Source organism: uncultured Cyclobacterium sp., assembly GCF_963977555.1.
GTDB lineage: Bacteria > Bacteroidota > Bacteroidia > Cytophagales > Cyclobacteriaceae > Cyclobacterium.
In genome coordinates, this window is sequence record NZ_CAXBPD010000015.1 from 1 (window position 1) to 166,996 (window position 166,996).

136 protein-coding genes and 1 riboswitch are annotated in these 166,996 nt (G+C 37.7%); of the genes, 45 read left to right on the forward strand and 91 right to left on the reverse strand.

The features are described 5' to 3' along the window. Positions 1-179 precede the first annotated feature (179 nt). From AAC073_RS17335 to AAC073_RS17350, 4 genes are all read right to left on the reverse strand, one after another. Positions 180-1,652: a SusD/RagB family nutrient-binding outer membrane lipoprotein gene (locus AAC073_RS17335; protein WP_339925065.1), complete on the reverse strand. Its 1,473-nt coding sequence runs from the start codon at positions 1,650-1,652 to the stop codon at positions 180-182. Positions 1,653-1,684: 32 nt separating this feature from the next. Beyond that, the gene (locus tag AAC073_RS17340) at positions 1,685-5,161 is read right to left on the reverse strand and encodes a SusC/RagA family TonB-linked outer membrane protein (protein ID WP_339925066.1); all 3,477 of its coding nucleotides are present in this window, start codon (positions 5,159-5,161) and stop codon (positions 1,685-1,687) included. Positions 5,162-5,280: 119 nt separating this feature from the next. Beyond that, a complete protein-coding gene (locus tag AAC073_RS17345; RefSeq protein ID WP_339925067.1) occupies positions 5,281-6,282 on the reverse strand; it encodes a FecR domain-containing protein in 1,002 nt (333 codons plus the stop codon). Between the two features lie 377 nt (positions 6,283-6,659). Further along, on the reverse strand, positions 6,660-7,280 hold the full coding sequence (locus tag AAC073_RS17350; protein WP_339925068.1) for an RNA polymerase sigma-70 factor: 621 nt from the start codon (positions 7,278-7,280) through the stop codon (positions 6,660-6,662). A 1,228-nt stretch (positions 7,281-8,508) separates the two neighbouring features. Between AAC073_RS17350 and AAC073_RS17355 the strand changes: the two genes are divergently transcribed. Then, a complete protein-coding gene (locus AAC073_RS17355) occupies positions 8,509-8,703 on the forward strand; it encodes a cold-shock protein (RefSeq protein WP_020892155.1) in 195 nt (64 codons plus the stop codon). A 32-nt stretch (positions 8,704-8,735) separates the two neighbouring features. Continuing rightward, the gene (locus AAC073_RS17360; RefSeq protein ID WP_048643710.1) at positions 8,736-8,930 is read left to right on the forward strand and encodes a cold-shock protein; all 195 of its coding nucleotides are present in this window, start codon (positions 8,736-8,738) and stop codon (positions 8,928-8,930) included. Between the two features lie 54 nt (positions 8,931-8,984). Here AAC073_RS17360 and AAC073_RS17365 read toward each other — a convergent pair whose 3' ends face one another. Beyond that, entirely contained in the window at positions 8,985-9,959 is a 975-nt protein-coding gene (locus AAC073_RS17365; protein WP_339925069.1) for a helix-turn-helix domain-containing protein, read from the reverse strand. A 115-nt stretch (positions 9,960-10,074) separates the two neighbouring features. On the opposite strand from AAC073_RS17365, the gene AAC073_RS17370 reads away from it, so the two are divergent. The 6 genes from AAC073_RS17370 to AAC073_RS17395 all read left to right on the forward strand — a co-directional run bounded on the left by AAC073_RS17370 (position 10,075) and on the right by AAC073_RS17395 (position 13,815). After that, positions 10,075-10,476, forward strand: coding sequence for a VOC family protein (locus AAC073_RS17370; RefSeq protein ID WP_339925070.1), 402 nt, complete (start codon positions 10,075-10,077; stop codon positions 10,474-10,476). Then, on the forward strand, positions 10,469-10,849 hold the full coding sequence (locus AAC073_RS17375) for a nuclear transport factor 2 family protein (protein WP_339925071.1): 381 nt from the start codon (positions 10,469-10,471) through the stop codon (positions 10,847-10,849). Before AAC073_RS17370 ends, AAC073_RS17375 begins: the two co-directional genes overlap by 8 nt. 61 nt (positions 10,850-10,910) lie before the next feature. Next, positions 10,911-11,351: a VOC family protein gene (locus AAC073_RS17380; RefSeq protein ID WP_339925072.1), complete on the forward strand. Its 441-nt coding sequence runs from the start codon at positions 10,911-10,913 to the stop codon at positions 11,349-11,351. Between the two features lie 210 nt (positions 11,352-11,561). Then, entirely contained in the window at positions 11,562-11,939 is a 378-nt protein-coding gene (locus AAC073_RS17385) for a DoxX family membrane protein (protein WP_339925073.1), read from the forward strand. 242 nt (positions 11,940-12,181) lie between these two features. Continuing rightward, positions 12,182-12,958, forward strand: coding sequence for a tetratricopeptide repeat protein (locus AAC073_RS17390; protein ID WP_339925074.1), 777 nt, complete (start codon positions 12,182-12,184; stop codon positions 12,956-12,958). Positions 12,959-13,068: 110 nt separating this feature from the next. Then, positions 13,069-13,815, forward strand: coding sequence for a polyprenol monophosphomannose synthase (locus tag AAC073_RS17395; protein WP_339925075.1), 747 nt, complete (start codon positions 13,069-13,071; stop codon positions 13,813-13,815). Here AAC073_RS17395 and AAC073_RS17400 read toward each other — a convergent pair. Further along, a complete protein-coding gene (locus tag AAC073_RS17400) occupies positions 13,802-15,022 on the reverse strand; it encodes an FtsX-like permease family protein (protein WP_339925076.1) in 1,221 nt (406 codons plus the stop codon). The two genes, AAC073_RS17395 and AAC073_RS17400, sit on opposite strands and share 14 nt — an antisense overlap. Positions 15,023-15,060: 38 nt before the next feature. Here AAC073_RS17400 and AAC073_RS17405 point away from each other — a divergent pair, with 38 nt between their 5' ends. From AAC073_RS17405 to dapA, 10 genes are all read left to right on the forward strand, one after another. Beyond that, entirely contained in the window at positions 15,061-16,278 is a 1,218-nt protein-coding gene (locus tag AAC073_RS17405) for a DUF1343 domain-containing protein (RefSeq protein ID WP_339925077.1), read from the forward strand. A gap of 4 nt (positions 16,279-16,282) precedes the next feature. Next, on the forward strand, positions 16,283-17,215 hold the full coding sequence (gene fmt / locus AAC073_RS17410; protein WP_339925078.1) for a methionyl-tRNA formyltransferase: 933 nt from the start codon (positions 16,283-16,285) through the stop codon (positions 17,213-17,215). Positions 17,216-17,279: 64 nt separating this feature from the next. After that, positions 17,280-17,828 carry an RNA polymerase sigma factor gene (locus tag AAC073_RS17415; protein ID WP_339925079.1) on the forward strand — a complete coding sequence of 183 codons (549 nt, stop codon included), beginning with the start codon at positions 17,280-17,282 and terminating at the stop codon, positions 17,826-17,828. 32 nt (positions 17,829-17,860) lie between these two features. Beyond that, positions 17,861-18,232 carry a hypothetical protein gene (locus tag AAC073_RS17420; RefSeq protein WP_339925080.1) on the forward strand — a complete coding sequence of 124 codons (372 nt, stop codon included), beginning with the start codon at positions 17,861-17,863 and terminating at the stop codon, positions 18,230-18,232. Position 18,233: 1 nt separating this feature from the next. After that, on the forward strand, positions 18,234-18,689 hold the full coding sequence (locus AAC073_RS17425; RefSeq protein WP_339925081.1) for a Spy/CpxP family protein refolding chaperone: 456 nt from the start codon (positions 18,234-18,236) through the stop codon (positions 18,687-18,689). A 393-nt stretch (positions 18,690-19,082) separates the two neighbouring features. Then, positions 19,083-20,411 carry an exodeoxyribonuclease VII large subunit gene (xseA, locus tag AAC073_RS17430; RefSeq protein WP_339925082.1) on the forward strand — a complete coding sequence of 443 codons (1,329 nt, stop codon included), beginning with the start codon at positions 19,083-19,085 and terminating at the stop codon, positions 20,409-20,411. Continuing rightward, positions 20,392-20,592, forward strand: coding sequence for an exodeoxyribonuclease VII small subunit (xseB, locus tag AAC073_RS17435; protein WP_339925083.1), 201 nt, complete (start codon positions 20,392-20,394; stop codon positions 20,590-20,592). Before xseA ends, xseB begins: the two co-directional genes overlap by 20 nt. 117 nt (positions 20,593-20,709) lie before the next feature. After that, positions 20,710-23,172, forward strand: a complete 2,463-nt coding sequence (gene ligA / locus AAC073_RS17440; protein ID WP_339925084.1) for an NAD-dependent DNA ligase LigA — start codon at positions 20,710-20,712, stop codon at positions 23,170-23,172. Between the two features lie 21 nt (positions 23,173-23,193). Then, a complete protein-coding gene (locus tag AAC073_RS17445; protein ID WP_339925085.1) occupies positions 23,194-23,688 on the forward strand; it encodes a hypothetical protein in 495 nt (164 codons plus the stop codon). 1 nt (position 23,689) lies between these two features. Next, entirely contained in the window at positions 23,690-24,583 is an 894-nt protein-coding gene (gene dapA, locus AAC073_RS17450) for a 4-hydroxy-tetrahydrodipicolinate synthase (protein ID WP_339925086.1), read from the forward strand. A gap of 89 nt (positions 24,584-24,672) precedes the next feature. Here the strand turns inward: dapA and AAC073_RS17455 are convergent, their stop codons facing one another. Both AAC073_RS17455 and AAC073_RS17460 read right to left on the reverse strand, forming a co-directional pair. Then, complete coding sequence (locus AAC073_RS17455; RefSeq protein WP_339925087.1) at positions 24,673-24,846, reverse strand: histone H1; 174 nt, start codon at positions 24,844-24,846, stop codon at positions 24,673-24,675. A 96-nt stretch (positions 24,847-24,942) separates the two neighbouring features. Continuing rightward, complete coding sequence (locus AAC073_RS17460) at positions 24,943-26,193, reverse strand: aminotransferase class I/II-fold pyridoxal phosphate-dependent enzyme (RefSeq protein WP_339925088.1); 1,251 nt, start codon at positions 26,191-26,193, stop codon at positions 24,943-24,945. A gap of 376 nt (positions 26,194-26,569) precedes the next feature. Between AAC073_RS17460 and AAC073_RS17465 the strand changes: the two genes are divergently transcribed. Next, the gene (locus AAC073_RS17465; RefSeq protein ID WP_339925089.1) at positions 26,570-27,157 is read left to right on the forward strand and encodes a Maf family nucleotide pyrophosphatase; all 588 of its coding nucleotides are present in this window, start codon (positions 26,570-26,572) and stop codon (positions 27,155-27,157) included. A gap of 255 nt (positions 27,158-27,412) precedes the next feature. Here the strand turns inward: AAC073_RS17465 and AAC073_RS17470 are convergent, their stop codons facing one another. Further along, complete coding sequence (locus AAC073_RS17470; protein ID WP_339925090.1) at positions 27,413-27,973, reverse strand: DUF4136 domain-containing protein; 561 nt, start codon at positions 27,971-27,973, stop codon at positions 27,413-27,415. 138 nt (positions 27,974-28,111) lie between these two features. Here AAC073_RS17470 and AAC073_RS17475 point away from each other — a divergent pair, with 138 nt between their 5' ends. Genes AAC073_RS17475 through AAC073_RS17485 form a run of 3 tightly spaced genes read left to right on the forward strand, consistent with a single transcriptional unit; the run spans position 28,112 to position 30,407 of the window. Next, a complete protein-coding gene (locus tag AAC073_RS17475; RefSeq protein ID WP_339925091.1) occupies positions 28,112-28,825 on the forward strand; it encodes a LamB/YcsF family protein in 714 nt (237 codons plus the stop codon). A gap of 18 nt (positions 28,826-28,843) precedes the next feature. Further along, complete coding sequence (locus AAC073_RS17480; RefSeq protein WP_339925092.1) at positions 28,844-29,563, forward strand: carboxyltransferase domain-containing protein; 720 nt, start codon at positions 28,844-28,846, stop codon at positions 29,561-29,563. After that, positions 29,556-30,407 (forward strand): biotin-dependent carboxyltransferase family protein, encoded by an 852-nt coding sequence (locus AAC073_RS17485; RefSeq protein WP_339925093.1) that lies wholly within the window; start codon positions 29,556-29,558, stop codon positions 30,405-30,407. Before AAC073_RS17480 ends, AAC073_RS17485 begins: the two co-directional genes overlap by 8 nt. A gap of 56 nt (positions 30,408-30,463) precedes the next feature. Here AAC073_RS17485 and AAC073_RS17490 read toward each other — a convergent pair whose 3' ends face one another. The 7 genes from AAC073_RS17490 to AAC073_RS17520 all read right to left on the reverse strand — a co-directional run bounded on the left by AAC073_RS17490 (position 30,464) and on the right by AAC073_RS17520 (position 39,657). Then, a complete protein-coding gene (locus AAC073_RS17490) occupies positions 30,464-31,162 on the reverse strand; it encodes a DUF3307 domain-containing protein (RefSeq protein ID WP_339925094.1) in 699 nt (232 codons plus the stop codon). Further along, complete coding sequence (locus AAC073_RS17495; RefSeq protein WP_339925095.1) at positions 31,159-31,773, reverse strand: transcriptional regulator; 615 nt, start codon at positions 31,771-31,773, stop codon at positions 31,159-31,161. Before AAC073_RS17495 ends, AAC073_RS17490 begins: the two co-directional genes overlap by 4 nt. Positions 31,774-31,865: 92 nt before the next feature. Beyond that, entirely contained in the window at positions 31,866-33,581 is a 1,716-nt protein-coding gene (locus AAC073_RS17500; RefSeq protein ID WP_339925096.1) for an L-lactate permease, read from the reverse strand. A 36-nt stretch (positions 33,582-33,617) separates the two neighbouring features. Further along, positions 33,618-35,504 carry a malate synthase gene (locus AAC073_RS17505; protein WP_339925097.1) on the reverse strand — a complete coding sequence of 629 codons (1,887 nt, stop codon included), beginning with the start codon at positions 35,502-35,504 and terminating at the stop codon, positions 33,618-33,620. A gap of 39 nt (positions 35,505-35,543) precedes the next feature. Beyond that, positions 35,544-36,689, reverse strand: a complete 1,146-nt coding sequence (locus AAC073_RS17510; RefSeq protein ID WP_339925098.1) for a hypothetical protein — start codon at positions 36,687-36,689, stop codon at positions 35,544-35,546. Between the two features lie 347 nt (positions 36,690-37,036). After that, complete coding sequence (locus AAC073_RS17515) at positions 37,037-39,193, reverse strand: molybdopterin cofactor-binding domain-containing protein (protein ID WP_339925099.1); 2,157 nt, start codon at positions 39,191-39,193, stop codon at positions 37,037-37,039. 2 nt (positions 39,194-39,195) lie between these two features. After that, positions 39,196-39,657, reverse strand: coding sequence for a (2Fe-2S)-binding protein (locus AAC073_RS17520; protein WP_339925100.1), 462 nt, complete (start codon positions 39,655-39,657; stop codon positions 39,196-39,198). 366 nt (positions 39,658-40,023) lie between these two features. On the opposite strand from AAC073_RS17520, the gene AAC073_RS17525 reads away from it, so the two are divergent. The 4 genes from AAC073_RS17525 to AAC073_RS17540 are packed head-to-tail and all read left to right on the forward strand — an operon-like array spanning position 40,024 to position 45,345. Next, on the forward strand, positions 40,024-40,827 hold the full coding sequence (locus AAC073_RS17525; protein WP_339925101.1) for a DUF5675 family protein: 804 nt from the start codon (positions 40,024-40,026) through the stop codon (positions 40,825-40,827). 17 nt (positions 40,828-40,844) lie between these two features. After that, complete coding sequence (locus tag AAC073_RS17530; protein WP_339925102.1) at positions 40,845-42,608, forward strand: N-acetylmuramidase domain-containing protein; 1,764 nt, start codon at positions 40,845-40,847, stop codon at positions 42,606-42,608. Further along, entirely contained in the window at positions 42,596-43,219 is a 624-nt protein-coding gene (locus tag AAC073_RS17535; protein ID WP_339925103.1) for a DUF4230 domain-containing protein, read from the forward strand. The genes AAC073_RS17530 and AAC073_RS17535 overlap by 13 nt, the downstream gene beginning before the upstream one ends. Further along, positions 43,216-45,345 carry a DUF4230 domain-containing protein gene (locus AAC073_RS17540; RefSeq protein ID WP_339925104.1) on the forward strand — a complete coding sequence of 710 codons (2,130 nt, stop codon included), beginning with the start codon at positions 43,216-43,218 and terminating at the stop codon, positions 45,343-45,345. Before AAC073_RS17535 ends, AAC073_RS17540 begins: the two co-directional genes overlap by 4 nt. 366 nt (positions 45,346-45,711) lie before the next feature. Here AAC073_RS17540 and AAC073_RS17545 read toward each other — a convergent pair whose 3' ends face one another. From AAC073_RS17545 to AAC073_RS17590, 10 genes are all read right to left on the reverse strand, one after another. Next, the gene (locus AAC073_RS17545) at positions 45,712-48,051 is read right to left on the reverse strand and encodes a GMC family oxidoreductase N-terminal domain-containing protein (RefSeq protein WP_339925105.1); all 2,340 of its coding nucleotides are present in this window, start codon (positions 48,049-48,051) and stop codon (positions 45,712-45,714) included. Continuing rightward, positions 48,035-49,771 (reverse strand): metallophosphoesterase, encoded by a 1,737-nt coding sequence (locus AAC073_RS17550; protein WP_339925106.1) that lies wholly within the window; start codon positions 49,769-49,771, stop codon positions 48,035-48,037. The genes AAC073_RS17545 and AAC073_RS17550 overlap by 17 nt, the downstream gene beginning before the upstream one ends. Then, positions 49,761-51,206 carry a patatin-like phospholipase family protein gene (locus tag AAC073_RS17555; RefSeq protein WP_339925107.1) on the reverse strand — a complete coding sequence of 482 codons (1,446 nt, stop codon included), beginning with the start codon at positions 51,204-51,206 and terminating at the stop codon, positions 49,761-49,763. The genes AAC073_RS17550 and AAC073_RS17555 overlap by 11 nt, the downstream gene beginning before the upstream one ends. Before the next feature lie 81 nt (positions 51,207-51,287). Further along, the gene (locus tag AAC073_RS17560; protein WP_339925108.1) at positions 51,288-51,701 is read right to left on the reverse strand and encodes a patatin; all 414 of its coding nucleotides are present in this window, start codon (positions 51,699-51,701) and stop codon (positions 51,288-51,290) included. Further along, positions 51,694-52,191, reverse strand: coding sequence for a hypothetical protein (locus AAC073_RS17565; RefSeq protein WP_339925109.1), 498 nt, complete (start codon positions 52,189-52,191; stop codon positions 51,694-51,696). The genes AAC073_RS17560 and AAC073_RS17565 overlap by 8 nt, the downstream gene beginning before the upstream one ends. Before the next feature lie 14 nt (positions 52,192-52,205). After that, positions 52,206-53,090, reverse strand: coding sequence for an acetoacetate decarboxylase family protein (locus AAC073_RS17570; protein ID WP_339925110.1), 885 nt, complete (start codon positions 53,088-53,090; stop codon positions 52,206-52,208). A gap of 9 nt (positions 53,091-53,099) precedes the next feature. After that, positions 53,100-54,113, reverse strand: a complete 1,014-nt coding sequence (locus tag AAC073_RS17575; protein WP_339925111.1) for an alpha/beta fold hydrolase — start codon at positions 54,111-54,113, stop codon at positions 53,100-53,102. A 360-nt stretch (positions 54,114-54,473) separates the two neighbouring features. Next, positions 54,474-56,987, reverse strand: coding sequence for a primosomal protein N' (gene priA / locus AAC073_RS17580; protein ID WP_339925112.1), 2,514 nt, complete (start codon positions 56,985-56,987; stop codon positions 54,474-54,476). Between the two features lie 11 nt (positions 56,988-56,998). Then, positions 56,999-59,029, reverse strand: a complete 2,031-nt coding sequence (locus tag AAC073_RS17585; RefSeq protein WP_339925113.1) for a thioredoxin domain-containing protein — start codon at positions 59,027-59,029, stop codon at positions 56,999-57,001. Continuing rightward, positions 59,026-60,033, reverse strand: a complete 1,008-nt coding sequence (locus tag AAC073_RS17590) for a GSCFA domain-containing protein (RefSeq protein ID WP_339925114.1) — start codon at positions 60,031-60,033, stop codon at positions 59,026-59,028. The genes AAC073_RS17585 and AAC073_RS17590 overlap by 4 nt, the downstream gene beginning before the upstream one ends. A gap of 234 nt (positions 60,034-60,267) precedes the next feature. Between AAC073_RS17590 and AAC073_RS17595 the strand changes: the two genes are divergently transcribed. After that, a complete protein-coding gene (locus tag AAC073_RS17595) occupies positions 60,268-60,516 on the forward strand; it encodes a hypothetical protein (protein WP_020892098.1) in 249 nt (82 codons plus the stop codon). A gap of 49 nt (positions 60,517-60,565) precedes the next feature. Here the strand turns inward: AAC073_RS17595 and rplI are convergent, their stop codons facing one another. From rplI to apaG, 6 genes are all read right to left on the reverse strand, one after another. Continuing rightward, on the reverse strand, positions 60,566-61,009 hold the full coding sequence (gene rplI / locus AAC073_RS17600) for a 50S ribosomal protein L9 (RefSeq protein ID WP_339925115.1): 444 nt from the start codon (positions 61,007-61,009) through the stop codon (positions 60,566-60,568). Between the two features lie 39 nt (positions 61,010-61,048). Then, a complete protein-coding gene (gene rpsR / locus AAC073_RS17605) occupies positions 61,049-61,300 on the reverse strand; it encodes a 30S ribosomal protein S18 (RefSeq protein WP_020892096.1) in 252 nt (83 codons plus the stop codon). Continuing rightward, a complete protein-coding gene (rpsF, locus tag AAC073_RS17610) occupies positions 61,297-61,668 on the reverse strand; it encodes a 30S ribosomal protein S6 (protein WP_020892095.1) in 372 nt (123 codons plus the stop codon). The genes rpsR and rpsF overlap by 4 nt, the downstream gene beginning before the upstream one ends. 79 nt (positions 61,669-61,747) lie before the next feature. After that, positions 61,748-62,671: a hypothetical protein gene (locus tag AAC073_RS17615; RefSeq protein ID WP_339925116.1), complete on the reverse strand. Its 924-nt coding sequence runs from the start codon at positions 62,669-62,671 to the stop codon at positions 61,748-61,750. Positions 62,672-62,891: 220 nt separating this feature from the next. Next, entirely contained in the window at positions 62,892-63,665 is a 774-nt protein-coding gene (locus tag AAC073_RS17620; RefSeq protein WP_339925117.1) for a class I SAM-dependent methyltransferase, read from the reverse strand. Positions 63,666-63,675: 10 nt separating this feature from the next. Continuing rightward, positions 63,676-64,062 carry a Co2+/Mg2+ efflux protein ApaG gene (gene apaG, locus AAC073_RS17625; RefSeq protein ID WP_339925118.1) on the reverse strand — a complete coding sequence of 129 codons (387 nt, stop codon included), beginning with the start codon at positions 64,060-64,062 and terminating at the stop codon, positions 63,676-63,678. A 72-nt stretch (positions 64,063-64,134) separates the two neighbouring features. Between apaG and ung the strand changes: the two genes are divergently transcribed. Then, positions 64,135-64,797, forward strand: coding sequence for a uracil-DNA glycosylase (gene ung, locus AAC073_RS17630; RefSeq protein ID WP_339925119.1), 663 nt, complete (start codon positions 64,135-64,137; stop codon positions 64,795-64,797). A gap of 264 nt (positions 64,798-65,061) precedes the next feature. Here the strand turns inward: ung and lepB are convergent, their stop codons facing one another. The 17 genes from lepB to AAC073_RS17715 all read right to left on the reverse strand — a co-directional run bounded on the left by lepB (position 65,062) and on the right by AAC073_RS17715 (position 92,773). Beyond that, positions 65,062-66,138, reverse strand: a complete 1,077-nt coding sequence (lepB, locus tag AAC073_RS17635; RefSeq protein WP_339925120.1) for a signal peptidase I — start codon at positions 66,136-66,138, stop codon at positions 65,062-65,064. 10 nt (positions 66,139-66,148) lie between these two features. Next, positions 66,149-66,874, reverse strand: coding sequence for a 4-hydroxy-tetrahydrodipicolinate reductase (gene dapB / locus AAC073_RS17640; protein ID WP_339925121.1), 726 nt, complete (start codon positions 66,872-66,874; stop codon positions 66,149-66,151). Between the two features lies 1 nt (position 66,875). Next, positions 66,876-67,463, reverse strand: a complete 588-nt coding sequence (locus tag AAC073_RS17645; RefSeq protein ID WP_339925122.1) for a DUF5683 domain-containing protein — start codon at positions 67,461-67,463, stop codon at positions 66,876-66,878. Positions 67,464-67,484: 21 nt separating this feature from the next. Then, positions 67,485-68,408 (reverse strand): ParB/RepB/Spo0J family partition protein, encoded by a 924-nt coding sequence (locus tag AAC073_RS17650; protein ID WP_339925195.1) that lies wholly within the window; start codon positions 68,406-68,408, stop codon positions 67,485-67,487. A 13-nt stretch (positions 68,409-68,421) separates the two neighbouring features. Continuing rightward, positions 68,422-69,201 carry an AAA family ATPase gene (locus AAC073_RS17655; RefSeq protein WP_339925123.1) on the reverse strand — a complete coding sequence of 260 codons (780 nt, stop codon included), beginning with the start codon at positions 69,199-69,201 and terminating at the stop codon, positions 68,422-68,424. 83 nt (positions 69,202-69,284) lie between these two features. Next, entirely contained in the window at positions 69,285-69,452 is a 168-nt protein-coding gene (locus tag AAC073_RS17660; protein WP_339925124.1) for a hypothetical protein, read from the reverse strand. A gap of 781 nt (positions 69,453-70,233) precedes the next feature. Next, a complete protein-coding gene (yidC, locus tag AAC073_RS17665) occupies positions 70,234-72,057 on the reverse strand; it encodes a membrane protein insertase YidC (protein WP_339925125.1) in 1,824 nt (607 codons plus the stop codon). A gap of 50 nt (positions 72,058-72,107) precedes the next feature. Then, complete coding sequence (locus tag AAC073_RS17670; RefSeq protein ID WP_339925126.1) at positions 72,108-73,730, reverse strand: CTP synthase; 1,623 nt, start codon at positions 73,728-73,730, stop codon at positions 72,108-72,110. A gap of 192 nt (positions 73,731-73,922) precedes the next feature. After that, the gene (locus AAC073_RS17675) at positions 73,923-74,759 is read right to left on the reverse strand and encodes a fumarylacetoacetate hydrolase family protein (protein ID WP_339925127.1); all 837 of its coding nucleotides are present in this window, start codon (positions 74,757-74,759) and stop codon (positions 73,923-73,925) included. A 183-nt stretch (positions 74,760-74,942) separates the two neighbouring features. Next, the gene (locus AAC073_RS17680; RefSeq protein ID WP_339925128.1) at positions 74,943-79,568 is read right to left on the reverse strand and encodes a malectin domain-containing carbohydrate-binding protein; all 4,626 of its coding nucleotides are present in this window, start codon (positions 79,566-79,568) and stop codon (positions 74,943-74,945) included. Between the two features lie 903 nt (positions 79,569-80,471). After that, entirely contained in the window at positions 80,472-82,457 is a 1,986-nt protein-coding gene (locus AAC073_RS17685; protein WP_339925129.1) for a T9SS type A sorting domain-containing protein, read from the reverse strand. 334 nt (positions 82,458-82,791) lie between these two features. After that, positions 82,792-87,246 (reverse strand): T9SS type A sorting domain-containing protein, encoded by a 4,455-nt coding sequence (locus tag AAC073_RS17690; RefSeq protein ID WP_339925130.1) that lies wholly within the window; start codon positions 87,244-87,246, stop codon positions 82,792-82,794. Between the two features lie 366 nt (positions 87,247-87,612). After that, on the reverse strand, positions 87,613-87,978 hold the full coding sequence (locus tag AAC073_RS17695; RefSeq protein WP_339925131.1) for a T9SS type A sorting domain-containing protein: 366 nt from the start codon (positions 87,976-87,978) through the stop codon (positions 87,613-87,615). 335 nt (positions 87,979-88,313) lie between these two features. Beyond that, the gene (locus AAC073_RS17700; protein ID WP_339925132.1) at positions 88,314-89,678 is read right to left on the reverse strand and encodes a gluconate:H+ symporter; all 1,365 of its coding nucleotides are present in this window, start codon (positions 89,676-89,678) and stop codon (positions 88,314-88,316) included. Positions 89,679-89,749: 71 nt separating this feature from the next. Next, complete coding sequence (locus AAC073_RS17705) at positions 89,750-90,391, reverse strand: bifunctional 4-hydroxy-2-oxoglutarate aldolase/2-dehydro-3-deoxy-phosphogluconate aldolase (RefSeq protein ID WP_339925133.1); 642 nt, start codon at positions 90,389-90,391, stop codon at positions 89,750-89,752. Continuing rightward, a complete protein-coding gene (locus AAC073_RS17710) occupies positions 90,360-91,355 on the reverse strand; it encodes a 2-dehydro-3-deoxygalactonokinase (RefSeq protein ID WP_339925134.1) in 996 nt (331 codons plus the stop codon). Before AAC073_RS17710 ends, AAC073_RS17705 begins: the two co-directional genes overlap by 32 nt. A gap of 293 nt (positions 91,356-91,648) precedes the next feature. Continuing rightward, positions 91,649-92,773, reverse strand: a complete 1,125-nt coding sequence (locus AAC073_RS17715; protein ID WP_339925135.1) for a DUF748 domain-containing protein — start codon at positions 92,771-92,773, stop codon at positions 91,649-91,651. Positions 92,774-93,568: 795 nt separating this feature from the next. On the opposite strand from AAC073_RS17715, the gene AAC073_RS17720 reads away from it, so the two are divergent. From AAC073_RS17720 to AAC073_RS17730, 3 genes are all read left to right on the forward strand, one after another. Further along, on the forward strand, positions 93,569-96,907 hold the full coding sequence (locus tag AAC073_RS17720; protein ID WP_339925136.1) for a TonB-dependent receptor: 3,339 nt from the start codon (positions 93,569-93,571) through the stop codon (positions 96,905-96,907). 13 nt (positions 96,908-96,920) lie between these two features. After that, positions 96,921-98,405, forward strand: a complete 1,485-nt coding sequence (locus AAC073_RS17725) for a RagB/SusD family nutrient uptake outer membrane protein (RefSeq protein ID WP_339925137.1) — start codon at positions 96,921-96,923, stop codon at positions 98,403-98,405. Between the two features lie 80 nt (positions 98,406-98,485). Beyond that, positions 98,486-98,989 carry a hypothetical protein gene (locus tag AAC073_RS17730; protein ID WP_339925138.1) on the forward strand — a complete coding sequence of 168 codons (504 nt, stop codon included), beginning with the start codon at positions 98,486-98,488 and terminating at the stop codon, positions 98,987-98,989. Positions 98,990-99,103: 114 nt separating this feature from the next. On the opposite strand, the gene AAC073_RS17735 is transcribed toward AAC073_RS17730, so the two are convergent. From AAC073_RS17735 to eat, 6 genes are all read right to left on the reverse strand, one after another. After that, a complete protein-coding gene (locus AAC073_RS17735; RefSeq protein WP_339925139.1) occupies positions 99,104-101,662 on the reverse strand; it encodes a phospholipase C, phosphocholine-specific in 2,559 nt (852 codons plus the stop codon). Positions 101,663-101,829: 167 nt separating this feature from the next. Beyond that, positions 101,830-103,194, reverse strand: coding sequence for an aldehyde dehydrogenase family protein (locus AAC073_RS17740; protein WP_339925140.1), 1,365 nt, complete (start codon positions 103,192-103,194; stop codon positions 101,830-101,832). A gap of 2 nt (positions 103,195-103,196) precedes the next feature. Continuing rightward, on the reverse strand, positions 103,197-103,940 hold the full coding sequence (locus AAC073_RS17745; protein ID WP_339925141.1) for a gamma-glutamyl-gamma-aminobutyrate hydrolase family protein: 744 nt from the start codon (positions 103,938-103,940) through the stop codon (positions 103,197-103,199). A 3-nt stretch (positions 103,941-103,943) separates the two neighbouring features. Further along, entirely contained in the window at positions 103,944-105,092 is a 1,149-nt protein-coding gene (locus tag AAC073_RS17750) for an iron-containing alcohol dehydrogenase (RefSeq protein ID WP_339925142.1), read from the reverse strand. Positions 105,093-105,285: 193 nt separating this feature from the next. Next, positions 105,286-106,650, reverse strand: coding sequence for a glutamine synthetase family protein (locus tag AAC073_RS17755; protein ID WP_339925143.1), 1,365 nt, complete (start codon positions 106,648-106,650; stop codon positions 105,286-105,288). Then, positions 106,647-107,981 (reverse strand): ethanolamine permease, encoded by a 1,335-nt coding sequence (gene eat / locus AAC073_RS17760; protein WP_339925144.1) that lies wholly within the window; start codon positions 107,979-107,981, stop codon positions 106,647-106,649. The genes AAC073_RS17755 and eat overlap by 4 nt, the downstream gene beginning before the upstream one ends. A gap of 534 nt (positions 107,982-108,515) precedes the next feature. On the opposite strand from eat, the gene AAC073_RS17765 reads away from it, so the two are divergent. After that, positions 108,516-109,133, forward strand: coding sequence for a deoxynucleoside kinase (locus AAC073_RS17765; protein ID WP_339925145.1), 618 nt, complete (start codon positions 108,516-108,518; stop codon positions 109,131-109,133). On the opposite strand, the gene AAC073_RS17770 is transcribed toward AAC073_RS17765, so the two are convergent. Next, on the reverse strand, positions 109,130-109,774 hold the full coding sequence (locus AAC073_RS17770) for a hypothetical protein (protein ID WP_339925146.1): 645 nt from the start codon (positions 109,772-109,774) through the stop codon (positions 109,130-109,132). The two genes, AAC073_RS17765 and AAC073_RS17770, sit on opposite strands and share 4 nt — an antisense overlap. 456 nt (positions 109,775-110,230) lie before the next feature. Between AAC073_RS17770 and AAC073_RS17775 the strand changes: the two genes are divergently transcribed. Next, positions 110,231-110,569, forward strand: a complete 339-nt coding sequence (locus AAC073_RS17775; RefSeq protein WP_339925147.1) for a hypothetical protein — start codon at positions 110,231-110,233, stop codon at positions 110,567-110,569. A 181-nt stretch (positions 110,570-110,750) separates the two neighbouring features. Further along, positions 110,751-112,331, forward strand: a complete 1,581-nt coding sequence (ggt, locus tag AAC073_RS17780) for a gamma-glutamyltransferase (protein WP_339925148.1) — start codon at positions 110,751-110,753, stop codon at positions 112,329-112,331. A gap of 30 nt (positions 112,332-112,361) precedes the next feature. Here the strand turns inward: ggt and AAC073_RS17785 are convergent, their stop codons facing one another. From AAC073_RS17785 to AAC073_RS17810, 6 genes are all read right to left on the reverse strand, one after another. Then, the gene (locus AAC073_RS17785) at positions 112,362-112,652 is read right to left on the reverse strand and encodes a hypothetical protein (RefSeq protein ID WP_339925149.1); all 291 of its coding nucleotides are present in this window, start codon (positions 112,650-112,652) and stop codon (positions 112,362-112,364) included. Between the two features lie 119 nt (positions 112,653-112,771). Further along, positions 112,772-113,839 (reverse strand): S41 family peptidase, encoded by a 1,068-nt coding sequence (locus tag AAC073_RS17790; protein ID WP_339925150.1) that lies wholly within the window; start codon positions 113,837-113,839, stop codon positions 112,772-112,774. Between the two features lie 4 nt (positions 113,840-113,843). Continuing rightward, positions 113,844-114,620, reverse strand: coding sequence for a hypothetical protein (locus AAC073_RS17795; RefSeq protein ID WP_339925151.1), 777 nt, complete (start codon positions 114,618-114,620; stop codon positions 113,844-113,846). Between the two features lie 538 nt (positions 114,621-115,158). Next, positions 115,159-116,586: a hypothetical protein gene (locus tag AAC073_RS17800; protein WP_339925152.1), complete on the reverse strand. Its 1,428-nt coding sequence runs from the start codon at positions 116,584-116,586 to the stop codon at positions 115,159-115,161. 183 nt (positions 116,587-116,769) lie between these two features. Beyond that, entirely contained in the window at positions 116,770-118,485 is a 1,716-nt protein-coding gene (locus AAC073_RS17805) for a RagB/SusD family nutrient uptake outer membrane protein (RefSeq protein ID WP_339925153.1), read from the reverse strand. A gap of 45 nt (positions 118,486-118,530) precedes the next feature. Beyond that, complete coding sequence (locus tag AAC073_RS17810; RefSeq protein WP_339925154.1) at positions 118,531-121,653, reverse strand: TonB-dependent receptor; 3,123 nt, start codon at positions 121,651-121,653, stop codon at positions 118,531-118,533. A 1,256-nt stretch (positions 121,654-122,909) separates the two neighbouring features. Between AAC073_RS17810 and AAC073_RS17815 the strand changes: the two genes are divergently transcribed. Next, positions 122,910-124,367 (forward strand): OmpA family protein, encoded by a 1,458-nt coding sequence (locus AAC073_RS17815; RefSeq protein WP_339925155.1) that lies wholly within the window; start codon positions 122,910-122,912, stop codon positions 124,365-124,367. Between the two features lie 304 nt (positions 124,368-124,671). Here AAC073_RS17815 and AAC073_RS17820 read toward each other — a convergent pair whose 3' ends face one another. The 3 genes from AAC073_RS17820 to AAC073_RS17830 all read right to left on the reverse strand — a co-directional run bounded on the left by AAC073_RS17820 (position 124,672) and on the right by AAC073_RS17830 (position 128,554). After that, positions 124,672-126,219 (reverse strand): SDR family oxidoreductase, encoded by a 1,548-nt coding sequence (locus AAC073_RS17820; protein ID WP_339925156.1) that lies wholly within the window; start codon positions 126,217-126,219, stop codon positions 124,672-124,674. 247 nt (positions 126,220-126,466) lie between these two features. Next, on the reverse strand, positions 126,467-127,009 hold the full coding sequence (locus AAC073_RS17825) for a hypothetical protein (protein WP_339925157.1): 543 nt from the start codon (positions 127,007-127,009) through the stop codon (positions 126,467-126,469). Between the two features lie 24 nt (positions 127,010-127,033). After that, on the reverse strand, positions 127,034-128,554 hold the full coding sequence (locus tag AAC073_RS17830) for an arylsulfatase (RefSeq protein ID WP_339925158.1): 1,521 nt from the start codon (positions 128,552-128,554) through the stop codon (positions 127,034-127,036). 470 nt (positions 128,555-129,024) lie between these two features. On the opposite strand from AAC073_RS17830, the gene AAC073_RS17835 reads away from it, so the two are divergent. Next, positions 129,025-130,026, forward strand: a complete 1,002-nt coding sequence (locus AAC073_RS17835) for a hypothetical protein (protein WP_339925159.1) — start codon at positions 129,025-129,027, stop codon at positions 130,024-130,026. A gap of 15 nt (positions 130,027-130,041) precedes the next feature. Here the strand turns inward: AAC073_RS17835 and AAC073_RS17840 are convergent, their stop codons facing one another. The 3 genes from AAC073_RS17840 to AAC073_RS17850 all read right to left on the reverse strand — a co-directional run bounded on the left by AAC073_RS17840 (position 130,042) and on the right by AAC073_RS17850 (position 133,622). After that, positions 130,042-130,464 carry a DUF983 domain-containing protein gene (locus tag AAC073_RS17840; protein WP_339925160.1) on the reverse strand — a complete coding sequence of 141 codons (423 nt, stop codon included), beginning with the start codon at positions 130,462-130,464 and terminating at the stop codon, positions 130,042-130,044. An 886-nt stretch (positions 130,465-131,350) separates the two neighbouring features. Next, positions 131,351-132,643, reverse strand: coding sequence for a hypothetical protein (locus tag AAC073_RS17845; RefSeq protein ID WP_339925161.1), 1,293 nt, complete (start codon positions 132,641-132,643; stop codon positions 131,351-131,353). A 196-nt stretch (positions 132,644-132,839) separates the two neighbouring features. Beyond that, entirely contained in the window at positions 132,840-133,622 is a 783-nt protein-coding gene (locus tag AAC073_RS17850; RefSeq protein ID WP_339925162.1) for a carbohydrate-binding family 9-like protein, read from the reverse strand. A 570-nt stretch (positions 133,623-134,192) separates the two neighbouring features. Here AAC073_RS17850 and AAC073_RS17855 point away from each other — a divergent pair. Next, positions 134,193-135,770 carry a M81 family metallopeptidase gene (locus AAC073_RS17855; protein WP_339925163.1) on the forward strand — a complete coding sequence of 526 codons (1,578 nt, stop codon included), beginning with the start codon at positions 134,193-134,195 and terminating at the stop codon, positions 135,768-135,770. A gap of 798 nt (positions 135,771-136,568) precedes the next feature. Here the strand turns inward: AAC073_RS17855 and AAC073_RS17860 are convergent. The 3 genes from AAC073_RS17860 to AAC073_RS17870 all read right to left on the reverse strand — a co-directional run bounded on the left by AAC073_RS17860 (position 136,569) and on the right by AAC073_RS17870 (position 139,855). Further along, complete coding sequence (locus AAC073_RS17860) at positions 136,569-137,705, reverse strand: bile acid:sodium symporter family protein (protein WP_339925164.1); 1,137 nt, start codon at positions 137,703-137,705, stop codon at positions 136,569-136,571. Positions 137,706-138,137: 432 nt separating this feature from the next. Beyond that, complete coding sequence (locus AAC073_RS17865; protein WP_339925165.1) at positions 138,138-138,569, reverse strand: DUF2141 domain-containing protein; 432 nt, start codon at positions 138,567-138,569, stop codon at positions 138,138-138,140. Positions 138,570-138,613: 44 nt separating this feature from the next. Then, positions 138,614-139,855: a hypothetical protein gene (locus AAC073_RS17870; protein ID WP_339925166.1), complete on the reverse strand. Its 1,242-nt coding sequence runs from the start codon at positions 139,853-139,855 to the stop codon at positions 138,614-138,616. On the opposite strand from AAC073_RS17870, the gene AAC073_RS17875 reads away from it, so the two are divergent. The 4 genes from AAC073_RS17875 to AAC073_RS17890 all read left to right on the forward strand — a co-directional run bounded on the left by AAC073_RS17875 (position 139,843) and on the right by AAC073_RS17890 (position 144,180). Then, positions 139,843-141,381: a DUF4270 family protein gene (locus AAC073_RS17875; protein ID WP_339925167.1), complete on the forward strand. Its 1,539-nt coding sequence runs from the start codon at positions 139,843-139,845 to the stop codon at positions 141,379-141,381. The two genes, AAC073_RS17870 and AAC073_RS17875, sit on opposite strands and share 13 nt — an antisense overlap. A gap of 6 nt (positions 141,382-141,387) precedes the next feature. Beyond that, on the forward strand, positions 141,388-142,368 hold the full coding sequence (locus AAC073_RS17880; protein ID WP_339925168.1) for a kelch repeat-containing protein: 981 nt from the start codon (positions 141,388-141,390) through the stop codon (positions 142,366-142,368). A 295-nt stretch (positions 142,369-142,663) separates the two neighbouring features. Next, the gene (locus AAC073_RS17885) at positions 142,664-143,440 is read left to right on the forward strand and encodes a sensor histidine kinase (protein WP_339925169.1); all 777 of its coding nucleotides are present in this window, start codon (positions 142,664-142,666) and stop codon (positions 143,438-143,440) included. Then, positions 143,437-144,180, forward strand: a complete 744-nt coding sequence (locus tag AAC073_RS17890) for a response regulator transcription factor (RefSeq protein WP_339925170.1) — start codon at positions 143,437-143,439, stop codon at positions 144,178-144,180. The genes AAC073_RS17885 and AAC073_RS17890 overlap by 4 nt, the downstream gene beginning before the upstream one ends. Positions 144,181-144,424: 244 nt before the next feature. On the opposite strand, the gene AAC073_RS17895 is transcribed toward AAC073_RS17890, so the two are convergent. The 4 genes from AAC073_RS17895 to AAC073_RS17910 all read right to left on the reverse strand — a co-directional run bounded on the left by AAC073_RS17895 (position 144,425) and on the right by AAC073_RS17910 (position 147,931). Further along, positions 144,425-145,492, reverse strand: coding sequence for a restriction endonuclease subunit S (locus tag AAC073_RS17895; RefSeq protein ID WP_339925171.1), 1,068 nt, complete (start codon positions 145,490-145,492; stop codon positions 144,425-144,427). Then, positions 145,476-146,060, reverse strand: coding sequence for a hypothetical protein (locus AAC073_RS17900; RefSeq protein ID WP_339925172.1), 585 nt, complete (start codon positions 146,058-146,060; stop codon positions 145,476-145,478). The genes AAC073_RS17895 and AAC073_RS17900 overlap by 17 nt, the downstream gene beginning before the upstream one ends. 38 nt (positions 146,061-146,098) lie before the next feature. Then, positions 146,099-147,517: an NAD(P)/FAD-dependent oxidoreductase gene (locus tag AAC073_RS17905; RefSeq protein ID WP_339925173.1), complete on the reverse strand. Its 1,419-nt coding sequence runs from the start codon at positions 147,515-147,517 to the stop codon at positions 146,099-146,101. 246 nt (positions 147,518-147,763) lie between these two features. Continuing rightward, complete coding sequence (locus tag AAC073_RS17910; RefSeq protein ID WP_339925174.1) at positions 147,764-147,931, reverse strand: hypothetical protein; 168 nt, start codon at positions 147,929-147,931, stop codon at positions 147,764-147,766. A gap of 273 nt (positions 147,932-148,204) precedes the next feature. On the opposite strand from AAC073_RS17910, the gene AAC073_RS17915 reads away from it, so the two are divergent. Beyond that, positions 148,205-149,362 carry a DUF4221 family protein gene (locus tag AAC073_RS17915; RefSeq protein WP_339925175.1) on the forward strand — a complete coding sequence of 386 codons (1,158 nt, stop codon included), beginning with the start codon at positions 148,205-148,207 and terminating at the stop codon, positions 149,360-149,362. Between the two features lie 199 nt (positions 149,363-149,561). On the opposite strand, the gene AAC073_RS17920 is transcribed toward AAC073_RS17915, so the two are convergent. Further along, positions 149,562-149,729: a type II toxin-antitoxin system RelE/ParE family toxin gene (locus AAC073_RS17920; RefSeq protein ID WP_339925176.1), complete on the reverse strand. Its 168-nt coding sequence runs from the start codon at positions 149,727-149,729 to the stop codon at positions 149,562-149,564. A gap of 74 nt (positions 149,730-149,803) precedes the next feature. Next, complete coding sequence (locus tag AAC073_RS17925; protein WP_339925177.1) at positions 149,804-150,001, reverse strand: hypothetical protein; 198 nt, start codon at positions 149,999-150,001, stop codon at positions 149,804-149,806. A 344-nt stretch (positions 150,002-150,345) separates the two neighbouring features. Here AAC073_RS17925 and AAC073_RS17930 point away from each other — a divergent pair, with 344 nt between their 5' ends. Beyond that, positions 150,346-151,479, forward strand: a complete 1,134-nt coding sequence (locus tag AAC073_RS17930) for a hypothetical protein (RefSeq protein WP_339925178.1) — start codon at positions 150,346-150,348, stop codon at positions 151,477-151,479. Then, positions 151,476-152,615 carry a hypothetical protein gene (locus tag AAC073_RS17935; RefSeq protein ID WP_339925179.1) on the forward strand — a complete coding sequence of 380 codons (1,140 nt, stop codon included), beginning with the start codon at positions 151,476-151,478 and terminating at the stop codon, positions 152,613-152,615. Before AAC073_RS17930 ends, AAC073_RS17935 begins: the two co-directional genes overlap by 4 nt. A gap of 191 nt (positions 152,616-152,806) precedes the next feature. Here AAC073_RS17935 and thiH read toward each other — a convergent pair whose 3' ends face one another. The 10 genes from thiH to AAC073_RS17985 form a co-directional block, all read right to left on the reverse strand. After that, positions 152,807-153,916 (reverse strand): 2-iminoacetate synthase ThiH, encoded by a 1,110-nt coding sequence (gene thiH / locus AAC073_RS17940; protein WP_339925180.1) that lies wholly within the window; start codon positions 153,914-153,916, stop codon positions 152,807-152,809. Further along, on the reverse strand, positions 153,909-154,688 hold the full coding sequence (locus tag AAC073_RS17945) for a thiazole synthase (RefSeq protein ID WP_339925181.1): 780 nt from the start codon (positions 154,686-154,688) through the stop codon (positions 153,909-153,911). Before AAC073_RS17945 ends, thiH begins: the two co-directional genes overlap by 8 nt. Beyond that, on the reverse strand, positions 154,685-155,320 hold the full coding sequence (gene thiE, locus AAC073_RS17950; protein ID WP_339925182.1) for a thiamine phosphate synthase: 636 nt from the start codon (positions 155,318-155,320) through the stop codon (positions 154,685-154,687). Before thiE ends, AAC073_RS17945 begins: the two co-directional genes overlap by 4 nt. After that, positions 155,317-156,090, reverse strand: coding sequence for a hydroxymethylpyrimidine/phosphomethylpyrimidine kinase (locus AAC073_RS17955; protein ID WP_339925183.1), 774 nt, complete (start codon positions 156,088-156,090; stop codon positions 155,317-155,319). Before AAC073_RS17955 ends, thiE begins: the two co-directional genes overlap by 4 nt. After that, complete coding sequence (locus AAC073_RS17960) at positions 156,065-156,661, reverse strand: thiamine phosphate synthase (protein ID WP_339925184.1); 597 nt, start codon at positions 156,659-156,661, stop codon at positions 156,065-156,067. Before AAC073_RS17960 ends, AAC073_RS17955 begins: the two co-directional genes overlap by 26 nt. A gap of 11 nt (positions 156,662-156,672) precedes the next feature. Continuing rightward, positions 156,673-158,529: a phosphomethylpyrimidine synthase ThiC gene (gene thiC, locus AAC073_RS17965; RefSeq protein WP_339925185.1), complete on the reverse strand. Its 1,857-nt coding sequence runs from the start codon at positions 158,527-158,529 to the stop codon at positions 156,673-156,675. 68 nt (positions 158,530-158,597) lie between these two features. Then, positions 158,598-158,801, reverse strand: a complete 204-nt coding sequence (gene thiS, locus AAC073_RS17970) for a sulfur carrier protein ThiS (RefSeq protein ID WP_339925186.1) — start codon at positions 158,799-158,801, stop codon at positions 158,598-158,600. A gap of 91 nt (positions 158,802-158,892) precedes the next feature. After that, positions 158,893-158,992, reverse strand: a riboswitch (TPP riboswitch). A gap of 238 nt (positions 158,993-159,230) precedes the next feature. Next, on the reverse strand, positions 159,231-159,536 hold the full coding sequence (locus AAC073_RS17975) for a hypothetical protein (protein WP_339925187.1): 306 nt from the start codon (positions 159,534-159,536) through the stop codon (positions 159,231-159,233). Beyond that, positions 159,533-159,760 (reverse strand): hypothetical protein, encoded by a 228-nt coding sequence (locus tag AAC073_RS17980; protein WP_339925188.1) that lies wholly within the window; start codon positions 159,758-159,760, stop codon positions 159,533-159,535. The genes AAC073_RS17975 and AAC073_RS17980 overlap by 4 nt, the downstream gene beginning before the upstream one ends. A gap of 568 nt (positions 159,761-160,328) precedes the next feature. Further along, entirely contained in the window at positions 160,329-161,198 is an 870-nt protein-coding gene (locus AAC073_RS17985; protein WP_339925189.1) for a winged helix-turn-helix domain-containing protein, read from the reverse strand. A gap of 233 nt (positions 161,199-161,431) precedes the next feature. Between AAC073_RS17985 and AAC073_RS17990 the strand changes: the two genes are divergently transcribed. Next, the gene (locus tag AAC073_RS17990; RefSeq protein WP_339925190.1) at positions 161,432-162,490 is read left to right on the forward strand and encodes a two-component regulator propeller domain-containing protein; all 1,059 of its coding nucleotides are present in this window, start codon (positions 161,432-161,434) and stop codon (positions 162,488-162,490) included. A 459-nt stretch (positions 162,491-162,949) separates the two neighbouring features. Here AAC073_RS17990 and AAC073_RS17995 read toward each other — a convergent pair whose 3' ends face one another. From AAC073_RS17995 to AAC073_RS18010, 4 genes are all read right to left on the reverse strand, one after another. After that, positions 162,950-163,246: a type II toxin-antitoxin system RelE/ParE family toxin gene (locus AAC073_RS17995; RefSeq protein WP_339925191.1), complete on the reverse strand. Its 297-nt coding sequence runs from the start codon at positions 163,244-163,246 to the stop codon at positions 162,950-162,952. Next, the gene (locus tag AAC073_RS18000; RefSeq protein ID WP_339925192.1) at positions 163,237-163,509 is read right to left on the reverse strand and encodes a hypothetical protein; all 273 of its coding nucleotides are present in this window, start codon (positions 163,507-163,509) and stop codon (positions 163,237-163,239) included. The genes AAC073_RS17995 and AAC073_RS18000 overlap by 10 nt, the downstream gene beginning before the upstream one ends. A gap of 969 nt (positions 163,510-164,478) precedes the next feature. Further along, a complete protein-coding gene (locus tag AAC073_RS18005) occupies positions 164,479-166,782 on the reverse strand; it encodes a DNA topoisomerase 3 (protein ID WP_339925193.1) in 2,304 nt (767 codons plus the stop codon). 31 nt (positions 166,783-166,813) lie between these two features. After that, positions 166,814-166,996: hypothetical protein (locus AAC073_RS18010; protein WP_339925194.1), on the reverse strand; the 183-nt coding region annotated here is incomplete at its 5' end.

Here is a 166,996-nt window from a genome sequence, read left to right on the forward strand (position 1 = left end):
GCTTTGCCACCATATCCGTACAAAGCCTTTATTTGATATGTGCCTTATTCAATAAGTTAAAATTCTATCATTAGATCTGTAATAATTCTCATTTTATACTTATCTAAAAATTAAAAAAGTGGAAAACCACCGTTACAAACGGCAATTTTCCACTTTTAAATTTATCAAGTGAGTTTATATTATTTCAACCACCAAGTCATTTCATTAATGTGGTCATTGCCTTCCCCAAATTGTCGGCTAATGGCGTTCGTGACATTACTGGCGTTGTAATTGTATTCAGATTGTGGGTAAATCCATCGGTATGGAATTTCCACCCCAGCAGGTCTTCTGAAGGACGGATAGCCACCGGTTCTCAGATGATCAAAGAAAGACGTCCATCCCAATTGAAAGAAAGATTGCAGGTATTTTTGCATAATGATTAGCTGAAATTGCTCCTCCTCTGTGGTTGCCATGGAGAAATTATTGATAGGCTTAGAAAGATAATTTACCGCATCACTTTCCCCTACATAGGAGCTGTAGTTTTCTGCATACTTCTCATAAAATTTGAAAGAAGCCTTGACGCCGGATTCGTACAACATGGCTGCATCGGCAGAAATCCAACCTTTGATGGCTGCCTCAGCCAAAATAAGTTGTTGCTCAGAGTAGCCCAGCAGCATGTAAGGTTCATTTACAGGATCTCTATGGTAACGGTCATTTACCTTAGAAACATTGCCTTCTGTAGCTTTTTCATTTACCTCAGCATAAGGCGCAGCAGGATCGCCCCCTTCATAAGCAGAAAAGTCAGCAATGTCTTTTCCTGCTTCCTTAGCGGATTTGGTCTGGGTGCAATAAATGAACAACCTTGGATCTTCGCGCTCCTGAAGTCGCTGAATAAAAGTGGAGTCCATGTACATTCCGGAACTAAAACCACTGGAATTAAAATCTGGGTAGCGGTTGTCCTGCTGATCTAAAAAGACCAATTGTCCACTTTCTTCAACGCTTTCCATCAAAGGCTCATTCTGAAAAATGGAGGCAAATTCACTTTGATTGTTCATTCCCTCTTTTTCAGACAGGGTCAACATCACCTTTAGTCGGAAGGCATTCACCAATTTTCTCCAGCTGGTAACATCCCCATCATAAATGATATCTCCTGCGATAATGGTATTGTTAGCAGCCAGAATATCATTTGCTTCTTTTAAATCCATTAAAATCCCATTAAATACCGTTTCTTGGTCATCGTAAACGGGTTGGTAATTTTGTTCTATCTCCCCTTTAAGCGCAGAGCTGTAAGGGATATCACCAAAAGTTAATGTCAGGTTAAAGAAATAGTAGGATCTAAAAAACTTGCCCAGTGCCACATAGGTAGGTTCCCCTATTCTTTCACCCTCTTCAATCATTTTGGTCACATTTCTCAACACACTGTAGGATCCGTAGCTTCCCCGATCCCATTTATAATATTGAGTTGTGCTCTCCCCATCAGTTTGCACGAGCATTTTCAATGCATACAAAGGAGAAGTACCCCGATTATCTCTAAATGCATCCCATTCAATATTGGTCAGCAAAAGCTGAGGATGTGTTTCAGTTGGTAGATTGGGATTGATATTCATCTCCTCAAGGTTTTGGCAGGAGGCCAACCCAATCAACAATAAACCTATAACTAATATATTTTTCATTTTTTCTCTATTTACTTAGTCTGGAAAATCTATTAAAAGGTAGCTCGGATGGTCAAACCTACATATCTCGAGGATGGATCCTGTAAGTTATCATCATTCCCATAATCGGGATCCAGTAAAGGCATCTTTTTCCACATGGCCAAGTTGTAACCGTAGAGAGAAAGGTCAAGATTCCTTATTCTTTCTGAAGACATGATGTTCATGAGATCATAAGACACTGAAAGCCTTCTCAACTTGAAATAGGAACGGTCATAAACATTGGCAAATTGTGAATTTTCTTCTTCAGTAACCTGGGCACGATAAGGATATATCTGTGACCATGTCTGCCAACTTACAGCTGTAGTATTCTGCATGTACTCACGGCTATCTGAAAGAATAGCACCATTCACATCCCTTACAAGTTCACCTCCAGTGATCACTACCCCTTGAGGTACGTATACAGGTTGTCCAGCAGCATATTCTTCATCTCTGTACTCTACTGAGTTAGGATGCTTACCGCCCCACCACATTTTTTCAATGGTTAGGGATCGGATCAAACCTCCCCATGCACCATCTATGTCCATGTCGATTCTGAAGTCCCCAACTTTAAACCTATTTTGAAGTCCCAATCTCCAGGAAGGGTTCAGATGACCAATTTTACTTGGGTATGGATCTCTAGATGGCAAGCCGGTGTTGGCATCTAGAATTACTTGACCGTCTGCACTTTTTTGCCAAACCGTGGCATAATAAGCATCAGACCTATCACCAACTACCAGGTTACCAAACTTCTCATTGTTGTCAAAAATTTCAGTAATTTTCTTAACATACCTTGTCCAGTTTAAACCAATATTCCATGAGAAGTTATTTCGCTCAATCGCATTGAAATTAACCATGGCTTCCAAACCCTGAGTGGTATATTCGTTGCCATTTACTTTCCTGGAAGTGAAGCCAGAAGCTTCAGATATACTAAGGTCAATGATCTGATTTTCATCCAAAATCCTGTAATAGGTACCTTCAAAAGTCAATCTCTTTTTGGCAAAAGAGGTAGAAAACCCTGCCTCAAACGTAGTGGACTTCTCAGGCATAATACTTGAATTCACCAAACCTGAAGGATAATAAATGGATGGAGTCGCTCCGTAAGTAACTCCTTTTTGATAGGTAGAATAAATACTGTAAGGACTTAAATCACTTGAAACCTGGGACCATGAACTGTATATTTTCAGGTAATCCATTGCTTTCGGCATGTTTATAAATTCTGAAAGCATCGTACTCATTGAGGCTGAAGGATAGAAATAGGAATTGGTGGAAGTAGGCAAGGTTGAAGACCAGTCATTTCTTCCTGAAAAATTCAGGAATACTGAATTCCATAAATCAAAATTCACAGAACCATAAGTACTTCGGATGGCTTTTTCATCGAAATAATTACTTGCCTTAACCGGACCCTGCGTATTGCTCAAACCATAAATTTCAGGAACAATTAACCCATCTGAAGTGGCGTATTCCTGCTGATAAGTTCTATAAAATATGGATCCACCCGCATTTACAGCAAAGGCGAAATTATCACTGACAGTCTTGCTATAGGAGGCTAGGATATCTGTATCCATGTTTAACCTTCTGTCATTCCACATCTTATAATCACCATTTCTGGAATCCCCATAGTTCATGTATGATTTTGGACTTTGCATGTCAGAAAACACGCTATATTCTCTGGCAGAAACCCTTCCCTGAATATTAAAATCATCTGAGATTTGGTAATTGAGCTTTAACTTGCCATCAAGCGTGTTCTGATTGTGCTGCTGATTTAACTCATGGGCAGCAAAATACACATTATTGTACCAGGCATAGTTATAGTTGGCCTGGCGGTAACCTTCTAATCCAGGTACATACATGTGGTCTCTCAAGTCCTGTCCATTGACATCATCTCCCATCCATATTAATATGGTGTACATATGATTTTTTGGCCCATAGCCATATCTTGGGTAATTAGGAGAATAAACTTTATTATAGCTCAAGGTCGCATCCAAGGTCAATTTATCGGTAAGGTCGAAGGAACTGTTAAAGTTTAACCCGCCAGTATTAAGGGCAGTATTTGGGACTTGTCCTTTTTGATAAGAATAATTTCCTGAAAAGTAAAACCTGGATTTTTCACCTTGATAGGCAATAGAAAAATCACTTTTGGAAACTACGCCTGTTTTCATAAAGTCATTCAGGTTGTCATGCCTTTTCCATTCTGTAGGCACCCTTTCGTACATTGACTTATCGTCATAAACAGTACCGGTTACATTGCCATACCACTCGATCTGCTCACCAGTTTGTAAATTTCTAATAGGGCTGTTCCATTGAGGAACCATTACACCGGGTTCAAATTTTGGTCCCCAGATCATGTCTCCATCGGAAATCCCCCCATCGGCACCATCCCAGAATTCATATTTCCCATTGGATCCATTTCCATATTCTGTCTGGGTTTCCGGAAAAACAGTAAAGCCTGCTGTCACCATATTACTTGTAGAGGCGGTAACCGTTAGGCCTTCCTTTGAAGCATTTTTTCTAGTAATAAGAATGGCTCCATTTTTCCCTCTGGCGCCGTAAAGTGCAGATGCAGCACCACCTTTAAGCACGTTGATACTCTCAATGTCTTCAGGCGAAATATCAAATAAATTTGATTCAACAGGAATACCATCTAGTACAATCAAAGGTGTCTTACCTCTTAAAGAAAAGGACGGGGATTGAAAGATCCCTGTTGGATTCGTTACGGTCAAACCAGCAATTTGTCCCGAAAGCGCATTTCCTAGGTTCATTGTTCTTGCTTCTCCAAGAACGTCAGTATTTACCTCCTGGGTAGCATATCCCAGTTTTTTCTTTTGCTGCTTGATACCAATCGCAGTAACTACCACCTCATCCAGGTTTTGCTGGTCTTCTTCCAGTGAAACATTGATCAACGAGCGACCATTTACAGCTTCTTCTTTGGTAGCGAAACCAATGAAACTGAATTGGAGCACTGCTTCTTCGTCCGCATTGACCGTATAATTCCCATCTATATCTGAAATGGTGCCTTGAGTAGTGCCTTTCACTTTGATAGCAACTCCAGGTAAAGGAAGATTGTCCGTCGCAGAAATGACCTGACCATTAATTTCTATTGCGGCTAATTCGGACTTTCTGGCGCTTACATCTACATTATGACGCCTAATGGATATATTGTTGTTGATTTGCTGAAAAGCCAAACCAGTGTTCTTACCAATTTCCCTTAGTGCATCTTCTATGGAAATTCTCTTATGATTAATAGAGATTATCTCATTTAGAAATTCATCATTTTCATGAACGGTAAAATGAAAAGTTGACTGTACTTCAATTTCTTTAAGCACATCAACCAATTTTTCCTTATTAAAGGAAATATTAACATATACTTCATTGATTTTTTGCGATTCAATCTTGTTTGCAAGCAACACATTGAAAAGAAGTGTTTGCAACAAAAAACCATACATGACATACTTTGTCATGTTTAGAATTATTGGTAAAGATTTTTCTCTCATAATTTACGTTGTTAAAATTGTATATAGGATTTAGATAAATTATTAACTGATATGCCTAAAACGGATCCACTAAGCTAGCTTAAAGTTTCATTGGTAAACTGTCATGTTAGGCATACCTATTAAAACTCAATAATTATTTGATCATCGTTTATCTCATAGGTAAATTTTTTAGAGTACTGTAAATCCATTAAAATATTTTTTAGCGTTTGCCCTTTATAAACTGTAGTAACCCTCCAGTTACTTGGTTTTTTTCCTAATACACTTATATTCACACCAAACCATCGTTCCAAATTCAACATCACAGTGTCAAAATCTGAATTCTTAAGGACTAGTTTTCCTTCTTTCAAGGCTACTACCAAATTCGAATCAAAAGGAATTTCGTTGAATGTATTATTAGTTATATCTACTTGAAGCTGTTTGCCTGGCAACAGCAAAATGGATTCTTTTTCCTTTCCTACATTTTGAATTTCTACCTCACCCTCCAAAAGTGATATGCTGGTTAGTTCACAATTGGGATAAGCCTTAATATTGAAAATAGTACCAAGGGCTTTTGTTATCAGGCCTTTACTTTCTACAATAAAGGGTTTATTCGGGTTGCTAGCCACTTTGAAATAAGCTTCACCATTTAACTGCACCCTTCTTTCCTCGCCTTCAAATCCTTTTATATACTTTATACTTGAAGAGCAGTTTAAAAACACCACTGATCCGTCAGGTAGGGAAAGCTTTGTTTTCTTACCCGGAGGATTTTCGCGGACGGTATATATTAATTCTTTAGTATTGTTCTCATCTTCAATTATTTGTATAAAATAATAAAAGGCAGTAAAAAGAGTTAAAATCACCAATAAACTTGCCGCGTAATTTAAATAAGTATTCCGAAAAAATTTTGAGGACTTCTTTTTTTCAATACCCTTATTCCAAATAGCATCAATATTTTCTTCAGAATTAACATGGCTATAGGTAGCGGATTTTTCTTTCCATATTTCTTTTAGTTTCTTCAATGTATTAGAATTAACTGCATTCTCTTTAGCCCAGGTCTTAACTTCATCTGATTCAGCCTCACTAGCAGTTCCAGTTAGTACCTTAACCAGCAAGAGATCAATATTGTCTTTTTCCTTACTCACATGTATAAGACAACTCTAATAGTAAAAAGGCGTAATAGAATTTAATATATTTTAAAAATAAATTCTATTAATCTAAGTCAATTAAAAAACATAACCATTAATAGGCCATGGTGTATTTTGTATTGAAAAATTATGATGGAATGAGACTATATCGTTTTTGGGCTTACATTGTATTAGAATCCTTAAGCAGCCAGTGAAATCAATGCTCATTAAGAGCAATCGACTAATTCAACTACCTTTTGATTGCTGAAACAAAGTTTTTTTTAAATTGTAGAAACAGATTTTGAAATTTAAATTCCTAATCGTGGGTACCTAAATAAATCGGTAAAGCTTACGATAAAAAAGCATGCTGCTGTTTTCCATCATACTTATAAATATTAAATAACAACACCTTTTTTATTTCTTTGCAATTGATTGGTTTTTGTATTATTACCTTTGACCTCTAGGTATTCACTAATTCCTTTTCTTAAATCCTTAACCGCTAGTTCAAGGTGTTTTTTTACTGTTTTTTCAGTGATTACTAAAAGCTTGGCAACTTCCGCTATTTTCAAACCATCATCTTTGATCATTTTAAACACCAACTTTCTTTTACTGGGTAATTCTTCAACAAGGCTACTGTAAAAATAACTTAACTCCTTATTAAGAAGTTGTTCCAAAGGTTGGGTGCATTTGTCAGTTTTAATATCTATTTCTGTAGTAATATCAGAAAATTGCTCCTTCCGTTTATTTTTTTTAATTCTGTTGAGACAATGATTTTTTACTGCAAAAAAGATGTAACCATCAAAATTGTCAATGTCTTTTAACTGACCATGCTTTTTCAAGAGATTGACAAAAACATCTGAAACCACATCCTCCGCCTCTGCTGGAATGGGCAGATAATACCTGGCAAAAGAGACCAATTTGCAATGGTATCTTTTATAGAGCTCACCAAATGCTTTTTTATCAGTATTCACTGATATTTGAACAAGAAGATCTGAGTTACTCAAAGTACTATACATACCAAAAATTTGAATCTGCTAACTTAATTACCTATCAAATTAAACAATTTAATGGCGGAAAAAAAATAATTATTGGTATATTATTTTGTTATTAATAAAATTAAAGCAATTATTAATCCTATTTTCAGTCATTTTACAATTTAATAACTATTTCTTAATTGAATAAAACTTAAAATAATGTACCTTACTAGCTGCCTTATCATCTTGTTTTGCCCATAATTATAAACGAATAAAGTATATTCGATTAGACGAACTAGTTCTTGAATGAATTATCAGGATGGTCAAGAACCTACTAGGCAAATTCAATCGCCTAAACTTTTCGAAAATTACTAACCTACATTTAGGAGTTAGAAATGCTTAAAAATCTTGGTATAAAAAATAAATCCTAAAAAATATACCTATAATTGTAAAAAATGATTACCTTTACATCATCCAAAATATGTTTGGGTACAATAATTAAGTAAGTGCGCTGCAAAGGCAGTGAGAAATAACGGTTTAAGTAGTATTTTCCTCTAAGAAGTTCTCCCTACGTTTTCAATAGACGATTAACATCGGGCTATTCCCTCAACATTTCCTTCCTTATTGAAATAAGTTTTATATTAATTCTGTTTTTATTAAAAAGCTATCCTTTGCCCAATCAGTAGGCGCTGATTTTTCCTCTACACTTAAATTTCGTGTATCGGAATACTTCAAAAACAACAAAATAAGCAAATACGGCGATGAACGTATGGTTGTTAATACCATTTTTATGTTGCTCCTATTTTTTGCTCCTTTAGTTGTGGGAATTTTCGTCCCATTTTCGAGCGTCCTACTATTGTTTGGTATATCCATCATTATTGGGGGAATAATGCATAATTCCATTCACGGTTCTTATTCAAAAAACAGGTATTTATATAAGTTTATGGGTTGCACCATAAATCTTTTTGGTACAAATAATCAAGTTTGGAGATGGCAACACAAAGTGCTTCACCATAGCTTTAATAATATAGAGGAACATGATGATGTCATAAACACAACATTTTTATTTCGGTTTTAACCAAATGCTAAATTAAATAGACTTCATAAATTATAAAGAGGCGAATGTGCAAGATTAGCATTTGGTCCATTAATTGGCGACCAGCTGCAATTTCTCAGCAATAGCCAATCATTTAAAAATTGCTATACCAGCTGGGGAGCGTAAAATTTCCACCAGTAAAAAAATAAATTCAACAACAATATAATTATAATAATGCAAGAAGGAATAGTAAAGTTTTACAACACAGAAAAAGGGTATGGGTTCATTACCCCAAAGGATTCAGGTAAGGATATCTTCGTCCATAACAGTGGTCTTATTCATGAAATCATGGAAAACGATGAGGTTTCCTATGACACAGAACAAGGAAAAAAAGGGCTCAACGCCATTAACGTTGAACGCATAGATTAATAACACTATATTACAATTCAAACAATAATACAATGCAAGAAGGAACAGTAAAGTTTTTCAACACAGAGAAGGGGTACGGATTCATTACTCCAAGTGATTCAGGTAAAGATATTTTCGTTCACAGCAGTGGATTGATCGATGAGATCAGAGAAAATGACAAAGTATCTTACGAAGCTGAGCAAGGTCAAAAAGGACTAAACGCAGTAAACGTTGAGGTAATCGGATAATTTTATTCGGTTTAAAAAATTAGAAAGTGACCATTTTATGGTCACTTTTTTTATTTATACTTCTATATAATACCTATTCCGATAGTCTATTGGAGACATACCTACCAATTTTTTAAAGAGCTCTCTGAATGTTTTCGCATCATTATAGCCGACATCATACATTACCTCATTAATGCTTATTCCATTAGCTTCCAACTTTTTTTTAGCTGCTTCTACCCTTACTCGTTGAATGTATTCAATTACTGTGTTGGATGTGGCTTTTTTAAACCTTCGTTCGAAAGTCCTCCTGCCTAAAGAAAATTGCATTGAAAGCCCATCTACAGTAAGCTTGTCATAGAAGAAAACCTCTATATATTCTTGGGCAGCTTTCACAATCTTATCATCATGGCATTTTTGACCTTTAAAAATAATAAAGGGAGACTGGCTTTGACGGTTGATATCTACCTCAAATATTTTGGAAGAAAGTACCGCCATGTCCCTGCCTACAAATTTCTCTATGAGATATAAATTTAAATTCAACGAGGAGTAAGCACCACCACTGGTGTAGATGCCTCCCTCATCAGTTATGATTTTGTCATCCACAAGCTTTACATCAGGGTACATCTCACGGAATTCTTTGGACATAAGCCAATGGGTGGCACAACTTTTACCATCCAAAAGCCCCGTTTTAGCCAACAGAAATGCGCCGATGCACAAGCTAGCCACTTCGGCTCCATTTTCAAATTGCTTAATTATCCAAGCCACAAAATCAAGATTGCGTGTTAAAATCCTATGAATGTCTCCATGAATAGCTGGAATGATAATTAAATCGGTCTTTTTCACTTCTCCAATGGTGCAGTCTGGTTTTACACTAAATATGCCATTGCTCACCTGGCGTTCACTGGAATGTCCTACCAAGTGAACATCAAATAGGCGTGATTGACCGGTACGTTCCAAATGCCCATTGGCCATGGTAAACATTTTGTGGGTAGCCTCAAGATTACTTAGACTGGTATCCCCTTCCGGAACAAGAATAGAGATGTGTTTCATTTCAGCAAATTACAAATTAAGAATGTCGCAATCAACCCCTTACATTGTCGGGTTTCCACTGTGTAATAAACATAATAATTGTAGAAATTTGAATGTACCAAAAATTGAACTCACTATGACACAAGAATTATGGCTCAATCTGCCTGTCGAAGACCTGGGAAAAACCAAAGCTTTCTTTACTGGCCTGGGTTTTGAAACAATGAGGGATGCCCCAGAAATGATAGGCTTCAAAATTGGTAATGTTCCGGTAATGATGGTTACCCAAGCCCAATTTGAAAAATACGCCTTGAATAAAGTTTCAGACACATCCAAAGGGAGTGAAATCCTTCTCTCAGTAGGTGCTCCAAACCGTGAATATGTAGATCATTTGGCTTCCAAGGTGGAAAAATTAGGAGGAAAAGTATTTTCTCCCCCGGCGGAAATTCAAGGCTGGATGTATGGCTGTGCTTTTACCGATTTAGATGAGCATCGTTGGAATATATTGTACATGGACCTCGATAAAATGAAAAATGACTAAAGTAACAGTAAGTACTGATTGTGGGAATTCTCCTAAAAAAGCTTTTCTTAAAGACTTCAATATTGCTTTTGCTGCTGGAAAGGCAGATTATATTCTTGCGCATGTAGCTAAGGACATTCTTTGGGTAATTTATGGGGATAAATCATTACAGGGAAAGCGTCAATTTTCCCTTGAAATAAATAAAATGAAAAACTGGGCCGCTGACGAGCTAATCCTAGCTGCTATCATTACCCATGGAAAAGAGGCCTCGGTCAGTGGTGAAATTAAAATGGCGGGCAAAACATACGTTTTTTGTGATGTTTACCGCTTCACTACCGCTTCAAGTACTATAATCAAGGAAATGTATTCCTACGTAATAAAAACCAATGGCTAAAAAGCCTATCAAATATTCAACATTTATCATTATTCTTTCTTACATCTAACAATTATCTATTATGGCTTCAGTTAGCACTTACCTAAATTTCGCTCGGAATACCGAGGAAGCATTTAATTTTTACAAATCTGTCTTTGGCGGTGAATTCTTTGGAGATGGCCCCATGAGGTTTGGCGATATTCCGCCACAGGAAGACATGCCCCCTCTATCTGAAGCGGACAAAAGCCTTATTATGCACATTGAACTAAGAATTCTAGGCGTCCATAGCTTAATGGGTACTGACGCTCCAGAATCAATGGGCTTTAATATTAATTTTGGAAACAATTCGTATATCAATCTCCAACCAGACACGCATAAGGAAACAAAAAAGTTATTTGATGCCCTGTCAACAAATGGCCAAATAACCCAGGAACTGCAGGAAATGTTTTGGGGTGATTATTATGGGAGTTGCATCGACAAGTTTGGTGTTCACTGGATGTTCAATTGTGGTGAGAAAGTATGATACTGGTGAAAAGTTTTCTTAACCGCTCCCCTTTTAGTGTTGATCTTGAATATCCCTGACATTAAAAAAGGAAAATTTAAATACAAATGCTAACTTGAAGGAAGATGTTCTTTTTCCCATATTTTAATGGTTAAATCTCAAAGTACTTGATTATTGCTTTCTTTCTAAAAGTGATAAACTAAATAAATAATACCTTTAAATGTCCGATTCATGAAAATTGCAACAATTATTGTTCGTGTACTTCTAGGAGCACTGTTTCTCATTTCTTCTGTGACTTACTTTTTAAATTTGGTGCCTCAGCCTGAGTTGACAGGAGCCATGAAAACCTTCAATGAAGGACTGGATGCTTCATTCTATCTAATGCCAAGCGTTAAGGTTATAGAATTGGTATGTGGAATTGCCTTTATATCAGGTCGTTTTGTTCCCTTGGCATCAGTTTTAATCTTTCCAATAGTAGTAAATATTGTAGGCGTACATGTTTTCCTCGCACCTGAAGGATTGCCTGTTGCAATTTTTGTGTTAACTGCTAATTTATTTCTAGCTTATCGAAAGAGAGATCATTATAAAGGATTGTTTTCAATTAATTGAAAAAGTCAGGATAGCAAAAAGATTATTGTTTAGAGGTTTTCAAGACTGGGTTTAAATTAAATTGACCTTTGCAGACTTGAAAACCTTGTTTTTATCTATTAAAAGACCAGCATGGTGCTTAAGACTAAGATTTTAAAATAATAATATAGGCTAATTATTTGTAAGAATAAAATTAATCACTTATATTGAACTAATCATTTAATATACGTAAACATATGTGGTTTAAGGGGTTAATATTGGTTATGTTCTGTTCTTTACTGACAGGTTGCTTTGGAGATTATAAAACTGGCGAACAGCTTTACAAAAGCGGCGCTTATGAAGAAGCAATAGAAGAATTTAGCAAGGTGCTTTTTGTCAGCATTACAGACCTCAAGGCGCTCCACCTTAGGGGTAGAGCCTATGAGGAGATGGGAAAATATGCTGAGGCTTTAGCGGATTACAGAAAAATCATTGTTTTAAATCCTGAATATGGTTACGCCTATGCCGGTATAGGGAAAATTGCCTGGGACAGGGGGAATTATAAGGAAGCTGAAAAAAACTACCTCTTAGCAGCCATGCTTGAGCCTGAAGATTATGATATTCTAATATCCCTGTCAAGGGCAATGATCAAAAATGAACGCTATAAAAGTGCCATAGAATTTTTAGACTTAGCCACCAAAATAAAACCCAAAGAACCCAATCCCTATTATTATAAAGGCATCGCTATGGGACTTCTTGGAGATGGTCTAGGAGCGGCCGTAACCTTCAATAGTTACATTGATTTGGAACCAAACAATATCAGTGCCCATTTTAACCGCGGTTTAGCCCTTATGACCTTGGGTTATAAAAGCTGGGCACTAGAAGATTTCGATACTGTACTGGAAATGAATCCTAAGCATTATGAGGCACTTGCAAGAAGGGCTGTATGCTTAATCGAAAAAAATCCTAGCCAGTCTTGCTTTGACTTGGAAACAGCTGCCCTTAATGGCAATGCTTATGCCAAAGAGCAACAACTATTGAGTTGCGTCGATAGCAGATAGATAATTGCAATCACGAATTCTATTTCACATTCTTTAACCTTTGCTGTTTTCAAAATTTTCAGTTCACAGAAGTATATTCCGTATTAAATTATACTTTTGTATTCTTAAATATGAAAAGCAGTAAAATTGTCATCGTTCCTACATTTAATGAGATGGAAAATATCCAAGATCTCATCGTGGAAGTTATGGCCTTGCCAGAAGACTTTGATTTGTTGGTGATAGATGACAATTCGCCAGACGGAACTTCCAATTTGGTAATGCAATTAAAGGAAACCTATCCAGAGCGCCTTTCTCTTATTGTAAGGAAAGGCAAATTGGGATTAGGAACTGCTTATCTTGAAGGCTTTGCTTACGCCTTGCAAGAAGGTTATGAGTATATCTTTGAAATGGATGCAGATTTTTCTCATAATCCTCAAGACTTGAGCGTTCTATATACAGCTGCAGTAAAAGGCAATCATGACTTGGTAATTGGCTCAAGGTATGTCTCCGGTGTAAATGTGGTCAACTGGCCTATGGGAAGGGTCCTAATGTCCTTCTTTGCCAGCAAATACGTGCAGTTCATCACTGGCATCCCTATTAAAGACACTACTGCTGGTTTTGTCTGTTACCACAGAAAGGTATTGGAGTCAATTCAATTGGACAAAGTTAAATTCATCGGCTATGCCTTTCAGATAGAAATGAAATTTACTACCTGGAAGATGGGTTTTGATATACTAGAGGTCCCTATCATTTTTACTGATCGCACGCGAGGCACTTCAAAAATGTCCAAGCATATTTTTAGAGAAGCAATAATGGGCGTTATTTACATGAAAGTAAAAAGCTTGTTTACCAAGCCAAAACGAGTTAATCAAATTTAATAGATTTGATTGGGTTTACATTGCTGATAATTACTGCAGGAATAAACAATACCAAAGTAGTAATCACCAAAATCAATACATTTAATGCTAGAATGATTGGCCAATCCCAAACAATCGGTACATAACTCATGTAATAATTTTCCGCATCCAGTTTCAAAATTTGTGTTGTCTGCTGGATCAGGCCAAAACCCAGGCCAATCAAATTGCCCAACAACATTCCCCTACCGATTATTCGAATTCCATTCCAAATAAATATATTCCTAATCTGTTGATTCGTACTGCCCAATGCCTTCAACAAGCCAATCATAGAGGTGCGCTCCATAATCAAAATAAACAGTATAGACACCATATTAAAAGATGCAACAAAGAGAATTAAGGCTAAAAAAACGTAGACATTGTTATTCAACAATTCCAGCCAATCAAAAATCTGAATAAATTTATCAGTAACCTTTGTAAGTCTCAGGTCATAATCGATGCTATCGTACAATGCATCTTCATAAAGGTTGATTTTCTCAGGATCCTTTAAAAAGACTTCAAACCCTCCTACCTTGTCTTCGTCCCAGTTATTTAACACCTGTAGTACACGAATGTCACCCAGAATAAATTTATCATCAAAATCCTCCAAAAAAGTTTCATACAGACCAACCACTTCCAATCTTCTAAAGCGGGGTGGATCTTGGACAAAATACATAGTGATTTTACTTCCTACGTCCAGAAGCATTTTTCTAGCGATCTTTGTGCTAACCACAATTTCATTGGAAGAGGTACCAATCTCTCCAAAATGGATAAATCGGCCTTTTACAAGCGATGGCTTAAATGCCAAGCTGTCAAAATCTCGCCCTACCCCTTTCATCATGACACCTTCTACCTCCTCCTCACCTTTGATGAGGCCTGGTTTATTCGCAAAAACCTGAACATGTCGGATATAATCTATGTCCCGGTAATTGGTATAAAAATCACTGTCCATACTTGTGGGAGAATCCTCAATAGATTGGCTCATCACAAAACGATTGACCTGATAATGGCCCGTAAAGGAAAATACCTTGTTGGAAATCACCGATTGAAAACCTCCTAGAATCAAAAAGGAAATGATCATAATGGACAGCCCTAAGGCAATACTGGCTACAGCAATCCGATGGATGGTTCCGGTGAAACCGCCAGTCTTTTTAAAACTGATTCTTTTTGCAATGAAGTAGGAAAGGTTCAATGAAGTCGTTTATTTTGTTAACCGAAACGCAAATTAACATGAAGCAAACTAAATTAATACTTATCCTGGCTTTTTTGTTTGGTAATATGACTTTTTGTAAAAGTAAACCGGACAAGGACAGTCATACCATAGTTAAACCAACCCCTATAGAAACACCTAAAATGATATTCCCCGGTGCTGACCGCCCAGGCGTTTATTTACCCCAACTAATTGGTAAAAGAGTAGCTTTAGCCGTAAACCAAACCAGTATACTGACCTCCAAAGACAATTTACACCTGGTAGATTTTCTGCTAGAACAGGGCATTGAAGTCAAAAAGGTTTTTGTTCCAGAACATGGTTTCAGAGGAGATGCCGATGCGGGAGAAAAAGTGGACAATACGGTGGATCCCAAAACCGGACTTCCACTGGTTTCTTTATATGGCAAATCAAAAAAACCTTCCACTGAGGCGCTTTCTGATGTGGATATCGTGATTTTCGATATTCAAGATGTTGGGATTCGTTTTTATACCTTTATAAGCACTTTACATTATTTGATGGAAGCTTGTGCTGAACAAAACAAAACCCTGATGATATTTGATAGGCCCAATCCAAATGGAGACTATATAGATGGGCCAATCCTACAAAAAGGGTATGAAAGTTTTGTTGGAATGCACCCTATCCCTATCGTTCATGGTCTGACCGTAGCTGAGTTGGCACAAATGATCAATGGAGAAGGTTGGTTAAAAGATGGGATAAAAGCTCCGATAGAGATCGTACCTGTAGCAAACTGGAAACATGAAAAACATTATTCTTTGCCTGTAAAGCCCTCACCAAATTTGCCAAATGACGTCTCAATCCGTTTGTACCCATCCCTTTGTTTTTTCGAGGGAACTGATGTTAGTTTAGGAAGAGGTACCCTTTTCCCTTTTCAGGTATATGGCTATCCAGATCCTAAGTTTGGAGATTTTACTTTTACCCCTGTTAGTATCGAGGGTATGTCGAAATACCCCCCTCAGCAGGATAAACTTTGCTATGGAAAAGATTTAAGAGAAGTGCCCCTTTCTCACCAGTTCACACTATCCTACTTACTAGAGACCTATAAAATAGCAAATAAAGGTGCCGCTTTTTTCAATGCCTTTTTTGACAAGCTTGCAGGTTCAGATGCTTTGAGAAAATTAATCATTGCTGGAGCCTCAGAAGAAGACATCAGGTCCACATGGAAGCAGGGACTAGACACCTACAAAGTAAAAAGAGAACAATACCTGATCTACCAATAGACCAATGGAAAAGAAAGACTTAAAGATCATATTTATGGGTACGCCGGAATTTGCGGTAGCCCCTTTGGAGGCCTTAATTGAAAATGGCTGGAATATCATTGCGGTAATCACCGCTCAAGACAAATTGCAAGGCCGGGGAAGAAAGCCAAAAAGCTCTCCAGTGAAGGATTGTGCTGTAAAACATGCAATTCCTGTACTCCAACCTTCCAACTTGAAAAGCCCAGACTTTATCGAAACCCTCAAATCCTACAAGGCAGATCTTCAAGTAGTCGTTGCCTTCAGGATGTTACCTGAAGTGGTTTGGTCCATGCCTCCTATAGGCACTTTCAACCTTCACGCTTCTTTATTACCCGATTATAGAGGAGCAGCACCTATCAACTGGGCCATTATCAATGGAGAAACCAAGACAGGGGTGACGACCTTCTTCCTTAAGCATGAAATCGATACGGGTAGTATATTGTTTCAAGAAGAAGTGCCCATTTTGCCTGGAGAGAATTTGGGGGATTTATATGAGAAATTAATGCAGACAGGATCAACTCTGGTAGTAAAAACTATAGAGGCTATCGCAAAGGATGATATTCAACCCAAGGTGCAGGATGAGAGTAAAGCCCTTAATCATGCCCCCAAAATATTCAAGGAGACAGGTGAAATCAACTGGACTCAACCAGCAGTTGCTATTCATAACCTTATTAGAGGACTTTCCCCCTACCCTGGTGCCTGGTGCAAAATCAATGACAAGACCTGTAAGATTTTTAAATCTGAGGTCATTGGAACAGAAATCATCAGTAATGAGCCAGGTGCTCTTAAAACAGACAATAAAACTTACGTGCATTTTCAAACGGGAGAAGGGGTATTGTCTATCCTTAACCTACAAATGGAAGGCAAAAAAAGAATGGAAATTGGTGATTTTTTAAGAGGGAATTCTCTTGCTTCATAAAAATTTCAACAAAAAAAGCTGGTTACAATTAAACCAATTGGCTAAATTATAGTCAAAGACATGAATGGAGCCAAAAAACGATGTTGAACTTCTGGAAATGATCAATACTTCTAAAACCCGGGACAAAGGTTTTAGGATATTGGTGGAAACATACCAGAGGAATGTTTATGATATCGTTAGAAAAATGGTGATCATCCACGATGATGCGAATGACGTAGTTCAGAACACCTTCATTAAAGCTTTCAAGAACATTCATCAATTCAACCAAAAATCCTCTCTATTTACCTGGATTTATCGAATTGCAGTTAACGAGAGCTTGAACTTTATAGAAAAGAGAAAAAAAAAGTTGTCCACTTCGATCGAAGATTATCATGAAAAGATGGAAAACTATGTAGATCAATCGCCGCTAGTGGATGGGAATGAAATAGAAAAAAAACTTCAAAAAGCCATTTTGAAACTGCCTACCAAGCAACGTTTGATTTTTAACCTCAGGTATTTCGATGAATTACCCTACGAGGAAATGAGCAAAATCACTGAAACAAGTGTAGGGAGTCTTAAGGCAGGTTATCATCATGCTGTTAAAAAGATTGAAGATTATTTGAGCAAAGATTAAACCTATTGTCAAAAAAACAGTCAAACACCTGTATGGAGAAATTTCCAAAAAAGAACATATTCAAAACGCCCGACAATTACTTTGAAAATTTACCGGACCAAATTCTGGAAAAGCGGAAACCCAAGGCTTTGCAATATTATCTCAGTGGTATGGCAGCAGCTGCAATGGTAGTAATTGGGTTCTTTTTGTTTAATGGCAGTGACACAGTTACCTCTTCCATCAGTTATCAGGTAGAATTAAACGAAGAGGTAGAATATTACATTGAATCTGGTGTATGGAATGTAGAAGATGTTTTATTATTGGCTGATAATCCTAACGAGCTATTGGATGACATCACGGAGGAAGAATGGAGCAATCAAACATGGGTGACTGAAGGTTTATTGGAAGATGAAATATTTTATTAATATGAAAAATTTAGCAATCGTTTTCTTACTAATGATACTATCTGTTTCTGGCTATGCTCAGAAAAGCAATGAGGTAGACAAAGAGAAGCTGGAAGCAGCTAGGGTGGCCTTTATTACAAATCGCTTGTCCCTTAGTCCAGAGCAAGCAGAGAAATTCTGGCCGCTATACAATGAATTCCAAGACAAGCGAAATACAATGATGCGAGAAATGCGCAGTATTTCTAAAATAGGCGATAATCAAGTTTCAAATGCTCAGGCAAAGGAAATGATGGAAAAGAGATTCAGTATTCAAGAAAACCTTATGAACGCGGAAAAGGTTTTTTTAAGACAAATTTCAGATGCACTTAGTCCAATTCAAGCTTTAAAATTAAATGAAATCAATAGGGATTTTACCCGACATATTTATAGGTTACAACGCAAACAAAGGGAGCCAAAGTCGGAGGATAGAAATGAATAAATTCAAGCGAAGCTTTAAGGAGCGTCTTTGAAACCTAATAGTAAAAATAAAGTATTTCAAGCCAAATAGAGCGTTTACTCCTTTATTTGGTTTTTTTATATCCCTTTTTAATATGCCTGCTGACTTAACAAAATTTAAGCAGGAAAATCATGGTTAATTTTTTGGTAAGTATTGAATTCCATATCCTTAATTCGACTCAATATTAATGGTTTTCAAAATATAAGCAATTGGATAATTGTGTTTTTATAGGTTTTCTAATCGTAATTATTCCAAAATCTAAATTTACTAACGCGATCCCCCATTACTAAATCAGTTGCATAATCGGTATTATGCTATGGTAAATGAACTGAAAAATCATCTCCTTTTTAAGCATATTTTTTGTTAATTTGTAGGATGCAGCAGCAAGCAATATCCCTTCTATCACTAAACGAGCTGATCAAAAGTACTTTAGATAGTCACCTCGCCCCTACCTATTGGGTCATTGCAGAAATAGGTGAGTTAAGGGCTGGTGTAAGAGGTCATGCTTACCTGGACTTGATAGAAAAATCAGAAGGGAACATTTTAGCTAAAATCCGCGGCAATATCTGGTCTTACACCTATCAGTCTATATCAAGGAAATTTGAAAGCACAACTGGAACGGCCCTCAAGGGAGGCATGAATATCATGGCACTGGTAAGTGTTCAATTTCATGAGTTGTATGGCATAAGTTTGGTGGTTAAGGACATCGACCCAAACTTTACCTTAGGAGAAAGGGCAAGAAAACGACAAGAAATCATCAGTCGCCTAACCAACGAAGGATTAATAGACCTAAACAGGCAATTCGTATTGCCCAAAGTAAGTCAAAAAATAGCCATTATTAGCTCTGTAACTGCTGCAGGCTATGGTGATTTTATTAATCAATTGGATCAGAACCCGCAGCGGTATAAAATCCATTACCAACTTTTTCAAGCTGCCATGCAAGGAAAAGATGCGGTTCCTCAAATCATTCAGTCCATTCAGCAAATCGAAGATTTATTGGTTGAGGAGAAATTTGATCTTCTGGTCATCGTTCGCGGTGGAGGTGCTCAAACGGATTTGGATTGTTTTGATGATTATGATTTGGCCAAGAGCATCGCCAATGCTAGCCTGCCTGTGGTGACGGGTATAGGACACGAAAGAGATGAATCCATTGCTGATCTCGTCGCACATACCCAACTGAAAACACCTACTGCCGTTGCCAGTTTCATTTTGTCCGGTTTCAGGGAGTTTGAAGACAGCTTGCATCGCAACTTGGTCGCAATCGAAAGGCGTACCCAAGCAAGGTTAAAGGCAGAAGAGTCAGGACTAACGGACAAAACACATCTAATAACCAATCTTTTTCGGCAAAAATTAAATGAAACCAATTTATCTCTGGAGCGCTATGCGCAACAGGCAAGACGGATTTCTCTTTACAGGACTGAAAAGGAATACCTCAAGTGTGAACACCTTGAGCAGAACCTTCGAAAAATCATAGACAGAAGACTCAAGCAGTCGGAAGATAAGTTGTTACAATACGATAAGACAATTGACAGCCTAAATCCGCAAACCCTACTTCAACGAGGTTATACAAAAACGGAAAAAGACGGCAAGCCAATTAACAAGCAAAAGCTTATGATTGGGGATGAATTGGTTACTTATAATAAACTGGATAAAATAACTTCTGTTATCAATAAATTAGAGACGAATGAAAAGCAAAAAGGATAACTTAAGCTACGATGAAGCCATTTCCAGGTTAGACCATTTGGTCAAGCAGCTTGAAGAAGGTGAGCAAGGAATGGATGATTTAACTAATATGGTTAAAGAAGCCAGTGATTTGGTGAAAGTGTGCAAGCAAAAATTAAAGATGACTTCAGATGAAATCAAAAAAGCATTTGAAGAAGAGTAATCAATTGCCTATTAAAAGTTGTTGAAACACGTAAAACAAGGTTTTATTTAAGGCCAATGTCACTTTTTTATAATCAAAAACAGTACATTTGGAAGCAGATATTGTGATCATTTTTGAATGAAAAGAGGAAGTATACAGGAAGTAGAAAATCAAATTGATGAGTTGACGAAACAAATCAACCATTACAATCATCTTTATTATCAGGAGGACAGCTCCGAAATAAGTGATTTTGATTTTGATCAGCTATTGAGCAAGCTTGTTCAATTGGAAAACAATTACCCTGAATTAAAGAAGCCTGACAGTCCTACGCAACGAGTTGGCGGAACAATTACCAAAAACTTTGAAACTGTAAGCCATTCTGTTCGAATGCTTTCACTTGGCAATACTTACTCCAAAGAAGAGTTAACTGCCTTTGATGAGAGGGTAGCCAAAGGTCTTGAACATAGAAATTACAATTATTTTTGTGAGTTAAAATTTGATGGAGTCGCCATCAGTTTGGTTTACGAAAACGGCATTTTGACAAGGGCAGTCACCCGAGGAGATGGTTATAAGGGAGATGATGTCACAGAAAATGTAAAAACAATCAGGTCCATTCCTTTGGTCATTAAAGATCAACCGGATCTTCCGAGCTATTTTGAGGCTCGCGGTGAAATTTTTCTTTCAAAACGTGGTTTTGAAAAAATCAATGCCGAAAGGCTGAAAAATGGAGAAAGCCTCTTGGCCAACCCTCGAAATACAGCATCCGGAACGCTTAAAATGCAAGACTCTTCTGTAGTTGCTAAACGGAGACTGAATTGTCACCTGTACCAATTGATAGCAGATGATGCAGGGATAAAGCAACATGGAGAGTCTATTCATCTTCTTGAAAAGTGGGGTTTCAATGTTTCTCCAACTTATAAGAACTGCCAAAACTTAGACGAGGTTCTAGCATATTTAGAGGATTGGAGGGAAAAAAGACATCAGCTAGAAGTAGAAACAGATGGTGTGGTGATAAAGGTAAATGATTATCGCCAGCAGGAAGCGTTGGGTTTTACCGCCAAAGTACCAAAATGGGCCATATCATTTAAGTACCAGGCAGAAAGTGCTGAAGCAACACTATTATCTATCCAATACCAGGTAGGTCGAACGGGTGCGATAACACCAGTAGCCAACCTATCCCCTGTTTCGTTGGCTGGAACTACAGTGAAAAGAGCGTCCTTACACAATGCCAATGAAATTGAGCGACTGGATCTTCATGAGGGAGATACCGTGAATGTTGAAAAGGGAGGGGAAATTATTCCTAAGATAACAGGAGTGGTACTGGATAGAAGAATCGCAGGCAGTAAACCAATTGCCTATATTGAGCATTGTCCTGAGTGCGGTACGCTGCTGGAAAGAAATGAAGGAGAGGCAAAACATTTTTGCCCCAATGATGAAGCTTGCCCTCCCCAGGTTTTGGGAAGAATTGAGCATTTTGTATCCAAACGGGCCATGGATATCGACTCACTAGGTACCGAAAGACTCAGGGCATTGATCCAACAGGGTTATGTAAATGACCTTGCAGATTTGTATTATTTGCCTGAATATAGAAACGAACTTCTTGGACTGGAAATTTCAGACGAGCAGTATTCAAAAAGCGCTGAAGGGTTTTTATACGTAAGCCTTAAGAAGGCCCTGTATTCATTAACCCAACAAATAACGCTAAAGGAAATAGATGAATTTATAGCTTCCCACGAGACCCATAGCCTGCATCAAAAAGTTGAAGCTTTTATCGATTTTATCAAAAATACAGGCAGAAAAAGCAATACAAATATTGCGGCATTAGAAAACCTAGATCATCTTTTAGACAATGATCGGTTTGATATAGTAGAAGATTTCGTACCGGTTACCTATATTTTGTACATTTTGAGTGGCAGTAAAGGAAACTTGGAAGAATTAACAAGGATTACTAAAAATAAAAACAGTGTACATGAAATATTAATCAATGACACCGTTGGTTTAATTAGTATTGCTTCAGACCAAATCAACAAGTTAAAAGGAAATACTTTCCAGGAAGGTGTCATAAAAAACATGCTGGAAGGTGTCTCAAAATCGATTATTCAACCTTTCCCAAAAGTTTTATTTGGGCTTGGCATCAGGAATATTGGTGAAAATACGGCTATATTGTTGGCCAAACACTTTCAAAACATTGAAAACCTTGAAAAAGCCAGTGCGGAAGAATTGCTGGAAATCAATGGCGTTGGTGAAACTTTAGTGCAGAGTATTGGATTGTTTTTCTCGAAAGAGAAAAACAATCGGATCATTGATAAACTAAAAGAGAAAGGGCTACAATTTCAACTTTCAGAAGAAGAAACCAGGCTTGAAAGCAGTATTTTGGAGGGCAAAAAAGTGCTAGCCTCAGGTCGTTTAAATCATTTTAAGAGAGATGAAATAATGGATTTTGTCACAGCTCAGGGAGGCACCTATTCCAAGTCTGTTTCTAAAAATCTTGATTTTATCATTGAAGGAGAAGAAATGGGGCCTAGCAAGAAGGGAAAAGCAGAAAAACTAAATATTCCATTGATATCAGAGGAAGATTTTTTAAAAATGTTTGAAAAATAATAAAGCTAAAGAGAAGAACAGATGAAATGGATAAGGGAATATTACATAAAAAGTACTCTGGAAAATCCAAAGAAGAAGCTTACCCAAAAATCCATTGTATTAAAAACAACGAATATAAAAACCATATCTATAATAGCCAGTAATAAAAAAGAGATCGAAGCCATTACTGAGATCATTCATTCCGACTTGGGGATTGACATCATGGTAGTGGGGAATTATTATGACGAGAAATCAGTAGATGAACAGGCTTTTTCTTATAAAGATTTTACTTTATTTGGTAAACCAAGAGAAAAACTAATACAGATGCTTTCCCTTACACCAGATTTGATTATTTTTACCCCCCAAAGTCTTAATTACTTTACCCTATTTTTACTGCAGTTACAGTCTGCATCGTATAGTATGGGCTTTTACAATGAAGAAACAGAGCCCTACTTGGACTTGATGTTAAATAATGAAGAAAATGATATTCAATCAGGGACAGCACTGTTGATAAAATATTTAAAGCAGATCAATTAAAATGAAAAAGTTTACAGGTACCGGAGTGGCGTTAATAACTCCTTTTAAAGCAGATGGAGCAATTGATTACCCTGCTTTAGAAAGTGTTATTGAGCATGTAATTCTGGGCAATGTGGATTATCTGGTGGTACAAGGTACTACAGGTGAGTCCGCCACACTTTCTGAAGAAGAGAAATTAGAAGTATTGTCTTTCACCAAAAAGATAAATCGCTCAAGAGTTCCTATCGTTTATGGTCTTGGGGGCAACAATACAGCAGGAATTTTAGCTGCTTTAGATAAAATTGATTTTTCGGAAATTGCTGGTGTGCTTTCCGTTAGTCCCTATTATAATAAACCTAGTCAAGCTGGGATAATAGCGCATTATGAGGCTTTGGCGGATAAATGTCCGGTACCGGTAATCTTATACAATGTACCAGGAAGAACAATGTCTAATCTAAGCGCTATTACGACATTAAAACTGGCCAAGCATAAAAATATAATTGGCATTAAAGAAGCTAGTGGAGACCTGGAGCAATGCATGCGAATTGCCAATGGAAAACCTGACGATTTTCTTTTGATATCAGGTGATGACATGAACACTACTCCTATGAGAAGTATTGGAGCGGAAGGTGTGATTTCAGTTATTGCCAATGCCTACCCTGAAATAATGGGAGCTATAATTCATGGAAATGGTGAATATTCTAAAAAAGGAACGTTCAGTTTGCTAGATATTAATCCATTGTTGTATGAAGAAAGCAATCCAGTAGGTGTGAAATGCCTAATGGAACATTTAGGAATATGTGAGAGCAATGTGAGGCTTCCACTTTTAAAAGCCTCAATAGAGCTTAAAAACAAAATAGTTGCTGCAGCAGCAAAAATCAATACAAATTTATTTTACTCCCCTCATTTAGAGTAAAGTAAACCTATTATAGAGGGTAATTTTGAAATAAAATAAAAAGGGAGACTTAAATTAATAAGTCTCCCTTTTTTATTAAAATCTTTAAATCAATTATTCTTGATCTCCTGAACTTCTTTTCTAATTTCCTGAGATAAATTTTTCAAATCTTGCATGCCTTTTCTTACTCTTGTTCCAGCTGCTTGATTTTTCTTATCATAAAATTTGTCAAAATCAGCTTCAAGTGACATTATAAGATCTTTGATTTCATTAAATCTGTTCATAATTAAAAGTTTATTTAGGTTGATGATGAAATTGTTTTTTGATTCAATATAGTAAAATACTTTATAAATTTACAGTATAAGCAGTGTTTTCTGACTTTATTCACCAAAAGAGGCCGCTAATTCTGTGGTTTTATAATACCCACTGTTCAATTTTTCTTTTATCGCTTCAAAAGCAGAAATTGTCTCAACTACGTCTTCAAGACTATGAACTGCAGTAGGGATTAAACGCAATATAATCATTCCTTTTGGAACAACAGGGTAAATAACTACTGAACAAAAGATATTATAGTTTTCTCTCAAATCCTTACTCAATGTAGCCGCTTCACCGACTGTGCCATTCAAAACAACTGGAGTGACAGGAGAATTAGTATTACCAATACTGAATCCTTTTTCTTTCAATCCATTTTGTAATGCATGAACAATCTTCCAAAGGTTTGCTTTAAATTCAGGCCTGTTCTTCAACAAGTCTAAACGTTTCAAAGCGCCTTCAACCATGATTAAAGGAAGTGCTTTGGCAAATATCTGAGAACGCATGTTGTATTTAAGGTAATGAATTACTTTTTCATCTCCTGCAATAAACGCGCCAATACTTGCCATCGACTTAGCAAAAGTAGAAAAATACAGATCTATTTGACCTTGAACTCCTTGCTCCTCCCCGCTTCCAGCACCCGTTTTACCCATAGTACCAAAGCCATGCGCATCATCTACTAATAAGCGGAATTGAAATTTTTCTTTAAGCGCTACGATTTCTTTTAATTTGCCCATATCACCGGTCATACCAAATACCCCTTCAGTAATAACCAGAATACCGCCACCAGTTTCTTTAGTTAATCTCTCTGCTCTAACAAGTTGTTTTTCACAGCTTTCCATATCGTTATGAGGAAAAACAAACCTTTTCCCCATATGCATGCGCAAGGCATCTATTATACAAGCGTGACACTCACCATCGTATACGATTACGTCTTTGCGATCGATAAGTGAATCGATAACACTCATGATTCCCTGATAACCGTAATTTAACAGGTACGTTTTTTCTTTGCCTACAAATTCAGCCAAATCATTCTCAAGTTGCTCATGAAGATCAGTATTCCCAGACATCATTCTGGCACCCATTGGGTATGCTGCTCCCCATTTTGTAGCAGCATCTGTATCTGCTTGCCTTACTTCTGGCTGATTGGCTAATCCCAAATAGTTATTTAAACTCCAATTCAGAACTTCCTTACCTCTAAATTTCATTCTAGGAGCTATCTCACCCTCCAATTTTGGAAACATGAAATATCCTTCTGATAACTCGGAATGTTTTCCCAAAGGACCGAGATTGGTGTTCAGTTTTTCAAATATATCCAATGTGTATTTACTTTGATGTTTAACAAATTACTATTTAAATAGCGTAATTAACGTTCAAAAATAAGGTTTTTAAGTTGATTCAACAAAATTACATCGACTTTTGGTAATTTCCGCTTTCAAAATTTATAATTTATTAAACCATGTTTCTGTAATAACCCTCTTAGCAAGGGCTACCTTTACAGGCAAACAAGAGGTCTGCATAGTGCTGAGACAATAAAAAAGAAGAACGACATTCTTAACATTTGATTTTAAACTGATAATAGGGATGGAAAATTTGATGGATTGTAGGTTCAATGATAATCAGTATAATTCGACCATATTCAATTTTTACATCGCATTAGATTAAAAAGACAAATTAAAAATCAAAAATTAAATCATGGAAATCAGCAATAAAAGCATCATCCTTTCTTCCAATTCACCAAGAAGACAACAGCTATTAAAGGATTTGGGTTTAAAGTTTGTGGTGAAAACGATGCAAACAGATGAGACTTACCCTGAAACTTTAGATCCAGAAAAAGTCGCGGCCTATCTTGCTGAAAAAAAAGCAAATAACTTCCTCCCCCATCTGAAAGGAAATGAAGTGTTGATAACGGCTGACACCATCGTTATCGCTGGCCATAGCATCCTCAACAAACCTCAAGATGAAAAGGAAGCGATAGAAATGCTGGATTTAATCAATGGGAAAACGCACCTGGTAACCACAGGTGTTTGTATAGCTGATACTAATCAAAAACGAATATTTAGTGATCAAACCCAGGTTCGTTTTTCAACTTTATCTAAAACAGAAATTTCTCATTATGTCCACCATTTCCAACCATTTGACAAGGCAGGGGCTTATGGCATACAAGAATGGATAGGATTTGTTGGCATAGACCACATTGAAGGGTCATATTACAACGTAATGGGATTGCCAGTAAACTTGGTTTATCAAACCTTAAAAGCCAATTATAACCTGGTTCTATAATTGACGCTTAAAAATAGCAGCGCTATAATGTAAAAGTAACACCGTTATTAATGCTGTTAAGGGGCTACAAACCCTGCTTGATGAAATAAAAATTAAGTTGATTAAACTAATTTGAGGTCATTTTGGGGTATTGTTATTGGTAAAAACAACAATACCGCCAAAACCATTTAGTATGCATACGGTAAAGCATCATTCCCTACCACGGTAGAGAAAAAGCACCCATAAACAATTGAATCAGTCTTAATCGGTAAGGATTTAAGACAGCACATTTTTTGAAAAGGCTTTCAGAATTTTTTCCACGGATGTGAACAGGTTTTTCGTCTTTTGTTTAGGCTTCGTAATCTCTCCAACTGCACTAATTCTCATCACCACTTTGTCTTGTTTGGTATCAATAAAATCTATTACCAATTCTCCCATATCGTATTTTTCAACACTATAGGAGCTTCTACCAACTCCGTAGGGCATCATATAGGGACTGTACATCCCATATCCGGAATAAGGGCCCATCATGGGCATGTTGTTCACTTCTTTCTGTCGATCGGTCAGGTTTGTGTTATACCTTACTATAAGGTCAGGATTGGCTTCACTCTGCTCAAAACCCATTTCTCTCATTCCTTCGGAAAGCCTATGTTTCAGGTTTTCTTCCAAAACAGGAGACTCAAAAGCATCCTTGTCGTAATATTGATTGATGACATAAAATGTTTGGTAAGCATCAATACTGGCTACTTCATTTTTTTCCAAAAAGACACGTACAGGGCTACAGGCTGAAAAAAAAACACCAAGGGATATTACCAATAAGCTGATTATATATTTCATAAATTTTTCCTTAATCTTTATCTTCAAGACGAAAAGAAAACGCATAATGTTGCAGCAAAGTATAAATTGTGAGAGGCTCCGAATTATTCTAACTCAAAATAGCCCATTTTCTTACAAATAGATTGTATTCTTGTAGCTATGACTGTAAATGTTGATCTAAATTGTGATTTGGGAGAAGGGATGCCTAACGACAAAACCATCATGCCTTACTTGGGGAGTTGTAATATCGCAGCTGGTGGACATATAGGTAATGCCCAAACTGTGATGGAAACAATAAAACTTGCTAAGAAACACCAGGTAAAAATAGGCGCACACCCCTCCTATCCTGATCGCATTAACTTTGGAAGGTTACCAATGGCTATTTCCTTTTCAGTGCTGGAGGAAAGTTTGGTTCAACAAATTTCCTTGGTCAAAGAATTGGCTGCCGCTGAAAATAGGTCATTGCATCATATAAAATTTCATGGCGCTTTGTACCTGTCCAGCCTTACTTCCCAAAAATTAGCCCACCAGTTGGCCCAACTTATAGCTACTCACTATGACGAGGTATTGCTCTATGCTCCATATGGCTCCTGCATGGCTGAGGAAGCGCTCTTACATAATATTCCCATTAAATATGAAGGTTTTGCAGACCGAGCGTATTTGACAGGATCCGAATTGGTTAGCCGAAAGCATCCCGAGGCCTTAATCACCAATTTAGAAATTATAAAACAACAAGTCTTGTCAATGGTGAATTCAGGAAGGATTTTGGCCATCGATAAGAAAGAGTATGCGATCAAAGTAGATACACTCTGTATCCATGGAGATCATCCAAAAGCCCTCGAAATCGCTCAATTACTTGCTCCTCTAATTTGACTTAGGTAATCACGAAAGATGAAATATCCGGTAAAAATCTTCTCCCAAGGACCTAGAATCATTGAGCTAAACTGGCCAGAAATCATTTCTGAGGATGTTTTAATGGAAATTATTGTCCTTAAAAATAGCATTGAAAATCAGTGGCATTTGAACATTACCTCCATCTATCACAGTTATCAGGTGTTGAGTATTCAGCTTAAAGAAGGAGCCCCAACAGCTGAATTCATTGCTTGGGTGAAATCGGAAATTCAACATCCCTTGGAAAGCCACCAATTACCTCAAAGGTGGGTTTGGACCGTTCCGGTTTGCTATGATCCGGAGGTAGCCCCCTCACAAAGCAAGTACCTGGAAGAGAAAAACATGGATTTGGATACCTTGGTTGCGCTTCATACTTCTCAAAGTTTTCTCTTGTACTTCTATGGTTTTTTACCTGGCTTCATGTATTTGGGAGGCTTGCCAGAACCCTTGCATATTAAAAGAAAAAAAATTCCAGACAGAAAAATTTCTCAAGGTAGTGTTGCCATTGGTGGCTCTCAAACAGGCATTTATCCTGTGGACAGTCCTGGAGGTTGGTATGTGGTAGGCAAAACGCCAGTACTAATTTTTGAAAATGGCAAAATTAACCTACCTTTTAATCCTGGAGATAAGATTCAGTTTGCAGCCATTTCTCAACAGCGCTATATGGAGATTCAAGAAGGTAGTATTCATCATTGGGAAAAAGAACCATACTTTGGGTAAGCTAGTTTTTGTTAAAGCGGGATTATTCACCACCATTCAAGACAAGGGCAGATTTGATCTTGTGGACAAGGGAATTCCTTTGTCAGGCCCAATGGATGAAGAAGCTTTTCATCTAGCCAATTTACTTGTCCGAAAAGATCCTGGTGCCGCTTGTCTGGAAATTTATATGGGGAATATCAACCTGTATTTCACCGAAAGTTGCCAAATAGTTTGCACCGGTGCCAATGCAAAAATAGAAGTTGATTCCAAAGTATATGCAACCAATGAGATCATCAATGTGTCGGCCTATTCAAGACTTAACATTTCCCCTTTCAGTCAGGGACAATGGCTCTATATGGCTATAAATGGCACTTTTGCAAGTGAAAAAGTCTTGGGCAGTCAAAGTTTTTATCCTAAAATCACTCCATTGTCAAAATTTTCCAATAGTGATATGCTATTTTATTCCAGTTCACCAAATACTATACCTTCGGACTTTGCTAAAATTAAATCCAAGAATTTGCCTCAAATGGTTTTTATTCCTGCTTATCGAGGCCCTTCTTTCACCTCCCTGAACAAGAAACAACAATTTACCTTGACTAATACCCCATTTACACTGTCCACCATTCAAAATAGAATGGGCATCCATCTGGTTGAAAAACTAAGGCATGAACTTTCTGAGCTTATTTCAAGCCCAGTTTACCCTGGAACGGTTCAATTAACCCATGCCGGAAAAATTATTATCTTAATGAAGGATGCCCAGGTTACAGGAGGGTATCATCGGATTTTGCAATTGTCTGCAAGTGGTATTTCAAGACTATCACAGCTTAGACCATTTTCTAACTTCAAGTTCAAGCTAATAGAATAGTGATTTTTAGCCTTTCTATCTCTTATTTTGGACAATTCGTATTGTAGAGGTCAGAGCTAATATTGTTCGTAGATCCATCCACATAAAATGGCCAAACCAAAGCTGACAAGGGTTCCAATTAAAATGTACTCTGTTAATTTCCTATCTTTTGATTCCTTTAAATCACCAAACCTAAACACTGATTTGGCAGCTACCAGAAAGCCAATGGCTTCCCATTTTCCCGCCACAATAAACACCAATACAAACCAGCGCTCAAGTATACCGATGTATTGCCCTGCTTTTTCTAATGAACCAATTTCATCATCGGCAGCAGGAGTCCATTTAGAAATTACGGTCTTAATGATTATTGATGCAGGCAAGGATAAAAACACCATCAAGGTAACTACCAACCAATGTTTCTCCGATATAGGGTAAATCAAAGCTATAAGCGTCGGATCTAGGATTCCTACCACTACAATCAAAGTAATGATGTGGCCCAACTGGTCAATAAAAAACCAATACCTTTTGGTTTGCTCCTTTTGTGCATAGAGCTTGGTCACATCAATTACCCCATGAACGAGCATGATGGCCACCGCATAGGGCCAAAAGGAAAGTTCTGCAATGAACAACATGGTTAGTGCGCCATGAATCAACAGGTGTACGTACAGCTGGTAAGTCCTAAGCTTCTTTGCTTCTTTTGCGTGCACCCAACGGTTAGGTTGCAGTACAAAATCCCCCAATAAATGGGCTAAAATTAATTTTATTAGTACAATCATGATAAGAATTTTGCTACTCGATTTGGAAAGTAGTCCACCAATGTTTTAATCACTTCAAAATTGGCTCTGGAAAGTCTGGCACTTACGGAATTCTGACTTATACCTTCCATATCCCCTAATTCCGTTTGATTTTTTGTGGGGTACTTGAATGCCAAATAAACCATCTTAGAGGAATTTACGGACCAATCGTCCAATATTGTTAATGCAAGTCTAAGCATCAGGTTTATTTCCTGGTCTAGCTCGTCGAAATCACTCTTGAGCAGCATCCCCTGATGCATTTTTTCAAGGTCTTCAAACACCTCCCCTGAGTAAACATAAGCGGTACCATTGTTTTCTAATAAACGGTCAGCAGTGAAATTTTCCTCACCAATACCCAGCCCCATTCGAATGTCTAAAGGATCCATTGATTTGATGGCTGCCTTGAGCAGAATTGCAGCATTTAGCAACTCACCCGGATTTTTTATCCTCAATTGAAAGCTGTCACCTCTATAAATTTCCCAATCTTTACCTTCATTGCCCCATTCATTCAATTCTTTCTTTAATTCCCGCATCCATTGTGCTGCTGCCACCTTCCTTGAGTTGATCAGGTCCCCTGTAATTATTCCAATCATCAATAACTTGTTTATCTACATTTTAAACGATAATTCAATTTATCTATTTATTGATGGATATTCTAATTTATCAACTAAATAATGGATAAACATCAAATTATGACCATAAATTGATCTGCAACACCCACAATTCCAATCAGGATAAAGCCAATCAAACCAGTAGCAACCAAATAATAAAGCGTAGGGAAAATAGTTTTCCGAAGCACACTCCCTTCTTTACCCAATAAACCTACAGTGGCAGAAGCTGCTACTACATTGTGGATGGCGATCATATTACCTGCCGCAGCACCTACGGCCTGTAGTGCTAAAATCCAGGTAGGAGGCATATCAAGGGTATCCGCAACACCGAATTGAAACAAGCTAAACATCAAATTACTAATGGTATTACTACCCGCTATAAAGGCACCTAACGCTCCTATGGTAGGCGCAAAGAAAGGATAGATCATCCCCACTTTAGCAGCGGTCCACTCCGCCATCAATATAGGCATGGACAACAATCCAGAAGCATTTTCGCCAGAATTTATATAGACCCTGACCATCGCTACAGCAAATAATAGAACTGCCCCGGCTTTAAAGATCATTTGGCTACTCTCGGTAAAAGCCGCCACTACTTCCTTCTTATTCATTCCATGAAGAAAATAAGTAAGCCCACATACGATAAGCAAAAGTGTCCCAGGCAAATACAAAGGAGTACTGGAAGCTGAGACGCTGGTGGCAAAAATCTGACTCAACCCAAAAGAAAAACTAGTAAACCAACCTTTAATAGGCAACTGTGGCAACCTACTTAACACCAGCAAAATCGCCAACAGAAAGTAGGGAAGCCAGGCCAATTTCAATGAAATTTTAGGTTTTGCGGAAGGGATACCTGGCAGGACTTTAGGGCTTTTCAAATTTGCCGCACCTAGCCAGTCTTCAGGCCATTTGCTCGCTTCCTCCATCTCCCAAACAGATTTTGGCACCAAGAAGCCTCTTTTAGCAGCATAAACAACGAGTGACAGCCCTACCAAAGCACCAATTAGCGAGGGAAACTCTGGACCTAAAAACAATCCCGTAATCAAATAGGGAACAGTAAAAGAAAGTCCAGCAAAAATAGCAAAAGGAAAAACTTGAAATCCTTCTTTCCACGACCTGTTTTTGCCGAAGAACCGACAAAGCATCAACACCATTAAAAAAGGCATAAAACTTCCTACTATGGCATGGATAATCGCTGAATTCCCAGTTACTATATTCAAAAGGTCGGTCATGTTCATCCCCATCTGATCCAATCTAGCCGTCAATTCAGGACGCTCCAAACCACCTTTAATCCCCACCAATATGGGTGTCCCTACAGCACCGAAGGTAACCGCTGTACTTTGTACCATCATGCCCAGGACGACGGCTGCCAGGGCAGGAAAACCAAGCGCTACCAATAATGGGGCAACAATAGCAGCAGGAGTACCAAATCCAGCCGCTCCCTCAAGAAAAGACCCAAAGAGCCAGACAATAATAATTACCTGAATTCTTCGGTCTTTACTGATGCCATAAAAGCCATCCCGAATACGGTCTACGGCTCCAGAAAATTTGAGGAAATTAAGCAATAGAATGGCCCCAAAAACAATGTATAGAATATCAAAAGTGATAAACAAACTTTGAATGGAGGAAGCCAAAATGGTAACATAAGACATGTCCCAAAAGACAAACGCCAGAAATGCCGTAAGCAAGAAAGTCGCAGGCATGGTGAACTTTGCAGCTATACGAAAACCTACTAACATAATAGATGCTACCAGAATTGGAAAAGCAGCAAGAAAAAACAAAAGATTCTGTGACATTTTCAGGAGCTATTGTGAAGGATTAAGCAATCAGCATCATAGGGTAAAATCAAGGTTTTCAGTCACCCGCTCCCCTTTTTCATTCAAGAGTTTAATGTAAAGATCGATCCTTTTATCAGCTATTTTTAAATCCAAATTATTAAGATTGATATTCAACAAGTCTATAAACCAAGGGATCTTCTTTTCCTCTCCAACATATTTTTTAACAATGGATTTGGCGATGGGAAGCGTGGTCACTTTAGAGGCATCATGTACATCTTTACTACTGGCTTTCAGCAGTTTGTCATATTCTTCTTCAAGCAATCTATCAAACAACTGCTGAGTAAAAATAGCCCCTTCTTCTACACCAGATTCGGCATCTGCTGAAGTAATCTCGGCATGTTTGTGCAGCCACTCCCAAAGAATACTTAGCCGAATTTCGCCCGTTGCCATGTCTTCCATTAAATAGAGTACATTCTCATCTCCAAAAAAATCAGCAGGCTTTAAGGCAGCCGCCTGCATGCCTTGCCCAAAGGCATTGCCGTATTGTAGCCCTACACTTAATAAATTTCTTGCACCTCGGATGGTTCTGGGGGCTGGTTCAAGATAAATCAGTCCATCGGCATCTTCTTGAGTATAGCTTAGCCTTTCAAAAGCCCTACCCATCTGATTGGCTTCATTCTTTTTTTCCCAAACCGGACGCACGATATGAACCATTTTCCAATGGGCCACCCACTTTCCACTGGCTCCCTCCTGAAGTTCTCTCTCTGCTCCTGCCAAGGCTTTCTCCATACTTGAGTTAACTCCTTCTGTTGATCCAACGGGGATATTTGGCTCCATACCTCCTTGCCAGAGTGCAAAGTTGCCATTCATATCTGGCGTATTCACAGCCCTTCTTACCCTGTCTTCATAATTCCGCATGTAGCCATAGGTCATGCCAATTGATTCAATATTTGGATTAATGAAAGATTGGTCCCAGGCCATGGCATCGGAGACACTATTGATATAATCCCAGCGACCTGTATTATAACCTACAAAATGTTTCCCTAAGGCAGCCCTAATTTCCATTAGCTGATAAGTGGCTTCTAGTTGCTCCACCAATACATACACTTTCACAGTTCCCTCTTCGAGCTCCAAGTGGCTTTCCACAGCACTGATCATTCTATTCCATAAAGCAGCTTCCTCTGCAGTTTGAATTTTAGGCAAGTAGAGCACAATAGATGATCCCGCTGAAATTAAAGCATCTGCATTATTCACCACATAAAGTACCAAGTCAGCAATGGACGCAGAAAAGGAAGCATCATCACTAAGGCGAATATGCCTATCATCCAGGTGAAGCCCCCTGGCTCTGAAAATCTTAGTTGTAAAATTTAACTGTGTCCTCCAATCCTGAATTTTATCCTGTCCGAAAAATGTTTTGCTCCAATTGTTCATCTGCGTAGCCACTTCTTCGGCAACAGATAAAAATACGGGTGATTTGTGCAAAGCCAGTTTGAGATTGCGCTGATTGTCTAGTGACATGGTGGAAACCTGTCCCAAAGCATCTTCACCATCAAACATCCACCCATCTGCACCAGAAAGCAAAGCATAAGCGACATTTCGAATACTACTTTCCAGACTGGCATTTGGCTTTGCGCCAGGACCTGTACCCTGAATCCACTGTCTTTGAAGATCTGAAGGAATTTCAGCCCCCTCAAAATTGCCTTCCCTGGCATCACTTACTTTAATATTCGTTCCAGGGATATTGGTTTCTGGATTTAAAAATGTTATTCTACTTTCATTTTGACTCCGTTCTTTTCTTCTACGAAGCCTTATATTCATCAACTTTTTAACTTCTTCATTAAATGGAGCCATGTAGGCCAATGCCTCTAGGACTCCTGAGGAATAAACGTCCTCATAAACTTCTGTCAAATTATCCCTGATTATGATTGCGGAATTATTCATTGCTTAAATTTAATATTGTTTATAAAATATAAGAATCCGTTAATGCTTCATTCTTCTACCCAAACCAAATTGATCACCCTTTGCTACTATTTTACCATCTTGAAAGTGCAATTCGATCATTTTTTCACTTGCCACAAAATTGTTATGCTCGTCCTGAAGTAGGTGTATTATTTTTCTGGTATTAATGTCAATCACCTCTCCACTGGAAGGATATGCATAGTTACCATCCAGGCTAAAGGTAATCCATCCTGGCATGTCCTGCAATGGAATAGTGGTGAGTTGTTGATAAGGAGCTGTGGCTTCAAATAGGTGCAGGCGCATGTTATGGCCATCACTGATCCAAATTTCCTTTTCGTCAGGAGTTAGCCCAATCCCGTGGCTTGGGTTGCCATGTCTTCTCACCGGACCTTTGTCCCAACCTTCAACTTGTATGCTCGCGAGCACTTTACCGGTTTGTAAATCTCCAACCTCAAATCCCAGCAGTTCATTGACATTCACAAACACAAGACTCTCCTGACTGTTTATGGTAAAGGGTCTAATTCCATGAGAAAAAGGACCGATTTTCTCAACTAGGGTATGTCCTTTTGTTTCTGCTACATGTAGATAAGGGGAACTGATATCAGCCATATAGGCAAAATCTCCAGAAGGGCCATATATGGTATTGTGCGCTCGGTCGTAAACCTTTATTTTGGTAATGATTTCTCCAGTATCACAATTTACGACATTCCAAAAATCCTTTTCAAGGGAAGGCAGGTACATGGTCATCCCATCTGGGGAAATGGACATCCTGTCAGCGCCTCCATCAAATGCCTTCTCCCAAATAATTTTCTCTGAGGTTAAATCCATTCGTTGAAGTCCTTCAAGGGTACTGATATAGACGCTGTTCAATGGGATACTCACTGCTATTCCTTTTATGTTTGAAGGCGTACCGTCTTTTTTTAAACCCTGTAAAGGAATCCTTTTCACAAATTCATGCCCCTTGTCTATGTCAAAAACCAACAAACCATGGCCCCCATAACCTAAGTAATTTCGGATACCCGGAACAGCTACATACAAATACCGGTGTGTCAGCACCTCTTCACTAAGTGAATCGGCTTCCGTGGCAAATAAATAGGGTTGGTTGTAAAAGGAAATACTAAGATAAAAGGCAAGAAAAATAAAGCAATAGGATTTATACCAAGTCATGCGCTTTTAGGTTTTTGGGTTAATTTAACTGAGGCAAGTAAAGCTTTCACGCGAAAATGGCAAATGGAATCTAAACCACTATTTTTCTAAACAGGCCCATTACTAGTGATTCTTATGTGCATTTCAGTTATCAATATCCAAGATAAAAAAATTGCGCAAGGATGTATAATAAAATTCAAATTCTAAGAAATTGTTTTGCTTTAACAGGAATAGTAAAAACCCATTTAGGGTTTAGAATAGCTGAACGATGAGCTATGGTATAAAAAAACCACGGGCAAAAAACCCGTGGTCAATATTTAAAAGCTATAGGTTCAAAATTTTCCTTTTTTAAAACCTTGGCAACCAAGTTAAGCCGGATTTCCCAGGTTTAAATTTTTCATAGCTTCCTCATTAGAGAAAGGTTGATTTCTCAACCGTCGACCTGAAGCTTTATAGATGGCATTGGCGATTGCGCCACCTGTGGGAGGTAAGGCTGGCTCTCCCAATCCGGTAGGATCAATTCCATTGTCGATGAAATGGGTTTCGATCTCAGGTATTTCCTTCATCCTTATCAATCGATAGGTGTCAAAATTCTTTTGATCAGCTATTCCATCCGTAAAGGTTAAATTAGCAAACATGGCATGTCCCATGCCGTCTAACATCCCACCCCTTACTTGCTGATCAGCTCCAGTAGGGTTGATTACGATCCCACAATCTGTTATTGCATATATCTTATCCAAAATTGCTTTGCCATCCACTATTCTCGCCTCAGCTACTTGCGCTACATAAGACCTGTGGGAGAAATACACGCTAAATCCCTGAGAAACGCCTTGTTTTTTGCCCCAACCTGACTTTTCAACAGCAGTAGTAATCACTCCTCTCATTCGGTCAATATCGTAGTGGATTTCTCCAACGGGTTTGGCTTTGGCCTTGTCCAGAAGTTCCAATCTGAAGGCTACCGGATCCTTGCCCATCGCTTCAGCAACTTCATCCAGGAAGGATTGCTCCGCAAAAGCTAGAAAATTGGTGATTGGCGCACGCCAGGCATTAGTGGTAATTGGAGAATCAAATGCCATTGACTTTATCTCCAAATTTTCTATGGCACCGGCAGGGAAATTATTCTCCCTGGTAGAATTACCAGAATTCATACCGACACCAGTCAGTTTATAGCCAATTAATTCATCCTTGCTATTTAAAGCAGCTTCAAACCTATATTTAACAGCAGGCCTATATGCCCCGCCAGTAATGTCATCTTCCCTTGACCATGTTAATTTAACAGGGGCTTTAAGCATTTTTGACAATTCTACTGCTTCTTCAACGAAATCAGCCCTAAGTCGCCTTCCAAAACCACCACCAAGCCTCGTCAACTCCACACTCACCTTTTCCGGTGCTATACCACAAATCTCTGCTGCAGCACTTCTTGCCCTGTCTGGTGTTTGCGTAGGACCAATCAACTCTACACTGTCTTCCTTCACGTTAGCAAAGAAATTCATAGGTTCCATTGGGCTATGGGATAAAAAAGGACATTGGTATTCACTTTTAATAATTCTTGCTGCGTTTTTAAATGCTGTATTTACGTCTCCATCTTTTCTTTTTACTTCCGCAGCACCTGAATTAAGCATTTCATCAAATTTATTATTGTGAAAGGCGGTAGATTCTAACGCTTTGTCTATAGGCTCGTAAGCTATTTTAAGTAATTTTCTTGCTTTCATCAAAGGCCAGGTACCCGTTCCTACAACAGCTACATTGTCCTTAAAAGTAACTACCTCTTTGACCCCATTTACCTTTTTGGCTTCATCCGCATCTACACTTTTCAACTTCATTCCAAAAGGAGGCCTTTGGATCATGGCGTGAAGCATATTGTCTCGGTATACATCCAATCCATAAAGAGGCTGCCCCGTAAACATGGCAGCATTGTCTACGTTTTTTACAGCAGTACCAATAATTTTAAAATCTTTTACGTTTTTTAATTCCACCTCTTCAGGTACAGTCAAAGTTGCAGCTTCATTGGCAAGTTCTCCATAATTCAGTTTTTTCGATCCATGAATTACATTGCCTTTATCCGTTTTTAATTCGCTAATAGGTACATTTAGTCGCTTGGCTGCAGCCGCCATTAGCATTTGCCTTGCCGTTGCTCCTGCCTGTCTTAATCGTTGCCAGGAATGTGGCATAGCTCCGGAGCCTCCAGTAACCTGCCTATCGTATTTTTCAGTATCTAAAAAGGCTTGTTGAACCCTTACATTCGCCCAATCAACATCCAATTCCTCAGCTACAATCATTGGAAATGAAGTCTTAATGTTTTGCCCCAATTCAGGATTTGGAGAAAAAATTACCACGTGATTGGATGGGGAAATGGATAGAAAGCTATTATAATTAATCGCTTCATCATAAATCTCCTGATCGCTTATGACGTTCATTTTGGGGGAGTCACAAGCCGACCAATTGAAGCCTATCAATAAACCACCGCCAGCAGTTGCTGCAATTTTCAAGAATTCCCTTCTATTCGATTTTAGTCCTTTGTTCATGGTTATTTGATTTTAGCTGAGGCCAACAAAACTGCTTCTTTGATTCGGTGGTAGGTACCACATCGGCATAAATTAGCATTCATTCCATCAATCACTTCCTCCTCTGAAGGTGAAGGATTTTTCTTCAACATTGCTGCCGCTGTCATTATCTGACCAGCCTGACAATAGCCGCATTGGGCTACATCTACTTCTTTCCAGGCTTCTTGCACAGGATGGTCGCCATTGGCTGAAAGTCCTTCAATGGTTGTAATTTTGGCATCTCCAATAGATGAAACAGGCAGACCACAGGACCTTACAGCCTCATCATTTAAATGTACAGTGCAGGCTCCACACTGAGAAATGCCGCAGGAATATTTTGTTCCAATTAAACCCAGGTTGTCACGAAGTACCCATAAAAGAGGGGTATCCGAATCCACATCCACTTCAAAATTCTTATTGTTGACTTTAAGTTTGTAGTTAGCCATTTTTTAATTTCTTTTTTAAACCTAATATAAAAAATAAACCTATACCAATGATTTCTTCTCGTTTCTCTACTTTATCGAATGAAAAGTATGCTACACTTTTGTTCCAATTGACTAATATACTAGAATTAATTTATAGGAATATACTTTAACCTTATAAGGTTCAGCACAGCCTTATACTATCCTAAATTATTTCAAATAGACAAACGATACAATACCAAAATAATTCTAATGAATTCTTTTGTACACCCAATTATCACCATCAAAATATGATGTTTATTCTTTTGATATTGAAAAATAATTAATTAAATTTTGAGGTACAAAGAATCAACACAATATTTTATCCTTCAGTAATAAAACACAAGTAAAATGAATAGAATACCAGGCCTACTGGTTTTGGCTGTATTAATTTTGGCTGCCCTATTCCTATATTCCAATCCTGAAGTATTGGAAAAAATTTGGCTATGGATGATAGGCTTTATTGGTTACCTGGCTATCTTATTTAGAAAAGGGTATGAAAAAATAAAAGACTTGTTTACTTCTAATCAAGCTATCAAGGAACAAAAAAATACCGCTTTCATTCAGAGACCAAGCAATGATAAAATTAAAGAGGACATTAAGCCTGATATTAAAAAAGCTGTAACCTTATTAGAAAGTCAAGAAGTAAATTCTCTCCCTCATTCATTGATTACTATTCTTAGATATGTAGATGATGGAAATACTACTTTGGGACTAATGTTCATTGACAAGGCTTTTTTCGCTTATACGCTTGAAGACACACACAACAATGAAAAAATCCCTGGTGGCACAAGGATTCCAGAAGGACATTACCAACTAGGCATCAATCCCAATTTAAGTCCATTGACACAAAGGTATAGAAATAGGTTTGATTGGTTTCGAAACCATATCGAAATAAAAGGGATACCGAATTATGACTTGGTTTACATACATATCGGTAACAGTCACAAGGACACTAAGGGCTGTATTTTAATCGCTGATGGGGTAAATGCGAGTCAACCTGAAAAAATGATCCTTCAATCACAAAGAGCATTTGAGAGGTTTTATAAAAATATATTTCCGAAAATCGATCAAAATGAGCCGATGGCTATAAATATCCTAAATGAGGAATGGTTTGAAAAGATTTCCAACACTCCCCAATTAGAAAATGCCTAATAATAGTTAAATCATAATTGAAAGACCACAGACCGAAAAACTACATGGAAAATGCCACTTCAACCCCTGAAAATCAGGATAAAAAGCCATCATTAATATCGGAACGCAATTATATTTTCATTCACATTGCAGCGATAGTAATGATAATGCTTGCCACACTTATATTTATAGTGCCAGGCATGGAAACAACCAACCATACATTTGCCAATGGATTCGTTGTCATTGTTGCCTTGAGCTTTATCTATGGACTAATAGCAAGACATATAAGTCCTAAAGTAAAAGACAGGAACCCTAACTTTAATCCTTACCATACCTTTTTCTTCCGTGGAACGGTAATCTTATCCATAATCCTGGTCATTTTCGCTGTATTAGGAGCGCTGTTCGTTTATGTAGAACATGACAACCTTTTTCAGGCAGTAGGCCTAGCCACCACGGTTATATGGATCGCATTGTTCTTAATTTACTTTATGTGGTCAGTATACCATTACAATATTAACTACGGACTTACAGATCAAGATTGGCAGCGGATTTATGATTTCAGGGACATGCACAGCAAAGGCATACCTGTCAAACCCTCCGATTTGGAAATGCCGGAATACAATCCTTATAAGAGTCAAACTTTTGGTCTCCCTCCAGGGACAGTGAGAGGGATGATTGCTTTTACGCTTTTGATGGGGGGCATGTCGCTTCTGATTGTCAGCTTTGGCACTCAGTATTCAGGAGTGGACGCTGCATTATTGAGTCAGCAGTTTGAGTTTTTTGAGACGGCATTTTTAATGATGATTGCTTTTTACTTTGGCGATAAGTCTTTGAAATACTTGAGAGAGAGGTGGACACCAAAGCAAGTAATAAATCAGGATGGAACCAAAGCCCAAGGCTCTAATGGAGCCTCTCTTTCATCGGCTCAAATGGATATTCCCTCCAGGCCTATGGACAATATGGAAATTGACAACGCCTATTTTGAGGAGGAAGACAGGAAATTTTCTATTGAAAATGGGTTGGAAATAGAAGGTGCCCCACCGGCTACACAACAAAGGTCTATTCTTTCAACTTCTTTTGAAAGCCAACCTGAGATAAGTTTGCATAGGGAGGAGTATGTTCAGATAAAGGACAATACGAATGACAAATTGCTTAGTGATATGGACATCAGAATAGCCTTGGATGAATTGGAGGAGAAGGACAATATCAAGATAAGTTTACCTGTCATAAAGGCGATTGTAAAAGTAGAGTCTGCTGGGCGTGGTCACCTAAGTGATGGAAGGGCAAAAATTTTATTTGAGGGCCATAAATTCTGGTACTGGCTAAAAAAATTCAATAAAGACCCTAAAGCTTTGAGTGTAGGCAATGAGGACATCATTTATGAAAAATGGACGAGAACGCATTACCGAGTGGGCATAAAAGAATATGATCGTTTAGAAAAAGCAAGAAAAATTGATCCCAAAGCGGCGATCTATGCCACTTCTTGGGGATTGTTTCAAATCTTAGGTGAAAACCTTGAACATAATATTAAATCCCGTAATTATCAAAGCGTGGAAGTGTTTGAATCCCGGCAACATGAATCAGAATATTTCCATTTCCTTGACTTTCTTGCCTTTATAAAAATCAAAAAAGTTAGAGGTAAAACATTGATAAACTACATTTCCGAGGAAAATGAAGGAAACTATGATTGGGAATCATTCGCCTATGGATACAATGGAAGTGGCTATAAGGTCAATAAATATCACATTAAAATGAAACACTTTTATGAGCAATTCAAAAAAGAGCAAACATGGACAGCTTAAAAAAGCATTTGCTATACATGGTAGCCTCTGTCCTCATTGTCTTTGCAGCATCAGGTTGTAAGGAAGAACAAAGAGGATTGGTCATTGGGAAAATCCAACAAGCCAGTGATCTGGTAGTGACAGAATTTGTAGTAGACAAAGTAGTTTTCGGAAGAAAAGAAAAAAACATATTCTTTGTACCTATTAATGAAGCTTCCTTTTTAGCTTATTCAAGGGCTAAGATTAAAACAGGTATCAATCTTGAACGGATAAGAGAGGAAGATATACTAATAGAAGGAAATAAAATCACCCTTCATTTACCAACGATTGAAGTAATCAATTTCTCCTATCCACCGGAAGATTTCGTGGAAGACTCGTTGGTATCAAACCCTAAGCGATTCTTAAATTCAATCAATCTAGAGGATCAGGAGACCTTTTTCAGATTAGCTGAGATGGACATTCGGGCCCAACTCCCCTACATGGGTCTCGTAGAAACCAGTCAAAATCATGCTAGAAAATTGATGTTCACTCTATTGAAGAGTTTTGACTTTGATGAGATTTTCATTCACTTTAAAAGTGATTCATTGAAAATAAGACAAATACAACTACCTGATAATATTATAAACCCATGATACGTCAAATCCTTGGTAGTGCTCGCCTTATACTACAAATTCTGTTAGTAGTTGCCGCTGTGGTTTTGATCTATATGTGGAATCCGATGAATGTATTTGGGGGAAAGGCTATTTTAAAACCTACTGCGAATATGGTTTCAGAAATTAGAGAAATTGGGCAAATGATAACAGCCGAATATTACGGTGAAGTTTTGACATCAATTGACGAGGTGCAAATTGACTTTCAAAAAGAACCTGAAATTGCCCAACTGGCAGAGGCAACCTACGACATAATAGTCGAGGAAATAACAAACCTGAAAAATTTCCACCAGCTTACTGTAGAACAGCGACTAGCGATTGGTGACCCAGAAAAACAGCTCAAAAGACGTGACCGAAACAAAATATTAGTAGACAAGGTTGGGAGCAACAATATTCTGGAAAAACTCAACTATCTAGGTGAATGGGAACAAACCAGCCGGTTGATCTTCTTTGAAGAAATCATGACTTTTTTTTACTTGAAACAAAACGATAAATCAAATTCAATTACAGATCCATTAAGGGAAAATAGGCTTCGGAAAACTTTAAAAGAAATGTACGATGCTGAAGGGAACAATTTTTGGAATTCAGCAACCTTTACTTCTGACTACTATGCAAGCAAGTTATCAGATAGGCCACGCAGTGAAGCTAAAAAAAGCTTGGCAATGATAGGTAGGGGCACTGTAAAGGCTGGTTTTGATTTCGAAGAATTGCAAAGCCATATGTATTACCTGAATGAAGAAGTGGGTGAATTACATATTTTCGGCCTTGCCCCTAAAATACTTAATGCAGATATCAACCCCTGGTTTATTCCTGAGAAAGGAATACCTGGATTTGATTTGTTGAGCTACAATGGAAAGGTGGATTTTAAGGACAGTAAAAAGGTCAAAATCTATGCTGTCCAGAAACTTAAAACAAATGCGCGAAAGGCAGGGATAATCGAACAAGCCGAATTAAACGGAGGTCAAACCATCGGTCGACTTATCAATTTACTTACTGAGGTGGAGGTAAAAAAAGTCTTTTTCCACCATGATGAACTTATTGATTTGACCAAAGAGATTCAGGAAGATCGATTTATAAGTTACGAGGAAGCCACATTATTCGAAAATCACTTACAATCCGAATTAGTGAAGATCGATTCCCTAAAAGAAGCTACAACCGACCGCTATAACAACCGGAAACTTGCAGATACAAAGTGGAACACCATGGTGCAAATGCTCAAACAATTGCAAACTTATGAGTTTGAATCCCAGATTCCTCCTTATAACTATTTCTCCACCTTATGGTATAAAATTAACAAAGATGGATTAGTTGACCAGGAGGAATGGTCAATAATCCAAAGAGAAAACAGTTCTAAAACACCGCAAAAGCAACTTTATGAAAAACTTTGGATAGCGGATGATTCATTACTCCTAAAATCTCAATTCAATGAAGGTATTTTTCAGATCTTAAAGGATTCAATACCTATTGGAAAATACGTTCCTGATACTTTATCCCTTAAAAAATGGATTGCATTAACTACTTTAGATACCAATTCCATATTCAAAGAGATAACATTTCTTCCAGATAGCACGGTTTCTTATTATCAATTTGAAAAAGATAATAAAAGAAAAGACAGCCTTTTACACTTAATTGGTTTGGAGAAATACCAACCTAAAGCATGGGAGGATTGGATCACAAATAAAGAAAACATCCAAAAAATCAACAAGTTGGATACTGTACATGGGCTAAATCCTAAATTTTCTGAGTTTTGGTTGGTTAACAAAGAGGTACCCGATCAGCTTATTCAAATAAATATTCCATTGGATAAATTGACCTATCCCTTACTATTAAATATGAGTGGAAAGGACAATTACAATACAAGCATAAATATTGGCAATCATGTCATCATAAAATCCTCAATTAATTTCAAGTCAGACATTGAAAACCCCAATGCTAGTTCATCTACCGGATTGTCTCAAAAACAACTGGAGGGACTTGAAGCGCATTTAATTAAACTGTATACAGAATACGATGCCTACCATAACCGAGACTTTCTAACAAAGGCCAATCGATGGTTTACCAGCAAGATGGAAAGTAAAGCTGGAATATTGGAAAAATTTAGAGAATAGCTTATTCATTCATCAATCTCTTTGAATAGCCCAATTTAAACTCGAAACTCACCACGATAAATATTGCCATAAAAAAACATTCCATATGGCAGTTATAATGCTTTAACCCAGAAATGTTACAGGATTTGTAAAGCCTGTGTTTAACAAAAATGCTATAATCGTAAAAAAATCAGGCTGTTTGGAGATTTTAGCATCCCTATCGTGATTTCTCCAAACAGCAACAAAGTGGCTGATTTTATCTTCAGAGGCGGATCTCTACGCAATAGGTTGACTTTTGCCTATTTCGGGTCCAACCACTAAATGGAATTTTATTACTGATTATAGCGTTATAGGCACACTAAAAACTGGTTATAAGCTAATTATGACCTAAGGTTTAAAGTAGGTTTCAAAAACATTCCCTGCAAAAAACTTCCCAAATGCCCCTATGGCTTTCCTTCCTTCTTCATTGTTTTTGGGATGTAAGGATTTAACGGTTCTTAATTGCTTGAGCAAATCCGAGACCTTTATTACCAATTTACCTTTGCCCACAATTTTACCACCTGCTGTATTTCCTTCATATAAAGTTATAAAAAGTGTGGTGGTATCCTTCCATGCATCCACAACATTGTTATTGTAAATGTCTTTAAACCCTTCGAAAAAGTAGTTTTCGCCTGAAGGACTAATTAAGGCCGCATTATAGTTCATGCGTTTTCTTTCCTTATCCCCCACATCCTGGATAAACAAATTGAAAATACCATTGTAAGCCGAAAGAGGCTCTTTACTAATCGCTGGGGCAATCATATTTCCAATCATTCTTCCAGCATGATTCTCATCTGCCACAAAGGCATCAATGTCTTCTGCTTGTATGGTCAGCGTAAACTCAAAAGTATTGTTATCTATCTTTCCTTTTGCAAAGCCTTTTTCAAAATCTTCTGTTTCTCCTAAGCCTATAAAACCTTTCATGGTTTCGGTAAATTGTACTCCTGTACCCGATGTTTGTTCGCCCTCTAAATTGGAGGGAACAGCGAAGTCATAATTCAATTCATATCCCTTCTCTTCTGCTATTAGTTTGCAACTTCTTTCTGCCAAGGCACTAATAGTTAAAAGTGGGTTGGTCCCTACTGGTCTAGGAATAATTGCGCCATCCAGCACGTATAAACCTTCATGTAGATCAGTGCCATTATCAGAAGCAAAGACTTGTCCTTTGTGATTTACAACTCCTGTTTCTGCACTATCTCCCATGCCACAACCACCCAAAGGGTGTACAGTCACCAGGTCGTAGTTCATCAGATTGTTCCAAGTCGGATTGGGTATTTTTGTCCCTCCAAGTGCTTGGGTAGCACTAAACATTTCTCCATTGACTTTATTGAAAATCTCCTGCTTGCCTACTCCCTCCCAATTAAGTGTTAACTTGCCTTCGTCATCCATTTTCATGGTCCCATTTCCATCGTCATGGGTCATGACCAGGTAGATTTGCGTATGAGCTACTGCTCCATGAAAAGCTCCCAAGAATAGACTTCTAAATTCTCTAAATTTCTCCTTAAAATAGTCCTTAAAGCCTCTGTCAGTATCTTTTCCTGCTAATCTCGAAAAAGCAATCAAAGCATTGGGCATTATGCTCCTAATCGGACCGGGAATAGTCCCCTCTTCAAGGGTCATCCCATCCTCCAGATTATCTCGTTCCCTAAGGTCTATTACACTGGTAATACAAGGTCCGACATTGGCAATTTGGTCTGTGCCTTTGCTACCTAAACCAATACCGTTGATTCTTTCGTCATTGTTATAGCCAAAGCCAAGAACATCCCCATTGCCTGTAAACCTCATACCCAACCTATTGGAAACTTTGAGCCCCATTTTCGCTGACCTAAACAAAATTTCCGTTGAACCCAAAGAACCAGCGCTAAGTATTACATTTTTGGCTTTGATAAACAGAAGAGGTGCATCGAAATTGTCCCTACCAATGCCAATCGGATGATAATATACCTGCCAATGTGATTGGGCCTTTTTTACATACCTGACATTAATGGAGGTGAAAATATCAGCTCCGTGATTGTATGCATCTGGCAAATAATTCATTGCCGTGGTGTTTTTAGCTCCTATATTACATCCTGTTACACAATCCCCACAATTGGTACACTTTGGCTGCTTTACACCAACATGGTTGGTTTTCGTTTCAAAATTGACGTTTATATCCAAAAGCCGAAAGGGAGAAGACATATAAGCAGCGGACTTACGCATGGCTTCTGTCTTTTTAAGAACTGGATAGCCATTTTTATTCTCTGGATAGGGATTAGGTTTAAGCATTCCCTTGGCCCTACTCACCCCTTCTTCAAATGATGCCAGGTCTTGCCTTATTGCTTCAGGCCACATTTTATCTTGCATCACCCTGTCTTCTGGCTCAATGGAGACATTGGCGTTTACCAAAGAAGTTCCTCCAAGACCACATCCTTTAAAAACATTGATGCCATTGCCCATGGTAAATTCATACAGTCCATTTTTTTCAAGACTTGTGGATTTACCCTTTATAAAATTCATTTCTTTCGATGCATTGAAAAGGGTATCCGGAAATTCACCGGGCAAAAATTCCTTGCCCTTTTCAAAAAGACAAACAGCTTGTCCTGATCGAGCCATCCTTGATGCTGAAATACTTCCTCCATACCCTGAACCGATGATTACATAATCATATTCAGGCTGTATGCTTGCAAGGGGTTTAGCTAATTTTTTCATTTTTTATAAATATAGGGTCCTCTATCAATTCATAATTTATGGGTTCTCCTTCAAAGCGTGGATCTTCAACGGTGCCAACTTGCTTCCAATTGCTCACCACTTTTTTTACTCCTATCGGGTATATGGTTAGCCCCTCCTTATCAATTGAAATTCTCAAAAAGTTTTTATACCCTTCCCAACGGTAAGAAGAAGATGCTTCCGTTATGTGATTCTTCAATAGAACGACACTTATGGTCAAGTAAAGACCAAAGAAGAAACAACTGATTAAACCCCCAAAAAGAATCATTTCAGCACTGTAGAGCAATATGGTTATCCCTTTATCAACGTCCATTCCCCAAACATTAAGGTTCAGGTAAGAAAAAAGCCATAGAAGGAAATAAAAATTGACTAAATGTAAAAGGCCATGAATGACTCCTGCTATGTAGTTTAGGTTCTTTTTACCCGAACTGGTATCTGTAAACATCACAATACCCACAAATAACAAAAGATTGAGAAAAAGCGCAGTGGGAAAGTGGAGTAATGTATCAGTTATGGAATAGAATATCTCTGGAAACTCATTGTTAAACAGATTGTAGCCGGACAGGTTTTCCATCAATGTCGTACCATTTATCATCTTCGTTTGAAGAATGTAGGAGGTGAAAACATTGTAAATACCGAAAAAAAGCAGCATTGTACGGCTAAAAAATGGAAAGGCTAGATTTAATAAGCTAAGTTTTACTGAGCTTGATTTTGGTGGAAAGGTCTTTTCCAGTTTAGCCTTTCTGTTGTGAATGGCATTTATTTCATTTTTTAATGTATGGGTAGGATGCATGAAGGCACCTCCTCCTCCTGCGGTTATCAATTGGCAGGGTTTAGCATCATCCTTTACAGTTTCGTACCTGGCATAATGGTGCAAATCCCCTGTTAAAATGACTTCTATATTTATATTCTTATTTTTCTCTTCGTAGGCTTTATCCCCTCGTCCTAAGAGAACCTTATCTATAAAGAACTGTAGTCGATCAAAGGAACCATTTTCCAGGTCAAATGATTTGTAAACCCAAGATGGCTCTGAGGTACACAATATTAACTTACTATTGGAGTTAAAATGTGCTCTTGCCATTTCTTTAAAATAGCAAATTTGAGGGAAATCAATGTCTGCATTCAATTGAATATCAATCGCTATAATCCAATAGTCATAAGGTAATTTGAGTGCAAAATAGCTTCGATTTTGTTGGGTTTTCCAATTACCAAGGGAACGCTTTTGGGTAAATAGCCTTAAAAAATTTGTCAATCCATCATACCAATCATGGTTGCCAGGAATAGCAAAAACATCAGGCCTATCGATATCTGATTTGTCTTTTGGAAAAGCAGCTGTATAGGGACCTCTTAGCCTATTGTCATATTCAATATTTTCCGGAGTGGGATAAACTTCATCGCCTCCCATAACTAAAATATCGCCCCTTTTGAGAATTTTCCCCCTCAAAGCTAAGCTTTCTCTGCCCAATAAATGGGCAAGCGTAAATGTGGGATTAAAACCATCACCTAAATCGGATATATAGTCAAACCATAATTCCTCTTTCTGAGAATAATCAAAGGGGTTGGTTTCCTGATCTAAGGCGGCTTGCAGCTCTCTTCTATCTGCAAAATTACCGAAAACAGAGGACAACACAGTTTTGACACTTGTGAAAGCCAACTGTTTGGGGTCATACCAATTGACCATTGGTTTTCTCTCAAACTTCATTTTGTAAAATATTTTTTATCATTCCAAATTTAAATCCAATGCCACCATTAGAACCGTTCTTCTTTTTGGCCAAACTTAGACCTACAGCCTTTATCCGTGTTATAAAAGATTGATAGAGCTTTCCTTCCATAAAAATACTATCAGGTGCTACATGACTTGAATAAATCTTAACATCAACTGATTTGAAAGCAAGTCCCATTAACCAGTTCCAAGGGCTTGAGCAGCGCAACTCCGCCTTAAGCAAATGGGCTTTTTCTTCGTAGTTGACATTGGTCTCGATCTCTATCAAGGTTTCACTAGAACCTTTTCCATAGACTGTAACTTTGGTAAGCCCACCAATTATTTCTTGATCAATAGCTTTTATATAGATACTGGAAAAAGCTTCAATGCTTTCCACTTCATTCACGATGGTTTTACGCAGGAAAATATAGAGATCTACCTGGTGTTTTTTATCCTTTATTTCAAGCTTTCCTGAGAATTTCATGGGTAGACACAAGTAATCACCAGAGTTCTTCGTCTGCGTAGCCCTGAAATCAAGGGAATCCCCATATTCAGGTTTCTCCCTAAGGTAATTTTTGGTATCCTGATACCCCATATTAATTAAGGACCTTGCGGTTATCTTTTTAAGGAACAATTCAGGGTCAAGCGGTAAGGGAAGTTTTGGTTTCACAATGAAAACTTGAATTGGCCTGGTTTGGCCAAACGGAGAATTCCCAAGTTCGATTAGCTTATTTATCCATTTAATTTGTTCAAACTCTTCAAATAAGGCACCGTTAGCACTCATTTCTATAGAATGCACATATTGATTGAGAGAGCCAGGCAAATAGGCAGGATAATTGCCAATTCCCCAGATCAGCCATATGTCCTCTGCCCCCCTTTTGACTGCCTCCATTAAGTTAGCATCCTTTATCCACACGGCATCGATAAACCAATCATTCTTAATTTTCAGGGCTGGCATTAGGATAGGTAAGGAAACGCCAGCCAACAAATGGTTTTCTTCTAGTTGATCTGTTGAGATGGTATCGACAGTCTTTTTAGTGAAATTACAAACTGAAAAAGTAACAGGTAAATTGAGTTCTTTGATCTTTGAAGCACTAACCTCAAAATGTGGTAAAATCTTGTCCCTAATCCCATCAGCATCACCCAAAGCTCTGAGTTTCCACGGAGTAAAGTATTCTTTAAGGCTAATTAATGAAGTAAAATGATTGAAGTTTAGTGACTTCCATTTATTTATAATTTTATTCACAGAATGACCAGTAGCCAACATTGCAGCATTAAAAATACCGCCGGAAGCGCCGTCTGCATGAGAAAAGACGAGCTTTTCTTCCTCCAACGCTTTCATAACACCAGCCTGATAGGCAACACGCATCCCCCCTCCAGCCAATATTAATGTTCGTTTCGGATCTTTGTCATTTTGTTGGTTAATAATTAACATCCTAATTGTTACGTTAAATTTTGAACCCTTTTTTATTTCTGTTTTGAATTAACAGATCGCATACTTCAATAAAAAGAGCTTTTAAGTAGTGGAGGCGTTGAGCACCCTCAAATAAACGATGAAAACCACTCCTGAGAAAAGATCAAATATGGCTACAGACATGGCTAAAATAGAAAACAATCCATTGAACACGCCAATACTTACCGCTATAAATGCCCCAAATTTCTGTAGAGCTGCCCATAAAACAACTTGTTTGTTGGTAATGGAGCTATAAACGGCATGCAGCACCATTCCGCCAAAGAGGGCCATAAACATGCCTACAATTGCAAAGAAATGTGCTGAGGATGGCGTGGGCACTTCCTTGCCGATAAAGTCAAGCATAAAAGACGGTGCCAGCATTTGAACCACACCAGAAACCAGGGTAATAAAGGAAATTAATACCACTAGCAATTCAGTGTACCGAAAGGATAAACCTAATATTTTTTTTTCATTCATGGTTTTGATGTTTACTTTTAGCTTTGGCGATAAAGAAATACATCGTTATTAGCCACATTATGGTAAGAATGATCCACCGAAGGTCATTGAGCCACATCCATTCAGTCAGCAATGCTTGCAAGGTGCTTTCATCCGTTAAACCTGCTTTAAATTGGTTATTAACATCTTCAATATAAAGTTGCTGGATCAATACAGGTGCTAATAGTCCCGGAATCCAAGCTATTGGAACCCATCTGAGTCCCGATTTCCACTCCGTAATCAACATAATCACGAGCGCTATTGCCATTATTGGAATGGAAACAAAGAAAAATTTTGTAGCCAGATCCGTCTGAGGAATAATGGCATCATAATAATTGGATAGGTTTAAGGTCTTAGGATAATTCGGAAACCAGAAGTAATGCAATGACCAAAACATCCCTAAATAAATAGAAGAACAAAAAAAGATGTAGGCATTATTGATGTCTAATAATGTTTTTTTTAACGGACTCATTTTATAGTAAATTTTTATATTCGGAATTTTTCATAATCAGAGATAGATGGAGCTGGCAGCCAATCCTCAGTATACCCGAGGGGATACACTGACTCTAAACCTTCGGTCATTGCTTCCGGCGGTTCATCATAAGTCATAAACCAAGAATCAAAATGATCATCCAATATCCCGTTGGTTTTTGGCATAAAAGTGGTAAAAAAGGGATCTGGATTGATATCGATATGTTTCAAAGCGGCTACCTTTGGATGATCTCCAATAAAAAGACTTCCTCTGGCCTTTCCCAGTAAATTAATGCCAGCCTTTGATTCAAAATAAATATAAGATGCCATCAACATATTCCTAAACCTGCAATAGTTGGTTGCCCCTACTTTTAGCTTGATTGAAGGAGATTTGGGTTTATTAATTTCTATTCTGAAAGCAAACTGCCCATCCTTTTCATATTGACTGGTCACTTTATCCTCGGTGACTTTAAAATCAAGGTTGGCCTTGTGCTTGGGCATTCCCCAGATACCTTTGCCTCCCTTTACAGATATCTCACTGCTTACTGGAAGATCCAAAATGTACTGTCCTGTACCATAATGCCCCAATAATAGGGTATTTAATATTCTTGGGGCTGGTTTTGAACCATGAGTACAAGCTATAGCAATGCTGTATTCTATGTATTTACCAATACTTGTATCCAGGTAATTGATAATGGTAATCATCAATGCTGCCCTGCCATTGGGCAATTTCATGGCATGAATTTCATTTCCAGGCAATAGGGCGTTGGCTTTTTCCCAGTCACATGAAAACCCAGCCATTAAAGCTGGAGAATCTGATGAGCTTACAGGCATGGTATAAGGAATACCGTCTACCAATGCATATCTACCGGTATATTTCTTAATTCTTTTTGGGGGCATAATGGCTTTTCATCCAAGTTCAAGTTCATTTATCATTTTAGGGAACACATCCATATGGGCGTTTTTTCCAAAAAACACATCCAAGTGACTGTAATCCTCTAATAAGTACAATTTATGTAACCCTGGCTGCAATTTATTCAGGTATTCAAAAGTGTTTTCTTGACTTTTGGGTAAAAAACATTTGTTCTTCTTACCTGCAAACAATACAAACCTTGCGGTTGTCATTGGAGCCTTTTCTGTATAACCTCCCGCTCCCTCTTCATATCGGGTCAATGCTCCATTGGCAACACACTTTTGAATGTGTGAAAAAAAAGTTAATGGAACATGTGCAAACTCATATTGTATCCATTCTTTTGTTTTTTCATCAATATTGTCAAGTTCCCATAGTGCAGGAAAACCCGATCCATAAGTAAAACTGACCATTTTCCCAACCATCGAATCTTTTTCCCAATGTGTTGCTTTCACTACTTTTAAAACCATTTTAGATTTAAAATCAGGTGCCCGCAATCCCCATTGAGGATCCAGGTATTTAAAAAATTTACTTACCAAAGGCACCAGCAATTTCAGTTTGATTTTAGAGTAAAAAGGTACGACCGGATGTAAGGAAACCGCGTTGCTAATAATTAATTTCACCTCAGGGATGAGCCCAAGTATGGATGATATCATAAAACTGGTGCTTCCTTGGCAATGAATTATGGCCATTATTTCTTTTGACCCTGTATGTTCAACAACCTTCCTAACTGCTGCGGGATGGTCGTATAAGGCTACCTGATCTAAATTCCACTCATTTGGCTCAAATTGAACACTGCCCCTCCAGTTTTCTAACCAAACATCATAACCCGCTTCTGCTAGCGCATGAATAATATTATTACTGGATGGAGGATTGAATATATTACTACTTACCCCTGCACCATGCACCAATAATACAGGTCCTTTCGTTGCAGCGGGAGACAATAAATGCTTCAAGTCACACTGGAAGCCATCTAAAGATTCAAAAGTTATGGTTTCAAAATAATGACCCATTTATTAAATTTTCTTTTCCTAAATTTAATAAAATAAAATTAACATCATATGTCATTTACTCAATAATATAACTAATAAAACCAAGAAATATACTATTGCAACAAATATCATTGATGATAAAGACTGAAAAAGCACCTAAAATAACTGTATTCTTAAATCGATAGTTTATATACTTTCGATGAAAAGTTAAGCATTACAAAAAAAAATTAACGCAAGTGTTACGGAATGTTAAAACCTTAAAATAAATATGGTTCTTTAAGGATATTTCTATGACTTAGCCTGCTTCCTACTATAAAAATTTCGCTTTTAATTGAACGGCAGAAATAGAATGAAAAATAGACAAAAGCACAGGTCTAACCACTAATAGGGATCAACATCAATTAAAAACCTAACAGAACGGAACCGTTTGTCACCCTGCAATTCAGAAATAATCCGGACCATCTCCTGTTTGAAGCGCTCTTGCGTATTCGCATTTTTTTCAAGTTTGATCCAAATTTCAAAAAGAAAGAGGTTTTTAATCTTCCCAATTAATGCTTTCTCTGGCCCCAGAATTATCTTCCTACCTTCTATATCTGATAGCAGGTTTTTCAATTGGATAGCCGCTGTTTCGGCTGTTTTAAAGTCTTTGTGCTTGGTAACTATTTTGATGTTTTTAACAAAAGGTGGATAGTAAAATTGGCGCCGCTCTCCCATTTCTTGTTGGTAAAAATCATTGTAATTACCATTCATTATCTGCTTGAAAATCAACTGATCAGGACGCCTTGTTTGAATGATAACATTACCAGTAACATTCCTCCTCCCGGCCCTTCCGGCCACTTGGGTAATCTGTTGAAAAGCTCTTTCTCCAGACCTGAAATCCGGGTAGAATAAAATTCTATCAGCATCAACAATCCCTACCAAGGAAACCCTGTCAAAATCAAGCCCCTTGGTGATCATTTGAGTACCTACCAATATATCTACATTTCCAGACCCAAATTCCTCTAGTATTTTTTGATAGCCATATTTGCTCCGCGTGGTATCCAGGTCCATCCTTAGAATACGGGCTTCTGGAAAAAGTAAAGAGAGGTTTTCTTCTATTCTTTCTGTGCCTGATCCTACTGTTGTGATTTTATTACTTCCACAAGCCTGACATTTTACAGGTACTTTATCTTTAAAACCACAATAATGGCATCTCAATTCCTCCTGGTACTGGTGGTAAGTTAAGCTGACATCGCAATGTTCACATTCGGGAATCCAACCACATTCATCACAGGTAATATAAGGGGCATACCCCCTCCTATTTTGGAAAATAAGCACTTGCTCCTGGTGGTTTAAGGCCTCCTGAATTTTTTCTCTCATAAGCCTGGTAAAATCTAACTTTAGCAGGTTTTTCTTTTTGTCCTTTAAAATATCGGCCAAATGAAAATGAGGTAATTCTGCATCTCCATACCGCTGGTCCATTCTCACATAGCCATATTTGTCATTTTGGGCATTACTAAAGGTTTCAAATGCAGGGGTAGCTGTACCGAGCACAGTCTTGGCTTGATGCAACCAGGCCATCATGATGGCCGCATCTCTGGCATGAAACCTGGGAGCAGGATCATATTGCTTATAGGATGGTTCATGTTCTTCATCTACAATGACTAGCCCTAAACTATCAAAAGGCAAAAACAAAGAAGACCTAACTCCTATGATAAAGTTGTATTTACCTGATAAAACCCCTTGCCAAATATCTACCCGTTCATTGTCTGAATACTTGGAATGGAATACCCCCATTTTATCTCCAAAGACTTTCTGTAATCTGGCTACCAAATGAGTGGTAAGGGCAATTTCTGGAAGTAGCAACAATACTTGAGAACCGCTTTCCAGAACTTCCAAAATAAGCTTTATATAAATCTCCGTTTTACCAGAGCCAGTAATTCCATGTAGAAGTACGGTAGCTTTGCTGGTAAATTCCTTCTGAACGGCATCATAAGCCTCTTTTTGTTCACCTGATAGCTCAATGGGCTTGTCGTCTATCTGAATAGGCGAAAAACGGCTTATTTTAACTTTAAAACTTTGCAAAACCTTGTTTTTAACAAGGGTATCAATGGAAGAAGGTGAACAGCCTGAATCAGTCAATACTTTTTTGGATAGTCCCTCATCATTTAACTGACTGTTTTTAAAAATAGGTACTTGTTGCAAATATTTAAGCAAGACATTTTCTTGCTTTTCTTTACCTTTGATTCCTTCAAATAATTCATTGAGTTTATTGGAATCAGAAAGGTACTCTGGCGCTAAGCGCACTCTTACCTCTACCTTAGGACTATATTTTTCTTTAACAGATTCGTAAACCAGAATGGCTTTCTTGGCAAGTAGGCTTTTAATAATTTTGTGAAGGGCTCTTACAGGCACTACTGATTCCAGCTGGTCAACATTGACTTCCTCCTTTTTCTCCAATGCCTCAAGAATCAGCAATTCCCTATCATCCATAGGATAACCAGGATTTTCCAATTCAAAATCAGGATGCATTTGAACCTTACTCTCGGTAGAAAGCTTTAAACCACTAGGTAGTGCCGCATTCATTACTTCTCCTATATGGCAGCAATAATAACTGGCCAACCAGCCCCAGAATTTGATTTGCAAGGCATTTACTATAGGATAATCATCCAGTAAGTCTAGAATGGGCTTGGCTTTATATGCTTCTGGAGCCTTTTGATGGACTTTAGCCACAATGCCTGTGAGGATCCTTTTCCTTCCAAATTGAACCATTACACGATAGCCTATGCCTATTTCCTCCTGAATTTCAGGTCCTATACTATAGGTAAATGTAAGCGGAATAGGCACCGGAAGGATAATGTCCGCGTACAGATCTTTACTTGATGAAGGATAGTTATTTCCAAAGAGGTCTTCCACTGTTAATCTTATTATCTAGTTTTGGGCAAAAATGGAAGCTGTTTGACGGCTTCGTCTATTGATTCCACAGGCCGCTTGCACGATTTATTAAAGCATACGTACAAAGTGGCCATCTCCCCTGACTTACCTGCTAGTATTGGAAGTTCGCTACTGAGATCATCTTCAGCAGCTGTCACCATATTGGGGTAATAATTAGCCTGAAGTGATAATCCAACATTTTTTGCCTCCTTTCCTTTTATCGCTACTTCAGCTGTAGGAACTGTTTTTTCCAAATAAAAGTTTGCCCAGTTGGCTAGAAAATCCGGTTCTTTCACCAACATTTCACTGACCAGTTGCAGCATGCTTTCTGCTTGCGAAAGGTAGGCATCATTGTATAGATATAGCCCTAACTGATGAAGATTCCTAGCCATCACTGAATTAGAGGCTGGAATAACATTGTCAAAGATTTCTTTTTTATCGGCTATCAGTTTTTCAGTATTGGGATCATTGAAATAGAACAAACCATCTGTTTCATCAAAAAATTTATCCATTACTCTTTGTGTCAATAAATCTGCCCTTTTGAGCCAAAGGGGATCAAATGTAATTTTATAGAGGGAAATAAAGGATTGAATTACAGCCCCATAATCTTCTAAAAAGGCTGGCGTGTAAGCCACATTCTCTTTAAAGTTGCGATACAAGACATTGTCAATTACCATTTGACACCAAATAAATTCCCCAGTCTCCAAGGCTGCCTTTCGAAATTCTCCTTCACCAATGGCTAAGTAAGCCTGAGAGAGCCCCACTATTACCCAACCATTCCATCCACTTATGATTTTATCATCCAATCCAGGGCTTATTCTTCTAGACCTATTTTCCAGAAGCCTTTCTTTTGCTTCCTTTAATTTGATTTCAAAAACAGCAATAGTAAACCCATGGTTTTCGGCAACTTCTTTATAAGGCATGGTTTGAAAAAGAATATTCCTACCCGATTCCCAATTCCCTTCTGGTTTAAGGCCATATAACTGGCTAAACCAAGCCAAATCTTCTCCTAATAATTCATCTAATTCCTCGTAAGTCCAAGTATAATACTTTCCTTCTACCCCTTCGCTATCTGCATCTAGGGCTGAATAAAAGCCCAATTCATTACTCCGCATTTCACTTAGTAACCAGCCTACTGTTTCTCTTACCTTTTCTTTAAAGAAAGGATCCTGGCTGTACTGAAAGGCCTTGCTGTAAAGACATAGCAATTGGCCGTTATCGTAAAGCATTTTTTCAAAATGAGGGGCAAACCATTCTCCATCTACACTGTAGCGGCAAAATCCTCCTCTCAGGTGATCATATATACCACCCATTCCAATTTTCTTCAATGTATAACAAACCTGTTCACCTATCTCCTTTTGAACATCCAAAATAGCCATGTCCAATAAGTAGTTCCAAATTACAGGCATTGGGAATTTAGGAACTCTTTTCATGCCACCCCATTCCATATCGATTCCTTTTAATAAATGCTCGGCCATTCCTCTTACCCTTTCTGCAGTAAATTCAGAGATTTCTCTCTTTAACCCGTATTTCTCAATAATGGACCTGTCAATACTTCTTCCAAAACCTTCGGCACTTTTAAGCAACTCCTCATATTGCTTCGAAAAGGCCTGGGCAACGCCAGACAACACTTTCATCCATTGATTTTTTGAAAAATAGGTACCTCCATAAAAAGGCTTCTGATCAGGCATCAGAAAAACATTTAAGGGCCATCCTCCCTGCAACCCCATTACCTGCACAGCCTCCATGTATATATTGTCCAAATCAGGTCTCTCTTCTCGATCAATTTTTATACATACAAAATGGCTGTTCATCAGATTAGCAACCTCCATGTCTTCGAAGCTCTCCTTCTCCATTACATGACACCAATGACAGGCAGAATAACCAATGCTTACCAATATGGGCTTGTGCTCAACTTTGGCTTTTTGTAAAGCTTCTTCTGACCAGGGATACCACTGTACCGGATTGTGCGCATGCTGTTGCAAATACAGACTTTTGCTTTTGATCAGTTTATTGGCTTTCATTTTAGGTTAGGTTCATCTGTTACAGACGATCTCAATTGATCATTAATGACTTGATTTTCTATGGAGAAATCCAAGTTGGCTGGCATCAGCGCTATTAGTTCCCGAAGTTTAAAAAGAAACTGATGATGGGCCTCTGATTGGGGATTAAATGGTCTATGGCTGAGATTCTTTTGAATTTGATCGATGTGTTGAATTAATTCCTTGGTTTCCTCATTGAAAAAAGCATTTTGAAATTCATTCCAAATATAATCTTCTGCCATTGAACTGGGGTGAATCATATCCTCCTTATAAAAGCGGTAATCCCTCAGGTCGTCCATCATGATTTCATAAGCTGGGAAATAATAGATTTCTGGATAAATTGAAACCAACCCGTGGCACAACACTTTTAGCAAGCTTTTACTTAGCTGATTTTCAGGTATTCCATCTTTGATATGCCTCACAGGACTGACTGTCAAAACCACCTGAATTTCAGGATTAACTTTCAATAGATTTTGATAAAATGCATTGAAAGTTTCAATCATTTCATTGAGACCAAGAATACTTTTGGAGAAGTATTGCTGGGGCTGTTTGTGACAGTTTGTTACTATACTATTACTCTCTATCAATCGATGAACAAAGGCAGTTCCTAGCGTAATCACCAAATGAGAAGCATTTTCAAGTTTATTTTTTACCTGCAACTGGCTTTTTTCTATTCTATCGGCAAGTTCGTCTACAGATCCCGCATTAAATGAAGAATGTAGTTGGTAATGAAAATAGTTGTCATGCCTATTCAAGTACAAATCTGGATTTACAGGCTTTGATAGAAGTGAATTAGTAAGAAGATTAAATATAGAATCTGGGTTGAAAGTCGTACCGAAAGGATTTACCAGCACATCAAATTTGCTTAGACTTAACCTTTCTCCCACCACTTCTGAAAAGCAAGACCCTATCGTCATCACCTGAGAGGAATGGTTTATTCCTTTAACACATTCCTTAAAGCGGAAAGTAGTTCTAAAACTTTTCATTTTCTAAAACATTTTTTTGCAACCCCCTATTTCTAGGGCTAAAATAAAAGAACAAATTAATGAAAATATAAGGGATTTGGAGCTTAAATAACCCCAAAGTTCAAATTTACTGTATTCATAAATGATTAGGTTAATTAATACGATATGTAAATTTTTTATTGTCAAAATTTCAATATTTAATAATAATTAATAATATTGTTACACAAATCACTTTTACCATTAACCAAATCAAAAATGGAATCAGCTTTATTAGAAAAATCAGTAGAAAACACTATTGCGAAGTTAAGCAAATTAAAAATCAGTGAAGGTTTGACCGCGGAACTGGAATGGTGCTTGGGAAGTTATCGGTTTGATAACAATCCTGAAGGTTTGAAAATGAAATCTAAGCTTGCTTTGGACTTATTGAAGGAAGCCAAAGAAAAGAGCAGCCGTTCGGTATCTAAAAAATTGATCACTGATCTGGAAAAGGCAATTGTAAACTAAAAAAGCCAGGATAAACCTGGCTTTTTTTATTCAAATACAGTATTGATTACTATTCAGCGACAACAACGAACTTAACGTTAGTTTTCACTTCTCTATGCAAATCAATTTCTGCTTCATATTCTCCTGAAGTAGATACTGGCTGATTAATAGAGATCTTTTTACGATCAATGTCAATGTTTTTCTCAGCCAATGCATCAGACAATTGCAAGGTAGTAACTTTCCCGAAAATCTTTCCGGAATCGCCAATCTTAGCTTTAATCTGTAATGTGATGCTTTCCAATTTCAAAGCTACAGCTTCCGCTTCAGTTTTGATTTTTTCTGCTTTATGGGCTGCTTGCTTGATATTTTCCTGCAAAACCTTCTTGTTAGAAGAGGTAGCAAGTAAAGCGAAGCCCTGAGGGATCAGATAATTACGTCCATAACCAGGTTTCACAGCTACCAAGTCATTTTTATATCCAAGTCCTTTTATATCCGTTTTTAAGATAACTTCCATTATTGTAATAATTTTTTTAGGTGAAGGATTATAGATAGTCTATTTCAAGCCATCTGCTACGTAAGGCAATAATGCCAAATGTCTGGCTTTTTTAATAGCCTGAGCAACCTTTCTCTGAAATTTTGCAGAGTTACCTGTCAATCTTCTAGGAAGAATCTTACCTTGTTCGTTTACAAACTTAAGCAAAAACACAGGATCTTTGTAATCTATATACTTGATGCCTAGCTTTTTAAATCTACAGTATTTTTTCCTGTTCTGCTCTCTGTTGATTGGTTCGTTTTTTAACGTCATTTTGCTGGCTCCTCCTTAGCTTCTGTTTTTTTATTGAATTCACCTTTTCTCCTTCTATCCGCGTAGATCAAGGAATGCTTGTCCATAACAGTGGTAAGAAATCTTAATACGGTTTCATCTCTTCTGAAATTGATCTCATACTTCTTAATCGCAGTCGGATCAACTTTGTATTCAACCATTACATAAAACCCAGTAGTTTTCTTTTGGATTGGATAAGCCAATTTTTTTAGGCCCCAATTCTCAACATTCACTACGTCTGCTCCCAATTCTTTTAACAAGCCTACATACTTGTCAACGGTATCCTTCATCTGAACTTCAGACAAAACGGGAGTAAGGATGAATACCGTTTCATAACTTTTTTGGAACATTCTTTTTAATTTTTGTTTAATATTTTAAAACAGTCTGCAAAATTAAGAGAAATGGGCCAATAATCAAAAAAATACTAGTTTATTTTATTTCGAATGTGCTTCTCCCTATTTCAGCACCATCAGAAAAAATCTTAACTGAATAAATCCCCTTCTCATAGTCCGATCCTTTTTCATAAAAGTAGGTCAGTTGTTGTTGGGTATTGTTAAAAACAAAATCCTGTTTAGAAGTATAAAAATATTCTTTGCCTTTTAATTCAAAAGTTCCTGAACCCTTGGCTATATCGAAAATAACTTGTTCGTTGGGGGACAGCACTTGCACAAAAACATCCCTCATTCCCGCTTCGGCAACTTTATTGTCTGCTATGTTGAATGAAACTTTCAACCTTGATAGCTGCCTGTTTCTAAACTCAGCCTCTCGTTCTCTCCCTCGAGAGTTAACAGCAGCTACAACTATATTTTCGGCTTTCAATCGGGAGGCAAGGTTAACTTTCTTTTCTAAATCACCCGTTTTAATATTAAGTTTGACTACCTCCTCCTCTATTTCCGATTTAGTTGTTTTTAATTCTTTATTTTCAGAAAATAACTGGACGTTTTGGGCTTTCAAACGAAGAATATCAGCATCCTTCTCTTCCATTAAAGTTAAATAGCTATCTATTTGAGTATTTAACTTGGCAATATCTTTGGCAGACCTATTCTTGTCTTGCTTCCTTTCCCTGATCAATTGGTCCTTTAACTTTACCAAGGCGTCTACATCACCACCAAGCCTTTGTATTTCCTTGATTCGTACTTCTAACTCTAAAGTCATCGAGTCAATTCTAGTATTTAGATGGCTGTTTTCTTCAGATAAAAGAAAGATTTCCTCACTCTTTCTGGATTTCTCACGGTGATCATTTAAAAGTCTCCACCCGCTAAGAAATACTAAAATCACCAAAACGATAATTAGAATATTTTTTCCCTTATCAACATTAATACTATTCTTATCAATCTTTTCCCCTTGACTCATACCACTATAGACACTTTACTATTGTATATTTCTTTTGGTTTGGACATTTATTTAAGTGCCAACATCAACCCGATAATCATTACAATTATCAGACCAGATTTAATATCATTTATCAAATAAAATTTTCTGATAACAACAAATTTAATAAATACCAATGCATCTAACAATCTTGAGAAGTATTATCTGCCTAAATAGCCCGCTTAAAATCCACCTGACTAAGCTAGATTGAAAGTATATAATCATTATTGACCCCCTGAGCGTTAAAAAACAACACGCCGCATTCAAAAAAATCTATGCTGCTACTAACCGACGGCATGTCTTTGATTTCATTCCAGGCCCTACTCATTTCCTTAGACCAATGGATGTCAGCGATTACCACGATACTATTTTCGTGAAGTTTTGGTGCTATTTTCTTGAAATAGTCCATTGTGGGTAGATACCTATGGTTGGCGTCTATCAATACAAAGTCTACATGTTCAATGTTTTGGAGTATAAAACCTAAAGTTTCATCAAGGTTTCCTGTAATAATCTTTACCTGCTCGAAGCGATTTAAATGACTCTTTGCAAAAAGTCCTAAGGTGGGATCCCCTTCGAAAGAATATAAATACCCATTTGTTACTGATGCGAGATAGGATGTATTTATCCCCAGAGAAGTACCCAAATCCATAACGGTATGTGCAGGCGTAGACATGCAGAGGAATTGATACAATAGTGAAAATTTAACTGGAGTGGTCGCTTTTTTCGCTATGGAACCCACTTGCTGCGTTTGGCCATTGCCCCAGCGAGAACCTGCCCCAAAATCAATTCTTTTTATATGTTCTTGAGAAGCTAAGAAGGTATTTCTTTGTTGTTCAATTTCTGGGTTGCCTCTTCTATTGTCTCTTAAAAAGACTTTTAGATTTTGGTAAAGCTTGAAAAAAAATGGTGAGTGTATACTGTGCTGGTCTTCTTTGAGTAAAAAGTAAAGAAAGTATTCCCAGGAATGGAAAAGCATTGCGGATTTATCAGTTGTTGAAAATATTGGCGATTAGTTGGAATTCCGGAATGGTTACAGTCAATAATTTTCCATCAATTAGCTTTTCGACATAAAATTCCCCCTTCATTTTGCCCATTCCAGACCTAATGGTACAACCTGATAAATAAGTATGAGCACTTCCTGATTCCAATACAGGCTGTTGCCCTACAACTCCCTCGCCTTCCACTAACTTCAGTGATTCTGCGGCATCATGAATTTCCCACTTCCTTCTTAACAGTTGAATGGTAAAGGGGTTTCGGTTTTCTATGGTAACTTTATAAGTAAAGACGAAATGATGTAAATTAGGATTTGAAAATTCTTTTTGATAGTTCGCCTCAACACTAATTTTTATACCTTCTGTAGTAGCAGTTGCCATTTTGTTTTTTTAATTCAAAACTTATCCGAAATTTGAATTATTGTCTCAAATATACCAATAGAAAACTTATTAATGAACGTCAAATTAGAAAATAGTTGGAAACAATTGCTGGGTGATGAGTTTTCGAAGCCCTATTTTGATTCTCTGGTAAATTTTGTAAAATCAGAATATGCGTCAAAAACCATTTACCCCAAAGGGGATACTATATTTAAGGCTTTTGATTTATGCCCCGTAGACAAAGTGAAAGTGGTTATTTTGGGTCAAGACCCTTACCATGGCCCTAACCAAGCCCATGGACTGGCCTTTTCAGTGAAAGAAGGCGTGCCATTTCCACCTTCCTTACTGAATATTTTTAAGGAATTAAAAAGTGACTTAAACCTACCATTTCCATCGCATGGCAATCTAGAAAGATGGGCAGAACAAGGAGTTTTACTGCTAAATGCTACACTAACAGTAGAGGCAAATAAAGCAGGAAGTCATCAGAAAAAGGGTTGGGAAAGATTCACTAGCGCTGTAATAAAAAAATTAGCTTCCCATAAATCGAATATTGTTTTTCTACTTTGGGGAGCTTATGCACAAAAAAAGGCCGAAGAAATAGAGGCAGACAATAACTTAAAATTGCAAACTTCCCATCCAAGTCCCCTTTCTTCCTATAGAGGCTTTTTAGGATGCAAACATTTTAGCCAAACCAATGCCTATTTAGAAGCACATGGAATGGTTCCCATAAAATGGTAAAGATAAAATATTAAATAGTGGGAATCGGTAGGCAGTATTTTCTTATTGAAAGTTCACTTAGGCATCTTCAGTCCGGGCTTTTTTTATTTTGGCATCGTTGGTGATTCAACTAGGTCTTATTGAAATCGGTAGGCATTTCCTAAAAACATTAAACCCCATGCTAAATTTAGCATAGGGTTTAATGTTTTTCCTATCAGTCAAAAAGACCAATACTTTATTACCAATTAACTTTAAAAGTAATGTAATAGATAATGATGTAAGGAATTAATCAATGGATTTAAAAAATCTATTCCATCTAATTTTATTAAACATTGATTTGTGCTTTTCTAGGGACAACCAGAGGAACCAAGCTTTGCCTACGACATGATCTTCAGGTACAAACCCCCAAAATCTTGAATCCAATGAATCGTGTCTATTGTCACCCATCATGAAGTAATAATTTTGCTTGAAGGTATAGGTTTCCTGTTCCACCCCATCAATAAACAACTTGTTTTCCTTCACTATTACATTATCATGCCCTTCAAATTTTTCAATTGTAAAAGAGTAGCGTCTAACATTGTCCTCATCGAGTGTGATCGTTTGACCTTCTGCAGGCACTTCGAGTGGACCGAAATTATCCTTGTTCCATTTATAGAAAGCCCCGTCAGGGAAAATATTAGAATCGCCTTGGCCAGGTTTGCTAATTCGCTTTTGAATAGACGAAATGGCTGGAGATTTCTCCAATTCTTTGATCATTTGGTCTGTTGCAAATACAAAGTAACCTGAGTTATCCGAAAAAGAATAATAGCTATCTGGATTTATGCCATAGCGATCAAAGAATTCTGCATTCAAGGGTCTATTAACAATGACATCATAAGAATACTGCATTTCCTCAGGATTCTCTGCGGCCTTGCCATTCACATACACCTGTGCCTCTTTTATTTCCAAAACATCTCCAGCGACGGCAATTGCCCGCTTTATATAGTTGGTTTTTAAATCAACGGGATACTGAAATTCTTCTGGGAAATTAAATACCACTACATCGTTTCTTTTAATAGAGGTAAAGCCAGGCAATCTGTAATAAGGCAGTTGGATTGCTTCAGAATAGGATTTGAGTTCTGTACCCCAAATTTTCTGATGGGTTAATGGAACCTGAAGAATGGTTTTAGGTACTCTTGTACCGTAATGCATTTTACTTACAAAAAGAAAATCGCCTACCAAAAGGGATTTTTCCATAGAAGCAGTAGGAATAGTAAATGGCTCCAATAATATCCACCTAATCAAACTTGCTGCAATGACTGCAAAAAGCAGTGCATCTATCCACTCTCTTGAGGCTGATTTTTTGTTTTTTTCTTGATTCATTTTTATCTAGTTAAAAGTCCAAAAAATCATCCATTGATAACACACCCTTTTTACCAGGCAGCCATTCGGCAACCAAAACAGCTCCCAAGGCAAACCCTTTTCTATTGTGAGCAGTGTGGTTAATCGTTATATCATCAATTTCAGACTTATAGGACACAATATGTGTCCCTGGAGCAGGGTCTATTCTTTTAGAAGTAATTGGTAGGGCACCCTCCTTTTGAGGGGTATCACCATCTTGCAACTCCCAGTTGGAGTATCTTTGGTTATTCTTAATCAATCCCTCAGCAAGGGTAATAGCGGTACCACTAGGAGCATCTTTTTTCTCTGTGTGGTGTATTTCTTCAAGAGTAGCTTTATAGGCTTCCTGATCATTCATTAGTTTGGATAGAAAAGCATTGACTTTAAAAAATATATTTACCCCAATACTAAAATTAGAAGTATAAAATAGTGAGCCGTCTTTTTGTTTGCACAGGTTAGTCACCCCATCTTTATCATCCATCCATCCTGTGGTACCTACTACTACAGGCACTCCATGTTGCATGCACCAGGTGATGTTTCCTACAGCGGAGCCAGGCTGACTAAATTCTATGGCTACATCTATCTTACTTGTGTCCAAATGGTCTAGATCGGCTACATTTTCTATATTTATTTTGGCCACTATTTGATGGCCTCTATCTTCCGCCACCTGGGAAATGATTTTTCCCATTTTTCCATATCCTAATATCAGAATATTCATATTAAAATTTAATTTTTAATGATAGCCCTATTGCATTATTATTGGCTAGTAAAGGCTCCATACTAGGTTCAAGTTTAAAGGTAAGGTCATCGCTGACATCAAACCCTGAAAGGTGGGCGTCTACAAAAGCATCCACAGCACCCAATGCATAAATGACCCCAAAAACCATATACATGGCATCCCTATTTCTCCTCCAATAATTGACATTTCTTATAATGCCGTCTTCATTCAAGTTAGGAAAGGGGCTTGCTTCAGTGCCTTCTCGTACTATATCAAGTGCCAAGATAAATTCTTTGTATCTCCTATTGTTAAAATTCAAAAAATACACCGCAGCTGAAACACCACTGTAAAGTAAAGGTAATTTCCAGACTTTTTCATTATATACCTGACCTGCTCCAGGGAACATTAGAGATAAATAAAGGGCTTTTTTAGGATCTTTAACATTTGAGGGGGCTTCATTACCCAAGGAATCGGTTAAAGAGTCATTACTTTCTTGTTCTTGGGCAATAGCTGAATGTGTCATTAATAGACATAAAAGCACTAAAACAGCAGGCATAAGTTTTGCATGGATATTAAATTTGTCTGCCATAAATAAATTCAGACATTTCACTTAGATCAATTCGAGAATTTCAAGAATCCTGTTAAGGTCACTGGTAGAGTGAAAGGGGATTTTAATTTCTCCTTTATCCTTTTTATCTGATTTTAAAGAAACTTTGGTACCAAAATGCGAAGCTAGTTTTTGCTGAAGCTTATTGATCTCATATTTCTTTACAGGATCCAAGCTTTCTGTTTCTTTGGCTTCCTTCTTTTGAGCACCTTCGTTAAGCTCTTTCACAAGTGCTTCTACTTTCCTTACACTTAACTCCTCTTCTACGGTTTTTTTGAAAATGGCGAGTTGCTTGTCTACGTCTTCAATATTGATCAAAGCCCTGGCATGCCCCATACTTATTTTTTGATCCCTGATACCAGCTTGAATATCTGGTGGTAATTTCAATAAGCGAAGGTAATTGTTTACTGTAGTTCGGTTCTTCCCTACCCTATCGCCAAGTTGTTCTTGCTTAAGCTCACACTCTGCTAAGAGCCTTTGATAGGAATGCGCTATTTCTAATGCATTGAGGTTTTCTCTTTGAATGTTTTCGATCAAAGCCATTTCCAGCATCTGCTGATCGTTGGCAGTTCGAACATAAGCAGGAACCTTTTCTAAACCAGCAATTTTTGATGCTTGAAATCTCCTTTCACCAGAGATAAGTTGGTATTCATTTTCAGCCAGTCTCCTGACTGTAATTGGCTGAATAATCCCTTGAACTCTAATAGAATCCGCCAGTTCTTCTAAGGCAGTTTTATCAAAATGCGTTCTTGGTTGATATGGATTTACTTGAATATCTGTTAAAGAGACCTCAAAAATACCAGCAACTGGGTGTTTTTCTTCTGAATGGTCTGAATTCTTTTCTTTTTGAGGAGAATCCTTTAATAAGGCCCCTAAACCTTTTCCCAAAGCGCCTCGCTTTTTACTATTTGTTTTATTAACAGTCATTGTTCTTTTATATTCAATTTTCTTTAACCAATCCATTTTTAGCTGCTATTTCGCTGGCTAAATTCAAGTAAGCCACAGCTCCTTTACCTGTTGCATCAAAAGCAACAACTGGCATACCAAAGCTAGGAGACTCGCTCAATTTCACGTTTCTAGGAATGATCGTGTCAAAAGTCATGTCTTTAAAATGCATACGCACTTCTTCTACAACTTGATTGGATAGTCTTAATCTAACGTCATACATGGTTAAAAGTATGCCTTCAATCTCAAGTTCTTGATTCAATCTTGTTTGGATAATCTTAATGGTGTTTAATAACTTGCCCAATCCTTCCAATGCAAAGTATTCACATTGCACAGGAATCACCACTGAATTGGCTGCGGTAAGCGCGTTAATGGTTATCAAACCTAGAGACGGAGAGCAATCTATGATAATGAAGTCATAGCGATCTCTGATCTCTTGAATAACTCCCCTCATCTTTTCCTCTCTATTTTCAAGATTCACCATTTCGACTTCAGCACCTACCAGGTCTATGTGTGAAGGAACCAAATCCAAATGATCGATTTCAGTAGAAATAATGATTTCATTGATATCATTTTCATTTACCATACACTCGTAAATGCTAATTTCTATCTCCTTAGGATCAAAGCCCAAGCCAGATGTGGTATTGGCTTGGGGATCTGCGTCGATCACCAAAGTTTTGTATTCCAATACAGCTAAGCTGGCTGCTAGGTTCATGGCTGTAGTGGTTTTCCCTACTCCTCCTTTTTGGTTGGCTATTGCGATTACTTTTCCCATTGTTTTTTAAAGCGAAATACTTTCCCCTATGTTTAGCAAAATCAAATCTTTCCCCCTTTCCTCTTCCTCAATTATTTGCGGCATTATTTATTAATTTCAATTGGTGCAAATGTATCATGGTGCATACCTTTAATTTCATCCATCCCTACTAAATCGGCAGCACTAAGTGCATCTGTATTACTTATGGTAAAGTTATCCTCAATTGGTAAAATTGCAAAATCCATGTCAAATGAATCTCCAATTAATTTCATGTCATAACTTCAGACATTTTAACGTATCAAATTAAAATCCCCTGATTAAACGTTACAGCGTTTTTACTATGAATTCTCACCAAAAGAAGCGTCTGAAAGTGCGCTATTAAATAGTACTCTTACTAATTCGACACTATAAAATCAAAGCCCTCTTATCCTCATGTTTTATTCCAAAACGTTCTTAATACCATTTAGAAAACCTCGTAAAAGCTCCAAAACTCGAAACCCAGATAGCCTTATCATGATTTACAATCTTTCCAAAATCAAAGCATGGCCCTTTCGACCAAAATTGATTTACACATTGAGTGGATATAATATCAAACTCTATGTCAGAAGCAAGTGAATTGGGTGAAATAAAAGAGATGCTTTCAATTTGCACCAAGAAAGTCGAATGACCAAAATACTTCTGTTCAATCATAGATTATTTTGAATTCCGATTTTTCATGCGATTACAAATATATCATTTTAATCCGAACTATGGCCAGCAAGCTTGCCCGTTCCACCAGTTTAAAAAACAAGTCCTTAATAATCAACCTTTTTAATCAAAACTAATTGTTTCGCTAATTTAAACCAACTGGCTTTTTAGCTTTTATGCTAATGGCATAGAATTATTCATTTTAGGCGCTACATGGGCTTAGGTAAAGCAAAAATCCTTTTCAAAAAGCCAATCGTGTTAACAAAATCCATTGTTCAATTTCACGAGTCTGAAACCTTGAGTTAATTGGGCATAAAAAAAGGTATGGAAATTTCCATACCTTTTTATTATCGTTGATTTGATAATTTATTTGTCTTTGCCTTTTCTTTTCTTGGTCTCACTTTTGTTACTTTCAGAGGCCTTCATGGCTTGTTCGATCTTCATTTGAAACTTAGATTTTTTCTTATTGGCATTTTTAAGTTTGCTTTCTTCCACCTTCGCTCTGATCTTATCATCATCCACAAATTGCTTGATCAAATATTGCTGACCGAATGTCACCATATTGGATACAAAATAATAAAAACTTAAAGCTGCTGGGAATGAATTTAATACAAACATAAATACTACAGGCATCACGTACCCAATGTTTTTCATGGGGCCTTGAGCAGTTGTCAACTGATTATTGAAATGCGTATAGGCAATCTGCGAAACCGTCATCAGTAGAGTAAACAAACTTACATGAGAGCCATAAAAGGGTATGGTAAAAGGGAGATTCGCTATAGAATCATAAGTGGACAAATCATGTGCCCATAAAAATGATTCCTGCCTCAACTCAATTGAATTCGGGAAGAAAAAGAACATGGCCAGTAAAAATGGCATTTGAAGCACCATAGGCAAACATCCTGAAATAGGACTAACCCCAAGCTGACTAAAAAGTTTCATCTGCTCTTGTTGCATCTTGGTTTGGTCTTCACCATACTTTTCCTTCAACTCATCTATCTCCGGCTTGATCACCCTCATCTTTGCCATACCAATGTATGACTTGTAAGTCAATGGCAAAAGGAACAATTTGATTATGAAAACAATCAGAATTATTATTACCCCATAGTTATCAAAGAAATTTTCGAGCCAATGGAATAAGTTAACGATGATGTATTTATTCACCCAGCTAACAAAAACATAGCCCATGTCCACATTTTTGTCGAACTCCGGTGTTACATTTTTGAGTATCTTGTAATTATTAGGCCCAAAATAATAACTTACTTCACCTGTTATTGGAAGCATTAAAGTGGCAGACATGTTCTTCACATAAGAAGAATCCAACGGAGTCTCCTGTGCCAAGTTGCCGCTATTAAATTGATCTTTTGCAATAATTCCAGTGGTGAAAAAGCGTTGCTTGAAGGCAACCCATTTTAAGGGCTCTCCTATTTGTTCGGCATCATCATCTTCACCTGTTGACAAATAATCATAGGATTCATCCGAAGTGTAGAAATTCATATAGGTTTTTCTTCTGGATTCACCCATATCTTCTTCCAGTCGCTTAAGCTCACTGGTCCAGTTGATCGTCAACTTATCGTCGCTGATCAATCCGTCTAATCCGTTTCCTTCAATTTGGTGAGAAACCTGGTAACCTGTAGGTAGCAGTTGGTATTTCCTTACGATGCTTCCTGATCCAGCATTTGCCGTGAAAGTTACAGTACTTACCTGTTCCCCATCAATGAGTTCACTGGATTCATTGGCTACAAAGAATAGATCATTTAAGCTTAATTCTCCTTGCTTGGAATTAATTTTATAGTCTAACTTTCCACCTTTGCTATCAAACAGTATTAATGGCTGCTGATCGAAAGTTTTAAAACCTTTGATTTCTACATTTTGAATTTCCCCACCCTTATTGGATAAGGTTATTATCATGTTTTCATTTTCTAATACAGTAGTTTTTTCTTGTCCCCTTACAAGGTTAGAAAAATCGCCATATTTTTGCTTTTCAGCTACACTACTCAGACTATCAGAAGTTGCATTATCAACTTGCCCAATTCCCTGATCTGTACCAACCGAATTAGAACGTACTTGTGTACTTTCAGTGGTTGTTTGAGGTTCGATAATTGGTTGTGGATCACTCGCAAAAAAGAGGGAATACACCAAAATTACCGCCGCGAAAAGAATTAGTCCTGTCGCTTGATTTTTATCCATAATTCAATCGGTTGTTTAATACAGGTTTTTACCTGTCACTAAATAATTATTTACGATTTATTTCTTTTATTCTCACTTACCGCTTTGATAAACCTCACAAATAAAGGGTGAGGATTCAAAACAGTACTTTTGTATTCAGGGTGAAATTGTGAACCAATGAACCAAGGGTGCTCCTTCAACTCAATAATCTCCACCAATCCTTTTTCAGGGTTTTTCCCAGTAGCAATCATTCCATTTTCCTCAAAAACCTGAAGGTACTTATTGTTAAACTCATACCTGTGTCGATGTCTTTCTGAGATTTTAGATTTTCCATAAGCAGTAAATGCTCTAGATCCTTTTTTCAATTCACAAGGATAAGCTCCAAGTCGCATGGTCCCTCCCATTTGTTTTACCCCTTTTTGTTCTTCCATAAGAAAAATTACGGGGTCTTTACAATCAGGATCTATTTCAGTAGAAGAGGCCCCTTCTAAACCCAGGACGTTTCTTGCAAACTCAATGACAGCTACTTGCATTCCCAGGCAAATGCCAAAGAAGGGAATTAAATTCTCTCGGGCATACTTGGTAGCGATTAGTTTACCTTCCAATCCTCTTACGCCAAAGCCTGGAGCAACTAGAACACCATCTATAAATTCAAGCTTTTTATCGATATTCCCTTCATTTAATTCTTCTGAGGAGACCAAGTGAAGGTTTACCTTGCATTCTAATGATGTGCCAGCATGTATGAAAGATTCGATAATGGATTTGTAAGCATCAGGAAGAGAAACATATTTCCCTATCAAGGCTATGTCTACTTCCATTGTTGGATTCTTCAGCTTGCCCAAAAACTCTTTCCAATGCTCAAGCTCTGTGTTTGTTTTGGAAGTGATTTTCAACTTGGTCATCACCCGTTCGTCCAAACGCTCCTTTTTCATCAACAAAGGAACATCATAAATAGAATCAGCATCCATTGCTTCAATCACACAATTCAATTGAACGTTGCAAAACTGAGCAATTTTCTTTTTAACATCTACAGGCAAATGATGTTCCGTTCTGCAAACCAAAATATCTGGCTGAACACCTGCTTCTAACAATTGCTTTACAGAATGTTGGGTGGGCTTTGTCTTTAATTCTTTCGCGGCCGAAAGGAATGGAATTAATGTTAAGTGAATAACCAAAAAATTGTTAGGACCTAAATCCCACCTAACTTGTCTTACTGCCTCTACGAACGGTAAAGATTCAATGTCTCCAACGCATCCGCCAATCTCAGTAATAATTACATCATACTTGCCCTCACTTCCTAATTTATAAAAATTGTTTTTGATCTCATCAGTAATGTGAGGAATTACTTGAACTGTCTTACCAAGATATTCTCCCTTTCTCTCTTTGGTAATAACATTGTTATAAATCCTGCCGGTAGTAACATTGTTACCTTGAGAAGTTGCAGTATTTAGAAACCTTTCGTAATGCCCTAAATCAAGATCTGTTTCAGCACCATCTTCGGTTACATAGCATTCCCCATGTTCGTAAGGGTTCAATGTTCCTGGATCAATGTTTAGGTAAGGGTCAAATTTCTGGATGGTAACCGAGATACCCCTTGATTGAAGAAGCTTAGCAAGTGATGCAGCTATAATTCCTTTTCCAAGTGAGGAGGTAACTCCTCCGGTAATAAAGATATGTTTTGTGGACGCAGCCATAAGAACGGTTATATGAAATTTTGTTTATATTCTTATGGGATTCAAAATTAGGTAAAATAATTGAATTGAAGGCCTAGAATTGAGTTAATATTTTGATTTGAAAATCTAAATAGTTTGACGCTAGGATTAACATGCCCACTAGCAAAGCGTTAGCTGCACTCCTTCAAATTAACCGTTAGCATCATTAGTTTTTTATTCTACAGCGTTTATTAAAGTACCAATCCCGCTAATCTGAATCTTAACCACATCTTTAGATGCTAAGGTAAAATCACTGCCTGGTACAATACCCGTACCTGTCATCAAAAAAGAACCTTCTGGAAAGCTATATTCTGAATATAAGTAGGTGATCAACTCTGTAAAATCTCTTTTGATCTGATCAATGGTTACGGCATCACTAAAAATTAAGTTACTGTCTCTGATTACCTCTAGTTTTATCTCAGTACTCTTCGGCAATGGCTTGTCAGTAATGTATATACAGGGCCCCAAAGCTGTGCTTCCATTGTATACCTTGGCTTGGGGAAGGTACAAAGGGTTTTCACCTTCTATACTTCTAGAACTCATGTCATTCCCTATGGTATAGCCTAATATTTTTCCTGAAGTACTTGCCAACAGGGTAAGTTCAGGTTCAGGAACATCCCAAGTTGAGTCCTTTCTGATTCTAACTTTTTGCAAATGCCCCATTACCCGAGCACCGGTAGATTTCATAAATAATTCTGGACGGGCGGCATTGTAAACCTTTTCATAAAAAGTGCCACCTCCACTGTCCTTAGATTCTTCTTGTCTACCTAATTTGCTCTTGAAATAAGTTACTCCACTCGCCCATACTTCCTGGTTTCCTACAGGAGGTAATAGATCTTCATTGATCCAATGGTGGGCTTCTTCTGATACCTTTGAAGACTGAACAATCTCTTCAAGCTTACGGAACAAGTTATCGTCATTTATAAACCTGTCCCAATTTTCATTGGGTTGGGTATAAAATTGATTATTTGTCTCTATAACAATACCTTTCTTAGTTCTGTAGATCTTCATAATTAACAAACTTAAAATATGTGAAGTAGAAAAGCGAATTTAATTTGATTAAAGGTCGATTTCAAACATCCTTTAATATTTATAAACCATATCCTTAGCAGCATTAAATTGTTTCAGTTTGCTATAAACCAGAAAAGGCTCTCTGAATAATTTTCAGAGAACCTTTTCACATAAATCCTTAAATTAAGGATTAACGATAAGTCTTTGCTTATTGATGATCGTTTGCTCGTTGCTAATACTTACGAGGTAGACACCTTGAGAAAGATTGTCAAGTGGGATGTTGAATTGATTGTTTGAAGTTTGAATTCCACTCAAATCAAAGTGACTTACCAACTGACCATTCATATTGTGGATAAGAACCCGACCTTGACCCATTTCTGCATTAAGTTCCAAAGTAGCTCTTCCTTTTGCAGGGTTAGGAAAAATACGGATCTCATCAGCAGTTACACTTTCTGTATAAACATCCATTTCTTTATAACCTCTGTTGTACATTTCTTCTTGAAACTCACTTTGTGCTGTCCTTAAGTTGGCGGTTATATTTGCACCCTTGGCAGCACTACCTATGATAGCAATTCCAGAGATACTTGCATTGTTTACTGAAGCATTTAATTCTAGTGTTAAAACACCATTCGTTACTTCAACGTTTTCGAAAGACAGTAAAGTAGGTGCATTTTTATTTTCTACGAAAAGATCAAATTTGCTTTTTAACACTTCTCCTTGAAGAGAAATGTCATAGACTCTTTTTCCAGCTTTGGCAGTGCCTCCCGCATATCCAAACCATACTTCATTGTGCATGGTAAAGACTGTGTAAGAACCATTGGGAACAGGGATGCTGTATTTTAGGTTTTTACCACTTCTTTCTGACTGGAATAAGGCTTCAACATCTATTTTAGTATTATCATAACGGCCAGTGCCTTTGTTGTAATATTGTTTTGTATTTGCTTCGGCCAGGTAAGTGATGCCATTTAAAGTTGCATTTGATTTTCCACCAGTATTTAAAAAGAAAAGGTGATCAGAACCAGGTTTCTGAGAAGCCTCTTGGCTCTCCTGGATTATGGATATTCCCGAGATCGAGGCATTGTTTACGCTCGCGATCAATTGTAGGTTTAATACGCCGTCTTTTACTTCAATTCCTTCGAAAGAAAGTATGGTTTCCTGATTTTTGTTTTCCAAGTATAAGTCCAGGTTTTCTTTGACTACTTTTCCCTCTATTGCAATATCAAATACTCTTTGTCCAGCTCTCTCAGATCTTCCTTTTTGGCCAAAATACAATTCGTTGTGATAGGTTTTTACAGTATATAATCCATCTTCTAGAGGTATTTCGAATAAAAGTTTATTGTCAAACCTTGTGGATTGGAATAAGGCCTCATCACTACCTTTGTCATTAACAGACACATTAGATCCTGAAGTTACTAAAAATTCATTGTTTAGTTTTTCGAAAGTTTGACCATTGAAAGCTATCGATTTTTCATAACCAGTATGATAATAAAATGCTCCCAATACTTCACTTGATCCACTTTCAGCAGGCTTGCTTTCGACAACTTCAATTGCTTTCTTTTTAGCTGTAAATTCTATTTCCGAAGAGGTACTTATATTTCCTTTTTTATCTGTAACAGAAGCCCAAACATAGTTTCCACCAGCAGGTATTTCTGCAATAACAGCCTGGTAAGGTAATTCCGAGCAAGAACCTACCAATTTCAACCCACAATAAAAGTCAACTTTTGCAATATTGTTATCCAGGTTGGTGATTGCACTAGTCAAGGTAATTTTGTCCCCTTCAGTAACCTCTGACGTATTCTCTTTGATAGACAATTCAATGCTTGGCTTTTTATCTTCCATAATTTGCGGGATAATGGCAACCGCAGAGATCAACGCATTGTTAGATGAAGCCATTAGGTCAAGGTTTAAAAAACCATCCTTAATTTCTATTTCATTAAAAGTAAGGGTTGTTTCTTGATTTGCATTTTCTAAGAAAAGGTCTAGGTTCTTTTTGACTACTTTTCCTTCTATTGCAATATCAAATACCCGTTGTCCAGCTTTTTGAGACTTTCCTTTTTTACCAAAATACAATTCGTTGTGGTAGGTCTTAACAGTATAGATTCCGTTCTCTACAGGTATCTTGAATAACAGTTTATTGTCAAATCTTGCTGTCTGGAACAAGACTTCATCACTACCCTTCTCATAATTTGAAATATTTGATCCTGAAGACAGGAAGAATTTACTGCTTAATTTTTCAAAGACCTGACCTTTGTAAGCAATTGGACCTTCATTTCCGAAATGATAAAAAGCGCCATCCTTACTGTCTGTGGTATTTTCAATCTCTTCGACCTTTTCTACCTGAGTTGCCTTAGAAACACGGATGAGCACTACTGAACCATAAGGAGGGATAGTAACCTTTCCTGAAAATTTCTCTAATTTTGCATTTACGTATTCACCTGATAAAGCAATAGTTTTGCTACTTTTAGTTGGATTGAATTCAAAGATAATTTCTTCATCAGGATTAATAAAAGAAGCTTCCACTTCTACCAATTCCAAATCATCTACCCAATAGGTGAAGTTAGCTTCAGTAGTGGTGATCAAAAGAGATACCTCATTTACATCTGCAAATGGAGAAACAAGTACTTCAAATCCATTAAGATCAGTTTTGACTTCAAAATTAGTCATTGCAGACAATTTCTCCCAAGGAGTACCAGTATACCTTAAATAAGTCTGAATGTTTCCTGATTTATTTGCCAAAGCATTGAATTTCAACATGTAGGTTTTGTCTTTCTTCATTTTACCTAAATTGATTTTCACTGCACTAGCTCCTGAACCGCTAATTTTAAGGGCTCCACCATTGGTTTTGCTGTTGCTGTCCCATTGCTGCTTGCATTTGCTACAGGAAACACCACTAACATTTTTGGCAAAGGAAGAATTAGCATATAAGCTAGAACCGATTTTCTTTTTGATAGTATAGGTAGAGATATCAACTGAATTACTTACCGAGTTCTTGTCTTTACCGAATTTAGCAGTCCATTGTTCTAAATTATCTACAGCTTCTATTTTCTTACCATTATTCACATATTCGTTAACAATGCTAAACTCATCACCAAGTGGTCTGAAAAAATAGTTTTTATCAAAATCAGCCATTATTTTAATGTCATTTTTATGAGAATTGACATTTAATGAATTTTGATTGGCACTCTTAACAAAAAATTGGTTGTTTTCAATATTCACTTTCCTTGTGTCTTCTCCAATAACATTGTTTCCTAAAGTAACAGATGTATGTGAGTTGTAAAAAGTATTATTTGTTACTAGGATATTGTTCACATTAGACATTTTCAAGCCATTGTTTTCAGTATTAGCAACCGTATTGCCAGTAATTTCAATATTGTTTGAATGGTCATCAAGGAAAATACCTTCGGCCAAAGGTCTGTAATTGATACCTTTATCAGGAATTCCTCCTTTACTGCCTATACTATTTACAACAATATTGCCTTCAATTTTTCTTCCTCTATAGCCTTGGTATTTTACGCCACCAAAAGTATAAATTCCTCCACCGTCACCTTTAATTTGGCAAAACGTGTCTACATAATTATTTTTAACTACTGAATAATTACCATTAAATTGAATACCATTGAAACCAGAGTTGATAACGGCATTGTTTTGAACAAGTACTTTCTCTCCATAAGCAAATATTCCAATCCCTGAGGCATCTTCATTTTGCGTTCTTCCTGCGATCAAAGCAGTTTTTCTGATCTCATTGTCTTTGATTTTTGCGTTATCATTGCCATACCTTAGGTACAAGCTATTATTATAGGTATTAGTGATGATATTTCTTTCAATTACTAAGTCCAACACACTCAAGGCAAGGATACCATTTTCACCAGAAAAACTGATTTCTGAATCACTGACCCTTATATTCTTTCCGCCTTTAAATTCGATTGCATCATTGTTAGCTCCTTTAAACTGAATGTTTTCAATGAAAATGTTTTCGTCTCTGTAGTCTTTTATCAAAAGGTTCTGTAAAGTACTAACTTCTACTTTTAAGGATGACGGGTTTCTATTACCGAAGAAGACGTTTATTTTTTTCGTGGAAGGATTAAAATACCATTCTCCAAAAGTATCGAGTGTTTTGATGTGGTTCTGGATAAAAAACCCAAAATCTTTTTCAGCTTTATAAGCACTGGCTGAACCATTGTAACGAATTCGGCTCCCACTATGTGATGAGATTTGATGGGTATCAATTACCCACTGATTCTTTTTAATGACAACCTCAGCGCCTTTCCAACTAGGGGTACCACTCAATTCACTACTGGAAATTTGGTTGAAATCGATTACCTTTTCAATTTTTAAATAACCTTCATTACCAACATTACTGTTGGGATATCTTCCCAATTCATGAATTTCACCATTGATCAAAAGTACCTTAACGGATTTGGTATCAATTGAAGCGCTACTTTCATAAATACCATTTCCAATAGACTTCCAACCATTTATCCCTTTAAAAGAAGTAATAACTGGCTTGGCCCCCGAACCGTAAGCTCCAATTTTAATAGGAGAGGTAGTTGACCCTGATGCTTTAATATGTAAAGTACCATAAAAAACTTCTCCTCTTTTAAACAAGATAGCATCTCCAGGCTTCAAATAATTAATATAGGAATTAACTTTATCAATAGATTTCCAAGGAGTATTAGCATTTTGTGCTTGTGAAGAAGAGCGATTATCATTTCCAGACTCTTGAGATACATAAAAATTTGTAGCATATCCCTGGGTAAGTGACATTGCTAACGAAATCAGAATGAAGATGTAGATAAATGAAGCTTTCATGGTATTAAATTTTAAAGTTTAGATTATTTCGTTTTTCAAATCCCACCTTATTTATCAGGTGTCTGTTGATTTTGTCCTACTTTTTTTGACTTATAAAATCTCAAAACGGCATTTCAATAAAAAGAATCTTGTTTTTTGATTTTCATACATATCAAAATGAAATTCTAAATATGAATCTCATTTCAATAATTAACAGTATAAAATTCTTAAAACCAAACTTTTGTGATGTAGGAAATATTGGGAGAGAGATGGGAAAATTGAATAATTTCAATAGATGAATTAAATTTTGCTTTTGAAATTCTAAATTTTGTTGGTGATCGAAAAAATGAGTACTTAAAAAAAAATCAAATTATTTTAATTTTTTTTTATTAAAATAAATAAACGTTTAATAATGGTTTATTATCTATAAAAATTTAAAACAAGAAAATTAATAACCTTATATTTACTGACATAAATAAGTATTATATAACTTATATATTATCAATTTAGAGCAAAAAATTTCTAAAAACTTTTTTGAGTATGTATAAAACAATTGAAATCTATAGTGACTATATTACGATGCATTACATCGCTTAAAAAATGCATTAAATAAAAAAAAGTAGGGTATTTCAGGGTATTAAAGCTTAATTTTGAAATCTACCCTCATGCATAGTAAACCCTAATACAGCAAAGCGTCTCCCCTTCTTTGAGTTCAAGGCATGCCTCCTAACTTTGGCGGTGACACAATCCCACCTATCCTGGCAATCTTAGCAGGAAGTAATTCTAACAGTAATTGAAAGACAATGCTAAGTCTCATTAAAGCTTTAAAGCCTCGCTGGAAAATTCTACAATTTAAAATTCACAAAAAAAACTCCGAACAAAGGTCCGGAGCTTGAAAATAATGCCTGTAATCACTTTGTGCTGTCAATAGATGAACACCTTCTTGAAAAACACCTTTTCACTATTAGTTACCTGTATTACATATAGACCTGCGCCAAAACTCTTAAAGTTAAAGTTTGCTGTATTGCCTAATTGGGCGCTGTGGATCAAAAGACCGTTTCCTTTATAAATCATGACTGTTTCGTCATCGCTTAGAATGGATGGGTAGACGATGTTCACAAAATTTTGGGAAGGTTGTGGATAGACTTTTAGCTCTTCCTCCAAACTTTCTAGATTAACCTGCTTTTCAGAAGACAGGCTCTCTAGCTGATTAATAGCCTCAACATTAACCCTTAAATTATTTCCGATATCAAAACCAGCAACAAAATTTACTGTCAATCGCTCTCCCATAACATTATTACTATTATAAGGAGTAACCATTAATTTATATTTGCCTTCGCTGAAATGTTTTCCATTATAATCGTCCCCAGGCAAATCCCCATAGATCGCATAGGGCGCTTTTCTTTCTGTCCAATTGTAATTTTTCGCACCCGAAAGCTGAAATGCCATCGCAGCTATCTGATTGCCTTTGCCTTCAGCTCTAATATTAAGCTTGACTTCTTTCAATTGGTTAAGGTCAATATAAGCTCCGTCCAGAATGGTCATGATGTCTTGATCGGTATCCGCATTCACAAGCACGAGCTTATCCACTTTACTTTTATGAACCACTTCAAAATTCACGGTTAAGGATTCTCCACCAATACCAGTATTGACACTTGAGTTGAATGGGAAAGCAGAACCTGTCAAAGTATAGTTTCCTTCTGGCAATTCTTTTCCTGCATAGTCTCCATTATCATCCATTAAAAGGGCATACGGTTTCACCTTTTCAAACTGTGAATGATTCACAGGCCCGCTGATCTCCATACCCACTCCTCCCTGTACTTGATTTAAGGGGACATTTGCTCTGACATTAAACTTATTACCTGTAAAGGACGATAAATCAATGATATCGCCATCTTTAATTTCACGAATATCAGTATCGTCTGTTGCATTGACCAAAGTGAAGGTTTCAATGATACTATCAAAAACTACTTCAAAATTAATCATGGAATTCATTCCTGGATTCCCGGTATGGAATCTAGTTTCATAAGGAGTGGCCATTAGTGAATAAGTACCTGGTGAAAATGCATGGCCTACATATTGCCCTTTGACATCACCATATAAAGCGTAAGGGACAATGTTTTCCGTTATGGTATGCTTTTTAGCAGGACAAGATGGGCAACTGGTCAAATACTCCATTTCCATCTTCACACTACCCACAATTTCTGGGTCAGAGCTTACTACTATGGTGAGTGTCCTGTCTTTAATAGAAGAATATGGAATCTTATCTCCATCTGTAATTTCACTTATTACGGAGTTGGTACTGGCATCCACCAACCAAAAGCTTTCGATTTTCAAATCCTCAGATACTTCGCCTGCAATAATAGTAGCCTCGGTAGATTCCCCACCTTCTGCATAAGCAGTCACTATTAAATCCCCCAAAACATCTGGCGTTTGGCAAAACACAATCTTACCATTTTCATCTGTAATGAAAGTACCATAATATGAACCATTGACATAGAAAATCACCTCTTCATTACTCATTGGTACTCCAAATTGATCTTTAAGGGTGGCCGTTAAACATGTTTCTTGACCAACAATCCCATTGACTACATATTCCAAGAAGGTGATGGTTGTTGGCACTGGTATATTCCCTTCTTCAATACCTGGATGATTATCGAATGAATCTACCGCTGGTGCAATGCTATAATTTAGATTACTAATATAGGATAGCATTCGCTGACTAAAAGTTGTTTCACCTGAAAAGAAATTCGGGTCTAGTTTAATGTTTTGATTGGAATTGTTCTGAACAAATGCTGACTCAAACTCCTTTACCCTATCATCTGGCACCCCATTATGAGCGTATATCAGGAAGTTAGGAAGTATAGTCAATAAAAAAATAAAGCTTAATATTAAGTAGGACTGTTTCATAAAACACATTTTACTGGATTTTTAACACACAAATTAACATGTATAATTCAAAGATCGCAATAAATTACCTTGTAAGCTTCAATTATTATTTAGAATATAACCACAAAACTCAAAATAAATCTACTATTATTTTAGGTTTATTAATTTCCTTCGATATTATCACTTGTAATGAGAATAACATTGAAATATAAAAGCATTGAAATAAGGGGAAATTAAATTCCTTAAGAACCAATTGAAAAAACCGGGTTTTTGGATTTGATATTTATTATAAATAGATAAAAAAAGCTCCGAACGATCGTCCGGAGCCTTTAAGGATACTAATTGATTTATTGTTTTAATAAATAAACACTTTTTTAGATATAACCTTATTACCATTGGTTACATGGATCAGGTATAATCCAGAACCATAACTTCCAAAGTTGAAGTCTGAGGTGTTGGACATCTGCCCACCGTGAATCAATTGACCGTTGCCTTTATAGATCATTACCAATGCATCTTCACTAAGTGAGGAGGGGTAGCGGATATTGACCAGGTTCTGGGATGGTTGCGGATAAACAGTAAGTTCATCTTTCTGCCCATCGCTATTAGTACCTTCTTCTGAGGCATTGGCTTCAAGTTGATTTAAGTACTCATTGCTAATCCTTAAGTTACCGCCAATGTCAAAACCAGCGCTAAAGTTAACCGTAAGTGATTCACCCATCGTGTTGTCGCTATTATAAGGCGTAACCTTCAATTTGTAGGCACCTTCTTTAAAGTACTTGCCTACGTAATCATTGGCAGGTAAATCACCAAATATCGCATAAGGGGCTTTTCTCTCGGTCCAATTGTAATTCTTCGCACCTGAAAGTTGGAAAGTCATGGCAGCCATGTCATCTCCTTTGCCATCTGCTCTGATATTCAGCTTGACATCTTTGTACTGATTCAGGTCGATGTAGCTACCTTCCATAAGCTCCATGATATCCTCGTCGGAATCCGCATTTACCAAAGTGAATTTATCCACTTTGCTGTTGTGAATCACTTCGAAATTAACCATCACAGTTGCTCCTCCTATACCTCTATTGGCACCTGACTTGTTTGGGAATGCAGTTGCAGACAGGGTATAGTTTCCTTCAGGAAGGTGTTTACCAGTGTAATCACCACTGTTGTCTCCAAACAAGGCGTATGGCATTACTTTCTCAAACAATGAGAAAATTACAGGACCATCAATCCTTATTTCTACACCACCTTGCTGGCCATTAGGAACATTTGCTCTAATGTTGAATTTAACCCCTTGGAATTTAGAAAGGTCTACAACATCTCCATCCATGATTTCACGAATATCAGTGTCATCTGTGGCATTGACTAAAGTAAAGCTATCTATCGTTCCTTCAAATACTATTTCGAAGTTGACCATGGATTTCATTCCCTGATTTCCTGCTAGGTGCTTCATCTCAAAAGGAGTTGCGCTGAACTTATACGCTCCAGGTACAATTTCTTTGCCTGTATAGTTGCCATTGATGTCTCCATACAAAGCATAAGGAACCACATTCTCTGTAGTACTGCGCATATCCGGAGCACAAGTCGGACATAAAGTCAATGCTTCCAATTCCAATTTCACACTACCCACTTTAGCAGGATCTGTGATTACCATCATGTTTACCATTTTATCTTTGACAGTAGAATAAGGAATTTTATCTCCATCCATAATTTCAGCGATCATGGTGTTTGTGCCTGCATCTACCAACCAGAAGCTTTTGACTTCCAAGCCTTCATTTTCGGCAACTACCATAATTGTGGCTTCTGCTGGGGTTCCTCCTTCATAAGTAGCAGTCACCATCAAATCCCCCATTTCATCTGGTGTCTGACAGAATTCTACCCTGCCATTTTCATCCGTGATGGCATTGCCATAGAATACACCATTGACATCAAAAGAAACTTCTACACCAACCAATGGCATACCAAATTGATCTAAAATAGTGGCGGCCAAACAAATTTGCGCTCCTACTACAACCTCTACCTCATTGTCTACGAATGAAATAATGGTAGGAACGGGTGTATTGTCTGAAACTGTTATAGTGGACATTACTGTGTTTTCAACAGTATAGTAGAAACCATACTCAAATTCTCCTTCCATGTCTGGGGTGAAACAGTAATTTAACATGCCATCCTCATTGGTCATCATGGAACCAGCAGGCGCTCCATTTTTAGTGACAAATACCTCAACAGCTCCCATTGGATTATCAAGTTGGTCCAAAACCTCCACTTCCAAACAAGACGCTACCCCTAAACTGACATTGTCCTCAGATGGGTTTACAGAAATGGTTGTAGCTACCAATACTACTTGTATGACTTTCACCGTGCCATTTGCTGGGGTACCACCTGAATAGTAAACAGAAAACTCAAGATCACCAAGGCTGTCAGTAATAAGGCAATATTCTACGATTCCATCTTCATTGCTCATTAAAGTAGCAACTACCTCACCATTGATTTCAATCGTTACTTCTGTATTGGCCAATGGATCTCCATTCTGATCCAATACAAGGGATTGTAAGCAAGCTTCCGATCCTAGGTTTACTTCCACAGGAATGTTAGTGATAGAAATAACGCTGGCTACAAGGTCTCCACCTCCGCCACCATTGCCACCACCTCCGGAATTAAGGACTTTAATAGTGGTAGACGCCGGTGTGCCACCCCCAACATAATTTACAACGAAAATCAATTCTTCACCATCTTCGGCTTCAGCGGTTTTGCAAAACTCAGCAACTCCGTCTTCATCCGTGATCTCAGAACCTGCAGATTCTCCATTAATCTCCAGTTGCACTTCTACCCCTTCCATTACTTTACCGAACTGGTCCAGTACGGTGGCAGTGACACAAATCTGCTGTCCTAAATTAATTTCATTGGCTCCAGATCCAATCGTAATTACAGTTGGAACAGCTGCTGGAATAGCAACCATAACTGTGGTTTCGATTTTATCGCCACCATCAAAATAGCTAGTGAACAATAGGTCGCCTCCATCATCTGGAGTAAAACAATATTCAATTTGCCCATTTTCATCTGAAAAACCACTGTAAATAACATTACCCATGTACTCAATAAATAGCTCTTCATCTTCTAGAGGGTTACCAAATTGGTCTAATACCTGACTGGTGAGGCAAATTTCCTCTCCTAACATGACTTCTTCAGGAACTGAAGAAAAAAGAACGCTTTCAGGCCTAGGAATCGTGGTAACTACAGTAGCTTCTGCAGACGTACTTCCTACGGATGCCACTACTTTATCTGTACCTTCATTGACTGCATCAAAGCAAAAATTGGCAATACCTTCCTCATTTGTCACAGCAAAACCGATTTTTTCATTAGGCCCTTCAATTTCAAAGTCAACCCTGACCCCAAATATGGGTGTTCCTTCATCATCTGTAACTGTAGAATTAAAGCAATAGGTTGTCCCTTGTTGGATTTCCTGCGCAAGGTCTAAGTTAATGTTACGGACTTGTTCGACACTTGCCAATGCCTGCCCACCGGGATAGCCATAAGAGTCATAACTTCCAAATCCATACATAAAAGCACCAAAAGCCAAGGTACCAGAAATATTGTGAGTGCCTTGAGAAACTTCTACCTGCGCACCTGCATAGGTAGAACCAGGGATATTTGTAAAAATAGAAGGATCTAATAAACTACCATCTAATTCTACCTTGTCCTTTTGAGAAATAGGGACGGCAAGATTAATAAAGTGCTTATTAAATCCAGTGGAAGGTGTACTTACTGTATATTGATTTTGAAATTGCTCAAATGGCGGAATGAGCATCATGAAAGGATCGGAAATTACGCCATCCGAAGTTTGCCCTTTAGAATACTGCGCAACCAAAATGGCCTGATTCGATTCAATATTTGCGTAAACATTGCTGGGAATACTTAACTCTTCAAATTCTCCCTTGTTTAGCACAAAATCCTGAGCATATCCTTGAGTTCCTACTACTGATACATTAGTTCCATCTTTTGTGGCCAAAATTCTAAAAATATCACCAGCCCTTCGAGTTGACAGTGGTGTCGTAACAAAACTTTGTCCTAATGAAGAGACAGGTGGGATTTGTTCAATTAAGTGGTCACAATAAGTTGTACCTACTGGCACATTGCTGCAAGTGTGTCCACTAAATACAGAAATTGGTTCATCTGAAGTTACGATGGTTCCTGTGAGGTCACTCCTATTTGTAGTAGCTGCCAACTGATAACTTTGTCCTTTCTGTAAAGTTATTTGGTAGGGAACACCAGCTGTTCTTAATCTTGTGCTACTAGAAGGAGTTATAGTCACTGTAGTATTGTCCTTTGTTGCCACCACACCAAGCACAGATGCCAATTGTACGGATGAACTCCAGGTAGTATAGGACATTATTATATATTCATTACCCAATATATCTACAGGAAGCCCTAGAAATGCATCTGTAGAAGCTGACCTTTGGTTAAGACCATATACGGTAATTTCATTTTCGGCAATAACTTGTATTCCTTTACTACTTATTTCGTCATCAAGACTTGCAAGTAAAGAAACCGGCAAATCAACCTTAGTAATTTCTCCAGGTGTGACTGAAAAATCTATTACAACATTATTGGGTAAATTGACCTTACCTGTGGTTGGTACATCTCCAGATATAAAAAGATCAAGATTTACTCCTATGTTATCGTTATTTCGGTTAAACATTAACCAAAATTCCTTTCCCTTATTATCAGGAATCCCATTCTGAGAATACACCAGGCCCAAGGGTAGTATAATCAGCAGAAAAATAAAGCTTAAAATGCGGTAGGTTTGTTTCATAACATACATATTTATGGGTTATATATACATAAATATATATGTAAAATTTAAATTAACAAATTTAACGGTCTAGTTTTTAAACATTTAAGTAAAAAAAAAATTATTAACTAACGAAAAATTAGAAAAGAGATAATGTTATAAAAACTTTTATCCTTTCCCTATTTATTAGTTTTCTTAACAACATTAGTTTGAAAGTTTATTTACATTATCCATCCTCGATCATTAAGTCCAAGTAATTACTACTCTTTTTTCAAATGCTGCTACAAAGTTTATATCAATATTTCAATTGATTGTTTAATTTTGACAATAAAAAAAGCCTCAGACACAAGTCCAAGGCTTTTAAATACTAATTTATACGTTTATATTTTAGTAAATAAATACTTTTTTAGATATAACCTTATTACCATTGGTTAAATGGATCAGGTATAATCCAGAACCATAACTTCCAAAGTTAAAGGCTGAGGTATTGGACATCTGCCCACCGTGAATCAATTGACCGTTGCCTTTATAGATCCTTACCAATGCATCTTCACTAAGTGAGGAGGGGTAGCGGATATTGACCAGGTTCTGGGATGGTTGCGGATAAACAGTAAGTTCATCTTTCTGCCCATCGCTATTAGTACCTTCTTCTGAGGCATTGGCTTCAAGTTGATTTAAGTACTCATTGCTAATCCTTAAGTTACCGCCAATGTCAAAACCAGCGCTAAAGTTAACCGTAAGTGATTCACCCATCGTGTTGTCGCTATTATAAGGCGTAACCTTCAATTTGTAGGCACCTTCTTTAAAGTACTTGCCTACGTAATCATTGGCAGGTAAATCACCAAATATCGCATAAGGGGCTTTTCTCTCGGTCCAATTGTAATTTTTAGCGCCTGAAAGCTATGGCTGCAAAATGCTGAATTTGACACTATCGTATGGATTAAGGTCTATAAAGGCGTTTGTAGAGGAATATAAAGTCCTGGCTAGTGTCGCCAGCACCATAAGTTTATACACTTTAACAGGTATTTCTCGCACCCTAACGCTAAAAATTTGACTTTTTAAGATACAGCCCTTTTATTTAATGGTATTTATAAAAATATTACAGAAATAAGCAATACAATAACAAAGCCTGTAACAGATATTATTGTTTCTAAAGTAGTCCAGGTTTGTAAAGTTTCCTTCTCACTTATATTCAAATATTTCTTGACCAACCAAAACCCACTGTCATTCACATGGGAGAGTATACAGGCACCTGCGGCGATGGCAATGCCTATTAATGCTTTATGAGGGTCAGTCATGTTCATGTCTATAATTATAGGAGAGATCATGCCTGCGGCTGTTACCATCGCCACGGTAGCAGAGCCCTGGATAATACGAATAATAACAGCAATTAAGTAAGCCATCACTATGGGGGCAACGTTGTAAGCGATGAAAACCTCCGCCAGTGCTTCACCAGCTCCACTCTGTACCAAAATCTCTTTAAACATCCCTCCTGCCCCTGTAATGACAATAATTAATCCTGCTGGAGCCAATGCCTTGTCGGAAAATTCTAGCAATTGTTTGGCCTTATAGCCTTTTCTATAGCCTAAGAAATACAAGGCCACCAGTGTTGCAATGGTTAGTGCTATAAAAGGATGACCTAAAAACTGAGCCAATTCCAACAAGTAATTTTCGCCAATTAAGTATCCCGTATCAACCAAAAGATCAGAAGTAGTCGCAATCAAAATCAATAGTAAAGGAAGGATAATTATAAAGGCAATTAAATAAAAATCTTGCTTGGAAGGATTGGTATTGCTTTCAGCTTTAAATTCAATATGTTCTGGGACGGGGACAAATATTTTTTTAGATATATATCCACCAAATACAGGGCCAGCCAATATAGCACAAGGTAAGCCTACCACCGCACCGAAAATTATCATCCAACCCAAAGGGGCATTCAAAATCTCCGCAACAGCCACTGGCCCAGGTGTAGGAGGTATAAAAGCATGTGTTACTGCCATCCCCGCCAGTAAAGGCACTGCATAATGCAATAAAGATAAGCCTGATTTATTTGCCAAGGCATAAACCAATGGAATTAAGATAATAAAACCCACATCTAAAAATACTGGGATGGATACAATAAAACCAGTAAGCATCAACGCCCAAGAAGTTCTTTTTTCTCCGAAGCCCTTGATTAGAAAATGGGCCATAGTTTGGGCTCCTCCAGAAACTTCAAGCAATTTCCCCAAAATCGCTCCCAACCCCACTACAATCGTAATGAAACCCAAAATATCTCCCATACCCTTTTGGAGGCTACCTATAAGTTCCATAAAAGGCATTCCAGAGGCTAATCCTACAAAACAACTGGCGAGTAATAAAGAAATAAAGGCATGCACCTTTAGCTTCATCACCAATACCAGCAATAGCAATATAGACAGAGAGGTAATTATAAAAAGATATAGCGTTTGATCCATGGGTTTATTAAATAACTAATGATGGTATAAGAAAAATTGAAAGGTAATCCTGATGGAATATAAGATTACTGCTATTTAGCGTCTTTATAGGTTTTCATAAATAGCTCCAAATGCTCAGTAAGCCCTTTCCAATCTTTATTTTGAAGATAAGATTTTGGAACAACTGCACTTCCTACTCCTACTCCACTTGCCCCCGCTTTAAAATATTCTGAAAGATTGTCTACGCTAACCCCACCTGTAGGCAATAATTTAATGCTGTCCAAAGGACCTAACAAATCCTTGATATAGCTGGGGCCTAATGCACCAGAAGGAAAAACCTTAACCATATTGGCGCCTAGTTTCCAGGCTGTATATATTTCAGTAGGTGTGAAAGCGCCAGGAAATACAGGGATATCGTTAGCTACACAAAATTCAATGACGTCTTTGTCTAAAACAGGTGTGACAATAAATTGTGCGCCTGCATCGAGTGCTGCATGCAGGTCATTTAAGTCGCAAACGGTGCCTGCCCCAATATTGAGATCAACACCAAATTCACTTACCAATCGTTCAATGTCTTTGGTAGCATTCTTTGAGTTAAGGGTAATCTCCATCGTAGAAAGCCCTGCAACTTTAAAGCATTGGGCTACTTGAATCAGGTCCTCACTGTTTAAATTCCTAAAAATAGCGACGATGGGTGCTTTATTAAAAGCTTCCCAGGAAAATGTTTTTTTCATTGTTTATATGTTGATTCAAAACTTGAATTTGACCATGAATTACGGATTGACTTACCCATTTAGTGGGTAATACTTTGGGTTTAAGTCCTAATGTTTCCATCCCCAATACATAATTGGGATGAAGTTTACCTTCTGAGCATAGGTAAATATTAACCTCTTTTTCCTGCACCAAATTAGTGAGTTCATTTCCAATCAGCAAACCGCTTAAATAATGAAAATTTTCCTCTTTGGATAAGCGTCCAAACAATTCATTCGTTCTCGTCTTAAAAAGCACCGATAACAACGCATTTTCTGCACCTGCCTTAATGCCCTCCGCGAAGGCAGTTTTGAATTTATCATTTTCGGAAGAGTTGAATGTAACGCTTTTTGATAAGATGCTCTTGTTTGCCATGAGCTGGAAGACCTCTCCAGTCATATAGGTCTTAAAACCAGTCATTTGATTGTTATTTACCCAAATGTGTTTAGAATGTGTTCCGGGTAAAATAAAAATGCCATTTCCATCAAAATTCTCTAGCTGACGGACTACCCCTATCAACTGGGTTTCTTCACCTCTCATTACGTTGTCATCACTCTTGACACCTGATAACAAAAGTAGAGGGTGGTTGAATGCCTCTGATGAAGCAAAATATTCTAAATTCATAGAAGTACCCAAAGTATCTAATGGTAAATTGGCATAGGGCAATTCTTTTATGCCTATACTGGATGAAGCCATCCCTGAACAAACCACCAGCATATCATCCAAGTTAACGTTTAGAGATTCCCCCATACTTTTGATTTCATCTCTAAGTACGCCGAAATAAAAGCTTTCTCTGCTTACGCCATTTCCATTTTCTATAAAGGAGTGGTAGGTAGTTTGAATACCAATTTCGTTCGTATATTCTTCCTTAATGCCTGCATCCTCTAAATTTACAAGCCTTAGCCTGAAGGAGCTAGTACCCCAATCACAGCTTAAAAATCTCATCATATAGTTCCTAATATTGAAGTGAGTTTAAGGATGGTACAATACATGCAATCCTTTTGGTCAATTATTAACCACTCAATAATTAATTGAAATTAGGGAATTCAAACTGAATTTTGGAAACAGTTTCTAAAAAAATACAAACTAAAGGACTGAAGCCTTGAAAAAAACACAATAGCGACCTAAAGACAAGAATTTTGGTTTGTTTAAGAGTAGGGTTTAAAATAGTACCAGAAAAAAAGAAAAGCATCTTTATAGCTATCCTAAATGATATAGATATAAAGATGCTTTAAGGTATACTAATCTTTTTTATCACCTCCGAATAATTCTTTAAAAAAACCTTTGTCATTTTCATCCTTTTCCATATTTGAGATATTGATTGATTGCTCTATAGAGGGTCTTAAAGCCTGAACAAAGGCATTTCTCAATATCAATAAGATGGCCTGACCTGTGTGGATATTTGGATTATCGAAGGTATTTTCTATCAAAATTTTAGATCCGATTTGATCTTCTTTTTGGTTTTCGAAAAGCTCTGCAGCCCCAGCAACTATTGTTTCCCAAAGAACTTGTAACACATTTCCTTCTTCCTTATTCCACTGTACAATGTCTAAATCCTTGATAAGAGGCTTGACATAACCTTTAAATTTCCCTTGTTTTGCTGCAAATTCTGTAAAGACATTAAATTCCCCTTTTTTTACATCGAAATTCCCATATGCCCGTAGAAAATCATTCAATCCAACCAAATCAACCTTTTCAATTTCAGCGTTCATATCAAATGTGGGCTCATCTGCTAAAGCGTTTAGTTTAACATCTAAATTAAATGTCCCTCCATAAGCCAATCCACTTGCATTCAATGACGATGGCAAAGTATCACCTTCTATTGGCTCGTTGGTCAGATTTTCTGCCAAAATATTGAGGTTTTTTATAAAGGCATCTACTTTCGGCGATGCCATATTATCGATATAATGTATTTCTCCCTGACTGATTTCAAAACGGTTAATATCCAATGGCATCAAATCCCTTATCAGCCCTCTAAAATCAGCCGTATCCTGTTTGACTTCAGGATCATTTTTTTCTGTATTTACAAAGTTTAATTTAGGCTGATCCACTACAAGTTCACCCACAATCTTACCTTTAAAAAGTGCATTCCATTGAATGGAAAGATCTACATGAGGGCTTGTAAAAAAAGGGATGCTATCCGCACTTTCCCTATCTTTGGTATCTCTTTTAAGGATATTTATGCCATCAATAACATAGGCTCCTCTTATCAGGGCTATATCTATGTCTTCAACATTGCCAGTATATTCCTCCATTTCAGCCAGTTGTTTGTTGACAAAGTGGAGTACTATATCAGGTAAAAGAAGCCTAAATACAATCAAAAGTACTATAATAATCCCCAGAATAATAGATGTTTTTTTTCGCATTTTAATGGTCCTTGGTGAATTGTATTTTTAGCTCTTCTCTTCACTTATAATTACTAATTAAAAGGGAAAGTCTTTAACCGGTAATTATTTTTCAAATATTCATTGCAAATCTTTTTAGTTAAAAATACATTTTTTTTTAACTGATAAAACCGATAGCCTTTTTGATGAAAAGCATTCGAGATAGAAACAATAAAACATTAATTTATTTTTAGTTATTGTTTTAATGCAACCAAATTCTATGCCGAAAGGTATTACCAACAGAATCGGAGAAGCACAGTACCGTTAATACAAAAAATCACAAATGAATCCATAATCAGTACTTATTTCTGATTATTTCATTATGATTAAAATAACCATGTGATTTTAACAAAAATTAGCAAAGAAGTTATTATTACTATAATATCCGTTATCAATAAGGGGATATTATTAAAAAAATGAAAATTACATCTTTCAACAGATCTTTAATTATTCTGTATTCAAATCTTAATTTCATATTATATCTTTTTAATGTTAAATTAAATCTATATAATTGGCACTAGATTTCTTAGTATTTTTCCATTTCAATCTCAAATCAAACGCATAAATTAAGAATTAATCCAATCCCGTAACACACTTAATTCGTGTACGTTACCTCATAAAATACCCATAATTAAACATCTTATATAAATATTTTAAAAAAGAATATGCAAATAGAAAAGTAAATTAATTATCCTTCTCTTACTAAGATTTTATTGAGATTAAAAAGCACTCTTATTAAGATAAATTGTACAAATAATAATTATAAACCCAAATGTTATGAACAAAAGTATACCTCTCCGGTGGATAGGATGTAAAAAATTATTCACCGGCATGCTACTGGCCTCTTTGACAGCGAGTCAATTCATGATTAATCCAGTAGTCGCAAATACCGTTTACACTTCCGGTATTACCGTAAAAAGTGACCTATTTAAAGTCACTAAATCTCCCTTAGCAGATGTTCCTATAAAAGGTATTGTGACTGACTCTTCTGGCGAACCACTTCCGGGTGTCACTATATCTATCCCTGGTACCTCTATTGGGACAGTTACTGACATCGACGGAAGTTATTCCATGTCCGTACCAGAAGATGCCACTTTAGTCTTTTCCTTTATTGGATTCGAAAAGCAAAATGTTGCCATCGGCGGTCGAAGCATTATAAATGTTACCTTAAGTGAGAATGTTTCTGCGCTAGACGAAGTAGTCGTTATTGGCTATGGTACCCAAGAAAGAAAAGACATTTCTACCGCCATTTCCTCCGCCTCTGCAGAGGACCTTAAAGATAGACCATCATCCAACTTCGCTCAATCATTGCAAGGGAAAATGCCAGGTGTTAGAATTTCAAACAATAACTCAGCACCAGGCGGTGGATCCAATATTGTAATAAGGGGGGTAAGTTCGATTAATGCGAGCAACAGCCCTTTGATCGTTATTGACGGTTTTCCAATAAAGGATGGCTATAATAAAACGGAAAACCCATTGAACTCCATCAACCCAGCGGACATAGAGTCTATTGAGGTATTGAAAGATGCATCCTCAAGTGCTATCTATGGAACACAGGCAGCGAATGGTGTAATTCTGGTTACTACTAAAAAGGGAAAATCAGGCAAACCAAGTATTTCTGTCAATGCCACAACTGGTGTTCAATCAATGCTCAACAAAGTGGAAGTCTTGAACAGAGATCAGTTCCTTCAAATGATGGATGAATCCAGGGCTGCTGCTTATGTCATAGAAGACCCGAATTTTGGTACCAATGACCCTGAAGCACCGCTATGGCAATGGACCGATTCTGATGAAACTAGAATCAGCAATTGGACCAACTATTCTCAGTATTCTGCTGGGATGCAAGATCCTTACCAAATGTTTTACAGGTGGATTACAGTTACTGATACTACAAAAAACAGCCCCCACAATACCGATTGGCAAGATGTAATTAGCCGAATGGGCAAAACTAATGACGTTCAGCTTTCTGCCTCTGGTGGAACCGATGACATTACCTACAGAATTTCAGGTGGTTATTTCAACCAGGAAGGTATCATTAAATCTTCTGGCTATGATCGTTTCTCTTTTAGGGCGAATATAGACATGAAGGTGAATAGCTTCCTGAAGTTAGGCCTAATGTTAGCTCCTTCTTTGGAAAACACCCAAGTATTGTCCAATATAGAAGGTGGGAGTACGAGTAACCCATTCTACAATGCCTTAGGTTTGCCTCCAATTTGGGCCCCTGCTGATGAAAATGGTGTACCTTATTATTATGGAACTGAATCCACCTACGAGAATCCATGGTTTTGGAACCTGGATTTCGCAGTCAATCCCTTATCTACTTTTCAAATAGAAGACAATAGAAGGACAGTTAAAAACCTGGCCACACTTTATGGAGAAATTCAACTGATGGAAGGGCTTACTTTCAGGTCAGAATTCCATACGCAATTCAGGTTTTGGGAACGAAGTTATTTCCTTCCTAACTCCATGCCAACCACTTCGCAACCTTTTTCTAGGTCTAGAGGTATCAATCAAATCACAACAAGTTTTACATGGAATTCCCAAAATTTCCTGACTTATACGAAGAAGTTCAATGCGCATTCCTTTAATACCATGGTCGGTTACTCGGTAGATGATGCCAGTTACAGGAGCACTTACATCAATAAATACGATTACCCTACTGATTTAATTCCAACATTGAATCAAGGTGTAACCATTGTTAATGCTCAAAATGATGCCCGTACCAATCGCTCTAGCGAATCAATGATCGGTAGTTTTGCAAGGGTAATTTATAACTATGATAGCAAATACTATTTCACAGGTAGTATTCGTAGGGATGGATCTTCTAAGTTTGGTAAAGACAATAAATGGGGCGTTTTCCCTTCTATGTCCTTGGCTTGGCGTGCATCAGATGAAAATTTCTTCGAGCCATTAAGAAGCGTAATTAGTGACCTTAAAATCCGAGGAGGATGGGGGATTATTGGTAATGCCGGTATAAGCAATTACCTGGCCCTAAGTACACTTAATTCCGGCGCTTACGTTTTGGGTGCAGGTTCAACCGTCGCTCCATCCTATGTAGATGGAAAAGTTGCCAACTCCTCTTTGGGATGGGAAGAAACGACTGATTTTAGTATAGGTACAGATGTAGAGCTTTTCAATAGTAGGGTAATGTTCAGTGTGGACTATTTCCACAGACTTACCGAAAACATGCTGTTTAATCTACCATTGCCTGTAGTTACTGGATTTAGCTCCTTTATGGCAAACGCTGGATCTATGAGAAACAGAGGTTATGAATATTCCATTTCTACAAGAAACCTTGACGGTGTTGTCACCTGGAGTACTACTGCCAATCTTTCTTATTACAGAAACAGGGTATTGGATATAGGTAAGGACAAACGACCAATAATCAATAACAATGGCTATACTGCTGAGGACAGACCTCTGGCAGGAATATGGGGTTATTCCAACCTGGGTGCATTTGATGATTGGGAAGATGTAAAAACTTCGCCAATATTTAATCCTCAACAAGCCCTATGGAGCAAGCGATCTGCACCTGGTACGCCAAAAGCAGCTGATGTAAATGGAGACGGAATTTTGGATAGCAATGACCAGACAGTCATCGGTCAAAATAACCCAGCATTTATATGGGGTATGACCAATAACTTAGGATACAAGAATTTTGATTTCTCTGTTCATGTGAACGGTGTACAAGGAGGCGACCTTTCTATGGTTGAGTTTGAAAGTATGCTCGGAAGAGGAGGAGGAAGAAGAAGTATGACTACAGAATATTTCAACAATTACTGGACCCCAGAAAGGACAAATGCAGCTTATGCCTCCCCTACAAGAAAAAGTGCTGACGGATCCAGTGTATCGGGTAGTCTTTTATTCAAAGGTTCCTATGTAAATATTCAAAACATAGTTCTAGGATATACTTTACCAAATCAAATCGCCAGCAGAGCGAATATCAGTAACCTTCGTGTGTATGTAAGTGCACAGAATGCTTTTTACTTTACAAAGTATCCAGGCTACAATCCTGAGGTAAACTACCAGGGAAATTCCGCCTTGTCTCAAGGCATAGACAGAGGAGCTTATCCTTTGGCAAGAACTATCTCTTTAGGAATTAATTTAGCATTGTAAACAGCACTCAATCATGAAAAAAATAATTAATCTACTTATAATAGCTACACTCATCGTATCCTGCTCGGAAGAATTCCTTGACAGACAACCTGAGGATGCACTATCTACGGGGGCATTTTATAACAATCCTTCTGAAATCAAAGCAGGCCTAATGGCCTGTTATTCCCCATACCAGAATATCTATTCTCGGTCTGAGGTACCCCAATACCTGGAAATCATATCAGATGATGCAAAAGATGTCTTGTGGCAAAGCAATGACTACCTGTTCAAAAAGAATACGGGAAACTCCCGACCAAACTTTTGGAGAGATCATTACAAAGTCATTGTAAATTCCAATAATATTATAGACATCATAGACAATTACACGCCTTTAAATACTGCAGAAGAGAACGAAATTAAAGCCTACAAAGCCGAAGCAAAATTTCTAAGGGGTTTGGCCTATTTCAACCTTGTACGCTTGTATGGAGATGTCCCTAAAGTGGTAGAAAGACTAGATGATCCAAATTTAGCCATTGGTATTGGCAGAACTTCTGCCAACGAAATTTACACTTCAGTTATCATCCCTGATTTAGAGGCAGCTATTGCTGATTGTCTTAAAAAAGGGGACTCCAAACTCCAGGGAGAAGAAGCAAGAGCGACTAAAGGCGCTGCCATGACCATACTTGGTAAGGTTTATTTGACGATGAAAAACCATGCGAAAGCAGAAGAAGTTTTGAAAAGATTGATCGTAAATAAAGAGGCTGGCGATTATGCACTATTAAATGATTTCACTGATATCCATAAAATGGATAACAAATTTAATGAAGAGTCCATTTTCGAAATCAATTACAATGCTACTTTGGGTCAGCCAAACTTCTTGTTTAAGTGGATGACCAATGAAAACGGCTATCTTTATGGCATCGCTTCTGGTGGTGGACCGGTAATCATGTTTAACTTACTGGAAGATTTCGTAGAAGACAATGACTGGATAGACCAACCAGATTGGACAAGGTACACTGCAACGCTTGATTCAGGATTGTTGGAAGGTGGTAGCCCCGAGTTACAACCATGGCCTAAAAAATTCACACCAGAAACAAGTACACTTGCCCAGTACAATATCACGGGAACAGATTACAATTACATGGTAACCAGGTATGCAGATGCTTTGTTGATGTATGGTGAAGCTTTGTTTGGCAACAATAAAGCAAGTGAAGCCCTACCCTATTTTAATATGGTTAGAGAAAGAGCTGGCCTAAAAGGTTTGACAGTAGACCAATTGGACATTGATCAGATTTTACATGAAAGAAGGCTTGAACTGGCATTTGAAGGACATCGGTTTTTTGATCTCGTAAGAACGGATAAGGCTGTGGAAAAGATCTCTTGGGCTTTGATGACCGTCGTCGGTTATGATGCAAGAATATTTACAACAGAGCCAATAGAAGAATATCAGCTCTTGCTACCTATTCCTGTTGGTGAGATTCAAAAGGATGCTTCTCTAAATCAAAATCCAGGCTATTAAAAACCTAAGCATAGAATTTCGGAACCCAATTAAAATTTGATGTTTCGAAATTGGATTGCCAAAAATTAAAATTTAAGAAAATGAAAAAGATAAAAAACATACTAATGATGGGGGTATTGGCTCCATTTATTTTCTTTTCCTGTTTACAGGAAGACATCGTTCCGGTACCTACCGTTCAAGGTCTTCAGTTGGTCATGACCGATATTGAAGGAAATGATTCGCTAATAAACCAACCTACTGTCAATAAGTCTTTCCGATTTGTGGTAGATACTGACGCGGATATTGCTACTGTTTGGCCTGGAGGTGAGCGTCGAATCGTAAAGAAAAAGAATACTGAAACAGACTCTTTGGACATGTTCGGTCATCCAGTTCTTATTGTAAGTGATTACTATATGGATTATGGCTTGGTAAAAGCAAGAGGGTATAAAACCGCGCTTGGAGAAACTGGCTGGTACACTTCTTATACTTATAAACAAAGTGGAGATTTTGACGTAACTGTGGTAGTGACCAACCATGGTTACAGCAGCGCCGACTACAAACAGGTCGTGCATGAAGCAGGAACAATTTCTGTTCTACCTGAATAAGCTTTTTGTAGCGTTTACTATTGAATTAAAAAGCCCTTTTCCATTAAATGGAGAAGGGCTTTTTCACTTTAGGCTTAAAGCCAATTGCTATCAAGGTCTGTTTTATTCTTACCTCTATCCAAGTGTAAATGACATTTCACCACCCATCAAAGGATCAGAGATACTGTCCTTGCCAAATTCCAAACGGCCACAATACCTTCTACTAAAGGTATTATTCCCGCTGGTCTTTAAGGTAAAATCATACCAGCCATTGCTTTTTACAGTAGGTACCCGAATCGGCTTTTTCTCTCCGGCAGACAGCGTTATCGATTTTTTACCATGGTTATAGGCATTGTCATTCACCTCAACCGTCACCTTCACCGCAGAAGTGTTTTCCATACCAATGCTATATACACCTGTCTTGTCTTTACCAGCCTCAGCAGTATAAGTGGAAACCAAAGTCAATTTAGGGTCTTTTTTATCTCCTTTAAACTCCCTGAAGAAACCATTTGGTCCATAAACCTGCAAATGATAAGTATTCCCATCAAAAGAGTCTAATGGCCATTCATAGTTCAAGCTATCTCCAGCCTTTACTGCAAAGGACCAGTTTTGAGCATTTTCATAATTATTCGTTTTTGGATTCTTATAAGCTCCAGGCGCATAAACCGTAAACGGAGCACCCAGGGCTTTCTTACCAAATTTCTTTGTGGAAGCGGCTAAATCGAGCACTATGGATTTACTGGAATGCTTAAATTTACCATCCACATACAGTTCATAAGCAAGTGCATTTGACGGTTTGGTTCCCGGCTCTTGTTTCGGCATTAAAGGTGACTGCAGGTGACTGTTATTAATCAAACTTATCTCATCGTCCGTCAAAATCTTAAAGTTATCAGGAATGTCCTTATAACTGGCATTGAGAATTTTCTTGACATGTCCTTCCATGGTCAAGAAATTAGGTAAATCTATTTTTTCGCCATTATAAGGCCTAAAAACGGAGGTAAGGTCTCCACTAACCGTTCTTCGCCATGAGCTAATATTGTCTTCCTTAATTTCTTTACCTGTTTTATGAGACAAAAACTTTTCCATAAACATAATGGTAGAAGAGACATCGCAAACTTCAGAATTCACCCAACCCCCTCTACTCCAAGGTGAGGCAACAATTAGTGGCACTCTATATCCTAAACCTACCGGACTTTCACGAACATCTTCAGCATCCATACCAGGGTAGTTTTCTTCCTGCTCTTTAAAGACAAACTCAGTCCTAGCATCTATTCCTTTGGATACTTTTCCTGCACTTGGGTCATTCGGTTTTGGTGGCACAAATGGCGGAACGTGGTCAAAGTAACCGTCGTTTTCATCATAGTTCAGTATAAAAATCGTTTTTTTCCAAACCTCTGGATTCTTGGTCAGAATTTCCAACGCTTCTGAAACATACCAGGCCCCGTACCAAGGAGCAGAAGGGTGATCAGAGAAATTCTTGGGGGCCACTAGATAAGAAACTGTTGGGAGATTTCCAGCATCAACATCTTTCCTAAATTCGTGAAAGATGTCTCCTTTAGGAATCTTCGTTGCTCTTTTTTCGCCATCTTCCTCATACTCTAGCACCTCCGTTTTGTGGTAATCCGGATCTGCGATATTCGTGGTGAAAGCTCGCTGGTGCATTTCCTTGTCTCTAGCAGATAGCTTTTCAAAAGCCTCAGGACCAAATTTCTCTATGGAGTTATTGACTAATTCTACGGCCTCTTTTTTAGAAGCAATTGCTTTTTTTATATCCGCTTTGTCTGTTTCAACAGCCAAGGCAAGTGAATTTTCTAATTTTGAGATTTCTTTAGGAAGGTTCTGTTGCTTGTTTTTTAAAAACGCATAATGACCTGGCGTATACCTCACCTCAAATTGCTTGAACCATTCAAGGTTATTGTCAGTGAAATTGGACAACCAAGAACGGTCCTCTCCTTCAAGCATAGTGGATAAGCTCACCTCATTCTGGTATACCTTCCATGGAATACCATTGTCTTGTAATCGATCAGGAAAAGTTTTCCAATCTACTTCCTTTCCATAGGTATGTTCCCCATTTCTTACCAAGGGTTTTTCGCCTACTTTACCAACCGTTTTACCTGCCCAGTGAAAATTTCGATTGGTAGTGGTGCCAGTAAGTGCTCCACAAAAATGCTGGTCGCAAACAGTAAAGGCATCGGCAAAGGCATAGTAAAATGGAATGTCCTGTCGTTCATAAAACCCCATCGTCATGGGAACATGTTGGTATTCTTTTCTACCTGGTCTTTTGGCTTCTATCCAGCCATCGTATTTACCATTGTTCCTCGCATCCACTTGATTCTCCCAAGAGTGAGGAATATCACTCATCCAGGTTGCTTTGGTCTCATTTATATTGAACCTAAAAGGCGAAAAAGCATTTCCTTTATTGTCTCGTTGTAACCAAACTTTGTCTTTGTTTGGCAATGAAATAGTTCTTGGGTCATTGTAACCCCGAACACCTTTTAATTTCCCAAAGCAATGGTCAAATGACCGATTTTCCTGCATCAATAAAACCACATGTTCTGCATCCTGGAAAGTGGTTCCTGGTTCTGGGTTAATCGCCATTGCTTTTTCAATGGATGCAGGCAATACGCCCCACAAGCCCATTCCGCCTGAAAAAAGTGCCGCTTTCTTAAGAAAATCTCTTCTATTTTCATTCATAATTTAAAAACTAATAAAAAACAAATTCATTAAATACAATTACAATTTAAACAATCGCTCTATTATCACATTGCCAAATAACAAAAAAGGGGGAATAAACTCCCCCTTAATACTATTTAAAACCACATTGAGACTATTCCGCCGACCTCCAATCTTAGAAACAGCGATTATCCTCTAATATGATAGGCTTTTGGTTGAGTAAAAGCCCGGATACCCATATACGATAAGGTCACTCCCATCCCTGAATTTTTCCTTCCTGTCCATGGTAGGTTTGGACTTACCCGATCACAACAATTTACATAAACAGTTCCCGTTGGTAATTTCTCTACCAGTTGCTTCGCTCGCAATTCGTCTCCTGAAAATACTGCAGCAGTTAGCCCATAAGTTGTGTCATTCATTAATTCAAAGGCTTCCTGGTCATTTTTCACCTTTTGAATCCCTATGATAGGTCCAAATGATTCTTCCATCATAAGATTCATGCCATGGTCCACATTTGTTAAAACAGCAGGCGTCAAATAATATCCTTTATCGCCCCATTTTTCTCCCCCATAAAGCACTTCAGCGCCTTTATTCTTGGCATCTTCAATCTGTGAAAGAATGACATTCATTTGGTCAGCCCTAGTGAGTGGTCCTATAAATGTACCTTCCTGGTTAGGGTCTCCAATTTTATAGGTAGACACTTCTTCCACAAATGCAGTTACAAATTCGTCATAAATCTTTTCATGGACATAAACCCTTTCGACGGCACAACAGCTTTGGCCATTGTTGTAAAATGCCCCCTCAGCTGCATTGATTGCTGCTTGTTTAACATCTGCCACATCCTCCATCACATACAATGGATCTTTTCCTCCCAATTCCAATTGCACGGGTACCAGTTTGGAAGCCACTTTCTCTGCAATGTATTTGCCTGTTTTATAAGATCCTGTGAAGAAATAGCCATCCAGATCTGCTTCCAACAATAGCTCTCCTACTTCTGCTCCACCAATAAAGCATTCAAATGCATCTTTTGGAATTCCTGCTTCTAAGAGTAATTCACGAAATTTAAGCCCTGTTAGTGAGGCAAACTCTGAAGGTTTATAGGCAACAGCATTGCCTGCCAATAGCGCATATAAAAACACATTGTATCCGACATTATAAGGAAAATTCCAGGCAGAAATATTGGCAATTACGCCTAGGGGTTCGAAAGCTATTTCTTCTCTTGTCCCCCCTTCTTCTGTAATGATCTCCTTTTGTAACCATTTTAGCGCATCCTTTTGAATGTGGTCAATTCTATTTTGTGCCCCTTTGATCTCATTTTTGGCTTGTTGAATAGGTTTGCCAGTTTCGGAAGTCAAAATCTTAGCCAGCTCCTCTAAATGCTCCATCACCAGGTCACCATACTTTTTAACAATGGCTATTCTTTTTTCCAAGGGTACAGCCACCCACTTTTTCTGCCCTTCCTTTAAAGCGTTTATTTTATTACTTACCTCAACAGCTGTGTCTTGTTTAAGCTTTTCAATTGTGCTACCTGTAGCAGGGTTTATGATATCCATTTTTATTGATTTTTTACTTTGTCTACAAAATATTCATACAGTTTTAGGGGATTCAAAAGCGGAGCTCCTTTTCCTACCGAAAACTCTGGATGCCATTGCACTCCTAGTACACTACCCTCCTTGCTCTGCAAGGCTTCTATAATGCCATCTTCCTTACTCATTGCCAATATTTCCAACCCATCACCAATGGTTTTCACCCCTTGATGATGTACAGAATTAACCACTGCTTTGCCAACACCATTGTATATTAAATCCAAGGTTTTACCTTTATCAAAAACTATTTCATGTATTAAACCATCGTATTTTTCAGCATCCCTATGTTGAATAGCAGTTGGCATTTGCGTAGCAATATCCTGGTATAAACTACCTCCGAAGTAAACATTCATCAGCTGAAACCCCCTGCAGATTGCAAGTGTTGGCTTACCCTTTTTCACTGCGAAATCCATTATTCTAAGCTCATAGGCATCCCTGTAAGCATCCCCTAGCCATTTTCCCTCAACAATTGGCGCCTCATTATACGTTTCAGGAGCCAAATCGGAGCCTCCTTGAAAAACAAAACCATCAAGTTCCTCCAAAATCGGTTTTAAAAGATTCATAGGTAGGTCTGGTAATAACACAGGAAGAATGCCTTTCTGAGAGACATAATTAAACATGTCGCACTCTACATAAGCCAGGTTTTTAGGTCCAAATACAACCCTAGAAGGCTCCTTATACATGAAACATGCACTTATTCCGATCTTTAACATAACCTATAGTGCAAACTTATAAATAGATTTAAAGTCTGCTTCAGTGACCTCTTTAGGATTATTTGGATGACAAAAATCTGCAATTGCCAGTGAAGCCAAGGTATCAATATGCGCTTCCTTCACCCCTATTTCTGATAGCTTGGAAGGCAAACCTAATTTTTCATTCAAATCCTTGATAAAAGTAATAAATTCTTTACCTTGACCTTGCTCTAGCCCTATCATTAGGCCCATTTGTTCATACCTATGCTCAAATCCTTCATAATTAAAGGCCAAACCATGTGGTAGATTAATGGCATTGGCCAAACCGTGATGGGTATCCAGTAAACTGGACAAGGGGTGAGCCAAACTGTGCACAATTCCCAAACCTTTCTGAAAAGCTATCGCCCCCATCATAGAGGCCATTAACATTTTGCTTCTTGAAACCAAATCTGGCTTTAGCGTAGCATTCTCTATGGATTCACCTATTAACTTGATTCCTTCCAAGGCAATGCCACTACACATAGGGTTCCAATTTTTGGAAAGGTAGGCTTCAATATTATGGGTAAGTGCATCCATTCCTGTTGCAGCAGTTACAAATGATGGCAAATCCATGGTAAGCTCAGGGTCTGCAAATACTATTTTGGCCATTAGGGTTGGCGCAAACAGTATGCGTTTCTTCCTGCTTTCGTCTTCAGAAATAATAGCACTTCTTCCGACTTCACTTCCAGTTCCCGAAGTTGTAGGAACGGTGATAAAATGCGGTATAGTTTCGGTTACATATTTGTCTCCTCCTATAAGGTCATCGTAATCCATTAAATCTCTGTGGTGATTAATGCTCAGCGCAACGGCTCTTGCTACATCTAAAGCTACTCCTCCTCCTATGCCAATAATGGCATCCCTATCGGTAGATTGATACAAAGCTTTCCCTTTAAGCACATCCGACTTGACTGGATTTTTATGAACATCTGAAAAAACTTCTACAGACAGCCCAGATTGGCTTAATTCATTTACTATCTTTTTAAAAAACCCAAGCTCTCTAACTATTGGATCTGTAACCAATAGCGGTCTTTTTAATTGGTTTTGTTTGAGATAATCAGACAATTCACTGATAACACCTACCCCAAAACGTATGGTTGTAGGAAAACTAAAATTAAATTTTTGAAGAATATCCATTTTTATAAATGAAAACTTTAGTGATAAAACTTGAGAGAAATTACGATTCAACTTTAAATCCTTTTTGAGCTGAAATCGAGCAAAGGCCAGATTACAATTGGAATTTGTATTACCTACTGTGGCATTACTTTTCAGGGGGACAAACTTTCTTCTCTTGAGATTGTCTACTTATTTTGATTGCTATTGATGGTAGTTAAATAATTTCAAAATAACGTTTTCTTTCCCAATCGGTAACTTTAGAAGCAAACTCTCTACATTCCCATTCTCTTGTTTTGCAGAAATGGTCTACAAAGACCTCCCCAAATAAAGATTTTGCTATGGGTGAAATTTTCATTGCTTCCGTCGCTTCCTTGAGTGATGTTGGGATGGATCCATTGGAATAATCCTCATATCCATTGCCAACTGTGGCGGGTTTATCCAATTCCAATTTATGTTGAATCCCATACAGACCGGAGGCAAGGCAAGCGGACATGGCCAGATAAGGATTTACATCTGAACCTATTACGCGAGTTTCAAGCCGAGTAGATTTAGCACCACCTGAAAGTACCCTTAAGGCTGTGGTCCTATTGTCTTGTGCCCAGGTCAATGTTGTTGGAGCCCAGGCACCTTCTACCAGTCTTTTATAACTGTTAATCGTAGGCGCAAACATTGGTAAAATATGGGGTAAACATTTCAATTGACCTGCTATGTAATGTCGCATCAAAGGACTCATGCTAAATTCGCCATCTGCGTCATAGAATAAGTTATTTTTGATGTCTTTGTCCCAAATACTTTGGTGCACATGACCGCCATTTCCAGGTAGTTCTTCCGTCCATTTAGCCATAAAGGTAGCCATAATACCATGTTGGTAAGCTATTTCTTTTACACTTGTTTTGAATAGAGTAGCCCGGTCTGCTGCCAATAAAATATCGCTGTATTGTATGGCTGCTTCATACACTCCTGGGCCAGTTTCTGTATGTAATCCCTCTAATGGAATGTCAAACTGATGACATAGATCAAAAAGGTCATTGAAAAAATCACTCTTCAGCGAGGACCTTAAAATGGAATATCCAAACATTCCCGGTGTTAGGGGTTTGGTATTGGAACAATTTTCCCCACCAAAACCGTCTGGAGTACTTTCAAAGTTAAACCACTCAAATTCTTGAGAGAACTGAGGCGTAAAACCTAAATCTAAGGCTTGTAGTTTAATGTTTTTTAATAATGTCCTAGGGCATACAAGTGCTCCATTTTCCTTGTCTTTGCTAAAGTCAGCTAGAAAGAATGGAAGGTCATTTTCCCATGGTATTTTGCGAAAAGTTGATGGATCAATTTCTGCTTGAAAATCTGGATAGCCAGTATGCCAACCTGTGACAGAAACATTGTCGTAGGATTTATCCTCTACATCCCAGCCAAAAACTACAGCACAAAAGCCCATTCCACCATCTAAAATAGAAAAGAACTTTTCCAGTGAAACTACCTTTCCACGCAATACCCCATCAATGTCAACAATGGCCAATTTGACCTTATTAAAGGAACTGTTCTTTAAGGTTGATTTTACTTCTTCTTTACTGAATTTCATGAAGTTTTTGTCTTGTTAAGGAATAATACAAAGAAAAGGTATGCGCCTAGAAGCATGGCGAAAAACAATAGTGCCAGGTTAAAATTATAAATAGTCATGGCAATTAGGGATAAACTAGCAATTATTAATGCCACTAGTGGAAATAATGGATAGTAAGGCACTTTAAAAGGTCTTTCTAAATCAGGTTCATTTTTTCTTAATTTAAGAAAAGCGAGCATTGATAAGATGTAAAGACACAAAGCACCAAATACAGCAATAGTAATGATTTCTCCCGTTTTACCAGTAAATAGGGCTATTATCCCTATGGCCATATTAAAAATCAAAGCATTTACAGGCGTTTTAAATTTTTTACTCACTTTACCTATTGCCTTGGGTGCATAACCTACTCTCCCAAACTCAAAGGTAGTTCTGCCAGCAGCCAAAATGATTCCATTAAAGGAGGCGACTAGTCCAAATAGGGCTATGAATACCAAAAGATGGTAATAAAAAGGATTGTCCCCTGTAACCAAACCCATTGCTAAAGGCAATGGGGAATCAGAGGCCACTCCCGAACCATCAGGATAAACAATCGCTTCCCAGCCACCAACACCTACAGCTGCTAAAAAAGTAAGTACACACAAAATAATTAGTGTAAGTAAAGCAAAGCCAAAACCTTTTAAAATGTTTTTCTGAGGGTTTATGGTTTCTTCTGCCACATTTGCAACACCTTCAATCGCTAAAAAAAACCAAATGGCAAAAGGTATTGCTGCCACTATACCCATATAACCATTGGGGAGGGCATTGACTTGTAAATTTTCAACTTTGAACTCAGGCAAGGTAACCCCTGCAAAAAACAAAAGGCCTAAAACCGCGACTATGGTAATGAACAGTTCAAAAGTGGCTGCTACCTGTAGGCCAACAATATTCAGGGCAGTGAAAATAAGATACGCTACAATGCCAATCAACAGGGGGTCTAGCTCAGGAAAGAATATGCCAAAATAAGCACCTATAGCTGAAGCAATGGCAGGTGGGGCAAATATAAATTCAATATTTTGAGACATCCCAGCCAGGAAGCCAAGGTGCTTGCCCAAACCACGTTCTGCATAAGAAAATGCACCTCCAGCCTTGGGTATGGCACAAGCCATTTCTGTGTAACTGAACGTAAAGGTCACATACATAATAATAATAAAAAATATGGCGATGGCTGCGCCCAGGGTGCCTCCTTCAGCAAGCCCTAAATTCCATCCAAAATAATTGCCAGAAATTACATACCCCACTCCCAAACCCCACAACATGAACGGCCCTAAGGTCTTCTTTAACTGTTGTTCTTTTTCGTTTGTTTTTTGATTCATATAAACTTTACTTTTTGATTATGAAAAAGGGCTATACAACAATACATCAAAATATCAAAAATGCACATAATCGAATAAATATTACCAATTTTCCAAAATAATGGCTTTAAAATTAAAAATAATTATAAATTTTAGCGTAACCGCATGAAATTTTTTAAGTGAAATGGACAATTAAGAATTACCATTTTCTCTTTTTATATCCCATAAATGAAAAAATAGGGATATAGAAATGGGCATTTAAAACATAGATTCGGACATGTAAAGCTCAGAACTTTACATTCATTAATATCACAAACCATTGTTTATTAACTTATTATATTTAAATATTAATTAAGCAGGGTAAAACATAAAATAATTTCGAACTTTAAAATTGTATATTTTGTCTTTCAAGTAACAATATAGAGATGCTTATTGTATAGACCAAATCAAATTCGGACAATAATCACATAAAGATAAAAGGTAATAGTAATCTTACCTTATTCAAACGATTATAGCTTGTTTCAGATTTGGCGCAACAAAAACAGAAAAAGACATATGCATATTGCAATTTCAGGGAATATTGGAAGTGGAAAAACTTCACTTGCATCAAAACTATCAGCACATTATGGCTGGCAAATAGAATTTGAATCAGTTGAGGAAAACCCCTACTTAGCCGATTTTTATAATGACATGCCCAAATGGGCATTCCATTTACAGGTATTTTTCCTCCACAGTCGTTTTAATCAAATAAAGAGAATCCAGGAAAGTGGTGTTTCCACGATTCAGGACAGAACGATATATGAAGATGCACATATTTTTGCAGCCAATCTTTATGAATCTGGCTTAATATCTAAGAGGGATTTTGAAAACTACAATGGACTGTACCATTCTATGGTGAATTACGTCAAAGCTCCCGATTTAATGATTTTTTTGAAAGCAGACATTCCCAAATTAGTGGATCAAATTGAGAAAAGAGGGCGAATTTATGAAAGGAACATTCAAATAGCCTATTTAAAAAACCTCAACAATCTTTACGAAAAATGGATTGCTGAATACAATCTGGGAAAGCTTTTAATTATAGAGGTTAACAACTTGAATTTTATTAAAAATTCCGAAGACTTTTCCGCAATAGTAGAGAAAATTGACAGAGAGATTTTTGGGTTATTCAACTAATTCATTTTTCTAACCATCCAAGAGCCAATAACCTTTAGAGTAGCTGCATTTGGTCTTAGCAACAGTTTATCTATTCGCTGAAGTTTACCTCCAATCATCAGGTTTTCATAAGCAGGAATTCTTATTAGTTTATATCCCTGAAGCCTACTTATCAAATCATATTGTAAGTCGTTGTAGGCATTTAATTTCCAGCCAGATGATCCATTCCCAGATAGATCAGGTGCTTCTTCGGATGGTCCAAAACACCTTGAAGCGATAGGAGGCCCATTCCAAATACGCTCCTGAGAGCCTGAGACCAGACACTCTCTTTCAAAAGTCCTACACATTCTAAGGTAACTTTGATGCCAGGAAAAACTGAATGTCGAATAAATATCTGCTTTTAATGTTTTAAGTCTATACCTATTGAAATGATAGGGGTCATCATAAACGAATAAAAACTTGTCTATTTTAATGTCAACTTTTAATTGATTTAAAAATGGAAATTCATCGTTTCCATTCAGGTCGCTATAAGCGTCAGAAAGTAAAGCTTCTCCTTTACCTTTTATCTGGCTTCTCTTAACGGGTAGGATAAAATCAACTTCAGAAGCCATTTCAATTTCTTCCAGGGCTTTGATTAATTGATCTATTTTTAAGTGGTGCATTTAGACAAATAAATTAACAGTGGGAAAAAGTGAGGATAAACCAATTATTCTTTTTCAATTCTCTCCTTCAAATTGGGTTTGGACCCAGGAAAGGTGGTCTTCGAGGACATATCATATCCTATCCATAGCATTATCGCTAAAAAAACTAAACCAAAAATGAGAAAGATAAGCTTGTTCCTATTCATTGTTACGTCAAATTTATGTTTTAAGCTAAGTAAGTATTCGTAAAAATAGTTCCCTATAAACGCATACTTTTGAAGGGAATATGAGCGTTTATCACTAAATTACTAAAAGGGTATTAAATTGGCTCCGAATCCCTAAAATCATTATTTATTTAAAAAAAATTTTATTATTTGCTAAATTACAGCTTTCCAGCCTTATTTTTGTAGTGAACTGTAATGACTATTGTTCACTGCCAATTCTGCATTAATTCATATTCCTAATAACAACCATTCTATGTATAAACAGATCAAACCAGATATGATCTATCATTATTTCGATCAGGATATTGAACTTATCCATGAAATCATAGAATTGGTTTTAGAACTGAATATACAAGATTTAAAAAAATTAATGCCTCTTTACTTAGAAGGAGAAATTAATCAAATAATGAAGAAATTTCATAAATCTAAGCCAGTTTTTAGTTTATTAGGTGCTAATAATGTGAATAAAAACATTGTCATTCTAGAAAATACCATTCATACCGAATTTACCGAAAAATATCCTGCTTTTTTGGAAGCGTTGAATGAGCTAGAACAGGATTTACACTCATTCCTCAAAAGCTCACCTCATTAATTGGTTTTTACCAATTTGAATAGCTGCAGTTTTATTCCTCAATTTCTTCTAATAAATGTTTTTAATGATTAAGTCTCCTTATAATTACCGTTCCCAATTCTCAATATATTTATTTTTGTTTCTTCTGGTTTTTTCTTGCGCCCCGCAGAAAAATCATACTGGGTTAATAGGTGATAAAGCCATGGTTGTCAGTGCACATCCTTTGGCTTCAAATGTAGGCAAAGAAATATTACTACAAGGAGGTAATGCTGTAGATGCGGCCATAGCAGTTCACATGGCACTTGCCGTGGTGTATCCACAGGCCGGTAATCTAGGTGGGGGTGGATTCATGGTAATCAGAGAAAAGAATGGAGCCCTTCATTCACTTGATTATAGGGAGAAAGCACCTCTGGCAGCCAGTAGAGACATGTACTTAGATGAAGAAGGAAATGCTCAGCCTGAAATGAGTCAAAATGGTCATCTGGCTTCAGGGGTCCCAGGATCTGTTGATGGCATGATAAAAGCACATGAAAAATTTGGCTCTCTTCCTTGGAGCAAATTGTTAAACCCAGCAATATTACTTGCAGAGGATGGTTATAAATTGACTAATGTAGAGGCTAATTTTCTTTCCGAGGCTTCAATTAAGCTTAAAAAATATTCTTCTGTAGATCCCGTTCATTTTACTGCCAAAGCATTTAAAGAAGGAGATGTGTTGGTACAAAAGGAACTTGCGAAAACACTTAAATTGATCAGGGACAATGGTAGAGATGGTTTTTATTCAGGAGAAGTGGCGGATCACTTGGTCGCAGAAATGAAGCGTGGTGGTGGCATAATCAATCATGAGGACCTGGAAAACTACCAAAGCAAATGGAGGAAACCTCTGACAGGAAATTACAAGGATTATAGAATAATTACAATGGGGCCTCCTAGTGGTGGCGGAATCATTTTGCTTCAGATGCTGGGCATCCTAGAAAACCATACAATTTCTAAAGACAAGTACAGCGATTACCTTCATTTAAAGACAGAAATGGAACGTAGAATCTTTGCAGATAGAGCCGAATTCATGGGAGATGCCGATTTTTATCCCGTTCCGGTTAAGCAGTTGATAGCGGATAAGTATTTAAAGGAAAGGTTTGAAAATTTCAATCCTGAAAAAGCAACGCCATCAAATGAAATCAAAGAAGGCGATATTAGTATAGAAAGCGAAGAAACTACCCATTTTTCTATTGTTGATCAAGAAGGAAATGCTGTATCTAGCACCACTACGCTAAACGGAAATATGGGATCAAAAGTACTGGTAGCCGGCGCAGGATTTATCTTAAACAATGAGATGGATGACTTTTCTATAAAGCCCGGTTTCCCAAACATGTTCGGTGTTCTTGGAGGAGAGGCCAACAAAGTCGCGCCAGAAAAGAGGATGCTCAGTTCCATGAGTCCTACAATTTTGGAAAAAAATGGAAGTTTACACATGGTAGTGGGGACACCTGGTGGCTCCACCATACCTACCTCAGTTTTTCAAGTCATCGTAAATGTTATCGAATTTGATATGGGTATGCAGCAATCCGTCAATGAATATCGTTTTCATAGTCAATGGAAACCTGATTTAATAAGCTATGAAAAAGGATATTCTAGTAAGGTAACACTGAAAGAATTACGTGCTAAAGGCCATGAATTTAATGAAAGAAATGCTATTGGAAAAGTTGATGCAATCCTGGTGAGAGAAGATGGGACTTTGGAAGCAGGAGCTGACGCCAGAGGCATGGATACGGCTGCAGGTTTCTAATATTCAAGCTTTTCCGGCAATTGCATAAAATCATTTTTTGTCCTTACACAATCTAATATAATGTGGACTTGTTCCAGGGATACGCGCTATAATTTTTCTCGCCTCCAAATCCAGTTTTACTGAAACAAGGTACCAGGGAACGGAGCCATCAAAACTATCTTTCAGGGTAGCTATGGCCAATTCATTAAGTTCCTTGTAAGAAATCTCCTTCCGTTCTTCAAGGGTTTTAAGAATGAATGCCTTAATTAATGTGTATTTGGACAATGATATATTTACTCCCTTCTTGCCTTCCGGGTGCAATGTCAATATCCTATTTTCCATAATTTTTTTAAAGCCTTGCCTAGAATAAAATTAAAGCTACAAAAATTAGCTTTAATTGTAAAATATTAAGGACCAGACCACTAATTATGCTTCACGTGTAATTAGGCCCTTATTAATATTTACTCTACCTCAAATTCATTGAATAAATAGTCTATTGCTCTTTCCATGACAATATCCTTTCCATTTTCGATAGTGGTACCGGTATTTTTAACATAGATGTCTGGTACATGTCCAATTCCATCTAAACTCTCACCGTTTGGCAATAAAAATTTTTGTATGGAGTACACATACCGCCAACCGTTAGGTAGAAAACGCATATTACTTACAGTTGAAAAATCTCCGGCAGTGGTATCCCCTATTTGAGTAACGTGATCAAAGGCTTTTAGGTGAAGCAAAAATATTTCTCCAGCACTGATGGTTCTCCTATCTGTAAGTACAATTACCGGCTTGGTGTAAGCATTATTACTATCAAATTGGGTGTGATAAATCTTCTTTTCATCAAAGTCGTCATGATGGCTGCCATTTCTTGTCTGCACACTATATATCTCATGCTTACCATCAGAAAAAGCCCGGGCAATTCTTGCAGAATACCTGTCATCTCCACCAGAATTTTGCCTAATGTCCAATATGATGGCGTCGGTATTTTCATATGCTCTAATTACCTCATCAATCACTGAAGGATTATTACCATTCATAGAACCCAAGTAAATGTAGCCTATATTCTTGTTCTTAACTTTTCCATACAAAAGCTCATCTTCTGAATTCACCTCAATAACATTCTCTACGTATTTAGAAAGCAATAAGTCAGCGCTAAATTCAGCAATAGATTTTTCATTTAGCGTATAGCCCGATTTATATTGATTACTTCCATCATAGATGGTAGTATGGCTATCATCCAAATGTTCTACCATGGCTGTCATTACTTCCCACAACTCCTCCTCAATCATATCATCATTGACCAGTGGACGATAAGTTTGGTACAACTGATTCCAATCAATAGCCCTAACTTTAAATAGGCTATAATGTTGGTCAAAATCATTCCAGAAAACTTCGAAATTATTGGTCGGACTATTTGGTGCCTCCTCACCTAAAAAAACTTCTTCACAACCAAACCATAATAGAGAAACGATGATCAAACAAATATTTTTATTCATCTTGGAAATAATAACGTGGAAGAATTTAGTCATGGGATTAAAGATTAAATGATATACCGGTAGAGGGCGTCATGGACATCCTTTTATAGGGGTGGCGCCCATTAACTTTCTGGAGGGACAGAGAATAATCAATGTTCCAAGCCAATCGAGGAGACATTTGGAAAGTGTATCCAAAATCCCAATCCAACCCTAAGTACTGGCCAAAAGAAGCAGGTTCTCCCTGCAACATTATTATAACAGGACTATCCTGATTCTCTATTATAAACTCATCAATACCATTATAAGGAGGCCTACCTAAAAACTGGACCACTGGTATTCCAAGCGATGTTTGAATACTGTGCTTTGGGCGAAATCGCTTTGTCAATATACCCTTAATGGTCAACCCTTGCGTCGAAGTGTAGCTAAATGCATCCAGATCGTTCCACTCGACGAAAAAAGCCTTGGTCTCATAGGCTCCGCCAATATGTAAATCAATAGTTTCATTTTGGTTAGCTATCCTCACTAAATATTCCAATCCAATATTCATGTCCATATAGGTATTGGGAAGCCCATATGTCTCATTCGCGTTCACCTCACCAGCCGCATAGGCTACTGACACCCCTAAAATATTTCTAGCAGTTCTACGATAGGCTATGCCAAATTGCATCCCATTTCCTTGCTGATTTAAGGGGGACAAAATAGCGTCTTTTAGGTAATTGTTCTGGTATCCTGCACTTATCTTAAAGTAGTTGACTTTGGGATTAGTTCGATTTTGCGCTTTTATAGATCCGGCTAAAAGGATAAAAAACAAAGTATAAAGAAGGGCTCTATTCATTCTATAATTCAAGTTTTTTTAGATTAATTGCGGTTAGTTATAATATGACAACCAAGAAGCTTTAGACCCTTGCTCCCATAAGTTAAAAAAGAAAAAAGAGCACGTAAAACCTGACTGCCTACAAGAATCTCAAGCTTTATTAAACATCAATTAAAGCTGATTTAACCGGACTTGTTTGCATGGAAGTGGAATCTACCCAATTATTAAAATTTGTAGCTCAAAGCACAGCATCAGTTTAAGCGAAAAAAAATATTGAATTGATGAATTTTTGAGCAACTTTAAAACAATTAGAGAGACCAATATTGATTTCAATCCATTTACCAATCGCTGAATTTTCATTTATTGGTACTTTTGCCATAAAATTCAATATTGCTTACATATAATCTTGAATATCATTTTGTATTTCCACGGACCTATGATTACTAAACTTGATACACCAAATGCTTAAATAAAAAAATTAAAAAATTAACCTTTGGACTTAATCTTAAAGTTATTGCATCAGGTGTTTTTAGGCGAATCCCTTTTTAGGATACCCGTATTATTTTCTTAATAAATCTTTTATTGCTTTCATCATTACTCCTTCCACTTCGGGAGCAACATTCGAGGCCCTATTGCTTACTTCGTATCCTCCTTTTTCATAGGCCAGGGTCGTCCCAATGTATCCAGGCCCTAAATCACCATACGCTGCCACGGCCACAAATAAATCTGGACGTTCCGCTTTTGCTGCAAGCTGGTATTCAACAAAAAGTTCGCCCGGCATGTGCAACAGTCGGGCATTGTTTAGAGTAAGACACGTTAAATCCAATGTTTTTCCAGCCTGTGACCTTGTCAACCAAGCCATTTTTCTGGCATTTCCGCTACTTTCCATTAATAATGCATTACTGGTTTTTAGTTCTTCTTGCAATTTATACAAGTACTTGGCAGGAGGCAAAACAACTGAAGAAACATTCCAAGTCACCTTCTGTGCCGATATGGGTTCTCGCTCTGTAGTTTCCCAGGCTTGTTTCATTCCAGCAGCCAAACGTTCTGCAAAAATTAGCCGGTTTTCATGGGCGCCATCATTGTATTTGCCCGCTGCAATATTTCCCCCGGCTCCGTTAAAATGAACATGCAGGGCATCTGGTACGGCCAATTGACGAAAAAATCGGGCTACTCCTACGAAATCGGGATTCGGGATGCCCGTGCGGTAATAGCTTTGTGGATGCGTGGCGTAATAACTAATAACAGCAATTGGTTTGTCTTCATTCCAAAAGCTGACAAGGGACAATTCAGGATCAATCAATCCTTCGGGCTCAGCACGAATTTCAGCAGCTTTGGTTGTAGACATTCGAGTCACACGGACTTTCCCATCTGGTCCATAAATGTTACGGTTGGAAGCTACTTTATCTACAATGCCCTTGCCCAGGCCCAAATGAGTTACAGGCTGGGAATGTTCCAAAGAACTTTTAACTGCAATTGTTAATCGACGTAGGGCATCACGGGCAAAAGTACCATCAAATTGGGTTGGATTAATTTTTGCCGGATCAAGACCAGCTTCGATTAGGATTCGCTCAGCTCCCGCATCATATCTAGGCGCATCATGCTGATGGATTACATTTACTGCGATACGTTCAGGGGTGGACCCTACGGCAGCGGCAAGTGCTCGTTTGAAATCATCCATACCTTCATTCCCAATAGCCAGCCAATCCACTGCACACAAAACAATCGGCAATCCAGCTCCTTGCAGTACTACCCCTTTGGCACGTAAACCCAAGTCCCAGGTATTAATGGAAATATCATAAGCCAAGGGGTCTCCTACTGGTGGCGTAACATCAATGTCAAAAGTGGAAAGCGTCAATCCCTCTTGAAGGTTTTGAAGAGGAAAAAGCTGAACACTCTTGATACATCTCCCCCCTGCTATGGAGAGTTGGATATACAAAAGTAGGCAAAGCAAGGTAGACAACCTTTTATTAATACCGCTCATCATTCTAAATAATTAACATTCAAAAAACAATTTTTTCTAGCTCCTATAATTTAAGGATAGCTATTTTAAAGTACAAAGGAGAAACCCAAGGTTTCTCCTTTGAATTTAAAGCCTGCATTTGATCTCAGAGAAAACCTGAAATAAATTTGGACTCCTATTTTAAAAAAACCATTTAAATAGGACTATTTAATATCCCGGATTTTGAGGGAAATCAGCATCTACATTTAAATCAATTTGTTCCTGTGGTATTGGCCATCTGAAGTTGTGTTCTGCGATATCCGCACCAGGTACTAGTGGGTTGTCATTGTATTTCCTTACCCTTTCAAGTAGTTTTCCTGTTCGCCTTAATATAATAAGTCTCCACTCTTCACCATACAACTCCCTTACACGTTCATCCAGTAAGAAATCCATATCAATTTCTGATGCAGCTACAGGAGTTGCATTGGAGCGAACTCTCACCCTATTTACATCCGCTGCTGCAAGGCCATTATTGCCCAATTCCAAATAAGCTTCTGCCCGTATAAGCAAGGTTTCTGCAAAACGCAAGGCATACCAATCCTTGTGCGTAATTCCTCCTCCCGACCGGTTTGGTTGCAAGAAATAGTTTAACGCATCAGTGAATTTAATGTGGATAGGGAAAATGATTTTCGTTGAATCCGCCATAGGATCAGGTCTAGCTGGATCGTAAAGGCTAAAATCTATCTTTTGTTTGTCATAAGCAGACTCTGGATTGTCAAAATAAAAATTTCGCTTTAGGTTATGCTCAGCATTCCTGATATCATTGTCCCAATCGTTTTTCCACACCTCATAATAAACCAAGCTTGTACCTCTACCATTCGCAGTAGGGCGGCCTAAAGAATCGGAATAGCCAGTATACAAACCATTAAACAATTCACCTTGAAAACCTTTTTTACCATCTGGGGTAAGTCCAATATCAAAATAACGAGGACCGAATATATAAGCACTCGCTATCTGTCCTCCACCAATAAGGAAAGGTTCAACTTGGATGGCCCACATGGACTCTTTATTCTCATTCAAGTTGTGATTTCCAAAGCCAAAAAGGTCTAAGAACACATCTCCAGCGCCCCAAACATCATTGCCAAGTTTTGTACCAAAACGACTTGTCATCAAATCGTAATCATAACCATCAATTACGCTTGTAGCAGATGCAGCTGCCAGCTCAAATTCATCCTGCTCTAGATAAGTTTCCGCAAGATAATGCCAGGCAGGACCTTGGGTAATTCTTCCAGGAGCATCCTCTTCACCTGGTTTTGGTAAATTAGCAGCTGCAAATTTGAAATCTTCCACCATCAAGGCATGAATGTCTGCCACAGGGTTTCTAACAAAATCAGCTTTGGCTGAATTAATCGGCTCAGTTAAAAGAGGAAGATCTCCATAAGTAGAAACCAGGTACCTGTAGGCAAAAGCCCTGAAAAATCTAGCTTCTGCTATGTATTTGTTTTTTCCTGCTTCACCTCCTACAAACACTTCAGGATCTGCAATCCCTACTTTATCAATCAATACATTTGACCATTGAATTATTTCAAACCCTACATTCCATGTTGCGATGACATTTCTCCAAACCGGGGTCATGTCATTGTAGGAGTTTAAATAAGAACCTCCAGGGCCTGGTGTTTCACCATTGTACCCAAGATCAGACCCATGAGTGGCCCAATTCATCACGCCAAATTCACCAAAAGAATAATAGGCAGATCGTACACGATCGTGGATTGCTGTAATTCCCTGGAATGCTCCCGCTTCAGTTAGGTAAGCATTGTCTGGCGAAAGAAAATCGATGGGTTTTTCATCCAAAATATCTTCACTGCAGGACGGAAATATAAACAGCGCAATGGCAGCAACCACCAAAGATTTTATTGCTATTTTTTTTATATTTATGTTCATTGTTTTTTTATTTATCAGGTATTACTTAATTAATAAGCTGATTTCTTATAGGCTAAGATTTAAACCTAATATGAAATTTCTCATAAGCGGAGTATCACTTACACCCGTTTCAGGATCCCAACCTTGCCAGTTTGTCCATACATACGGGTTTTTGCTTGCCACATAAACTTGAGCAGACCGTAATTTTAATTTATCCAAAAAGCTTTGGTTAAAAGTATATCCCAATGAGATATCCTGTAACCTTACAAAACTCCTGCTTTGATAAATTCCACTTTGACGCTGTGGCACATTATAGATCCCGGTAGTATTTGTCGTTGGGTTTTCTGGTGTCCAGTAAGGGTTAACAGCTGAATTATTTCTTCTATCCGGGAAATAGTAAAGCGGGTTAACTATGTCAGCGTTGTTTGATAAATAATAATTATTACCTCCTTGTATGGAATTAATAAAAACAGAAAGAGTAAAATTGTTATAAGTAAAAGAGTTGTTGATACTGAAACGGTAACTTGGGGATTCGTTTCCGATCACCTTTCTGTCATTTGTTGGATCTATGGCTCCATCTCCATTCTGATCAACATAACGGAATTGACCTGGATACCATCCATCAAGCACATTACCGCTGAAGAATTCTTCTTCCGTCCAAACTCCTCCGGCCATTTCATAATCGTATAGGGCGCTAAGAGATTCACCAACAAACCATCCGTTTCCAATGTCATTGTCATTCTCTCCACCATACAATTTGGTGATTTCATCTCTATTCAAAGCAAAGGTGAAATTTGTCTCCCATCTTAACAGTCCATCCATGTTGATAGATCTTAAATCAAACTCAACACCTTTGTTCTTTAGGCCTCCTATATTTGTCCAGATATTGGCATATCCTGCCGTTCTTGGAAGTTGTCTTAATACCAATACGTCAGTTGTATTTGCAGTATAGGCGTTAAATGAACCTGTAATTCTGTTTTGCCACAGGCCGAAATCCAAACCTAGGTTATAAGAAGTCGTCGTTTCCCATGCTAAATTTTCGTTTCCAAGATTACTTGGATAAAGTCCTATAGCAGTTGATTGTCCATATACATAATAACGGGTCCCCATTCTAGACAAACTTGAATACCTGCCAATCCCTTGGTTACCATTTATACCATAGGAAGTACGTAATTTTAAATAGATACCGGCATTCTCAAGGAAAGGCTCATCAGAGGCTACCCAAGCCAAGGAAGCAGATGGGAAAGTTGCCCATTTATTTCCCGCACCAAATCCTGAAAATCCATCCCTACGTACCGTACCAGTAAACATATACTTGGATTGGAAACTATAATTGACCCGTGCCATATAAGCAAGACTGTTTTCTTCATAAGCGGAAGAACTACCAGTGATGACCTCAGCCAAACCAATATTGTTGTATCCAAGGATTTCATTCTCAAATCCGGAAGCTGAAAGGGTAGAAGAATTACCACTTCTTCCTTCTCTACTAAATAGGAAGGTGGAATTAATCTGATGCTCTCCAAAGCTTTTAGAATAACTAACTATATTATTGAGATTAAAGTCTGTAGATTCAGAAGGGTTCTTTATAGCCAAACCTCTGTTTGATACTCCTGAAGGAGTTGCGCTTGAATGAAAAGTATTATTATTCCTGTTGGCATATACCTGAGAATAATTAAACTCATAATTTAATCCTTCAATCCAAGGCACCTTAACCTTGATTCTTCCTACAGCAAACAGCTCATTGTTGATATCAGAATTATCAATGTACTTGTATACAAGCGGGTAAGGCTGGAACAATTCTCCACCTAGGTAAATGTCATAATTTGGCTCTCCTATATAATTATTGACCAATGGACTTGCGTCCCTTGCATTCGATAAGCTGGTAGGAATCCCTGAATTGTCTCTGGAACTATAGGACACATTCAATCCAAAAGTCAGCCAATCTGTTATTTCACTTTCCACGTTGCTTCGCAATGTAAAGCGTTTGAACTTATCATTTTTCTGTATACCCTCAACATCTGTAAAGGAACCCGAAACATAATAGGTGGACCGCTCAGTCATGCCCTGAAGACTTAAGTTGTAATTCTGCATTGGAGCAACCTGTAGAACTTGATCTACCCAGTTAATTTCATTACCGGCAAGGTAATTTTGTTGCTCTTCAAAAGTCTTCAAATAGGAGCCTACGGTCTCCTTATTGGTTAAATCAGCTCTTTGAGGTCTTCCTTCCGCACTTGTAGGGTTCGTTTTGTACCAATTGTAAACCTTACTCTGATGGTCCCAATCCACTAATCGGTTTGCAAACTCGTCACCATTCATCACTCTCATCGAATTATTGGTCTTGTCCTGAAAGCCAGTATACATTCCAAAGGAAATCACCGGTTTTTCGGAGGTACCTTTTTTGGTGGTAATCAGCAAAACACCATTAGCAGATCTTGATCCATAAACAGCTGCAGCACTTGCATCTTTAAGTATATCGATTGTTTCTACATCATTGACGTTGATATTGGATATGCTTCCATTGTAAATCACCCCATCCATAACAATCAAAGGACCATCAGAAGCAGAAAGGGAAGTTTTCCCTCTTATTGAAAGTTCAGGCTCACTAGATGCTCCTCCCCTTCCTTCTAAGTTTACCCCAGCAGATGCCCCTATCAAGGCTTGAAAAAGGTTGACATTTGCTTGATTTGCCTTGTCTTTCATAGTGATTCTTGCTACAGAGCCAGTAAGATCGCTTTTCTTTGCTGTTCCGTAACCAATGACAAGAACCTCATCCATTGAGGTTACATCTTCTTCCAATACTACATCCAAAACCGTTCTGTTTCCTACTGCAATGCTTTGGGTAACGTACCCAATATAGGAAAAAGACAAAGTAGCATCCTCTGGAACAGTAATGGAATATTGACCCATAAGGTCAGTGGCTGTTCCTTTGGTGGTTCCAGGAACGAATACCGTTACACCAGGAATGGTTTCCCCATCAGAATCCGTTACGGTACCGGTAACGGTGATGTCCACGGCAATATTTTTGTTGCTTAGTTGTTCATTAATTACAACGTCCAATGCTGGCTCAATTCTTTCAACCAAGCCCTTGTTCGCACCCCAGGAAGTTCCCAGTGTCAAGAATTGGGTGGAAAAAGCAAGGACAAATAATCCGTGCTTTAGTTTTAAAGTTTTAGGTATTTTTCTACTCATTGGTAAAGTTATTAAAATCCATAAATTGGGTTAAACATTAAATAACACTTTATTATTTTGAATACATTAAGCTATGAAAATTATAAACTACTTGATTCAATCGCAAGAGATTTATAATATTTATATTTTAAGTGGTGAAATAGCAAGAGTTTTGGACAAATACCCTTTTGAAATTTTCCTGCATTTGTGGACTGAAAGGCAAAAGCTATCTTAACTACTCCTTGTTGAATAGCATTTAAAAACAATGAGTTGGTCTGAATTTAATGACTACAAAAATATTGAGAGGGTATATAATTACCATATTAAATAGACTTTATTTAAGATTGGATATGGCTAACCCTCGATTCACCCACCTTTACCAATACTTTTAGCCCTTTTACGAATTTGAAAACACCTATCTTGATAAAAGATATGTTTTTAATTAATCGGGTTTGGCCTGAATTTATAAATTTCAGGAAACAGGATATCTTGGAGGAATCTCCTCACGTGGATTGGCGGAAGCAGTATTATAGAGTGTAACAAGCTACAAATCAGGTCTTTAAGTCCTTACTTCAAATAAATAATATCAAGTAAATAAAGGGCTTATTAATGATACTGGTTTGCTAAGCCTTGAAAAATCCCTTGAAGCATTTCCAGACAAATAATAAAACTTTTTAACAAAAAACGCTCATATAACAGTAGTTAATACCAAGGTGATCACTCCCTTTTTTGAAGAAGGTAAACTTTACCAAGGTGTAGGGTCACTGGTTCGAATAGATGCCGAAGTTGGAGAGGGTATTGATAAAGAGTTAATTGTCCCACAATTTAAGATATCAACACCTCCTTTTTTTAATTATCCCCTAACTGCCCCATATACATATTATATCCTTATCCGATTTTACCTCTTTTGTGCATAGAGTAAACGTAAGATTTGCTCAAGGTCAAAGTCTATCTAATATTCATATTATTGAGCAATTAATACCTTGAACTGTATGTGAAATTCAAAAAGGTTTAATATTTAAAAACACCTTACTCCTTCGATAAGCAGTTTCACGATATAGTCTATACTCTTCGCGAAAATAAAGCTTGAGCGTATTTTTTTTCAACTAACATTAAGGGCATAAAGCATTACAAATCATAATTTTAAGGTCATTAAATACTGACAGTAATTAAGTCTATCAACCTATGTTTAAAAACCAGATCTTAATGTAAGGCTATTTTATGTTTTACCTAACCGAATTCAAATTAAGCAAATTGGATCACTTAAACACTAAAATATGAAACTACAACAAGGATTAACCTTTGCAAGCCTTTTCCTATACTTGAGTATGTTTTATGGAAATTCGCTAGAAGCTCAAACCATGACCTCAAGTATGGATACTTTGTACCACTGGGTCAATTCAAACCAATCTATAGAAGGAAAAGTGCTGAATTTACCTCACTTACAATATGAAACCGACAACCACCTATTGACAGCCAATTCTAAGATGACAATAGATACCCTGGTGATGGGCCTTATAGAGGTAGAAAATATTGCGATTAGCATTGAGGGCTACACCGACGATGTAGGGAATGAAGATTACAATTTAGAATTAAGTAAAAAAAGGGCTGAATCGGTATACAATTATTTGATTCAAAAAGAAATAGTTGCAGACCGACTCAAGTTCAATGGTTTTGGGATGTCTAATCCTATTGTCCCTAATACTTCGGCAGAAAACCGGGCAATAAATAGGCGAGTTGAAATCGTGTTGAAATTGAGAGATGACATAAAAGTTGAGCAAGTTTCCCAAAAAATATACCTTAATAGTGGAAAGGTTATTCCTGTTAAAGAATACACCATCGAGGAAACTTACTTATCCTATCTTCAATATGGAAGCAGCTCCAAAAGAACCGAACCATTAGATAATGTAAACTATATAGTCGGAACAGATGGTGCTCGAAAATATGATAATCAAATGGCAGGATTCAATGACAAGGCACCTGCGCCGATTCCTGAAACTGCTCCTACACCGAAAGCAGCTGTTGATACCAATGATTATTCTGGCTTCTATTTAGGCATAGGATCAAGGTCAACCAACCTAAAGGAATCATTGATGTGGCTTAATTATGTAGATGAAAGTCCTAGCATGGATTCCTTTTTAGGAGAAAAGACAATTAAGGAACAGGAATATGGAATCTCTTTTGATTTTGGCATCCAAACGGGGAATTTTAATGGGTATCATTACGAAATAGGAGGAAGCGGAATTACTGGATCGGTTAATTTCTTGGCTTTTCATACCGCGTATGGTTATAACTTTTCTTTTGGCGCATCGAATAAAATAATTTTCAGGCCAGTCCTTGGAGTAGAATTCGGTAGAGCAAAGGCGCCAATGGGAAATATATCTAATAACGACTTGTATATCAGGGTAAATGATTCTGATTTTTACAGCGATGATGTTTCCATAAAAATTATCTCCAATCAGGGAACAGTTAAACCTAGATTTGATTTTGCATTTCCATTTCAAAAAGCTGAAGGTTACTCCATGTTAACCATAACTGGCGGTTATTCTTACAACATCTACTCCAATAAACCTATGATGAAGTTCAGTGGAACGGATGTGAACAATGAAAGCTTAACAGCAAAAGAGAATTTAGACGAATCAAATATTGATTTTAGATTGAATGGTGTAAGAAGTACAGAGAAATTACCATTTGATTTAAATGGGCCATTTATAGGCCTGGCATTTCAATTTTAAAGATGATTTGCTTCTATCCTACTAACAACCAGCTTTAATAAAATTGTCATGAAATCCCTAAACTTTATTGAATTGTCTAACCTATCATCCAAAAAATCATTGAGCCAAAAGGTACATGTTCACAAAGGCCAATACCCATAGCATTTGGTTTAAAATTTAAAAAACTCCTGTAGCTAAAGCCATCACTTTAGCTACAGGGATGTTATTTCCCTTCTAACTCAATTGAAAAAAAGGTATAAAGTAAAACCTTAGACTCCCTTTATTTGGAGTAAAAGCTAAACTGGAAAAATCAAGTTCTCCTCTATTACCAACTTGTCGGCTTGTAGTCTTTTAAGAATTTTCCACTCCAGTGCTTACCAGTATTGATCCCATCAAACAGAGGATCCATTACTCTGGCCGCCCCGTCTACTATGTCCAATGGCGGCTGAAAGTCATGAATTTCTTCTTTCTTCTTGGCCAGCTCAATTGGATCTTCATCCGTTACCCATCCGGTATCTACGGCATTGGTATAGATCCCAAATTTGGCAAATTCTGCTGCAGAAGTAAGGGTCATCATGTTCAATGCCGCTTTGGCCATGTTGGTATGTGGGTGCCGAGATTCTTTGTGGTATTTATGAAATTTCCCTTCCATAGCGGAAACATTGATGATGTGTTTCTTACCCGTATGGTCCTTTTTCATTACATGAACCAATCGATTGCAAAGCACGAATGGCGCAATAGAATTGACAAGTTGTACTTCAAGCATTTCATTGGTATGGATCTCTCCTAATTTTAACCGCCAGCTATTGGTCCTTCTCAAATCCACCTGTTGCAAATCTGCATCCATTTTACCAATTGGGAAAACTTCCTCAGGTGTCAAAGCATGGTCAATGGTGTAAGCAATCTGAGATAATTTCGCAGAAGCACTCAAACCAATCCCAACTTGCTTTCCATGCCAAGTTACTGGCAAGTTTCTGTTTGAATCTTCCATCATGGCACTGCTTGCTCCTAACTCTTGCAGACATGCTTCATGGTCTGATAACAACTCTTTTACGGCAAAAGAAAAGTCGGAATAGGCAAGTTCCTCATTTGGTAATAGGTGCTGGTAAAAACCTGCTGGACGTCTAACGGTCTGCGCAGCATTATTGATCAGCACATCCAACCTGTCGTATTGCTGCTCTATGAAATTACAAAACAGTTCGACGCTAGGAATATGCCTCAAATCCAATCCATGAATTTTAAGCCTATGTCCCCATGTGTCAAAATCAGCCTCTTTGGCAAAACGAATGGCAGCATCTACCGGGAATCGGGTGGTAGCTATTACGGTGGCACCCGCACGTAACATCATTAGGCTAATGTGATAACCAATTTTCAGACGAGAGCCTGTGACTAAGGCCACTTGTCCTGTAAGGTCTGCTGTTTGAAAACGCTTGGCATAATTAAAGTCCCCACAAGGCCCACACATGGTGTCGTAAAAGTGGTGAAGCGTGGTAAAAACCTCTTTACATACGTAACATTCTCGTGGAGCAACAGTTGCACCTATAGGTCTTTCTTGCTCAGCATTAGGGGCAATCATTTTAGGCGCGACAAAAACAATTGCTTCCCTGGCACTGCGAATTCCTGTATTGTTCCGCGCTTCTTTATGAATTTTAGCTGTTTCCTTTTTGACTTTTTTCTTCGCGTTTTTCTTACGTTTGATTAACTCCTCTTTATGAGGCCTTGACAATCTTCCAGCCTGCTTTATCAGCTCAATTCTTCGATCTAGTGGAATATCAAATATTTGATCAGTGTCGTTGTTTAAGGTTTCTAAAATGGCGATGCACTGATCAATTTGATCTTTGCTTAGCTGACCTTTAATAATGTTGATTTCCATTAATTGGCTGGTGTCGTGTTGAGGACAGGTGAAGACTTGCTAAACCTTAATTAGAAATGCAAAGGTACAATCTTTTCAATTAAGCACTTGCCCAACACTTTCTCCTTTTTTTAATCTTTCCTAAACAATACCGTTAAAAATTGTAATGTGTACCCTCTTTAAAAATTTTCGTTGAGCCATACTGTGTCGATTATGGAGAAAAAGTTACGTTATTTTTGCAAATCTTGGTGTTAATTAAATGTGATTATTAGTCATTGTATTCATCTCTTATAATTTGATGCTTGTTCTTGCGTTGTTTTTTAAATCGTTCCGATTTCTTTTTAGCCGAAACAGCATTTTTATCTGATTTAAAATGCATACTTGATTCTGCAAAAGAAGAACCTGGTTTAATCATAATACCATTATAAGGGCAATCTTCATGTCCGCAATTGTGTTTGGAGTAATCACCAAAATTCCTGTGTTTTAGCTTCTTATCGGAAAGAATTTTCTCTTGGTTGGCTCTGATGTCCTCCCATATTTGCCTTTCGTCAGCAGCAGTCAGTTCAAGTCCTAAAGTAGTAAGGTCAAAATAGGTTCTGGGATCTTTTAATTGATAAAAATTGAAGGTTTTCTCAAATACGGTATTGGCATGGTCTCTTATTTCAATCTGATCGCTTAATTGAAGGCTTTCATTCTCACAAATGGAACGGTACAAACCTAAGGTATTGAAATCTGAGTATTTCTTATAATTGTCTATAAAGTAAAAATATTCATCTTTACTCAATTGATTGAACTTCTTGTCAATTTTCATTTTTTTTAGTTAAATGAGGCTTCCTCAATCCAAGTCAGGTTTTACCCAATCTTTGACGCCTTCAGTTTCTTTTTGTTTTTCATAATTCACCCAAAAAGGTTTTTCATTGGCTAAAGGGGCATTTTCATTGACCATCAGAGGTCTAACTTCAGTCCACCATGCCTCATAATCCCCTCTCATTTGATTTACTAATTCAGGATGTTCTGCAATAATATTCTGCTTCTCTCCAGGGTCGTTAAATAAATCATACAACTCATTATTGTTTACAAATCGATACTGCTCATTTCTTACTGCAAACTTTTCATATTGAGAATTGTCCGGATTTGATGTTTCCGCGGTCCCTATCCAACGTTCTGCACCTTCTTGGCCAGAAACATTTTCAGGGTTTAATGGCCACCTTCCTCCGTGAAAAAAACGCAACCTGTCTTCAGATTCAAAGCTGTCGTTTTTCAAATAGGTAAGAAAGCTTTTTCCATCCAGGTCGGGGATGTCTGAGATGTCAATATTGGCAATCTCAGCAAAGGTTGGCAGCATGTCATAATGATTAAGCATCACATCAACCTCTTTTCCAGCATTGAAATGATTAGGCCACCTTATAAAGAAAGGTACCCTGGTGCCTCCTTCATATACACTTCCCTTAAAACCTTTCATCCCTGCATTGTAGGTTTCTCCATGCACTGTATTGTAACCTCCATAGGTTTTGCCATTGTCCGACATAAAAATCAAAATGGTATTGTCAACCACTCCCCAGGCCTCTAGCTTGTCCATTAATACCCCTAGGTTGTCGTCAACATTTTCGATCATTCCATAAAAACCTTGCGCATCTTCCGGGTAACCTTGATCCTTGAATTTTTTCTTGTATTTTTCTGGAGCGATAAATGGGCCATGTGGCGCATTTGTGGTGATATAAGCAAAAAACGGTTCCTCTGTTGATGATTTATCCTTTATCCAAGACAAGGCTTGGGTAAAGAACACATCGGTACAAAATCCTTGGGTTTTTACAAAAGTGCCATTGTGCTTAATAATCGGATCAAAATATCCATTGTCAGGGACATCTGCACAGGAACCTGCATATGCCTGACCGATTCCACCAGCTCCATGAATAAATACCTCATCAAATCCGCGGCTGTCAGGTTGGTACTCCTTTTCATCACCTAAATGCCATTTCCCAAATATGCCACTGGTATATCCTCCTCGCTTCAATACCTGAGGTAAGATGGTTAGACCCAACGCCATTCTTTCTCTTTCCAAAATTGTGTGCGTAATGCCATTTTTAAATGGATGTCGCCCACTCATTATGGCTGACCTGGTAGGTGCACAGGTAGGGCTCACTTGAAAATCTTCCAGACTAATGCTCTGAGATTTCAACCTATCCATATTAGGAGTGGAAACATCAGGACTTCCATTGGCAGAAATATCACCATACCCTTGATCATCCGTCATTATCAAAATTATATTTGGTTTACGAGGTTCTTTCTGACAACCGAACATAACCAAAGGAGCAATCACTAATAAAAATAAATGTAATAATAAGGCATTCTTCATTGTTTCATCAATTAAGGAGTGATTCACAATAATAGCAATAAGATAGCAAAAAAAGGTCTCAATTGGTTTAATGGTTAATTGTTAATTGTTAATTGTTAATTGTTAATTGTTAATTGTTAATTGTTAATTGTTTTTCACGTATAAACTTCTATAATCTACTACCATTGCTTGAGACAGTTAAACGTCCATACCAGTGCCCGAGACGGTCGGAATGTGCTTGTCGAGATACCGGTGTCTGAGCCTGTCGAAGGTAGAAGTCCGTGAAAATATTTAAAAAAATAGAAAGATTTAGTCTCGATGAATTTCGTGTTTTCACCCGATCACCGATCACTCCATCACCCCATCACTGATCACGCGATCACCCATCACCCATTATCTAAACCTATTTTTTTAGCAATTTCCCTGCATAATAAAAAAGTCATTGTATATTTCCGATAGAACAACCTGTCTCCTACCCAATCCGAAATAACATGCGCAGAACTTATGCAATTGCTGGCCTTTTAAGTGTTTTAATCCTAGCTGCTGGCTTCAGTTGGTTAGTTAAACCTCCCCAAACGGAAATCAGTAATGGGATAATCACAGCAAACCTCTACCTCCCAGACCATGAAAATGGCTATTATCGTGCTTCAAGGTTCGATTGGTCGGGGGTTATTTCTAGTCTTGAATACAAAGGCCATAACTATTTTGGCCAATGGTTTGACAACTATGACCCGATGACAAACGATGCCATTATGGGGCCAGTAGAAGATTTTTCTCCACTAGGATATGATGATGCTGAAGAAGGAGGCGTATTTGTTAAAATCGGGATAGGTGCTCTAAAGAAAATCAAGGAAGAAAAATACCGCTTTTCCCATACCTATGAATTGGTAAATGGTGGTGAATGGAAAGTGAAGACCCATAAAAACCGGGTGGAATTCCAACATGAATTAATAGATGCAGATGGCTATGCCTATCAGTATGCCAAAATAGTGGAGCTGGTAAAAGATAAACCCTTACTTGAAATCAGACACAAACTGAAGAATACCGGCAAAAAAGCAATCAAAACAAGCGTCTACAACCATAATTTTTTTGTGATTGATCAGGAGCTGACAGGGCCAAATATTGAAACCAACTTTCCTTACGACATCCAGCTTGATAACAGCGAAGATAAAAAAGTGGTTAATTTTGATTCTTTGGGTATAGTTTCCGACCGCACTATAAGCTTTAGTAGGTATTTCAAAAAGGGGGAAAACGTATATACCAGCGGTATTATGGGTTTTAGAGATTTGCCCGAAGACTATCAGTTTTCAGTGATAAACACCAAGACTGGGGCCGGAGTTAAAATCAAAGGAGACAAAGCTTTGGAGAAAATTGTTTATTGGGCCAACCCAAGGACTTATTGCCCTGAACCCTATATTAGATTTGAACTAGCGCCCGGTGAGTCCGTAGCGTGGAAATATGACTACCGTTTTTTTAATGTAGATGAAGAGTAATGCTTTTAAAAACCATTACCTAAAGCCTTCACTATCTCCAAAATAATAAAGCATGACCACTTTTGAGTACCTCAAGTTCCAAGGAGTACTTAGAATGGTCGGTATAAATATAGTGGCATAATACACCCAAAGGGGCGGATCATTGAATACCAAATAAGTTAGGAAACCAAACACAATAAAAATGGCGACCCCTACCATATAGGTGAAAAACATTGAAATCTGGTAAAAACCAGGCTCAGGCATAAAACCAAAGCCACATTCTTTGCAGTTTTTATTCAACTCATTGAATTTCCCCAAATCAGTAGCACTGCTTTTAAACATGTCTCCCTCCCTACATACCGGACATTTACAGTGAATCATGGCCTTTAATTTAGAGCTACCATTTACTAATTGTCCACGCGTTTCGGAATCAAATACTTCCTGACTTGAATTTTTCATCTGGGTCTATTTTATTAAAATACAGATTTTTTGGGTAAAAGTTTCAACCGACAAAAGAATGCTCCTTTATGTTCATTCTAATTATTAATTTGGAATTTGATTATAAAGTTCAATCAACTAAAGAAATTCATCCTAAATACACCTACAGGGTTAATTTTCAAATGCTTATTTTCTCCAAATAGAACTTCGCTATTCTCTAATATTCAAGTTTAATTTTTAAAAAGCTGAATTGAATTGTTACTAGGCAAGCAACTCTTTTGCTCTGGCACCAAGATAGGAACAAACAAGCTGATTAACTTCATGATGATCTATAAGCCTTAGTAATGAATAAATACTTATTGCCAATTAAATCGCATTTTCATTAAAGGAAGCAATAGTTAATGACCAAGGCATTATTTTTTTTAAAAGCACTGAAGTAGCGTCCCCAGCTTCGACCTTATTGTGATTTACCAGTAGACAAAAGAATGCTAAAATTAATTGGAAATCATTTATTTTTATATGGAAAAATATGATCAGGAAAATTTTCATACATCCAATTTTACCAATTATTTTCCGGTTTATAAATCAAACCAAACTTCGAAGATTTAAGGAATTCAATGGAACAGAACCTCAATAATGTAATCAAATGACCCAATTCCAAATTGATCTTGAGCAAGCTATTTTGATTTTAATAATTCCATATCAGCAAGCGTGATTTCAAAAAAAGGCTACTACTCCTACAAAGAGATGAGACACAATTGATGAGCTAAATACCTGTTAAATAGGGGGTGTAACTCAAGAAAAAAAAACTCCACGAGCGCTAACCCGTGGAGTTTTAATAAATATTATATAAAAACAGAAAAACATCCAATTACATGGGAGTTTTCAGCTGACCTTAATACTTTATTTAATCTAACCTTTTGCCATTTTCATCCCAGCCTTTTGTGCTAAAGTGGGAAGCGTTTGGCGTCACATAACTTACCTTAGCCAGTTCCGGAGTTTTGAGTTTTTTGTGTCCTTGAATTCTTGACTCTAAAGCAAAATCCAAAATCCCACTACTAAGCAAGGTGCGCTCAACAGGATAAGGCGCCTCACCTGTTTCAAATAGAATCTCAATGTTTTTTACTAAAGACCCAAAGTGATGGTGGGGTTTCCCCTGCAGTCGCATCAGGGTAGAATAGGGCTTTGTTGAGTCTTCCAACTCAACAGCCACAGTAAAATCCTGAACCAAACCTGTCAATAGAAAAGCGGCAACTTTTAGCCCATCCTTATAATCTACGACAAATAAAGCAGGAGATTTCACCAATTCCTTCATGTCACCTTCCACTTTTGTGAGACTATGTGAAATTGCTTGCTTAAACAGCCTGTCGGCCCATTCGTTCTGTTCCAAAAACTGCCAGCAATCATCCCCTTCAAGACATTGAACCGCTTTTACTCCTGTTTCTCCGCCTTTTCTTCGCTCTACTACCGACTGAAGGACATCCAGCAGGTGAAAGCCGTAAATATCCAAACCACTATAAGAAATGCCCACAGCATATTTCTGGGCCTCACCATACGGTGTATCAATCGCCGGGATACGCCAAGCTACTGGAACGGAGGAACCAGCCAACATTGGAAAATCAAGTTCTTTTGATATTTTCACCATACGTTTTGCCTGTCTCCAACTGTAAGAAAGGTGCTTGTCGTTGAACACTGGTACGGAAGTTTTAGTCTCTCTAAAAACATCCGTAATTTTTAAAAACATCTCAAATCGGGGATATTGCTTTTGCTCCTTGTCATTCATCCGGTAAACACCATGCTCGCCTATAAGCAAAACGGCATCTACCTCCAATTTGTCACCACCCAAAGTAAGGGCATCGGCCACAGTCCGAAAAATAGGAACCCCATATTTCTTGGCCATGTCTCGGCTCATATCTGTATCAGGTACCTGCTCGGTAAACATGGAAACGATTTTTGACCTTGGATAAGGATCCATACCGTCTTGATTATAGCCCTCCAAGTACTTGCCAACAATCACGTCCGCGTGTGAATTAGGTCGATATTCTGTTAGGATAGCCGCTATTCTTTTCGGCCTACCGGGAATAAATTCTCCCGAATTCCCTTGGTTGGAAGTCTTCGCTTGCGCTGGGGAGATGGAAAGCAATTGCCCAGGCAATAAGGGCGTAATGGCAAGATACCTAAGAAGTTCCCTACGTCTCATGTTATATTTTATGTTAAGTTAATGGTTAAATTTCAGTCTGGAACCGGTTTCCCGGTTTGTAAGCAAGTTCTTTATCCTAGTTATGATGGCAAAGGCAACATTTAAATTTCGAATCCCCCACAAAAACAAATTGAAAAAAAAGCCTATCAAAGAAGCATTTTTTTTTAATCCAATTTTGCAGTGAATAACTACAAGGTTATTCAAACTTCAGGGTGCCGAAAAACTTGGGCAAATGAAAGTTTGGTTTGGGATTGTCAACATAGGACCAGGTCAGAAAATTTGGGTTACTGGTCCTACTTCCTGTCTTGTAAAAGTTGGCTTTCCAGATCGTGCCACTTTCTGGCTGGGTAACTTTCGAATGGTTTTTCAACATGGAAAGAGGTATCCGATACTCAATGGTCCAAGTCGTCGCTTCAGTAATTTCTGGATCTACTACTTTAGGTAAAGAATGGGCAATTTCGATCTGATCAATGTCTTCCTTTTCTAATTTTGTGAATTTATCCCAAGGTTTTGCAACATAAAAGATAAGCGGCGTTCCTCCAGCATTAATTTCCAGGTTAAAATAGCTCAATGGCAAGTCCGTGTCAGGTGAAAAGAAAAATTCAACACAAGAATCTCCAGAGACATTACCATTGTATTCTTGTACAACGGAACGAACATAGCGGTCTTCCACCTGGAAAATACCATAGATGTTTTCATCATCATACATCAGTTTAGCCTTTACCTTTGGTAGGAACTTTGGCTCAGTTCCCATATTGTAATCAAGGGTGACAGGTTTGATTTTTTTCCATTGCTTCTTATCCCAATCCGCATCAATGGTTATTGAACGCTGCTTAAGTCTTTTTACCAAATATTGGGCTTCGGCTTTCTTTAAAGACGATTGAGGATGGCTTTCCAGAACAGGTTTGTCCTCAATTACCTGGTTTATCAAAAATGGCCAATAAATCAAGAATGACCAGGTTAATAATTTAGTTCTCATAAATTTAATTGTATTTTGTTGTCGGTGATAGGTTAAATACTGTTTAAAGGCCTTAAGAAATATTCCAGTTCGGCTTTAATAATTTTCATTCTACAGCCTTTTATATTTCAATTCTGGATTGACAGGACCTTCAATTACACTATTCTTGACTAAATATATATAAATCCTCAAAATACGGTGGTAAAACAATCATCTTTTTGGAGATTTATTACTTCAATGGTTAATGAGCTACATCTCCCTTTGGCCAAGTTATTAACTTTATTTTTCTCCAGTTTCAGTAAAGACATTGTCTCGTGAACAGCATCCATAATGAAAGTTTTTTTTAAATTAATGATGAAAAACCTATCGATTCACTTAACAGTTGGAATGTCATCCTTGCCACGGTGGTATCAATAATGGCCATACAATGCAAAATTTACAATATTTATTACCTTCCCTGCTAAAATAAAACCTTGCACCCTATAATTTTTGAATTTTAACAAAAAAGAAGTTATTATTGATAAGTTGATTTAAATAAATTCACCACTTAATTAGGGGAAACCCTGGGTATAAACGCTTAAAAGAAATAGGATGAAAATTACTACCCTTATTAGAACTGCTATCGCCATCCCCATGGTTTTATTTGCTTTCAATAGCGTTTTCGCTCAAAAAAAACCAATAATAGGCGTGGCTGGAATTGCCCACGAATCAAATTCTTTTAGTAGCCAACTTACTACTCTGGATTTATTTGATTTCAAATTGGGAGAGACCCAAAAAGAATTGTCCGAAAAATTCTTTTCTTATGCCAATTCTCAAACCATAAGTTCAGGCTATATTGAAGGATCTAAGCGTTTCGGATTGGAGCTTTACCCTACCGTAGTTACCAGAGCCAGGCCTATGGGACCTGTTACTGACAATGCTTTCGACACCATGATGGGCGAAATCATTAAGCAACTAAAAGCAGGACCTGAACTAGACGGTATATTGCTTAATCTTCATGGTGCAATGGTTGTGGAAAGTTACCCTAGCGGTGATGAAGAAATTGTAAGAAGAGTTCGGAAAGCCTTTGGCCCTAAAATGCCCATCATTGTCACTCATGATTTCCATGCCAATGTTACACCAGAATTGGTAAAGCTTTCCAATGTTTTGATCACCTTTAAGGAAAACCCTCACCTTGATACATTCGATCGTGGCTTACAGGCGGCAAAAATCATGGCTGAAATGGTAAAAGAAGGTGTAAAACCAACACAGGCTATTGTGAAGGCCCCTATGGTTTATAATATTGTATATCAGAGCACTTTTGCAAACCCATTGCTTCCAATCACTACGGCAAGTAAAGAATTGGAGAAAAATGAAAAAGTACTGGCAGTAAGTGTTTCTGGTGGCTATCAATACGCAGATGTACCATGGATGGGCCCATCGGTAATTGTCGTTACTGATAATGATCCCGAACTTGCACAAAAGGAGGCACAAAGACTTTCTGATATGCTTTGGGATTCCCGCGATAAAACAATTCTTGACAGCCCTCAGCCTGCAGAAGCTGTGAAAATGGCAATGGAACATGATGGTCGTCCCGTTGTTTTGATTGACATGGGTGATAATATTGGTGGTGGATCTACAGGTGACAGTTCTTTTTTGTTGGAAGAATTGATCAAGCAAGGAGCTCAAGGCTGGGTAATGGTAATTGCTGATCCAGATGCTTATAAGATCGCTGAAAATGCAGGCGTGGGAAATGATTTTGATTTTGAAGTAGGCGGAAAAACAGATGACATGCATGGAAAACCTGTAAGGATAAAAGGCCAGGTACGTTCCTTGAATGTGGGACGTTATCTTGAGACAGAAGTGCGCCATGGTGGTGGTCGCTACTGGAATATGGGCCATACAGCAGTTATTCAGGTAGAAGGCTCCACTTTGGATGAACCGAATTTGCTCCTTTTGACTACTTTGGCATCCAGCCCAAACAGTGCGCACCAACTTATTTCCAATGGCGTATATGTTGAAAGACAGAAAATCATTGTGGCAAAAGGAAACATTGCCCCAAGGGCAGCTTACGAACCATTTGCTTCCCTATTGATTCAAGTAGACAGTCCGGGTTCTACTGCTGTTAATCCATCTTGGTTTAAGTTTAAACGTGCCAGAAAAGGAATGTTTGGCATGGGAGATTATTAAATACTTGTCATCAAAAAATAACAATTTGATCGACAACTGCGGTCAACCATAGACAGTTGAAGATTGCTTTTTACGCCCTCCTGGCTTAGCTGGGAGGGCATCTTCATTTAGCAGGATCTAGTAAGTCTCCATTTTTTGAAGCGTCAGAAAATCCTATTGCAAGGTTCTAAGTAACGCTATTCTGTACTTAACTTGTGTTTTGACCCACATGAAGATAAACCCCTACTCAGGATAATTATCCAATGGTTTATAACAATCAAAACCTTCTTTCTGGAGTTAATTGGATATGTAGAATTGATTGTTCAACCCTTAACAGGGTTGCAGAAAAATAGTGCGTTGAGGTCCGTGAGTTGACACTCACGGTTATTATTGTTCAGGCCCTTTAGGCCTGGGTTCCATATTTGATATAAGCCACTTTTATATCCTGAGCTTTGAAACATGATAACAAGGGTTTGATGAAAAGTTAAGTAAAAATCACTGTATATAGACCTAAAGACAGAAAATATTCTTGTTGTTTTCTTAATTTGTACTTTGGAAGTAGTTTAAAAAAAATAGGATGCCATATCCGAGAAGCTGTAAGGCTACAACGTCCATAACCAATTCTTATAACTTGTGTAAGGAAATAACATTTTAACCAAAGCAACGGCTTACTAATTGACTATTCAACAATTCTTCAGGGTTGGGGAAAAGATTGAATTGTATGCCGGGAGTTGACGCCCACGGTTATTATTGATTAGGCCCTTTAGCCTTCGTATTTATAGTAGATACCGGCAACAATGAAATTTCAAAAATCAAGTTTTATTTTTCTAAGTCCCTTGATTGAGGGCTATCAGTAAGTTCTGAAGAGTCATCTTCTCCGGTTGGGGCTGTCCGCCACCAGTTGGCGAGGAAAGAACCGGATATATCCATCCAGGTGCCAAAAATAGCAGGGAAAAGGCCTAAAGTAGCGGCCTTGCCCAACTCGGAAGCAATCCCTGCTGCCATGCCCCCATTTTGCATGCCTACTTCTATGGCAATGGTACGACTGTCGATTTTGTTCATCTTAAAGAGACGGCAACCCCAATAGCCCAAAACATAACCGCTTGCATTGTGGATAATGGCTGCCAACAACAGCAATAGACCAATTTCCAAAAGGCTATCGCGCCCTGCCGCCACAATTACCGCAATAATTATAACATTGGCTGCCATGGCAATATAAGGCATGGCAATATTTAGCCATACTGCCCTACCCTTGAAAATCTTATTGAATACCATTCCTGCAATGATGGGTACAAAGATCATCTTGATTATACTGATCATCATCTGGAAGGAATCAATCGGTATAAATTGACCTGCCAGCAATTTCATTAACATAGGGGTTAAAAAAGGTGCTAGTATAGTAGTAAAGGCAGTTAAGGTAATGGACAGAGCGAGGTTTCCCTTGGCTAGAAAGGTAATGATGTTGGAGGACACACCACTAGGCGAGGATCCAATAAGTACTATACCTGCAGCAATCTCCGGTGGGAAATCCATTAAAATAGCCAGACTTATGGCAAGAATGGGCATGATGGTAAACTGGGAAACCAAACCGACAATTACACCTTTTGGCATTTTCAATACCCCCTGAAAATCTTTTATCCCCATGGTGGTGCCCATACCAAACATAATGAGCTGTATTAAAGGGACAATAAAACCATCCGTTTTGTAGCCCGCAACTTCTGTAATGTAACTTGGAAAAGTCATGCTTACACCTACTGCCGCAATTACCCACACGGTAAACGAAAAACCCTTAAACCTATCATAACCTTGCATTCCTATCAGTAAAAAGGCAAAGAAAGACAACACAAGTAGGGAAGCTCCTTCCTGGTAATCCATTAAGAGCAAAACAACGATTCCAATTAATGATATTCCTGCCAAAGCTAGAGATGAGCTAAATATCGTTTGCTTTTTATTCATGTTTCTTTCCGTAAATCCTTACTGATATATTTTAAGATTGACCGCAACGCTATGGCCCTACAATTAAGGTAAGTTGAATTCTCCTGATTTGATAGGCAAAAGGCCTGTCTGGTAAAGATAGAGGGGATTTCATTAAATAGGGGCAATTCGTTTGCCTTTTACCTCAAAAAATGCCTTTTATTTTGAAAAAATTTATGTTGGCTTTTAAATTTTGAAGAAATCAAAATTTAAATTGGTTATGATGCTATTGCAAGGGTAAACTAAAAATCAATAGTAAGTTGAACGAAATTCATTTCATCCTCAATACTTTCAAAAACCCATATCTTGCCATCCTTGACAAAATGATAATGAGGTCTCTTCTTCAGGAAAGGGGTTCTGAATTTAACATCTGATTAAGGTCTTTGTCGTAGATGGTCAGGAATACTTCTTCCCTTATCTATAGCAAATATTAACAGTGATATCCTGAGTTCCTGAATTCAACCAGATATAATGTGTTTCAGGAGCTGCATTTTTCTTATTGCAGTAAAATTCTCCTGAAAACCCAAACCCCTCCCGAGGAGATCCAAAAAAGCTATAATCCATTTTACCATTTTTATTGCTATCATGAAAGACTGCAATCAGGTATTCTCCAGGCGCCAATTCAGGAAGTTTAATAAAAAGAGCTTTTTCTAAAGTTACCTTTAGTTTTACAACAGGCTCCATTTCCGTCAACATATCGATTGGCTGTTTTTTAAACACTTGAATCCGAATATCTCCACCCAAATCAAAATCTAAATTCCCCACCTTTAAATTGGCTTGGTTCGGTATTGGAGAATTAAAAGAACAAATAAACAAGCTACAAAAGAGGGCAAATGCAATTTTCATTTTTAAACGATTAGAAGTAAAATTTAATAAGACTGTTTCATGGATTATTTATAGCCTTTCTTTTGAAACCAGATATCAGCAAGATTAAAATTTACTGTGATCCCATGAGTAATCTCTTTTGCTAGAAGTGAGGTGCTTCCTTGTTTTTCATACTGATAGGACAAAGTTAACCTTGTAAGGTTTTGTATTGGGAAACCTATCCCCGCTGTAAAACCGTAACGACTTACAGGTGTGTTTTGAAAGAGGTAATTTCCGGTGTCATAAAATAAGCCTGCTGAATAATTCAATTGCTTAGGAAAACTGTAACCATAAAAGTCAGGTACATATTCAACTCCAAGACTTACTTGCTGGGCAGCAGTATAATCTTCCCATGAATCTGGGAAATATTTATAGACATAATCCGCAGCAATTATCCAATTTTTGTTTTGATAAGAAATTCCTGCCTTTGCAGATTGAAAGAAATCCATTTGCTCCATTTCTCCGCTGGATTCAAACAGAAGTGAATCTGAATCTAACAGTTGAACTTCCTCAGATAGTTGCTCACTAATATTTGCAGGGGCATTGTAGGTCAGTCCCAGTATTATTTTTTTATCCTTTTTTTTATACGCTATATACTGCATACCCAGGTCCACACCCACTCCACTATAATTATTTTTCAAGTTCAGTTGAAAGCTGTCCACTGATCCGTTGACATCAGATTGGACTTCATATAAATTTGTATTGTTGACATGCCCAAAGAGGTAATAAGGTCTAACACCTAGGGAAAGTCGAGGATGCAGCGCATAGGCATAATTCAAAAACACCTTACTTATGTCACCATAATTTTTGGTGTATTTAGAATAAGGATCTGCCGAACCTACAAAATAAGTGGTCTCCAAAAAACTATTGTCGACACTACTGATAGGCATTAAGCCAAATGTAAAAGCGGACTTTTTGGAAACCTTTAACCAAAAAGCTACATGAGACAAATTGGTTCTATTGAGGTCAATACTTTCTTCAGAAGTAGAAATGTTCATCATCTGGTATTTAACATCAGCATCAATCATAAAATTATAGGCACCAAGTATACCAACGCTTGATGCTGGATTAATGTGATTGAGGAAATAGGGTGATTGTACAGCAACACCCGTTCCACCGAGCCTCGTTGAATAACCCACATTGTCATTATTTATCAAGCCTATACCATAGGAAGAAAATAAAGAACCATCTCCCCGCTGTGCTAGCAATGTTCCTGTTAGCAAAAAGGAAAAAACATATAGACAAAGCGTTCGAATTGGAAAAACCATTTTTTATTTTTTCCGAAAGCTATTCTTTCATTTCTTCCTATTCCTTTATAATAGATTTAAGCTGGAAATGTATAGATGTAAACCAATTTTTTACCTATAAATATCAGAACAACAAATCCGAATCCGGTATTCAGGATCATAGAGAATATAAGGCTTTTGGTCGACAACATTGGTCTCTATGTCTATTATGCATTACTATTCGTGGAAGATTGATTTGGTTTGAGGCAAAAATAATCGCTATGGATGCTAGTTTCAGTTTAATCAAATATCTCTGTTACCCCTCATTGGCCATTTTAATGACAGGATGTTTTGAAAATGATATACTTGTCCAGCCTGAAGTCATCAAAGATGATGATCAGCTGGAAGTGAGTTTAATTGAAAGCACTGAGATTTTGTTGTACAATTATTTTAAAGACAGCCTGGTAACGAATGGCAAAACAAACTTTATGGTTGGCTCCTCAAATGATAGTATCAGGGGAAACGTAAATGCTATTTCCTATTTACAATTTGGCCCAGAAAGTGCTATCAGAATGAATGATGAGGCACAAATGGATTCTGTAGTACTTGTATTGTTCTATGAAAGTTTTCAATACGACACCTTACCTGTATTTGATTTAAATATCTACGAACTGCTCGAAAATCCGGAACCTGATGAGTATAATGCCATTTACAACTTTCAAACTTTTGAACATAGGGCTAGCCCTATAGTAAACAAACAAGTTCAAGCCCTGCCCCACAAGGATTCGCTAACCGTAACCTTGCCTTACGAATTTGGTCATGCACTTTTTGAAAACTCAAAATCTAGTAGTTCGATCTTTAATTCAAACGAAGACCTGGAAGAGGAATTCAAAGGTTTGGTCATTGAAGCCCTTGGAAATGGCCCTTTGTTAACCTTTTCAGAGACTTCATATATAGGTTTTTATTATAGAGGATCAGCCAATATTGACCAAACAAATTCCCAATTCAAGATTACCGTACAAAGTGGCACCGAATCTTTTACCAATTTAACTGTAGACAAGTCCACAGGCCTATTAAATGGGTTTGCTTCCTATACAAATATTGACGCTGAGCAAACATCTGGGGCAGTAATGGTGGATCCCCTTTACGAATCAGGAATTAGGATTGAATTTCCAGAAATCCAGCTGCTGAAAGAAATTTCCGAAAGCTTCTTTATTTCTTCTGCAGTACTTCACTTGCCTGTCAAGCCAGGGACTTATAATAATTATTTCAACACCCCAGCCTTTTCCATCAATGTTTATACGGTTGATAAAAGCAACCAGATCATTGGATCATTGGGAACAGTGGGCATGGCTGCTTTTGATGATCAATTTCAGGAACAGACCTATTATGAAATCCCTGTTAAAGATTTCATAGACAGCCAGCTTAGTGCCAATTACGACAATGAGAATGCCTTATGGATTACACTACCTGTTAGCACCACACTCACATCGAGGTATTTGGTACTCTCATCTCATTCTACACAGCAAAAAATCAAACTAGATATTGTATTTCTTCCTTTAAATTAAATTATTATGAATAAAACACGTTTGTTAATAGGAGTTATTATTGGAGTTTTTTTTCTGGGAGGTTGTATCAGTGATGATGTGACTACCAGTGAAGGAAACTGGGTCAGGAGATCCTATTTTGAAGGCAGCAACCGCTCCAATGCTGCGTCTTTCTCAATTGGCGACAGGGCCTTTGTAATGGGAGGTTATACAGGAGAAGATTATTTAAATGATTTCTGGGAATACAATTCTGCAGGAGATTACTGGATCAAAAAAGCAGATTTCCCTGGGCAAGCGCGTAGCAATGCTGTTGCCTTTACTATAGATGGAAAAGGTTATGTAGGAACAGGCTATGACGGCACCAACAAACTAAATGACTTCTGGGAATATGATCCTGAAAATGATAACTGGATAGAAGTAGCTTCTTTCGGTGGGACTGCCAGGTACAATGCAATAGGTTTTTCACTTGTAGGAAAAGGATACATCGGTACTGGCTATGATGGTAGTGAGCAAAAAGATTTTTGGCAGTATGATCCTACTAGTAATTCATGGTCACAAATAATCTCCATGGGAGGAGCAAAACGTCAAAGTGCCATGGTTTTTGTTATCGGCGACATTGCATATATTGGAACAGGTATCAACAATGGTTCTTATGAGTATGATTTCTGGTCTTTGGATGGCAACAGTATGGAATGGACCAGAAAAAACGATTTGGATTATGATGATGATTATAGCTTAGTGAGAAGTGAAGCAAGTGCTTTTTCTGTTGGCTCATTTGGTTATCTCGTAGCAGGTTCATTGGGTTCAATATTGGGAAGCACCTGGGAATACGATCCTACAGACGACCTTTGGGAAGAAAAGACTCCACTTGAAGCAGTTTATAGGGCTGGCGCCTCCGCTTTCTCTGTCAATGGAAGGGCTTATGTACTATTGGGAAGAAGTTCCAGCTTGAGATTTGATGACATATACGAATTTCAGCCTTTTGTTTATTATGACGAGGAAGATTAATCCTTTCACAACGAAATAGATGTTAAATATTGAAAAGAAAGTAATTTTAAAGACATTGGTTCATGTCTTGATACTGGGGGTAATATTATCCCCAGTATTTTTTATTATTTCAAACAGAATTCAGGAATTCCGGCCAAATTTCTATCTGAGTTTATCCAATATTAGTATAATATTTTTTTATTTGGCCAATATTATTTGGCTGATTCCCCATCTATTGTTTAAACAAAAGTATTTAAACTATGCGCTTTTTCTAATATCTTTTCTTGCACTATTTATTTTCCTCGAATATACTTTTATGGATTTTATACCAATGGGAGAAGGCCGTTCTACTCCCAAATTTCGTGGAGGAGGAGGTCGAAGGCAAATGTATTTCTGGATACCATCACTTATGAGATTCGTCCTGATTATGGTATTGGGAACTGCCATAGAACTTATTACCAAACTTGATAGGGAGTCTAAAAGGTATGATGAACTGAAGCGGCAGAAAATCATCAAAGAGTTAAACTTTCTTAAAAACCAGCTTAACCCTCACTTTTTATTCAATGCTTTGAATAACATCTATTCTCTTGCAAGTAGAAAATCCGAGAACACCACACCATCCATAATGTTGCTTTCCAACATACTCAGGTACGTTTTATATGAATCTGGAAAAGACAAAGTGTTTATTCACCAAGAGATGGATTTCATTAAAAACTATGTAAATCTTGAAAAGCTTAAATTTTCGGATAACAATGCTCCGCAAATTAAGTGCTACTTTTCCTTTACAAATGAAAACTATACTGTAGAACCACTCTTGTTTATTACTTTAATTGAAAATGCTTTTAAGCATGGGATAAGTTACGTTACGCCATCCTTTATCCTTATTTCATTTAAGGAAGACAAGGATGAAATATTCCTTTCGGTAATCAACAGTGTAGGCAAAAAAGACGACCAAAATATCAATACCAACAAAGTAGGAATTGGCATTGAAAATCTCAAGAAAAGATTGGAGTTGCTGTATCCGGGAAAACACAGCTTTAAGCAAATTTATGAAAACAGTACTTTTAAAGCTTTTCTAAAGATAAAAAAATGAAGATTAACTGTATTATCATTGATGATGAAGTATTGGCATTGGATATTTTGGAAGATTATATTTCAAGAATGCCAATGCTGGAGCTAAAGGGTAGGTTTGACTCTCCTTTAAAAGCAATGGATTGCATCATCCATGATGAGATCAAATTGATGTTCTTGGATATCAATATGCCGGATATGAACGGTATAAAGTTTTATGAAAGCCTTTCCAACAAGCCCAAGGTAATCTTCACCACAGCTTACAGTGAATATGCGGTAAAAGGTTTTGAGATCAACGCCATTGATTATTTGCTGAAACCAATCAGTTTTAGCCGTTTCTTTCAGGCAGTGGGAAAAGTTATCCATATACCACACGTCCAACCAAATGCCGTGTCCCAAGTCGCATTTCAAGAAAACCAACCTGATGAATCATCTAGGTTTATATTCGTGAAAGTTGAGCATTTCACCGTTAAGATCAGCCTTAAAGACATCGCCTATCTTCAAGGCTACAAAGATTACGTCAAGATATACCTTATCGGAAATGACAAGCCAATTCTTACACTTAATTCAATCAAACACTATGAGATGAGCCTATTTTCCAAGGGCTTTATTCGCATTCACAAATCCTATATTGTGTCAGTCAACCAGATAGAAATCATCAGTAGAAACAAAGTAAAGCTGATAGATCAAGACCTACACATAACCATTGGCGGGAATTACCGTGATTTTTTTTATGAATTGGTGGTGAATAAGAATATTTGATACCAAGTCCATTTACCTTTATAACAATTAACTAATATAAAATAATTTTAAATCAAACACCCTTCCTTTTAAAAATAAATAAAAGAGATAATTTTTTACGGCAAATCTACATTGTTTATATAAAATACTACCGAATTTTTAGCTTTTTAGCTCGTATGAAATCTCAATGGGATATGCAGAGCACTACTTTCTTTAGAATTACTTTAACATTTATTACTACCAAAGGTACACATTGCTTTGTTAATTAAGTCTCCTCGTTCTTAAAATACAAATGGACAGGCTTTGGCAGTAGCATCAGTATAGATAGGATACAAGTTATAAATAAAACAATGTGAGGATGAATTTGAAATGGTAAAGGATTGAAATCAAGTAGAATAAATCCGCCGAAAATTGAAAAAATCCCGATAAACACTATTTTATTTTTATTGAAAAATTGTTGATATATATCTGAAAGCTCAGTACTGTTATTAAAATAAAAGTACATGATATAGGGAAAAAAAACTAAAACATGGGTTGTAAACGCTATGTTTAGAGTCAATAAAACACCTAGGTGAAATAAAGCGGCAATACCTATGGATCTCAAAAATAAAGCAGAACAAAAAATAGTAAATATAAAACCAATTTCAAAAACTAAAGCACCGTAATCTAACATTTTATAAATAAATAAATTATTTATTTTAACAAACATTTCATTCAAGTATAAAGGCTCTTGTCCTGAGTGAAACTTTCTTAAAATATAACCTGCTGTAGTTGAGTAAGAAGGATCTAACCATCCTCCCATTAATTTAGGCAGGCCTGCAGTAAAATATCCCCAACCGAGTAAAAAAGAAAAGAAGGTCAATGGCCATCCTTTGGGGCTCAAATTGGTTTTGTTATTTTTTAAGGAATCTATTGATAAAGCTCCCCCCCAATTGGTAAAAGCCATAAACATTGGGAAAATTATAGGGAAAATATTATGATCAATTTTTCCATAACTATAAAGATAGGTAAATCCAAAAAGCAAAAGTAAACTAAAAATAATTGATGACCATTTTGTGCGGAAACCAACAAATAGACAGATAAAGGCTATTCTTACAATCAGATCAAAAAACCACCAAAAATCACTAGAAATTATTGGACCTAGAAATAAAGAAAGCCCTAATGGTGGGTCAAAAAACAATAATTTAAAATTAGATATTTCTATGAATTCAGGCAAGCCAATAATAAGGTATCCTAAGCAAAATAATATTCTTGATAACCCCAATTGAAAAAAATTTGGTGCCCAGGTATTTTCAAGCCAATTTGTAATTTTCTCGTTAATTGATAGTATCATTATCAAATGTAAATTCTTTGTTTTTTACTAATTCTCTTTTCTGAAAGCCTTCTACTAAGTCGTAATAATCTTTGTATTCTTTGATAATAAAACCCGTTATTTTATCAGATTCAAAAGGCCTATTTTCGTACATATATTTAGGTACTACCACATCCGCCCCCCCAATCAAATCATTTGTTGTCCACTTTTTAATTACTTCACGGATTTTATATCCCCCCGGAATGCGGGATATTAATCTTCTCGTCTCTTTTCTAGGTTGAGAGGTATTTGCACTTGCTTGGTTGAAGAAAACAAATTTCATGTTACTGTTATATCGGATTAAATTTTTTGGTTTAAATATCTTTTTTAAATCACCCTTCCAAACTTCTTCATCGTTGTTTAGATAGACAATTTCAAAGTATTTCGTTGCTAATATCCCTCCTATTATCCCACTTCCTGAAAAGGCAGGCATATTAAGGCTTGGATAGGGTTCACGAACAAATTTAGCAAAACCCAATGATACAAAAAGTAGTATCACTGTTAGGTAAAACGCTAATGTTCTTTTATATTTTTTTATGAAGTTGTACATAATATAATCTAACAAAAAGTTTAAAGGCTCAATTAAACTTAAAACAAATCTTTAATGGCTCTGTTGGCCGCATAAAATCCCCCCATTCCATGGACTCCTCCTCCGGGAGGGGTAGATGCAGAGCAAATGTAAATGTTTTTGCTTGAAGTCCTATAAGGAGATATCCTTACAGCTGGTCTGGTAAACAATTGAGACCAATCCTGAACACCCGCATTGATGTCTCCTCCAATGTAATTGGGATTATAATCTTCTATCTCTTTGGTATTGAAAGTGTGCTTGCCTATGATGGTTTCTTTAAAGCCCGGCGCATATTTCTCAATTTGGTTCTCAATCACTTCAGTCATATCAACTTCAGAACCTGATGGTACATGACAATAAGCCCACCCTGTATAAAGCCCTTCCGGAGAACGTGTTTTATCAAATAGGCTTTGTTGGGCCAAAAGTACGTACGGGTTATCCGTATACTTCCCATCCCAAGTCAACCTTTCGGATTTTGAAATATCTTCAAGTGTCCCTCCAAGATGAACCGTACCTGCTCCATTTAGCATTTTTGACTTCCAGGGTATGGGTTGAGAAAGTGCAAAGTCCATTTTAAACACACCCATCCCATACCGATAACGATTCAACTGCCAGCGGTATAAACTGGAAAATTTTCCTCCGGCAATTTTCAACAGGTTTTTAGGGCTCAGGTCAAACATTACCATTTTAGCATTGGGGATTTGACCAAAATCAGTAATCATCTTGCCCTTTTCAATTTTACCTCCTAAGGACTCAAAATAGTCGGCCAAAGCATTGGCAAGAGATTGTGAACCGCCCTTAAGCATGGGCCAGCCGGCCTGATGACCCGCAGCCATGAGCACCATTCCAATTGCTGAGGTAGTAACATTAGTCAAGGGCTGTATCCCATGGGCTGCCATACCGGCCCATAAGGCTTTTGTTTTGGTCTCTTTAAATTTTTTGGCAAGCATCGTAGCCGGTTGCAAGGCACTCAAGCCAAACCGAGCAAGTTTAATTGGATTTTCGGGGATTTTAAGTGGAGACAAAAAATCGGAGGACAAGCCCTCCCAATTCGCAACAAGGGGCTTTAACAAATCTGTATACGTTTTCTTATCTCTACCCAAATGATCTGCCGTTTCACTTAAGGACCGATGCAAAGAAGCTACCGTACCATCCGGCAAGGGATGTCCTGCCAAGATTTTAGGATGGATATATTCAAGACCGTACTTTTCAAGAGGCAAGGTTTTAAAAAACGGGGCTGCTGCTGCCATAGGATGTATGGCCGAACAAACATCGTGTTTAAAACCGGGAAGGGTAAGCTCCATGGTCCGCATGCCACCACCAATGGTATCTTTTCCCTCAATTAGAAGAACTTTTAATCCATGTTTTTGTAAAACAATTGCTGCTGATAGTCCATTTGGCCCTGACCCAACAACCACAGCATCATAAGTAGCATCCATAGGTAGTTATTTTAGGTAAAGCTACTATAAATATTAGTTCAAAAAAAAGTAATCACCACTATTCAATAACGTACGCCCAAACAATCATTTTTTTCTATAATGGCTTTAGAAGATACTATGCTTAATGGAGAAATCTGCCATTTTCGATGTTCTACTTTATCTCAATTGAAAAAAAATTTCTTTCAGGTAATTCTAAAGTTGATGTTTTTCTTCCTAGCAAAGATAAAAACAAGATTAAATCTACTTTTAGTTTTTCAACCATTTAAAACTATAATAGCTCAAAAAGAACCATACTGTGGAAGCCCCAATTGAGGTATAAAAACCAACATCCAAAGGATTAAAAGATCCATAAGAACCGAAGGTCATCAATAAAATTGCCATTCCCATACTACCTATGATAAATCGCTTTTTCAAATTCCCCTTTTTGAAGTGATCATTCTTACTTCAACTAATATAATGTAATTCTATTACATTATAAAACAAGACAATAACAATTTCAAATCACCACTTGTAAAGCAGCTAGGAAAATCTATTAGCCACAGAAAAAATTTGAATTTAAATCATATATCGAGAGAGATTGGTAAATTCTTTACCACCCACCCTACTCAAATTAAACCCTCAAAACCTTTAACTGAAATTTTAGTCCTAAGAATTTGATTATTAGAAAGATTAGGTCAAATTAGAGTCATGAAACATTTTGGCTATTTATGGGTGGGAATTCTTCTATTGTATTCCTGCAATCAATCTTCTTCTACGTTTAATGGAGTTGATGGCTTAGACATAACTGTTGATACGGTCATGATAGCTACTGGCGATGATATTATTAACCTGAAATGGGGGATTTATCAGTCAGGTATTAGCCATGATAAAAAATACCTGTTTATTTCCGGTGGCACTAGTCCCTATTTGGAAAGGATAAATTTGGAAAAATTGGCCTATGAAGAAAAGATGATTTTTGATGTGGAAGGGCCTAATGGATTTGGTGATTACGTTTATGCAGTAAGCTCAGATGTTAACAACAATTTGATTTTGACGAGTCATTATTCCACAAGTATTTTCAACTTTGATAAACAAAAACTGAAAAAGTACCTATTAATTGGGCGTAATTTTGAAGGAGAACAATTATTAAAAAGAGAACAATTTACCTCTAAAATTATCCCTTCAAAAGACTATAAAACAATGTTTGGCTTGGTTCAGAATCATGATACCGGAGAAATATTTTTTGCTATTGTAAATGAAGAAACAGATCTTTTAAGGAAAGTAAAACTAAATGGATTTGAGAAGGCAGAAGATTTTACCGTAAGATATCAGCAAGGAAGAGGTGCATCCATTTCTCCCCAAAACACAGAAATTGTTCAATTAGGAAATAAACTCGTCATCACTAATCCCGTGTTCAGCAAAATAGCGGTTTATGATTTAGTCGAGCAAAACTTGAAATATTATGCCTGTCTACCAACACTAACCGCATCAGAAAAAGTAGGCACCTATACCAAAGATGTCAATTCACGAGAAGAATTCACAATTCGGAAAATAGAGATAGGGAAAGAGGTCACCTTTTTACCTTTAATGACAGAGGCCACTACTGAAAAGTATGTCAGAATTTCTACTATAGGCCTACCAAAAATGAACGACGAAGGCCTACCCGAAATGAATGAACACAAAGTATTTATCAGTATTCTTAATAATTCCTTTGAAGTAATCAAAGAAACTGAAGTTCCGGATGGCATTGGGAAGCTTTTTTCTAATCCCATACCGCAAAAGCCATTTTTTAAGGATGGCAAGATTTGGCTTTACTTAAATATCAGGGATGAGTTGGCCTTTGTTCGGCTGGATCTGGGTTTATAAAAGTATAAAAGAAGTTTCTAATGAACGGATTAATCTCGGTGCTTCCCCCAGGGCTTATTCTCGTAGGAATTACAAATGAGTACTGCCCGATTAAATAACCAAGGAATGGTTGATTTGAATGATCCTTCAATTTCATCAGACACTGTTCAAAATTTTAGACGATTCTAAACCAAGACGCTCCTTAGTAATCCTTGGTTGATCAATCATAAATATCCTTTCGGTGCCCGACTTTTCTGACATCCACCACCAGTATTTCATCGTCAACGGAGTATACCACCGTATAATCACCTACCCTGATACGCCAGTTGCCAGACCCGCCCCGAAGCTTTTTGGCACTTACCGGCCTCGGGTCCTCTGACAGAGCCATTCTTGATAAGTTTAAAATTGACCTGTTTGGGCAATTTGAATAGTTCTTTTGCAGCCGACTTGCTGACAGTTATCTCATACTAATTCATCCAGCTTTCCTTCTTCTTTCAAGGAACTGATCAATTCAGTCAGTGGTATTTTTTCCTCGTTTTTCCTTTGCTCTGCTACCAGATTGTCATAAAAATCCTCCCACATATTCCCGTGTTTTTTCAGGTCTATCTGGACAGCCACTTTCCTGTCATTCTCATCGGTCACGTAATTTATACCTTTCATTAAATTCAATTTTCTCATTCTAAAGATAACGATTTATTTATGTATTTGATTCACCCTAGCGGCTGGTGTTTCTGTATCTGCCACTTGTTATTCCTAAAGGTCTTTTTTCTTACCTCTCCTTAATACTCGAACGTTGTCACTTACTACGGTAATGACGTCACCCAAAAATAGGTAGAAGCCTCAATTTAAAAAATCTTATAAAATTCGTCCATAAATTTTATTTTTATTAAATTCATAGTTTACAATAGAATAAGAAAAGGGTTTCAGGGTATTGACCAAAAGATTACCTGATGCAAAAGGGGAGGAAAAAACGTTAAGCCTTTATAAAATAAACTTAATCCCAAATGATCAAAGTACGTAATATCTTGATTTTGCTATTGGTGTCGGTCTATGCTTGCACTGATGGAAATAAAACCTCCAACAGTAGTTCTGATTCCAATGAATGGGAACTCGTAATTTTGGATTCTATTCAGGTAGACTACTTAGCTAAGGTAAGAGAAGGTATTTTTTCTAATGGAATAGGGCTTATTAAAACTAGCTCCAATAATGGTTTGATAAAATTTGACTCATTAGGAAATATTCTAGTGAATAAAGAATTCCCTCAAGAAGGTCCGGAATCTGTTATGTTTTTAGAAACTTTGATTGAACATAAGGGAGAATATTTTGGGACGACTTCATTTAGTGATCTGTATCATTTCGATGCCAATCTTAATATAAAGGAGCGCTTGAAAATGCCTTTTATGGGTGAAGCCAGAGGAGGTGCCTATAATCGAAGAAATATCGCTGTCTGGAATGAGAAATTACTGTTTTGGTATCCGGGGCGAAACGGTATCAGCCCATACATTGACCACTTTTATAGAGACTACCCTTTTTTGGAATTATATGATCTTAAAACAAAAACTTCCAAACCGGTAGTAAGGACCCCTCAAGCATCGCAATATAGTAGTGATGCTTTCTTTGATCGGCCTGACATTAATTTCATCATAGAAAGTGACAGTTTGTACCTTACCTTTTCCAATGAACCCCGTTTACATGTCTATGCTATGGGAGATAGCATTATTTGGAAAAGAAGCATTGACATGAATCCAAGTGATTTTAAATTGATCCCCGGACAGAATACGCCAGTAACCTATCTAGAAAAAATTAAAATGTATGAAGCTGGAATTAGAGGCGTTTATTCTGATCCGGAGCATCTCATTGTTAGCTATCATGGTGGGATCGATGGAGATACCTTTGTGAATAATGAGCTCATTGAAAGAGAGAATTCCCATCGCTATCCTGAATTTCTTAAAAATTATCTCAAAATCTACAGGCATGGACAAGGCTGGTCCAACGAATTGATTATACCTTCAAAAATCAAATTAATTCTGAATATCGAAACCGTAGAAAAGCCTTTCTACGCCCTCCGAAATGACGATTTTATAGGTGAAGAGCAAGATTATCTTACATTTTATAAACTTCAACTGGTAAGAAAATGAGATTTACGTTTTTGGCAATAATAATTCTCTTTGTATCCCAAATTGCATGTTCTGAAAAGAAGGTTTCAGATGTAGAGGCTTTTTCCAACGAATGGGAACTCCTAATCTTGGATTCCATTCAAGTAGACTATTTAGGGACTGTTGATGGTGGAGATTTTAGAAATGGGAAAGGCGTGATTTATAATTTTGAAGAAAATAAACTGATTGCGTTTGACTCTAGTGGTAAGATCAATTATGAAATTTCTTATCCAAAAGATGGACCGGAAAAAGTTGAATATCCCACCCAACTAAAATACACAGAGGATGGAAGCGTTTTTGCGGCTAGTTTTATGGGCTGGCTGTATGAGTTAAATACGAATTTAACTTTGAAGCAAGAAATAAAGCTTTCATTTCTTAGCCAATCACAGGATGGAGGTGGCTTTATTAAAAATCTAGAATATTATAATGATTCACTGATCAGTTTTTATCCAGGCAGAGATGATGCCAACCCTTATGGTCCACATTTTATCCGGGACAACTTTCTTTTAGAAAAAATTGACCCAAAAACAGGAGGATCAGTACCATTAATTAAGATACCAAATACCTCAAGGTATTCCACCAACAAATACTTTGATAGACCTATAATCCAATTTGGTATATCCCGGAATAAACTTCACCTGGCTCTAAGCAATGAGCCATTGATTCATATTTACGACTTAACAGATGGGGAAACCTACTTAAGTACTGTTGATTTTAAGCCTTCTAAATTTTTAGACAATGGAGAACATCCAGAAAAAAACCAATACATATCCCATTTTAAAATGCTTGATGGAAAGATAAAGCAACTTTTTGTGACAGAAAATGAGACGGTGGTTTTTTATGAGGAAGGTATTGAGGAAGACATTTTTATTCAAAATGAATTAAAGCTTCGAGAAAACTACCCTAAATACAAAGACTTTCAAAACCAGGTGTTTAAAATCATAGCTCAAGATGCTACCCTTTCCAATGAAATCATCGTCCCCTATAAAATTGGCTATATTTTAAATATTGAAAACTTAGATAAGCCCTTCTACGCGCTCAGAAATGACGATTTTATAGGTGAAGAGCAAGATTTTCTTACTTTCTATAAACTCCAACTGCTGAGAAAAGGAAGTTGAATTGCTTTTCAATCTATAACTGTAACATTCCCTAAGAAAAGGGGGGCTATGATAGTTCAGTAGGTTCACAAGCGCTGGTTAAGGTGTAAATCGTGGAGGCTTCTATTCATTAATTCTACACTTCAATTTCAAAATAGGTATAGGAATGTCTCCAATATGTAATATCGAACCTACTTTCCCTTTCAGCATTGTTACCAGCTTTTATCCCAATCTTTCCATACAGGTTCCAGGCCACTCTCTGAAAGCATTTTGGCAATGTGCGCTGTGCTCCGTTCATCTGAAATTTGGAATTGCTCCAGAGATTCCGGTTCTACCACATACCCTCCCGGATTGGTTTTTGATTCAGCACTCATTGAAGTGATTCCCAAATGAACAATATGGTCCCTGAAGGTTTCACTTTCCCGGGTGGAAATGGAAAGCTCCACGTCTTCATCCATTAAGCGATAGGCGCAAATCAGCTGCAGCAAATCTGAATCAGTCATTGCTACTTTTGGTTCCAGGCCTCCACTAAACGGACGTAGGCGTGGAAATGAAATAGAATACCTGGTTTTCCAATAAGTCTTTTGTAAATATTTTAAATGAAGGGCGGTAAAGAAGCTGTCCGCTCTCCAGTCTTCCAGTCCAAATAATGCCCCTATTCCGATCTTATGGATTCCGGCCCTACCTAAACGGTCTGCTGTATCCAAACGATAATCGAAATTAGCCTTTTTACCTTTTGGATGATGCATTTTATAGGTTTCTCGATGGTAGGTTTCCTGATACACCAGGGTGGCATAGAGTCCGTCCTCAATTAATCTTTCATATTCATCCTGCTCCAATGGCTGAATTTCAATCGTGATATTAGAAAAATATGGTCTTAGAATCTGTACCGCATTGCTTATATAGTCCACTCCTACTGTTTTATTGGCTTCACCGGTTACCAGCAGGATGTGGTCGTAGCCCTTGGATTTTAAAAATTCCGCTTCTTTGATTATTTCAGTATCGGTGAGCGTTTTTCTAGGTATTTTATTTGTCATGCTAAAACCACAATAGGTACAGATATTCTGGCACTCGTTGCTTAAATACATCGGCGCGTACATTTGCATGGTATTACCAAATCGTTTTTTGGTAATTTCTTTGCTTTGCCGGGCCATCTGTTCGAGAAATGGTTTGGCTGCAGGGGAGATCAATGCTTTAAAATCCTCCAAACCACACTTAGGATTCTGTAAGGCAAACCGGACATCTCCCTCATTTTTTGATAAGATACTAGCCAGTACCTCATCCCATGAATACCGGTCTAATGTATTTTTAAAACTACTCATATAGAAATCGTGTTAATGGGCTACTTGCTTCGGCTTGGTTTCTTTGTGGGGCTAGTTGCGCTTTAAAGGCCATTCTTCCCGCTTTTACCGCTAGATTAAAAGCTGTTGCTACTTCTATCGGGTTCGGAGAAACTGCGATGGCGGTGTTGACAAGCACGGCGTCGGCCCCAAGCTCCATGGCCTGTGTGGCTTGGGACGGGCTACCTATCCCGGCATCTATTATCACCGGCACATTGCTTTGTTCAATAATGATTTCTAGAAAGTCCCGGGTCTTCAATCCTTTATTGCTACCAATAGGTGCTCCTAAAGGCATCACACATTGTGCCCCCACTTCTTCAAGTCGCTTGCACAATACCGGGTCCGCATGGATGTAAGGCATCACCACAAATCCTAGATCAACAAGTTCTTTGCAGGCCTTCAAAGTCTCTACAGCATCCGGAAGTAAATATTTAGGATCGGGATGAATTTCCACTTTCACCCAATTCGTTTCCAGTGCTTCTCTTGCCATTTTAGCGGCAAAGACTGCTTCTTTTGCATTTCTTACTCCTGAGGTGTTGGGAAGCAGACTAATATTGGAACCTTTCAGCGCTGTGATCATTTGATCATCATCATTGCCTGGATCGACTCTTTTCAAAGCCATTGTCACCAGCTCACTTTCCGTAGCCAAAATCGCTTGTTGCATTACTTGTTGAGAACTGAATTTTCCTGTTCCTGTGAATAATCGGGAAGAAAAACTTTTATCTGCTATTATTAATTGATCTGTTTTGCTCATAATTTTTTTCCTGAAAATTGATATTGAATTTCCTTAAGCAATTTTTCCGGGTCTTCCAATGAGGTTAGCCCTCCTGAAATAGCCAGGCCATGGACTCCGCTTTCTACCAATATGGAGACGTCAGATGCAGTAATGCCTCCTATAGCAATAACCGGAATTGACTTTCCACCGCTGTGAAAGCTGCTCAAAAGCTTTCTGTAACCTTCTGCTCCCAATACCGGACTCAAATCCTTCTTAGTTGTGGTAAACCGAAAAGGGCCAAGACCTATATAATCCACCTGTTTATCGCATAAAGCTTCACAGTCCTCCAGCGTATTAGCAGTGCCACCAATGATCTTGTTTGTTCCCAGAAGTGCTCTGGCCTCCCATGGGCAGCAGTCTTTTTTGCCCAAATGTATACCGTGCGCATCTACTTCTTTTGCCACTTCCGGATAATCGTTAATGATCAGTTTCACTTTAAAAAGATCGCATATCTCTTTTGCTGATCTTGCAGTATCAAGAACCGTCTTTAAAGTTTCATCTTTGAGCCGCAGTTGTACCCAATCCGCACCTGCCAAACAAATTCGGTGAATATTTCTCAGGTGTTCTTCAGGCGTTTCTCCTTGTGATATATAGTGTAAGTTCGAAATCATAATTTGTGATAGCCTAGTAAAGTTTTGTTTGATGCCAATAACTTTTCTGTATAATTTTTTGCCTTTTGGCAGGCTTCAGGAAGCGGATGACCTAATGCCAAAAAAGCCGTAACTGCAGATGACAGCACACAGCCGCTGCCATGTTTCTCTGAACAGTCAGTTCGGGTTGGTGGAAATGTGAAGTGTTTCCCCGCTGTAGTAAACAGTTCATCAAGTCCAATTTTTTCTTTACAGTGTCCACCTTTCAAGAGCAGATTGGTTTTACTGCTTAGCATGCTAATACTTTCTTCAACAGTACCCTCGGGATTAAACCATTGTAGTTCGTCAAAATTTGGGGTCACCAAAAATATCTTCTCCAAAATAAAATCCACATCCGCCTGAAAAGCATCCAACTGCTGAAAAGGAAATCCGCTACTAGATTTCAACACCGGATCCCAAATAATCTTGGTGTCTTTGTTTCTCAGCAACAATTCATCGATGACAGTAATTAAAAGCTGTCTATTTTCAATGATCCCGATTTTTACCATTTCCACAGGAAAACTATCGAGCAATAGCTTTAGCTGGTGGAGGATGATATCTTCGGAAGTCCAATGACAAGCACAGAATTGCAGGTCTGATTGAACAGTGTTGGCAGTATTTACTGCCAATCCATAACAGCCTAAACTTTCAATGGTCTTAATATCCCCAAGTAATCCGGCTCCTCCTGATGGGTCGAATCCTGCGATACTCAATACAAATGGCCTGTTATTGGAAAACATTGTTGTACTCATTAAAAATTTCTGTAAAAGCTCCTTCCTTATTTTCACTCTGCCATATGGCCCCTAATATTGCTACGCCATCGTATCCCAGTTCCTTGGCTTTGGAAATTTTCTCTGCTTTAATTCCACCTAAGGCGATTGTTTTGAAAGGCAAATTTTTTACATCAAATCCCTGCCCTTCATATCCGTCTTTAGAAATAGAAGTAAAAACCGGACTCAAAAAACTATAATCAAATAATGAAGCTTCATTTTTTATCTTTTCAGGATCGTGAAACGAGGAACTCACAGTAAAACCTCCTAATTTGTACCGCTCTATATACTGAACCAGCTCTTTATTTTTACTTCTTAAATGTTCTGTCAAATGAATCCCCTTAACAGGAAAAGACGCAGCTAAACGATGATGTTGATGGAGTACCATTTTCCGAAGGCAACATTCTTCAAATCCAGACAACCAAGAACGCAATTCTTCTTCCGATATTTCGGGTTTGCGAACATGTAAAAGTGACAGCCCACTCTCAAAAATTTGAGTGAGCTGTTCCTTTTCACTATCGTTGTTTTTTTCCAATGTGATGAGGACAAGCATTTAAATCGCTGTTAAAGATAAACCTGGCTTCCTTTATCCTTGAATTCTTGCGATTTCTTTTTCATGCCTTCTTCGATCGCTTCTTCAGTATCCATTCCATTTTCTTCCGCAAATTTCCGTACATCTTGAGTAATCTTCATGGAGCAGAAATTGGGACCGCACATAGAACAGAAATGTGCTACTTTGGCATTATCAGAAGGTAAAGTCTCATCATGGTAAGCCCTAGCAGTATCTGGATCAAGTGCAAGATTAAATTGATCTTCCCATCGGAATTCAAATCTCGCTTTACTCAAAGCATCATCCCTATGCTGTGCTCCGGGATGACCTTTTGCCAGATCGGCTGCATGTGCCGCGATCTTATAAGTAATCACACCTTCTTTAACATCGTCTCGGTTAGGTAAACCTAAATGTTCTTTGGGTGTCACATAGCAAAGCATTGCACATCCATACCAGCCGATCATAGCGGCACCAATCCCACTAGTGATGTGATCGTATCCGGGTGCAATATCTGTGGTCAATGGCCCTAAAGTGTAAAAAGGAGCTTCCCCGCATACTTCCAGTTGCTTATCCATATTTTCCTTGATCATATGCATTGGGATATGTCCTGGCCCTTCAATTATACACTGTACATCATGTTTCCATGCAATCTTGGTGAGTTCTCCTAAAGTTTCAAGCTCTGCGAATTGCGCATAGTCATTGGCATCTGCAATACTCCCGGGACGTAGGCCATCTCCAAGAGAAAAAGAAACGTCATAAGCCTTCATAATTTCACAAATTTCCTCAAAGTGCGTATAAAGAAAGCTTTCTTTGTGATGGGCCAGGCACCATTTTGCCATTATGGAACCTCCACGGGAGACCAGTCCGGTAACCCTTTTGGCAGTATGCGGAACATAGGCCAAACGGACCCCGGCATGAATGGTAAAATAATCCACTCCCTGCTCAGCCTGCTCAATGAGGGTATCCCTAAAAATCTCCCAGGTAAGCTCTTCTGCTTTTCCATTTACTTTTTCTAGTGCCTGATAAATAGGTACTGTTCCAATAGGTACGGGAGAATTTCTTAAAATCCACTCCCGGGTTTCATGGATATTCTTTCCGGTGGAAAGATCCATAATTGTATCTGCGCCCCAACGACAGGCCCATACCGCTTTCTCCACTTCTTCCTCAATAGAAGAAGATACCGCTGAATTTCCAATGTTGGCATTGATCTTTACCAGGAAATTACGGCCAATAATCATAGGCTCATTTTCGGGGTGATTGATATTGGAAGGAATAATCGCTCTTCCACGGGCCACCTCTTCCCTTACAAATTCTGGAGTAATGGCTTTTGGAATGCTCGCCCCAAAACTATTCCCAGGGTGTTGTTCTGAAATTTGTTTGATTTTTTCCAGTTTTTGATTTTCACGAATGGCGATAAACTCCATCTCAGGGGTAATGATGCCTTTCCGTGCATAGTGCATCTGGGTAACGTTTTTTCCCGGTTGCGCCTTTAAAGGTTTTCTATTCCTTTTAAAACGCAAGCCATCCAAATTTGAATTTTCTTCCCTTTCCCTACCATAGGCAGAAGAAAGCCCCCCTAATTGCTCAACATCTTCCCTGCTCGAAATCCAACTGTTTCGCAAAGGCATAAGCCCCTTACGCACATCAATCTCAACTGAAGGATCGGTATAAGGGCCGCTGGTGTCATAAACAAGAACCGGTTCATTCTTCTCTACTTTTCCGTTGAATTTATCCACAGTATCACTTAGGAAAATTTTTCTCATTGGAACCTTAATGTCGGGATGTAATTCTCCACTCACATAGCTCTTTTCTGAATTTGGAAAAGGTGCACGACTAATGACGTGCTGGTTTGGCGTCTGGTCCTTTTTCATAGGTAGAATAATTTTTGTATTTGATAATTTCTTCTGCAGAAGAAACCTTCCGCAGCCTTCATTTTATATTACCCACCCTGTGTTGCCCTTATCACAAGCACATTTTCACCTTCTGCCAAAGCACGACTGCTCCATTCATTTTTAGAGATAATTTCATTGTTAACGGCAACAGCAATTCCTTTGTCAGAAATATCAAGCTGCGTCAACAAGTCCTGAAGGCTAGATTGTGAAGGCAAAGTATGGCGGGTATTATTTACGTTTACAGTTATCATTTTTGAAAATTAAATGGCTGTAAACCAGAGGGAAATCCCTATAGAAAAAGTATATACAAAAATCACCATTCCCTAAAGAATGACATGATACAAATGCAGAAAGACTTTTCCCTTCGCCGGTATTAGCCGGAATCAGGTTCAAAGGGTTTTATCTCAGCCAGTCTCAAAGACCAGCACCCCTAAAGTTTACGTGATCAAAGGTAGAAGAATTTTATAAAAATAAAAACACCAGTGACTGAAAGAGATTTTAATGGGTTCTCAAATTTCAGTCAAACAGTATTCAAAATTTTGTCCATTTGCATACTAAGATAAGGGGGGATTTCAGAAGCCATCGCAAATGGTATATAAAAGATTTCGACTTCAAAGTAAGTTAGGAATAAAAGGGTGTAGCCGATTCTACACCCAGTTGAGGTGGATCAGTGCGGAAGATTATCCTTTCATCTTTTCAGGATCCTGCCTTGTATCAAAAAAATCTGTTATGTAAATGCAATCTTCCTCTATCCGGTAAATTATCTTAAAATTACCTTCTAATAACCTTCTATGGCCTATTTCAAGGTGCTCCAGATATTCTTCATATTGACCTACATAGGGATTGCTGGTCAAGCTGCCTGCCTTATCCAATAATTGTCTTCTGATTTCCAATGCTCTTTCTAAAGGAACTTTTTGGACTTTCAATAAAAACTGCATGGATTCATTCAAGCTTTCAAAAGATTGGCCGGTATAAATTATTCTCATAGACCTAGCCTGTTATCCAGCTTCTTCTCAATCTCTTCCCTTGTGTAAACCCTGCCTGTCCTTATATCTTCTTCGGCTCTTAAAGCCCTTGAGGCGAGTTTTTCTTTAAGGATTGGATTTATGCTGGACTTAACAAGTAAGGTCTTTATCGCCTCTAAAACATGAAGGTCATTCTCATTCTCAATCAATGTCCTCAATTCCTGTTTTATGTCTGTTCTTCTCATAATAATGATAAAGATAACATTTTATATTGTTATTTAAATCTCTCTTCACCCCAGTTCAATGTTGTCTTAAATAGTTTTTGATTTATCATTTGGTCCGTACTTGAATAGCAATTGGGCACCTCTTAAGTAGCTTGAGAAAACAGATCCCAATGTACTACACTCAGGAGTGGTTTGTTTGGTTCCATAAATGGGCTTATCAAGCCATTTTTGCAGTTGGATTTTAACAAAAATATAGGCGACCAGATTGGACAGATGTCACCCGAATTTTGCTATTGTCTTTATGACTTTGACCAGAAGGATGCTGATCAACGCCGTCCATATCTATATTATTACCGCATTTTTGGAGGTCTCCCCTCGGTGTAGTTTACGCCTTCCGCAAGTTGGGTTCGCATAACACCCTTCTATTATTTTTAATTTGCAATAGTAAATGGACGGAATCACCAATGATCTAGGTCTATTTCCCCAAATGCAAATAGTCTTACCAATCAGAGGAGTTTGTAGAAATATCAACCTTCCTAATTACCAATTTAAAACACCGGTTACAGTATCAAATGTTTTCGGGCGTTTTTTAATTTACCTGCAGTATATAACCCCTACCTCGAATATTTTTGAGTTGAATATTCGGATCTTGCAGTAGTTTTTTCCGGAGTTTGGAGACAAACATGTCCAGGCTTCTGCTCACAAATACACCCTCATCTTCCCAAATTTCTTTGAGCAAGCGGTCTCTCTCAAGGGTTTCATTTTGGTGTAAAGCAAAAAGTGTAAGCAACTTATTTTCTTTTTGAGAAAGTTGGATTTCTTCATTTTCGATCTTTAAAAGCTGTTTACCGGTATACAGTTCAAACTTTCCAATTTCCACGAATTGACTATTGTCCTTGTTTTTATTCCCATTTGATTTGGTTGACTTTTTATAGAAAAGAAATAAAAATCCAAGAGTCAAAACCCCAAAGATGATCAGTACTGAAAAGTTGGATGCCCTTATTGCGTTTTGTTCAAACCGGATTTTGATGCTATAGCAATCTTTTGGCTGCACGCGTCCCTGACAGGGAATGAGCGTTTTGTCTTTGTGATTGGACATTTGATAACTGTAAACAATCTGATTGGCCTTGCATTCCATCACATTCACCTGATACTTGTCTTCAGCTTCTTTGTTTATTAAGCCCTCCCCCAAACTCTTATGAATGACTTTAACTAAACTGTCCGGGTCAAATTGGAAAGGGTTTTCAAATACGAGAATGAATTCATTCTCGCTTATTTTTTTGATTGGCAAAACCCTTGAAGTGCTATCCCCTGAGGCAAGCAAGATTTGATGCCCCACATTCCTCAACCTAATTTCCCTGTTTTCTTCAAAATCATCTGATTTCCATGGCCACAGTAGGACCATCATAAAAAGCATGGTGATCATTCCGATTCCGGCAGGTTGTATCAGTTTTTTCATTACCCAAATATAAGGTTTAACCCGGATTATTTAATAGGATTTGTGATGAGTGTTGCAATCGCAAGAAAATCAGGCTGTTTGGAGATTTCAGCACGGAATAGATTGTATATTACATATTTCGGGTTTAGTACAGGCCAAATATCAATTTTACCCTGATTTACATTCTTTTTACACTCCATTTACCATCTTGGCATTGGATAGTTATAAGTTTGGATGTGCTTAACAAAGAAAAAATGAAAAGACAACTAAGATTATTTTCCTGGCTAATGCTAATTATATTTACCACCTCATGTAAAGATCAAGTCAAAACTGACCCATCAAAAGTTCAATCCAATTTCCAAAGTAACCATTTAAATACTTCCAAAGCGCCTGATTCTATTGTACGTAATATGGTGCAAGATGGCAAAGGCAATATTTGGATGGCTACCTGGGAAGGTGTGTTTCGGTATGATGGAGAATCTTTCTTCAATGTGACAAAGAATGTGAGTTCAGCCCGCTTCTTTTCTCTCTTGGAAGACCGAAAAGGGAATATGTGGTTTGGAAGTATTGGATCAGGCGCCTATTATTTTGATGGAAAAACCTTTCAAAATTTCACAACCAAAGAAGGGCTTCCGAATAATGAGATTACCAGCATTTTTGAGGACAAAGCCGGCAACATTTGGCTTGGCACAAATGGGGGCATAAGCCTGTACAATGGAAAATCATTTCAGAATTATATATTGGCCGAAAACACCATAGTTGAAGACAAAACAGGAAAAACTGTTCCGGATTTTTCACGCCCCCCTAACGAAGTTAATTCTATCATTGAAGACAAAACGGGCAAATATTGGTTTGCCACAAGGGGCAACACTTATCTTTATGACGGAAACACATTTACCATTGTAAGCCATAAGGACAAGCCGTTTACCAATGTTCGATCTATCATTGAAGATAAAAAAGGAAATATCTGGCTCGGCGGAAATGATGGCCTATGGCGCTACGACTCTTCGACTTCGCTGAGGGAAAGTGGGGGTGAGTTTACCAACATCAGCAAGAATTTTATTGGGTACATTTACGAAGATAAAAAAGGCAATATCTGGACAAGTTCAGAAACTAAAGAAGGACCCTGGGTACTTTCTCTTTATTATTCGCAGACCTTTCTAAATAAAATACCCGCAGCAACCGAATTAAATACCAAAGATAGAAAAATGCTATTTGGGATTTTAGAAGCCAAGGATGGCAGTATTTGGTTCGGGTCTGATGGGGTGTACCAATACAAAGGAAAAACCATAACTGATTTTAAAAGTAAATAGGTGCCAAAATATGGCATACTGGGTGTAGGCAGCTACACCCTTTTATCCTACCATTTTGCAATCGAAAAGTGGAATGAATTGATAATAAATCACGGCTATTTAACCATTTTATTCAGCATAGATTCTGGCATTTGTAAACCCCTCTCTTATTCCCACCTGATCCATCCGGCAAATCTTTTCCACTTTCCATTTCACACTGTTTCATAACCAAAAAAACTACCGAGAGGTAATTTGCAATCTCCACTTACTCAATGATTTTGTAGACCTAGGACTATCTTTTATTCAATGTGTCTTTTATTCACATTAAGGACTTCAGGACACATCTATAAAAGAATAATAGCAAGCGCCCGTTTTAGGGGAATGACTTTTTGCTTAATAGTGATGACAATCGTAACTTTTAATCCGGTCGTTTGTAGGCGGGTTGGCTATTATGGTTTGGGTAGAGCGTTTTGGGACGGTTTATGGATCAAGTTTAGCTGGGTCATCTTTATTTGGCCACAAAAGTAATACTTCTAACCTTTCAGCATTGTAGCTATAAAAAAGTGTATTGTGAGGACTTAATTGGAACTCTCTTACTCCTTCTTTCCTTTCAGATTTCTTAAAACGTTGAGGGTGTTGACTTATTTGTTTTAGTGCGTCTTCTAAACGCTTGAAGAATTTCTTTATTTCTTTTTCGGTCCAGTTTTCTTCCAGATAGTCAACAATTCCGTCTAACTGGTTCTCGGCTTCTTCTGACCAAACTATTTCTAAAGCCATTTTTCATATCTTTTTCGCACCTCACTATGAGGTTTTACCTTGCCTTCCCTAACTTGTTGCATAGCTTTTTCCAACTTCACTTCAAGCTCTGATTCTTCCTTTAGCATTTCTTCTATTTTTGCTAATTGCTCATCAGAAGATTGCATTACTTTTTGTATAATTTTGTATTTCCTCGTCTCTATGTTCATTGTACTGGTAATAAATAACCTATAGTAAATATAACATTTTTTATCATTTTTAAATTTAATCTCTAATAAACGCATGATATCTTTCTATCGTTTATTTGAGGCATTAGGTTTTGGCCTGATGTTACTTTTCCGCTGGGGTTAAATACTTGTAACTACCAAATCCATGGATGCCCCTCTGGTTAATCAACGTTTTCAAAAGGATGGTAAAGAAACGCTACATTGTCAGAAAGTTATTCAACAGTAAATTAGGTGAATTTAGCTCAGGGCTTTTCTATAATTTCTCATCATTTTAACTTTTTCCAAAATAACCCCAACCTGGGTTAGTTAGATTTATCATCCAAAATCCATAGTCCAAAGTACTGACTGCAAAAACCTATTCTATTAAGGCATTTAAAAGCCATTGTAGAGAAAGACCCCAGCACAACAATTTCCTAAATCTTAATTACGCCATACAACCTTTTTCTGTACCTGACGACAGGTATTCTGATCCTTTATTTGATAAGTTTCTCCTATAACTAAAATAGTCTATCCTTGATTCAATTACAAATGAATACTGGCCGAGTAACCGAAAAAGATGTCATTGATTTGGATGGGGTCTCAAATATCAGTCAAACAGTATTCAAAATTTTGTCCATTTGTTTACTAAGATAAGGAGGTCTTTCAGAAGCCATTGCAAATGGCATATAAAAGATTTCGACTTCAAAAGGTGGTTAAGAATAAAAGGGTGTAGAGAATTCTACACCCAGCTGGGGTATTTAATCATTGGAATTCACAGAAGAGGTGCAAAGAAAAGTTCGAAGATATTTGGACAAAGACATGGAGTAAATTTTACTCAAAAGAAAATAGATTTAATATCAGGAATCCGATATTTGGGAAGGGTTTATTTTAAGAAGAGTTTGGGAGAATTATGGATATTTGGCTGTGTTTGCAGTCTTTTTTAATGCCATAACCATTTCCTTATGGTTTTCTTTGGGTGTTTTAAGCTAGGCATAGGATAGATATACCGTCTAGGCAGCAGTTTTTTTTCGATACTATTTCAACAGTTTAACCAACTACACTCTCCTTCAATAAAGATGTCACCAGCTCAACAGTCAACGGTTTCTTGTTCGCTTTTTCCCGGAGGGTTTTAAAAGAGTATCTAAAGTCACACCCTTCTTTATAAGCGCTGCATCCATAGGCTGTTTTTCCTCTTATTATGGTTCCTTTATTGCAAAGAGGGCATGAAATGACAGGAGGAGTTTTTTTAGAAGCCGCCGAGTTGGCTACTTTCTTTTCTACCAAAACGAGTTGAAGTTCCTCATTGAAACGTAGCAACCCTTCTTTATCTCCAGTCGCCGTTTTAAATCCTTTTAAATTGACAGTAGAGCCTTTTTGAAGTAACCTCAAAAATTGATTCTCTGATATAGTTTTTCCTTCGAAAGAAAAAGGAAGTAAAAAGTCACATCCTTTTTTATAAGCGCTGCACCCGTAACTCAAATTTCCTTTTAGCAACGACCCATTCTTGCATTTTGGACAGGACTGTCCCACAACTGCAGTTGCTGATTTTTCTTTCTCAGGAAGCTTGTTTTCAGTGGTATGCGCTATTTTAGTATGACTTTGTTCCCGTATAACTTCATAGACCAAATGCGCCACCATTTTTTTCATGTTCATCACAAAAGAACCCGCATGAAATTTCCCTTTTTCTATTTCTTTCAATTGCTTCTCCCACTGCCCTGTAAGTTCTGCAGAGGTCAGCAATTTATTCTTAATAATATCGATCAATTGCACTCCAGTTTCGGTGGGCAAAATTTGCTTCTTATTACGTTCAATGTATTGTCGCCTGAACAGTGTCTCAATGATATTTGCCCGAGTAGAAGGGCGACCTATGCCATTCTCTTTCATTAAGTCTCGCATCTCTTCATCGTCCACTTGTTTACCGGCAGTCTCCATGCCTCTTAGCAAAGTTGCTTCTGTATACTGTTTTGGAGCTTTGGTTTCTTTCTCTAGGAAAGAAGGTTCATGTGGCCCTTTTTCCCCTTTTTTAAAAAACGGGAGCTCGTCTTTCTCCTTTTTTTCTTTACCATCTGCAGTTTCAAAAACAACCCTCCAGCCTTTTTCTAAAATCACCTTTCCTCTTGCTTTAAACGAGACCGTACCCACCTTTCCTAATACGGTGGTATTGTCCACTGTACAGTCGTCATAAAACACTGCGATGAAACGCTTGGTAATGATATCATAGACTTTTAGCTGATTGTCGTGTAAACTATCCTGCATGCCTGTAGGAATCATGGCATGGTGATCGGTTACTTTTTTGTCATTGAAAACCTTAGTAGACTTTTTTAATTTCTTACCCAAAATGGGTTGAGTCAACGACCTATATTTCGTTAGCTTCTCTAATATTCCTGGTGCTTTGGGGTAAATGTCGTTCGGTAGAAAAGTGGTGTCAACTCTAGGGTAGGTGATTAATTTTTGTTCGTATAGTTTCTGTGCGATTTTGAGCGTTTCATCGGCAGAGAGGCCAAACTTATTATTGCAATGCACCTGTAATCCTGTCAAGTCAAAAAGCTTAGGTGCATATTCTTTTCCTTTTTTCTTAGCAACTGAGACGACTTCAAAGTCATTTTCTTTGACCTGATTGGCAAAAGTCTCCCCGTCTTTTTTCTTTAAAAATTTCCCTTCTTCACAGTTAAATACAGTCTCTCTATACAGGGTTTGTAGTTCCCAGTAGGGTTGTGGCTGGAAATTTTGAATTTCTTTAAACCGATTAACGATCATGGCCAGTGTAGGCGTTTGAACTCTGCCAATGGACAGCACTTGTTTGTACCCACCATGTTTAACCGTATATAATCGGGTGGCATTCATTCCTAACAACCAATCTCCGATTGCTCGGGAATAACCAGCATAATACAAATTATCGTATTTCGCCGAGGGTTGCAATTTGTCGAAGCCTTCTTTGATGGCCTCTGTGGTCAAGGATGAAATCCATAAGCGTTTGACTTCCCCTTTATACCCCGCTTGTTCAATTACCCATCGTTGAATCAACTCTCCTTCTTGGCCAGCATCACCACAGTTGATCACCAGTTTAGCTGTATCAAATAGCTTTTTTACAATGTCAAATTGCTTCTTGACTCCCGGATTATTAACAATTTTAGTTTTGAATTTTTCAGGAAGCATCGGAAGGTGTGTAAGGTGCCAACCTTTCCAATGAGGTTCGTAATCGTTCGGCTCCAATAAGGTGCAAAAGTGCCCAAAAGTATAGGTAACGATATATCCGTTGCCTTCATAGTACCCCTCATGCCTATGATTAGCTCCTAGAACAGCCGCTATTTCACGGGCGACACTTGGCTTTTCTGCAATACAAACTTTCATCTGAAACAAAAATAGATAAAATAGCCTAAGCTCAACGGAGTGCAGCCGCTTTTAGGTTGTTCAAAATGAAGTAACCCCTGTGGATCAACCTAATAAAATAAGGTGGTCTTTCAGAAGCCATTGCTAATGGATTAAAACAGATTACTACTTTAAAGGAGGTTAAGTAGGGTCTGCTTAGAAAATAAAAAAGAGGAGATTTAGGTGAATTGAGTGG

Bases quoted from the DNA above. Each gene is read 5' to 3' on its own strand.
- AAC073_RS17955 (WP_339925183.1), bottom strand. From the start codon at position 156,090: ATGAGTACAACAATGTTTTCCAATAACAGGCCATTTGTATTGAGTATC.
- AAC073_RS17850 (WP_339925162.1), bottom strand. From the start codon at position 133,622: ATGAGAACTAAATTATTAACCTGGTCATTCTTGATTTATTGGCCATTT.
- AAC073_RS17585 (WP_339925113.1), bottom strand. From the start codon at position 59,029: ATGAAAGCCAATAAACTGATCAAAAGCAAAAGTCTGTATTTGCAACAG.
- AAC073_RS17655 (WP_339925123.1), bottom strand. From the start codon at position 69,201: ATGGGAAAAGTAATCGCAATAGCCAACCAAAAAGGAGGAGTAGGGAAA.
- AAC073_RS17920 (WP_339925176.1), bottom strand. From the start codon at position 149,729: ATGGCTCTGTCAGAGGACCCGAGGCCGGTAAGTGCCAAAAAGCTTCGG.
- rpsR (WP_020892096.1), bottom strand. From the start codon at position 61,300: ATGACGTTAAAAAACGAACCAATCAACAGAGAGCAGAACAGGAAAAAA.
- AAC073_RS17765 (WP_339925145.1), top strand. From the start codon at position 108,516: ATGCATATTGCAATTTCAGGGAATATTGGAAGTGGAAAAACTTCACTT.
- AAC073_RS17675 (WP_339925127.1), bottom strand. From the start codon at position 74,759: ATGAAGATCTACAGAACTAAGAAAGGTATTGTTATAGAGACAAATAAT.
- AAC073_RS17785 (WP_339925149.1), bottom strand. From the start codon at position 112,652: ATGGAAAATAGGATATTGACATTGCACCCGGAAGGCAAGAAGGGAGTA.
- AAC073_RS17870 (WP_339925166.1), bottom strand. From the start codon at position 139,855: ATGGTTTTTCCAATTCGAACGCTTTGTCTATATGTTTTTTCCTTTTTG.
- AAC073_RS17925 (WP_339925177.1), bottom strand. From the start codon at position 150,001: ATGAAAGGTATAAATTACGTGACCGATGAGAATGACAGGAAAGTGGCT.
- AAC073_RS17845 (WP_339925161.1), bottom strand. From the start codon at position 132,643: ATGAGACGTAGGGAACTTCTTAGGTATCTTGCCATTACGCCCTTATTG.
- AAC073_RS17980 (WP_339925188.1), bottom strand. From the start codon at position 159,760: ATGAGAAGAACAGACATAAAACAGGAATTGAGGACATTGATTGAGAAT.
- dapA (WP_339925086.1), top strand. From the start codon at position 23,690: ATGAAAAAGTTTACAGGTACCGGAGTGGCGTTAATAACTCCTTTTAAA.
- thiH (WP_339925180.1), bottom strand. From the start codon at position 153,916: ATGAGTAGTTTTAAAAATACATTAGACCGGTATTCATGGGATGAGGTA.
- AAC073_RS18005 (WP_339925193.1), bottom strand. From the start codon at position 166,782: ATGAAAGTTTGTATTGCAGAAAAGCCAAGTGTCGCCCGTGAAATAGCG.
- AAC073_RS17935 (WP_339925179.1), top strand. From the start codon at position 151,476: ATGAGATTTACGTTTTTGGCAATAATAATTCTCTTTGTATCCCAAATT.
- AAC073_RS17705 (WP_339925133.1), bottom strand. From the start codon at position 90,391: ATGAAAAAAACATTTTCCTGGGAAGCTTTTAATAAAGCACCCATCGTC.
- AAC073_RS17710 (WP_339925134.1), bottom strand. From the start codon at position 91,355: ATGATGAGATTTTTAAGCTGTGATTGGGGTACTAGCTCCTTCAGGCTA.
- AAC073_RS17575 (WP_339925111.1), bottom strand. From the start codon at position 54,113: ATGGGTCATTATTTTGAAACCATAACTTTTGAATCTTTAGATGGCTTC.
- AAC073_RS17815 (WP_339925155.1), top strand. From the start codon at position 122,910: ATGAAACTACAACAAGGATTAACCTTTGCAAGCCTTTTCCTATACTTG.
- rpsF (WP_020892095.1), bottom strand. From the start codon at position 61,668: ATGTTCCAAAAAAGTTATGAAACGGTATTCATCCTTACTCCCGTTTTG.
- lepB (WP_339925120.1), bottom strand. From the start codon at position 66,138: ATGAATCAAGAAAAAAACAAAAAATCAGCCTCAAGAGAGTGGATAGAT.
- eat (WP_339925144.1), bottom strand. From the start codon at position 107,981: ATGAATCAAAAAACAAACGAAAAAGAACAACAGTTAAAGAAGACCTTA.
- AAC073_RS17535 (WP_339925103.1), top strand. From the start codon at position 42,596: ATGGACAGCTTAAAAAAGCATTTGCTATACATGGTAGCCTCTGTCCTC.
- AAC073_RS17890 (WP_339925170.1), top strand. From the start codon at position 143,437: ATGAAGATTAACTGTATTATCATTGATGATGAAGTATTGGCATTGGAT.
- yidC (WP_339925125.1), bottom strand. From the start codon at position 72,057: ATGGATAAAAATCAAGCGACAGGACTAATTCTTTTCGCGGCGGTAATT.
- AAC073_RS17370 (WP_339925070.1), top strand. From the start codon at position 10,075: ATGACACAAGAATTATGGCTCAATCTGCCTGTCGAAGACCTGGGAAAA.
- AAC073_RS17770 (WP_339925146.1), bottom strand. From the start codon at position 109,774: ATGCACCACTTAAAAATAGATCAATTAATCAAAGCCCTGGAAGAAATT.
- AAC073_RS17590 (WP_339925114.1), bottom strand. From the start codon at position 60,033: ATGAAAAGTTTTAGAACTACTTTCCGCTTTAAGGAATGTGTTAAAGGA.
- AAC073_RS17905 (WP_339925173.1), bottom strand. From the start codon at position 147,517: ATGGATGCTACTTATGATGCTGTGGTTGTTGGGTCAGGGCCAAATGGA.
- AAC073_RS17375 (WP_339925071.1), top strand. From the start codon at position 10,469: ATGACTAAAGTAACAGTAAGTACTGATTGTGGGAATTCTCCTAAAAAA.
- AAC073_RS17880 (WP_339925168.1), top strand. From the start codon at position 141,388: ATGAATAAAACACGTTTGTTAATAGGAGTTATTATTGGAGTTTTTTTT.
- AAC073_RS17930 (WP_339925178.1), top strand. From the start codon at position 150,346: ATGATCAAAGTACGTAATATCTTGATTTTGCTATTGGTGTCGGTCTAT.
- thiS (WP_339925186.1), bottom strand. From the start codon at position 158,801: ATGATAACTGTAAACGTAAATAATACCCGCCATACTTTGCCTTCACAA.
- AAC073_RS17740 (WP_339925140.1), bottom strand. From the start codon at position 103,194: ATGGATATCATAAACCCTGCTACAGGTAGCACAATTGAAAAGCTTAAA.
- AAC073_RS17800 (WP_339925152.1), bottom strand. From the start codon at position 116,586: ATGATGAGCGGTATTAATAAAAGGTTGTCTACCTTGCTTTGCCTACTT.
- AAC073_RS17685 (WP_339925129.1), bottom strand. From the start codon at position 82,457: ATGAAACAGTCCTACTTAATATTAAGCTTTATTTTTTTATTGACTATA.
- AAC073_RS17475 (WP_339925091.1), top strand. From the start codon at position 28,112: ATGACTGTAAATGTTGATCTAAATTGTGATTTGGGAGAAGGGATGCCT.
- AAC073_RS17380 (WP_339925072.1), top strand. From the start codon at position 10,911: ATGGCTTCAGTTAGCACTTACCTAAATTTCGCTCGGAATACCGAGGAA.
- AAC073_RS17445 (WP_339925085.1), top strand. From the start codon at position 23,194: ATGAAATGGATAAGGGAATATTACATAAAAAGTACTCTGGAAAATCCA.
- AAC073_RS17830 (WP_339925158.1), bottom strand. From the start codon at position 128,554: ATGAAGAATGCCTTATTATTACATTTATTTTTATTAGTGATTGCTCCT.
- AAC073_RS17755 (WP_339925143.1), bottom strand. From the start codon at position 106,650: ATGAAATTCAGTAAAGAAGAAGTAAAATCAACCTTAAAGAACAGTTCC.
- rplI (WP_339925115.1), bottom strand. From the start codon at position 61,009: ATGGAAGTTATCTTAAAAACGGATATAAAAGGACTTGGATATAAAAAT.
- AAC073_RS17480 (WP_339925092.1), top strand. From the start codon at position 28,844: ATGAAATATCCGGTAAAAATCTTCTCCCAAGGACCTAGAATCATTGAG.
- AAC073_RS17975 (WP_339925187.1), bottom strand. From the start codon at position 159,536: ATGAGAATAATTTATACCGGCCAATCTTTTGAAAGCTTGAATGAATCC.
- AAC073_RS17335 (WP_339925065.1), bottom strand. From the start codon at position 1,652: ATGAAAAATATATTAGTTATAGGTTTATTGTTGATTGGGTTGGCCTCC.
- AAC073_RS17835 (WP_339925159.1), top strand. From the start codon at position 129,025: ATGCGCAGAACTTATGCAATTGCTGGCCTTTTAAGTGTTTTAATCCTA.
- AAC073_RS17720 (WP_339925136.1), top strand. From the start codon at position 93,569: ATGAACAAAAGTATACCTCTCCGGTGGATAGGATGTAAAAAATTATTC.
- AAC073_RS17350 (WP_339925068.1), bottom strand. From the start codon at position 7,280: ATGTATAGTACTTTGAGTAACTCAGATCTTCTTGTTCAAATATCAGTG.
- AAC073_RS17360 (WP_048643710.1), top strand. From the start codon at position 8,736: ATGCAAGAAGGAACAGTAAAGTTTTTCAACACAGAGAAGGGGTACGGA.
- fmt (WP_339925078.1), top strand. From the start codon at position 16,283: ATGGAAAAGAAAGACTTAAAGATCATATTTATGGGTACGCCGGAATTT.
- xseB (WP_339925083.1), top strand. From the start codon at position 20,392: ATGAAAAGCAAAAAGGATAACTTAAGCTACGATGAAGCCATTTCCAGG.
- AAC073_RS17795 (WP_339925151.1), bottom strand. From the start codon at position 114,620: ATGAATAGAGCCCTTCTTTATACTTTGTTTTTTATCCTTTTAGCCGGA.
- AAC073_RS17995 (WP_339925191.1), bottom strand. From the start codon at position 163,246: ATGGCTTTAGAAATAGTTTGGTCAGAAGAAGCCGAGAACCAGTTAGAC.
- AAC073_RS17620 (WP_339925117.1), bottom strand. From the start codon at position 63,665: ATGCTTTTCCATTCCTGGGAATACTTTCTTTACTTTTTACTCAAAGAA.
- AAC073_RS17865 (WP_339925165.1), bottom strand. From the start codon at position 138,569: ATGAAAATTGCATTTGCCCTCTTTTGTAGCTTGTTTATTTGTTCTTTT.
- AAC073_RS17515 (WP_339925099.1), bottom strand. From the start codon at position 39,193: ATGAACAAAGGACTAAAATCGAATAGAAGGGAATTCTTGAAAATTGCA.
- AAC073_RS17775 (WP_339925147.1), top strand. From the start codon at position 110,231: ATGTATAAACAGATCAAACCAGATATGATCTATCATTATTTCGATCAG.
- AAC073_RS17670 (WP_339925126.1), bottom strand. From the start codon at position 73,730: ATGGCTGCGTCCACAAAACATATCTTTATTACCGGAGGAGTTACCTCC.
- AAC073_RS17390 (WP_339925074.1), top strand. From the start codon at position 12,182: ATGTTCTGTTCTTTACTGACAGGTTGCTTTGGAGATTATAAAACTGGC.
- AAC073_RS17820 (WP_339925156.1), bottom strand. From the start codon at position 126,219: ATGGAAATCAACATTATTAAAGGTCAGCTAAGCAAAGATCAAATTGAT.
- AAC073_RS17420 (WP_339925080.1), top strand. From the start codon at position 17,861: ATGGAGAAATTTCCAAAAAAGAACATATTCAAAACGCCCGACAATTAC.
- AAC073_RS17455 (WP_339925087.1), bottom strand. From the start codon at position 24,846: ATGAACAGATTTAATGAAATCAAAGATCTTATAATGTCACTTGAAGCT.
- AAC073_RS18000 (WP_339925192.1), bottom strand. From the start codon at position 163,509: ATGCGTTTATTAGAGATTAAATTTAAAAATGATAAAAAATGTTATATT.
- thiC (WP_339925185.1), bottom strand. From the start codon at position 158,529: ATGAAAAAGGACCAGACGCCAAACCAGCACGTCATTAGTCGTGCACCT.
- AAC073_RS17500 (WP_339925096.1), bottom strand. From the start codon at position 33,581: ATGTCACAGAATCTTTTGTTTTTTCTTGCTGCTTTTCCAATTCTGGTA.
- AAC073_RS17425 (WP_339925081.1), top strand. From the start codon at position 18,234: ATGAAAAATTTAGCAATCGTTTTCTTACTAATGATACTATCTGTTTCT.
- AAC073_RS17790 (WP_339925150.1), bottom strand. From the start codon at position 113,839: ATGACTAAATTCTTCCACGTTATTATTTCCAAGATGAATAAAAATATT.
- AAC073_RS17545 (WP_339925105.1), bottom strand. From the start codon at position 48,051: ATGAAAAAATTAGCTAAACCCCTTGCAAGCATACAGCCTGAATATGAT.
- AAC073_RS17405 (WP_339925077.1), top strand. From the start codon at position 15,061: ATGAAGCAAACTAAATTAATACTTATCCTGGCTTTTTTGTTTGGTAAT.
- AAC073_RS17650 (WP_339925195.1), bottom strand. From the start codon at position 68,408: ATGACTGTTAATAAAACAAATAGTAAAAAGCGAGGCGCTTTGGGAAAA.
- AAC073_RS17855 (WP_339925163.1), top strand. From the start codon at position 134,193: ATGAAAATTACTACCCTTATTAGAACTGCTATCGCCATCCCCATGGTT.
- ggt (WP_339925148.1), top strand. From the start codon at position 110,751: ATGGTTGTCAGTGCACATCCTTTGGCTTCAAATGTAGGCAAAGAAATA.
- AAC073_RS17525 (WP_339925101.1), top strand. From the start codon at position 40,024: ATGAATAGAATACCAGGCCTACTGGTTTTGGCTGTATTAATTTTGGCT.
- ung (WP_339925119.1), top strand. From the start codon at position 64,135: ATGAACGTCAAATTAGAAAATAGTTGGAAACAATTGCTGGGTGATGAG.
- dapB (WP_339925121.1), bottom strand. From the start codon at position 66,874: ATGAATATTCTGATATTAGGATATGGAAAAATGGGAAAAATCATTTCC.
- AAC073_RS17340 (WP_339925066.1), bottom strand. From the start codon at position 5,161: ATGAGAGAAAAATCTTTACCAATAATTCTAAACATGACAAAGTATGTC.
- AAC073_RS17715 (WP_339925135.1), bottom strand. From the start codon at position 92,773: ATGCGAAAAAAAACATCTATTATTCTGGGGATTATTATAGTACTTTTG.
- AAC073_RS17840 (WP_339925160.1), bottom strand. From the start codon at position 130,464: ATGAAAAATTCAAGTCAGGAAGTATTTGATTCCGAAACGCGTGGACAA.
- AAC073_RS17695 (WP_339925131.1), bottom strand. From the start codon at position 87,978: ATGGGTGAATCACTTACGGTTAACTTTAGCGCTGGTTTTGACATTGGC.
- AAC073_RS17730 (WP_339925138.1), top strand. From the start codon at position 98,486: ATGAAAAAGATAAAAAACATACTAATGATGGGGGTATTGGCTCCATTT.
- AAC073_RS17550 (WP_339925106.1), bottom strand. From the start codon at position 49,771: ATGAAGTTTGAGAGAAAACCAATGGTCAATTGGTATGACCCCAAACAG.
- AAC073_RS17735 (WP_339925139.1), bottom strand. From the start codon at position 101,662: ATGAATGAAAATAGAAGAGATTTTCTTAAGAAAGCGGCACTTTTTTCA.
- AAC073_RS17395 (WP_339925075.1), top strand. From the start codon at position 13,069: ATGAAAAGCAGTAAAATTGTCATCGTTCCTACATTTAATGAGATGGAA.
- AAC073_RS17985 (WP_339925189.1), bottom strand. From the start codon at position 161,198: ATGAAAAAACTGATACAACCTGCCGGAATCGGAATGATCACCATGCTT.
- AAC073_RS17355 (WP_020892155.1), top strand. From the start codon at position 8,509: ATGCAAGAAGGAATAGTAAAGTTTTACAACACAGAAAAAGGGTATGGG.
- AAC073_RS17805 (WP_339925153.1), bottom strand. From the start codon at position 118,485: ATGAACATAAATATAAAAAAAATAGCAATAAAATCTTTGGTGGTTGCT.
- AAC073_RS17495 (WP_339925095.1), bottom strand. From the start codon at position 31,773: ATGATTGGAATAATTACAGGGGACCTGATCAACTCAAGGAAGGTGGCA.
- AAC073_RS17560 (WP_339925108.1), bottom strand. From the start codon at position 51,701: ATGAATGAAAAAAAAATATTAGGTTTATCCTTTCGGTACACTGAATTG.
- apaG (WP_339925118.1), bottom strand. From the start codon at position 64,062: ATGGCAACTGCTACTACAGAAGGTATAAAAATTAGTGTTGAGGCGAAC.
- AAC073_RS17385 (WP_339925073.1), top strand. From the start codon at position 11,562: ATGAAAATTGCAACAATTATTGTTCGTGTACTTCTAGGAGCACTGTTT.
- AAC073_RS17900 (WP_339925172.1), bottom strand. From the start codon at position 146,060: ATGTACAACTTCATAAAAAAATATAAAAGAACATTAGCGTTTTACCTA.
- xseA (WP_339925082.1), top strand. From the start codon at position 19,083: ATGCAGCAGCAAGCAATATCCCTTCTATCACTAAACGAGCTGATCAAA.
- AAC073_RS17645 (WP_339925122.1), bottom strand. From the start codon at position 67,463: ATGGCAGACAAATTTAATATCCATGCAAAACTTATGCCTGCTGTTTTA.
- AAC073_RS17895 (WP_339925171.1), bottom strand. From the start codon at position 145,492: ATGATACTATCAATTAACGAGAAAATTACAAATTGGCTTGAAAATACC.
- AAC073_RS17885 (WP_339925169.1), top strand. From the start codon at position 142,664: ATGGATTTTATACCAATGGGAGAAGGCCGTTCTACTCCCAAATTTCGT.
- AAC073_RS17470 (WP_339925090.1), bottom strand. From the start codon at position 27,973: ATGAAATATATAATCAGCTTATTGGTAATATCCCTTGGTGTTTTTTTT.
- AAC073_RS17745 (WP_339925141.1), bottom strand. From the start codon at position 103,940: ATGTTAAAGATCGGAATAAGTGCATGTTTCATGTATAAGGAGCCTTCT.
- AAC073_RS17555 (WP_339925107.1), bottom strand. From the start codon at position 51,206: ATGTTAATTATTAACCAACAAAATGACAAAGATCCGAAACGAACATTA.
- AAC073_RS17990 (WP_339925190.1), top strand. From the start codon at position 161,432: ATGAAAAGACAACTAAGATTATTTTCCTGGCTAATGCTAATTATATTT.
- AAC073_RS17690 (WP_339925130.1), bottom strand. From the start codon at position 87,246: ATGAAACAAACCTACCGCATTTTAAGCTTTATTTTTCTGCTGATTATA.
- AAC073_RS17540 (WP_339925104.1), top strand. From the start codon at position 43,216: ATGATACGTCAAATCCTTGGTAGTGCTCGCCTTATACTACAAATTCTG.
- AAC073_RS17505 (WP_339925097.1), bottom strand. From the start codon at position 35,504: ATGAATAATTCCGCAATCATAATCAGGGATAATTTGACAGAAGTTTAT.
- AAC073_RS17415 (WP_339925079.1), top strand. From the start codon at position 17,280: ATGGAGCCAAAAAACGATGTTGAACTTCTGGAAATGATCAATACTTCT.
- AAC073_RS17365 (WP_339925069.1), bottom strand. From the start codon at position 9,959: ATGAAACACATCTCTATTCTTGTTCCGGAAGGGGATACCAGTCTAAGT.
- thiE (WP_339925182.1), bottom strand. From the start codon at position 155,320: ATGATTTCGAACTTACACTATATATCACAAGGAGAAACGCCTGAAGAA.
- AAC073_RS17860 (WP_339925164.1), bottom strand. From the start codon at position 137,705: ATGAATAAAAAGCAAACGATATTTAGCTCATCTCTAGCTTTGGCAGGA.
- AAC073_RS17570 (WP_339925110.1), bottom strand. From the start codon at position 53,090: ATGCCCCCAAAAAGAATTAAGAAATATACCGGTAGATATGCATTGGTA.
- AAC073_RS17510 (WP_339925098.1), bottom strand. From the start codon at position 36,689: ATGACTTGGTATAAATCCTATTGCTTTATTTTTCTTGCCTTTTATCTT.
- AAC073_RS17565 (WP_339925109.1), bottom strand. From the start codon at position 52,191: ATGAGTCCGTTAAAAAAAACATTATTAGACATCAATAATGCCTACATC.
- AAC073_RS17810 (WP_339925154.1), bottom strand. From the start codon at position 121,653: ATGAGTAGAAAAATACCTAAAACTTTAAAACTAAAGCACGGATTATTT.
- AAC073_RS17750 (WP_339925142.1), bottom strand. From the start codon at position 105,092: ATGGATATTCTTCAAAAATTTAATTTTAGTTTTCCTACAACCATACGT.
- AAC073_RS17680 (WP_339925128.1), bottom strand. From the start codon at position 79,568: ATGAAAGCTTCATTTATCTACATCTTCATTCTGATTTCGTTAGCAATG.
- AAC073_RS17725 (WP_339925137.1), top strand. From the start codon at position 96,921: ATGAAAAAAATAATTAATCTACTTATAATAGCTACACTCATCGTATCC.
- AAC073_RS17595 (WP_020892098.1), top strand. From the start codon at position 60,268: ATGGAATCAGCTTTATTAGAAAAATCAGTAGAAAACACTATTGCGAAG.
- AAC073_RS17960 (WP_339925184.1), bottom strand. From the start codon at position 156,661: ATGCTTGTCCTCATCACATTGGAAAAAAACAACGATAGTGAAAAGGAA.
- ligA (WP_339925084.1), top strand. From the start codon at position 20,710: ATGAAAAGAGGAAGTATACAGGAAGTAGAAAATCAAATTGATGAGTTG.
- AAC073_RS17490 (WP_339925094.1), bottom strand. From the start codon at position 31,162: ATGATTGTACTAATAAAATTAATTTTAGCCCATTTATTGGGGGATTTT.
- AAC073_RS17520 (WP_339925100.1), bottom strand. From the start codon at position 39,657: ATGGCTAACTACAAACTTAAAGTCAACAATAAGAATTTTGAAGTGGAT.
- AAC073_RS17615 (WP_339925116.1), bottom strand. From the start codon at position 62,671: ATGAGTCAAGGGGAAAAGATTGATAAGAATAGTATTAATGTTGATAAG.
- AAC073_RS17825 (WP_339925157.1), bottom strand. From the start codon at position 127,009: ATGAAAATTGACAAGAAGTTCAATCAATTGAGTAAAGATGAATATTTT.
- AAC073_RS17915 (WP_339925175.1), top strand. From the start codon at position 148,205: ATGAAACATTTTGGCTATTTATGGGTGGGAATTCTTCTATTGTATTCC.
- AAC073_RS17660 (WP_339925124.1), bottom strand. From the start codon at position 69,452: ATGAAATTAATTGGAGATTCATTTGACATGGATTTTGCAATTTTACCA.
- AAC073_RS17700 (WP_339925132.1), bottom strand. From the start codon at position 89,678: ATGGATCAAACGCTATATCTTTTTATAATTACCTCTCTGTCTATATTG.
- AAC073_RS17465 (WP_339925089.1), top strand. From the start codon at position 26,570: ATGGAAATCAGCAATAAAAGCATCATCCTTTCTTCCAATTCACCAAGA.
- AAC073_RS17945 (WP_339925181.1), bottom strand. From the start codon at position 154,688: ATGAGCAAAACAGATCAATTAATAATAGCAGATAAAAGTTTTTCTTCC.